Source organism: Lutispora saccharofermentans, assembly GCF_024363565.1.
GTDB lineage: Bacteria > Bacillota > Clostridia > Lutisporales > Lutisporaceae > Lutispora > Lutispora saccharofermentans.
This window is the reverse complement of sequence record NZ_JAJEKE010000005.1, coordinates 1-210555: the sequence shown is the minus strand read 5'-3', so window position 1 is coordinate 210555 and position 210555 is coordinate 1. Positions and strand designations below refer to the sequence as shown.

At 41.0% G+C, this 210555-nt stretch carries 171 protein-coding genes, 4 pseudogenes and 1 riboswitch; of the genes and pseudogenes, 136 read left to right on the top strand and 39 right to left on the bottom strand.

What is annotated here, in order from left to right:
- Both LJD61_RS08225 and LJD61_RS08220 read left to right on the top strand, forming a co-directional pair.
- A partial coding sequence (locus LJD61_RS08225) for a protease complex subunit PrcB family protein (RefSeq protein ID WP_255227052.1) occupies positions 1–805 on the top strand: 805 nt, incomplete at its 5' end.
- 47 nt (positions 806–852) lie between these two features.
- Positions 853–5427: a S8 family serine peptidase gene (locus LJD61_RS08220; RefSeq protein ID WP_255227051.1), complete on the top strand. Its 4575-nt coding sequence runs from the start codon at positions 853–855 to the stop codon at positions 5425–5427.
- A 295-nt stretch (positions 5428–5722) separates the two neighbouring features.
- On the opposite strand, the gene LJD61_RS08215 is transcribed toward LJD61_RS08220, so the two are convergent.
- The gene (locus LJD61_RS08215; protein WP_255227050.1) at positions 5723–6805 is read right to left on the bottom strand and encodes an amidohydrolase; all 1083 of its coding nucleotides are present in this window, start codon (positions 6803–6805) and stop codon (positions 5723–5725) included.
- Positions 6806–7032: 227 nt separating this feature from the next.
- Between LJD61_RS08215 and LJD61_RS08210 the strand changes: the two genes are divergently transcribed.
- Genes LJD61_RS08210 through LJD61_RS08195 form a run of 4 tightly spaced genes read left to right on the top strand, consistent with a single transcriptional unit; the run spans position 7033 to position 11000 of the window.
- Positions 7033–7401, top strand: coding sequence for a helix-turn-helix domain-containing protein (locus LJD61_RS08210; protein ID WP_255227056.1), 369 nt, complete (start codon positions 7033–7035; stop codon positions 7399–7401).
- 12 nt (positions 7402–7413) lie between these two features.
- Positions 7414–8208 (top strand): ImmA/IrrE family metallo-endopeptidase, encoded by a 795-nt coding sequence (locus LJD61_RS08205; protein ID WP_255227049.1) that lies wholly within the window; start codon positions 7414–7416, stop codon positions 8206–8208.
- Positions 8205–9074, top strand: coding sequence for a hypothetical protein (locus LJD61_RS08200; RefSeq protein WP_255227048.1), 870 nt, complete (start codon positions 8205–8207; stop codon positions 9072–9074). Before LJD61_RS08205 ends, LJD61_RS08200 begins: the two co-directional genes overlap by 4 nt.
- Positions 9075–9101: 27 nt before the next feature.
- On the top strand, positions 9102–11000 hold the full coding sequence (locus LJD61_RS08195; protein WP_255227047.1) for a hypothetical protein: 1899 nt from the start codon (positions 9102–9104) through the stop codon (positions 10998–11000).
- 161 nt (positions 11001–11161) lie between these two features.
- Here LJD61_RS08195 and LJD61_RS08190 read toward each other — a convergent pair whose 3' ends face one another.
- Both LJD61_RS08190 and LJD61_RS08185 read right to left on the bottom strand, forming a co-directional pair.
- Entirely contained in the window at positions 11162–11473 is a 312-nt protein-coding gene (locus LJD61_RS08190; RefSeq protein ID WP_255227046.1) for a helix-turn-helix domain-containing protein, read from the bottom strand.
- Positions 11460–11819, bottom strand: a complete 360-nt coding sequence (locus tag LJD61_RS08185) for a type II toxin-antitoxin system RelE/ParE family toxin (protein WP_255227045.1) — start codon at positions 11817–11819, stop codon at positions 11460–11462. The genes LJD61_RS08190 and LJD61_RS08185 overlap by 14 nt, the downstream gene beginning before the upstream one ends.
- Positions 11820–12278: 459 nt before the next feature.
- Between LJD61_RS08185 and LJD61_RS08180 the strand changes: the two genes are divergently transcribed.
- Positions 12279–12494 (top strand): hypothetical protein, encoded by a 216-nt coding sequence (locus LJD61_RS08180; protein ID WP_255227044.1) that lies wholly within the window; start codon positions 12279–12281, stop codon positions 12492–12494.
- Between the two features lie 85 nt (positions 12495–12579).
- On the opposite strand, the gene LJD61_RS08175 is transcribed toward LJD61_RS08180, so the two are convergent.
- Positions 12580–13395 (bottom strand): family 1 encapsulin nanocompartment shell protein, encoded by an 816-nt coding sequence (locus LJD61_RS08175; protein WP_255227043.1) that lies wholly within the window; start codon positions 13393–13395, stop codon positions 12580–12582.
- A 28-nt stretch (positions 13396–13423) separates the two neighbouring features.
- Positions 13424–13798: a demethoxyubiquinone hydroxylase family protein gene (locus LJD61_RS08170; protein WP_255227042.1), complete on the bottom strand. Its 375-nt coding sequence runs from the start codon at positions 13796–13798 to the stop codon at positions 13424–13426.
- A gap of 314 nt (positions 13799–14112) precedes the next feature.
- On the opposite strand from LJD61_RS08170, the gene LJD61_RS08165 reads away from it, so the two are divergent.
- Together LJD61_RS08165 and LJD61_RS08160 are read left to right on the top strand one after the other, a co-directional pair.
- Entirely contained in the window at positions 14113–14388 is a 276-nt protein-coding gene (locus LJD61_RS08165) for a type II toxin-antitoxin system RelB/DinJ family antitoxin (protein ID WP_255227041.1), read from the top strand.
- A pseudogene (locus tag LJD61_RS08160) lies at positions 14385–14665 on the top strand (type II toxin-antitoxin system YafQ family toxin). Before LJD61_RS08165 ends, LJD61_RS08160 begins: the two are co-directional and overlap by 4 nt.
- An 81-nt stretch (positions 14666–14746) precedes the next feature.
- Here the strand turns inward: LJD61_RS08160 and LJD61_RS08155 are convergent.
- Positions 14747–15664, bottom strand: coding sequence for a 4Fe-4S double cluster binding domain-containing protein (locus LJD61_RS08155; RefSeq protein ID WP_255227040.1), 918 nt, complete (start codon positions 15662–15664; stop codon positions 14747–14749).
- A gap of 110 nt (positions 15665–15774) precedes the next feature.
- Between LJD61_RS08155 and LJD61_RS08150 the strand changes: the two genes are divergently transcribed.
- Positions 15775–16335 (top strand): CGNR zinc finger domain-containing protein, encoded by a 561-nt coding sequence (locus LJD61_RS08150; protein ID WP_255227039.1) that lies wholly within the window; start codon positions 15775–15777, stop codon positions 16333–16335.
- Between the two features lie 39 nt (positions 16336–16374).
- Positions 16375–16863 (top strand): VanZ family protein, encoded by a 489-nt coding sequence (locus LJD61_RS08145; RefSeq protein ID WP_255227038.1) that lies wholly within the window; start codon positions 16375–16377, stop codon positions 16861–16863.
- Between the two features lie 123 nt (positions 16864–16986).
- Here LJD61_RS08145 and LJD61_RS08140 read toward each other — a convergent pair whose 3' ends face one another.
- Positions 16987–17904 carry an Rpn family recombination-promoting nuclease/putative transposase gene (locus LJD61_RS08140; protein WP_255227037.1) on the bottom strand — a complete coding sequence of 306 codons (918 nt, stop codon included), beginning with the start codon at positions 17902–17904 and terminating at the stop codon, positions 16987–16989.
- Between the two features lie 129 nt (positions 17905–18033).
- Here LJD61_RS08140 and LJD61_RS08135 point away from each other — a divergent pair, with 129 nt between their 5' ends.
- The 8 genes from LJD61_RS08135 to LJD61_RS08100 all read left to right on the top strand — a co-directional run bounded on the left by LJD61_RS08135 (position 18034) and on the right by LJD61_RS08100 (position 24915).
- Positions 18034–18213, top strand: coding sequence for a hypothetical protein (locus tag LJD61_RS08135; RefSeq protein WP_255227036.1), 180 nt, complete (start codon positions 18034–18036; stop codon positions 18211–18213).
- 55 nt (positions 18214–18268) lie between these two features.
- Positions 18269–19675 carry an ATP-binding protein gene (locus LJD61_RS08130; protein ID WP_255227035.1) on the top strand — a complete coding sequence of 469 codons (1407 nt, stop codon included), beginning with the start codon at positions 18269–18271 and terminating at the stop codon, positions 19673–19675.
- Between the two features lie 82 nt (positions 19676–19757).
- A complete protein-coding gene (locus tag LJD61_RS08125) occupies positions 19758–19955 on the top strand; it encodes a helix-turn-helix domain-containing protein (protein ID WP_255227034.1) in 198 nt (65 codons plus the stop codon).
- A 759-nt stretch (positions 19956–20714) separates the two neighbouring features.
- A complete protein-coding gene (locus tag LJD61_RS08120) occupies positions 20715–21707 on the top strand; it encodes a DUF3307 domain-containing protein (protein ID WP_255227033.1) in 993 nt (330 codons plus the stop codon).
- 16 nt (positions 21708–21723) lie between these two features.
- Positions 21724–22632: an adenylate/guanylate cyclase domain-containing protein gene (locus LJD61_RS08115; protein WP_255227032.1), complete on the top strand. Its 909-nt coding sequence runs from the start codon at positions 21724–21726 to the stop codon at positions 22630–22632.
- 4 nt (positions 22633–22636) lie between these two features.
- Positions 22637–23077: a hypothetical protein gene (locus tag LJD61_RS08110; protein WP_255227031.1), complete on the top strand. Its 441-nt coding sequence runs from the start codon at positions 22637–22639 to the stop codon at positions 23075–23077.
- 1 nt (position 23078) lies between these two features.
- Entirely contained in the window at positions 23079–24425 is a 1347-nt protein-coding gene (locus LJD61_RS08105) for a HesA/MoeB/ThiF family protein (RefSeq protein WP_255227030.1), read from the top strand.
- Entirely contained in the window at positions 24397–24915 is a 519-nt protein-coding gene (locus LJD61_RS08100) for a hypothetical protein (RefSeq protein ID WP_255227029.1), read from the top strand. The genes LJD61_RS08105 and LJD61_RS08100 overlap by 29 nt, the downstream gene beginning before the upstream one ends.
- A 76-nt stretch (positions 24916–24991) precedes the next feature.
- On the opposite strand, the gene LJD61_RS08095 is transcribed toward LJD61_RS08100, so the two are convergent.
- Positions 24992–25294 carry a helix-turn-helix domain-containing protein gene (locus tag LJD61_RS08095; RefSeq protein ID WP_255227028.1) on the bottom strand — a complete coding sequence of 101 codons (303 nt, stop codon included), beginning with the start codon at positions 25292–25294 and terminating at the stop codon, positions 24992–24994.
- Positions 25295–25475: 181 nt separating this feature from the next.
- On the opposite strand from LJD61_RS08095, the gene LJD61_RS08090 reads away from it, so the two are divergent.
- From LJD61_RS08090 to LJD61_RS08050, 9 genes are all read left to right on the top strand, one after another.
- Positions 25476–25685, top strand: coding sequence for a helix-turn-helix transcriptional regulator (locus tag LJD61_RS08090; protein ID WP_255227027.1), 210 nt, complete (start codon positions 25476–25478; stop codon positions 25683–25685).
- A gap of 114 nt (positions 25686–25799) precedes the next feature.
- Entirely contained in the window at positions 25800–26228 is a 429-nt protein-coding gene (locus LJD61_RS08085) for a RidA family protein (RefSeq protein WP_255227026.1), read from the top strand.
- Positions 26229–26251: 23 nt separating this feature from the next.
- Positions 26252–27505 (top strand): metal-dependent hydrolase family protein, encoded by a 1254-nt coding sequence (locus tag LJD61_RS08080; protein WP_255227025.1) that lies wholly within the window; start codon positions 26252–26254, stop codon positions 27503–27505.
- Positions 27502–29073, top strand: coding sequence for an ABC transporter substrate-binding protein (locus LJD61_RS08075; RefSeq protein ID WP_255227024.1), 1572 nt, complete (start codon positions 27502–27504; stop codon positions 29071–29073). The genes LJD61_RS08080 and LJD61_RS08075 overlap by 4 nt, the downstream gene beginning before the upstream one ends.
- 310 nt (positions 29074–29383) lie before the next feature.
- The gene (locus LJD61_RS08070) at positions 29384–30508 is read left to right on the top strand and encodes a M24 family metallopeptidase (protein WP_255227023.1); all 1125 of its coding nucleotides are present in this window, start codon (positions 29384–29386) and stop codon (positions 30506–30508) included.
- A 100-nt stretch (positions 30509–30608) separates the two neighbouring features.
- Positions 30609–31538 (top strand): ABC transporter permease, encoded by a 930-nt coding sequence (locus LJD61_RS08065; RefSeq protein WP_255227022.1) that lies wholly within the window; start codon positions 30609–30611, stop codon positions 31536–31538.
- Between the two features lie 58 nt (positions 31539–31596).
- Positions 31597–32463 carry an ABC transporter permease gene (locus LJD61_RS08060; protein ID WP_408615074.1) on the top strand — a complete coding sequence of 289 codons (867 nt, stop codon included), beginning with the start codon at positions 31597–31599 and terminating at the stop codon, positions 32461–32463.
- Between the two features lie 47 nt (positions 32464–32510).
- Positions 32511–33512, top strand: coding sequence for an ABC transporter ATP-binding protein (locus LJD61_RS08055; protein ID WP_408615072.1), 1002 nt, complete (start codon positions 32511–32513; stop codon positions 33510–33512).
- Positions 33484–34464, top strand: a complete 981-nt coding sequence (locus LJD61_RS08050; RefSeq protein WP_255227019.1) for an ABC transporter ATP-binding protein — start codon at positions 33484–33486, stop codon at positions 34462–34464. Before LJD61_RS08055 ends, LJD61_RS08050 begins: the two co-directional genes overlap by 29 nt.
- Before the next feature lie 46 nt (positions 34465–34510).
- Here LJD61_RS08050 and LJD61_RS08045 read toward each other — a convergent pair whose 3' ends face one another.
- Positions 34511–35545: a sigma-54 interaction domain-containing protein gene (locus LJD61_RS08045; RefSeq protein ID WP_255227018.1), complete on the bottom strand. Its 1035-nt coding sequence runs from the start codon at positions 35543–35545 to the stop codon at positions 34511–34513.
- A gap of 45 nt (positions 35546–35590) precedes the next feature.
- Positions 35591–36463 carry a MurR/RpiR family transcriptional regulator gene (locus LJD61_RS08040; RefSeq protein ID WP_255227017.1) on the bottom strand — a complete coding sequence of 291 codons (873 nt, stop codon included), beginning with the start codon at positions 36461–36463 and terminating at the stop codon, positions 35591–35593.
- 223 nt (positions 36464–36686) lie between these two features.
- Here LJD61_RS08040 and LJD61_RS08035 point away from each other — a divergent pair, with 223 nt between their 5' ends.
- From LJD61_RS08035 to LJD61_RS07955, 17 genes are all read left to right on the top strand, one after another.
- Positions 36687–37823 (top strand): NAD(P)-dependent oxidoreductase, encoded by a 1137-nt coding sequence (locus tag LJD61_RS08035; protein WP_255227016.1) that lies wholly within the window; start codon positions 36687–36689, stop codon positions 37821–37823.
- Positions 37824–37933: 110 nt separating this feature from the next.
- The gene (locus tag LJD61_RS08030) at positions 37934–39481 is read left to right on the top strand and encodes a Na+/H+ antiporter NhaC family protein (protein WP_255227015.1); all 1548 of its coding nucleotides are present in this window, start codon (positions 37934–37936) and stop codon (positions 39479–39481) included.
- Positions 39482–39796: 315 nt separating this feature from the next.
- The gene (locus LJD61_RS08025; RefSeq protein ID WP_255227014.1) at positions 39797–40054 is read left to right on the top strand and encodes an AbrB/MazE/SpoVT family DNA-binding domain-containing protein; all 258 of its coding nucleotides are present in this window, start codon (positions 39797–39799) and stop codon (positions 40052–40054) included.
- Between the two features lie 5 nt (positions 40055–40059).
- Entirely contained in the window at positions 40060–40434 is a 375-nt protein-coding gene (locus tag LJD61_RS08020; protein WP_255227013.1) for a type II toxin-antitoxin system PemK/MazF family toxin, read from the top strand.
- 225 nt (positions 40435–40659) lie between these two features.
- Positions 40660–41526 carry a MurR/RpiR family transcriptional regulator gene (locus LJD61_RS08015; RefSeq protein WP_255227012.1) on the top strand — a complete coding sequence of 289 codons (867 nt, stop codon included), beginning with the start codon at positions 40660–40662 and terminating at the stop codon, positions 41524–41526.
- Positions 41527–41710: 184 nt separating this feature from the next.
- A complete protein-coding gene (locus LJD61_RS08010) occupies positions 41711–42994 on the top strand; it encodes an aminotransferase class V-fold PLP-dependent enzyme (protein WP_255227011.1) in 1284 nt (427 codons plus the stop codon).
- 13 nt (positions 42995–43007) lie between these two features.
- Entirely contained in the window at positions 43008–44261 is a 1254-nt protein-coding gene (locus LJD61_RS08005; protein ID WP_255227010.1) for a dicarboxylate/amino acid:cation symporter, read from the top strand.
- A 325-nt stretch (positions 44262–44586) separates the two neighbouring features.
- On the top strand, positions 44587–46014 hold the full coding sequence (locus LJD61_RS08000) for an ATP-binding protein (protein WP_255227009.1): 1428 nt from the start codon (positions 44587–44589) through the stop codon (positions 46012–46014).
- Between the two features lie 336 nt (positions 46015–46350).
- Positions 46351–47112 (top strand): hypothetical protein, encoded by a 762-nt coding sequence (locus tag LJD61_RS07995; RefSeq protein ID WP_255227008.1) that lies wholly within the window; start codon positions 46351–46353, stop codon positions 47110–47112.
- An 18-nt stretch (positions 47113–47130) separates the two neighbouring features.
- On the top strand, positions 47131–48387 hold the full coding sequence (locus LJD61_RS07990; protein ID WP_255227007.1) for an aminotransferase class III-fold pyridoxal phosphate-dependent enzyme: 1257 nt from the start codon (positions 47131–47133) through the stop codon (positions 48385–48387).
- A 12-nt stretch (positions 48388–48399) separates the two neighbouring features.
- Positions 48400–49254: a transketolase gene (locus tag LJD61_RS07985; protein WP_255227006.1), complete on the top strand. Its 855-nt coding sequence runs from the start codon at positions 48400–48402 to the stop codon at positions 49252–49254.
- Positions 49255–49257: 3 nt separating this feature from the next.
- Positions 49258–50265: a transketolase family protein gene (locus tag LJD61_RS07980; protein ID WP_255227005.1), complete on the top strand. Its 1008-nt coding sequence runs from the start codon at positions 49258–49260 to the stop codon at positions 50263–50265.
- Positions 50266–50268: 3 nt separating this feature from the next.
- Positions 50269–51054: a hypothetical protein gene (locus tag LJD61_RS07975; protein ID WP_255227004.1), complete on the top strand. Its 786-nt coding sequence runs from the start codon at positions 50269–50271 to the stop codon at positions 51052–51054.
- A 368-nt stretch (positions 51055–51422) separates the two neighbouring features.
- Positions 51423–51938, top strand: a complete 516-nt coding sequence (locus LJD61_RS07970) for a VOC family protein (protein WP_255227003.1) — start codon at positions 51423–51425, stop codon at positions 51936–51938.
- Between the two features lie 7 nt (positions 51939–51945).
- Positions 51946–54216: an oxidoreductase gene (locus tag LJD61_RS07965; RefSeq protein WP_255227002.1), complete on the top strand. Its 2271-nt coding sequence runs from the start codon at positions 51946–51948 to the stop codon at positions 54214–54216.
- Positions 54217–54229: 13 nt separating this feature from the next.
- Positions 54230–54892, top strand: a complete 663-nt coding sequence (locus LJD61_RS07960; RefSeq protein WP_255227001.1) for a TetR/AcrR family transcriptional regulator — start codon at positions 54230–54232, stop codon at positions 54890–54892.
- 379 nt (positions 54893–55271) lie between these two features.
- The gene (locus tag LJD61_RS07955; protein WP_255227000.1) at positions 55272–60368 is read left to right on the top strand and encodes a hypothetical protein; all 5097 of its coding nucleotides are present in this window, start codon (positions 55272–55274) and stop codon (positions 60366–60368) included.
- Between the two features lie 155 nt (positions 60369–60523).
- On the opposite strand, the gene LJD61_RS07950 is transcribed toward LJD61_RS07955, so the two are convergent.
- Genes LJD61_RS07950 through LJD61_RS07925 form a run of 7 tightly spaced genes read right to left on the bottom strand, consistent with a single transcriptional unit; the run spans position 60524 to position 68787 of the window.
- The gene (locus tag LJD61_RS07950; RefSeq protein WP_255226999.1) at positions 60524–61243 is read right to left on the bottom strand and encodes a response regulator; all 720 of its coding nucleotides are present in this window, start codon (positions 61241–61243) and stop codon (positions 60524–60526) included.
- On the bottom strand, positions 61236–63941 hold the full coding sequence (locus LJD61_RS07945) for a sensor histidine kinase (protein ID WP_255226998.1): 2706 nt from the start codon (positions 63939–63941) through the stop codon (positions 61236–61238). Before LJD61_RS07945 ends, LJD61_RS07950 begins: the two co-directional genes overlap by 8 nt.
- A 37-nt stretch (positions 63942–63978) precedes the next feature.
- Positions 63979–64539, bottom strand: coding sequence for a K(+)-transporting ATPase subunit C (kdpC, locus tag LJD61_RS07940; protein WP_255226997.1), 561 nt, complete (start codon positions 64537–64539; stop codon positions 63979–63981).
- Between the two features lie 11 nt (positions 64540–64550).
- Positions 64551–66608, bottom strand: a complete 2058-nt coding sequence (gene kdpB / locus LJD61_RS07935) for a potassium-transporting ATPase subunit KdpB (RefSeq protein WP_255226996.1) — start codon at positions 66606–66608, stop codon at positions 64551–64553.
- Between the two features lie 10 nt (positions 66609–66618).
- Positions 66619–68307: a potassium-transporting ATPase subunit KdpA gene (gene kdpA, locus LJD61_RS07930; RefSeq protein WP_255226995.1), complete on the bottom strand. Its 1689-nt coding sequence runs from the start codon at positions 68305–68307 to the stop codon at positions 66619–66621.
- Positions 68304–68393 (bottom strand): K(+)-transporting ATPase subunit F, encoded by a 90-nt coding sequence (gene kdpF, locus LJD61_RS20725; RefSeq protein WP_408615047.1) that lies wholly within the window; start codon positions 68391–68393, stop codon positions 68304–68306. The genes kdpA and kdpF overlap by 4 nt, the downstream gene beginning before the upstream one ends.
- Before the next feature lie 7 nt (positions 68394–68400).
- Entirely contained in the window at positions 68401–68787 is a 387-nt protein-coding gene (locus tag LJD61_RS07925) for a hypothetical protein (protein ID WP_255226994.1), read from the bottom strand.
- A gap of 441 nt (positions 68788–69228) precedes the next feature.
- Between LJD61_RS07925 and LJD61_RS07920 the strand changes: the two genes are divergently transcribed.
- From LJD61_RS07920 to LJD61_RS07720, 40 genes and pseudogenes are all read left to right on the top strand, one after another.
- Positions 69229–69888 (top strand): pentapeptide repeat-containing protein, encoded by a 660-nt coding sequence (locus tag LJD61_RS07920; RefSeq protein ID WP_255226993.1) that lies wholly within the window; start codon positions 69229–69231, stop codon positions 69886–69888.
- Positions 69889–69994: 106 nt separating this feature from the next.
- Positions 69995–70740: pseudogene (locus tag LJD61_RS07910) on the top strand (response regulator transcription factor).
- Positions 70695–70826, top strand: a pseudogene (locus LJD61_RS20720) (ATP-binding protein); the annotation flags it as partial. The pseudogenes LJD61_RS07910 and LJD61_RS20720, both read left to right, overlap by 46 nt.
- A gap of 76 nt (positions 70827–70902) precedes the next feature.
- The gene (locus LJD61_RS07900) at positions 70903–71895 is read left to right on the top strand and encodes a D-alanyl-D-alanine carboxypeptidase family protein (protein WP_255226992.1); all 993 of its coding nucleotides are present in this window, start codon (positions 70903–70905) and stop codon (positions 71893–71895) included.
- Positions 71896–71972: 77 nt separating this feature from the next.
- A complete protein-coding gene (locus tag LJD61_RS07895) occupies positions 71973–73931 on the top strand; it encodes an insulinase family protein (protein ID WP_255226991.1) in 1959 nt (652 codons plus the stop codon).
- Positions 73932–74118: 187 nt separating this feature from the next.
- A pseudogene (locus tag LJD61_RS20715) lies at positions 74119–74304 on the top strand (C40 family peptidase); the annotation flags it as partial.
- Positions 74305–74469: 165 nt separating this feature from the next.
- The gene (locus LJD61_RS07885) at positions 74470–75333 is read left to right on the top strand and encodes a helix-turn-helix domain-containing protein (protein WP_255226990.1); all 864 of its coding nucleotides are present in this window, start codon (positions 74470–74472) and stop codon (positions 75331–75333) included.
- 107 nt (positions 75334–75440) lie between these two features.
- The gene (locus LJD61_RS07880; RefSeq protein ID WP_255226989.1) at positions 75441–76307 is read left to right on the top strand and encodes a helix-turn-helix domain-containing protein; all 867 of its coding nucleotides are present in this window, start codon (positions 75441–75443) and stop codon (positions 76305–76307) included.
- A 103-nt stretch (positions 76308–76410) separates the two neighbouring features.
- Positions 76411–81945, top strand: coding sequence for an InlB B-repeat-containing protein (locus LJD61_RS07875; RefSeq protein WP_255226988.1), 5535 nt, complete (start codon positions 76411–76413; stop codon positions 81943–81945).
- 297 nt (positions 81946–82242) lie between these two features.
- Positions 82243–83598, top strand: coding sequence for a M20/M25/M40 family metallo-hydrolase (locus LJD61_RS07870; RefSeq protein WP_255226987.1), 1356 nt, complete (start codon positions 82243–82245; stop codon positions 83596–83598).
- A 184-nt stretch (positions 83599–83782) separates the two neighbouring features.
- The gene (locus LJD61_RS07865) at positions 83783–85174 is read left to right on the top strand and encodes an AbgT family transporter (protein ID WP_255226986.1); all 1392 of its coding nucleotides are present in this window, start codon (positions 83783–83785) and stop codon (positions 85172–85174) included.
- 81 nt (positions 85175–85255) lie between these two features.
- Positions 85256–85576, top strand: a complete 321-nt coding sequence (locus LJD61_RS07860; protein ID WP_255226985.1) for a hypothetical protein — start codon at positions 85256–85258, stop codon at positions 85574–85576.
- 151 nt (positions 85577–85727) lie between these two features.
- Complete coding sequence (locus tag LJD61_RS07855; RefSeq protein WP_255226984.1) at positions 85728–86417, top strand: GntR family transcriptional regulator; 690 nt, start codon at positions 85728–85730, stop codon at positions 86415–86417.
- A gap of 305 nt (positions 86418–86722) precedes the next feature.
- Positions 86723–88327, top strand: a complete 1605-nt coding sequence (locus tag LJD61_RS07850) for an AbgT family transporter (protein ID WP_255226983.1) — start codon at positions 86723–86725, stop codon at positions 88325–88327.
- A gap of 307 nt (positions 88328–88634) precedes the next feature.
- Positions 88635–89420, top strand: a complete 786-nt coding sequence (locus tag LJD61_RS07845; RefSeq protein ID WP_255226982.1) for an SDR family NAD(P)-dependent oxidoreductase — start codon at positions 88635–88637, stop codon at positions 89418–89420.
- Positions 89421–89458: 38 nt separating this feature from the next.
- Complete coding sequence (locus LJD61_RS07840; protein WP_255226981.1) at positions 89459–91186, top strand: M28 family metallopeptidase; 1728 nt, start codon at positions 89459–89461, stop codon at positions 91184–91186.
- The gene (locus LJD61_RS07835) at positions 91183–92199 is read left to right on the top strand and encodes a ketopantoate reductase family protein (protein ID WP_255226980.1); all 1017 of its coding nucleotides are present in this window, start codon (positions 91183–91185) and stop codon (positions 92197–92199) included. The genes LJD61_RS07840 and LJD61_RS07835 overlap by 4 nt, the downstream gene beginning before the upstream one ends.
- Positions 92200–92213: 14 nt before the next feature.
- On the top strand, positions 92214–93401 hold the full coding sequence (locus LJD61_RS07830; RefSeq protein WP_255226979.1) for a M20 metallopeptidase family protein: 1188 nt from the start codon (positions 92214–92216) through the stop codon (positions 93399–93401).
- A 173-nt stretch (positions 93402–93574) separates the two neighbouring features.
- On the top strand, positions 93575–94069 hold the full coding sequence (locus LJD61_RS07825) for a GNAT family N-acetyltransferase (protein ID WP_255226978.1): 495 nt from the start codon (positions 93575–93577) through the stop codon (positions 94067–94069).
- A gap of 463 nt (positions 94070–94532) precedes the next feature.
- Positions 94533–95375, top strand: a complete 843-nt coding sequence (locus tag LJD61_RS07820; protein ID WP_255226977.1) for a MurR/RpiR family transcriptional regulator — start codon at positions 94533–94535, stop codon at positions 95373–95375.
- Between the two features lie 177 nt (positions 95376–95552).
- Positions 95553–95855 carry a hypothetical protein gene (locus LJD61_RS07815; protein WP_255226976.1) on the top strand — a complete coding sequence of 101 codons (303 nt, stop codon included), beginning with the start codon at positions 95553–95555 and terminating at the stop codon, positions 95853–95855.
- 58 nt (positions 95856–95913) lie between these two features.
- Complete coding sequence (locus tag LJD61_RS07810; protein WP_255226975.1) at positions 95914–96735, top strand: carbon-nitrogen family hydrolase; 822 nt, start codon at positions 95914–95916, stop codon at positions 96733–96735.
- 83 nt (positions 96736–96818) lie between these two features.
- On the top strand, positions 96819–97571 hold the full coding sequence (locus LJD61_RS07805; protein WP_255226974.1) for a serine hydrolase: 753 nt from the start codon (positions 96819–96821) through the stop codon (positions 97569–97571).
- Positions 97572–97584: 13 nt separating this feature from the next.
- The gene (locus LJD61_RS07800; protein WP_255226973.1) at positions 97585–98682 is read left to right on the top strand and encodes a mandelate racemase/muconate lactonizing enzyme family protein; all 1098 of its coding nucleotides are present in this window, start codon (positions 97585–97587) and stop codon (positions 98680–98682) included.
- A 15-nt stretch (positions 98683–98697) separates the two neighbouring features.
- Positions 98698–99867: a M20 metallopeptidase family protein gene (locus LJD61_RS07795; protein WP_255226972.1), complete on the top strand. Its 1170-nt coding sequence runs from the start codon at positions 98698–98700 to the stop codon at positions 99865–99867.
- A 186-nt stretch (positions 99868–100053) separates the two neighbouring features.
- Positions 100054–101778 (top strand): HD domain-containing phosphohydrolase, encoded by a 1725-nt coding sequence (locus LJD61_RS07790; protein ID WP_255226971.1) that lies wholly within the window; start codon positions 100054–100056, stop codon positions 101776–101778.
- Between the two features lie 218 nt (positions 101779–101996).
- Positions 101997–102797, top strand: a complete 801-nt coding sequence (gene dapB / locus LJD61_RS07785; RefSeq protein ID WP_255226970.1) for a 4-hydroxy-tetrahydrodipicolinate reductase — start codon at positions 101997–101999, stop codon at positions 102795–102797.
- A 26-nt stretch (positions 102798–102823) separates the two neighbouring features.
- Positions 102824–104524 (top strand): methyl-accepting chemotaxis protein, encoded by a 1701-nt coding sequence (locus LJD61_RS20485; protein WP_255226969.1) that lies wholly within the window; start codon positions 102824–102826, stop codon positions 104522–104524.
- Between the two features lie 73 nt (positions 104525–104597).
- Positions 104598–106382: a sigma-54 dependent transcriptional regulator PrdR gene (gene prdR / locus LJD61_RS07775; protein ID WP_255226968.1), complete on the top strand. Its 1785-nt coding sequence runs from the start codon at positions 104598–104600 to the stop codon at positions 106380–106382.
- 394 nt (positions 106383–106776) lie between these two features.
- Entirely contained in the window at positions 106777–108069 is a 1293-nt protein-coding gene (gene prdC / locus LJD61_RS07770; RefSeq protein ID WP_255226967.1) for a proline reductase-associated electron transfer protein PrdC, read from the top strand.
- A gap of 79 nt (positions 108070–108148) precedes the next feature.
- Positions 108149–110014, top strand: a complete 1866-nt coding sequence (prdA, locus tag LJD61_RS07765) for a D-proline reductase (dithiol) proprotein PrdA (protein ID WP_255226966.1) — start codon at positions 108149–108151, stop codon at positions 110012–110014.
- Positions 110015–110027: 13 nt separating this feature from the next.
- The gene (locus LJD61_RS07760) at positions 110028–110288 is read left to right on the top strand and encodes a CBO2463/CBO2479 domain-containing protein (protein WP_255226965.1); all 261 of its coding nucleotides are present in this window, start codon (positions 110028–110030) and stop codon (positions 110286–110288) included.
- Positions 110285–111010: a D-proline reductase (dithiol) protein PrdB gene (prdB, locus tag LJD61_RS07755; protein ID WP_255226964.1), complete on the top strand. Its 726-nt coding sequence runs from the start codon at positions 110285–110287 to the stop codon at positions 111008–111010. The genes LJD61_RS07760 and prdB overlap by 4 nt, the downstream gene beginning before the upstream one ends.
- 35 nt (positions 111011–111045) lie before the next feature.
- Positions 111046–111813 carry a proline reductase cluster protein PrdD gene (gene prdD / locus LJD61_RS07750; protein WP_255226963.1) on the top strand — a complete coding sequence of 256 codons (768 nt, stop codon included), beginning with the start codon at positions 111046–111048 and terminating at the stop codon, positions 111811–111813.
- A 15-nt stretch (positions 111814–111828) separates the two neighbouring features.
- Positions 111829–112302, top strand: a complete 474-nt coding sequence (locus LJD61_RS07745) for a glycine/sarcosine/betaine reductase component B subunit (RefSeq protein ID WP_255226962.1) — start codon at positions 111829–111831, stop codon at positions 112300–112302.
- Positions 112303–112771: 469 nt separating this feature from the next.
- Positions 112772–113779 (top strand): proline racemase, encoded by a 1008-nt coding sequence (locus LJD61_RS07740; RefSeq protein WP_255226961.1) that lies wholly within the window; start codon positions 112772–112774, stop codon positions 113777–113779.
- Positions 113780–113828: 49 nt separating this feature from the next.
- The gene (locus LJD61_RS07735; protein ID WP_255226960.1) at positions 113829–114719 is read left to right on the top strand and encodes a sulfite exporter TauE/SafE family protein; all 891 of its coding nucleotides are present in this window, start codon (positions 113829–113831) and stop codon (positions 114717–114719) included.
- Between the two features lie 194 nt (positions 114720–114913).
- Positions 114914–116782, top strand: coding sequence for a sigma 54-interacting transcriptional regulator (locus LJD61_RS07730; RefSeq protein ID WP_255226959.1), 1869 nt, complete (start codon positions 114914–114916; stop codon positions 116780–116782).
- 225 nt (positions 116783–117007) lie between these two features.
- Positions 117008–118045, top strand: a complete 1038-nt coding sequence (locus tag LJD61_RS07725; protein WP_255226958.1) for a threonine aldolase family protein — start codon at positions 117008–117010, stop codon at positions 118043–118045.
- A gap of 51 nt (positions 118046–118096) precedes the next feature.
- Complete coding sequence (locus LJD61_RS07720; protein ID WP_255226957.1) at positions 118097–119341, top strand: dicarboxylate/amino acid:cation symporter; 1245 nt, start codon at positions 118097–118099, stop codon at positions 119339–119341.
- Between the two features lie 75 nt (positions 119342–119416).
- On the opposite strand, the gene LJD61_RS07715 is transcribed toward LJD61_RS07720, so the two are convergent.
- The 4 genes from LJD61_RS07715 to LJD61_RS07700 form a co-directional block, all read right to left on the bottom strand.
- Positions 119417–120883, bottom strand: coding sequence for a Na+/H+ antiporter NhaC family protein (locus LJD61_RS07715; RefSeq protein WP_255226956.1), 1467 nt, complete (start codon positions 120881–120883; stop codon positions 119417–119419).
- A 108-nt stretch (positions 120884–120991) separates the two neighbouring features.
- Positions 120992–121978 carry an ornithine cyclodeaminase family protein gene (locus LJD61_RS07710; protein ID WP_255226955.1) on the bottom strand — a complete coding sequence of 329 codons (987 nt, stop codon included), beginning with the start codon at positions 121976–121978 and terminating at the stop codon, positions 120992–120994.
- Positions 121979–122132: 154 nt separating this feature from the next.
- Positions 122133–122792 (bottom strand): GntR family transcriptional regulator, encoded by a 660-nt coding sequence (locus tag LJD61_RS07705; protein ID WP_255226954.1) that lies wholly within the window; start codon positions 122790–122792, stop codon positions 122133–122135.
- A 189-nt stretch (positions 122793–122981) separates the two neighbouring features.
- Complete coding sequence (locus tag LJD61_RS07700; RefSeq protein ID WP_255226953.1) at positions 122982–124979, bottom strand: methyl-accepting chemotaxis protein; 1998 nt, start codon at positions 124977–124979, stop codon at positions 122982–122984.
- A gap of 309 nt (positions 124980–125288) precedes the next feature.
- Here LJD61_RS07700 and LJD61_RS07695 point away from each other — a divergent pair, with 309 nt between their 5' ends.
- The 3 genes from LJD61_RS07695 to LJD61_RS07685 all read left to right on the top strand — a co-directional run bounded on the left by LJD61_RS07695 (position 125289) and on the right by LJD61_RS07685 (position 131771).
- Complete coding sequence (locus tag LJD61_RS07695) at positions 125289–125990, top strand: gamma-glutamyl-gamma-aminobutyrate hydrolase family protein (RefSeq protein ID WP_255227055.1); 702 nt, start codon at positions 125289–125291, stop codon at positions 125988–125990.
- Between the two features lie 156 nt (positions 125991–126146).
- Entirely contained in the window at positions 126147–130442 is a 4296-nt protein-coding gene (locus tag LJD61_RS07690) for a coiled-coil domain-containing protein (protein WP_255226952.1), read from the top strand.
- Between the two features lie 129 nt (positions 130443–130571).
- On the top strand, positions 130572–131771 hold the full coding sequence (locus LJD61_RS07685; protein WP_255226951.1) for a hypothetical protein: 1200 nt from the start codon (positions 130572–130574) through the stop codon (positions 131769–131771).
- A gap of 161 nt (positions 131772–131932) precedes the next feature.
- On the opposite strand, the gene speE is transcribed toward LJD61_RS07685, so the two are convergent.
- From speE to LJD61_RS07655, 6 genes are all read right to left on the bottom strand, one after another.
- Complete coding sequence (speE, locus tag LJD61_RS07680; protein WP_255226950.1) at positions 131933–132781, bottom strand: polyamine aminopropyltransferase; 849 nt, start codon at positions 132779–132781, stop codon at positions 131933–131935.
- Between the two features lie 19 nt (positions 132782–132800).
- Positions 132801–133628: an adenosylmethionine decarboxylase gene (speD, locus tag LJD61_RS07675; protein ID WP_255226949.1), complete on the bottom strand. Its 828-nt coding sequence runs from the start codon at positions 133626–133628 to the stop codon at positions 132801–132803.
- A 57-nt stretch (positions 133629–133685) separates the two neighbouring features.
- Entirely contained in the window at positions 133686–134831 is a 1146-nt protein-coding gene (locus LJD61_RS07670) for a TolC family protein (protein WP_255226948.1), read from the bottom strand.
- A gap of 560 nt (positions 134832–135391) precedes the next feature.
- On the bottom strand, positions 135392–136570 hold the full coding sequence (locus LJD61_RS07665) for an ABC transporter permease (protein ID WP_255226947.1): 1179 nt from the start codon (positions 136568–136570) through the stop codon (positions 135392–135394).
- Entirely contained in the window at positions 136571–137248 is a 678-nt protein-coding gene (locus LJD61_RS07660) for an ABC transporter ATP-binding protein (RefSeq protein ID WP_255226946.1), read from the bottom strand.
- A gap of 17 nt (positions 137249–137265) precedes the next feature.
- The gene (locus LJD61_RS07655; RefSeq protein WP_255226945.1) at positions 137266–139092 is read right to left on the bottom strand and encodes an HlyD family efflux transporter periplasmic adaptor subunit; all 1827 of its coding nucleotides are present in this window, start codon (positions 139090–139092) and stop codon (positions 137266–137268) included.
- 156 nt (positions 139093–139248) lie between these two features.
- On the opposite strand from LJD61_RS07655, the gene LJD61_RS07650 reads away from it, so the two are divergent.
- Entirely contained in the window at positions 139249–139932 is a 684-nt protein-coding gene (locus tag LJD61_RS07650; protein ID WP_255226944.1) for a response regulator transcription factor, read from the top strand.
- Positions 139925–141169 (top strand): sensor histidine kinase, encoded by a 1245-nt coding sequence (locus tag LJD61_RS07645; protein ID WP_255226943.1) that lies wholly within the window; start codon positions 139925–139927, stop codon positions 141167–141169. The genes LJD61_RS07650 and LJD61_RS07645 overlap by 8 nt, the downstream gene beginning before the upstream one ends.
- 45 nt (positions 141170–141214) lie before the next feature.
- Here the strand turns inward: LJD61_RS07645 and LJD61_RS07640 are convergent, their stop codons facing one another.
- The 4 genes from LJD61_RS07640 to LJD61_RS07625 are packed head-to-tail and all read right to left on the bottom strand — an operon-like array spanning position 141215 to position 145564.
- Positions 141215–142363, bottom strand: coding sequence for a TolC family protein (locus LJD61_RS07640; RefSeq protein ID WP_255226942.1), 1149 nt, complete (start codon positions 142361–142363; stop codon positions 141215–141217).
- Between the two features lie 12 nt (positions 142364–142375).
- On the bottom strand, positions 142376–143581 hold the full coding sequence (locus tag LJD61_RS07635; RefSeq protein WP_255226941.1) for an ABC transporter permease: 1206 nt from the start codon (positions 143579–143581) through the stop codon (positions 142376–142378).
- Positions 143578–144285, bottom strand: coding sequence for an ABC transporter ATP-binding protein (locus LJD61_RS07630; protein ID WP_303740697.1), 708 nt, complete (start codon positions 144283–144285; stop codon positions 143578–143580). Before LJD61_RS07630 ends, LJD61_RS07635 begins: the two co-directional genes overlap by 4 nt.
- Before the next feature lies 1 nt (position 144286).
- A complete protein-coding gene (locus LJD61_RS07625; protein ID WP_255226940.1) occupies positions 144287–145564 on the bottom strand; it encodes an efflux RND transporter periplasmic adaptor subunit in 1278 nt (425 codons plus the stop codon).
- 209 nt (positions 145565–145773) lie between these two features.
- Here LJD61_RS07625 and LJD61_RS07620 point away from each other — a divergent pair, with 209 nt between their 5' ends.
- A complete protein-coding gene (locus LJD61_RS07620; protein ID WP_255226939.1) occupies positions 145774–147297 on the top strand; it encodes a tetratricopeptide repeat protein in 1524 nt (507 codons plus the stop codon).
- Positions 147298–147430: 133 nt separating this feature from the next.
- On the top strand, positions 147431–147520 hold the full coding sequence (locus LJD61_RS07615; protein WP_255226938.1) for a putative holin-like toxin: 90 nt from the start codon (positions 147431–147433) through the stop codon (positions 147518–147520).
- 190 nt (positions 147521–147710) lie between these two features.
- Here the strand turns inward: LJD61_RS07615 and LJD61_RS07610 are convergent, their stop codons facing one another.
- Complete coding sequence (locus LJD61_RS07610; protein WP_255226937.1) at positions 147711–151259, bottom strand: Ig-like domain-containing protein; 3549 nt, start codon at positions 151257–151259, stop codon at positions 147711–147713.
- 360 nt (positions 151260–151619) lie between these two features.
- Here LJD61_RS07610 and LJD61_RS07605 point away from each other — a divergent pair, with 360 nt between their 5' ends.
- Entirely contained in the window at positions 151620–151889 is a 270-nt protein-coding gene (locus LJD61_RS07605; RefSeq protein ID WP_255226936.1) for a hypothetical protein, read from the top strand.
- 45 nt (positions 151890–151934) lie between these two features.
- On the opposite strand, the gene LJD61_RS07600 is transcribed toward LJD61_RS07605, so the two are convergent.
- Complete coding sequence (locus tag LJD61_RS07600; RefSeq protein ID WP_255226935.1) at positions 151935–155348, bottom strand: Ig-like domain-containing protein; 3414 nt, start codon at positions 155346–155348, stop codon at positions 151935–151937.
- A 334-nt stretch (positions 155349–155682) separates the two neighbouring features.
- Here LJD61_RS07600 and LJD61_RS07595 point away from each other — a divergent pair, with 334 nt between their 5' ends.
- The 16 genes from LJD61_RS07595 (at position 155683) to LJD61_RS07520 (ending at position 173370) form a co-directional block, all read left to right on the top strand.
- Positions 155683–156942: an S-layer homology domain-containing protein gene (locus LJD61_RS07595; RefSeq protein WP_255226934.1), complete on the top strand. Its 1260-nt coding sequence runs from the start codon at positions 155683–155685 to the stop codon at positions 156940–156942.
- Positions 156943–157071: 129 nt separating this feature from the next.
- A complete protein-coding gene (locus LJD61_RS07590; protein WP_255226933.1) occupies positions 157072–158772 on the top strand; it encodes a phospho-sugar mutase in 1701 nt (566 codons plus the stop codon).
- A gap of 176 nt (positions 158773–158948) precedes the next feature.
- The gene (gene kal, locus LJD61_RS07585) at positions 158949–159332 is read left to right on the top strand and encodes a 3-aminobutyryl-CoA ammonia lyase (protein ID WP_255226932.1); all 384 of its coding nucleotides are present in this window, start codon (positions 158949–158951) and stop codon (positions 159330–159332) included.
- A 345-nt stretch (positions 159333–159677) separates the two neighbouring features.
- Positions 159678–160493: a 3-keto-5-aminohexanoate cleavage enzyme gene (kce, locus tag LJD61_RS07580; RefSeq protein WP_255226931.1), complete on the top strand. Its 816-nt coding sequence runs from the start codon at positions 159678–159680 to the stop codon at positions 160491–160493.
- A gap of 52 nt (positions 160494–160545) precedes the next feature.
- Entirely contained in the window at positions 160546–160923 is a 378-nt protein-coding gene (locus LJD61_RS07575; RefSeq protein ID WP_255226930.1) for a hypothetical protein, read from the top strand.
- Between the two features lie 86 nt (positions 160924–161009).
- Complete coding sequence (gene fsa / locus LJD61_RS07570; RefSeq protein ID WP_255226929.1) at positions 161010–161657, top strand: fructose-6-phosphate aldolase; 648 nt, start codon at positions 161010–161012, stop codon at positions 161655–161657.
- 131 nt (positions 161658–161788) lie between these two features.
- The gene (glpX, locus tag LJD61_RS07565) at positions 161789–162766 is read left to right on the top strand and encodes a class II fructose-bisphosphatase (RefSeq protein WP_408615070.1); all 978 of its coding nucleotides are present in this window, start codon (positions 161789–161791) and stop codon (positions 162764–162766) included.
- A gap of 58 nt (positions 162767–162824) precedes the next feature.
- Positions 162825–164285: a transcription termination factor Rho gene (rho, locus tag LJD61_RS07560; RefSeq protein ID WP_255226927.1), complete on the top strand. Its 1461-nt coding sequence runs from the start codon at positions 162825–162827 to the stop codon at positions 164283–164285.
- Positions 164286–164620: 335 nt separating this feature from the next.
- Positions 164621–166207, top strand: coding sequence for a PucR family transcriptional regulator (locus tag LJD61_RS07555; protein ID WP_255226926.1), 1587 nt, complete (start codon positions 164621–164623; stop codon positions 166205–166207).
- A gap of 259 nt (positions 166208–166466) precedes the next feature.
- Positions 166467–167531, top strand: a complete 1065-nt coding sequence (locus tag LJD61_RS07550) for an aminopeptidase (protein ID WP_255226925.1) — start codon at positions 166467–166469, stop codon at positions 167529–167531.
- A gap of 13 nt (positions 167532–167544) precedes the next feature.
- Positions 167545–168315 carry a carbon-nitrogen hydrolase family protein gene (locus LJD61_RS07545; protein WP_255226924.1) on the top strand — a complete coding sequence of 257 codons (771 nt, stop codon included), beginning with the start codon at positions 167545–167547 and terminating at the stop codon, positions 168313–168315.
- A gap of 15 nt (positions 168316–168330) precedes the next feature.
- Complete coding sequence (locus LJD61_RS07540) at positions 168331–169659, top strand: purine-cytosine permease family protein (RefSeq protein WP_255226923.1); 1329 nt, start codon at positions 168331–168333, stop codon at positions 169657–169659.
- A gap of 30 nt (positions 169660–169689) precedes the next feature.
- Positions 169690–170754 (top strand): aminopeptidase, encoded by a 1065-nt coding sequence (locus tag LJD61_RS07535; RefSeq protein WP_255226922.1) that lies wholly within the window; start codon positions 169690–169692, stop codon positions 170752–170754.
- A gap of 63 nt (positions 170755–170817) precedes the next feature.
- A complete protein-coding gene (pepD, locus tag LJD61_RS07530; protein ID WP_255226921.1) occupies positions 170818–172254 on the top strand; it encodes a beta-Ala-His dipeptidase in 1437 nt (478 codons plus the stop codon).
- Positions 172255–172427: 173 nt separating this feature from the next.
- Positions 172428–172646, top strand: coding sequence for a 50S ribosomal protein L31 (gene rpmE / locus LJD61_RS07525; RefSeq protein ID WP_255226920.1), 219 nt, complete (start codon positions 172428–172430; stop codon positions 172644–172646).
- Positions 172647–172773: 127 nt separating this feature from the next.
- The gene (locus LJD61_RS07520) at positions 172774–173370 is read left to right on the top strand and encodes a thymidine kinase (RefSeq protein ID WP_255226919.1); all 597 of its coding nucleotides are present in this window, start codon (positions 172774–172776) and stop codon (positions 173368–173370) included.
- A gap of 51 nt (positions 173371–173421) precedes the next feature.
- On the opposite strand, the gene LJD61_RS07515 is transcribed toward LJD61_RS07520, so the two are convergent.
- From LJD61_RS07515 to LJD61_RS07505, 3 genes are read right to left on the bottom strand one after another with little or no spacing between them, the layout of a single operon-like run.
- Positions 173422–173799 (bottom strand): VOC family protein, encoded by a 378-nt coding sequence (locus tag LJD61_RS07515; protein ID WP_255226918.1) that lies wholly within the window; start codon positions 173797–173799, stop codon positions 173422–173424.
- A 27-nt stretch (positions 173800–173826) separates the two neighbouring features.
- Complete coding sequence (locus LJD61_RS07510; protein ID WP_255226917.1) at positions 173827–174849, bottom strand: sugar kinase; 1023 nt, start codon at positions 174847–174849, stop codon at positions 173827–173829.
- An 11-nt stretch (positions 174850–174860) separates the two neighbouring features.
- The gene (locus LJD61_RS07505; protein WP_255226916.1) at positions 174861–175502 is read right to left on the bottom strand and encodes a bifunctional 4-hydroxy-2-oxoglutarate aldolase/2-dehydro-3-deoxy-phosphogluconate aldolase; all 642 of its coding nucleotides are present in this window, start codon (positions 175500–175502) and stop codon (positions 174861–174863) included.
- A gap of 426 nt (positions 175503–175928) precedes the next feature.
- On the opposite strand from LJD61_RS07505, the gene LJD61_RS07500 reads away from it, so the two are divergent.
- From LJD61_RS07500 to LJD61_RS07390, 23 genes are all read left to right on the top strand, one after another.
- The gene (locus LJD61_RS07500) at positions 175929–177146 is read left to right on the top strand and encodes a pyridoxal-phosphate-dependent aminotransferase family protein (RefSeq protein WP_255226915.1); all 1218 of its coding nucleotides are present in this window, start codon (positions 175929–175931) and stop codon (positions 177144–177146) included.
- A 19-nt stretch (positions 177147–177165) separates the two neighbouring features.
- On the top strand, positions 177166–177945 hold the full coding sequence (locus LJD61_RS07495) for an IclR family transcriptional regulator (protein WP_255226914.1): 780 nt from the start codon (positions 177166–177168) through the stop codon (positions 177943–177945).
- A gap of 34 nt (positions 177946–177979) precedes the next feature.
- A complete protein-coding gene (locus tag LJD61_RS07490; protein ID WP_255226913.1) occupies positions 177980–179110 on the top strand; it encodes a DUF917 domain-containing protein in 1131 nt (376 codons plus the stop codon).
- Positions 179111–179161: 51 nt separating this feature from the next.
- A complete protein-coding gene (locus LJD61_RS07485) occupies positions 179162–180235 on the top strand; it encodes an ABC transporter permease (RefSeq protein WP_255226912.1) in 1074 nt (357 codons plus the stop codon).
- A gap of 14 nt (positions 180236–180249) precedes the next feature.
- The gene (locus LJD61_RS07480) at positions 180250–181122 is read left to right on the top strand and encodes an ABC transporter permease (RefSeq protein WP_255226911.1); all 873 of its coding nucleotides are present in this window, start codon (positions 180250–180252) and stop codon (positions 181120–181122) included.
- Positions 181123–181194: 72 nt separating this feature from the next.
- On the top strand, positions 181195–182235 hold the full coding sequence (locus LJD61_RS07475) for a BMP family protein (protein ID WP_255226910.1): 1041 nt from the start codon (positions 181195–181197) through the stop codon (positions 182233–182235).
- A gap of 127 nt (positions 182236–182362) precedes the next feature.
- A complete protein-coding gene (locus LJD61_RS07470) occupies positions 182363–183916 on the top strand; it encodes an ABC transporter ATP-binding protein (protein WP_255226909.1) in 1554 nt (517 codons plus the stop codon).
- A 14-nt stretch (positions 183917–183930) separates the two neighbouring features.
- Complete coding sequence (locus tag LJD61_RS07465; RefSeq protein WP_255226908.1) at positions 183931–184677, top strand: flavodoxin family protein; 747 nt, start codon at positions 183931–183933, stop codon at positions 184675–184677.
- A 15-nt stretch (positions 184678–184692) separates the two neighbouring features.
- Complete coding sequence (locus LJD61_RS07460; RefSeq protein ID WP_255226907.1) at positions 184693–185175, top strand: 4Fe-4S dicluster domain-containing protein; 483 nt, start codon at positions 184693–184695, stop codon at positions 185173–185175.
- Positions 185176–186354, top strand: coding sequence for an NAD(P)/FAD-dependent oxidoreductase (locus LJD61_RS07455; protein ID WP_255226906.1), 1179 nt, complete (start codon positions 185176–185178; stop codon positions 186352–186354).
- A gap of 26 nt (positions 186355–186380) precedes the next feature.
- Entirely contained in the window at positions 186381–186866 is a 486-nt protein-coding gene (locus LJD61_RS07450; RefSeq protein ID WP_255226905.1) for a 4Fe-4S dicluster domain-containing protein, read from the top strand.
- Entirely contained in the window at positions 186866–188785 is a 1920-nt protein-coding gene (locus tag LJD61_RS07445) for an aldehyde ferredoxin oxidoreductase family protein (protein ID WP_255226904.1), read from the top strand. Before LJD61_RS07450 ends, LJD61_RS07445 begins: the two co-directional genes overlap by 1 nt.
- Positions 188786–188809: 24 nt before the next feature.
- Positions 188810–189961, top strand: coding sequence for a pyridoxal phosphate-dependent aminotransferase (locus LJD61_RS07440; protein WP_255226903.1), 1152 nt, complete (start codon positions 188810–188812; stop codon positions 189959–189961).
- Between the two features lie 11 nt (positions 189962–189972).
- Positions 189973–190230 carry a ubiquitin family protein gene (locus tag LJD61_RS07435; RefSeq protein WP_255226902.1) on the top strand — a complete coding sequence of 86 codons (258 nt, stop codon included), beginning with the start codon at positions 189973–189975 and terminating at the stop codon, positions 190228–190230.
- A 33-nt stretch (positions 190231–190263) separates the two neighbouring features.
- The gene (locus tag LJD61_RS07430; RefSeq protein ID WP_255226901.1) at positions 190264–190527 is read left to right on the top strand and encodes a TIGR04076 family protein; all 264 of its coding nucleotides are present in this window, start codon (positions 190264–190266) and stop codon (positions 190525–190527) included.
- A gap of 13 nt (positions 190528–190540) precedes the next feature.
- Positions 190541–191164, top strand: a complete 624-nt coding sequence (locus LJD61_RS07425) for a flavin reductase family protein (protein ID WP_255226900.1) — start codon at positions 190541–190543, stop codon at positions 191162–191164.
- Positions 191165–191211: 47 nt separating this feature from the next.
- Positions 191212–191367: a DUF6506 family protein gene (locus LJD61_RS07420; RefSeq protein WP_255226899.1), complete on the top strand. Its 156-nt coding sequence runs from the start codon at positions 191212–191214 to the stop codon at positions 191365–191367.
- Positions 191368–191424: 57 nt separating this feature from the next.
- Complete coding sequence (locus LJD61_RS07415; protein WP_255226898.1) at positions 191425–192291, top strand: FAD binding domain-containing protein; 867 nt, start codon at positions 191425–191427, stop codon at positions 192289–192291.
- A complete protein-coding gene (locus LJD61_RS07410) occupies positions 192288–192764 on the top strand; it encodes a (2Fe-2S)-binding protein (RefSeq protein ID WP_255226897.1) in 477 nt (158 codons plus the stop codon). Before LJD61_RS07415 ends, LJD61_RS07410 begins: the two co-directional genes overlap by 4 nt.
- Complete coding sequence (locus LJD61_RS07405; protein WP_255226896.1) at positions 192757–194979, top strand: xanthine dehydrogenase family protein molybdopterin-binding subunit; 2223 nt, start codon at positions 192757–192759, stop codon at positions 194977–194979. The genes LJD61_RS07410 and LJD61_RS07405 overlap by 8 nt, the downstream gene beginning before the upstream one ends.
- Positions 194980–195205: 226 nt before the next feature.
- The gene (locus LJD61_RS07400) at positions 195206–195916 is read left to right on the top strand and encodes an ABC transporter ATP-binding protein (protein ID WP_255227053.1); all 711 of its coding nucleotides are present in this window, start codon (positions 195206–195208) and stop codon (positions 195914–195916) included.
- Positions 195916–198267 carry an ABC transporter permease gene (locus LJD61_RS07395; RefSeq protein ID WP_255226895.1) on the top strand — a complete coding sequence of 784 codons (2352 nt, stop codon included), beginning with the start codon at positions 195916–195918 and terminating at the stop codon, positions 198265–198267. Before LJD61_RS07400 ends, LJD61_RS07395 begins: the two co-directional genes overlap by 1 nt.
- Before the next feature lie 12 nt (positions 198268–198279).
- The gene (locus LJD61_RS07390; protein ID WP_255226894.1) at positions 198280–199515 is read left to right on the top strand and encodes an efflux RND transporter periplasmic adaptor subunit; all 1236 of its coding nucleotides are present in this window, start codon (positions 198280–198282) and stop codon (positions 199513–199515) included.
- A gap of 80 nt (positions 199516–199595) precedes the next feature.
- Here LJD61_RS07390 and LJD61_RS07385 read toward each other — a convergent pair whose 3' ends face one another.
- Together LJD61_RS07385 and LJD61_RS07380 are read right to left on the bottom strand one after the other, a co-directional pair.
- Entirely contained in the window at positions 199596–201254 is a 1659-nt protein-coding gene (locus tag LJD61_RS07385) for a hypothetical protein (protein WP_255226893.1), read from the bottom strand.
- A 3-nt stretch (positions 201255–201257) separates the two neighbouring features.
- Positions 201258–202046: an ABC transporter ATP-binding protein gene (locus tag LJD61_RS07380; protein WP_255226892.1), complete on the bottom strand. Its 789-nt coding sequence runs from the start codon at positions 202044–202046 to the stop codon at positions 201258–201260.
- Positions 202047–202311: 265 nt separating this feature from the next.
- Between LJD61_RS07380 and LJD61_RS07375 the strand changes: the two genes are divergently transcribed.
- Positions 202312–203007: a hypothetical protein gene (locus LJD61_RS07375; RefSeq protein ID WP_255226891.1), complete on the top strand. Its 696-nt coding sequence runs from the start codon at positions 202312–202314 to the stop codon at positions 203005–203007.
- A gap of 45 nt (positions 203008–203052) precedes the next feature.
- Here LJD61_RS07375 and LJD61_RS07370 read toward each other — a convergent pair whose 3' ends face one another.
- Positions 203053–203568: a ferritin gene (locus tag LJD61_RS07370; protein ID WP_255226890.1), complete on the bottom strand. Its 516-nt coding sequence runs from the start codon at positions 203566–203568 to the stop codon at positions 203053–203055.
- 269 nt (positions 203569–203837) lie between these two features.
- Between LJD61_RS07370 and LJD61_RS07365 the strand changes: the two genes are divergently transcribed.
- The 3 genes from LJD61_RS07365 to LJD61_RS07355 form a co-directional block, all read left to right on the top strand.
- A complete protein-coding gene (locus LJD61_RS07365; protein WP_255226889.1) occupies positions 203838–205052 on the top strand; it encodes a BTAD domain-containing putative transcriptional regulator in 1215 nt (404 codons plus the stop codon).
- Positions 205053–205234: 182 nt separating this feature from the next.
- Positions 205235–206677 carry an HD-GYP domain-containing protein gene (locus LJD61_RS07360; protein WP_255226888.1) on the top strand — a complete coding sequence of 481 codons (1443 nt, stop codon included), beginning with the start codon at positions 205235–205237 and terminating at the stop codon, positions 206675–206677.
- A 32-nt stretch (positions 206678–206709) separates the two neighbouring features.
- Positions 206710–206795: riboswitch (cyclic di-GMP riboswitch) on the top strand.
- Between the two features lie 79 nt (positions 206796–206874).
- Positions 206875–210555 (top strand): InlB B-repeat-containing protein (locus LJD61_RS07355; protein WP_255226887.1); only part of this gene is annotated, 3681 nt, incomplete at its 3' end.

Below are 210555 nucleotides of genomic sequence, written 5' to 3'. Positions count from 1 at the left end.
CATAAATACGGAGAGATTCTTGGTATCACTATATAATGTTACCTCCTCCTATGATTCAACTTTGAGAAACGATAAGCATGCGGATTTTGATACTGCGCTGTCATATTTTCAAAATAAGGGGATAATCACGAAAGATGAGATCGATGGAGACAAGCCTATTTCACGCCTGGAAGCAGTGAAATTGCTGATGAAAACATTGGGCTTGTTTAAGGAAATAAAGCTTCCGCAGACAAATGAGAATGCTTTTAAGGATTTAAACAAGATGAATGAAGAAGATATTGCTTATACTCTGGAAGCAAATCGTTTAGGAATAGTGAATGGGCATATCGATGGAACATTCAGACCAGATATGGCTATATCACAAGTTCAAGCTATATTGCTTCTGCAAAGATATAAAGGAGAGCTGCAAATGAATAAAAAGCCAATCCCCTTTGCGGTGCAGAAAAATCCCAATGCATACTCCGGACAGAAGGAAGCGGTAAAGGTAGAAATAAAGGATGATAAAGTGCTGATAATGATTACAAGGGAGTTCCCTACATCCGGTTATAGTATGAGCATAGAAAAAATTCTTGAGTCTTCAAGCGGGAACTATGATATTTATCTGAAGATTAACAAGCCGGATTCCAATCAAAAGGTTCTGCAGGTTATTACATACAAATCTGTAAAGGTTGAAATAGATAAAGCTATATTAATGGAACCTTATAAATTTAATGTATTAGACACACTTCCGGATCAAAGCAGAGGACTAAGCAAAAGGGCGAATGCGTCAATCAGCCAATTTCTAAAGAAAGGGGAGAGATTTTAAAAAAAATATGCTGATTGAGTAAATTATATTAATAAGGGGGAAAAGGATTGAAAACCAAGAAAATATTTTCGCTAATGCTTGCATTTGTTATGCTGTTTAGTATGACAACAAATGTGTTTGCAGGTCCCTCTGATAAGTTGAACAGTGAAATTTTGGGGGGTCATACAAAAGCACGCCCGGCCGATGAGAAGATCGGCAGAAGCATTACACTGGATCCAAGAGCTAAAGGGCTGAAGGATAGTGACAAGGTAAGAATCATTGTAGAGCTTGGAGATAAGCCGCTTATAGAATATGCAACGGAAAAGAATGTAAAGCTGGATAAGCTGAGCAAGACTGAATCTCTAAAAGTAACAGAGAGCTTGCAAGATAGGCAAGCGACAGTTAAAAGCAATATTAAAGTCAAAGGCATAGATATTGAATATCATCAAAGCTTTACAAATGTAGTAAATGGTTTTAGCGGCACTACGACCTATAAGGAAGCTAAAATGCTTGAAGCAGTACAGGGCGTAGAAAATGTATTCATAGCAAATGAATACACAAGACCGGAACCGGAAATGATTAACAGCAAAGATCTTGTAAGGGCCAAAGAGACATGGGGTAATCTGGGATACAATGGTGAGGGTATGGTAGCCGCAATTATAGATACGGGCATCGATCCTTCACATAAAGATATGGTTCTTACAAATGAGTCAAAGGCAAAGCTGACAGAAGCAAAGATTCCTGATAAGCTTCCCGGAACTTATCGAACACCAAAGGTGCCATATGGTTATAACTATATGGATGAAAACCTAGAGATATTGGATTTGGGACCTGATGCTTCAGAACATGGAATGCACGTGGCAGGAACAGTAGGAGCCAATGGCAATGAGAACAATGGTGGCATTAAGGGTATTGCACCCGAGATACAATTACTGGCAATGAAAGTATTCGGAAATAATCCCGCAATGCCTTCTACTTTCGGAGATATTATAATAAAGGCTATAGATGATTCCGTTGCACTTGGAGCGGATGTAATAAATATGAGCTTGGGCTCGACAGCTTCATTTGTAGAGGATAATCTGGAGCAGGCAGCAGTGACAAGAGCAGTGAAAAACGGTGTGCTTGTATCCATATCGGCAGGAAATTCTGCATACTTTGGATATGGTTGGGATTATCCATATGCATCGAATCCAGACATAGGAGTTGTGGGATCTCCGGGATTGACCGCTGAGTCAATTCAAGTTGCATCCGCAAATAACAAGCTTTATCTGTATGAGAATACTGTAACTGTAACTGATGCTGTATATGGCTCAATAAATATCACGGGCTATGGTAAAGATAGCTGGGAAGATAGACAATTGGATGGCGAGCATGAACTGGTAGCTATAGGGGGTGACAAGTATGGTGAACCCGATTGCTATCAAGGTATAGATGTAACAGGAAAAATAGTGCTTGTACAGAGAGGAAAAGGCATTGCTTTTGTTGATAAAACAAAATATGCTGCAAAGGAAGGTGCTGCCGGCATAATAGTATACAACCATGATGATAAAGCGACTTTCTACTATGATCAAGGCGGATGGGACATACCATTTATGTTGATTGGGAAAAAAGATGGTGAGGAACTTGAGACTGCATTGGCATCAGCCGGTGGTTCTATAAAGATTGATGTTGCAACTACAGATGAAAGTATAGATCCGACATCCGGAACGCTATCCGATTTTTCATCGTGGGGGGCGACTCCGAACCTGGACTTTAAGCCTGAGATCACTGCACCAGGAGGGAATATTTATTCAACCGCACAGAATGACGGCTATCAGTATATGAGCGGTACCTCAATGGCTGCACCTCATGTGACCGGCGGAGCGGCCTTGGTATTGCAGAGAGTTAATAAAGAATTCCCTAACCTTTCGGGAAAAGCCAAGGTGGAAATGACTAAAAATCTGATAATGAGTACGGCACATCCAGTTGCTGATGCGGGATTGTATAACGACTACTTTGGATTAGGCAATTACACCTCACCGAGAAGGCAAGGCGCAGGAATGATGGACATCTATGCTGCTGCGACAACTCCGGCTGTCATTACTGATAAGGCAACGGGACTCAGCAAGGTCAACCTTAAAGAGATGGGTGACATAACGACCTTTACTTTAGCAGTCACAAACTTCAGTAATGCAACGGTTGCTTATGCTGTGTATGGAACAGTAACAACTGATTTAGTTGATGAAGATGGTTATAACTGTACGGAACCTCAAGGTGTATATGAGGATGGTACTACAAGCGATGATGAGCCGTGGCTTGGGAAGTTCCCGATATCCTTCACTTCTAACGGTAAAAAGATAAAAGATTTGGAGGTAAAGACCGGAGAAACGGTAAACTTTGATGTTACAATCGATCTGACTAATGCCATAGATTGGTATGACAATATTCCATTGGAAGAAATATTTGAAAATGGAGCATTTATAGAAGGCTTCGTACAATTGTGCAACATAAATGGTGATGCCAATAAAAATGATTTAAGCATCCCTTATATGGGATTCTATGGTAAATGGGATCAGGCATCTATTATAGACGGTACAGTTTATGGCAATGGAGGTACACCCTTCTATTTAGGTTCGCTTATGGCTTGGGAAGACATGAGGTCCGGAGATTTATTTACGCTTGGACTTAGAGAAGACGAACCTGGAAAGGAAGTGTTCGAAGCCCAAAATATTGCATTTTCGCCCAATGGAGACGGAGCAGCCGACAATGTTATCCCTGTACTGTCTTTCTTGAGAAATGCCAAAGATATTGAGATGAATATACTTGATGCAAATCGCAAAAAGATAAGAAGCTTGGCTATGGAGAACAACATTGTAAAGAACTATTTTGACGGAGACAGTGATCCTATATACAGAGTAAATGATCTGTGGCGTTGGGATGGAAAGGTAAATAATAAAATAGTTTCGGAGGGAAATTATTTCTACGAGATCAAGACGAAGATTGATTATCCAAATGCAGAATGGCAAACGGTAACATTCCCAGTGAGAGTGGATAAAACGGCTCCGGTTATAGACAGTGTTAATTATGATGAAACTAAAAATAAGCTTGAAGTCGTTGCAAATGATGGAAAGTATTCAATGATGATGTATCAGTTATACAAAGGCAAGAAGCTTTTAGGTTTATATGACGAAAACGGTGAGTTTGTGGGCGATAGTAGTTATAACGGAATATTTGATACTTCAATGCTTAACCTCGAAATAGGCTCTCACGATGTATCGGTAGTAGCATATGACTATGCATGGAATAAGGATGCGAAAATTATCACAATTCAAGGGACTAAACAGCCTGGGACGGTGCCGGTAGATCCCTCAGAACCGACTCCCATAGAAGAGCCTAAGGGAGCAAAACCGGGAGACACAACGATACCGACAGTTATGCTAACTGATCCGGAGTTTATGGAGATGTACAATACATCTGAGATAGTGTTTGAGGGCTATGTAGAAGATGAATCATCTATTGATATATTTAAAATCAATGGTGCACCTGTCAATCTTAACTGGGACAGTGAAGACGGTGTATGGTATTTTGCTACTACATTGAATCTGAAGGATGGTTATCATTCAATAAGAGTAGAAGCAAAAGACTCGGCAAATAACGAAATCGATTTCCTGCATAAGGTATTCGTAGATACTACAAAGCCGGTTATTACTGTTACTAATGGAGATGTCGGTTATACAACAGCCAGCAGCATAAAAATATCGGCAAAAATAACGGATAATTTACCGATTCTGAGAGTAAGGCTTAATAGTGATATGCTGACAAATATAGAACCCAATATGGAATTCTTCGAAAGCTTGAAGCCTGCAGAATACATTCTAAATCATAATGTGATGCTGCAGCTTGGAAGCAATAAAATTGTTATTGAAGCGGAAGACGGCGCGGGTAATGCTGTGACTAAAACGATTAATATAACAAGAGAAAAGCCGTCCGACGGTAAAGAGGATGGCGAAGGAAACGGCGGCAGCGGAGGCTCAGGTGGAGGCTCAGGAAGTCCATCGGCAACCACACCGACTACTCCGACTACACCACCGGTACAGCCGACTGAGCCGGCACCGCAGCCTGTAGAAATGACAGACCTGCAAGGCTATGAATGGGCAAAAGAACAGATAAATGCTTTGGTTACGAAAGGAATTCTAAGGCCTGCTGAAGGTGCAAACTTTGCTCCGAAGACAAATATAACCAGAGCAGATTTCGCATACGGATTGATAAAAGCGCTGGGCTTGACAGCCTTATTTGATAGTAATTTTGATGATGTAAATGCGTCAGATTATTACTATAACGAAATTGCTATTGCAAGGGCTCTTGGTATTTTGACAGGAGTAGGCGGCAACAAGCTAAATCCTGATGCTGCAATAACAAGGCAGGATATGATGACAATGATAGACCGCGCATTGACGATAGCGAAAAAGAATACGGAAGGCAAAGCAGATTTAAGTAAATTTGCCGATAATGCGCAAATCTCAGGATATGCACAGGATGCTATCGCCAGAGTAGTAGAGCTGGGCATCATCCAGGGTGACGGAACCAATGTCAACCCGCTGTCTAATACGAGCAGGGCAGAAGCCGCCGTAGTATTATTCAGACTTTTGAATTTAGATAAATAGGCATCCGGTAAATACAGGACATACAAAATCAGTCCCATCTACGAGATAATTCTCATAGATGGGACTTACTCTAGTGCCAACCGGGGAGACGGTTTCACTTTTGGCTTTTTATACATTAATTCCTTGTTAGGCTCGTTGATTTACAGCAGAGGCTGAATAAGCTCAGCCATAAAATTTATCAATCCGCTCAAGATTGTCGAATTTTATCTTTCTTGCAACCTCACGTCCTCCTTCATTTTGAACTTGTAAGTAATACTTACAAGTTCGATTTTCATCGTTACCACCTGGCAGATGGTTACCCCAGTCCAATAATTATTGCATAAAGGGTTTTTACGGCCTTTACCATGGTTCCTTCATCAAAATCAAAGTTTCCGTTGTGAAAGGCATTCTTTATATCAGAACCCCACATGAGGTATGTAGCTAGGCCGCCGTTGTCCATGACATGCCTCATCATAAGAGTAAAATCTTCACTGACATGTATTTGGGCTCGAGATACTACATGATCATATATGCCTAAGCTTTCCACTATTGCTTTGACTTTTGATTCCAGTTCTTTTGAGCTTTCTGCCGATATCGAAGCACCTGCCGGTATGATCTCATACCTTACCCCATAGGTTTTAGCTATGCCGTCAATGATGCTTACGGCACTGTCATACATATATTTATTCAACTCGTCTGTTTCTCCGCGGACTTCTATCTGCAGCTCCGCGTATTCGGGAATGACATTGCGGAAGCTGCCAGAGGCCATCTTCCCTACATTGATCCTTGTCGTACCGTCGCTATGGCGGGGGATGGCATAGAGGCTCATTATCATATTGGCTGCTGCCAGCATGGCATTCTTGCCTTTCTCGGGAGAATTGCCGGCATGTGCAGCATTTCCGTATATCTTCACATCGAATTTATCTGTTGCCAGGAAGCCGTAGCAGCCTGCAGAGAATGAGTCTGAGCTTTTCATGGATAAACCTATGTGGCCGCCTATGATAAAATCTATCTTAGGCAGGATGCCGCTGTTTATTATTGCCCTGGCGCCCCTCACGCCCTCCTCGGCAGGCTGGAAAATGAGGACTATTTTCCCCTTCAGCCTTTCCTTTGACTGTGCCAGCAGCTTTGCAAAGACGAGGCCGATGGCAATATGGCCGTCATGGCCGCAGCTGTGAGCCAATCCGCTGTTTGTGGAGCAGAATCCTTCCGCATAAGGGACATGGCTTTCTTCATTGCTCTCGTTGACTATGACACAGTCTATGTCAAATCTGAAGGCCGTGCAAGGTCCTTCGCCGCATTCAAGAATGCCTATTGCTCCTGTAAATCCGCCCTGCATCATGGCTATCATTTCCGGGTCAGCGCCGTATTCTACGGCTTTTCTTTCATAATATTGCAAGGCTTAAGCCAATATTCAATTGCATATGGCCTTCACATTTATAAATAAAAAATATATTGACACTACCAAAGCATTAGAAGGAATTAGATTTTGCTAATGCTTTTTTCCAATGAGGGATTTTACAACTAAAAAAGATAAATTTGTGAGCATGTAAAAATATTTTTTACAAATCGTATATTTTTAAGGTCTTTTGCTGTATAATATAGTAGGAGGTGTAAAAAGTGACTATGGAATTATTGTTCGAAAATAGAAAACGGGTTGGTGAAAATATATTGAATATCATTAAAGATAATGGATATACAAAGTCTTCATTCTCAAGGCTTATTAATGTTTCAAGGCCTACTCTGGATAAATTAATTAGAGGGGAAGTTGACAATCTCGCCACCTTTAAAACCCATGTTCAAAAAATTTTAGAAAGTCAAGACATGAACGAAGAAGAATTGATGAATTATGTTCCAAGGTACAATACGAAAAAGGAACTTGTTTTTGCATTATCTGACAATGCTCCGGAGAATCATGCCCTAAACTCTGAGGCTCGAGACATATTTGGCATTTTAGAAGATATAGTTCATATGTATGAGCTGTATTATAATTAAGAAGGTGTAGTTATGTCGGAATTAATAACGGGTAAGAAACTGGAGCAGGTTATTGAAAAAAATAAACTGATTAAAGATGATATACAAAGATTAATAAATGATTTTACAGTTAGATTCAACAAGTCTGGGGTAACAGGACAAGACAAACTATCTTTTTCGGTGTTAAAGGAGAATCATTTAATCCAGATTCCTATTGATGACAAATATTGGGGTGGCGCCATTATTACAAAGGAAAATATTAAAATACCAGTTATCAATACAGCTCAGCCCCGTGTATATCAATATTTTGTTGCATGGCATGAAATATACCATTTGCTTTATGACCTCAATTTAAATGAAGAGACACATAATATTGCTGTTGATATGGACATAAATGAAAGAAAGGCAGATTATTTTGCTGCAAAAATGATTTTTGGTAATGTGTATGACTACTACTATTCGTTGGATGATGAAGATTTTATTGACAGAGTTATAAAATGCATGGATGTATATAAGGCACCATATAAGGCTGTGCTAGTAGAACTATTTGAGGAAGCCGTTATGAAATACAATGATTTGGATTTAAAAGAAAAAATTCTGGAGCATTTTGATAATAAGCCTGAAGCGTTAGTACAAAAATTTATAGATCTAGGATTAGATTCGGAGTTAGTGAAGCCTTCATATGTTGTAAATCTGGGTGGATTAGAGAAAAAAATGCAAAATGCTATGAAGGAAAACCCGGATGTCTCCCATCATAAAGACAATTATCAATTTTTACTTACACTAAAGGATAAAATTAAAAGAGAAGTGGAGGGGCTTGCCAAGTGAAAGAAGAAGATATTAACTACTTGAAAAAATATCTTTCAATGGGTAAGTCTCTCAAAGTTTGTATCTTGGATAATAACTCGATTGAATTTTTAACCTGTACACATGGGAGCATTAGCCCTGAAAAGATATTTAGTCAGTATGATATTATTCTTATTCCTCAATGGGTATGGCTTGAGATATGTGATAGTAATAATAGAGAAAGTTACATAAATGATTTAAAAGATTATTCGAAGGTCCAAATTATAGATGAAGTTGACTACTCGACGTTGGTAGATCGTAAAGAAGCAGAACTATATTATCTCTTCCTATATTGCTGCTACAATGTGAGTAGGCTTGTTAGTTTTATCAAGAAAAACATCCTAAAAAATAGGCCAGTAGAGGATTTAGACCCCTATGAAGAATGGCTTAGCATGCTTTATAAAGAAGGATTAGACCAAAGAGAACTTTCAAACGGCAGAATTCAAAGGAAGAATGCAGGAGAGATTTCAATTTCTGTTTTAAGTTATATCCTTTCCTGCTATTATAGTATAAATATTGATACCATAACTATCTTCAGCAGTGACAGGGATGCCTATGAATTTGTCTCTAAAGCTAAGGAAATGCTTTATAAAGACGAGCACTTTAAAAACAGAATGAATGCTTCCATAACTTTCAAATCAAATGACTTTTTAATTTATGAGTGGACAAGACTTGGATATGTAAAGGAGCAAAATATTAGTAAATTTGTTGATAGCCACAGGCAAACGAGAAGAATTAAATTTACGAGAAAAAAGCAGGATAATTCAATTGAAGAGCAAGATAAAGTCATAGAAAATGCTATCTTTTTGGAGATGTTGAGAGACAGTACAATGCATATAATTTTTTAAAGATTAGTTGAAGGCGGGGGGATGAGCATGATAAATCAGATAGGTGAGGTCAAAAGAACAGATCTGGATTTGCGTATTGAATATCTGGGACTGAAGACGAAGATATACCGCATTGAAGATGAGAGATTTGTTATATTGTGTGAGGATTATGAGGGCGATTTTGAGAAGCTCAAGAAGCATTTCGATGATAATATCCGCCCCATATGCTGCTGGGTTGAGTTAGCTCTAAAGGAGCCGGAGCACTATAAAGAAATGATAGAGGGCATTCCTTTAGATGATATAACGAGCAATTTTCAAGGCATATGTCTGACAAAGCCGGAGATAGACAATATGCTCACCAGCAAATTTCACTATATTGATTTTGCAGATATATCGGCTGTACCGGGGCAGCACGCCAAGTTGATAATCACTGTTTCAGATGAGACAAAAGCTGAAGATATAGCCTTGCTGGAGGATTTTCTGTCTAAAATGGAGCTGAGCTTTGAAATGGTCATAGTGCGTAAAGAATCGGATGCTCCCATAGAAGATAAAAAGCCGGGGGGCAAATGGCAAAACGGGCAAAGCCCCTATTACAGCGATCCTATATATTGCTTCACGGATAAAAGCTTTCCCTTCTCGGTCAATGATGCCGACTACTGGTTTTCCAACGTGGAAAAGATATATCAAGGAAAGATAGATAGGGACAAGCTTCCCTTTTTTCACCCGGGAGAGACCAAATGCTACTTGGATTTTACGGGCTTTAAAAATGTTAACCTGAGAAATAATATACTGCTTTATGACAAGACCTATCTTGCACTGCCCATTGAAAACAACCTGGACTCATTCCTTGAGCATCAGAATATCACAAAGAACGAATTGATCGAATTGGTGGAGAGAGAAAAAGTAGTAATCTTGCTGCCTAATACGGAATCACGGTACGACAGGAAATTGGTCATGGAGGCATATAATCACAAGAATAATTCCGTGATCAGCAAGAGGGGAATAAATGCCCTGATAGCTTGCTATATGGCAGAGGTGGAGAAGTCCTATTGTGCCGACTATCCCGAATATAGGGAAATGATATATGAGATACATCCATATCTGAAAAATACAGAGGATGAAAAAGCGATTCAGATGGCAAAGTTTATGGCCTGGCCCATTACCGCAAAGCTGGAAAGCTTTAGGATATTGAATCAGGGCAGCCCCATGTCAATAAGCAGCTTTGGGATCAACACGGTATTAGAAGAGATGATTCATTCATTGGAAAAGACTAATGAGCTCTCCTTTGAATTTGTGGTCAACTCCGGCAGCATACATATAGCTACCGCTTTGCAGGCAACTTATTTCCCCTTTAATGAGGAAAGGGAGGGCAGCAAGTATTCCGACAGCGGAGTATCGGTCGTCCTTGCAAGCCTGCTCAACAGCTATTACTATTCTTCTCCGGAGGATATGGAGCAGATAAAAAAGGTGTCGGAAATCAGCAAAAGGGAAAACAACTATATAAATCTGCTGAATTGTGATAATACGGTCAGCATCACCAGATTTGCAGATAAGGCAAAAACATATAATACGGCAACTGAGCTTGCAGGCATATTGGCGAAGCTGGAGTGCATGGATGAAAAGGAGCGCAAGGAGAGGATCAGCGGCTATAATTCGCTTCTATGCGATATTGCGGAGATCCCGGATAAGGAAAGGTGGAAATGCCTGAAATATTTCTTGGGTGCGGCGGGACTTATTCCGATCTTGCCTCCCCCTATTTCAATCGGCGTTGCTCTGGCCGATCTGGGAGTAACGGCGCTGGATAAAGCCTTGTCGAAGAGAAAGGAAGCTGAGAAAAAGCAGATTGCGTATAAGATTAATAAAGCCACAAAAGAAAAGCCGGATAAAGAGCTTGTAGACGATGTCTATATATTGGATAAGATTGCGAGAATTGCGAAGTTGCAGTAGCTAGGGGATATTGTGTTCTGGTCACTATTCTAAAAATAAGTAAGCGGATGTGACACTGTCAAAGTGCACCCACTTACTTATTTTTTATTGATTAATTCTGCGTTTAACCTGTCTTTCAACCAGTGAAGCCTCAAAAACGCCTTTGCCTGCTGATCTATTATTTATCTGGCAATAATGTTGTAACGCTCCGGTAACATAGGGTCGGCCTGAATCATGGAGAGGATACGCCTGGCCGGACCGTCCGGCATATTTCGGCCTGCTTCCCATGCCTCAATAGTTTTGGGGGATACTCCCATAAAACGGGCAAAAAACGCTTGTGTCATCCCAAGGTCATTCCTTATTTTCTTTATTTCCTCTGCTTTATATTCTCGAACTGGCTCAATATAAAGCATATTAGTGCGCAATTCACGATTGCCTTCTGCGTGCTCTAAAGCTTCATTTAAGCCCTTCATAATTCCATCATATACGCTCATAAAGATACCTCCTATCCAAAGCCTTTTCAATGCCTTCAATCAATTTTTTTATTTCATTTCTCTCTTCTTTGCTTAGATTATCCTTTTCACTTTTAGGATATGCATAAATCAGATATACAGTTGCATAGTTGACAAAATCCACATAAGTAACACGAATACTTCTGCTTTTTCCTCTACCTTCAAAAGCAAAGCGCATTTTCCTGAGCCTTCCGGTTCCTTTCATAACCACTCCGATCTTCGGGTTTTCCAATATTTCCTCTTCAAGTGCCCTCAAATCATCATCGGTTAAGTTCATGCTTCTCCATTGCTTATCAAACTCAGCAGTCAGCACAAAAGTTCTGTACATGTGGTTCACCTGTCTTTCTATTACTATTTTACCCTATTAAATAGGGTCCGTCAAGAAACGAATGAAATACTTATACCAAAGGTAAGAGGAAAGGCAATAGAAAGCTTTATGGTAGACAGTTTAAATAATAAAATTGTTACGAACGATGCAGGCATAGATATAAAAAATGTTAATTTTGGTATATTTAAAGAGGATTTTATAAATTTAAGGAGAATATTGTCATTGTGGGATTATTCAATAATTATTATTTTATATGGTGTAAACAAATTGAGAAAGGGAAGAGCGGCTTAATTGTTGTTGATTATTTAGGAAAGCTTATAAAAGTGTGCAATAATCTATATACACAATTTAAATAATTATATGGGAGTGATGAGGTTATGATTGCTCAAACATATGATTAACTTTCTAGAAGAGATAATAGAGTTAAAAAGTTTTTAATCAATAGGAAAGGGTGATATTGTGTATAAATATTATTATGTAAATAATGATCAGACTAGAAATCCTGGATGGCATCATGAAGTTCATACTGAGGAGCATGCAAAAGAATTAAATATAACCAATAAATCATACTTAGGAAACTATGATAATTGTCATGACGCTGTGAGAAAAGCAAAGGAAAAATATAGCGATGCCGATGGCTGCGCTATATGCTGCCCATTATGCCATAAAGGATAAAGAAACCAGGGGCTAACCACATATGAAAATCAAGAAGATCCCTTTTGTTGTAAGGGATCTTCTTGATTTTTATATATAGCTTCGATTATTCGAAAATCACGATAGCCTGTTTGCGTTTGATCCTGAGCAAAACGGTTTCGAGCACGCGAAAAACGTGGTTGAGATCCTTTTGCTCCAGATAGGCAGCTGCCATATCCTGGCCGATCGCAAGGTCCATATTCTTTTCATCAGAGCCCACAAGAACTGCCTTGCCCCTTCCTAAAACCGAAGATTGATATAGGCGGCCGTTCACAAGCTTGGCAACCCGATCGATCTCCAAAAGTCCGGTTCCGGGCTGCAGCCTCTGCATCTGCATATAAAGGTCCGGGCTTACCGCAAGGGCATAGGTCCCGTAAATGCTATTCTCCACCAGATAGGCGATCCCGGCGGCGATATCCGTGAAGGCATTTTCATCGGCGCTCCAATCCTTTTTCGCCATTTTTTTCGCGCCCGGCGCTGTCAGCAGGCCTTCATATCCAAGCTCGGCATTCCCAAAGAAGATCAGCTGATCCTCTTTGAGGGCACAAGCTTCAGCGGCCTTCTCCGCCTGGGAAAGATCTGTGGGGAAGCCGGCTTTTTTCGCACTCTCCAGATCTTTTGCAAGCAAGGTAAAATCATCATAAACGGTTGGAATTTCTACGAATTTCCTTCCCTGGGTCGTGATCAGACCGTCTTTTTCCACTTCCTTTACCGCATCGGCATCATCGATTGCGATATTTTGGGTGCCGATTCCCAGCGGTCCGAAAATATGTAGAAAGCGACGACCGGTTAAAATATTCCGAGCCGCTTTCACAACGGCGGAATCAATTTGTTTCCATAACGCTTCAGATAAAGGGGAAGACTCTCTGGATAAATAACTCATATTTGCAACCTCCTTTTTCGTTTAAGTTCTATGCTTTATCGATCATACTTCCTACAGTTGCGGGCTCCGAAGCACTGTCGGACGGATTTTCCGCCGAGGCGGTAATCCCAAGCTCACTCAGCATCTCGTGGACTTCCGCTTCACCCGATGCAAACAGTTCGGCTTCCTCCGGATCAAGGAGCTTAAGCAGGGTCATCAGTTCGCCGACATGAGCCTTTTCCTCATCACGGATATCCGCGATTATCTTTTTTGCGACCTCGTTGTCCGTTGCCCGGACGTGGGCATCATACAGATAAATAGCCTCAAGTTCGCCTGCTATATCCAGACGGACAGCCTGAATAAGTTCTTCCTTTGTCAGTTTGTGTTCGTTTTTTCCTTGAAAAGGATTTGGAAAAGCTGGCATGTTCTCATCCTCCAATCAATTATAAATAGAGTAGGTTTTATCACTAAAGCTAGAATCAGATTGCCAAAAAAGGGCCTCATCGCTTTTATTATGCCGAAATCCATCATGTTTATTACTAAGCTTTTTCAGATTATTTTGTTAATTATATTATACCAATAATTGGGAAAGGTGTAAATGAGCTTGTCAAGGAGCTTTTTCATATTCTCACATTCTTTGAAATCGAAAAAATTAAATATTTCTTGCTAAAGAATTGATATTGCAATGCAAATAACATATAATATATATGCAATGAATTGCAAAAGGAGATGATTACCGTGGCCAATACAACAAATTTCAGCGTCCGCATGGATAAAGATATCAAAAAGCAGTGCGAGACACTTTACGCAGAACTGGGCATGAACCTCACAACGGCCATTAACGTGTTTTTAAGACAGTCGCTTCGGGCCGGTGGTTTCCCGTTTGACGTGACAATCAACACGCCGAATGCAGTTACCATCGCCGCTATGGAGGAAGCCGAACGTATTGTCCATGACCCCAGCGCAAAACGCTACAGTGATGTAGAGGAAGCGTTGGGAGAGCTTAAAAGATGAAACTGGACATTGTCTGGACAGTACAATTTAAGAAGGACTATAAGCTGGCGGTAAAACGCGGACGTGATATAAATTTGTTGGACGATATCATTCGTCTGCTTGCTAAGGGAAAACCGCTCCCGGGGAAGAACCGCGACCATGCGCTATCTGGAGATTGGGTAGGGCACCGAGAATGTCATATTCAAAGCGATTGGCTGCTTGTGATCGTATCGAGAATACCATTCTTGTACTGACTCCGGCACGTACTGGCTCTCACAGTGATTTATTCAGTAAGTAAAGTAACGCCGCACAGGATTGAAGGTGAAATCTCATTTGAGCTTGATAGGAACCTGCAAAAAGGCAACTCTTGCGAGTTGCCTTATGCGCCTTTCTCGAGCAGCACTTTGAGGTTCCTATCCAGCATGCTGTAATAATCACCTGCACACAGCTCTTCAAGCTTTGCCTTTAGGTTTTCAGGAAGCTTATGCTCCGGGGTGCCCTTGAGTATCAGTCCTGTCTCCTGCTCATTAAAATGCGGGCCCTTTTCAATCTTTATCGAGTCTTTGTTTGCAGGACAGCACAGCTGGCAAGCCATACAGCCTACCAATGAGTTATGCCAGGATTTATCCACCCATTCCGGAAAATCACCTTTGTTTTCATTCATGTTCGTCAGGCAGTATTCGCCATGTATCAGGAATCTGTCCGGCTTGATGGCTCCGGTAAAGCAGTTTTCCATGCATGCTCCGCACTCTTCGCATTCCTTCATATCAGCAGGCTCCTGCCAATCATCAGCATCGCATTCCCAATCTGTATAAAAGGCATCCAATCTCATAAAGCTTCCCATTCCCGGCACATAGCAGATATTATTGCGCCCGTACCGGCCAAGCCCGCTTCTGACGGCCAATGCTTTTAAAGGGACTGAAACTTTCTCGACGCTGAACCCCAAGGCTGATATAGTTTCTTTAAGCAATTTTTCTGAGATATGCAGCATATTTTTATACACATATGTAGGAGGTATTGTAATTTCGAAGGTTTTCCCGCTGTAGTCAAAATATGTTTTTGTCATCACCTGGGGTGAAGCAGCTATTATTGCTGTCTTTGGATTTGGAATGCTGCATCTAGGGTTGGAGTTTATCCAGTCCAGGTTTTCTTCAAAAAACTTTTCATCAAACATTCCTGATTTGTGCATATTCAATATCTCATCTTTTAACTCAGAAATATGGCTTATATGCACGGTTCTCAATTTCATGCCGTATCCATCGAAGCGGGTCGTGATCTTCTCCAACAAACGATTCATAATAACCCCCTTTTTTGTAACCTCTCTTTTGATTTTAAACGGTTACAATGTTATAATTAAAATAACATAAGCATATGTAACTGTCAATGCTGTTTATAGGAGGTTACAAAGTGAATTTTATATGCATTGATTTTATAAATAGCGCCTGGTACAGCAGTCATAGAGAATATGGGGAGGCCCTTGCCAATCCTGAATGGGTTGCTTCTTTCACGGAAAAATGGATGATGGAAACTATAGATATGCCTGATTCAAAGGAATTAGCAGAATTGATACGGCTTAGAGAGCTTTTGGCAGATGCCCTTGCTTCCGTGAAAGCTGACGGGAAGCTATCTACCGAGGTGATAGTAACATTGAATCATTATCTTTTCTCGGGTATTTACAGCAGGAGAATTGTTAATACTGAGGATGGATACATGCTTGAGAAGGTTCCTGTAAATCAGGGCTGGGCCTGGGTGAAATCGGAGATCGCAGAGTCTTTTATCGATCTGATCAGCAATCATGAAATAGAAAGAATAAGATACTGCGAGAACCCCCAGTGCGGATGGATATTCTATGATAAAACCAAGAATCGCTCAGGGCGCTGGTGCGATGACAGCTGCAGGAATCTGATGAAGGTGCGCAGATTCAGGGAAAGAAAAAGAAAGGATAAGCTTGCGGATACAGAGATTTAGGCCAACGCAGCAGATAAAGAATTGGATGTGGAACAAAGTATGAAGCAAAGAAATAAGGCCAGCATATTTATAGCATGGCTCATGGTAATACTATGGATGGCCTTTATATTTTACATGTCTGCTCAGCCGGCGGAGGTGTCCAATGGTATGAGCATAAAAACAACGAAGATCATCATCAAGGCAGTCAACAGTATATATCCATTGGATATTGAGACCAGCACATTGCAGACATGGATAGGACGCTTTAACCACTATGTGAGGAAGCTGGGCCATGTCACTGAATATTTTGTTCTGGCTATACTTGCTGTAAACGCCTTCAAAAGAAGCGGGGCAAAGACTTATAAGCTATGGCTCTACTCCTTTTTGCTCTGCTTTTCCTATGCTGTTTCTGATGAGCTGCATCAGCATTTTGTACCGGGCAGAGGCCCTGGCTTGATCGATGTGCTGCGGGATTCCGGAGGAGCCATATTGGGCATGGGCATATATAGGGTTAGTTCAGTGATAAAGCCTGCTAGAAAATATAATTAACAATTTACTGAAACATAAGTATAATAATCGTAATTCAGTAAATGAAGCGATATCATGTTTTTAAGCAGAGAAGAAGAGCCATTCTAAAAATAAGTAAGTGGGAGCTATGTAGCTCCCACTTACTTATTTTTTATCGATTAATTCTATGACTTCTTCTATAGAATTGAGCTCAAATATATTTTCTGCCAGCAAATCCAAAACAGGAAGAGCAGCATCCCGTATCTTTTCTTGTAAAGACACAGGCAATACACCGAGTTTCTTTGTAAATTGCTTTATGAGTATTTCAGCTTTGCCTTTTTCCATGCCTTTCATTTCAGCAAACTTAAGGCTTGATATGGCGTCAAGTCTGGCTTTCTCACGGGCTGCATATTTTTCTCTCAATTCTTCATCTGCACTTATTTTTTTCAGCATTTCCATAGCTATACTCAGCTCCTCCTTTCTCTCAACCAGTTTTTCTATTTCTTCTTTTCCCGCTTTTTTTATAAAGCTCAGCCATAATTCTATGGCTTCCATTTCTTCCGGATCCTTTTGAGGATGGAATTTTTGAAGCTCTATATAGTGTATTTCTAGATCATCCAGTAATGGGAATTTTTCTTCCTTTTCCAGTATCTTATACTCTGTGTGATATCTGTTTGTTTCTTTTATTATATCAAAATCCATTATGTTTATTACTATGCTCTTCTTTAGGTTTGTATAGTTTTCAGATTCCTTTATGGTTTCGGAGTACATCTTGCTCCAGTAATATAAGCTTCTTTTCCTAAAATCGTCTACATTGTTTATCTGCATTTCTATGTTTATTCTTTCTTCTCTTTGGTTCTTTACCTTTATGTCAAATATGGAGCCTTTATCCTCTTTGTATTCTTTTATGTTGAAAGGGCTTAAGTGAATTATTTCAGTTATCTTTTCATTACCTTCAAGAGATAGTACAGAATTTAGAAAATCTATGAGTATTATTTTGCTATCTTTTTCTTCCCTGCCAAATAAGGCTTTAAATACTATGTCGCTCAAAGGGCTTAAAAGCTCCTGCTTATGATTCCCCAATTTCATCCCCCTTTCGTTTGCTAATTATATTATATCAATAATTCCAAAAGGTGTAAATCGTAATAGTCAAGTCGAAGATTTATTATTTTGTGGAGATTTGATTTTTGATCGGCGCCAGATTTTATCGCTGTGAGTCCCGTCTGTAAAGCAGGAGGTATTGAGGGAAGAATAGGAAGAACTGCATCAGTATTTTGTGCCGGGCAGAGGCCTGGCTTGCTCGATGTGCTGCGGGATTCCGGAGGAGCCATATTGGGCATGGGCATATATAGGCTGGGCTTGATGATAAAGCCTGCTAGAAAATATTATTGACACTTTACTGAAACATGAGTATAATAATTGTAATTCAGTAAATAGAGGTGATATCATGTTTGTAGGCAGAGAAGAAGAGCTAAAAACATTAGAAAAATTGTATTCCAAAGGCAATTTTCAGCTTGTAGTTATGTATGGGCGCAGACGTGTTGGAAAGACAACTTTGATAAATAAATTTATTGAGGATAAAAAGGCTATATTTTTTGCAGCGCAGGAAGCTAATGACTCTATAAATCTAGAAATTTTTAGTCAGAAGATATATAGCTTTTTCGACATACCCTTATCTGCAGGAAACTTCAAAACATGGAATGATGCCCTTGAATTTATTGCAGAAAAGGCAAAAAAGCAGAGGTTTACTCTGGTAATAGATGAGTTTCCCTATGCAGCAGAAGCAAACAATAGTATAAAGTCTATTTTACAGAATATTATAGATCATAAGTTGAAGGAAACCAGCCTTTTCATGATTTTATGCGGGAGCCAGATAAGTTTTATGGAGGATGAAGTCCTGGGACATAAAAGCCCGCTATTTGGCAGAAGAACTGCACAGATGAAAATAGAAGGATTTGATTATTATGATGCTTCTAAAATGATGCATAGTTTTAGCGACGGAGATAAAATAAAGCTGTATAGTTGCATTGGCGGTACGCCTCATTATTTGTCTCAGATTGACGCCTCTTTATCATTTGAGGAAAACATAAAGGATTTATATTTTAACGTTTCAGGATACCTATATGATGAACCTACCATGCTTTTGAAACAAGAGCTTAGGGAACCGGCGATGTATAATTCAGTTATTACTGCAATTGCATCAGGAGCAAGCCGATTGAATGATATTTCTACAAGAATTAGCGAAGATACTTCTAAAACGATTAAATACCTAAACACCTTGCTGAATTTGAGAATTCTGCATAAGGAATATCCATTCGGTGATAATATTGCGAAAAGCAGAAAGGGCATATACCGCATATCTGATAACTGCTATAATTTCTGGTATAAATATGTATTCTTGAATAAAATAGGAATTGAACAAGGCATAGGACATACTATAGCGGATAAAAATGTGTTCCCTGACCTTACGGATTACATAGGCAAACAGGTATTTGAAGAAGTATGCAGACAGTATTTAATAAGACAAAACAAGCTCAGCAATCTGTCATTTGTTGCAACACGCATAGGATCATGGTGGGGCCAAGATAACGTAGAAAAGAAACAATCCGATTTCGATATAGTTGCAGATAATAAAAGCGAAAAAAAGGTGCTGCTGGGTGAGTGTAAATGGAGAAACGAATTTGATGATGTAAAAGAAATAGAAAAGCTGATTAATAAGGCATATTTGATGCCGGAATACGAGAAATATTATTTTATTTTTTTCTCAAAAGTACCTTATACAAAAGCAGCTAAAGAATTAGAGAAAAACTATACTAATCTTAGGCTTGTAACTTTAGATGAATTATTTAAGTAAGTGGGGTAATAGTGCAGCTATTCGTATACCAAAGGCAATCAAATCATTCCTTTGGTCGGTAAGAATATTGAGGAGAATTAACATGGATAGAGATTGGAAAGAAATTAAGAAGGAATTACTTTTCAATCCGGAAGTAAAAGCCGAATATGATAATTTAGCTATTGAATACGAATTGATAAGGCAGGTTATAAAAGCCAGGAAAGAAAAAAATATAACCCAAGCAGAATTAGCCATGAAAGTAGGAACTAAGCAATCCAACATATCAAGGCTTGAATACTAAATTACAATAAAAAATACCTTCTGTTATAGGATAAGAAACTATAGCAGAAGGTATTTTTTATATAAAATTCATTAATCACGTATCTCTATAAATTTTTTGTCGTGATAAATTATTCTAATATATAGAGAATGAGAAGATATGTCAAAGTTTGCGGGTATGCAATAAACGGGTCTATTCAGTTTATTATTACGTTAATACAATGTATTAAGAAATTACTAGGCTAATGAAGCATTAAATCAAAACTAAATGCAGAAGAAAAAATTTTTCTTAATATAGCTCCAAGTAAAGGCTGCATAAGGGTCTTGAAGGTTATGCGCATAACCAGCTTTTAGCTGTAAGGCTGAAGAGTTCAAAGATAAGCAACTTTACGAAGAATATGCCATTTAATAAGTTGTATAATGTTTTATACGTACTATGGTTTGGAAGGAAATAGAGGCTAAAAGATATTTGAAGAGCGATAAGAAGAAATTAAAAGGCAATAAAATAAATGACAAATATTGACGAAATTTGCGATAAATACTTTGAAGGTAATAGTAGAAATTTGAAGAATTTATTAAATAATTAAGTAAATTGAACTATTTTAAACAATGAGCAAAAGATCAAGGATTACTTTGATGCAGTTGCTTGGCTTACTTAAGTCAAAATAAGTATTAGTTATTGCAATTAAGCGGCATTGTAGTACTGCATCTTTGATGCCAGTAATTGATACCTAACAATTAAATCTTGTATTAATTATATAAAGGAGGTGATATTGGCACTATGGATCAATCAGAAAAAAAATACAGCGAGAAGTATAGTTTTCTATATAGTGCTATTAATGATACTCAAGAAATTATTCGTTTTACAGATACAAAATCCGGGGCTGTTATTGTTGTAGTTATGGGGCTTATTGCTGGAGTAGTAACTTTAATAGATAAATATTATACATCATTAAAACAGTTGACAATATTACCTGAGATGATTGCAATTTTAGGAGTTAGTTATTTTTTAGTGTGCCTTTTCATATCACTGATTCTTTCATTGCGGTCTATCAATCCAGCAAATGATCCAAATCATCACATTGATATTGGAGATTGGTTAAATAAGCCCAAAATAAAATATTATTTATGCGGTATGACTCCAACTATGCGATGGGAAGATTATTTATGGGAACTTGAAGATTTAAAGTTTAGTATAAGTGCTAGTGAATATTATAAAATCATGGAAGAAAGTGAAAACACAGATATTTTAAAAGCACTAATTATGGAATTATTGAAGCTTTCGTATATTAGAGAAAAGAAAATGCAAAGGACCAAAGCAGCCTTAATATGGTTAGAGCAATGTATTTGTACTGCTGCACTTACAATAATAATGGTACTAGTAACTTATTATATAGAGTTTTCACCTTCATGGAGCATTAAAAATCAAAATTATAACATGTTTCTATACTTAATTGTAGGACATATAGTAGGTGATTTTCTTTTACAGACTAATTGGCAGGTTGAAAACAAAAATAGAATATCCATAGCCCTGATAATCCATAGTCTTGTCTATGTAATTGTTGCATATCTATTTTCCTTAATAGCAGGAGGATTATCCTTAATAAGTATAGCAGTAATTTGTTTTTCTCATGCCTTGCTAGATAAAGGAGATATTGTTAATTGGTGGCTTAAAAAAGTAAAAAAAGAGCAGACAGATAATGTGCAAATGAGATTTTTAGTCGATCAGAGCTTACATGTGCTTGTTTTATTTATTGTAACTATTATTAATTAAATGGAGGGGAGTAGAGATGGCAAATACAATAAGGTCATTTAGCGAAATTTACAAATCTATTTATGACAAACCTTCTCAGTGGCATGATGCTGTATTTGCAGAAACGAAGTCAATAATTAATAAATCAATATCTACTGGTTTAGGGCATCCCCAAGTTACAGATGTTGAGATAGGCGAGACAATACCGGGGAGTCTTATTGTTTTCTTTATGGATATCCGAGGCTTTACAAAGATGTCTATTGCACTCGATAATGAAGAATTAGTTAAAATCCTACAAGCAATTACGGCGGCTTCAATCATTAGTATTAGACAGTATGGCGGATATGTTGCAGAGTTTACTGGAGATGGAGTTATGGCATACTTTGGTCAAGGCTATACTACTACAGAAAAAGATGCATTTAACTCTTTGAGGACCTGTTCCTTTCTTATGCACGGTATAAAGGAAGTAGTAAACCAGTATTTAGATAAGTTATTAGACGAGACTGTTAAGGTTGGTATGGGTATAGAATATGGGAATGTGCTATGGACAAGAATTGGGTTATTAGATATAAATCAAGTTAAGCCGATATCTGAAGTTTCTTTTGTTGCCGGTAAAAATTCAAGCCATGCAAGTTCATGGGAAGTGATAATGGGCAAGAATATTGCAGACTGGGTTCCAGACACATACAAAGAGGAATACGAGCCATACTCTTTTCAAAAGGATAATAAGAAATATACTTATGAAAGGTTCTCTTTCAATTGGGAAAGTTTTTACACTGAATTTTGTGAGGACTCCTATGAACTTGAGAGAGCCTTGATTAGCAACAAGTTGCCGGCTTTAAAATCCATAACAGTTTTAAATGATGGTTCCCCTGTTGAAGCGAATGCAGAGAAAAATATCAATAAGGGTCCTCGCCCTCTAAAAGACCGGCCGTTTTTTAGGTGATATTATGAAGTGGTATGAGTTTGATAAAAATAGGGTTGTTCTAGAATACCAAAGTATGCAGAGCAAATATCAAAGATTCATTTTATGCAAATATGAAGGTAAACTTGCATGGGAAGGTGAAGTTAATTTAATTCCTGAGGGAATCGAAGCAGCACCGTTAAAGGTAAGATTAATATATCCTGATGGTTTTCCAATCATACCTCTTAAAGTCTATCCACTTGAGCCGGAATTACCCAAAGAGATGTGGGGACATAAATGGCATAGGTGGGAGGATGGTAACTTATGTTATTTGCAACCTAAATTATGGAATGTGAAGTATACTACAGTAGATGTAGTTGAAAAAATTGAAATTTGGTATTTTAATTTCTTGGCATTTCTATTTAAACTAATTGATAAAATGCCTGATGAAGGCATGGCTGATGTACCTATAAAGGGAGGTGCATAACTTGGCTTCGTGGTACTGTATGCTGATTGGTGAAGAATTAATAGATAAAATGAGAAAATGCGATATATCGTGGGGCTATATTGACGGATTTATTAAAGGTGATGTCTTAGGTGCATTTAGTGTTGATCTGGGAACAGGAGATATGGAACCGTGCCTTGCTTCTCTTAAAGTATCGAAACATAGACTCTGTAATAACAATTATAAAGATAAATTGGCTTATTGGGTAAAAGTAAAAAAAGGTTTAATAAAGAAAATAAAAAATTGGGATATGTTATTTGAAGAATTAACTCAATGGCTACCGGAAGACTTATTTGAGATGATTCAGGAGTCAAAAGCAGAATATTTATTATTTGTTGAAGAAGATTCAAAAGAGATACTACTTGCTTTTTTTCTTGAGTTAAAGGGAAAAAAATTAATTTTACCTGGGGAAGTACAAGCATTAGAGGAGAAGCCTAATCCGTTTAAAAGAATAGATGGATTAGTGCCGTTAGAAGAAATGAAAGAGAAATCTATAGTTATTGTTGGATTAGGGAGTGGAGGATCTTCTATTGCTATGGAACTTGCAGCAGCAGGTGTAGGAACATTACATTTATTTGATAAAGATAGGCTTAATAGTGTGAATCTTTTTAGACATATATGTGGTGTAAGAGACTTAGGCAGAAAAAAGATAGATGCAGTTGAAGATGTAATTAAGGAGCATTCATTACCTACCAGTATTAAAAAGTGCGAAAATGATATTATGTCTTACCCTGAAAAATTAGTAGAAGCAGTACAATGTTCAGATATTGTAATTTGTGCTACAGATAACCCGGAATCACGGGCAATGGTAAATTATATATGTGTTAAATTTAGTAAACCACTTATTTTGGTATGTACTTTTGATAATGCAAAGATTGGAGAAATAATTAGGGTTACACCAAATAAAGCTGCTTGTTATGAATGTACAAGGATTCATCTTAAGGAGCAAGGTGCATTAATAGAAGATAATGACACCAGAGAAGGAATTTTGCCATATAGTTCTCAAGTAGAGAATTCAAATGGCAATAGTAGGGGCACTAGGACTGATGTGTTTATAGTTGCTGCGATGGCAGCAAAGGTTGCTCTTATGACAATAAAAGACGATCCCGATAATGGATTTGGTAAATTACCTTATAATTACATTGCTTGGGGAGCAGTAAGAAATATTGAGTTTATTGAGCCATATAAATTTAGACAACCATTTGGAACTAATTACTGCAATTATAACATTCATCCTGAATGCCCCATTTGTGGCTCATTAGCAGAAGAAATTAGAAATATTAATATAGAGGATAAGTATAATGAGATTATTCAGAAACTATCGGTATAAAAAATTAGAGGTTGTAAAACCACAGTTAAATGTTAGAAGGGAAGCATATGAGTTTATCGTTAAGACTACAAAGGATAGTCCCCAAGTCGAAACCGGAGGCATTTTAATAGGGAGTGACATTAAACCCTTAACAGTAAATGTAACTCATGCTTCATTACCAGGTCCTAAAGCGTATCATTCTTCAACCAAATTTCTTAGAGATACAGGATACTGCTCAAAGGTTCTCCGAGAGCATTATGAAAAATATGGTGTAGACTATGTTGGGGAATGGCACAGCCATATAGTACCATTAAGAGGGGTCAGTGGAGGAGATATTGCAACTCTCTCTTCAATCATGTATGACTCTGATTATAGATTTAATGCTTTTGCGTGTATAGTTGCTTTCTTAGAAAATGATAAGGTTGAACTTTTAGGCTACATAACAACTAAAAGATATATTTATCAAGTTGAGATACAAGTAATTGATACTATAAAATATTTGGAAAGGTAGATAATACAATAAAAAATACCTTCTGTTATAGGATAAGAAACCATAGCAGAAGGTATTTTTATTGTTCATTTTTATTCTATTGCTTCAAAGATTTCAAAAATTCGTTAAGAGATGCAAGCTGCTTCGGAGAAAGGCTTTTGGCATTATGCAGCAATTCCTGATATTCAGGGGGAAGTGCTGCATCATCTGCATTAAAAAATCCAGCCATGGATACCTCCAGAGCGTCGCAAATTTTCTGCAAAGTGCTTAGAGATGGAGTATTGACATTATGTTCTAAGTTGCTTAAGTATTCACGAGTTAATCCAACTTTTCGAGCTAATGCAACTATTGTTATATCATGAGATTTCCTTAAGTCCCTTATTCTACTACCAATATCCATAGCAGTCTCCTTAATATATGTAAGATTATACTTTACATTATTATAAACAACTTGCCTAGAAAATACAAGATATACAGAGAAAACAAAAGGTATTTAACGAAAACGTAATGTAATACATTATAATGGGTTTGATAAACGTAATATAAAACATTACAATATTATTCATTGGGGGGTGTTGATAGTGTTGAGAATAAAGGAAGCAAGAGAAAAAACAGGGATTACACAAAAGGAGCTGTCAGTGAAGCTCAATATAACTAGGGAATACTTATCTGCTCTGGAGAATGGCCACTATAATCCCTCCATAGCACTTCTAAAAAAGATTGCTCAAGAACTAAACACTTCACTAACGGCACTTTTTATTGAAAATCAAGACAAGCCAAGAGGTGCTTAGCAGGCTGAAATATTGAATTGGGGAGTGATGCATATGACTTAATTTTGTTTGCTTCATTGCTTAAAGCTATAGAAGCAAAAAAACTGTGAAGAAAATTTATAGGAGGAGTAAAACATGAGCAAAAGGTACGCAACTGCTGATTCTATCCCTTCAAGCCCATTGTTTTCTCAAGGAATTATGGCAGGTGGATTCCTGTTCACTTCAGGGCAGTTTGGCTTGAACAATTCAGCTAATCAATCAGAAAATTTGACTTTCGAAGATGAATGTGTGCAAGCATTGGAAAATATAAAAGCGATACTCAGATCAGCAGCGTATGATTTGAAGGATGTAATAAAGATAACAATTTTTATTACAGATATAAATCAATTTGACGATTTCAATAATGTTTATCTCAAGTATTTCACCACTCATAAGCCCGCCAGGTCCTGTGTGGCGGCGGCTTCTTTGGCGAGAGGCGCCAGGGTGGAGATTGAAGCCATAGCATATAAGGATAAAAGAAGCGGGAGCCATATCTTGAATCCGAGGATGTTGGAGATTGTGTAAAAAAATTATTAAGAGGTGTAAACATGAAAAAACTGATTAAATGCGGAAAACTGTTCAAAGCCTCAAATGAGGCTGTCCAACAAAATATGGCAATAGTAGTTGAAGACAACAAGATTTCAGATGTGCTGGAAATATCCCGGATAGGAGATTTGGGAAACTACGAAGTGATGGATTTAAGCGATAAATTCATTATGCCCGGCTTGATTGACTCACATACTCATTGCTGGGGCAATGGCAGCTTCAAAGAGTTAACGGTAGATGGCATGTATACGGTTTCTCCCCCGACCTATGCGTTGAGGGGAATAAAGTGGGTTCAAAATGATTTGATGGCTGGATTTACCACGATCAGAGATGCTGGAGCTCCCGGATTCGCAGATGTCGCGATAAGGGATGCGATCAATGAAGGCTATCATTGGGGTCCGAGAATGATGGCAGCGGGGCTTCCGCTAAATGCGTTGGGCGGACATGGGGATAGTCCTCTGCAGCCGCCATACACAGGCGGTGACAGGAATAATGTGAGAGCTATCATATGTGGGCCGGATCAGGCTCGTCAGGCAGCTCGTTTTAACTTCAAGTATGGTGCGGACTTTATCAAGTTTATGTCTACATATGGTGTGCTGACAACAGGAGACGACCCGGGAGCTCAGGAGATGACCTATGAAGAGGTGAGGGCAATCATTGAAGTGGCCGAATTCAGAGGAAAAACAACAGCTACACATGCTCATGGATTGAACGGCATCAAATGTGCTGTAAAAGCCGGAGTTACTTCTATAGAGCATGGCACTTTTATTGATGAAGAGACAGCGGAAATGATGGTGGAGAGAGGTACTTTCTTGGTTCCGACCCTTACAGTGAATACTCGAATGCTGTCCAAAATGAAGGAAGGCGAGATAGCCGACTATGCGATTAAAAAGGCCCAAATATGTAAAAAGGTTCATTTCACCAATATAAAAATGGCTTATGATAAAGGGGTAAAAATAGCTCTCGGGACAGACGCAGCAGCTCCATATCTTTATCATGGCACCCAGGCAGAAGAATTGGTATTGATGGTTGAAAAAGTCGGAATGAAGCCGGAGCATGCATTGATTTCTGCAACCAAGACAGGATCTGAACTATTGGGCTGGGATGATAGAATAGGTACGATTGAAAAGGGAAAGCTGGCGGACATTATCGCCGTTGAAGGGAATCCGCTGAATGATATGAATGTGATGAGAAATGTAGGCTTCGTGATGAAAGACGGAACGGTTTATAAGAATTTCGGGGAGGTAATAGTGTGAAGAAGAATATCATAAGTTTGATTTTGATCAGCACAATGGTTTTGTCTTCGCTCCTGGGTTGTACAAGCTCTTCGGTACCGGCAAACGAGACGCCGTCAAATGGCACTTCGGGCAATGAAAATCCGTTGATCAAAGACACGGGGCAAGTGGTTATTTCCTTGGCGACAGAGCTGCAAACCTTAAATACTTTTGCAATGCAAAATATCGTAACCAATGAATGCATTTCTAATATATATGACACATTTCTCAATGTAGCTGATGATGGAACCATTATTCCGAATGTTGCAGAAAGCTGGGAATGGATTGAGGATGAAAATAAATATAGATTTAAAATAAAGAAAGGGATAAAGTTTCATGATGGTTCAGAGCTGAAGGCAAGCGATGCAGCTTTTACTTTCAACCTAATGATGACAGAATACAAAGCATATCAGGCTGCAACCGCAAATCAGATCAAAGAAGTGAAACTGGTAGATGATTATACAGTCGATGTTTATTTGAACAACCCATCAGCCAATTTTCTTTACCTTTGTGCAATCAATGTAAAAATGTACTCCGAAAAAGCATATAACGAAACTGACAAATATAAAGATACGGTGATTTCTTGCGGCCCATATAAATTGGTTTCTTACGACCCTACCATAGGCGTAGAACTGGAAGCCTTTGAAGATTATCATGGAGATATAAAGCCAAAGATAAAAAAGGCTGTTTTCAAAATCATTCCTGATGCAAACACACAAGTAGTTGCATTGGAAACCGGAGAGCTGAATCTGTCCAGGAATTTTGCCATGATAGCGTTAAAAAATATTAAGGAGAACCCAAATCTTGATTTTTATTCGCATCCATGCGGGCTTGTCAACTTTATACAGTTTAATCAAAGGGACAATACCATTGAGCCTTTAAAAAACAAGAAGGTCCGCCAGGCGATCAACTACTGTTTTGACAAGGATTTCATGATCCAGGTAGCCGAAGAAGGCATGGCAGTTCCGGCCAGAAGCGTTGCCAATCAAGGAATGTTTGGCTACAGCGAGAGGATACCCTATTATGAGTACAATGTTGAAAAAGCAAAGGAGCTTATGAAAGAAGCCGGCTATGAAAACGGATTCAAATTTGATGCAATAATAACCCGTGATGGAAAAGATAAAAAGATCGCAGAGATCGCCTTAGAGAATTTAAAAGCCATAGGGATTGAAACCACCGTTCAAGTCGTTGAAAATAATGCATTTATTGACGATTTGAAAACAGGCAATTTTGTTATGGCATCCAGCCATTTGAATTTGAACTCTGATGGAGATAATGCAATGGACGTGATCAGCATAACCGGTTCGGTCCCATTCTCCGGCATCAATGATGAATGGATAGAGGAACAAAACAAGCTTCAGAAAATAGAACTGGATAGTAAAAAAAGATTTGATATTTTGGAATCCATTCTGGTAAGGACTGGCGAAGAAGCTTATTTTGCTCCTATTTATTATCCCAAGAAAAGCTATGCTATCACGAAAGGCCTAAACATCACAGGCTATGATAAGTTTGTCGGTGTTCAGCTCAAATATCTTGAATGGGCAGAATAAGCCGAGCTATCTATGACGTGAAAAAGATTTTACAGCAATAATGTTATCCTGACTGATAAAAGAGTGCATCGTGAAGGAGCTTAGAGTTTGTTAGCGAGGCATAGGACAAGTTGCGTCAACTGTTTGAGCCAAAGCGAGTTTTGACGCAACCCTATGCAAGCTTACAAAGTCTTAGCTCTGGAGCATAAGGTGAATTGCTCCACAGGAGCAAGAGAGGATGCCCTGGGGCATCTGCAATCGTTATCAATCAGCATAACAGCTATGTGGAATATTTAATGCGTTATATCTAGTTTATTGAAGGAGGATCATTATGTTGATAAATAATTTAAGCAGGTATGATAGATTAAAAAAATATATGGAGGAAGAAGGATTAGATGTCACGGTAGTCATATCTCCGGAAAACACCTTATATTTTGCTGAAACCTATATAATGACTCAAACTGATATAAGAGACAGGCTGGCAATAGCCGTTCTTCCTCTTTCGGGGGAGCCGGCGATGATTGCCTGCGGTATCGAAAGAGGCACTGTGGAGGCCCAAACGTGGATTAAAGACAAGAGATATTATATCGAATTTCAAGAATCACCGATACAATTCCTGGCAGACGTTCTGGCCGAAAAAGGGTTGAGCAAGAAAAAAGTCGGTATTGAGCTGGATTACTTGATGGCTCACTATTACAAAGAACTGGTCGGAAGAATGCCGGATGCCGATTTTGTCAGCTGTACACGTCTTTTTGACAAAGTAAAAATGATAAAGGAAGACAAAGAGATAGCTATTTTGAGCGAAGCTGCAAATATCACCAGGGAATCATTGGAGAAAGCCTTAGCAGAAGTTCACCCGGGCTGCACCGAGCGAATATTTTCAAGTAAAGTAAAAATAAACATGCTCAACGGCGGAGCGGATAAAATCTCATTTTTTGTGATGGGCTCCGGAGCCAAATCCATTCAAGTGCACGCCTTGCCGGATGATACGATCATGGAAGATGGTGAAGTCATGCGATTGGACTTTGGAGGGTTATTCAAAGGGAACTATCAATCCGATTTTGCAAGAACAGTCATGATAGGAAAGCCGAATCCAAAGTATCTGGATATTTATGACAGGCTGACTGAAGTGTACCAGCATGTTATTTCTTGTATGAAGATAGGCGTTACCGCAGCTGAGCTGTATGATATATGTTCAAGGAAATTTAAGGAATACAATTTGCCTTTTTCTACGCCTCATATAGGACATTCTTTAGGGATCGGTTTGCATGAATTTCCAATGCTTTCTCCTAAAGAGAATTTTGCTTTGGAAGAAAACATGGTGTTTAACATTGAGCCTGTGGTTGTGGCTGAAGGCCGCATGTTTCATATGGAAGATTTGATCCAGATCACACCTGAGGGTCCGAAGATACTTTCAAATCATGATTTCAACCCGGGAGTCTTATCGATAATATAAGGCTGAATCCGTTTAATACTCCAGGTGGAGCAGGAGATGCCGGTTTCCGGCTCCATCTGAGAGTCATAAAAGATATTCTATTAAGAATAGGGGAGAGCAAATGTATAGATATGTGATCAAACGCTTATTATTGCTTATACCGATTTTATTAGGCGTAATCTTTATAATTCTTTTTATTATGAGCTTCACGCCCGGAGACCCTGCCTCTCTGCTGTTAGGCCAGGATGCCCCGGAAGAAGCTATCGTTCAATTGAATACAGAGTTCGGTTATTATGATCCTCTGCCGGTTAAATATGTTAAGTACATATTTAACGCTTTGCATGGGGATTTCGGGCTATCTTACCGGACACAAAAACCTGTATTCGGAGAAATCATCAAAAGATTTCCGGTGACTTTAGAGCTTGCATTCTGCAGTGTTATTCTGACGGCTTTGATGGGGATACCCCTGGGAATAATATCAGCCGTTAAAAAGTACAAGCCTATCGATATGATTTGTACATCCTGTGCAATGGTATTCGCGTCATTGCCGCGTTTTTGGCTCGGGTTATTGCTCATATTATTTTTTTCTGTAAAGCTAAAATTATTTCCATCAAACGGCGTAGGAAGCTGGCGGCATTTTGTGCTTCCGGTCTTTACGCTTGCGGCTCCTACAGCGGCCAATATCCTTCGCCTGACCAGATCGACTATGCTTGAAACAATCCGCCAGGACTATGTAAGGACTGCAAGAGCCAAAGGGGCCAGCGAGAGGCGCATCATTTTCAAACATGAATTGAAAAATGCGCTGCTGCCTGTTATAACAGCACTCGGAGTAGAATTTGGGATGCTTCTGGGCGGAGCCATCCTTATCGAGACAGTATTCTCCATGTCGGGCATTTCTACTTTGATGATCACATCCATCAGAATGAAGGATACCCCGCAGGTCACGGCTTCCATAATATTTTTTGCTGTTTTGGTATGCATCACTATGCTCATCGTTGATATGATTTATGCCTTTATAGACCCAAGGATACGCTCGAAGTATATAAAATAGATGATTTTATTTGATGGGAGGAATATGTGAAATGACTCAAGAAGCCAACGCAGTTGCTATAGAGAAGAAATATGCAAAGAAAAGTCAAATAAAAGAGATCTGGCGAAGAATGAAGAAAAACAAACTTGCCATGATAGGGCTGGCTATATTTTGCATATTGGTAGCAATGTCTCTTAGTGCAGACTTAATAGCCGACTATCAAGAGTCAGCTATTAAGCAGAATGGAAGCCTTAGACTGCAGCCGCCTTCCTGGGAGCACTATTTTGGTACCGACCAGTATGGGAGAGATCTTCTGGCACGCATGGTCCATGGCTCAAGAGTTTCACTGAGCATCGGATTTTTCACTACGGGAATCTCACTTTTGATAGGCGGGATATTAGGGGCGATGACAGGATACTATGGCGGAATATTTGATGAGATAGTCATGAGATTGATGGACATCTTGCTGAGCATTCCATCTATACTTCTGGCGATCGCAATCGTTTCAGCAATGGGTCCGAGCCTGCTGAACCTTTTGATTGCAATAACCATATCCCAAATTCCGGGCTTTACGAGGATTGTCCGATCTACGGTGCTGACTGTGGTCGGAGAAGATTATATAGAAGCGGCCAGAGCCTGCGGTTCGAAAGATTTCAGAATTATCACAAATGATGTTTTGCCCAATGCCATAGGGCCTATCATAGTGCAGGGAACCATGTCCGTTGCAAAGATGATACTTTTGGCGGCGGGGCTCAGCTTTATCGGCTTGGGCATTCAGCCGCCTCAACCCGAATGGGGGTATATGCTGTCTGAGGCAAGAGAATATATGAGAGATTATCCTTATCTAGTTGTAATACCGGGAATTGCAATTGCCATTTCTGTTTTTTCCATAAATTTAATAGGCGATGGATTGAGGGATGCTTTAGATCCAAGATTAAAGAACTAGCAAGGGATAATAATTTTATGTAAGGAGCTAAAAGCATGGATAATAAAATAGAAAATAGACTATTGGAAATCCGCAATTTGAAAGTCATTTACAAGACTGATTCAGATACAGTATGTGCAGTGAACGGGATCGATCTAGCCCTGGATAAGGAACAGACTCTTGGAATCGTCGGAGAAACAGGTGCCGGCAAGACCACAACTGCACTCAGCATCCTGAGGCTTCTTCCACAGGATATAGGAGAAATCACTGAAGGCCAAATTATTTTTGAAGGCAAGGATCTTATATCGGCAAAAGAAAGTGATATGCGAAAAGTCAGGGGCGAGAAGATTTCTATGATCTTTCAAGATCCGATGACCAGCCTCAATCCGGTTTTGACTGTTGAACAGCAATTGTATGAAGCCCTTGAACTTCATAATACTCAAAACAAAAGCAAAAGCCAGCTTGAAGCCAGGGTTGATGAAATGCTGGAGTTAGTGGGAATACCCAAGAACAGAAAGCGGGAATATCCGCACCAATTTTCCGGAGGTATGAAGCAGAGGGTTGTGATAGCCATAGCTCTCGCATGCAGTCCGGTGCTTGTGATCGCGGATGAGCCCACAACGGCATTGGATGTCACCATTCAAGCCCAGGTGCTGGCTATGATGACAGAACTGAAGAATAAGCTTGGAATGTCGATGATACTTATAACTCATGATTTAGGAATTGTAGCGCAAACCTGTGATAAGGTTGCGGTCATGTATGCCGGCGAAATAGTTGAAAGCGGCTTAATCGAAGATATTTTCGAGAGTGAAAAGCACCATCCGTATACTGTGGGCCTGTTCGGATCGATTCCTAATCTTGAAATTGAAACCGATCGCCTAAGCCCTATAGATGGATTGATGCCCGATCCGACAAACTTGCCATTTGGCTGCAAGTTTCATCCGAGATGCCCGAAAGCAATGAAAATCTGCTCGAGGAGAACCCCTCCGAAGATCACCTATGGGACCCATAATATTGTTTGCCATGCATTCACAAGGGAGGATGAAACAAATGAAAAAAGACGACGATAATAGAAAGCCTTTGATTGAAACTGTGAATTTAAAAAAATATTTCAATACTCCTTTTGGGCTTCTTCATGCTGTGGATGACATCAACCTGAGCATAGATAAAGGCAAAACATTAGGTGTTGTCGGTGAATCGGGATGCGGGAAATCGACTTTAGGGCGTACTATTCTGAGGCTTTTGCCCCTTACTGACGGACAAGTATTGTTTGATGGTGAAAATATTTTGGGCTATGATAAAGAAAAAATGAGGCTGATGCGCCAAAAAATGCAAATGATTTTTCAAGACCCCTATGCCAGCTTAAACCCTAGGAAGACTGTTTTTCAAATCATAGCCGAGCCTTTGATAGTCAATAGGATTTATGGCTCCAGGAATGAAATCAATGACAGGGTACTTTTTTTAATGGAAACGGTGGGCTTGGCAGAGCGGTTTATAAACTCTTATTCTCATGAGCTTGATGGAGGAAGAAGACAAAGAATAGGAATAGCGCGTGCGCTTTCCATGAGTCCCCAGTTTATAGTATGCGACGAACCTGTGTCTGCACTGGATGTAAGCATACAGGCCCAAATACTAAATTTGCTGATGGATCTTCAAGAAAGGCTTGGTTTGACCTACATGTTTATTACACACGATTTGGCCGTCGTCAAGCATATATCGGACGAAATAGCGGTTTTATATGTTGGGCAGTGCGTAGAGAAGGCACCGTCTAAGGAGCTTTTTAGAAACCCGATTCATCCTTATACAAAAATACTTCTGTCTTCCATACCGGTGCCTTCGCTTAAAAGCCGCATTTCAGAAAGAGAAATAATAAGAGGAGAGGTAACTGACCCAATAAACCCCAAGCCTGGATGCCGTTTTGCACCGAGATGCAAATTTTTTAAGCCGGAGTGTTTATCAGAAGACCTATCGCTAAATGAAGTAAAGCCTAATCATTATGTGATGTGCAAACTGTTTGGATAAAATGATTGAAGCATGGGGACGGTCAAGGATCGCCCCTCTGCTTTTTCTATGACATCCCTCTGTTCAGCTTTCTTGATAGGGTAGAAGGAGTCACATCCAGCACTTTGGCAGCCTTTCTTATGCTTCCGTATTTCTTCACTGCCTGAGTTATTATGTTGGTTTCAAATTCATTGACCATTTCCCGCAGGGTCATGTTTGGGATGTACTGAATATCGCTTATGCTGCTTTCAATGCTATTGTATTTATTCTCTGCGAAATATGAATAAGAAAGATCGTCCATGGTTATTACATCATCCAAAGATATGAGCACCAGCCTTTCGATGGTATTTTTGAGCTCTCTTATATTGCCGGGCCAATTATGGCAAAGAAGCTGATTCATAACTTCCAGCCTTATCTTCTTATTTACATTATATTGCTTATTGAAATAATCCAAAAAATACATGGATAATAGAGGTATATCCTCTCTTCTTTCATTTAACCGGGGTATATGTATGGGTATTACATTAAGTCTGAAATATAAATCCTCTCTGAAGGTACCGCTTTTTATCATCGCCTGCAAATCTTTGTTAGTAGCAGCAATGATCCTTGTATCAGAGGAGGACTCCTTATAGGCGCCGATTTTTAAGAACTTGCCGTTCTGCAGAACCCGAAGCAGCTTTGTCTGCAGATTGGGAGGCATTTCTCCCAGCTCATCTAAAAATAAGGTTCCCTTTTCGGCAAGCTCGATGAGCCCTTTTTTGCCCGACCTGGATGCACCGGTGAAGGACCCTGCCTCATACCCGAAAAACTCCGACTCTATAAGGTTATCGGGTATAGCGGAGCAGTTCAGCTTTACAAATGAATTTTGGGCTCTTTTACTGTTTTTATGTATGAGCGAAGCCAGCTCCTCCTTGCCTACCCCGGAGGGGCCGAGTATTAGCACGGGAGCGTTAGAACCGGCTATTCTCAAGGCTAAATCTATGATCCTCTTCATACTTTTACTGCATGTAAATATATTTTCTATTTTAAATGGATTAAAATCCTTTGGCGGTATGATGCAATTATGGCTGTCCAAAGATTCAGCGTAATTATATGAGGCCACAATACTCACCTCTGAATATTTATATTTGATGAACACGGGTATTGTTTAAAAATAGAATCCTATATCTTTTGCAATCTCCTCAAACTCTGTAAGATGCTTCATGGAATTATCTTCATCCAGCTGACTTATCAATATGGCTATAATATTGACCAGAGAAACAGGTATTACATAGGAGTCGGTAAAAGAATAGGACTCTATCGGCACGGTATAAATCATATCCGAGAATCTGGCCAAGGGTGAAAGGTAATTGTCGGTGACAGATATAATTTTAAAATTCTTTTTTCTGAAAAAGCTGAGGATCTTTATGGTATCTTTCGGATATCTGGCGAAGCCGAAGGCTAATACCAATGTATCCCTGTCAATAAGAGATAAAAAGTCGAAATTCTCGGTTCCTCCGGAAATTATCTTTCTGCTGCGCTTTCCTATCTTGTTGAATATGTATTCCGCATATATGGCAATGGGAGCTGATGCCCTGGTTCCAACCAGTATAATATCATTTGCATTGATTATTGCTTCAATAATATTTCTAAATGCTTCTTCGTCAAAGGTTTTCTTGAATTCATTGAGGTTGTCCGTTTCTTTTTTTACTATAAAGTCCAAAATGTTGTTTACCTTCGGATGCATCATATCCATAGATATCTTGAAGGCCTCAGTAGTTTTCATACCAACCATTATGACTTCTCTTAATTCCTTTCTGAAATCATCATAGCTGTTGTAGCCCATCTTGGCTAAGTAGCTTTTTACATTTTCCTCACTTGTTTCTGCAGCTTCCAAAAGCTCGGACAAATTCATATAAGAAACCTTTTTGCAGCACTTTTTAATATATAACGCGATTTTTTTCTCTTCCCCATTGAAGTTCAATGTCTCATCAATAAGCTTATTAAGGAATTCCTTCTTATGATTCTTATAAAGCTTCATATATTGACCTCCCCTTATGGTTTCTTAATATATTCTATATAACCATTAAGAATCCTTTGTAAAAAGCGTTGTTTTTACGTAACATGTTGCAAAAATGCAACACTTATTTTATCTATAAAGCGTCTGATGCATTGGAAATGCTTAGCGATGCTTATGGCACGGAAGTTGCTCCTACATATATTGCAGCAGACAAAAGTTAACATCTTTTTAAGGAGGTAAAAATATGGCCTATATAAAAACCATAGGTTTTCCCAGGATGCACAAAGAAGAAAATGAGAGAAGAGATTTTTTGCCATCACTTTTTGGAGAGCTAGGCTCCTATGGTAATATTGAAATATTTGTGGAAAAAGGCTATGGCTCTGCAATGGGTTTTACAGAGAAAGACTATCTGGCATATAACCCCAAAATAAAGTTTGTCGATCACGATGAGATATATATGAAGGATATGGTAGTTGTCCTAAGAGCTCCTAAGGATGAGGAATTAGAGATAATGAAGCCCGGTTCCGTACTGGTATCTATGCTTCATTATGAGACTCAGGAGTCCAGGGATAAGCTGCTTATGGACAAAGGAATAAAGTGCTTTTCAATGGATGGCTTTAAGGATGACAGGAACATCAGAATGCTTGTCAATTATGCAGGTACATCCAGGGCGGGCTCAAAAGTAGCTTTTGCGGAATTAAAAAAGAGAATGAAAGGATTCTACAGCTCCAGTAGAAGACCAATACAAATCACCATAATAGGAATGGGAGCAGTAGGGATAAACGCCGCTAAAGCCTTTGAAGAATTCAGCGATGAGGAGTTCTATTATAAGAACTGGGAGATGCCTGGTTTTTTGATAACTATGCTTCCGAGGAATATTACGAAAAATGAGAAATACCTTAGGAAAATATTATCCCATACTGATATTTTAGTGGATGCAAGCAAAAGGGAAGATGCGACACAGATAATCGTGGCTAACGAAATGATTGAAGCGATGCCGGAGCACGCAGTCATATTGGATCTTTCTGCCGACCCCTATAATGATAAGCTTCAGCCTATACAGGTAAAGGGTATAGAAGGAATCCCAACCGGAAATATAGATAAATATGTGATAGAAACCAACGATGAACTTTATGATACCATACCCGAAGGTGTCGGATCCAAAAACAGACGTCTTGTTGTAAGCTGCAATGCATGGCCTGCGGTAGAGCCTAAAGAATGCATGGCAATCTACAATGAGCAGCTCGCTCCATTTTTGAAGGTGCTGATGACCAGGGACATTGATGATCTTGACATAAACAGTGATAACTTGCATGAAAGGTCCCTAGTAAGGGCTTCACTAAGCTATTTCATGCAGAACAATTCTAATCAGGCTTTATAGTATGTTTATCTGCATGACAAAATATAAGGAAGGAGGGAATGAGCCAAATAATGCATATAAGGATATTCAAGCATTCATAGTCATGAAGCTATAAAAAAGGAGGTTTATTAATGGAACATTTTGGGTTTCTCTCTATTATTCCCCCAATACTTGCAATCGTTCTTTCGGTATTGACCAAAAACGTTCTTCTTTCGCTATTTGCAGGCCTGCTGGTAGGAACGACCATCCTTAGCTCCTGGAATCCCTTTGTAGGCTTTTATATTTTCATCAAGGACTATATATTTGTACAAGTAGCCGATAGCTATAATGCTCAATCTATGACCAATATGCTCATAATAGGTTTATTTGTGGCTATAATAACACAATCCGGCGGAGCCATAGCTTTTGCAAAATATGTTTCCCGCTGGATAAATACAAAGGCCAAAGCAGAATTGGCAATGTGGTTTGGAGGACTGTTCATATGGTTCTCTGATTCTGCTAATGCACTCTTAGTCGGGCCTATATTTCAGTCCATAGGTGACAGGCTAAAGGTATCGAGGGAAAAATTTGCATACATACTGGATGCCACTGCTTCTCCCGTTTGTTCTACGATCCCTATTATAAGCTGGGGTGTATACATCATGGGGCTTATAGATAAAGAATTTGAAGCTCTGCAGGTGACCAATATGACAAGCTGGGATGCATTTATAAAGGCTGTGCCTTTCCAGTTTTACAGCATTCTAACAGTGCTTATGGTTGGATATATGGCATATACTCAGTTTGATTACGGCCCGATGCTGAGAGCTCAGAAGAGAGCAGAATCAGGCAAGCTATTGAGAGATGGAGCAGTTCCCCTAAGGAATACGAAGCAGGTTGAGCTTCCGGAAGGCGCTGAACCTAAGCTTATTACCATGATACTGCCTTTGATAACCCTATTAGGATTAATGTTTTTCATATTTATATTGAACGGATTCCCCTTCGAGCCTCTCAAGGGCAATATAATAAGGGTTGGCATAGCTACAGGCTTCCTCATAGGCGCCTTGGTATGTGTATTGCTGTCTGTAAAATACAAGGTCATGACATTCAAGAAAGCTCAGGATATCGCTATGGAGGGCATGTCAGATATGATATATCTCATGGTGGTCATGGTGTTTGCCTGGTCATTGGGATCATTATGCAAGAATCTGGGAACAGCTGATTATATAATAGAAGTCAGCAAGGATTTTCTCAATCCTGCACTGCTGCCCACGATATTATTTACAATTGGGGCTGCAATGTCACTTGCGACAGGTTCATCCTGGGGTCCATATGCCATACTTATGCCCATTGCCATACCAATGTCCATGACTATGGGAGCGCCGCTATTCGTAACCATAGCAGCGGTAATCAGCGGAGGTCTCTTTGGAGATCATTGTTCACCTTTATCTGATACTACGATACTGGCTTCTATGGGTGCTGCATCAGACCATATAGACCACTTCAGAACCCAGTTTCCGTATGCTCTTACAGTAGCAGCCGTATGTGTTCCATTATACATAATAGCCGGTTTCTCACAGAAGACATTTATTATTATTCCCGGAGCCATAGCCTTGGCTATAGTTATATACTTCCTGCATAAGCTGTCTATGAATAAATATAGTAAAGAAATTGCCCTAAAGTCTGACAATATGCCGGCATAATACAATTAAAAAGCAATAATAAAACATCCTCGGAGCAAATCCGAGGATGTTTTATTGATAATCCTAAGGCTTTACCAAACTAGAGAATATAATTTACTGAAACATAAGTATAATAATCGTAATTCAGTAGATGGTTGATAGCATGTTTATAGGCAGAGAAAAAGAGCTAAGAGCATTAGAAAAATTATATTTCAAAAGTAATTTTCAACTATCTGCGGGCCATTTCAAATCAGCCTCATGGTTGATTGACAATCCGTATATACGCGTATATACTATATATAAGAGTACTAAGAAAATTTTAAGGAGATGGTTTATATGAATACTAATTTATCTAAGTGGGGTAATAGTGCAGCTATTCGTATACCAAAGGCAATATTAGACGAATTAAAAATTGATAGTAATAATTTTGAAAATATAAGTTTTGATATTGATGTAGAAGAAGGCAAATTGATCTTAAAAAAGAAACAAGAAAAAACAAAATTTGAACTTTTGGCTGAAAAATCAAAGGGAGAAAAAATAAATCCAAAAGAGGATATTAACTGGGGTAAACCTATCGGGAAAGAAGTGTGGTAATTATTATGGCTAAATCAGATAAAAATAACTATTGTGACTTAGAATTTGGAGACATAATAAGAATCAACTTCTCGCCATCGAAAGGACATGAGCAGAAAGGCTATAGACCAGGGCTTGTAATATCAGATCCTATTACCCAAAAAGAGTTAAATGGAATAGTAACAGTGGTACCAATAACAAATTCAACCAGCACTTTTTTTACCAGGGTAAATTTAGATAAATGTAATATTACAACTAAAGGCGATATATTTATGGACCAAGTTAAAGCTTTGGATTTAAGTGAAAGAGAATTTGAATTTATAGAAAAGGCGCCTAAAGAGATATTAAATAAGTGCAATATTATATTTAATGCCATCTATGAAAAGCTGCTTGAATCATGATCAAAGACAATCCAACATGTCAAGGCTTGAATGCTAAATTCCAATAAAAAATACCTTCTGTTATAGGATAAAAAACCATAGCAGAAGGTATTTTTTATTGTTCATTGATGATCGTATTAAGACCCCGGAAATAGAGAAAAAACTTGACAAAATATTCTCCAATGATAAAATTGAATTATATTCAACATATTTAAAATATTATGAATATAATTCAACATGTAGGAGGTGAAAATTATTACGCTGTTTGAGAAGAGGGTAAAGGAATCCACATTAACCAAGACTGAAAAGAAAATAGCTGATTATTTTTTAGAAAATCTGAATAATATTTGCTTCATGACGGCAACCAGCATATCCATAGAGGTTGGAGTAAGTGATACATCGATAATCAGATTTATTCGTTCTTTAGGTTATTCAAGCTATTCAGATTTCCAAAGAGAGATGAAGGAAGAAATGGTCAGGCAAATAAATGATGCTGCTAATTCAATGTCACCTGCTAATAAATATAAAAATACAATTGAAAGTCTTAGTAAGAATAACCTTATTGACAACCTAATGGAGCAGACATTTAAAAACTTACAGAAAACTTTTGAACAATTGAATTATGAAGCAATTAATGAGGCTGCCAATATTTTAGTTAAAAGCAAGCACAAGTATATTATTGGGTTCAGAGGTTCGGCAAGCTTGGCAAGTTTTATGGGAGGAAAGCTTAGATATTTATTACCTAATGTAAGTATATGCACCCATGCGGATAGTGAATTAATAGAGCAAATAATTGATATTGAAAAAGGTGATTGTATATTACTTTACAGCTTTCCAATACACACAAAGCTATGCACTTCTGCTATAGATATTGCACATTCAAAAAATGCAAATATAATAGTCGTAACTGATAAAATTACTTCTCCTATTGCAGCTAAAGCAGATATAGTTTTACCTACGGCTGTTGATGGATTGGGATTCTGTAACTCTTACGTTGCACCCTTATGTTTAAATGATCTGATCTTACTTGTTATTAGCGACAAAACAAAGAATGAAGCAAAAGACAGAGTCAACGATTTAGAAAAGTATATTGAAATGCATGAACTGCATTAAACGGTAGCAGGAACAGATAAAAAAATAATTAATACGGCCAGGTATTGAGTTAATTTCTATCCGTCCACGCTATGTTGATTATAGCAAAGAATATTATTAAAATAAACATTTTTTCTTACAGCGAAAATCGGAATTAATAAATCTTGTACTTGTGAATCTAGATAATTAGAAAGAGGTAATAAGAATGGCTAAAGTTTATGAAAACATTTTTTCAGAAGAGTTAACTAAGCAAATAAGAGACAGATTTTATTTCGTTGATAAGGATGATTTTACTGATAAAAGAGTGTACTTTGAAAATTCAGGTGGTTCTCTCAGACTAAAAAGTGTGGTAGAGGCTTCAAGTTATGTCATGCGTTTTCCTGAGAGCTCTACAAGGCCGAACAAAGCAGCAAAATTTCTATTGGAAACTATAAATGGCGGGAAAGATGATTTCAAGAAATTTATAAATGCTTCAAAAGGCAGTATAGTAACAAATTTTACGGCTTCGAGGGTTTTATTCAATATTACTGAAGCTATATTATGTAATGCTCCTGGTTCAAATGTGGTAACCACATGTCTTGACCACCCGGGTTCTTATGATTCCGCAAAATATTATTGTAACAAATACAATAAGGAGTTTAGAGAGTGTAAAGCTAATCCGGTTACCGGCGGGATAGATGTTTCTGAAGTATTAGACAAAGTTGACAAAGATACATGTTTATTAAGCATGATATATACATCTAACATTACCGGTGCGGCAATGGATGTCGAAGCTATTATTTCAGAGGTGAGAAAGGTTAATCCATCAGTATATATATTATTGGATGCGGTTCAGCGTGCACCTCACGGCGTCATTGATTTTGATAAGCTTCAGCTTGATGGAGTAGTTGTAGCACCGTATAAGTTTTTTGGGAATAGAGGAATTGGCCTTGGATTTGTTTCTGAGAGAGTAGCTTCATTTCCTCATGAAAAAATAACCGGAAAAAGCCCTGATGTATGGGAGCTTGGCAGTGCAGATGCTTCTGATTTTGCAAGTTTCAGCAAAATAATAGAGTACTTATGCTTTTTAGGCTCGCATTTTACTGACAGTAAGGATAAACGGACTCTTATCGCAACTGCAATGCATAAAATCGAATTTCAGGAAAAGTTCTTGCTCTATTCTCTTTTAGAAGGGACTCCAAATGCAAAAGGGTTGAGATATATTGATGGAGTTACCGTTCACTTTGATACGGAAGATTTAGCCTCAAAAGATTTGATCATTGCAATTTCATTTGATAGTATGGATTGCTCTTCTGCAGTTCGCTTATACGATAAAGAAAATTACATAGTATTTGAAAGGCTTGCTTCGAGCCCCTATTCTAAGAGGATGATGGACGCTTTTGGACTAGAAGGCATAATAAGAGTTTCGCCTATGCACTTCAATGATCTTGAAGAAATAGAGGGATTCTTAATTGCTTCGGAAAAAATTGCGAAAAACAAATATGTTTAAAGAGGTGCATATAATGAAAATACTGGTAGATAAAAAGTATTTACCGTTGAGGGCGGCAATAGGCTTCATTATGGGTATTATTGTCGGATTGCTTTTTACGGATTTTTCTATATGGGTTAAACCTTTTGGAACTGTGTTCATGAATCTGATTAAAATGCTAATTATCCCTGTTGTTTTCTTTAGCGTTGGAAGCGGTATAGCAAGCATGGGTGATGTCCAAAAATTAAAAAGAATTGGCGGCAAAATAATGCTTATTTATACAGTCATGACTATTTTAGCTTGCTTTATAGGAGTAGTAGTTGCTAAGGTGATGAGGCCTGGTCTCGGTGTTGTATTAGATAATGCAGCTAAATTTACTTCGGAAGTGACTACACCTTCCATCGGGGATTTCTTTTTAGGGATGATTCCTTCAAATGTTATCTCATCCATGGCATCGGGTGACGTTATGCAGGTAATATTCTTTACTATACTGTTAGGAATAGCATTGGTCATGCTTGGAGAGAAAGGGAAAATGATAACAGATCTTATGAACCAAGGTGCAACAGCATGCTATAAAATTCTTGACATAATAATGATCTATTCGCCAATAGGTATATTTGCCCTTATGGCAAACGCTATAGCAGTTTATGGAGTAAATATATTTGGCGTTTTGGGGAAATTTATACTCTGCGATTGGCTTGGAGTTGTTCTGATTTGGATAGTAATAATGTCTATTCCTTTGGTGCTGTATACTAAAATTGATTATAAAAAATTTGTCAAGTCTATTTCCAGGGTATGGATGATGACTCTTGCTACAACAAGCAGTACCGGTACAATTCCGGTTACTTTGGATGTTACTGTGAATGAACTGAAAGTCCCTGAATGGATGGCATCATTTACTATTCCTTTGGGAGCGACTGTAAACTTAACAGGTGCGGCATTGTATAAAACTCTATTGGCCTTTTTTGTTGCTGATTTTTATGGCTTAAGCTTGACTGTAGAGCAGATAGCTATAGTGATTACTATATCAACAATAATGTCGATTGCAGCTCCAGGTATACCTGGTGGTGGCATTGTTACAGGGGCAATATTTTTAAATCTCATGGGATTACCATTCGATTTAATGGGACCTATAGCTGGGTTATACAGGCTTATAGACATGGGGCACACTACTGTAAATGTTTCGGGAGATGTAGTCGGCACACTTTTGCTGGCAAAGAGTGAAGGTGTATGGAAGGCAGAAGATTTTAACAGGTCCAATATAGAAAAAGTAGCTGCAAAAGCATAAAACTTTATAGGATACGGAGCGGGATAAATGGGTCAGGCCAGTTCTCCCGGTCGCCATTCTAAAAATAAGTAAATGGGTGCGTTATAGCACCCATTTACTTATTTTTTATCCATACTTATTATTTCAAGTATAGCTTTAAGCCTTCGATAATATTAAATTTAATGTATAAGATTATAAAAAAATGTGAAAAATTTAATAAACTATTTTATATAAATACATTAAATTTTGATTAATTTACGATTATTTAACTAAAATACATATTATTTTATTAAAGAATTAATGATTCCAGAGATTTATAATATAATTATATAAGGGGGTGGATTCTGTGTTAGAAGAAGAATTATTGGAATTAGTCAAAAGGGTCACTTCTCAAAAATGTGAAAAGCAGCATATAGAACTAAAGAGAGCAAGCGGAGGTACTCCATCGAAACTTTATTATACCCTGTCAAGTTTTTCAAATCAGGTTGGCGGCGGCATAATTATTTTTGGCATTGATGAGGATGCCGGATATAAAGTAGCAGGCGTTTATGATGCTCAAGAGCTTCAAAAGAAGGTGCTGGAGCAATCCTTGCAAATGGAGCCGGTTGTGAGGCCGTTGTTTACTGTCGTTCAAATAGAAGATAAATTGGTGGTCAGTGCAGAAATTTCTGAATGTGACATCTATGATAAGCCATGCTTTTATAAAGGGGCAGGAAGGCTGCGCGGATCTTATATTCGTGTTGGGGATTCAGACCAGCCAATGACAGAATATGAGATATATAGTTATGAAGCATTTAAAAGAAGGATACATGATGAGCTTCGTGCTGTTGATAGAGCAGCGCTGCAGAACCTGTCAAAGGATAATGTAACAGAATATCTGATAAAGCTGCGCAGACAAAAACAGAATCTAGTTAATCTTGAGGACCGGCGAATACTTGAAACACAAGGTATTATTCAAAACCAGCTTCCTACATTGGCAGGGTTAATGCTCCTTGGTGAATACCCTCAAGAATTTTTTCCGCAGCTTAGTGTTACTGCAATGGTAGTGCAAGGCAGGGAAATAGGGGAGCTTGGTGATGATGGCGAGCGCTTTGTAGATAATAAACGGATCGAAGGCACCATACCGCAGATGCTGGAAGGAGCATTAGCTTTTGTGCGCAGAAATATGAAAGTGAAAACCATAATAACTGAAGATGGGCTTCGTGCTGACAAACCCGAGTATCCGATAAAGGCCGTGAGGGAAATTATATTAAATGCCCTTATACACAGAGATTACAGTATGCATACAGATCGTTCTCCAGTGCGTTTAATAATGTATGAGGATAGATTAGAGCTGGAAAACCCAGGCGGCCTATATGGCAGGATAACTGTGGATGATCTAGGTAAGGCGGCTGCAGATACCAGAAACCCATATATAGCGGGAGCTATGGAAATTATGATTGACACTGAAAATCCCTTTTCGGGTATTCCTACTGTGAGAGCAGAGCTCAAAAAGGCAGGTATGCCGGAGCCGGTGTTTATTGATAGACGGGGAGTATTTAAGGTCATATTTTATAAAAAGGCTAATGCCGAGAATAAAGATATAGATATGGAGATGAAAATTTTAAATTACTGCATAACACCGCGTTCAAGAGAAGAACTTGCAGAAAAATTCGGATTCGAAACACCTGCTTATTTTTTAAAAAAATATGTTCAGACATTGATTGAAGAAGGAAAAATAAAAATGACTATGCCTGATAAACCAAAAAGCAAGTTCCAAAAATACTATTCATAGCAGCAGAGAGATGACTAAATCTCATTCGAAAACTTCTTTAGAGCAAACTTCTCTAGGGAAGTTTTTTTATTTTTAGAGTTATCAAAATAGTTTGACAATAATATAAATTAGTAGTATTGTTTAGATATAGAGCGAGCACTCATTCTATGAAATAAAATACAAGCCTTCTATCGTGCAAATAATGAAAGACATATCGAAGCAAAACACAAAAAGCCATTCTTGAAAAGCTATGTTCAAAAAAGACTCACAGCAAATGCAAGCTTACAAAGTCTTAGCCTTGAAGCTTTATACTCGTTATCAGCTACCACAACAAAATAAATTAAAGGGGGAAATCATATGCCTGACGAATTGACCAAGGCGTGCATAAACCTCCATTCTGTGTTAAGAAACCTTGAGGATTTATGCCAGCTGGATCAGGAAGCGAAGTCACTCATCTCAGCCAAGGACATCTCCATTTTGTTCTCTGCAAAGGATGTGCCGGAAGCACTGCTTTCCTTCAAAAACGGAAAGTGCACCATGTCAAAAGGAGCAGGACCCCATGATATCAAGCTGTATTTCAAATCTCCCCAGCATTTCAATCAGATGATGGAAGGGAAAGCGAACCCCATCCCGGTAAAAGGAATCACAAAGATCAGCTTTCTAAAAAATGAATTCACCAAGCTCACAGACAAACTTGCCTACTATTTGAAACCCACAGAATCACTCCTAAAGAACCGGAATTATGCAAGCATCAATACCATACTCACTGCCTATACCGCTTTTTTTGCCCTTGCTGAAATAGGCAACAATGACAGGATAGGCAAGCTGAATGCCCACAGGATACCTGACGGCATAATAGCTGTGTCCGTATTGAACGGCGGCCCTTCCATAAGCATCAATGTAAGAGGCGGCAGGCTTGAGGTCATAAAAGGAGCAGCCGAAAAGCCCAGAGCGATCATGGCCTTTGACTCCCTGGATACGGCCAATGGAGTCCTAAACGGCAAGCTGGACAGCTATACCTGCATAGGAGACGGCAGGCTGGAGATAAAAGGCTATATACCCATGATTGACAACATGAACAAGCTCCTGGCTCAAGTACCGGCTTATTTGTCTGAATAAAAAGGAGGGAAGTGTATTATGGAAACCTACAGCTATAACAAAAGGGATGAATATTTCAAAAGAGCCGTAAAAGTAATACCCGGGGGAATATACGGGCATCTGGGCCCTGCATCGGGCTGCTATATACCTGCCAATGCATATCCTTTCTTTTCCGAAAGGGCCAAGGGAGCATACTTCTGGGATGTGGACGGCAACCGGTTTATAGACTATATGTGCGCATACGGCCCCAATGTGCTGGGCTATAATGACGAGGAAGTGGATGCAGCGGTAGAAAAGCAAATGAAGGAAGGCAACTGTGTGACAGCACCCTCAACCAAGATGATCGATCTGGCAGAGCTCATGGTGGACACTGTAGCGATGGCGGACTGGGCCTTCTTTGCCAAAAATGGAGGAGATGTCACCAGCTTTGCAGTCATGATAGCCAAGGCAGCCACAGGCAGGAAAAAGACAATAATGGTAAAGGGCGGCTATCACGGCGTTGCCCCCTGGACCCAAAAGCTGGGCTACCCGGGTATCATAGATGAAGATGTATCCAACAACATATATGTGGAATGGAACAAATTTGAGCAGATAGAAAGAGCAGTAGCCGAAAACCCGGGCCAGATCGCCTGCTTCATAGCTACACCTTACCACCATCCTATTTTTACGGACAATGCCATGCCGGAGAAGGATTATTGGCAAAAGGTAAGAAAGCTCTGCACAGATAAGGGCATAGTCCTTGCCATAGATGATGTGCGCTGCGGCTTCCGTCTGGATATGGCGGGCTCGGATCACTATTTCGGATTTAAGGCGGATTTGATGTGCTTTTGCAAAGCACTGGCCAACGGCTGGAACGTTTCAGCCCTGTGCGGAATAGATGCATTGAAGGATGCAGCATCCTCGGTCATGTACACAGGCAGCTACTGGCTGTCGGCAGTACCCTTCGCAGCAGCCATAGCATGCCTGACCAAGCTGAAAAAGATCAACGGGCCTGAGTACATGCTCAATCTGGGGAAGAAGCTGACCGACGGCCTCAGGGATATAGGCAAAAGCCATGGCTTTGACCTGGTCATCAGCGGTGCTCCGTCGCTTTGGTATATGAGGATAGCCAATGATGATTCTTTAATGCTGCATCAGGAATGGGTAGCTGAGTGCGTGAGAAGAGGAGCCTTCTTCGCCAATCATCATAACCTTTTCATCAATTGTGCCATGACGGAGGAGGACATAAAATATACCCACGGAATCGCAGATGATGCCTTCAAGGCAGTGAAAAAGAGACATCCTGAATTAGGATAGGGGGAGGATAATATGCCATTAAACCAACAACAGCTAAGGGCTCTGGAGGAAAAAGCCAACGAACTCCGAAATCTGTGCGTCGATACTGTGGTATGGGCGGGAAGCGGCCATATAGGCGGCAGCCTGAGCTCTATGGACATACTGACCATACTGTATTATAAATATATGAATATTGATCCGAAAAAGCCGGAATGGGAGGATAGGGATAGATTGATCCTCAGCAAAGGGCATATAGGCGTGGGCTATGCGCCGGTATTGGCGGATAAAGGATATTTTGACAAGGAGCTGCTGAAGGAATACAACCACACGGGCTCCAGCCTGGGCATGCATCTGGACTCCAGAAAGGTCCCCGGCGTGGATGCATCAACAGGCTCTTTGGGCCACGGGCTGCCTATAGCAATAGGCACTGCATTGGCGGCAAGATTGCTGGACAAATCCTATATAACCTTCTGCCTGCTGGGAGACGGCGAATGCGACGAAGGCTCCGTGTGGGAAGCTGCCATGGCCGCTGCCCACTACAATGTGACCAATATGATAACAATAGTTGACAGGAACCGCTGCATGATAGACGGCCCTACAGAAGAAGTCATGAAGCTGGAGCCCTTCGCAAAGAAATGGGAGGCCTTCGGATTCATAGTGAAGGAGGTAAACGGCCACAGCTTCCCGGAGCTTTCCCGGGCCATAGAGTATGCCTTGGGAGAGAAGAAGGCTCCCGTTGTGATAATAGCCAACACCGTAAAGGGCTGCGGAGTAGATTTCATGGAAAATGACTACCGCTGGCACTATGGAGGGCTGGACTCGGAGAAAATAAAGCAGAGCAAGGAAAGCCTTGCAAGATACTATGAAAAAAGGATGAAAGGGGTGTAAAATATGGCGGGATTGACATATACAATGCTGGATACTGCTAATCTTTCTACGGCTGAGCTATACGGAAAGGTATTATGCGATATGGGAGAAATCCATCCTGAGATAGTAGGACTGTCTGCGGACCTGGCGAAATCCACAAAGATCGGGCTGTTCGGCAGCAAATTTCCCCACCGCTTTTTCAATGCGGGCATAGCCGAGCAAAACATGTTCGGCATGGCTGCGGGAATGGCAAAGGCAGGGCTGGTGCCCTTCGTTTCCACCTTCGCCATATTTACCTCCATGCGCGGGCTTGATCAGGTCCATACGGATATATGCTATCAGAACCTGAATGTAAAGATGATAGCTACACATGCAGGGCTTTCCTTTGGTCAAGCCGGCTCTACCCATCACTGCACCGAGGATCTGTCCATAATGCGCGCCATGGCCAACTGTAAGGTGATAGTGCCGGCAGACGGCATAGAAACTGCAAATGCCGTGCAGGCAGCCTATGAGACCCCGGGTCCGGTATACATAAGGATAAACAGGGGCTTCGACCAAAAGCTCTATGAAAACACTGAGTACGGCTATAAAATAGGCAAGGCAGTAGAGCTTGCAGAAGGAACGGATCTGACCATAATAGCTTGCGGCTCCTGCGTATATCAGGCGGTGGAAGCTGCAAAGATACTCAATAGCACAGATGGGATCAAGGCAAGGGTCATAAATATGCATACCATAAAGCCCATAGACAGCGAAGCCATACTGAAGGCGATCCGTGAGACCAGAAGGATAATAACCGTAGAAGACCATAATGTCATAGGGGGACTCGGCAGTGCCGTGGCAGAGGTGGTGGCCGGCAGCGGCATGACCTGCGCATTCAAGATGCTGGGCATTCCCGACACCTTCTCAATAATAGGGCTCCATGAGGACCTCATGGCTCATTACAAAATCGATACCAACGGAATACTGGAGAATGTGAGGGAGCTCATGGGCAAGGACTTCGAGGAAGACGAAAACTGGGATGATGAGGTGTAGCTTATGACTGCGTTTGATGATATATATTCAAGCAGGATTTTTTTAAATGCCGTGCTCCCTCTTGTAAAGGTTATCGTTGAGAATGATGAAAGCCTGGGCAAAGGCTTTCAAGGCAAGAATGCCAAGATACAAATAAGTGCCAAAACAGACGGAGGAAAGGTCGGAACTCACTTCATAATAGAGGATGGGATATGGACAGTAAAAAAAGGAATAACGGACTCACCGGACATTGAGCTGGAGTTTAAGAGCATCACTGCCTTCAATGACTTTTTCAAGGGCAAGAGCAAAAAACTCCCCAGGATCATCGGTCTGAGAAACCTGGGACTCCTAATATCCACTTTTAAGGCCCTTCTCAAGATGGCAGCCATGCTGGGAGCCAAGGAGCCGCCTAAGAAGGATGAAGACAAGGAGCTCCTCGTTAAGCTCTATTTTTACCTGCTGTCTGCCGGCATAAGCCAGCTGAACAAAGCAGGGCATCCCGAGATCTCCAAATGGGCCAAGAAGAGCCCGGACAGGGTATATGCCTGGGCAGTCAGCGGCAAGCCGGAGCTCTGTGCATATATAAGGGTGAAAGCAGGCAATACCAAATCTGCCAGAGGCCAATACACGCGCTCCAAGCCCTTTTTCACCATGCGCTTTGACTCTGTAGACAGCGCTTTGGGCATATTGCTTCAGACAGACAACCTCATCGAAGCCACTATAAAGGGCCGGCTCATAATGGAGGGCGCCCCCGAATTCGGCGCCCAGATAGGCGAATTCATGACCATGGTAGGCGACTATGCTAAATAAGAGCTGTAAATAGGGAACGGGAACCACTGAAAGACCGGCTTCCTTGTCATCCTGAGGGCTGTGCCCGAAGGATCTAATTTGAGATTCTTCGAGCTGTGCTCTCAGAATGACCAGATATGTTTTCGTTTATTGTGGTGTGGGTAACACATGTTAATTCTCAATGCAGTGAAGAACCTTAAGTACTAAGTGATTGGTATATAACCTTTTCGCGATTTTTAGTGGTTTCAAAAAAAGACCCGAAAGGAATACCCAAATGCTAGAGGCTAGAGGCCAGTGGCTAGTGTCATATCCCGAAAGGAATACCCTAAGACTGGAGACCAGTGACCGGCGACTAGCGACTAGAGACTATAAAACAAGGAGTTGTTTTCATGAAAGTGCGTTCTTTAAGCCATGCAGGGCTTACAGTATCAAGCTTTGAAAAAGCAGTGAAATGGTATCATGAGAGCTTTGGCTGCTGGCTCATATCGGAGCAAACCCTCCCCAGGGAGCAGGTCAAGGAGCTGCGGGAGCTTTACGGGGTAGAGGATGCATCGGTGAGACTGGGCTTCTTAAGATTCCCCAAGGGCGGAGTCATTGAAATATTCGAATTCACTCCTTTGCTTCCGGTGGAAAAGATGCGGTGGAACAAACCGGGGCCTACCCATATAACATTGGATGTGAAGAATGTGCCCAAATGGTATGAGCATCTAAAGGATAAGGGAGTATATTTCTTCTCTCCGCCTCAGGATACTGACGGCAACAAGTGGGTGTTTATGAAGGACCCGGACGGCAACCTTATAGAGCTCATAGACCTGAAGTTCAATTATCCGGCCATAAGGATACTGGGAAGCTTGATAGGCAAGATTATGGCCGGGGGAAAATTTAAAAAATATTATACGGAGTAGTGTTGGTATGGAAGAGAGACAAAATCACAAGGTAAAAGAAATAATTGACGGCCTGGGAGACTGGTTTTCAGACGAAGAAAGGCTGAAACAGGGAAGGATGACAGATGAGCTCTATCCCTATGAGAAGCTTTTTGAGCCCATACAGATAAATAAGCTGAAGATAAAAAACCGCATAGTGATGGCTCCCATGGGCAATGTATCCATGGCAGACGAGACGGGAAAGCCCGGCCAAAAGATGATAAAGTATTTCATAGAGAGGGCAAAGGGCGGAGCAGGGCTCATAACCAGCGGCATGACTCCCGTATCATGGAAGGCGGACCCATCCTATGGGGATCTGGACTCTACAGGGATCTTTCCGAGGATAGACAGCCACAGGACTGCCTATTCCGGTTGGAGGGCCATAGCTGAGGGCTGCCATGCATATGGAGCCAGGTTCTTCATACAGCTTGCACCGGGTATGGGAAGGGTAGGCAATCCGGAATGCCTGACGAAGAAATACAGGCTTCCCATATCATCCTCCTGGAACAACAACTGGTATATACCCCAGATACTATGCAGGCCCCTCACCGACAGGGAGTGCAGGAGGATAATAAGGAATACGGGGGAGATCGCAGTCAATGCGAGGGAGCTGGGGATAGACGGCGTATATCTTCATGGCCACTCCGGCTATCTTATAGAGCAGATGACAGACCCTGCCTACAACAGGAGAAAAATGGGAAGGTATAAGGACTGGCAAAGCTTCGGACTGGATATGGTAAGAGAAATAAGGAGGAGATGCGGAGCCTATTACCCCATACATTACAGGATAGACCTTTCTCTGGCCCTCAGAGAGACCTACGGGGAAAAGATGGATGAGGATAAGATACTGAAGAAGTTCAGAAACGGCCGTACCGCAGATATGACGCTGGACTATATGGAGAACCTTGTAAAGGCAGGGGTGGATGTCTTTGATGCAGACCTGGGCGGCTATGATAGCTGGTGGCTCCCCCATCCGCCTAACGGAATGCCTCCCGGGGTATATATGGAGATAGCCAATCTGGTAAAGGAGCATTTTGATAAAAGGGGGATAGTATCCAATGCAGGCTTTCCCATACCGGTAATGGCTGTGGGGAAGCTGGGCTATCCTGATCTGGCAGAGAGGGCATTGAGAGAGGGAAAATGCGACATGATAATGCTGGGCCGTCCTCTACTCGCGGACCCTTACTGGCCTCAGAAGGTTTATTCGGGCAGAGTGAAGGAAATAATACCATGTATAGGAGACCATGAGGGCTGCCTGGGGCAGTTTGCCGTCGGAGGGCATCCCCATTGTGCGGTAAATCCCAGGACCGGTTTTGAAGATGTTTATCAAGATGATATGAAGCCTGCGGAGAGGAAAAAAAAGATAGCGGTGGTGGGGGCAGGGCCGGCAGGAGCTGTATTGGCCTGTACTGCCGCCAGGAGAGGGCATGAGGTAGTGCTCTACGATAAGAATGACAAAGCAGGAGGCATGCTCATTCCGGGTTCACGTCCCAAAATTAAGTTTGAAATAGCAAACTATATGGAGTATATTAATAATGAAATAAGGCGGATCTCAAGGGATTATAAACTGAAGACCCTTTTCGGTACTGATGTAAACCGGGATATGCTCAAGGCCGGCAGCTTCGATGCCATAGTGACCTGCACCGGAACAAAGCCTTCAAAGCCACCGCTGCCGGGGATAAATCTCCCCTATGTCATAACGGGAGCAGATTTTCTCAAAAATCCTGAGACGGCTAATAAGGCAGAGAAGGTGGTGGTCATAGGCGGCTCCGATGTAGGCTGCGAAGCTGCTTATATGCTGGCTTATGAAATGGGCAAGAAGGTAAAGGTTGTGGAGATGACCCCTTACTTTATGAAAAAGACCTGCACCTCCAACAGATTCTTCATGATACATCACCTGGAGGCTGCGGGAGTAGAGCTGATAAACTGCGCCAGGCTCATCGGCATAGACGAAGGCTTAGTGGAGATCATGAGGAACACATCGGACACCGTGCCTGACCCGTACATAACATGGACCCCTGCCCTCGCGGACAATATAGCAAACCCTTTCGTGAAGGGGCTGGAGGAGGCGGAGCGGCCCATGAAGCTGGAAGCGGACCTGGTACTGATATGCACCGGTGCCATACCCGATGATAGGCTTTACTACGAATGCATTAAAGAGCATACCGCTCCCGAGATATACAACATAGGCGACTCCTTTACCGGCGGCAGGGTACTGGAAGCCGTAAAGGCGGGCTACGCCCTGGGTACCACAATATGAACGGAGGCTAAAAATGATACAAAGTGAGAAGCAGATATTTTATAAAAGCACCTTTGAAAAAATATCCGAAGATAAGAGGGAAAAGATATTTGAAGTAGCCATATCCGAGTTTGCATCAAACGGATACAGCTCCACAAATATAAATACCATAGCCAAAAAAGCAGGAATAAGCATCGGCTCTATGTACAGCTACTTTGCATCCAAGGAGGATTTGTTTCTCACTATTGTTGATAAAGGCTTTCACCTTCTGGAAAAAGCATTAGAAGAGATCCATCCGGATGAGGGCAACATCTTTGAAATAATAGAGAGGCTTTTCAGGGTTACCAGAGAATATGCGGAGAATTATCCCGAGATGAACCAGATATATCTCGATCTCAGCACTCAGGGCCTCTCCGGCTTATCGAGCAGGCTGTCGTGGCAGATGGAGTCCATCACTGCAAGGCTCTATGCTCAGATCCTGAGAAAAGCCAAGGAGCAAGGCGCAATATCCCCTGATATCGATGAGCAGCTGGTATCCTTCTGCCTGGATAATCTTTTGGTGATGTTCCAATTCTCCTTCACTTCCGATTACTACAAGGATAGAATGAAAATCTTCCTTGGCGATGACGGGGTGAGAGACGAGGAGAGGATAATAGAAGGCATAATGAAATTCGTAAGAAAAGCTTTGGAGAAATAACAATATTTATCACTGAACTAACCCGCTCTAAGACCCCCGCCTCTATAGGCGGCGGGTGCCAAGAGCGGCTAAGTCCAGTATGGACTCGACTAACATTCAGTGGGGGTTGAATCCCCCTCTGAATGAAGTCTCGTTCAACATATGCAGCTATAGGTGTTCTTTATGAAAGAGCACCTATTTTGTCATTTTAAGGCAAAAATATATACTCATAATATAAGCAGTTCTGGAAACCTTTTCACATCTTTGGGCGTCTATATATATTGAAAGCGCGTTTTACAACATAACCAACAATTTTATAGACAAACGCATTTTACGGTTTGTTTTACATAGCACACTAAGCTTGATAAAAACTTAAAATTATTCTGAAGGAGGTTTTTTAATGAAAAAACTGCTGGCATTTGTGTTGGCCTTTACAATAGCTTTTTCTGTCATGGGATATGCGCCTGGCTATGCGGCTTGGGGTGTAAGCCCTGAAGCGAGCACCCTCGCCGATATCGGCATGCTGGAAGGCGATGGCCACGGAGTTACATGGGAATATACCCAAAAGCAGATGAACAGATTTACTGCAGCCATATCCATCCTCAAGCTGAGAGGGCTGTATGAAGAGGCATTGAACTATGGAGGTACTGCAAATTTTGCAGACAAGAATGAGGTATTGTGGGCAGACGGCCGGGCCATACTGGCTTACCTCAAGGCAAATCCCGACCTGGGCTTCATAGGAGACGAGAGGGGACGTTTCGGACCCTATAACAATATAAACGAGCAGGCATATTACAAGGTCCTGCTGGAAACTCTGGGCTACAAGCAGGAGGTAACAGGGGTCAAAGGAGACTTTACCTGGGACAGCACTCTGAAATTTGCAGAGTCTATAGGCTTGAAGCCATCCAAGGAAGCAAAGTTTACCATAGATCTGCTGTCCAAGGCTACTGTATCGGCTTTGAAGGCAAAGACTAAAGCCGGAAAGGTTTATATCAACGTTTTAGTAGACGCAGGCAAGATCAGAAGATCCACAGCCATCTCTGCCGGACTTATGAAGGATATCATAGATGTGGAGGCAAAGAGCGCAAAGGCTGTGGGAAATACAGTGATAGAAGTGGTTTTCACCAAAAGCATAGACAGATATGATGGAGAAAATCTGGATAATTACTCTGTCCAGGGCTTGTCAATCAAGTCTGCAGACCTGATCGGAGCAGATACGGTAAGGCTGACGACAGCGAGCATGAGCGCAGGAAAGCTGTACACATTGAACGTGGGCAATACAAAGCTGAAGTTCACCGGAGTAGCAAAAGCATCAGGCTCACCTAGGATAAAAAATGTCAAAAGCGAAGATGTTGAGACAGTTGTTATTGAGTTTGACAAGGAATTGGATTTTGCTTCTGCCACTGATGCTTCAAATTACAGCATATCAGGTATTGATGTGGTAAAGGCAGAGCTGGAAGGCAAAAAAGTTACTTTATCCACTTATGGCTTGGTAGGAAGAAAGCAATATACGGTGAAGGCGACAAATATAAAATCCATCGACGGTGTGGTTTTAAGATCTGACAGCAGATCCTTTTACACCAGATTGGACACTACCGCTCCTTCGCTCAGAGATGTTAAGGCCGAGACAAACCAGCGAGTGGTAATAAAGTTTTCCGAAGCTATTACCAGAGACTCGGCAGAAGATGTGGGCAACTATCTGATAAAAACCGGCGGTACAGAGCTGGGCATCTTGGAGGCCCAACTGGTTGGGGATGATGAAGATACGGTGGAGCTCACCACAGAGACCCAGAAAGCCAGTGCCAGGTATGAACTGAGCGTAGAGAATATAAGCGACAAGACAAAGGCTGCCAATGTGATGAAAAAAGCGGCTAAGAAAACCTTCTACGGCATGAGGGTGGATACTTCCGCACCTCAGCTTTCCAAAGGCGATCTCAAGGCCTTGTCCAGGAACTATATCCAGGTGGTATTCAGCGACAGCAGCAGGTTTAATGAAGCTACCGTATTGGATGCAAATAATTATGAGATTACCAGGAATGACAGGTACAAGGAAAGCATCTATGTAGAGAGCGTGGAAAAGGCATCCCATGCAGATGGCAAATACAAAGTCATGCTTCGCGTGGAGGATCTGGAAGTAAACAGCTCTTATACTGTGACGGCTTTTAACATAGAAGACGAATTCGGCAACGTAATGGAAAAGAACAACAGCGGAACCCTGAGGGTATCCCGGGATGATTTTGCGGCAGCTACTGTCAAGAATTATAAAGTAGTGGGCGGCAATAAGATTGAGATATACTTCACAAAGCCCTTGGATGAGAAAAGCGCTGAGGATATCGCAAATTATGAGATAAATAACGATATAGGCTCTCCCATAGGGGCCGAATATGAGGATGAAAAGGTTACGCTGGAGACCGCATCCATGACGGAAGGAAAGATATATAAGATAAATATAGACGGAGTGGTGGATGCTACAGGCAATAGATTGAAGCTGAGCTTTGAATTTAGAGCCATAGCAGGGGAGAATGACCAGCAAGGCCCTGAGCTCCAATATGTCTATACAGTGAATAAGTATGTAGTGGCTGCAGTGTTTGATGAGCCTGTGAGCTATACAACAGGCGGCAGTGATGCGACGGCTATGGTCTTAAAGGCCGGGGACAAAACCATCAAGCTTTATGCCAAAGCCACAACAGATGATGGAAGGACCATAGAATTTTCCAATGTGGAAGAAGGCAAAACTCTATCGGCTTATGGAGCTTATACCATAGTCAAAGAAGATTCCTTAAAGGGCATAAGGGACAAATCGGTGAACAGGAATGCTTTTGACAGGAGCTATTCATGGGATTATGGCATGGATATATACGGCAACGATGAGGATCCCGAGGTTCCCGAGATATTATATATCACCCAGAGGGACGGCAAAACCTTTGAACTGGAAATGTCAAAGGAAGTAGTGGTGAAAAACAGCAAAGCAAGCACAATAGGCAGCCCTTCCGCCACCTTTGATGTAAAAGTGGAAAGAGAAGATGATAAGCTGGTGACCTTTACTATCAGCTCCACTAAGTATATTGACAACAACAAAGACTACAAGGTAGATTTGAGCAAGGTATTGACGGATAAGCACGGCATTAAAGCTCAGAATACCGATAACGGCTACACCATGCTCTACGGCGAATACAAAGATGAGGATAAGCCGTATATACTCACTGTTACCGCTATAGACAGATTGACAGTAGAGATCGAGTATAACGAGGCCATAGGATATGAAGGCAGATATACCATAAAGAATGCGGATGATTATAGCAAATATAAGACTATAACCAATTCCCTGAAGAAGATCGACAAGAACAAGGTCATATTGACTCTGGGCCAGCCTCTTGAGGGAAGATACGAATACATTCTGATAATAGATTCCCAGGCCAAAGATTTGGTAGGCAACATCAGCGAAAATATAAGGGGAGAAGAATTCTACTTCACTGGCACAGACCTGGCTCCCGTCAAAGTGCCTGAGATGGATGATCAGATTGCGGCAGATGCGGTTATCAATAAAATAGCCGCACTGCCCACGGATATAAAGCTTGCAGACAAAGAAGCGGTGGAGGATGCGGCAGCCAGATATAATGAGCTGACATCAAAGCAAAAGCAGCTGGTCACCAATTACAGCAAGCTGTCTGAGTCCCAAACGGAGATATCCAGATTAGCGGAAGAGCAAAGAAAGGCGGAAGAAGCAAAACGCTTTGAAGAGGAGCAAAACAGGATCAAGGAAGATAAAGCAAAAGCAGCGGCAGTGGAAAAGAAGATCAATGATCTTCCAGTGGCAGAGATGCTAAAGCTGGAGAACAAGAAGGCCATAGAAGAAGCAAGAGAAGCATATAAAGCTTTGACAGCCGGACAGCAGGCCTATGTAACTAACTATACAAAGCTTGAAAATGCTGAGAAAAGAATAGCAGCATTGGAAGAAGAACAAAAGAAAACTGAGGAAGAGCAAAACAAGATCAAAGCTGATAAAGAAAAAGCAGCGGCGGTGGAAAAGAAGATCAATGATCTTCCTGCCATAGATATATTAAAGCTGGAAAACAAGAATGCTGTAGAAGAAGCGAGAGAAGCATATAAAACATTAACAGCTGAACAGCAAGCCTATGTAACTAGCTATACAAAGCTTGTAAATGCAGAGGCAAGAATAGCAGAATTAGAAGAAGAGGCAAAACACCTTGAAGAGGAAGAACAAAGAATTAAAGAGGATAAAGCAAAAGCAGCGACAGTAGAAGAGAAGATCAATGCCCTTCCAGCGATAGAGATATTAAAACTGGAAAACAAGAATGCTGTAGAAGAAGCAAGGGAAGCATATAAAGCATTGACAGCCGAGCAGCAAGCTTATGTAGTAAATTATCAGAAGCTTGTAGAGGCTGAAAGAAGAATAGCAGAATTAGAAGAAGAAGCAAAGCGCCTTGAGGAAGAAGCAAACAGGATTAAGGAAGATAAAGCAAAAGCAGCGACAGTAGAAGAGAAGATAAATGCTCTTCCCGAATCCCTGGTACTTGAAAATAAGAAAGCTGTAGAAGAAGCAAGAGAAGCATATAAAGCATTGACAGCCGAGCAGCAAGCTTATGTAGCAAATTATCAGAAGCTTGTAGAGGCTGAGGCAAAAATAATAGAATTAGAGGAAGCTAAACAACAAGAAGAAGAGCGAAGAAAAGCTGAAGAAGAAGCTAAAAAGGCAGCAGAAGCTGCGGCAGAGTATGCAGTAAAAGCCTTTGAAGCTGCAGCCGGAGAAGAAGGAATAGGTGTCCAGTCAGCAGCTCTGGCAATCCGTGTTCAAGAGCTGAAGAACTCCCTTGCTGTCTATCTGGGACCTCCTGCAGCTCCTGAAAAAAGATCTATTGTGAATATGGCAATGGATGCAGCGAAGAGGACTTCGGATCAGGCTGAGGCAATGATCCAGTCAGCCAGAGCCTTAGAAGCTCCTGCCTGGGAGGCTGTGGGCAATCTTGAGGAAGGCAGCTTAAAGTCCGCTTTGAATGGAAGGATTGCAGCAGCAATAGCTAAGATTGAGAAAGCAGCGGAGACATCAGAACTTCTCAACGGCGAAATATTGACAGTGAAGGACGTCCTTGACGTTGAAGATGCAAAGGCATGGCTTACAGCCGAGAAGTTCCAATTTGGTCCGGTATACCCTGCGACTTCGAATGAGCCAAGAATTCTAGCTCTCAAGCCCCATGCAAACGGAGCAATTTACAAATATATAGAAGTAGGCAATATGGTCGATGGAAAGTTTGTAAAATATGATGCTAAGAGAGATGGAAGTAGTTCACTCTTAGAAATTATGAAAGAAACCGGCAATGTAAAGGTCACAAGAGATATAGCTGATGCTGACATGATACTGAAGGTTGAAGTGGCAAAAGGAAGCAGCGTTGGAATGAAGCTGTTCAAGATAAACATACCCACAGATCCAGCAAAGCCTGTGACAATAGAGGCAGTGCAAGAAGCTACGGCTAAATAAAAAGCATAAAAAAAGAGGTTGTCTCTTTAAGAGGCAGCCTCTTTTACATGGGAGGAGCATAGCAAACAAAATAGCATACTGCTATAGATATTTCACAAATGCAAGTTAAAGCATTGATGCTATAAAAGAGATCATAGCCGGGCATAAAGTTGACATTATTGCAATTCCTCAACCATACGGTACCCTACACCAACCTCTGTAACAATATATTTTGGTTCAGCAGGATTTATTTCCAGTTTTCTTCTTATGTTTGCCATGTTAACCCGAAGTGCTTGTATTTCACTTGAATAGGTTTCATTTATATAGGGCCCCCATACTTCCTTTATAATAAAATCATGGGTTAGCACTTTACCTATATATTTAGAAAGCAGCACGATGATTTTATATTCAATAGGAGTAAGATGTATTTCTTTTCCGGCAACTGATACAATTCTTTTGCTATAATTAATTTCCAGATCTCCTAAGGTAATTTTATCGGCTTCAGACGGGCCTCCAATGGAAATCTTTTGATGATGCCGGAGTGCGGTTCTTATTCTCGCCAACAGCTCAGAAGTCCCAAAGGGCTTTGTAATATAGTCATCTGCTCCTAAATCAAGGGCTTCCACCTTCTCACGCTCATGACCGCGGGCCGATACAACAACGACAGGTATATTCGTCCACTGCCTGATTGTTTTTAATACTTCTATTCCATCCATATCGGGCAAGCCTAAATCTAGTAGAATCAAATCAGGGCAATAAGAAGCTGTCATCGAAACAGCCTCCTTTCCCTTTGCTGTTTTAATTACATTAAAATCGTTTGAAGATAGTATTGCGGAAATAAAGTTGCATATGCCTTCTTCATCTTCCACTATTAGAATTGAAGTTTTATTATCCATAGCTTTCACTTCCTCCCAGCGGCAGTGTAAATTTAAAAACTGCACCGCCTTCTTTTTTATTGGTAGCTTCCATTTTACCATTATGAGCCTTTATAATGGACATGCATATGGACAGGCCTATTCCCAAGCCTCTTGATGAGTCGGAGCTTCGTTTCCTGTTTGGACTATAGCTCTCAAACAAATGAGGAAAATCCTGATCTGAAATTCCTTCTCCATGGTCAACTACTTGAAATACAGCGTCATTACCGTCTTTTTTTACTTCCACTTCAATAACAGAATCCTCCGGTGAATGCTTGACAGCATTTTCAATAAGGTTTATGAGGACCTGTTCAATCAGAGTCCCATCCATGGGAATCATCAAAAGTTCATCGGGAGCTTTTGCAGTAATCTTACGGTTTTGAAATCTTTTACGAATGCGGTTGATGGCTTCGGCTACGATTTCTTCAGCAGCCTCCGGAGTTTTTGTGACATTCATAGTCCCTTCATTGATACGTGTAACAGAAAGGATATTCTCCACCATGCGGATAAGCCACTGGGAATCCTCTTTAATATTGGAAACAAGCTTATCATGAGTCTGTTTATCAAGGCAATCGCCGCTTTCAAGTATGGCGGAGCTTGCACCTGAGATGCAGGTGAGCGGGGTGCGCAGATCATGGGAAATTCCTCTAAGCAAATTACTTCGCATTTTTTCCTTTTCCGATTCGATTATTATCCGCCGTTGTTCATCGGATAAGCATTGGCGCTCCAAAGCCATTGCTACTTGTGAAGCAAGCATATGCAAAAATGCACGGCTGCTTTGGCTGAGCTGTCCCTTAGCACAGGATAAGCCAATTACTCCCAGCACGTTTCCTTGTGAGATAACAGGTATATAAAAAGCACCTGCTCCCATAAGGGTATCCGTACCCGCACCTGCGTATTTTTGATTGATGAATACCCAGTGGGCGACAGCACGCTCATCTTCCGATAATAGGAAGGAGGCATCCGGGTCTGCGGATGACTGCATAAAAGCATATTTTGAGCTGTTCTCCGGGTCTTGCGTGTAAAAAATTGCGGAGCGGTCAAAGAGTTTTGTAATATAGTCATTTGTCAGGTTCATTATATTTTCAAGTCCTCTTGTTCCTAAAAGTTTTTTATTAATTTCATACAATACCTCCGTACGGTGTTCTCTTTCTACGGCAAGACGTGCATGTATTTTTATGCGGATGGTAAGGGCACTTGTTATCAAAGCCACAAGGAGCATTATGAAAAAGGTGATAGGATATCCGGGCTGTATTGCATTAAAGGTATAATATGGAATCGTAAAAAAGAAATTAAATGCAAGCACACTTAGTACGGAAGCAACAACACCATAAATATATCCCATTGTGATCCTTGAAATCATAAGTACGGACAGAATATAAACCATTATAATATTTTGATCGCCGATATCAAAAGCTTGAAGAACCATGCAAAATAGGGTGGCTGCAGTTAAAAGCCCAAGGGTTTTCAATGCATCAGTCCATGAAAAAAGCAGATTCTGCTTTTTTGCTCTTCTCTTTGGATTCCGATAGTTTTTTTGTGTCGTATTACCGGGGATAATGTGTATTTCTATGCTGGGTAGGAGAGAGATAAGTTTATCCTCAAAATCTGTTTCAAACAGGCTTTTCAGTGTTTTCTTATTCCTGCTTTTCCCTATGACAATGTTGGTAATGCCTGAAAGCTTGGCATATTCTGCGATAATGGCTGCAATATCATCTCCGTTCAGTGTTATTATCTCAGCACCCAATCGCTCGGCCAGATCAAGATTGATACGAATGTTTTTCTTTTCTTCTTCCGTAAAATAGCGGCTCTCCATGTTTTCTACATAGGCGGCTATCCATGGTGCATGAAAGGCTTCAGCTGTTCTTGCCGCCCAACGGATGCACTTGGAGGAAGACGGTGAAGAACTGACACAAACCAGCAGCTTGATGCTGGCCATTTTTTCTGTCATACGCCGTTCGTTCTGATTTTCATGGCTGATTCTATCCGCAGCCTTGCGCATAGCGATCTCACGCAGAAGGCAAAGATTTTCTCTGGTAAAAAAATTTTTCATAGCTGTTTTAGCTCTTTCAGGTTTGTAAATTTTTCCTTCATCAAATCGTTTTAGGAGTTCGTCAGGTTCGATATCTATGAGCTTAACATTGTAGGCATTGTCAAAGATATAGTCAGGGACTGTTTCGCGAACAGTAACTTTTGTGATATCCTGAACCAAATCATTCAAACTCTCAATATGCTGAACATTTATTGTTGTGCAGACATCAATTCCGGCATTGAGAAGCTCTTCTATGTCCTGATATCGTTTTTTGTTGCGAACTCCCGAAGCATTGGAGTGAGCAAGCTCATCAACCAGAATAAGTTCGGGCTTCCTGCTGAGTGCCGCATCTAAATCAAATTCTTTCAGTTGAATATTCTTGTGATTTATGATCTTTGGAGGCAAAACAGGCAATCCGTTTAGCAGCTGCATTGTTTCAGGCCGGGTATGGGGTTCTACATACCCGGCCACAACATCAATACCGCTTTTTAACTGATTCTGGGCATAATCAAGCATAGCATAAGTCTTGCCTACACCGGCTGCATAACCAAAGAAAATTTTAAGTTTACCTGTTTTTACGGATCTGTCGGCGCCGATGCTTTCCAGAATAGTGTCCGGATTGGGACGCTGTTCATAATTATTTACCATAAAACCCCTCCTTTTTAAGTATGTCATTACACTGGCTCTAAAGCAAGCCATCAAGTGATAAATTCACTTTTAATACATTTACAGCCGGTTCACCCCAAAATCCCAGGAATCTTCCCGTGGTATATTTGCTTATAATTTCTCTGATTGCATATTCACTGAGGCTTCTTTCCCTTGCAATACGCGAAACCTGATACTCAGCTGCCGCCGGTGTAATATTAGGATCAACGCCGCTGCCTGAAGCAGTAACCAGGTCCATAGGAATTTCCGCATCATTATCGGGGTCAAAGGAATGCCACCAATCGATTCGTTCCTTTACAAGCTTTTCCTGTTCTTTGCTTACAGGTGACAGATTCGTTGTACCCATGGGTCTGCCTATTAGATACTCCGGCTTCGTAAACTCTTGAGCGATCAAAGCAGAACCATAATCTTTGCATGTTCCGTCTCTTAGTGTGATAGTAATGATGCTGCCATTAGCCTGAATAGGGAATACTGTCTGAGCAATAACGGTAACGATGCCCGGATAAATGATCCCGCATAGTACTGTCATGATGATGTAGCACAAAAATACCTGCTTGAGAGCCTTAAGATTTTTTTTCACATTATTTCACCTCACACAAGACCGCATGCGGTCAGTACTATATCAATAAGCTTAATTGCTCCAAAGGGTGCAAGAATGCCGCCTAACCCATAAATCTGCATATTCCTTTTTAAAAGCTTTCCGGCCGGCATTTCATCATATTTTATTCCCTTCAAAGCCAAAGGGATCAGTGCGACGATAATCAGTGCATTATATATAATGGCTGACAGGATGGAACTGGTTGTATTTGTCAGTCTCATGAAATTGAGGGAGTCAAGTTGAGGATAAATGCCAAAAAACAGTACAGGTATGATAGCAAAGTATTTTGCTACATCATTGGCAACACTAAAAGTGGTCAGTGCTCCCCTTGTCATTAGCAGCTGTTTCCCTATCCTTACGATATCAATCAGCTTAGTTGGGCTTGAGTCTAAATCCACCATGTTTCCGGCTTCCTTGGCAGCTTGTGTGCCTGTATTCATCGCCACTGCCACATCTGCTTGTGCAAGGGCCGGCGCATCGTTAGTACCATCGCCTGTCATAGCTACAAGATGTCCCTTGGCTTGATAATTACGAATAAGATTAAGCTTTGCTTCCGGCGTTGCTTCTGCAAGAAAGTCATCCACACCTGCCTCTGCAGCGATGGCTGCAGCGGTCATAGGATTGTCGCCGGTTATCATGATGGTTTTTATGCCCATTTTTCGCAAATCTTCAAATCGATCTTTTACACCGTTTTTTATGATATCTTTGAGGTAAATAATACCTAATACCTTATTGTTCTTAGCAACCACAAGAGGTGTTCCCCCTTCTCCGGCAACTCGTTTGACGATTTGATCGCATTCATCCGGATAAATTCCGCCTTTATCCAGCACAAATTTTTTTATGGCTTCGGCAGCACCTTTTCGGATTTCATTGCCCTGATAGTCAATCCCGCTCATTCTTGTTTTTGCAGAGAATTCCACGAATGCAGCGCCTAGCTTGGACAGATCCCTTCCTCTGAGGTTGAAGCGGTCTTTTGCCAGTATTGCTATGCTTCTTCCTTCAGGAGTTTCATCCGCAATTGAGGAAAGCTGTGCAGCATCGGCAAGTTCATGCTCTGTCACTCCGCCTAAGGGGATAAATTCGCTTGCTTGTCTATTTCCCAGTGTAATAGTACCTGTTTTATCCAATAAGAGTATATCCACATCTCCTGCAGCTTCGATAGCGCGTCCGCTCAGAGCCAGCACATTGGCCTGATTCAAACGGCTCATGCCGGCAATGCCGATGGATGAGAGAAGGGCTCCAATAGTTGTGGGTGCCAAACATACAAGCAGTGCAATTATATTAGTTATGGAGACGGCGGAACCTGCTTCAGCCTGTTTGCTTGCAAAATCTGAAAAGGGGAGCAGTGTTGCGGTTACAGCAAGAAAAATAACGGTAAGAGTTACAAGCAATATCCGGAGCGCAATCTCATTGGGAGTTTTCTTCCTGGAGGCACCCTCTACCATGGCAATCATTTTATCGAGGAAGCTTTCCCCCGGCTGGGCTGTTACCCGAATAACCAGCCAGTCGGATACCAGAGTAGTGCCTCCCGTTACAGCACTTTTGTCACCGCCGGATTCACGTATGACGGGAGCGGATTCGCCTGTGATTGCACTTTCATCTACCGATGCGGCTCCTTCGATTACTTCTCCATCCATGGGTATTTGTTCACCGGCTTTTACATATACAATATCTCCTTTTTTTAAGGTGTTGGACAATACTTCCTCATAATCTTCTGCATCAGCCGCCGATTTCAGTTTTTTGGCTTTTACATCTTTTCTGGACTTTCTCAGGGTGTCGGCCTGAGCTCGGCCTCTGCCTTCAGCCATGGCTTCCGCAAAGTTGGCAAAAAGCACGGTAAACCACAGTATCAAAGCGATAGCAAGTGTGTAGAACGGGCTTTCATCTTTGATACCGGCAAAAGATAGCAGATATAGCATCGAAGTTAATGCAGCTCCTATATAGACTACAAACATTACGGGGTTTTTAATCTGAGTTTTTGGCAAAAGTTTAACGAAAGACTGCTTAATTGCATCAACAAATATATTTTTTTCTAAATTTTTACTATTCATATAGCTCACCTCATTTAACAGTGGTAAAATAATCCGCAATGGGTCCTAATGCTAAAGCAGGAAAAAAGGTAAGTGCACCTATTATCAGGATTATTGATATTAACAGTCCTACGAACATAGCATTGCTTGTGGAAAGTGTCCCTTCGCCCGGGGCTACGGTCTTTTTACATGCAAGGTTTTCTGCAAGATATATAGCTGCTGTCATAGGCGCAAAGCGTGCTATGAGCATAATGATTCCACCTGTAATATTTGTAAAAACCGTATTAGCTGCATAGCCTCCAAAGGCGCTGCCGTTGTTATTTCCCATAGAAGTAAAGGCATAAAGAATTTCAGAGAAGCCATGGGCTCCCGAATTTGTCAGCCAAGAAGGCGCCTCAGGCATTAAGACTGCGGCAGCTGTTCCCAATAATGTAAAAAGCGGCGGAACGAGTACTATAATACACACCATTTTCATATCAAAGGGTTCAATTTTTTTCCCCAAGTATTCAGGAGTACGACCAACCATTAATCCTGCGATGAATACGGTAAGCAGGACAAAAGCCAACATCCCATAAAGTCCGCTGCCTACACCTCCGAAAACTATTTCGCCAAGCTGCATCAGGAACATGGGAATCATGCCGCCGAGGGGTGTAAAGCTGTCGTGCATGGAGTTAACAGAACCATTAGACACAGCGGTAGTTGCGGCGGCCCACAAGGATGAAAGTCCCACGCCATGGATAATTTCCTTGCCCTCCAAGTTGCCGGATGCTGCCGCATCATCAAAAACGGGTGCTGTATATTGTTCACAGAAAGTAACAGCAGCAAGGCATATAACGAACAAGATGAGCATCGCCGCATAGATTGCTTTGCCTTGCTTGCTGTCCTTCACCGCCTTACCGAATGAGACACATAGCCCGGCAGGTATCAGCAAGAGTGACAAGCATTGAACCAAGTTGGAGAATGGTGTAGGATTCTCCAATGGAAAGGCTGAATTTGCTCCGAAAAAGCCGCCGCCGTTTGTACCAAGCTGCTTTATGGCAATCTGGCCTGCAGCCGGGCCTAAAGGTATGGTCTGAACCGCACCGTTTTCCAGCAAAACAACATCTTTATAAGGACTCAGGGTTTGGACCACGCCTTGAGAGGCAATAAGGAGCGCTGTAATTAACGAAAGAGGAATCAAAATATAGAGTGTGGTCCTCGTCAAATCCGTCCAAAAGCTTCCGATGGTTGTTTTCTCTTTTAAAATCAATCCTCTCATCAAGGAAAACAACACGGCAATTCCGGTTGCTGCCGACACAAAATTCTGAACGGTCAGTCCCAGTGACTGGGATAAATAAGACAGAGCAGTTTCGCCTGAATAAGCCTGCCAGTTGGTGTTGGAAACAAAGCTTGCTGCCGTATTGAAAGCAAGATGCCAGCTGGTTCCCTTAATTCCCTCGGGGTTAAGAGGCAAAATACCCTGAAGCATTTGCAGCACCCAAAGAAAAACAAGGCCGATGCTGCTGAAGCCAGTTACTGAAAAAGCATATTCTTTTGCTCTCATTTCCTTGTCGGCTTGAATTCCCATCAGCTTATAGATCCTGCTTTCCATGGGAAAGAGCAAAGGAGTCAAGAAAACCTTCTGCCCTGCCATAACTTTATACATATAAATTCCCAAGGGAATAGACAGTATTATTAATATGACTATATAAAATATATCTTGCAGTATAAAATAGGTCATAATTTTTCACCTCTGAATAAAACATAAAATAGGTAAACAAACAATCCCAGTCCAATAAATGCGGAAATTGCTAAAACCCTTTCCATATAAAAATCACTCCTTTTTTTTCTTACACAAATGCATTACAGGGTTATCATAATATGCAGGGTACGTATCTTCAGTTTCCTCTTCCGGCTGGTCACCAAAATCAATAGGGATTCTTTTCAGGTAGTACTCAAAGGTCGATATACGCTCCAGATTCCGAATTGCAGGCTTATATGTTGGATCAAGGGCATAGGCTGCCCTATAATGCTTGCGGGCTAGATTATCTTTCATTAAGAGCTCTTCAAATATACCATACAAATTGTGAACAACAGAAGAATGCGGATTTATAAGCATAGCTTGCTTGATACTTTCTTCTGCCTGTGGATAGCTCCTCTGTTTTAAGGCATTTATAGCCGATTGGATGTAATTATCGTATGGCTTTAAATTATCTGTCATGGGTTTCACCTCACTTAATTTTCTTTAAGGACTATAAGCATTAATCTCCAACCATTGAATGTCTCCTATCAATTTAATTATAATTATTTCTTCATAAAGATGGCGTAAAGGGGAAATATGGTGAGATAAAGAATGTATAAAGAAGAGCTTGAGAAGTACACCCAAATATTATATCTTTAGTGTATAGCAGGCAAAATGCCGTTAATATAAATGCCGGCCGGATAATTGCCGTATCAGCAGCATTATACTTTCTATCAACATATTTAAATGTACAAAATATTCATAGGCTAGCAAAGGGGAAAAAGAATTGTATTAAGGACTTGATAGATAGGATTGAATAATATAAAAAAATCAGATATATGAATTTTTACAGCTATGAAATGCAATATATTTCATCTGTATCTACATCAAATTCAAATAAAATACTAAGGAGACTTCAAAATGAATAGCAAGCAAGCTCTTTCACCAATAATCAAGCCCAAATTCATAAGGGGAATCGAAGACACATGCACGAGAGCCATTGAAATCGAAGACGAAAGCAGCATCAGGGATATCTATATATCGGATTGCAAAGTCGATAGGCAGGCAGCTGATCAAATAAGCTTTGAAGGTGTGATTTTCAATAAAGTGGACTTCAAAGGTGCTAGATTTAATTCTCTGGAGCTTACAGATGTAAGGTTTGAAAACTGTGATTTGTCAAACGCAAACTTCAGCGGTGCAATTATTCATAGGACAGAGTTTATAGATTGCAAGCTTGTGGGCATGAACCTCAGCGAGGCAACGCTCCAGAACATTTATATGAAAAACTGCAATGGTAAATTTGCTGTAATGAGTTTTATTCGAATGAAAAATGCGGTATTCTCGGATTGTATGTTTGAAAACAGTAACTTTCAGAGCAGTATCTTTAATAAGGTGGAGGTCAGAAAGTGTAATTTCAGACTGAGCCAGATGTCAGGAACCAGCTTATCAGGAATAGATTTGACTGATTCTGATGTTGAAGGATTAGGTATAAGGCCTGAAGATCTTAGAGGTGCGATAGTTTCCCCTATGCAAGCGATAGACTTTTCAAAATTATTAGGGCTTGTTATAAAAGCTTCATAAGCTGCGGTGGGTATGTGTTAATTGGCCTTATTACTGTTTAACAATATATCGGCATAAGGAAGGAATAATATAGTAGAATAATAGGGATACGGAGTGATTAAAAAATATGATTGCAAACATATTGGTTGTGGATGATGAGCAGTCTATTGCAGACTTGATTGAGCTATATCTGAAGAATGAGAATTATAATGTTTTCAAATTTTATAATGGGCAGGATGCTCTGAATTTTATCACTGAACTAACCCGCTCTAAGACCCCCGCCTCTATAGGCGGCGGGTACCAAGAGCGGCTAAGTCCAGTATGGACTCGACTAACATTCAGTGGGGGTTGAATCCCCCTCTGAATGAAGTCTCGTTCAATGAAAATGAAAAACCGGATATGGCTATTCTAGATGTGATGCTTCCTGATGTGGACGGCTTTTCAATTTGCCGGCGCATTCGTGAAAAACATAACTTTCCGGTCATCATGCTAACAGCTAAGGATGAGGAAATCGACAAGATTACAGGGCTTACGCTAGGTGGCGACGATTATATTACTAAGCCCTTCCGGCCGCTTGAATTAATTGCCCGAGTGAAGGCGCAGCTCCGCAGGTTTACCAAATACAATACTGTCGAACCGCCACAAGAGCAGAAAATAATCGAGTTTTCCGGTCTGATTCTGGATAAGAACACCCATGAATGCATGCTTAACGAAAAATTGCTCTCTCTTACTCCTACAGAGTTTTCTATTTTATGGGTACTGGCTTCCAACCGGGGACGTGTGGTAAGCTCTGAGGAATTTTATCCTATATTGACACCCCAGGGAAAACAGGCGGTGCAGGACTGGGCCTATCTATTGCAAAAGAAATTGTAACAGCTCATAGCGGCAGTATTTATGTACAAAGTGACGACGTTCAGACTATTTTTACAGTTATTCTGCCCAGCATAAGAAAATCTTAAGCTTTTCATAAGCCGGAATTAAAACACAACTCCTTCATTTATGGTTCAATAGACCATATGAAGGAGTTGTGTTTTAATGAGTCGAAAAAGAAAACCCAAATATATCAGAATCTTTGTTTTAACTTTGTTCATTGTCTTTTTGGCAAATGGAGCCTATAAAACTGCCAGTAACTTTCTGCCGTTTATTTTGAGCAGGCCATTTAGGGGTATTTCCTCTCCATTACGGGGTCCGCAGTCTCAAGACTCATCGCCGGCAGGTATAAAGGAGCCGATAAGCCTCAACTCTATAAAAGAAGAGCTGTACAGCCCATATGCAATACTGATTCGCCTTAAGGATAATAAGGTAGCTTTTAGAACCAGGAGTGAGGAAAGAATCTATCCGGCATCTCTGACAAAAATAATGACTGCAATAATAGCAATGGAGAATATTTCTGATCTGAAGGAGTCGGTTATTCTTCCGGAGAACATTTTCCCGAGTCTATATGCAGCTAATGCTTCGATGGCGGGATTCTTGCCCGGTGAGAAAGTTACTGTGATTGATCTACTGTATGGAACGCTTTTGCCTTCAGGCGCCGATGCTTCCATGGGACTTGCTCTTCGAGTTTCAGGTTCAGAAGATGAATTTGTAAAGCTGATGAACAAAAAGGCAAAGCAGCTTGGTATGAATGATACTCATTTTACAAACGTATGCGGCCTTTACGATGATAACCATTATACTACAGTAAAGGATATTTCCGTGCTGCTTGAATATGCGCTGAAAAATAAAACATTTCGTGAGGTTTTTACTTCTGCACGCCATTCCACTGCGGGCACCAATATGCACCCCGATGGAATCACTTATTACAGTACTATGTTTGAAAAAATGGATACCTATGAATTTGACGGGGGAAGGATCCTCGGCGGTAAAACCGGCTATACCCGTGAATCCGGCCTGTGCCTGGCCAGCTTGGCTGAAAAAAACGGAAACGAGTATATTTTGATTACCGCAGGAGCTCCAGGTGATCATTTGACAAAACAGTATCATATCATGGATGCATTTATGGTTTATGGGAAGTACCTAAAAAAATAAGATATCCATAAGAAAATCTTAAGATATATATAAGTGATTATTTAAACACTGCCTTAGATATTCTGGATTATCTCTTGATGACAGATGCTTCACCTTTTAAAAAGGCAATTATTGATAGTAAGGCAGGCACTCCTTATACTACGGCAGGCAGCGGGAAACAGCTCAGCTGGAGTCTGATAATGGAAGCTGATGAGGATTATGGCAAAGAAAAGCTTCAAAGAACTGTTCGAGGGATACTGACTGATATAGTAGAAAACGGTTTTGATCAAGAGCTTTTAGAGTCAGTATTTAATTCCTATGAAATGACAATACGTGACGATGTGATTTCTAAAGATAAAGGCCTTAGAAATATTATTACAGCAACAGATGCCTGGTTATATGATGAAAGCTTTGAAGAAGCTTTTTCTAAAAATGCTCAAATTGGTAAACTGCGAGCAAAAAGTAATGACAAGTATTTTGAGCAGATAATTCAAAAATATTTTTTGGAGAATAATCATTCATCTTTAGTAGTCTTAAAGCCAAAGGTAGGCCTGCAGGAAAAGCTTGCAGAAGATTCTAAAAATAAATTTGCAGAATTAAAAGCGGGCTTATCTCAGGAAAAAATGAATGCAATAATTAAGGAAAACCAGGACTTCTTAAAATGGCAGGAGAAGACTATCCAAGAAAGAAAAGCAGCAGAGAATAATCTTGCCGGATTAAAAAAAGAAACGGAAGACATTCCGACGATCATAAAGGAAATTAATGGGGTTAAGGCCTTAAATCATTCTATATTTACAAATGGTATAGGCTATATACATTTTTACTATGATACTAAAAAGGTTAGCCAAGACCGGCTGATGTATTTAATCTTATTAACTAAACTTCTTGGAAGAGTTGATACTGCAAGCTACGGTTCCTCCAAACTGGATAATATGGTGAAAACCTATACAGGCGGTATTGACTTTGGTATTTATGCTTATGAAGACAGTAAGAAGCATGGCGAATATTATCCTAAATTGCAGGTATCCATGAGCATCTTAAAGGAAAATCTCGAAAAAGGATTTGCTTTATTAGGTGAAATAAAGAATAACAGTAAGTTTAGTAATAAGGAAGAATTACATAAATTAATAAGACAAATAAAGTCTTATAATAAATTTGAATTAGAAAACAATCCTTTATCGTATGCTGCATCTCAGGCTTTATCATGTCTTTCACCCAAGGAAAAGTACAACAGCCTGAGTTCTATTCCTTTTTATATGTTTATTTCAGATATAGACGCCAATTTTGAGTTAAAGGCCGATGAGATAATAAGGAATCTGGAGGAAGTAAGCAAAATTGCCTTTGATAAAGAAAACTTGATTGTGAGTTATACAGGTGGGGAAAATGATTTCCTTCAGTTTGAAAAGACCCTGGAAAATTTTATAACTGAGCTGAAGATTAATAATCTGCCTAAGCAAGAATATGAATTTGAATGTTCTGAAAAAAATCAGGCTTATACATCGCCGGTCAATGTTCAGTATATAACCAAAGCCGGTGATTTTAAGAAGCTTGGCTATGAAGAAAGCGGCAAGCTTGCCGTGCTTAACAGAATAATAGACAAATATCTGTTTGAGGAAATCAGGCTTAAGGGCGGCGCCTATGGGGAAGGCGCCTGGATAGATGAATCCACAATTGTTTTTTATTCCTTTGATGATCCTGATTTGAAAGAAACCATTAATGTATTTAATAATGCCGGCCTTTTTTTAAAAAGCTTTAATCCAAGCCGTGAAGAAATGAATAATTATATATATAAATCAATAGAATACATAGATTTTGAACTGGAACCAAAAAACAAAGGATGGGTATGGGACAGAATGTATATAACAGGGAAAACAAAGCAGGATATACAAAAATATCGGGATGAAATTTTTGATACAAAAGCAGAAGATATAAGGAATTACGCGGAATTAATCGATGAAATTATGAAGCAGAATAATTTATGCGTAATAGGTAACGGCTTAAAACTTAAAGCAGAAGAAAGCATGTTTGACAGCATAAGTGATGCTTTAAACAAATAAGTTCAGATGGAGTTATAAACTCCATCTGAACTAAGAACACTGCTGATAAAACAAAAGAAGCTAATCTCCTTTTTGTACGAGCACATATTTTTAGATTACGATATGATTTCACCATAGCACAAGAAGCTGGGGGTTACTTATATGGCATAAGAGTTATAAACGGAGTTGGGGATAACCTTATCAGTGGGGCGGGACAGGCCCAGATAGTTATGACTGTTCCGGATTAGTATACTACCTGTTTGGCAAGCTTGGTATAATATTGCCAAGAGTAGCAAGGTCCCAAGCAAAGGTCGGAGCGTATGTATCCAAGGAAGATTTAGCATATGGAGATCTGGTATTTTTCCCAAGGATGGGGTCAGGCTTGAATAATTAACTTCTTCGTCATGGATATGAGGATAAACAAGAGAATGAATAAGTTAAAATAACTAATGAATCATATCAATATTTCGAAAGTGAGCAATTTTATGAAAGCATGCATCTTACTATTATGGTACAATTAACCATATCTCAAATGAAATCGGTGCAAAGGAGGTGGAGTATGGATAAGTATGTTAACTTTGTGAATCAGATTCCCAAAAACATCATGGAGAAGGTTGAAAAGTGCTTATGCAGCGATGTTGCGCTTTTCAGGCCAGAAACCTTTATTGCAGGGAAGCTTATGCATTCAGAGGACTTTCATATGATTATTACATCGACAACTCCACCCGACACCTATGTAAACTGCAAGCTGCAAAGTTTCAGCAGCGGGAAAATTGTTGTTTTCAATCCGGGAGATACCATACTTTGCACCGGAGAAGGAGTAAAGAAGCGATACCTTTCACTGCTCATAAAGCCTGGGTTCATCAATAGAACAGCGGAAGAAATGGGGCATTCAGGCCCGGTAAGGTTCTTAAAGATTCTAAACCCATATTCGGGAGAACTGATGCAAGCGATCAGCACCTTTGACAGGGAAGCGGAACGTGCTGACACTTTTCCTCTGATGTTGGATTGCCTAGCCGCGCAGATCGTTGCTTTGCTTTTGCGGGAGTTTAAAACGAATTTTAAAAGATTTCCTGAAAAATCTCCTGATATGGACACCTGCATCGCCCTGTCTGTGGAATACATGGAGGCATTTTACAATGCAAATATCAAGATTGCAGATATATGCGACGAGATCAATATCTCTCCCTTTCATTTTATACGGACCTTTAAGAAAAAGATCGGAGTTTCTCCCCATAAGTACCTGCTGAAGATACGCATACAAAAGGCCAGGGAGTTTTTGAAATCCGGCAGGTACTCCGTTTCGGAGACGGCGATGCTGTGCGGTTTTGTAAGCATGCCTCATTTTTCAAGCACTTTCAAAGATATGACAGGGTATTCTCCTGCCGAATATAAAAAGAATATCGGTTCAGCCTTAGAATAGCAATTTTTAGTAAGTATGATGAGCAATTATTCCAAAAGAATAGTTGCTTTTTTATTTATACTGGATGTGTTGGGAAAAAGTAGCAATACGAAGTGAGGTGAGGTGAAATGTTATGGTATCATACCTGCGAAACACATCCTGACGCAATCATTTATAAGCTTTCTGAGAACAGCTTGGTTTTGAGCATAATAAGTGCCCAACAGCGTGTACTCCTTGAATGGGGAGAAATATCCGACTGCTATGACTTTTTTATACCTTGGGCCGGAGAGATGTATCTCCGTGCAGGCTATACAAGCCTGAAAATAGAAGAACCGGAAATGGTATGCGTCAATCCCTGGCAGCTGCGCCGGCTTTTGGCCTGTGGGAAGGATTCAAGCCTCATAAGAATAACATGCAAGGCTGCATATATCAACAGCTTGTATTTAGAGCTTTACGGAAAATGTCTGAACAGATTCCGGAATCAGCCTATCCCTGTTGAAAACCGAGTATATACGGTCATTGACAATCTGCTTTGTGAAAGCCGCGTTGAGTCTCCGGGGAAACATCTCATGCTGGATAATCTAATCTATGAGCTTTTCATCAATGTTTTGCGGCATGCTGTACTGGCAGCTGCAGTAGTGGAAGAGAAGCAAGGCTTGTGCTTCGCTTCAGCCGAAGCCATTGTACGATATATTCAGAAAAATTATGATAAGCCCATTACGAGCAAAGCCATAGCGGAGCATGTCAACATCAGCAAGTGCCGCATGTCAAGACAGTTTAGAGAGTTGGTAGGCATTAGCCCCAGGGAATACCTGGCGGAACTCCGAATAGCAAATGCAAAAAGAATGCTTGTGGAAACCGATTTGGATATCTTGAAAATTGCGGGTCTTTGCGGCTTTGTAACCCACAGCCATTTTTCAGATGCTTTCAAAAAGAAAACCGGATTATCTCCGGGAGCCTTCAGAAAGCAAAGCCGAGTATCTCCAATAGCATAATCAAGAAAAGGTGCTATGAAGAGAATTAGAGATTATATGACTGCGATATAAACGAGACTTCATTGAGTGTTACAAAATGAAATCTTATATGGGAGGAATCATAATGATGAAAATAAATAGAAAAGGGCTTTCTAAGTTTCTTGCCCTGCTTTTGGCACTGGTCATATTGATGACCATGACCATGAGCGGAGTGAGTGCCTATGCCCCGGGGGGAGACGCACCGCCTGCATATCCGGCTTCTTTGCCCACTGTCTCAGAGGCTGTATATGGTGACACCACGCCGCCGGCTTTTGCTGAAGGGGGTTTCCCGAAGAACAACCCGCAATCACCCGGATCGCGGCAGATTTATATTTACTTTAAAGCGCAGGAACCGTCTTATTATCATGCTGTTCTGTTGGAAAATAACGCTGTACCACCCAATAAAGAGCAGGTTGCGACCGGAACGGACGCGGCGGATCAGGCGGCTATAAAGGCTTTTGGCAGCAAGAGCATGGCCACCGATATGACCATTTCCGACTTTGTACCTCAGCATAGCACTGATTATGACGTCTATGTGGTGCTGAGAGATGATGCCGGCAATCTGTCGGAGCCGGCAATGGTGGACTTCCCTTCGCCGCCGCCCGCAGATTTGCTTGCTTCCGGCTATCCCATGGCGGGGGCTGCCCAGCCGGATGGCAGCAAACAGGCAGAGGTAAAGGTTAAGCTGCAAAATATTGGAGACGACTATAAGGGCAAGGTATATTGGGTGCTCCTGCCTGAGGGCGCCGCCCGACCAAGCATTGAACAGGTTGCAGCCGGCACAGACGGCGACGATGCTGCCGCAATCGCCTCAGGGAGCCCGGAATTCAGTCCGGGAAGCGAAGAGAACTTTCTTGTAACCGGAGCTGCCGGAAATATACAATATGACCTCTACATGGTGGTAGGCGACACTAATTACGCCAATCCGCTGGGTCGTTGTACTGACGTTATCGAGCTAAAGGTAACTACCCCGCCGGATATCGCAGGGGAAAAGCTCTGCGAAACCGGCGGCACGGAATATGCGACACTGCAAGAGGCTGTGGAAGCGGCGGGTTCCACAGCAACCATCAAGTTGCTCAAAAGCTTCACAACCGTTCAAGGTGTTATCATCGACAGGAAACATATCACCTTTGACCTAAACGGACATACCCTCACGATTGATACAACCGCCAACGAAGGGCTCAAGGTGACTGAGGGAACCGTGGCGCTTGCCGGCGTTGGCAAGCTCAACGCCACCGGCAAGCTTTACGGCGTATGGGCGAACCAGGGCACCGTTACGATTGACGCCGCCGCCAGCGGCAACGACGGCATCGGCGTTTTCGCCATGGGCGGCTCTAAAGTAACGGTGCGCGGCAACGCCACCGGGCAGAACAACGGGGTTTATGCCACCGATTCCGGTACCATGGTCACAGTAAACGGAAACGTCACCTCCACAGATGGGCAGATTCAAGGGGCGGTCTATGCCCTGAATCAGGCCGAGGTAATTGTAGGGGGCAATGTGTCCGCTACCTCCGGCTACGGTGCTCATACCTCTGACAGCGGCGTCATCACCGTGGAGGGCGACATTTACGGCATCCGCGCCGGCGCGCTCACCGAGGGTGCGGGCGGCAGCATCACCGTTAAAGGCGACCTCTCCTCCTACAACCACTGCGCTGTCATTACAGGCGGCAGCAGCGGCAACATCACGGTGGAGGGCGCCGTCACACCCCAAGGCTCGGCCAGCTATGTGCTAATCAACAACGTAAAGCTGGCACAGAATGAGGGCGCGCCCGATCCTGCGAAGCCCGGCTATCTCAAGTACAGCAATTCCGGCGCCACAGGCGTCGTATGGGTCAAAGATCCGTCCTCCGTCATCGCCGTCTCGAACGTGACCGAGCTGAAGGCGGCGCTGACCAATGTGGTCAGCGGCGGCACCATCCGTCTGACGGCGAACATCAACTACACCGAAAAGATCGTGGTGGACACGAAAAGCTTCACCCTCGACGTGGGAACCTTCACCCTCAACCTCAATGTGTCCGCGCCCGGAACGGCGGTGTACGCGCTGGAGCTCAAGAACAGCGGCAATCTTGCCCTGGCGGGGACCGGGGAGTTTAATATCAACGTGACCGGCGCTAATACCTCCGCGGGCGTCTATGCCAAAGCGGGCTGCTCGGCCACGGTCACCAACGTCAAAGTCAATGTCGCCAACGGATCGGCCTTCGGAGTCTATGCCAACGGCAACGGCTCCCAGATAAACGTGTTGGGAGATGTGGAGGTCACCGGCACGGAAGGCGGCTGCGGCGCGAAGACCTGGGGTACCGGACAAATCCGAATCGAAGGCATCATGACCGCGCCCATTTATATCAACCTGAACAGCGTTTACAAGGCCAAGGGCTCGGGCGAAGTGGACAACGGCTACCTGAAATATTCCGCCGTGGCAAACGGGCCGGGGATCGTTTGGGTTAAAATCGCGCCAGCGGTCTGCGAAATCGTAGACGGCGCACAGTATGACAACCTGCCCGAAGCGCTATCCGCCGCCGACGGCAAGACCATCAAATTGCTGGATGATATCTCGTTTGATAAAGCCGTTTCCGGCGACGGTGCTGTTAAGATTGATAGCAAAACGATAACGCTTGATCTAAACGGCCACAGTCTCAGCATCTCAAATTCGTTGGGACATGGTCTTGCGGTGGTGAATAATGCCAATTTGAGCATAACTGGCACAGGGGATTTGAGCCTTAATGCTAAGTTTGCCGCATTGTATGTTACAGCATCCGCCTTTAGCTCCGGCGGCAATATCAACGCAAGCCTGGAGAGCAGCAGAACTGTGGGAATTGACGCCTCCTACCAATCCACTGTGACTGTCCAAAAGGGCTCCATCACAGGTGCGTCGGGCGGCATATACACCATCGGAAGCAACAACAGTGTTTCTTTCAACGGGTCAATCATCGTAAACGGCCAGCCCGCATGGGAGTGTCACGGCATAAATCTAAGCGGCAATTATACCGGCAATATCGTCCAGGTGAACGGTGATATCAACATCGCCAGCGGTCTTGGCGCGGGTATCTATGTGGAAAACGGCGGCACCGTGACGGTGGGAAGCCAGCAAAATCCCGCCTCGGTGACCAGTACCGGCAGCGCCGGCATCTGGACCCGTCAGGGTTCTACCACATCCGACATTACGGTCTACGGCGATGTAACGGGCAAGGCACGCGCCATTCACGCCACCGGCGATGCCGATATCAAGGTGCTCGGCAACGTCAAATCTACCTCGACCTTGGCGTCGGTCTTTGCGGTGGAGGGCTTGGCCAACTCCGGTGATACCATCGCTATTGCCATCACCGGCAACGTGGAGGGGCCAAACGGGGTTAAGTACCACGGCAATGACGGTACGATTTCCGTCACCGGCAACGTGACCGCCACCGGCAGCGCCGGCGATACAGTGGGCGTTTACGCCTCCTACGGCTCGGTGTCGGTGACCGGGAACGTAGCTGCCCTCAACGGCATCGGCGCGGAGGCAGGCGAAAACGGTGAAATCACCATTGACGGCAAGCTTTCCGGCAAGGTGTTTGCAAAGGTATATTATACAATAAAGACGGAGAACGATAAGACTCTTCCTACCACCAAGCCGGGCTATCACACCTACAGCAAAGATACTGCAATTGTCTGGGTAAAGGAAAGCACTTCGGTACCCAAGCATGCACTGATAGTAGTAAACGGTACAGGCAGCGGCAGCTATGAGGAGGGGACTGCCGTAACCATTACCGCAGATGCGGCACCCGATGGACAGCGATTCAAGGAATGGAACATTACTTCATCCGTTATTTTTGTAGAAAGTACGAGCAAAACCAGCCAGACGGCAAAATTCACTATGCCTGCTCAGCCAGTTACAGCAACAGCTATCTATGAAGCTCTGCCCGTGAATACCTATTCAATCACCGTCCAGGATGACGGTAACGGTACGGCAAGCGCTAACGTAATTTCCGCACAGGCGGGTACGGAAATTACCATGGCCGCCACGCCTAACATCGGTTATCGCTTCAAGGAGTGGCAAGTTATCAGCGGCGGGGTGAACATCGTAGAAAACAAATTCACCATGCCCGCAGAGAACGTAACTGTAAAGGCAATCTTTGAACCAATTCCCGCAGCACTCTACAATGTGGCTGTAAATGGCAGCTATGCGGGAACCAGCGGGGCGGGAAGCTATGCACAGGGCGCTGCCGTTACTATCAACGCAGGCAGCCGAAGCAACTACAGCTTTGCAGGCTGGAGCTCTTCCGGCGGTGTGGCCTTTGCCGATGCCAACAGCAGCACCACTACCTTCATCATGCCTGACAAGGATGTGACTGTCACAGCCGCATGGAGATACAGCGGCGGCTCAAGCGGCAGCGGTGAATCCTCCGGTGATAAGGGCGGCTCTGTTTCTTCAGCTGTGCCTGAACAAAAGCCTGCAGCCCGAGTGCTGGACTCAAATAAAGACGTTATAAAAACAATTCCCATAATAATGGATAAAAGTAAGGGAGTTTTCACAGCCGCGCCGGATTCACCCTCTTTGACCGCTGCATTTGATAAATCAAAGGCAGATGCCCAAGGTGTAAGAACAATAAAAATTGATATTCCTGATATGAGCGGGGCAAAAGCATATGAAGCTGTGCTTCCGGCAAGCTTTTTCACCTCGGGGAACGGAAAGAAAAGGATTGAAATAAAAACCGGTATCGCATCAGTAGAAGTGCCTGACAACATGCTGACGGATACGGCGGGGATGCAAAAGGTATCTCTAATTGTGGCAGCTGTCGATAATGGCAGCTTGCCTGAGAATATAAAGAAACAAATAAATGGCGGGCCTGTAATGGACCTGAGCATGAAGATAGATGGCAAGCAGATATTGTGGAATAATGAGGATGCCTCTGTGAAAGCAGCCATACCCTACAAGCCTGCAGGAGAGGTAACTGGCAATTTGGAACATATAGTCATCTGTTATATTGACGGCAGCGGCAATATGATTACGGTTCCAAACGGACGGTATGATCAGACTGCCGGCACCATGACCTTCAGCAGCACCCGTTTCGGCCGATACGCAGCAGCATATGTTTACAAGACCTTTGATGATCTGAGCATGACGGAATGGGCAAGGAAGGCAATTGAGACAATGGCCTCCAAGGGCATCCTGACCGGTACCGGGCTCAATACTTACTCACCTGCCGGCAACATCACCAGAGCCGATTATCTTGCTTTCCTTATAAAGACTCTGGGATTGACAGCCAGCTTTGAAGACAACTTTGAGGATGTAAAGTCAGGCGCATATTATTACGAAGCCATAGGAGTCGCTAAGAAATTAGGCATAGCTGCAGGCAGCGGAAATAATCAGTTTAAGCCTCAGGAGAGCATTTCAAGGCAGGACATGATGGTGCTGACAGCCCGGGCACTGGAAAAATTCAAAAAATTTAAGGTCATGGGAAATACCTCGGCGCTGGATGGATTCAGCGACAAGGGAGACATCTACGATTATGCCGCAGAAAGCTTGGCAGCACTGGTCCGGGAAGGTTTGATCACAGGTTTCGGCAATAAGCTGAACCCTCATTCCCGGGTGACCCGTGCCGAGGCTGCAGTATTCCTATATCGCATATACAATAAATATTGAACGAGACTTCATTCAGTGAGGGATTCAACCCCCGCTGAATGTTAGTCGAGTCCATACTGGACTTAGCCGCCCTTTGGAACCCACCGCCTGTAGAGGCGGGGGACTTAGGGCGGGTTAGTTCAGTGTTAAAAATGTTTTAAGGGGCTGTCCTTCGGGGCAGCCTCTTAAAACATTCTATATCGCCTCTATGCTCATATGTTTTGGCCCAGCCTAGTAAAATATGGTAGACCTTGGCTTGCAAATGGAGTAATATAAAATTATTATACTGAACAAAAAATTAGATTTTAGGAGGATGCTATGTCGGATTCAAATATTGAAAAAAGCTTTGATCTAAACAGTGCTGTGCAGCATTTGGCTGATTCAATCAAAATAAAGACGATATCATATCCTGATCATGAGAAAATGGACTTCAAGCTGTTTGACGAATTTTTGCTGTTTCTTGAAAACACATACCCAAATATAAAAAAAGCCTGTAAAAAAGAGCTGGTAAACGGATATTGCCCCATATATATATGGGAGAGCCAGGGGAATAGCAATAAGCCGGTTTTATTGCTGGGCCATTACGATGTGGTTCCCATAGAAAAGGATTCAGAGGCCGATTGGGAGGAGGCTCCCTTTTCCGGAACCATAAAGGATGATCATATCTGGGGGCGGGGCTCGCTGGATGACAAGAATCAAGTCATAGCGGTAATGGAAGCGGTGGAGCATCTTATAAGCAATGGCTTTAAGCCTGAGAGAGATATTTATATGGTATTTGGATTTGATGAGGAAATAGGAGGAATGAGGGGAGCCGAAGAAGCAGCCAGGATCTTCAGAGAAAGAAATATTGAATTTGAATGCGTAATCGATGAAGGCGGCTGCATTATAACCGATATGCTGGAAGGCCTTACCGTACCCGCAGCCATAATCGGCATTGCCGAGAAGGGCTCGACCAATATCAAGATAACCGTTGAAGATAAGGGCGGCCACTCATCCATGCCTCCCGGAAGTACTGCGATCGGCACCATAGCCAGGATCATATCCAATGTGGAGAATAACCCTATGCCTGCCAGGCTCACCATGCCTGTGAAAGAAATGCTCAAGACGATGGCGCCTTATATGAAAGAGAAAAAATTTGTCTTAAAAAATATTGACCGTCTCTTTCCGATCATCAGTTCCATGCTCGCCAAGAGCCCTCTTACCAATGCTTTGATAAGGACCACCATAGCCTTTACGATGAACGGCGGCGGAGATGCTCCCAACGTACTGCCGCAAAAAGCATGGACTGTAGCCAACCTGAGGGTCCTTCAGGGCGACAGCGTAGATTCCACCTTGGAGCATATAAAAAAGGTCAATCCGGGTATCAATTTTCAGATAGAAAAGATGCTGGCTGAGGAACCCTCCGAGATATCTTCTATCGATTCGGAGCCCTACAAAATACTGGGCAGTATTATTAATGGGATATATCCGGAAGCCGTGATCGTGCCTTATCTAATGATCGGAGGAACTGATTCGAGGAAGTATCTGGGCTCATGCAAAAATATATATAGATTTTCAGCGGTAATATTGACCAAGAAGGATAATGCTTCTATACATTCCAGCAATGAAAGAATATCCATAATAAATTTTTCTAACATGATCTGCTTTTATATCAGGTTTTTATCACTGAACTAACCCGCTCTAAGACCCCCGCCTCTATAGGCGGCGGGTGCCAAGAGCGGCTAAGTCCAGTATGGACTCGACTAACATTCAGTGGGGGTTGAATCCCCCTCTGAATGAAGTCTCGTTCAATGAGGTATCAAAGCGAGTAATTGTAAAATTGCAGTTTGGTTCAATATTGTTTGGAGGGGATCAGAGTATGAACGAGAGAAATATAAGCAAAAAGACATTTGCGTCCGCTATATTGATTTTAGTGGTGCTTATACTTTTGTCAGGCTTGTTGACATGGATCATACCCACCGGGTCTTATGAGAGGGCCATAGTAGATGGAGAGCAAGTTATTGTTCCAGGCAGCTTTAAATTCACTGACCAGGAAAGACTGCCCGTATACAAATGGGCGGCAGCACCGGTTTCGGTTTTATGGACTTCAGACGGTGTATTGATTATTGCCATCATCATATTTTTGCTTGTGATCGGAGGAGCAATCCATGTGCTGAATGAAGCCCGGATATTGAGCACCATAATCACCAGTGTAGTGAAGAGATTTAAGGATAAAAAGTACGTGCTGATGGGGCTCATCGTTTTTATTTTTATGTGTCTTGGCGCTTTCATAGGTATTTTTGAAGAGATTGTTCCGCTGGTACCGCTTATGATAGCATTGGCTATAGAGCTTAAATGGGATGTGCTAACCGGCCTTGGCATGTCTTTGGTGGCCTGCGGCTTTGGCTTTTCTGCAGCTGTGACCAATCCCTTTACCATTGGGATCGCCCAGGAGATTTCCGGCGTGCCCATGTTTTCCGGGGCAGGGTACAGGCTATTAATTTTTTTCATAACCTACATAGTCCTGATGGCTTTTTTAATGCTTTATACAAAAAGAATAAAGCCTGAAGCTCAAAGCACAGTCGATTCCGGGGTCAGGGCGGAAGGAGCTCCCATAGATAACAGGAAAGGCGTGATTTGGTTTGCAGTGGTGACCTGCTTCATGGTATGTCTGGTGCTGCTGTCACCTGTAGTTCCTGCAATAAGTGCATACAACCTGCCTATAATCGCCTTGCTGTTTATTATTTCCGGAGTGGGAGGAGGCCTTCTTTCCGGCTTATCCCTTAGGGAAGTAGGGCAAAAATTTTTCAAAGGCGCATTGTTTATGTCTCCCGGCATCGTGCTGATACTCCTGGCATCGGGCGTCAAGCATATCATAGCCACAGGCGGCATAATGGACTCTATTTTGTACTATGCATCTGGCTGGATTGCATCCTCCACCAAGATAAACGCTGTATTGGGGATATACTTTCTGGTCCTCGTATTGAACTTTTTTATAGGCTCCGGCAGTGCCAAGGCCTTTATAGTGATGCCCATAATAGCTCCTCTTCTCGATATGATAGGCATCAGCCGCCAGCTGGGCATATTGGCCTTCCAGTTTGGGGACGGATTCAGCAACATAATGTACCCCACAAATGCCGTGCTGTTGATTTCCCTCGGTCTGGCCTCGGTGAGCTACCCCAAATGGTTCAAATGGATTTTTAAGATTCAATTGGTCATGGTGATCCTTTCAATAGGCTTGCTGTGGCTGGGGCTTAAGCTGAATTATTAGGTGACAATGGGATGTTTCTTTAGCTGCTATACTTGCTTTTTCTCAAAAACTTTGATATCTTATGAACAGGAGGCGATTGTATTGGCGGATGAATCCTTATTAGTCAAAATACTTGAAGAAATAAAACTGATGAGAAATGATATATCAGAGCTAAAGACTGATGTGTCAGAGCTTAAAATGGATGTGTCTGAGTTGAAAAGCGGACAGCAAGAGGATCACCAAATATTGAAAGCCTTAGAGCACAAGGCAGATGTTAATAAAGCAGAGCATGATAAAATGGCTATGGATATATCACAAATACAAGGCTATCAAAAAAATATAAGTGAAAGTATTGATGCTATAAAGGAGATTATTGGCAGACACGAAGTTGATATTACTGTTTTAAAGCGCAGACCTGTATAGATTAGGCATTACCCTTGATTTATTCAAGGGGTTTTTCTTTTTAGAGATTTAATCGATATTTTATATAGCATCTACTTGACGTAGGGCATTAAAAGATATATAGTTAAAACAAGTGGTCGACCGGTCGTCCACAAAGAGGAGGAAAAGAAAAATGGTAAAGGGGTTCCGTGATGCTCCCAACATCAGAGGAAATTTAAAAGAATTTGTTGTTAATTATATCCGAGAACAGATTTTTGAAAGCAGGGGGCTCCACCCCGGTGATCGGATAAATGAAAGAGAATTGTCCCGTACATTGGGCATCAGCAGGGCACCAATACGGGAAGCCTTAAAAGAATTGGAAGAGCAGGGCTTGATCAGTTCTATCCAATATAAAGGCTGGTTTGTAACAGACTACCACGAGGAAGGATTTTGGGAAATCACTAAGCTTCGAACTCTGCTGGAGTATAGCGTCCTTGAAAAGGTTATAGCTCTGGGAGGCCCGAGCGTCGAAGAATTAAATCATCTTGAATCGCTAAACAGGGATTTGCAGGAGATAGTGGATAACCCTGATTTGGGAGATAAGAAGTTGTTCAAGTTTTGCGAGAAGGAAATGGAGTTCCATATGTATTTATGTTCCCTGGCGAAGGATCACTGTTTCTGGACGCAGAAAATCCATAGGAACCTTTCCTATCAGATAAGATGTTCCTTTGAAGTATGCTTGCATCATGAGGGGCAGCTGAAGGATAGTGTCGTATCTCACGATGTGGTGATCCAATGCCTGAGAAGGAAAGATCTGGCGAGATTGCGCGAAGAGATGTTCCGAAAGCTTCAGAAGGAGAGCTTCACTTCTCCGGAAAGCTAGCACTAAAAGGCCAAAGGGCTAATAAAGTGCGGATGTTATTTAACAATATTAAAAAATAATCAGGTTGATAAAAGAGGCCCGGACCGCCTGGACAGCATTACCGAGCCTCTAAGGACAACACCTGATGGTATTGCGTATCTTTGATTATAGCACATTTTAAAAATGTATACAATTACCAAATTCAACTTTTCCTCCCCTTTATACCATCCACTAGAGAAAGCTGAAAAAGAAAGACATGTCTTACCTTCTCAAAAAAAATACATAGTTATCGTCCGTATATAGAATAACAACAAGGAGGCATAAAAATGGAAGAGAACAAACTAAACTGCACAAATAATAATCCAAAAGAAAAAAAGAGCAGAATTGAAAAGATCACTCATGCTATTGAAAAAGTTGGAAACAAGCTTCCTCACCCTTTCTGGTTATTCACCATATTAATTTTTGTAGTTCTCATATTATCCAAAATATTTTCGTCTATGGGGGTATCTGTTATGGCCACAGCGCTGGGATCGGACGGTGCACTGGTCCAGCAGGAAGTTGCCGTACAAAACCTTATGACTGCGGAAACCTTTAATAAATATATGGGGTCGCTGACAACGACCTATGTAAATTTTGCACCTCTTGGCCAGCTCATATTGATGGTTATGTCTGTAGGCTTTGCTGAAAAGGTCGGGTTTTTCTCTGCATTGATGAGAAAAATGGTTGTAGGCGCACCAATATCTACTTTAGTTTTCATTCTTGCATTAGTCGGAGTTAATTCGAGCATAGGCTTTGGTGCCGGAGTTGTTTTTTCTATGATGATTGGGGCAGCAATGTTCAAGGCGATTGGAATGCACCCATGGATTGGAATCATAATAGGCTATGCTTCTGCTAATGGCGGTTTCACGGCCAATTTCAGCGTTACCAGTGTGGATACGATGCTGTCCGCTATAACTACTCAAGTTGTTCAAACTAATGGGATTAACGCTCCAAGCCATCCTCTGATAAATTATTACTTCATTTTTGCATCGACAATAGTAATCACTCTGGCCACTGTTTTCGTAGCCAAAAAGTTTCTGATCCCCTATCTCTCAGATGATAGTACACAATTGAAAACAGATAGAAGCGAGTTGGACAAGCATAAAATCACTTCTGAAGAGGTCAGGGGTCTTAAATTTGCAGGAGTGGTCACACTCATATTTTTTGCAATCCTCCTTATTATGACCTTACCTAAGGGTGGAATCCTCCGCAATGCCGAAGGTGGTTTTATTCCTAATTCGCCCTTGTTGCAGCAGATTGTCACAATATTATTTTTCCTGTTTTTCGCTATTGGTATTGCTTATGGGAAAGGTACCGGTGCGATCAAAAAATTATCTGATATACCTGATATTATGCAAGGGTCTTTAGATGCAGCGATCACTTTCATGGTAGTGGCTTTGCCCGCATCTGTGTTTGTACAGCTCTTCAGCGATAGCAAAATGGCTACCGTTATGGCTGTAAACGGTGCAGAGATGCTGAAATCGATGAATATTTCCGGTATGCCGCTTTTCTTCCTGGTAACTTTATTCACTTTGTTTATGAATATGTTTATCACAAGCAATAGTGGTAAATGGGTCATGTTTGCACCTTTTTTAGTGCCTATGCTGGCAATGCTTAATATCAGCCCGGCCATGGCTCAAATTTTGTACCGCATAGGGGATTCCAGCGGCAACATTATTTCTCCTGTAGAGCTGAATGTTCCTATTGCACTGGGATTGCTGGAATCTTATAAAGTGCGAAAAACAGATAAAGCAGGTATAGGTTCATTGATATCTTTGTGCCTGCCCTTTACCGTAGCATTTTTAATCGCTTTCTATATCCTGGTTGCAATCTTTTACTATTTTGATTTGCCATTGGGCCCTGGAGCTAATATTTTCATAAACTATATATAACGCATTAAATATTTTACAGCAGTAAGCTTATATTAACTGATAAAAGAGTGCATCGTGAAGGGACTTAGAGTTTGTTAGCGAAGTATAGGAAAAGTTGCGTCAACTGTTTGAGCCAAAGCGAGTTTTGACGCAACCCTATGCAAGCTTACAAAGTCTTAGTCCCGGAGCTCTCGCAATCGTTATCAGTCAATATAAAAGCTATGTAACGTATTTATTGCAACTTATATAACATATTCATAGGATTAAAATGGTTATATAGAAGCTCTTCGTTGAAGAGATCCTGCAATAAGAGAGGAGAAACAAAATTATGATAAAAATAGATCTAACAAATAGGCTTGCTTTAGTGACCGGTGCCGCAGGAGGGCTTGGAAAGCAAATATGCACTGATCTGGCCCAATGCGGTGCTGATGTGGCTCTTGCGGTGAATAATTCGATTGCTGAAGCGGAGAAGATCGCTGAGGATATAAAGCAGATGGGGCGAAAAGCTGTTGTAGTGCATGGAAACATTGCATGCTCCAAAGCGGTAAAAAGGATGGTCAAGGAAGCTCTGGACTACTTCGGTCGTCCTGCGGATATTTTAGTTAACAACGCGGGCTATTATAAGGAGTATGGTAATATCACAGAGGTGACTGACGAAATAATTGATAGAACTATAGATACAAATCTTAAGGGCGCATTTTATATGTGCAGGGAGGCAGGTAAGGCTATGGCATCTTCCGGTATAAAAGGCCGCATAATAAATATTAGCTCAGGTGCAGGCCACAGCGGAAGAACAAATCATGCCCATTACTGCGCTTCCAAGGGAGGACTGCTTATGCTGACCAAAGCTGCCGCTCTTGATCTGGCGCCTATGGGAATAAACGTCAACTCAATATCCGTAGGTTTTGTAGATGTAGGGCGTTTTGATGATGGGGATTTGCTTGCTGTAAAAAGGGACATACTCCCTCGCATATTGCTGCGAAAGCCTGGTAAGCCCAGCGACATTTCCAACATGGTCTGCTACTTGGCGTCAGATTGCGCCGGATGGATCACAGGCAGCGATTTCCGTATAGACGGCGGTGAATCTGCCGGACGAGTCCCCTATGAATATTGATCACTATTTTTAGAAGCTACTAAAAAGGAGGTTTTCAAATGAAAGTTAAAGGGATGGAATCCAAGCTGCTCGCCGACGTTAATCCCAATCTCTTGATGAAGCATACTGAATATATTTCATCATTTGATAGAGAGTCCGGCAGCGACGGGGAATGGCAGGCAGCGAAATACTTTGAAGAAGTGATGACAGGCTATGGATTGGATGTTCAGATCAAGTCTATTGAGAATCTTATCAGTCTTCCCATATCTGCTGAAATTACATTGGGTGATGGGCGCAAGGTGCCCTGCATTACCCAAAGCTACGCAGCTTCTGCTAAACCGGGAGGATTGAAAGAAAAAGCAGTCTTTTATCCCGAATGCATGGATGTCAAAGGCAAGATTGCAGTGCTCAAAGGCTTGGCCTCTCCTGGGGCTTGCTATGATCTGGAACGCATGGGTGCTGTAGGGCTCATATTTATAAACGGCGGAGATTACCCGCACAACATGGCAATCAGCCCGATCTGGGGCATGCCTGTTCCCGAGTCTATAGACTTATTGGGGAAGATACCCGTCGTATCTGTAACCAAAAAGAACGGAGAGTTATTATTAAATTATCTTGAAAACGGTTCCAAAGAAGTTACGATCGAATCTGAGGTTCACACAGACTTTCGTCAAGTGCCTCTTTGCATAGCGAATTTAAAAGCCGCTGCCCCTACAAACCGATATGTTTTGTTTAACGGACATGTGGATTCTTGGCATAAGGGCGCAACTGACAATGCGACGGCAAATGCGGCCATATTGGAGATAGCCAGAGTTTTAAAGGATTATAGAGATCTGATTAATATCAATGTACGCTTTGTATGGTGGTCAGGGCACAGCAATGGGCGTTACAGCGGAAGCAACTGGTATGCTGATCACAACTGGGAGGATATTCACGAAAATGCTGTTTTGAACGTTAATATAGATGCTATCGGAGCTGCAGGGTCAACCAGCTATCGCTCCGTTGATTCATCTGCTCAATGCTTCCGCCTTGGATTTGAAGTAATAAAGGAGATGACCGGGCAAGAGCCGCGCTACTCAAGAATCCAGCGAAACGGCGATCAGTCGTTTTGGGGCCACGGGGTTCCTTCTCTCTTTCAGATCCTTTCACTTCAACCGGAATCTGCTCAGGGGAAAGACACTTTTGTCCCCGGACTGCCATGGTATTGGCATACAACAGAGGATAAATTTGAGTATGTCGGGAAAGAGGAATTGACCCTGGATACCAAGATATATCTGGCTTCGATTTGGCGTTTTATCAGTCAGCCTGTTTTGCCATTTTTCTTTACTGACATGGGTCAAGAAATATTGGCCAATCTGGATGATTGGCAGAAGACAGCCGGTCAAGCTTTTGATTTATCCCCTCTGAAGGAAAAAGCTATGGTATTAAACCGGATGTTCCATGACCTTGATAATGAGATCTCTCGAGTAAACGAAATGGAGAAGCTCTCTGAGGCTGATAAAGTGAATGCTTCAAACCTCAATGACTGCATTATGTCCTTGAACAGGATCATAATTCCGGTCCATTATTGCCGCAAAAGCCCCTTTGAAGCGGATCTTGCATTGTCAGCCAAGCCTTTTCCGGGGTTAACCGGCCTGGAAAAGCTTTCTGCTATGGACCATAACAGTATAGAGTTTAAAGCCTTAGAGCGCCAGCTTGTACGGGAAAGAAACCGAATTTACCACTATCTCAAAGAGACTATAGACTTGATTAAAAATTGGCAGGATAATAGGAGTAATATATCATGAAACACAACGTTATTTTCGGGGCCGGAGCTATAGGGGGCTCTATGGGTGCTTACCTTGCCCGCTCAGGGTTTGATGTTCTTTTTGTTGACCAGGCAAAGGAGCATGTTGATGCTATAAATCGCAATGGGCTGACTATTGAAGGCATTGACGGGGAGTTTACTGTATCCGCCGCCGCGGTGCTTCCATCGGAACTAAAGGGTCCATTGGATGTGGTTTTTTTAGCGGTAAAATCACAGCATACTGCTATGGCCATGGAAACCATAGCGCCGCTTTTAGCCGATGACGGATTTGTAGTCAGCCTCCAAAACGGTATCAATGAATATACTATTGCGGAATACGTAGGCGCTGACCGGACAATTGGTGCTTTTGTCAACTGGGCAGCAGATTATATAAGCCCGGGACGGATCAAGTTCGGCGGGAAGAGCAACTTCATCATAGGTGAATTGAATGGAATTTTGAGTCCGAGGCTGCTGACACTTCAGAAGGATCTTCAAGCCTTTCTTTCTGCTCAAGTTACAAATAATATCATGGGATATCTCTGGAGCAAGCAAATCAACATCAGCGTAATGTTCGCTACAGGCATGACGCCCCTGAGCATCACTGAAGGGCTTGAGTATCCTGATACTCAAGACGTATACACAGCTCTTGCTCTTGAAGCAATGCAAGTTCCGGAGGCTCTCGGAGTGGAGCTGGAGGCCTTCGATGATTTTGATCCCGGACTTTACAGGCAAAAACGTTACGGGGATGCCCTTAAAAAAACAGCCGACCATTATAGGTATATGCTTAAAAATCGAACCGGACTATATAGAGACCTTGCAATACGTAAAAGGTCATCGGAAATCGACGGTACTGTGGGGCATACTGTAATAAAGGGTGAAGAGCTTGGACTCTCCCTGCCATGCAATAAAAGAATGGTGGAGCTCGTTCATGAGATAGAAAAAGGGCATAGAAGCATGGGTATCGAAAATGTATTTGAGTTGAAAAAAAATTTAGGTTTGAAAAATCTGACTTAGAGGAGGTGTCCTGCTTGGCTTCAGAAGTTCTTCAAAAGTCGCTGGACTTGAAAGAGTATATTGTTCAGGCAAAGCGCAGGATTCACAGAGAACCTGAGTTAGAAATGCAAGAGTTCGCCACGACAGCATTTGTGAAGTCTGAATTGAATAATATGGGCGTGGAAATTGCACCCCTCAATCTAGAGGTAGGTGCAGTGGGAATCATAAAGGGGCAAAAAAAGGGGAAGGGCGTTGTGACAGCCCTTCGTGCAGACATGGATGCCCTGCCGATCCAGGAGATGACGGATGTAGCAGATAGGTCTATTGTCCCTGGAGTCATGCATGCTTGTGGGCATGATTGTCACACTGCTATGCTGCTGGGGGCAGCAAAATTGCTGATGTCCCTGAGAGAACATTTTTCAGGAACAGTGAAGCTCATATTTCAGCCGGCTGAAGAAAGCTTCAACGGTTCGGAATACATGATAAATAATGGGGTCCTGGAAAATCCTGCAGTAGATTATATTTTAGGGCTTCACGGAGATTCTTCTCACAAGGTTGGGGAGATAGCGCTGCGAGAAGGAATGTACATGGCTTCCTCTGATTTATTCACGGTTAAGATTACAGGAGTGAGCGGTCACGGAGCATACCCCCACAGCATCGGCTGTGATCCTATTCTGGCGGCTTCAAATTCTGCAATGGCCATTCAAAGCATCATCACCAGACAGATCGATGCTTTAGACAGCGTGGTAATTTCAATTTGCGAAATTCATGGAGGCACAGCGAAGAACATTATTCCGGAAACAGTTGAGTTCTCAGGAACTGTCAGATGTCAGAACAAGCATACAAGAAACACTATGGAAAAGCGGATCTATGATGTTATCCAGGGTGTTGCTTCAACATACAAGTGCAGAGCTGAATTGGATTATTATTATGGAGTTCCCCCTCTGGTCAATTCGCCGAAAGTTACGGAAATTGTCCGCAAAAGCGCAGAAAAAATCGTCGGACCAATGAAGGTCAAAGACATAGAAATTCCGGCGATGGGGTCCGAGGATTTTGCCAAGTATCTTGAGGTCGTACCGGCAGGAGTTTTTGCACGATTGGGAATAAGCTATTCTGACAGGAGCATTCCAATTTTTCATAACGATTGTTTTGTTTTCCCCGAAGAAGTGCTCCCTTATGGAACGGCTTTATTTGCTCAGTTTGTTCTTGATGTGAACCGGTGAGCATTAACTTTTCATAGCTTATATATTTAAGAAGCAAATAGTCTGAATGCCAGGCTATTTGCTTCTTTTTCATATTAATGTTCTATTTGCTGCCGATATATTGATATGATAATATAAAAAATAATAAAGCTGTACTCATACCACTTAAATTATTGATATTAGGAGGTATTGAAATGAAGAGCAGGATTTATTTAGAAAAATTCACATCGGATGAAGACTTTGAATATTATTTCAGCCTGGTTTCCAATGAAAAAGTGATGGCAATGGTTACTGAAAGAGCAATCCCTTTGGATGAAGCAAGAAGCAATTTCAAACTGCTGCTGGAAAAAAATAAAAGACACAAGGAGTTTGGAATCTTTAAGGTTTTTGAAACATCTACTAACAGCTTTATAGGTCTGGGAAAGATGGCAGTAGATAAGGATAAACCAGATGAAGCAGAACTGGGATATCTGTTGCTTCCTGAATTTTGGGGAAAGGGCTATGGAAGTGAGATTGCAAGGCTGTTATTGGAAAAGGCAAGAGAATCAAAAGTATTGCGCCGGATTACGGCAATAATAGACCCTAAGAATACAGCATCAAAAAAGATACTTTTAAATAACGGTTTTATATCAGAAAAAATATGCGAAATTGATGGTCTGCCGGGCGAAATATTTGGTAGGAATCTATAAAAAAGAAGGATTATCTTGGTAAAGTAGAGAGAACAAAACTCAAAGCATAAGCTAGTTGGTTGGCAATTATAACAAGATACAGTATGATACAAGTAAGGAAATATAATAATGCATTTGCAGAAGAAATATTATCAGATCTGGTTGAGAAAGGAATGGTGATATAGTAATCATATTTATGGCTGGTACAAGAGAAAACTTCTATAAATAGCTTAAACGATACATAAAATGAGTCACCGGTTTCAAACCGTCCCCCTGGTCGGGCCTTGGATCAATAGACACCATGCGAGACAAGGATAATGGAAATTAAGGAGCAACTCAGAATAGGAGTTGCTTTTTGTTTGTGAAAATTCAAATATATGAAAATAAATTATCAAATCATATAAAAAAATAAAAATATTTTACAAATTCTATTGACAACTCGAAGTTAGAAGTCTATTCTTATTATTAAAGGCAGGGGATAAATATGAAAAATAATATTTTTTCCATAATTGATGACAAATATGATAATTTATCCAAGACCCATAAAAAGATAGCTGATTTCGTTAAAGAGAACATACATATCATACCTTTTTTATCTATCAAGGAGCTGGGCGAAAAATCTGATGCCAGCATAGCCAGCATAACAAGATTTACAAGAGAGCTGGACTTTAACGGATATGCCGAGTTTCAGAAAAAGGTGAGCGAGCTGGTCCAAAAAGATGTAGTGCCGATGAAGGAAATAAAGAGCTCCATCCTATCAGAGGAAGACAACAGCACTTTGAAAAGGATCATTGACTTGAATATCGGCTGTCTCACTTCTCTCTATAATGATGAGCTGGAAAAAAACTTCAACGAATCTATTCCGATGATAAGCAGCAGCAGAAAGCTGTATATAGCAGCTTCAAGGTCTTCCTATAGCGTGGGCTACTATTTATACTTTATGCTGAAGGGCTTTATTGAGGATGTCGAGCTTTTAACAAATGGTACGAGCGATATTTCAAACAAGCTTTCTTATGTTCAGGACAAAGATTGCTTAATATCCATAAGCTATGCCAGATATACAAAATCAACCTTCGATATTACCTCTTACTTTCATGATAAAGGATGCAATATAATCGCGATAACCGACAGCTACACTTCTCCTATTGCATTAAAAGCCTCAAAAGTTCTTTTAGCCAAAAACACTATCGGCACATATTCCTTTGTAAGTGCCATGACCATAGCAAATTCACTGGTTACCGTATTAGGAAAGGTAAATAAGGAAGATACACTGAGAAGATTGGAAAAACAAGATGCCATAGCTTTAGAAAGCGGAATCTATTTGTGATATAACCCACTCTGGTATATGAATAAGCAAAGGAACTAAAAAATATAAGTTGAACCCCACATCCAAACAAATATTAAAAAGTTCCTTAATTTATTATACCCAAAAATAGGATATATTTCAATAAATTTTTGGGCGTAATATTTGCTTAGGTGATTTGCCGGAGAGGTTGCTTTCCTCATGGTAAGCACATTTATAGGTGTATTTGGCATTTCCGGTGCCGGTGTTGCACAGGCAAAAATGACCCATGAGCTGTTTCTGCCGTTAGTGCAAAGCATGAATATAGATATGAGCATCTGGGCTCTGGTAGTTCTGGTTTCCTGTCAGGTTACTTTCTTCGTGACCCCAACAGTCGATATGGTCGGACAGATGGGTCTTGCAAGGTCAAAGGACATCAAAGCCATGCTGAAGAACGGGTGGGTGCTCACTGTCATCACCTTCGCATATGTGCTGATCAGGTCAATATTATACACTATGTCTTAAAACGGCTTGAATTTTATATAAACTATATGAAGTTGGTATTTTGAGAGGAGGATAAACTTTGATTAATGTTGCATTACTGCAGACTAATATAAAATTTTGTGATGCTGAATACAACCACTCACATGTCAGGGAACTGATCGATGAGGCCATGGCTGCCGATAAGCGCCCGGATATGATTGTTCTTCCTGAGGATTGGAGTTCAGGTTTTTCGGACGAGATGTTCCACCATATGGAGAATTTCATTGAGCCTGTTGATGGTCCGTCAGTCACGGTTCTTAAGGAATGCGCTAAAAAACATAAAGTATGGATTGTCGGCGGTTCTATAGGCACCCAATTTGAAGACGGCATGCGCAATACAACCTTCTTGATCAACCGCGAAGGTGAAATCGTCGGTGATTACAGCAAGATGCATCTTTATAGTGATATGGATGAGGATGTTCCTTACCTGCACGGGACTGAAATGAACGTATATGAAACTGAGCTTGGCAAGCTGGGCTTTATGATCTGCTATGATATACGCTTCTGCGAGCTGTCCAGGACTTATGCACTCCGCGGTGCTGACGCTATTGTTGTTACATCTAATTTCCCGAACCCCAGAGTAAGCCACTGGCGTACACTGCTGATGGCCAGGGCCATTGAGAACCAGATGTTTGTTATTGCCTGCAATAGAGTAGGCCCGAGTCCCATGGGCACCTATTGCGGACATTCGATAATAATTGACCCTTGGGGTAATGTAATAGCTGAAGGCGGCGACGAAGAAGAAATAGTAACCGGTACCGTTGATTTTAATGAGATCCAAAATATCAGAAGCATGATCCATATGTTCCGTGACAGGAGGCCCGAAAGCTATCCAAATGATATGCTATTGCCTAATAAATAAGATGAAAAAGTAAATAAAATAAGACTTACACATTTAAAATTTAAATGTGTAAGTCTTCATACTAAATTATTAGGAGGCAGATTATGTGGTATGGAAAGATAGATGAATTAATAAATAGATTAGACGGAGAAGCAAGTGTATTAGTAAAAAACTTAAGCACAAATGAAGTATATAAATATGATGAAAATAAAATTTTTCCTTCTGCAAGCATGATAAAGGTTCCAATTTTATTGGAGCTTATAGATAGAAGCTGCGAGAGAAAAATCAACTTGGATGATGTAGTGGAGCTTAAAAAAGAGGATATTGTTCAAGGCTATGGCATTATCAAAAGCTTAAGCCCGGGAATCAATATGACATATCGGGATTGTGCCTTGTTAATGATAATCCTTAGTGACAATATTGCAACAAACAAATTAATAGAAACTTTGGGCATGGATAGTATTAACGAGAAAATTAGAGAAATCGGCATGGAGAATACTATTCTGCAGAGAAAGATGATGGATGCGGGAGCCAAAAAGAAAGGTTTGGATAACTTTATCTCGGCGGCCGATTTGCTGACTATTTTTGAATATCTATATTCCCATGAAAAATACAATATAGCCGTTGATATATTGAAAAAGCAATTGTGCAACGATCTCTTACCTGTTCTTATTGGCGGCAATATTGAGTTTGCACATAAAACGGGGGACTTGCCCGGTGTAAGGCATGACTCGGGAATAATGTATCTAAAAAGCCCTATATTTGTTGCAGTATTGACTAATAACCTAAAAAATGATTGTGACGGAATAACATTTAGCAACGAAATAGGTAAGATCGTATACGATCATTACAAATAATCTGGAGGACAAGATGAATAAAAGTATTATTAAGGATGTTCAAGTAAAAGCTATCGAACTGCCGTTAAAGAAACAATGGAAAATATCCTTATATGCTCAAAGCACGAGGACACATGCAGTTTTAAGAATAATCACTGAGGACGGAATAGTGGGCTATGGGGAAGCTGCACCGTCTCCCGCATTTATGGGGGAGACGGGTTATACCATAGAGCTGGTAGTTAATAAGTATTTAAAGCCTGTGTTGATAGGTCAGAACATTTTTGATGTTGATACAATACATGAAAAGATGAACTTTGCTATTTATGGAAACTATGCGGCTAAGTCAACTATAGATATAGCCTTGTATGATGCCATGGGAAAAGCACTGGATATGCCTGTGTACAAGCTGTTAGGAGGAAAGTACAGGGAAAAGGCAGAGTTAAGCTGGGTTATAGGAATGCAGGATCTGGACTCATCAATTGAAGAGGCTAGAGAGAAGTTGTCTGAAGGCTATAAAGTTTTAAAAATAAAGGTAGGCAACTCACCTGAAACCGATTATAAATTGATTGAAAAAATAAGAAGGGAATTAGGCGGGGATGTAGCTTTAAGATTGGACGCAAACCAAGGATATGATTATAAAACTGCCTTGCTCACATTCAGAGAGATAGAAAAATTTGGTCTTGAAAGTATAGAACAGCCTGTACGCAGATGGGACATAGAAGGTATGAAAATGCTAAGGCAAAAACTTCAGACGCCTATAATGGCGGATGAATCTGTTTCTGATTATCACTCTGTAAACAATATAATCAGAGAGAGGGCCTGTGATATTGTCAATGTTAAGGTAGGTAAAGTGGGCGGGCTTACAATTGCTAAAAAAATAGCTCAGTGCCTGGAAGCAGCAGGGTTGACAGCTACTGCAGGGAGCAACCTGGAAGTGGGCATAGGATCGGCTGCCAGCATACACTTTGTTGCAAGCACGAATATCGTTTCTGTACCTAATGATCTGCTGCTTGGCGGACCCTTACATCAATATGATATAATAAGAAATAAATTCCAGATAATTGACGGATGCGTATTGGTGCCTGAAGAACCCGGGCTAGGTATTGAAGTCGATGATGATATTTTTAAATAGATTGAAGGAGCTGCAATGAATAATATAACAGATTTAATTCAGCATAGCTTAAACGGAATATCAGGAGAGTTAAAGGAATTGAGGCAAAGCATACATGCAAACCCTGAATTAGGATATGCGGAATATAACACAACCAGTTTGATCAAAAACTTTCTTGTCAGCAACGGCGTTGAGTTTATAAATTTTGATAATCTTACAGGCGGATTTGCACATATAGATTGCAAAAAAGAAAAAACCATATGCTTCAGGGCGGACATCGATGCTTTACCTATAACAGAGAAAACATGCGTACCTTTTCAGTCTGTGAACGAAGGCTTGATGCATGCCTGCGGGCATGATATGCATGCAGCTATAGCTGCCGGTACAGCCGTAGTGCTTAATTCTTTGAAAGAATATCTAAAGCATAACATAGTGGTCATTTTTCAGCCGGCAGAAGAATGCAATCCCGAGGGAGGGGCGAAGCTCGTTGCTGAGCAAGGCATATTGGAGGAATATAACGTCTCTCAAATGTATGGATTACATGTCTGGCCCAAATACAAAGTCGGTGAAATTGCAGTAAAACCAGGGGTTATAATGGGTTCGTCCGATAAACTCTCTATAGAAGTCATAGGTAAGAAATCGCATGCGGCCGAGCCCCATGGCGGGGTTGATGCTATTTCAATATCTGTTGATATTATAAATGCTATTGAGCACAAACTAAGGAGAGAAATTGATCCTTTTGATACTTCTCTTATCTCAATAGGTTCGATTAAATCTACCGGCAGGTATAATGTCATATGCGATAAAGTAGAAATTGAAGGCACTATAAGAACCATTTCAGAGGATGCCCGATCATTTATACATCGCAGGATCAACGAGCTTGCAGCAGGGATAGCCGGCTCATATTGCGGGAAGTCTATTGTAAATATTAACAATGGCTACGCAGTTGTGAGAAATGACAGGAGCTTAAGTGAGGTCTTCATAAGATTTGCTGAAGGTTTTCTGGGTAAAGAAAACGTGCATACGGATATTCAGCCCAGTTTGATCGGTGAAGACTTTTCCTTCTATTGTTCAATAGTTCCTTCTTTATATTTTTTCCTGGGCTGCGACTGTGAGCATCCGCTTCATAGTGATAGATTCCTGCCGAAAGAAGAAACATTGTATACTGCTGTAAACTTCTTATGCAACTTTTTTTTAAGCGAATAAGGAAATCTATGATATAACAATCATGGCAAGATGATCATCCGGAGGGGGGAGCGGTACGGCTTCCCCTTTTCCTATGCTGTCTTTGGGAATTATTCATATATTTGCCTTTTTCCTAAATATTTGATATATTATGAATTGTAAAACAAATATAATCTGTTGCATCTTGTGGAAAAAGGAGATACTTTGATGAAAATAAGCATCCGGGACAAAATTATTTTGATAATGCTCGTTGTCATAGTAATATCCATCACATCTATTGGAATACTGGCTTTCAATAACGCAAAAGCCATAGTCCTAAATGAAGCAAAGCAAGTCAGTTTTAAGTCTCTGGAAAATGCAAACGATTATTTTTTAAGAAAATTTATGGCGGATATGGAGCATGTGGTAAATTTTTGGGCGGATAATGAAGCGATAAAAGGCTATGAGAGCAAGCCCGGTCAGCCCAAAATGGTGAGATCCATACCGGGCCACTTTCAAGAGGTATCAGACCAGTGGATGGGTTTTGTAAGCTCAAGCCCTTATATAGCATGGATATACCTGGCACCCGAGGAGGATGGCTCTATTTTTATAACGCCGCTGGATACTACGATGCCCGACGATTATGACAGTCGGAAGCGAGATTGGTATAGAGAAGCCGTACAAAATAGAGGAAAGGCTGTGTGGTCAGATCCCTATCTGGATGCGGGGGAGGTAGGAGGAATCGTAGTTACGGTAGCGAGAGCCGTAGAAAAGGAAGGGCGTTTAGTAGGAGTAGTCGGAATGGATATAAAGCTATCCAGATTTTCTAATATTATCAATGATGTCAAATATGGTGATGAGGGTTATCTCATGCTCATCAACAGCAAGGGAGAGATATTTTCTCATCCGGATAAGCAGATGCTTATGACCAATATCAGCCGGGACGAAAGCCTTGCGGCACAGCTTACTTCCAGCGAAGGCATCAAAATCATGGATCATGAAGGGAAACAAAGGATAGTAAGTTATTTGACGGTGCCCGAGACAGGATGGAAGCTGGTAGGCGTTGCGCCCCTGGATATGGGCAAGCTGTTGGCACCTATTAAAGACAGGGCAATGCAAGTAGCTGTCGCAAGCATTCTGGTTACCTTTATGATCGGCTTGCTTCTTTCACGGATCATCACCAGGCCGCTGGATAACATAATGAATGTAATACATAATATTTCACAGGGAAAATTAAGCGAGCATGCTGATATAAAGTCAAATGACGAATTCAAAGTCCTGGGCAATCAATTTAACAATATGGTAGACGCATTGAGAGAGCTCATTGAGGAGAGAAACTTAAATGTAGAAGAGCTGACCAAGATGAACGAAGAGATAAGAAAGAACTATCTGTCCACCGTACAGGCCCTGGCCAATGCAATTGAAGCCAGCGATAAATATACAAGAGGCCATTGTGATAGAGTATCAAGCATCTCTATGACCATTGCCAGGAGCATGGGGGTAAGCTCCGAAGATTTGAGCAAGCTGGAATTTGCAAGCATTTTGCATGATATCGGAAAGATAGGGATTTCTTCGGATCTGCTGAATAAAGAAGGCAGGCTTAGCCAGGAAGAATATGAGGCAGTCAAGCAGCATCCCCGGATAGGACATGATATATTGTCGGATGTAGCCTTCCTCAATGAAAGCAGAGAGATATTGCTGCAGCATCACGAAAGGGTTGACGGCAAGGGTTACCCTCAAGGCCTGAAGGGCGACAGGATCGCACTTTTGTCAAAGATCATTTCCGTTGCAGATGCCTATGACGCAATGACCAGCTCAAGGCCTTACAGGAAGATACCTCTTACAAAGGAGCAGGCCATTGAGGAGATGCTCCGCGCGAAAGGCACTCAGTTTGATGAAAAGGTAATAGACTGCTTTGTGGGTCTGCTGGCGGCATCAGATACAATGTTTTAAATATACCCTTGAATGTATAGAAAAAACCAGCATCAGGATTTTGATGCTGGTTTATATATTTTAACATTTTCCTCCACAAATGGTTCTTTTTCGACTATTTTAGGAATATTCAATATATTAATACATTGATTAAAATAATATTTATATATATACTGTAAATTGGTAAGCTAAATATTTCTATATTTTACCTTATAACTGAATATGGGAGGTATGCATGCATGAATATTCTCATAGCTGGACCCAGAGGCAAGATGGGAAGCCTTATTACCAGGATAGCAAGCAAGAGAGCCGACATGAAAATAGTAGCAGGTGTAGCACCTAAAGGGAGGAATTATATTGGACAAGATATAGGAATGGCTGTTGGCACGGGAGAAAGGTTGAATGCTTTTGTATCAGATGACATAAATTCGATTATAGACCAATGCGATGTGATCATTGACTATACCACAACAGAGTTTTCCATGGAGGTAATGGAAGCCGCATTAAAAGCAAATAAAGCTGTGGTTTGCGGAACTACCGGTTTTTCAGAAGAGCAGTTTTGCAGAATAGAAGAGGTATCAAAGCACATACCGGTTTTATATGCCGCCAATACATCCAGAGTGGTCAACCTTATGTATAAGCTGTTGGAGTTAGCCGCAAAAACAATAGGAAATGTATCTGATATCGAGATAATTGAAATGCATGATAAGCATAAAAAGGATGCTCCGAGCGGCACATCTTTGGAAATGGGACAAGTAATCGCAGAAGCTCTTGACCAAGAGCTTAAAGATATTGCCGTTTTTGGCAGAGAAGGAAGGGGAGATAGGGTATCAGGAAGCATAGGATATCATTCTTTAAGAGCCGGTGATATATCCAGCAGCCATACGGTTATGTTCGGACTTATGGGAGAAAGGCTTGAAATAACACATCATGCTTATAACTGGGAATGCTTTGCCCAGGGAGCCTGTGAAGCAGCAGCATTTTTGTATTGCAAGGAGCCGGGATTGTATACGGTAAAAGACGTTTTAGGAATAAAATAATAAATATGGGATAGGGGATGTTTAGCGTGAAGGCAAAGATATTGATAGTTGTTTGTCTTATACTTATTTTGCTTTTTAGCGGAGTATATTTTGCTATTCAAAATACCGTCGATTCGGTATTACATATGGTCTCACCGCAATACATTACATCATCTCAGGAATTGGACAGCTTTATAATCCAATTCAATTCGGCAAATCAGAGGCCTTTAATATTAGTGATAGCAGGTTTAATGGTTGCGACATTGCTATTGGCCTTTGTGTTCTTTGCTTATTTTTTTAAGGCTATAGACAGGTTCAGAAACAGCATCATGGATATTGCAGACGGGCAGCTTACAAACAGAGCGAAAGATATATGGATTATAGAGGGTATAGGAGATAATATAAATAAGATCACAAACAACACGAAAAAGGTTGTATGCGAGATTGCTGCCATCACACAAAAGATCAAAGATATGTCTGTCAATCTGAGCAAAAGCCTTGAACAAAACGAAGTCGCATCTCAATCAATAGCCCAAACCATAACACATATCGCGGAAGGCAGCTGCGAACAATCGGAGAGGACAGCATCCGCAAAAATAAGCACACAGAATATGGCTGATAACTCTAATAAAATAGTGCAATATGCAAAGAAAACGCAAAACATTGCAGGCGAAATGATGGATCGTGTAGAAGAGAACAATAAGTCAATCAATTTATTGGTGGGAATAATGAAGAGCACTGCCGCCGGAAGTATTAAAACAGCAAATGATATTCAAGAGCTGGGAGAAGAAGCCGTAAAAATAAACAGCATAACTGCTGCTGTGACTGAAATAAGTGAAAGAACAAATATGCTTGCATTAAATGCCGCAATTGAGGCGGCAAGAGCCGGTGAAAGCGGTAAAGGATTTGCCGTGGTAGCTGATGAGGTAAGAAAGCTGGCAGAGCAATCGGCGGACTCTGCAGATGAGATAAGGAAACTTATTGAAACCATAATCGGTAAGATCAATGTGATAACAAAAGAAACACGAGATGGGGCAGAGCAGATTTCACAGGATATTTCGCAGGCTGACAAGACTAATGAGTCATTAGAGCAGATCATTGAAGCAGCAAAGGCTACGTATGATGCCGTTGTTCAGATAATTGATTTGGCTGATGAATCTAATAAGATGGCTGAAGATGTTGATACTATGATGGAGAAGATAAATATCAATATTCAGGAAACGGCTGCAGGGGCTGAGGAAGTATCCGCATCAGCAGAGGAGCAGTCGGCTTCAGTTCAGGAAATGTTTGAAATGGCTAATAATTTGAACGACATGACCATTGAAGCTGACAGTTATTTAAAATCATTTATCAATAAAGTAAAAATAGGAGATAAAGAAAAGAAACTAATAAATGAAAGCTTTGGAATTTTAAAAGATATAAATTCAAATATAAATTCAAAAGGGATTTCCATTGACAAAGCTTCACAGGCTCTTAAAGATATGAGCTTAAAATATAAACAGCTTGAGTACATAGGGATAATCAATTCAGATGGAGACATGGTATCAGCCAGTGTCCCTATAACCGGCAATAATAATTACTCACACCGCCCCTATTTTAAAGAGTCTATTTCAGGAAAAGAATATTATTCAGAACCATATATATCAAATGTTTCATTTAACTACTGTATAGCAATTTCAATACCTTACAAGGATGCATCCCAAAATACAAAAGGTGTATTGATGGCAGATATCTGCATCGAAAAATAAAGGCTTTGGCTTGCATAATTACAATAAACATGCGCTTAAATTTACTTGTTAATATATTCTGGTGGTGATTTGTATGTTTTATAATCAATCAATATTTATGCGTGTATCTGAAATAATGGATAGAGATGTGATAAAAACAAACTCTGATATATCCATAAACCATGCTGTTGAAATGATGCTTTCAAATGCAAGAGATGAAGTTATTGTGGTAAAAAAAGACGCAGACAAAGAATATATTGAAGGTATGCTCACTAAGACGGATATATGTAGGCTCAAAAAAGAAAAAATTGATTTCACACAGCCGGTTAAAGACTATATGAGCACAGAAGTTTGCACCATTTTGCAATCGGAGAAGGTGAAATCTGCAAGGGATATTATGGTCAGCAAAGGAATAGGCAGATTGCCTGTGACAGATGGAGCTGAGGTAATAGGTATTGTAACATCAAAGGATCTTCTTGACACTTTTTATGTTGCAGTAGAAGATATAGTGCTGCAGCTCAGTACTATCCTCGAGAACCTCCACGAAGCAGTATGCGTTGTAAATAATGAAGGGGTAGTCAGCTTATGGAATCAGAGTTCAGAAAAGCTCTACGGCATAAACAGCAGCGAAATCATCGGCAAAAATATAAAGGAAGTTTTCCCCAACGCCTTGATAGCGAAAGTGATAGAAGAGAAGAAGCCTTTTAAAAATCATACCCATAGGCCCAAGGAAGGCTCTTATGTGGCAATAAGCGCGGTGCCTTTGGTGTACGAGGGCAAGATGGTAGGAGCGGTATCCACCGACAGAGACATTACAGAGATAAATAATCTATCCATGCAGCTCGAAAGTGAAAGATCAAAGGTCAAATTCCTGGAAGAGCAGATGAAAAACATTACAGAAGCAAAGTTTACTTTTGGGAATATCATTGGAAAAAGCAAGACCATAGTCAATTCCATCACATTGGCAAAGCAGGTAGCGAAATCAAATGCCAGCGTACTTATCACGGGAGAGAGCGGCACGGGCAAAGAAGTATTTGCAAGGGCTATACATCAGGAAAGCGGAAGACAGGGGCACTTTGTCCCTATAAACTGCAGTGCCATACCATATAATTTGTTTGAAAGTGAACTCTTCGGCTATGAAGGAGGAGCTTTTACAGGAGCACTGAAAAAGGGCAAGATGGGGAAATTTGAACTGGCCAATGAAGGCACTCTCTTTTTAGATGAAATAGGGGATATGCCGATTGAGATGCAAGCCAAGCTCTTGCGTGTTTTGCAAGATGGTGTGATCACCAGGGTAGGCGGTGACAAATCCATAAATGTTGATGTAAGAATACTCGCAGCTACCAATAAGGATTTAAAGAAGATGATGCTGGAGGAGACTTTTAGAGAAGACCTCTATTACAGATTATGCGTGGTTTCTATACCGCTTCCGCCGCTGAGGGAGAGAAAAGAGGACTTGCCGGAGCTTATAAGAAGCTTTTTTTCGGAGTTCGGAGAATATAATGAAATACATGAAATAGAGATTGACCCTGAAGTGATGAAAATACTCACCGATTATGAATGGAAGGGCAATATAAGAGAGCTCAGGAACATGGTGGAAAGGCTTATAATCCTATCTCCGGACGGGAAGATAAAAAAGGATATGCTTCCTGATGAAGTTTTTAACAAAACTTTTATAAAAGATAGCAGGGATTCCAGGCAGGGCATAGGCATGAATTATGATTTGAAAAAGGTCATAGCCGATGTAGAAAAGAGGAGTATAAAAGAAGTGATGGAGATGACCGGCGGCAATAAAGCAAAAGCAGCAGTAATGCTGAATATAGAAAGGGGAAGCCTTTACTATAAGCTCAAGCAGTATGATTTAAAGGAATACTTATAAATCCATATGTGAAAAATTTGACACCATGTAAAATAAATGACACTCGCTTTTCCAGGTAGGTCCTTAGTAGGATGTATTGATAAAACATATGATAAGATAATTCTGTATAGAAAAAATTAATAAGCAAATGTAAAATATTTGACGATTTTCCTCATTTGCTTTCCTTTTTCAAAGAACAATTCAGTTGATAAATTTATTTTTTTAATAGGAAATGAAAAAGATAGAAGCTATTGAAAGCCTTTGTTTTCAATAGCTTCTATCTTTTGATTAAGCAGTATTTTCAGATAAAAAAGAATGTATCAGAAATTTGCAATTTTTTTAACAATGTTGGCACTGAAATTGCAAGATATATAGGGCGGAATAGTTTGATTTACTTTTAACAAAGGAGGTGAGAATGATGGAACAGGTTACACTGTTGCTCAGACAACATGTAGGAGCCCCATGTTCACCAATTGTAAAAGTTGGAGATGAGGTTAAAAGAGGACAGCTTATAGCAGCCCCAACCGGCCTTGGTGCCAATATCCATTCCAGCGTTTCAGGTGTAGTAAAGGAAATAAACGATACAGCAATAGTTATAGAAGCCTTTGATGAGCAATCCAGAGATTTTATCCCGATAAAAAAAACCAAGGATCATTTGGAAGCTATAAAAGAAGCGGGCATAGTTGGTTCAGGAGGAGCTGGTTTTCCAGCCCATGTAAAGTTTAAGACGGATCTTTCGCGAGGATGTATTATCGCAAATGCTGCTGAGTGCGAACCGATTTTGCTGCATAATATTGCATATTTGGAACAAAATCCGGATGTGATCATCAGGGGAATAAAATACCTTATGGAAATTACAAAGGCCAAGACAGGATATATCGCAATAAAGGTTAAAAATCTTAAGGCAATAAAAGCTATAAACAAGGTCTTAAAGCCTGAGGACAACATATCAATAAAAATATTGCCCGATATGTACCCTGCAGGAGATGAAAGGGTAATAGTAAGGGAAATTTTAGGAGTGGAATTAAAACCGGGAGAACTGCCCAGTGTTGCTAATGCTGTTATATCCAATGTTGAAACTGTCAAGAACGTCACCTTAGCGATAGAACAAAGGAAGCCGGTTATTGATAAAGATTTGACGGTAGTAGGAAGAGTAAAGAATGCTCTGAAAGGCAAAGTATTTTTGGATGTACCTATAGGATATCCCGTTAAAAAGTATATAGAAGCAGCTGGCGGCTATGTAGAACCGCATGGCGAGATAGTTCTTGGAGGGCCTTTTACAGGGAAACATGGAGAAGAAACATCACCGATAGTAAAGACTTTAGGTGGAATCATAGTAGCAATGCCATTTCCAAAAGAAACCAGAAAAGTAGGAATACTTGCATGTGAATGCGGTGCTCAGGAAGAAAGGTTGAGGGAGATTGCAAAGGCTATGGGAGCCCGAGTTGTTGCAGAGAGAAAATGCAAGAGAATGGTTGAAGTAAATGGAAGATGGAGATGTGAAAAGCCTGGAGTATGTCCGGGTCAAGCATCCACCGTTTTGGATCTGAAAAAGGAAGGTGCAGAGGTTATTCTGACAGGAACCTGTGGCGACTGAACGAACACGGTAATGACTGTAACTCCTAGGCTAGGAGTTCCAACATATCATAGTACAGATCATGCGCTCAGAGCTGCGGGTCATAAGCTGGTTAGAAAGACTAAAGCATAACCTTCTGGAGAATCAAGAATATATTAAATATTTATTTTTAATATAAAATCAATTTTCATACTTAAAGGAGGTAAAATTTATGTCAATGTCGGCAGAAAACGCTCTACACCATAAGAATGATCCCGCAGTTGTATGCTGCAGAACTGAAGCAGGCACTGTGATTTCTGCAGATAATCTGGAGGACCCATCAATATTTCCGGATTTGGTAGACTCAGGATTGTTGAATATTGATGAAAGCACTTTAAAAATCGGACAGGTATTGGGAGCAAAATTGATTAAAACCATTGATTCATTGACGCCTATTACAGCAGATGCAGTAGAAGGTGTCAAGGAAGTCGAAGAAGAAGACTCCAAAAAAGAATCGGCAGCAGAATCAGCACCAGCTATGGCAGCGGCAAAGCAACCGGTTTTTGTACCTTCGTCAAATGGCGGAGTGCTGAAAATTCATATTGGAGAAGGCAAGGATATAAATCTTGAAATACCAATGGGGGGACAGCCGGGATTTGCAATTCCCGCAGTGGAGTCAGCACCTTTGGCAGCACCGGCAATAGAGAAGGAAGCAGAAGCCGCCGGAGAAGTTAAGGCTGTAAGGAAATTGATAAAGAAGCATTTCAAGATAACCGAAGTAAAGCGAGGACCCGAAACCAAGATTGAGGGAACCACTCTTTATATCAGAGAAGGCATTGAAGAAGATGCAATAAAAGCAGATAAATTGGTAAAGAAGTTCAAGATAGATATAATAACTCCCGATAAGTACAACACTTATTCCGAGACAATAATGGACGTTCAGCCTATAGCTGTAAAAGAAGGCGAGAGCAAGCTGGGAAGCGGAATAACAAGGGTTATTGACGGAGCTATTATGATGGTAACAGGCACTGATGAGCTGGGAGTGCAGATTGGCGAATTCGGTTCATCAGAAGGGATATTAGAAGAGAATATAATGTGGGGAAGGCCCGGTGCTCCGGAAAAGGGAGAAATTTTTATAAAATCAGAAGTTGTGATAAAAGAACATACAAATATGGAAAGACCGGGACCACTTGCTGCTCATAGAGCAACTGATGTTGTAACTCAAGAAATCAGAGAAGCCCTTAAAAATCTTGATGAAAGCCTTGTTGTTGATACGGAGGAATTCGTTCAGAACAGAAGGCCGGGCAAGAAGAAAGTTGTTATAGTGAAGGAAATAATGGGTCAAGGCGCAATGCACGATAATCTGATATTGCCTGTTGAGCCTGTAGGCGTGCTCGGCGGAAAACCCAATGTAGACTTAGGAAATGTTCCGATAGTATTTTCACCCCTTGAGGTATTGGATGGAGGTATTCATGCACTTACATGCATAGGGCCTGCATCAAAAGAGTGCTCAAGGCACTATTGGAGAGAACCTCTGGTCCTTGAAACATTAAATGATGAAGAGGTCGATTTGGCTGCGGTTGTGTTTGTGGGAAGCCCGCAGATCAACTCGGAAAAGTTCTATGTATCCGAAAGAGTCGGTATGACGGTAGAAGCAATGGATGCAGAAGGCGCTTTTGTAACCACTGAAGGTTTCGGAAACAATCATATAGACTTTGCCAGCCATATTGAGCAAATCGGCATGAGAGGAATACCTGTTGTAGGCATGTCCTTCTGTGCAGTGCAGGGCGCACTTGTCGTCGGCAACAAATATATGACCCATATGGTCGACATGAATAAATCTGAGGCAGGCATAGAAAATGAAGTTTTAGGCTGCAACACATTGACTAAAGAAGATGCTTTAAGAGCACTTGCCATGTTAAAAGCAGCTATGGCCGGCGAACCTGTTAAAGAATCAGAAAGAAAATGGAACGTCAATGTTAAAGAAAACAACTTAGAATTAATGGAAAAGGTAACAGGCAAAAAGATTGAAAGAGCAGAAAATGAAACCGCGATACCTATGAGCCAAAAAAGAAAAGAAAAATATTCTACAAAGTGATTAAAGGTAAATTATGAAATACGGAGATAAGATAATATATATGGAGGGCATCATTGTAGAGGTTCACGACGGTTGTGTGGCCTTAGATTTAAAAGGAAGGTTAGGCTTTGTAAAGGTCCCGATGAGAATGCTCATTACCGATTATCCTCTTAAAGTAGGACAGGAAGTTGGATTTAACATGAGCTATCTGGAAGTGCTGAGCCCTGATGCCAATGAAAAGTATGTAAGCAATATTGAAAAAAGAAATAAATCCGATAAGGAGGTAGAACTATGAGTTTAACAGTAGTAAAAGGAATGCAGTCTGAAATATATGTTCCTATTACACCGCCGCCAGTTTGGACTCCTGTAAAAAAAGAGCTTAAGGATATGACGATTGCTATTGCAACTGCAGCTGGTGTGCATGATAAATCAGATAAGAGATTTAACCTCGCAGGGGATTTTACGTACAGATTGGTTAGAGATACAACCCCTTCAAGCCAATTGATGGTATCTCATGGCGGATACGATAATGGGGATGTCAACAAGGATATCAACTGTATGTTCCCTATAGACAGAATTCATGAGCTTGCAAAAGAAGGCTTTATAAAAGCTATAGCTCCTGTTCATGTAGGTTTTATGGGAGGCGGCGGAAACCAGGAAAAGTTCAAAAATGAAACCGGCCCTGCCATAGCAAAGATATTGAAGGAAGAAGGAGTAGACGGAGTCTTAATGACAGCAGGCTGAGGTACTTGTCACCGCTCTGCCGTGATTGTGCAGAGAGCGATCGAGGAAGCAGGAATTCCGACTATTATCATTGCTGCTCTTCCTCCTGTAGTAAGACAAAACGGCACTCCGAGAGCAGTTGCTCCGCTAGTGCCTATGGGGGCTAACGCAGGTGCTCCAAATGACAGAGAAATGCAATACAATATTGTAAAAGAGGCTTTGATTCAACTGACCAAGATAGATCAGCCCGGTAAGATAGTTCCATTGCCATACCAATATGTAGCTAAAGTATAAAACAGTATATAGCCATATTGCAAAGGAATGATAACATGGTTGATAACGATAAAATTGAAATGAGAAGATTGGTGATCAAAAGTTATCATATTACAGAAGTTTCATTTGCAGATAAAACCGAGATCACCGGTAAAAGTCTCAGCTTAAGAAAAAATATTATCGATGATATTACCCGGGATGAACCATTGATCAATGATTTGAGCATTGAAATAATTATGCCTGGTGAACACGACAGATGGGTAAACAGCATTATGGACATAATGCCTATATCTGCCAAGGTGCTGGGCCGCTTAGGAGAGGGAATAACACATACTCTTACAGGGGTATATGTAATGCTCACCGGTGTAGACAAAGAAGGAATCCAAGTAGCTGAATTCGGATCTTCTGAAGGCAATCTTCAAGAACAAATGATCTTAAACAGGCCTGGTACTCCGGGCGATAAAGACATAATAATTCTTGTCGACGTTACCTTAAAAGCCGGAGAAGGTCATTACAGAACCGGGCCTACCGCAGCTCACAGGGTGTGCGATAAGCTTGTGCAAGAAATAAGAGAAAAGCTTAAAAAACTGAATGGAAAAGATTGTACGGAAAGACATGAATTCTATGATGTTATAAAGCCAGGCAGAAAGAAAGTTGCAATAATTAAGCAGGTGGCAGGCCAGGGAACCATGTATGATACTCAATTGTTCGCTAAAGAACCGTCAGGTTTTGCGGGGGGACGCTCCATAATAGATCTGGGGAATGTTCCTGTAATAGTAAGTCCTAATGAATACCGTGACGGCGCCATTAGAGCTATGCATTAAAGGGTGGTGTTATAAATGGGAGTAGGACCTTCAACTAAAGAAACCACTTTGCATCATTTCAGAGATCCCTTGCTTGAGGTTGTATCTCAAGACAGCGATCTGGATCTTGCGGGAGTGATCATAGTAGGCACCCCACAGGATAATGAAGACAAAATGTTTGTCGGTCAAAGAGCAGCAGCATGGTTAGAGGCAATGCGTGTGGATGGAGCGATAATTTCAGTTGATGGTTGGGGTAACAGCCATGTGGACTTTGCAAACACCATCGAAGAAGTTGGTAAAAGGGGAATACCGGTTGTAGGCATGAGCTTTATAGGTACTCAAGCACAGTTTGTTGTTAAGAATCAATACATGGATACCATAGTAGACTTCAATAAATCTGCTGAAGGTATTGAAACGGAAGTCGTAGGCGAGAATACTGCTATGGAAATTGATGCGAAAAAAGCTCTTGCAATGCTGAAACTGAAGATGCGAAAGAAGATCGGCATATAAATAAGATGCTTGCGGTTTTTTAGATTTGAGTGCAAAAAAAATGCGAAGGATATCATACAAAAAGGAAGCTAACCAATGATATGATATTCTTCGCCTACACAAAGTTAGTAAGCTGCGATATTGAATCTGGTACATTCAATATCTGTTGCAGATAAAGCCGTATTGGCTTTGCTTAATGAATGAGGATATTTTATGTCTCTATAGTTTAAAATATCCCCAAATAATGTACAAAGCAATTTTAATTTACTGTAAAAATAACACATAAATTAAAATTATTGTACACAGAAGTATTATAGCATGAAAATATCGCATAAGCAAATGGGGAAAAAACAAATAATATCAACTATTAGAGCCATATCAAAACATAATATTCTCATTTTTAAGAGTCCTATAATTTGGATTAAGCTACAAATTATATGTTGAGTATGTAACTAAATACTATCTAAATATTATTTCAGGAGGAATAAAAATGAGATTTGTAAAAAGCTTACATGCAGTGGATTCTCACACGATGGGAGAACCAACCAGGATAATAATCGGCGGAATACCTCAAATTCCAGGTAATACGATGAGTGAGAAAAAAGAGTATTTAGAAAAAAATATGGATCATATAAGGACTGCAGTTATGCATGAGCCCAGGGGACATAACGACATGTTCGGCTCGATCATAACTCAGCCTACAATGCCGGAAGCCGATCTTGGGATAATATTTATGGACGGCGGCGGATACCTTAATATGTGCGGACATGGCTCGATAGGAGCTGCCACTGCTGCAGTGGAAACAGGCATGGTTGAAGTTAAGGAACCCTATACTCAAATCAAGTTTGAGGCTCCGGCAGGCCTTGTAACGGCCAATGTCAAAGTGGAAGACGGTAAGGCAAAAGAAGTATCTGTGATCAATGTACCTGCATTTCTATATAAGAGAGACGTTGAAGTTGACTTGCCAGGCGTGGGAACAGTTACATTTGATATTTCTTTCGGAGGAAGCTTTTTCGCCATTGTAAAGGCTTCTGAGCTTGGTGTTGAGATTGAGCCTAAAAACGTCAACCTCATAACAGAAAGAGCGATGGCACTTTTAAAGATAATAAATGAAACAATAAAGGTTCAGCATCCAATAAAAACCCATATAAAAACCGTTGATCTGGTAGAGATATACGGGCCTGCCAAAAGCCCTGAAGCATCAATGCAGAATGTAGTTGTATTCGGTGAAGGTCAAGTTGACAGATCGCCATGCGGGACAGGCACAAGTGCAAAAATGGCAACCTTGTATGCAAAAGGCCAGCTAAAAATAAATGAACCTTTTATATATGAAAGCATAATAGGAACAATGTTCAAGGGAAGAATCCTTGAAGAAACAAAAGTAGGAGATTATACTGCAGTAATACCTGAGATTACCGGAAGCGCTTATACCACAGGCTTCAATCATTTTGTCATTGATGAAGACGACCCAGTCAAGTACGGTTTTGTACTAAGGTAAAAAAGAAATAATCCAAAATAGTGTGTTAAAAAAGAAGGAGGATTAATTTATGGTAAAAATTATATTGGGTGCACTAGGACTATTAACACTAACTTTCTTAGTTTTTTTCGTGAAGGACTATTTCGAAAACAAGAATAACCTATCAAAGACTAACTGGGCAGGCTTATTAGGTGTTGGATTCATTACTAATTTCCTCGATACATTGGGTATAGGAAGCTTTGCTCCTACTACAGCATTATTTAAGTTCTTCAATATGGTACCGGACAGAGTAATACCGGGAACGCTGAACGTTGGTGATACTGTACCGGTTGTATTTGAAGCTTTCTTGTTCATCGCAGCTATAACCGTTGAACCAATAACACTTGTCACTATGTTAGCGGCATCAGCTATAGGCGCTGTTGTTGGTGCAGGATTTGTTTCCAAGCTTCCGGAAAAGAAGATACAGATAGGCATGGGATTTGCCCTTTTAGTCGTTGCATTCTTTATGTTAGCCGGCCTCATGGACTGGATGCCTATTGGCGGCGAGGCAATAGGCTTGACAGGCGGAAAGCTTATATTTGGTATAATAGCTAACTTTATTCTTGGCGCATTGATGACCATCGGTGTAGGATTGTATGCACCATGCATGGCTCTTGTATATGCTTTGGGTATGAGCCCGAGAGTTGCTTTCCCGATAATGATGGGTTCATGCGCATTTTTAATGCCTGCAGCAGGCATGAGATTTGTAAAAGAAGGAGCTCACGATAGAAAGGCTTCAATGGGTCTTACAATTGGTGGTGCAGCAGGTGTCTTTGTAGCATATTACATTGTAAAATCACTGCCTTTGACACTCCTCTCCTGGTTAGTTACAGCTGTAGTCATATATACTGGTATTGTAATGCTAAGATCTGCGCTTGTATCTTCTAAAGCTAAGGCGGATGAAGTTGCCAGTGCAGAATAACAGTAAGTTCCTTATGTAGGCAGCTTGGTATATAAGCTTGCTGATGTAATAGTATAAGCTGTGGATAATCACCTGGAAAGAGAAGGAAGCAGTCGTGCTTCCTTCTCTTTATATTTCCTTATAAGTCATTTACAGAGAAAAGCTGTTGAGATAGAATGGGCATAAGGAATACGGAAGAATATACGGAGGCAGGTATGAAATATATATGTTATGCAGCCTATAATGAAGATTTCATTCCTCTGGCAGAGGGGATATTTAAGAAGATGGGGAAAGATGTGGATATTCAGATTTATGACCCGCGAAATCCACAAAAGCTTATCGAAAGCGGGATCAAAGTGGCTCTGGCACGTGGCGGAACTGCAATGAAAATAAGGAAAGCCCTTGATATACCCGTTGTTGAGATCCCTATTCCCTTTGAGGATATGATCCAGGCATTGCTTAAAGCCAGCAAAATGGGGAAAAATATCGGGGTGATAGGGTACAATAATTTACTGAAGGGTCTGGATCTGCTGAATCCTATATTAAATGTCAATATCAAACAAGAATTTGCAAACAGTGAAAGCGAAACGAGAGACATGATATTAAAGCTGAAGAATGACGGTATAGATGTGATCGTCGGCGGGGTAGCCCAGACTAATATAGCAAGAGAATTTAATATGAACCATGTCAGAATTGATTTTAGCGAGAAAGCATTGGTATACGCTTATAATGAAGCAGAATCAATATTGCAGACCATATTTTCCAACATAAGGAAAAGCGAAGAATTGAATGCAATCTTGGATCATACCAAAGAAGGCTATGTTGCCATCGATAAAGACGGAAATATTACTTTAATAAACGAAACAGCATTAAAGCTGATTCCGGAATATACCGAACAATATATAGGCACTCCTCTTGCCAATGTTTTCCCTGAACTTAGAAGTCTATTGGAGACTCTAAAAACAGGCGAAGAAAGCTTGCAGCAAATAGCTTATTTAAAAGGCACCACCGTTTTATATGATATGATTCCTCTGAAGCTTGACAGCAAGGAAGTAATAGGTGCTATAGCTACATTCAATGATATCAATACTATTACTAAGGCGGAGCATAAAATAAGGGATAAAATATTGACCAAAGGGCTATATGCTTCATATACCTTCGATAACATAAAAGGCAGGAGCAAGGCTATGAAGGATTCCATAAGCAATGCAAAGAAATTCGCGGCTGCGGATTCTACCGTATTGATCATAGGGGAAACAGGGGTAGGCAAAGAATTATTTGCTCAAAGCATACATAATGCGAGCTCCAGGAGATTAGGCCCGTTTATAGCTGTAAATTGTGCGTCGCTCCCGGAAAGCATCTTGGAGAGTGAATTATTCGGTTATGAGGAAGGCGCGTTTACAGGCGCGAAGAAAAATGGAAAGGCCGGCTTATTTGAGCTTGCTCATAATGGAACCATATTTTTAGATGAAATAAGCGAGATGCCGTTAGCTCTTCAAGGACGATTCTTAAGGGTGCTTCAGGAGAGAAAAGTGATGCGCCTCGGAAGCGACCAGTTCATACCTATAGATGTGAGGGTAGTATCTGCAACAAATAGAAAGATTAAGGATTTAGTTGCAGAGAACAGGTTCCGAAGCGACCTGTTTTATAGATTGAATGTGTTGACTTTAGTTATACCGACCTTGAGGGAAAGAAAAGAAGACATATATGAATTGGCAAAAGAATTTTTGCTCTATTACTCGAAAAACAAAAAGATCCATGTGACAGAGGATGGAATTAAAGCTTTGCAGGAGTATGGCTGGCCGGGAAACGTCAGGCAGCTGCAGAATTTTATAGAGAAGCTCAGCATAATCAATACTTCTGATATAATCGATGCTTATGCAGTAAATGCAATGATAGCAAAATATGAGCCAAGCTGTGAAGAAATAAATGGAATTAAGCGTAGTGATGCCAAGCCTTATATAGCAAAAGAGGAAGTGGAAGAGGCATTGAAGCTTTCCAAAGGAAATAAGAGCCGGGCTGCTTATATGTTGGGAGTTCATAGAAGCACCCTATGGAGGCTCATGAAAAAATATGATATATGATATTTTGAAATGTTGCAAATAGTGTTGCATATGTCTTATATAAGACATATGCAACATTGTTTTTTATTTTGAATCAATCCCTTTTATAAGCTTTTCAATGACAAACAGTTGGTATAAGAGGGATTCAGGGCAATTCATCTTTTTTTTATCTGCTGGTCATGACTTTGGTATGGTTGTTGCTTTATATAAATATACACATATAAAAATTTGACGAGGTGTAATTATATGATCGACTTAAGAAGTGATACCTTAACTTTACCAAGCGAGGAAATGCTGAAAACAATTCTTTCTGCCAAGCTTGGAGATGACGGAAGGACAAACCAGAAGGGAAGGGGGGAAGATCTCACTGTAAACGAGCTTGAGGATTTAGCCGCTATGCTGACGGGCAAAGAAGAGGCCGTGCTTTTTTCTTCGGGAACTTTAGCCAACACGACTGCTGTTTTGACCTATTGCAATCCGGGTGATAAAGTCCTTGTGGATGAAATGCAGCACATTTATTTAAGCGAAAAAGTGGTTTTTGAAAAAAGTGTAGGACAATTGATTCCTGTAGCTTACAAGCTGAATGAAAGAAAAACCCCTGATTTGAAAAGCCTTAGAGATCTGATGCAGCAAAATGATATAAAGCTGCTATGCATCGAGAATACCCATAATTTTTCCGGAGGCACATGCACTGATTTAGAAGAGCTTAAAAGCATACGCAATCTGGCACAAGAATTTAACATACCGATCCATATGGACGGTGCAAGATTGTTCAATGCAGCGGTAAGCCTTGGTGTAGAAGCAAAGGATATATGCCAATATGTGGATTCCGTTATGTTTTGCCTGTCAAAAGGCTTGGGTGCCCCTGTGGGTTCGCTTTTATGCGGCAGCAAAGACTTTGTAAAAAAAGCGAGAGGGAAAAGAAAGCTGTTAGGGGGAAATATGAGGCAAGCCGGCATAATAGCTGCACCCGGGATATATGCGTTGAAGCACAATATTCAATCACTGAAAGAGGACAATGCCAATGCCAAATATGCGGCAGACAGCCTTAGAGATTTGAAAAAGACAAAGGTTCAGGAAAATGTTCAATCAAATATAGTTATGCTGGATGTAAGCCAAACCGGCTTGACTGTTGAAGAATATTGTGCAAGAGCAAAGGAAAAGGGCTTGTGGATCCGCCCTGTGCTCAATAATAAAGCTCGATTGGTTTTTTACAGAGGGATCAGCAGGGATGATGCGGCTCAAGCTGTCAATATTATAAAAGAAATCGATGATCAGCTTTGATTAACATCTATTAAAAAGTATAATTAATAATATGTGAAAGGTTGTGTTTACATGAAGATTGCCGGAAAGAAGATCAGTTTGACCACACAGATTTTTCTAGCAATGATTTTAGGTGCAATTCTGGGACTCATTATCGGGGAACCTATGACTAAACTGGGATTTATAGGCAATATATGGCTTAATTGTATCAAGATGATAGTTGTGCCTATGGTAATCGTTACTATAATCACGGGAATTACCTCGCAAAAGGATGTTAAGTCGCTGGGACGCATCAGCGCGAGGATCATGAGCTATTATATCCTTACTACTTTGGTTGCCTGTGCTGTCGGCTTGGCTGTGGCCTTGCTCATTAAGCCCGGTACAATGGCTAACTTTACCGGATTGGCTTCAAAAGAAATAACCGGCTCTGCTGATATAACAATAGCGGATTTCTTTATGGGCATGTTCTCATCAAACATGTTTAAGACCTTCTCGGATGGCAATATTTTACAGACATTGATAATATCGGTTTTGGTAGGCATTGCAATTCTGAGGATGAAGAATGAAGCCTTTAAAGAAACTGTGATCAACGGGTTTAATGCACTGAGTGAAATGGTATTTTCACTTATTGGTATGGTCATGATCGTATCACCTATAGGGGTGTTCTTTTTGATGGCGGAATCCTTCGGCAAATACGGCGCCGGTATTTTCACCAGTATGGCTACATTAGCAGGCACCTATTATTTGGCATGTTTAGCTCACATTGTTTTGATCTATGGCGGGGTGCTCTGGTTTACCTCAGGAATCAATCCTATCAGATTCCTTAAGGATAGCGCGGAATTATGGATTTATACTATTTCTACATGCAGCAGCGTAGCTTCTATTCCTGTAAATATGAAAGTAGCTAAAGAAAAATTTGATGTTCCCGAAAGCATATCCAGCTTTACCGTTCCTTTAGGTTCACAAATGAATTATGATGGCAGTGTTATACTTTATGGATGTGTTATTGTATTTATCAGCCAGGTTGTAGGAGTGCCGATCAATATAGGGGTTATGCTCAAGGTCATCTTCTTGTCTGCCATATTATCCACCGGAGGGGGAGGAATTCCCGGAAGCGGCATTGTCAAGCTGCTTGTTATGGTGGAAGCCTTTGGTCTCCCGACTGAAATCGTCGGTATCATTGCTGCATTCTATCGCCTCTTCGACATGGGAACAACAACTCTTAACTGCTTAGGAGATCTGGCAGGTACGGTTTTTGTATCAAAGATGGAAGAGAAGTTTGCCGGCAAGAACAAGGCTAAAGTCACGGGAGCATAGATTAAATATATATCATCTATGAGAGTGGATTTATAAAGAAAACCAGCATCAAGAACCGATGCTGGTTTATATATTTTATGACTCGGCAGTATCCGCCAGTTCAGCCGAAATAAGGTTTCCGTCCTCGTCATATTCTGCCTTTTGCATATATTTCCCGGTGTAACCCCATAGAATAGTAAAGAATATGGCTCCCCAGCATCCAAATACATAGGGCAGGTATGACCAGGATCCTACGCCTAATGACGAAATGACCAAAAGACCACCGCCGCTCCACGGACACATGCCGCCGAAATATGCGCTTCCTTCCGTTATTGTTCTGGAAAGATTTATTATATCCAGGTTTTTCTTCCTATAAGCTTTGTCATACATTCTGCCGTTTAATATTATGGAAACATAAACACTGGAGCTCAAATATACTGTGATTATTGATGTGATAAGAGTGCACAATACCAGAGAACCGGTGCTTTTGATGACCTTAAGGAGTTTCTCCATGATTGCATCAAGCACGCCGATCTTTTCAATAAGCCCTGCAAAGGTGAAAGCAGCGAACAGCAGCATAACGAGGCCTGATATTGACATGGCTCCACCTCTGGATAATAAGGAGTCGATAACCTTGATATCAGTATTTGAGACATAACCGTTCCAGACTATTTTTGTAAGCTCGCTGAAGGTTTTTCCCTGGAATATCATCGCCTCAACCATTCCTATGCCAACACCTATGGAAAGCACAGGCAATATGGAATACTTCATAGCGGCCATAATAAATACAAAGATGACGGGAGCGAGCAGCAATATATTGAAATCAAAGTTTGAAGAAAGGCCGTTCATTAATTCCGTGACAGTGGTAGTATCAGCACTGGTGCCTGTGGGCAGCATAAAGCCCATTATCAGAAAGCCGATGGAAGCAAGTATTGCACCATAGCCTGATGTCGGGATCATGCTGGTAAACAGTTTTATGATGTTCTGACCGGTGGATGCGGCAGAAAGGTTAGGAGTATCGGAAAGAGGTGACCATTTATCACCCAGGAAGCATCCGGACACTATAGCTCCTGCAGCAATATGCAAGGGAATGCCGAGGCCGGTAGCTATACCCCCAAGAGCAAGGCCAAGGGATGTAACAATAGCCCAGCTGGAGCCCGTAACCATGCTGGCGATTGCCGTGAGCAAGAAGGCTGCAAACAGGAATATGGAGGGATGTATGATTTTGAGGCCAAGATAGATCATATATGGGATTGTGCCGCTGGCTATCCATGACGCACTGACAAAACCGACCAGCATCAGAAAGTATAAGGCCGGCATTGCCGTTTTAACTACGTCCAATACATTTACGAACATATCGTCCCATTTAAAACCGAGGATCATACCATAGACAGCGCAGACTATGGCGCAATATAGAACGCCCATGGCAGTAGGTGCCTTGGCGACGAGTGCAGTCCAGATCATTATGCCGACAATGATTATAAGCAGCATCATAGCTTCTATAAATGTGACTTTTCTAGGAATTCTTGGTGCTTTATTTTCTTTTACATTATCTTTAGACATATATATTCCCCTTTCAATTATTATATATTGTGCATGATAATAAAATACAATATGGAGAACACAACATTATTGGGCCGGCAAAATTTTACCGGCCCTGTATAAGTTATATTAGAAGTCTGTCTCCATGAGCGGCAAAACTGTACCGATCTTTTTTTCAACAGCTTTTTCGTATACATACTGGCCTAAAGATATATCCTCTGCTGCAATTCCTACATTAAAGGCAAGGATGGATTCATTGTCGTTTTCTCTGCCCGGTTTGCCATTGACAAGATCGCCAAGCTGGCAATAGAATTCAGGCAAACCTCCTGCAAAGGCTCCGGTTGTTGCATATGATGAAGTTTGATTGATATCGTCGGTGATAACCTTATTAACTCCATGTATGATTTCTGCGGGCCAGGCTCGTCCTGCTTCAAGGCCTGCGCCAAGCATACCGGGCTTCAGTGCATCTGCCGGAATGATAGGCTTATGCAGCTTTTGAGTGCATGTTACAATAATATCCACATCTTCCACTGCTTCGGCGATAGAGGTAAACTTTTTGATCTTGACGTGGCTTAATTCTGACATTTTTGAAACATAATCATCAAGCACGTTTTCCTTGATATCAACTATATGGCACTCCTCAAGCGAAGGAAGAACATGTTTGATTGCAAGCAAATGCATTCTCCCCTGCACGCCTGCACCTATGATAGTAATTTTTTTGGAATTCTTTTTTGCACAATATTTTGCGGTAATGGCTGTGGCGGCAGAAGTCCTAACGGCTGTTATCCAACGGCAATCCATGACGGCTGTCGGCACACCTGTTTCCGGGCAGTTCATCACTTGAACTCCCAATATTTGCGGCAGATCATGCTTGTAATTTTCCGGATAACCGCTTACCCATTTGATACCGCAAGCATCCATTTTTTTAAGAAAAACAGGCATTTCATGGATAAAGGCATCAGGGCGGGTATGGATACCGCGCTTAGGAGGATTCTCGATGGTATCGTTAGCTTGCTCGCTGACGGCCATCTCAACTCTTTTAATGATTTCCTCCCAGCCGATGTCTAAAGATAGGATGTCCTCTTGTGACAAATAGAGAAGTTCGACTTTTTTCATAGTACTACCTCCATAACATTAATATTTTTGCATAACAAAAAATATTGATATATGTGAAGGTATAATATATAATAAAAAGATAAGAGAAGGAGGATGGTCTTTTCCTGTATATATGCCGCCAAGCTGGATACAGGTCAAGAACACCTTCTTTTTATTATTGTATTATACCGTTCAGACTCAATTGATCCAATGTTACCTGATTGTGCTTTTCGATTGCTTCAACACAACCATTGACGTCTCCGGCTTTTAACAGGGCAAGGATACGAGCATGTCCTTTAAGAGCTTCAGAATCGTCCGCTGATGTAAACATAAAATTGTCATAAAAGAAAAGGTAAACATTGCTCCTCTGAATAAGCTCATTGACGTACTTTTCATAACAGCTGTTTTTTGAAGCTCTTACAATCGTCATATGAAACTCATCATTTAGTTTTGTAAACAGGTAGAAGTCTTTGCTTGCATGCGCCTTAGCTCCTTGAAGATAAAGGTCCTCCAGCACATCCAGCTCCTTATCGGTTATATTGGTGCAAGCAATTTTTATGGCAGCTGCTTCCAAGACTTTTTTGCACTCGAACACTGACTTTATCTTATCGGGGGTTGGGTTTGATACAAATGCTCCCCGATTTGGAATTATAGTAATAATTCCTTCATAGCTTAGCTGCTTTAGAGCTTCTCTGATGGGAGTCCTGCTTATGCCGGTTTCTTCCGACAATTGTGATTCTACAATCTGAGTGTTGGGAAATAGTTCCTTTCTAATGATCTTGTCTTTTATCAGATTGTAAATATGATCTTTAGATTGCATCTTATCCTCCTGCATCTTATCACCTCCTGCTTAAAATATTACCCTTGCTATTTTAAGCACTTAAGCATAGCATGGGGGACATAATTGAATATTCTATAAATTTGTATATCATTATATCACATGTATACAATAATGTATACTATTTTAGATTGTTAATTTTTAAACTTTTGGAATATTAAAAAAAAGCCACAGGGGACGTTTTAGTTAAATCTTAAGCTCTGAGACTATATTGGACAGTCTATCTGAGCTGTTTTTTGCCTTAAGGGCACCTTTCATTACATTTTGTGACTTTTCAGCAATGGCTGCGGACTTTTCGGCTATATTTCCTATTCCAACAGCTCCCTGGTTGGTAGCAGAGGTTACTTCGCCTATGGCCTGCGCCATATTATGTATTGAAGCCATGAGCTCTTCTGCTGTAGAGCTGAAATCCGTTATCATATCATCTATATTTTTTACATCAATATTATAATCCTCTGTAGCCTTCAGCATAGTTTTATAATCTTTTTCTACGTCGTGAGCCATAAAACTCAAGAGCTCGTTGGAGCTTGAAGCCAGATTATCAACGGAGGATACTACGGCATGGGTTATGTTTTGTATTTCTGTTGCAGTGCTTTTCGAGCCCTCAGCGAGCTTTCTTATCTCGTCTGCTACAACTGCAAAGCCCTTCCCCGCTTCCCCTGCTCTTGCGGCTTCTATTGCTGCGTTTAGAGCAAGCAGGTTCGTTTGGGATGTAATTTGAAGTATGGCATCAGTCAAAGAATTTATTTTTTCTACTGCTTTAGATTCGGTTAAAGCTGCTTCAAGCTTGTTTTTCGCCTCATTGAATTTTTTAATGGCATTTTCGTGGGATGCTAAAAAGCTGTTTCTCATTTGGCCTGTACGATTGCTTATATCATTAGCTGTAAGGGCTCCTTCCTGAGATTTAGAAGCAATATTGTCAACAGCCCTTTCTATTTCTACTGAGGAAGCACTCATTTCTTCTGAAGAAGCAGAGGTTTCTTCCATACTTGCTGATAACTCCTCCGTGGTGGCGGATATATCTTCGATATCTGCATTAAGCTGTTGAATGTATATGCCTGCTTCGTCAACAGCCATATTTGCATTGGCTGATTCTACCTTTACATTTTCTACGATGCTTCGCAGATTATTTTGCATTATTTTTAGGGATCTTATGAGTATCCCTGTTTCATCTTTAGATTTAGCATACTTTTCAGCTATTACAGGTGTTAAATCGCCGGTAGAAAGTATTTCAAGATGCAGGGCTGCCGCTTTTATTGGTTTGCTTATGCTTCCTGCAACTATATATCCTGTGGCAATTGCTACTATTAGAAAGAGTAAAGAAGTTGCAAGTGTATTTCTTTTCAGGTCGTCCAGGCCGGCCAGCACTTCTGGTTTAGGGGCGGCTACTGCAAGAGACCATCCGGTTCCTTCAACGGGTGCAAAGCCCAGATACTTTACCTCCCCTCTGAATTCATATTCTCCTGCGCCGGTCTCGCCTGCTATCATGCGCTTGTGCAGCTCTGCCAGGGGGCCCAAAGTAGGGTCGGATTTGAGATTTTCAAAGGTATTATTGCGATTTAAAACCAAAGATTCATCCTGATGAGCAATATTATAATCCAGCTCATCAATCATGAAGGCTGCACCGGACTTCCCAAAGGTTATCGATTTAGTTATTCCACTCAAGCTGTTCCCGTCTGCTACGGCCACCATAACGCCTACAGTAGTAGAAGCTTTCTTTATAGGCACAGCATAGAAGAGCTCAACAGATTTTCCATCGGCGCTTACAATAGGTGAAGTTACCACTCTGCTGCCACTGATTGCCTTTTTAAAGTAGTCCGTATTGCTGATCCCCAAGGTAAAACCGTCATTATAGTATATTTTGCCGTCTATACCTGCGATGCCTATTCTAAGATATTCATTCCTTGTGGCTTCTCTGTCAAGGACTGCTTTTTTTTCTTCCCAAGAAATGCTTTGATCCATAATTATATCATTGGATGCTATTATTTCCAGAGAGGTCAAGAGCCCGTCAATTCTGTTTTCCACTATTCCGGCAGCTTGAGTAGCCAGCTGCGGCAGAGTCTCGTTCACCTTTTCAATTAGGGCTTTTGATGAAGAAGAATATGATGCCAATCCAAGACCTAAACATACCACTAAGAGAAGTAAACCGAGAATAACCACAATTTTTGCTTTTAAGCTTTTCATTTAATACACCTCCATTCATTATGTGACAAAAATAGACAAATTTTGCACACATCTTATTTTATCATTACGATTTTAAACTTTAAAGGTAAAAAATGCAAAATTTCAAGTAATTTAGCGTAATTTAGCGAAAATTGTTGAAATATATTTCATTGTGTAGAATAACCCGCCAGGGACGATTCCCGGTGGCTCATTTTCTCGCAGATAAACGCCCTTCGCATATATTTGCTTTTTTGCTTTTATATGATAGAATCTGGGTAGGAGTGGAAATATTATGCGGTATAATAAGGGGGTTATTTAAAATTGAGGCCAATGATCGGATTGACCACATTTATCGAATCAAAGGGGACATCCAGGTATAGTTCTTTGTGCTATACGTATATCGATGCAATAATCCGGGCGGGGGGAATTCCTGTATTGATTCCCATAACAGAGGATAAAGAATGCCTGCTCAAGTACGCAGATGCCATAGACGGCATAATATTTACAGGCGGAGAGGATGTATCGCCTTTATATTTCGGTGAAAATCCCATAAAAGAAATCGGCTCCATATCCTGTGAGAGAGATGCCTGTGAGATGTTTCTGTTTAAAGAGGCCTATGATCTGGACATGCCTATTCTGGGCATATGCAGAGGATCCCAGCTGATCAATGTTGCTCTGGGCGGCAGCCTCTATCAGGATATCAATGCACAACTTAAGGACTCTTTAGGCCACAGCCCGGAAAGCGGCCCCAGCGACCAGGTTTATCATATGGTAAAGATAGAAAAGGACAGCAAGCTTTATAATATATTTGAAAATGATACAATTGCCATAAATTCCTTTCATCATCAGTCGGTGAAGGAGCTTGGCAAAGGCTTGAAAGCTGCCGCCTTTTCCTATGACGGCATAATCGAGGCTACGGAATCCTTAGAGAAAGACTTCGTCGTAGGAATCCAATGGCATCCGGAAGCCCTGGCACCCAAACATCCCATATTTATGAAGCTTTTTGAAGAATTTATAAGTCAATGCAGATAGAAACAGGCCGTCGGAGACGCGTAAAGCTGATCCGACGGCTTTATTCCTTTCAATTTTACATTATTATTACAAATATCCTTCTTAGCGTTTTTTATGCTTTGCTCCACATAGTATAAATTGGGTGGAAAATCATAGAAGAAGATAAGGAGGATTTTTATGAGAAAGTTGCTTGCTTTCTTATTAGCCTTTACCATAGCCTTTTCTGCAACGGGTTATATGGACAGCTATGCTGCAGCATCAGTGAGTGCTGAAGTAAATGCCCTTGTAGAGATTGGCATGTTGGTAGGAGACGGAAATGGGGTCACCAGGGAGTACACACAAAAAGAGATGACAAGGCTTACGGCGGCGATATCCATACTAAAGCTGAGAGGGCTGTATGATGATGCTGTTGATTACGAAGGCTACGCTAATTTTGTGGATAAGGATGAAGTAAAATGGGCAGAAGGAAAGAATATAATGGCTTATTTGAAGGCCAATCCGAACTTGGGGTTCATCGGAGATGAGAGAGGACGGTTCGGTCCCTACAATAATATAAGCGAACAGTCCTACTACAAGGTTTTATTGGAAACCCTGGGATACAAACAGGATGGGGCAGGGGTGTCAGGGGATTTTTCCTGGAACGATACCTTCAAATTTGCTGCATCCATAGGCTTGAAGCCGGCTAAGGCAGGTATATTCACCATCGATCTTCTGGCTAAGGCTACTGTAGCAGCACTGAAGACCAGCACCAAGGGAGGCAGGATATATATCAATGTGCTCATAGACGCAGGAAAGATAAGGAGAGCAAGAGCTCTGGACGCAGGCCTCATCAACGATATGACGGATGCAGAGGTAAAGAGCGTCAGGGCTGTGGGAAATACTGTGGTAGAAGTGGTATTCAAAGAGGAAATAGAGCGATATGAGGGAGAAAACCTTGATAATTACTCTATAGAAGGATTGACAGTCAAGTCTGCGGCTTTAGCAGGGGAGGATAGGGTAAGGCTTGTGACCTCGGCTCAATCATCAGGGAAGCTTTACACATTGAAAATAGGCGATGAGAAAATAAAATTCACAGGAGTTGCAAAGATATCCGGCTCTCCCAGGATAAAGAGCGTCAAGAGCGAAGACGTTGAGACGGTGATAATCGAATTTGATAAGGAGCTGGACCTTGCAACAGCGACGGATATTTCAAATTATTCAATATCAGGCGTAGAGATAGATAGAGCAGAGCTGGAGGGCAAAAAGGTCACCTTGACCACTTATGGCTTGGCGGGGAGAAAACAATATACTGTAAAGGTAAGAGATGTAAAATCAATAGATGGCGTGGCGCTGAAATCCGATAGCAAATCCTTCTACACCAGATTGGATACCACTCCTCCATCCTTGAAGGATGCAAAGGCGGAGACAAACCAGCGGGTTGTGGTGAAGTTTTCTGAGGCGGTGACGAGAGCTTCAGCAGAGGATATGATGAATTACCTGATAAAAAGCAGCAGCGGAGAGCTTGAAATCCTGGAAGCAAGGCTGACCGGCGATGATGAGGATACTGTGGAATTGACTACGGAATCCCAGAAGTCCGGAACCAAATATGAACTCACTGTAGAAAATATAGTGGATAAGACAAAAGCGGCAAATATTATGAAGAGGCCTGCCAAGAAAACCTTCTATGGCATGAAGATAGATACAACGCCTCCTCAGCTTTCCAAAGCCGATTTGAAGGTGCTGTCCAGAAACCATATACAAGTGGCATTCACCGACAGCAGCAGGATCGATGAGGCTGCGGTCCTGGATCCGGGCAGCTATGAGGTGGCCAAAAATGACAGGTACAAGGAAAGCATCTATGTAGAAGATGTGGAGAAGGTTTCCTATGCTGACGGCAAATTCAAGGTCATGCTGAGGGTAGAAGACCTTACCATCAGCAGCTCATATACCGTGACGGCTTATAATATAGCCGATGAATTCGGCAACACATTGGAGAGGAACAACAGCGGGACTGTAAATGTTGCCAGGGATGATTTTGCAGCAGCTACGGTCAAGGATTACAAGGTTGTGGGTGGAAGCAAGCTGGAGATATACTTTACAAAGCCTCTGGATGAAGAAAGTGCAGAGGATATATCCAATTATGAAATAAATAATTCTATAGGCGCTCCCATAGAAGCCGTCTATAAGGATGAAAAGGTCACATTGGAAACAGGAGCCATGACAGAAGGCAAGATATATAAGATCAGCATTGACGGTGTGAAGGATCTGACGGGGAACAGGCTGAAGCTCAGCTTTGAATTCAGGGCTATGGCAGGAGAGAACGACTTTCAGGGACCCAGGCTCGAGTATGTCTATTCAGTCAATAAATATGTGGTGGCAGCAGCCTTTGATAAGCCTGTGAGATATACGGCAAGCGGCAATAATAGAACAGCTTTGGTTCTGAAATCGGGCAGCAAAACCATAACCCTTTATGCCAAGGCTATGGCAGATGATGATAGGTCCATTGAATTTTCTAATATAGAAGGGGGCAAGACCATATCCGGATACGGTGTTTATAAAATAGAGTATAAGGAATCTTTCTGGGGAATAGAAGATAGGACGGTCAATAAAAACAAATTTGACAGGGAAAGCCTGCCCTATTTCGACATTGAAATATACGGAAGCGATGAAGAGCCGGAAGCTCCCGAGATACTATATATCACCCAGAGGGACGGCAAGACCTTCGAGATGGAAATGTCAAAGGAGGTAACGGTAATCGATAAAGATATCAATACCATAGGCAGCCCATCAGCTTCCTTTGATGTAAAGACGGACGGAGAAGATGCCAAGCTCGTGGCCTTTATCATAACCTCGCCCAGGTATATAGATGACAGCAAGGAATATAAGGTTGACATAAGCAAGATATTGACGGATAAGCACGGCATCAAAGCAGAGAACACCCACAGCGGCTACACCATGCTATACGGCGAATACAAGGACGAAGATAAGCCTTATATACTGACTGTCTCTGCCGTAGATAGGATGACGGTAGAGGTCGAGTACAGCGAAGCCATAGGCTATGAAGGAAGATATACGATTAAGAATACGGATGATTATGCCAAATACAGGACTATAAGCAATTCACTGAAAAAGATCGACCGGAATAGGGTCATATTATCTTTGGGCCAGCCCTTGGAAAGCAGGTATGAATACATCCTTATCATAGAATCCCAGGCCAAGGACCTGGTAGGCAATACAAGCGAAGACCTCAGAGGGGACGAATTCTACTTTATGGGCACTGATCTGGCCCCTGTGAAGGTGCCGGACCTGGATGAGGAAGAGAACCGGCTTGCGGCAGAGAAGGTCATGGTTAAGATTTCAGACCTGCCTCAGACAATAAGGCTGGCTGACAAAGCAGCGGTAGAGAGTGCTTTATCAAGCTATAATGCGTTGACCGAAAAGCAGAAAAGATATGTGGACAATTACGGCAAGCTTGAGGCAGCGAGAGTCGAAATATCCAGATTAGAGGGTGATAAAAATAAAGTTGAGGAGGATAAGCTGAAGGCAGCGGCTGTAGATAAGAAAATCAATGAGCTGCCGAAGCTTAGGAATATAAAGCTGGAGAATAAAAGGGCTGTGGAGGATGCGAGAGCAGCCTATGATGCCCTGACAAATGCCCAGCGCTATTATGTAACAGCTTATTCTAAGCTCACAGCTGCAGAGGCAAGAATTGCGGAGCTGGAGAAGGAGTATAAGCGGCAAGAAGAGGAAAGAAAGCGTATAGAGGAAGAGCGAAAAGCCGGAGAGGAAGCAAGGATAGCTTTGGCTGATAAGGCAGTAAAGGCATTGGAGGCCGCAGTGCATGAAAGTCTGGAGGTCAAGGTTGCGGCCATGATGAGCCGTGCTGCGGAGCTTAAGGCGTTAACGGACGCATTGGCACTGGTGAATGAAGCCATAGAGCAGGCTCAGGCGGCCGCTGCGGCTGCACAAAGCCTGGTCGATGCTGCTCTTGAAGCTGTCGGCAAGCTGGAGGCAGGAGCCGTTAAGGCGGCGCTGGAGGCGAGAGCCGGGGCTGCAATAAATAAAATAGAGAAGGCAGCTGAGGCTATTAGAGAAGTCAGAGATAAAATATCAAATGAAAAAGATATGCTTGATGTGGAAGATGCCAAGGCTTGGCTGATAGCGGATAAGCTGGTATTCAGCCCCGTATATGCGGCCCATCATAAAGAGCCGAGGATCTTAGCACTTAAGCCCCATGCAAATGGAGCAAGCTATAGATTTGCAGAGGCAGACACCGTGGTTTATGGAAGATTTGCCAGGCCTGGAGGAAAGAAAGAAGAAAAGACGGCATCTCTGGAAATAATGAAGGGCACCGGAGATATAAAAATTACAAGAGGTAAATATGATGCAGCCATTACCTTCAAGGTTAAAATTTCAAAAGGAAAAGCCATGGCTGAGAAGCTGTTTAAGGTGAATATACCTGCAACCGGCAATGTGACGGTAGAAGCACTCTAGAAGGCTCCGGCTGAAGCTTTGAGATCCTCCTCCTATTTACAACGGGTGAGGTCTGATATATAATGGCTTTGTGTGGAAAACCCAGCAATTTAAAGAAACACAATCATTATATAGCAGGAGGAGAAAGACTTGAAAAAAACATCAATTATAGCTTTAGTGCTGGTATTAGCAATGGTTTTTGCCGGATGTACCAGCAATGAGCTGAAACTTTACAATGCTGTTAACAAAATGCAGGATGTTACTTCTATGGAGAGCGATATTTCTTTTAGCTTTACTATGACGGGAGAAGGCTTCTCTGAAGAAGAACAGAAGAATCTACAACAAGTAACCAGTATGATGAATCCTCTGGAAATTAATATGCACCAAAAAATGGTACAAAATAAAGAAAAGACTTCTGCCAGAGGAGCAGTAGATACCAATTTAAGCTTTTCAGGTATGGCCATGGACATGGAAGTATGGGTTGATACAGATATGTCCGGCGATAAACCTAAATTAATAGAAATCATCAAGATGCCGCCGCTTATTATGAATTCTATGTATCCGGAAGATAATACTAAAGAATATTTAGTATATGATTTTTATAAGATGATGGGTGAAACTCAAGAACAGATCAATGTTAATGAGGTTTTTAAATTCTCTAAGGAAATGCAGTCTCAAATTGCCAAGTTCATCAAAGATTCTCAGGAAAAATTCAATCCTGGATTTGAGGTAGCAAAATATAAGGAAAAAAGAACTGTTGATGGAAAAGAATTATCTATTTACGAAGTGAAATTAGATGACGCAGCTTTCAAAAATCTTGTAAGATATACAGTAAATTATGCAATTGATAGCAAAGATACTATAGAGTTTATAGAACAGTATATAAATTTAGTATCAAAAATTGTAGATACAAATGCAAAGCAAGAGCCGCAGTTAAATCAAGAAAAAGTCAACCTGGAATTGGATGAATTAAAAAAAGAGCTGCCGAGTTTAAAGGAAAAGTTTAACACCTTTATGGATACTTTCAAAGACGTAAAGATTATAGGAGATAAGGGTATCGTACTGGAATACGGTATCAATAGCGATGGATATATTGCTCATGAAGCCGGAAGCATTCCATTGGAAGTTAATATTAAAGCCATAGGGAAAGCCATGGGAGAAGAGGAGCCGGCGAGCAGCGGCATACTGAAGCTGGATATGAGCTTCAGCACAAAGGTTTATAATATAAATGCTCCTATGCAGATAGATATGCCAGTGGTAAATGAGAGCAATTCCATAGACATAACAGATATTATGAATAAGAGCATGAATACGAATACAGAAGTGAATATGAGCACAGATATGAATTAATTAAAAAAACCCGGAAATTCCGGGTTTTTTATTTTATCACTGAACTAACCCGCTCTAAGACCCCCGCCTCTATAGGCGGCGGGTGCCAAGAGCGGCTAAGTCCAGTATGGACTCGACTAACATTCAGTGGGGGTTGAATCCCCCTCTGAATGAAGTCTCGTTCAAGCTTCTTCCAGCATTTTTATAACGTAATTTGGCAGGGCGAAGGAGGCTTTGTGAAGCTCCGTGTTATAATACTTAGTCTCCAGCCCCAGGCTGTTCCAGGCTTTATCATCCAGATCCTTCACCGGGTCATATTTCTTTGATGCAAATCCAAAGAGCCAATGCCCTGAAGCATAGGTGGGTATATGGATCTGGTATACTTTGGCTATGGGGAAAAACTGCTTTATTCTTTTATGAGTTCTTTTCATTAAGCTTGCTGTATTTTCATAATAAGGGCTTTCATGCTGATTCACCAGTATGCCGTCATCCTTCAAGGCTTCAAAGCAGTTTTTGTAGAATGCTTCTGTGAAGAGACCTTCTCCCGGGCCGATAGGGTCTGTAGAATCAACGATTATCAAATCATATTCCTTATGCTTGGTGCTGATAAACTTTATGCCGTCTTCATAAAAAAGCTTCACTCTTGGATCATCCAGCTTTGATGACGTCTGCGGCAGGAAGTCCCTGCAGCACTCAACCACCCTTCGGTCTATCTCCACCATTTCAATGCTTTCAACAGTGCTGTATCTGGTCAGCTCCCTTACAGAGCCTCCATCACCGCCGCCGATGACCAGAACCTTTTTGATATTGGGATTGGCAGCCATAGGCACATGTACTATCATATCGTGATAGATAAATTCGTCCCTTTGGGTAAGCATGATTATGCCGTCTAAAGCAAAAACTCGTCCGAATTCATAGGTATCCAGGAAATCTATTCTTTGAAAAGGGCTTTGTTCGCTGAATATATGCTTATCTACTTTCATTGTAAAGCGCACATTATCCGTGTGCTCTTCTGTAAACCAGAGTTCCATCTCAAACCTCCTCAACCGATTATTCTTCCATACGGTCATAGATGTTAAGGCCGTGATATATTTCTATCATTTCTTTTGAGAGATTATTTCTTATGCTGCGTCTTTCCTCAGGATTCAAATCATGAGGGTCTGTATTAAACAGATAGTTGTTTAAATCGATTTCCTTTATCATCATCTTGGTGTGAAATATATTGGAATTATACACGTTTACATCTATTGCATCGTATCTTTTCAGAGTCTCATTGTCTATATAATTTTGTATTGAACTGATCCCATGGTCCATGAAGTATTTATGCCCATTTACATCCCTGGTAAAACCCCTGACCCTGTAATCAATGGTTATTATATCTGAGTCAAAGCTGCCTATGAGAAAATTGAGGGCATTTAATGGCGATATTTCACCGCAGGTTGAAACATCAATATCTACTCTGAATGTAGAAACATCATTGTCCGGATGGCTTTCCGGGTAGGAATGAACCGTAACATGACTTTTATCTAAATGCGCCACAACACAATCTCTCAAGTGCGACAGATCACCTTTGTTGCAGGAAGGATCGATCGAATTACAGGGCATTCCGTCTTCTGTAATGAGGATTGCAACACTCGCCCCCTGAGGATCATAATCCTGCTTGGAAATATTGAGTATATTGGCCCCTATTATTTTGGTCACTTCGCAAAGGATATTTGTCAAGCGCTCCGAGTTGTATTGCTCGTCGATATAGGTAATATAGTCATTTTTGTCCCTTTCAGTTTTAGCATAACAGATATCATAAATGTTAAAGCTCAAAGTTTTTGTCAGATTATTAAATCCGTACAGACTTATTTTTTGGTTCAACCCTAACATCACGACCCTTTCCTTCTGATTTGTATATAATGTTAACATAAGGTAGGCCATTAGTTCAAGTCATTGCTTTACCACTTTTTCCAAATCGCTGCAGGAAAGGAGCTTTGCATATTTTTGATTGAGCTCCAGCAGCGAGGCTTTTTGTTTGTTACGGAGGATAGACAGATTACTAAGCTTACTATCATATTCATTTTTAGAGATCATCCTGGCTTCATATTTTATTCTATATAATTCTATGCTTTGTTGTTCTTCCAATATTTCTTCTTCAATGCTGCTGATCTCTTCGAGGTTATCGTTTATGCTCTCTATCATCTTGTCGAAGTCCTTGCCGAAGGAAGCAAGAGCCTTTTCATAATCTGATCCGGCAGCTTCAAAATCTTCCTTAGCCTCTTCATACATTTCGGTCATATCATATCTCATGGAGTCTGTGAATTTGTCCAGGTCATATTTCAGATATCTTTCTTCTACCAGGTCAAAATAAACTTTTTTCGAATATCTCTGATTGCTTTTCTGATTTAAGCTTGCATCCTTCTTTATCATATCCTTTTTTATTTGCTCCAGATCCAGCCTTTCCAGCGGGACTACAGTATCATTGAGGGTTATGACTATGTCTTTTTCATTTTCGCGGCCAAGGAGGGAATTCAGGTTATAATAGGCTTCGTCCAGGGCCTTCTGTTCCTTGTCCAGTCCTTTGATCTTGCTTTCCAGATCTGCTTTCTTATTTTTGTATTCCGTTTTGGATATGAGGTTTTTGTCCAGCCTAAGGTCCAGAAGCTTTAGCTCTTCTTCCCAGACTTTTTTATTGGCATTTGCCTCTTCCATAGCCATTTCGGCATTTTCTATAGCTATTACGGCTGATCTCAGGTTCAGCGCAAGGTTGATCTTTGCATTTTCCCTGTCCAGTATGGTCTGCTGATAGCTTGAATAGGCATCTTCTACCTTGACATAAGGATCGACCTGGTCCGTTATGAATTTTTTAAAATTTCCTACATTGAATTTTACTTCTGCAGGGGCAGCTTTCTCTTGTTTTTCATAATTGTCGTAGGCCTTGCTTATTGCATTGTCCTTGGATTTATATTCTGCGGAGTTTTTGAGAGCCATATCAAAGGCTTCATCAAAGCTGTAGCGGAATTTAGGCTCTGCATTGGCTGCCGCGCCCAGCAGCAAAGTAAATATAAGTATAAGCGGAAGTATTCTATATTTCATTCTATCACTCCTTTAGTCAGTTTCTAGCCTCTAGCCTCTGGCCACTAGCTTCTGGCCTCTGGCTTTGGGTATTCCTTTTGGGTCTTGGGGTACGGAAACCACGGAAATACACTGAAAGACACTGAAGGCTTCACTTTTATAAAACACTGTTAATGTCATCCTGAGGGAGGCACGACTGAAGGATCTTAAACCCAAGAGGAATACCGCAGTATATTTTATTGTGCAATGCTCACGGGTATAAGATTCTTCGCAATGCTCAGAATTTGCATGTGGTACCCACACTACGATAAACGAAAACATTTCCTGTCATTCTGAAGGAGCAAAGCGACTGAAGAATCTTAAATTAGATCCTTCGGGCAGAGCCCTCAGGATGACAACAAAGCTGGGCTTTCATAACAATGACAAGCTATGCTAAATAGAGGCTATATTAACCCTTCTGTGTAGTTCCGTGCAAAAATCCGTGCAAATCCGTGGTTTCCGTCCTCCACGACCCGTAAGGAATACATGCACCCTGAGCCCTGAGCTCTGAATCCTGAGTTCTGGGTCATAAGGATGACCCGTTATTCTGATCTTAATGCCTCAATAGGATTGAGGCTGGCCGCTTTATAAGCCGGGAACAGGCCGAATATTATCCCCACAAGCAGAGATATTCCAAAGGCTATGAGCGCCCAGGGGATGGAGTATACGGCCGGAACTATGTTTAGGCCTCCTATGACGAATCTGATGATGGAAAAGCCCAGGAGGAGCCCCAATATGCCGCCTATGCCGGTCACAACTGCGGACTCTATCATAAATTGGGTGAGTATGTTTTTTCTCTTGGCCCCTATAGCCTTCCTGATGCCTATTTCCTTTGTCCTTTCTGTGACGGATACAAGCATTATATTCATGATGCCGATGCCTCCCACGATGAGAGATATGGCGGCTATGCCGCCCAGAACAACCATCATGGAGCCTGTAACCTGGTTTAAGGTATCCAGCATCTGGGATTGGTCAAATACCCTGTAGGTATTTTGGTTTTTGTAGATTTTCAGTAAAAAGGCCTCCAGGCTTTCCATGGCTGTTTTTACTTTATCGGCGCTTGCTGCCTCCACAGAGAAATTCCTGATGGCGGAGGTTCCGGTCACCAGCCTGGATGAGGTTACAGGGATTATTATCTGGTCGTCATCGGACCGGGTCGCACCGCCCGCCCTTTCCTCCAATACTCCTACAACCTTAAATATCTGGCCTTTTATTTTTATCTTTTCCCCTATGGGGGTCTTGCCCTCAAATATTTCATTTACTATTGCAGTGCCGACTAATGCAACATTTTGCCTGTAGTCCACATCGAAATCCAGGATAAATCTGCCCTGGGTAACATGGACATTTCTTATGCTTTCATATTCAGGCGAAGTGCCTATGATGGTGGTGTCCATGTTCTTGGTGCCGTATTTGACCTTTGCACTGGTGCTGGTTTGGGGAGCTACAGCCCCGATAATATCTGAGTTTTCTTCTGCAAATTGCTTCAAATCCTCATAGGACATATTCCTGTTGCTGTTTCTCCCTGTAATATTTATCTGAATGAGGTTGGTGCCTAATTTCTGTATGGAGTCGGTGATATTTTTAGTACTGCCCTGGGCAAAGGCAACTGCGGAGATAACGGATGCAACTCCGATGATGACTCCAAGCATGGTGAGGAAGGATCTGCCCTTGTTGGATCTAATGCTCTTGATGGCCATTTTATATGCCTGAATAAATCCCATTTAAACCACCTGCCTGTCTTCTACTATTTCACCGTCATGGATTCTGATGACCCTGTCGGCTTGGCGGGCAATATCATTATCGTGGGTGATGAGTATTATAGTATTGCCCTTTTTGTGCAGTTCTTTCAGCAAATTCATTATTTCTACACCGGATTTTGTATCCAGGTTTCCGGTAGGTTCATCGGCAAAGATGATGGGAGGATCATTGATAAGAGCCCGGGCTACAGCCACTCTTTGCTGCTGTCCGCCGGAAAGCTCATTGGGCTTGTGATCCAGCCTGTCTCCTAAGCCTACATTTTCCAAAGCAGTCCTGGCTTTCCCAAGCCTTTCTTTGCCGCCTATACCCAGATATATAAGGGGGAGCTCAACATTTTCCAGGGCGGTGAGTTTTTGTATCAGATTGAAGCTTTGAAAAATAAAGCCTATTTTTTTATTTCTTATATCAGCCAGTTCATCATCATTGAGATTGCTGACTTCCTCGTTGTCCAGGATATAAGTGCCGGAGGTAGGGACATCCAGGCAGCCCATCATGTTCATAAGGGTAGATTTGCCTGAGCCTGAAGGACCCACTATAGCCACAAATTCATTTTGCTTTATATGCAGGTTTATATTTTTCAGTGCTTGTATACTTATTTGATTTATCTGATAGGCCTTGCACATATCATATATCTGTATCATACATAAATTACCTCCAATTACCTTCCTTGCTCCCTGGTTATAGTTACAGGCATTCCTCCCGGCATCCCGCCTCCGGTTCTGTTGTACCTGTTTTGAGAGTTTGCAGAGCCCGAACCGGAGCTTACCTGCGGAAGTATCACTATATCCCCTTCCTTCAAGCCGCTTATGATTTCTATGTATTCATCATTGTTTATGCCCACCTCTACAGTTTTTGGGGCTGCTCCTGCATAGTAGCCACCGGATTGGGGCCTGTTTACGGATCTTGTTTCTGAGCTGTTGTCAGAAGCTTGTTCTTGAGTTCCGCTTTGCTGTCTCACAGGAGCCTGCTGTCCTGAAGACGCTTGCTGGTTTGTCCGGTTCTGCCTGTTGCTTTGAGCGCCAGGCTGAGCCCCTGCTTCATCGCTCTTCACAAAAACTATATTGCTGTTTTCTCTTTTTTGTACAGCTTCAATAGGTACATATAGTGCATTTGTTTTTTCATTGACTATTATTTCTCCATTGGCATTCATGCCTACCTTCAGGCTGCTGTTGCTTTCTGTCAGCTGCACAGTTACCGGATAAGTGGTCACGCCGTTGCTGGAGGTTCCTTCCTGAGCAATTTTGGTCACTATTCCCTTCAAAGGCTTGGCAGAGGTTTCCGGCAGTGCATCTACGGTGACGTTTACGGCTTGATTTGTCTGTATCTTTGCGATATCCAGCTCATCGACGGGTATCTGGAATTCCATCAGATCATAATTGGACACCTTGAAAACTGTCTGGCCTGACTTCACTCCATCTCCCTTTTTAACCTCGCTTATTGACAGTATGCCGCTTATTGTGGAGTAGATTTTGTATTCGGACAGTTTGGCAATTGCGTATTCAAGCTGGCTTTCCATGTCTTCTATATTAAGATTCTTTGTTTCCAATTCTATGGAGAGATCATCATTTGTGATATTTGCCAGTACATCTCCTTTTTTTACATATTGGCCTAGGGCTGCATCGAGGGTTTCAATGAGGCCTCCTGTTTCAGTTTTTACTGCGATGCTGTCCATATAGGAGAGCTTGGCGCTTCCTATGCTTTTTAATGTTTGACCGGAGACAGCGATTTCTGCGCTGGCTATCATGGTATCGTCCAGGTATCCCGGGTTAGCTATGGTAAACTCCACATTATATGGCTGGGCTTCTTCTGTGTCTTCTGCGGTGGAACTTATGAAGGATATGGTCCCCTCAAGCTTGTTCATCTCGCTTAAGGAGCTGTCAAAGCCATATATGACAGCCTTTTGGCCCGGCTGGAGCATACTTTTATAGGCGTTGTTAAAAGGAAGCAGCAGCTTTAGCTTGCTTTTGTCGGTTATTGTGAGCAAGGTGCTGTCTTTGCCTGCATTGTCGCCTTCTTTGAATTTTATATCTGCTATTTGACCCGATATGGGAGCGATGATCTGGCTGCTGTCCAGGGATTTTAATATCTGGTCTCTGGATAGCCGGGCCTGGGCTATGCTGTTTTCCAGCTTCTTTACATTGAGCCTGGCTTCTCCGCTGTCCAGCTCCATGATGAGGCTGCCTGCTTCTATACTGTCTCCGTCCTTAAAGTATATCTGGCTTATGGTGCCTTCTACATTTGACAGAGCGGTGAGGGTGCTGGAGGATGCCAGCGTGCCGGAGCCGCTTATGGACACCTTAAGATCGCCGCGCCTTGCCGCAGCTGTCTGCTGTATGATTTCACCTTTGGTTGAAGCTTTTGATTTAACGTAGTAAAAGCTTATCAATGCCCCTATAGCTAATAAAAGGAATATAAATATGGCTTTTGAATTCAATATTCTTTTCCTTCTGGTTTTTATAATAGTTGCAGTATTTGGTGTGCTCAATTATTTTACCTCCCTAACGATAGATTCGTTGTTTACATTCTAACGGCACAACCTTAAAATTTCCTTAAAATCCATATCTTTTATTTGATTTAAAAAGATTCAACTCTTAATGTATTATTAAGCTTTTTGATTTAAAATAAAGGAAGAGGTGATTTCATGAGATTGTTATTGATAGAGGATGAAATTGCGTTGTCTGACGCCTTAGTCTTCATGCTGAAGAAGAAGGGATACATGGTGGATGCGGCTTATGACGGTATAAGCGGCCAGGAAATGGCGGAGACTGATTCCTATGATCTGCTCATAGTTGACAGAATGCTGCCGTATAAAGAAGGGGTAAGCATTATCAAAGACTTGCGGATGAAGGGGATAAAAACTCCTGTTCTCATATTGACGGCTAAGGATTCTATAAAGGATAGAGTGGAAGGATTGGATGCAGGAGCAGATGATTATTTGCTCAAGCCCTTTTCTACGGAGGAATTGCTGGCCAGGATAAGAGCCTTGTCCAGAAGGCAGAGTGATATTATTGAAGGGGAGAGCATCCGGGTGGGAAAGGCAGTTTTAAGGCCTTTGCACAAGGAGGTAAAGGCAGGAAAGGAGACTATAAGGCTGACTCTTAAGGAAACCCAGCTGCTGGAGCTTTTGCTCAGGAACAGAAATCAGGTCATAACAAGAGAGCAGATAATAAATAGAGTATGGGGCTTTGATTCTGAAGTGGAGATAAACATTGTCGAGATATATATCCATAATCTCCGCAAGAAGCTTCCGCCTGAGCATTGCGGCTTCACTATAGAGACCGTAAGGGGCATAGGCTATTGCATTAAGGAGGGGGAGCATGTTTAGGAGTCTCAGGATCAAGCTGACCCTAATAAATATAATTGTGTTGGGCTTAATACTTACATTTGTGTTTTCAGGCATATATATCCTCATGGCAAGAGGCATGATGGCGGAGACGGAAAGGACCATGAGGCTGATCGCGATGCAGAGCAAAATAGCAGAGAGGGCTCCGGAAGGCCTTCCCAGGAAGCATATTCAAGGCAGCTTTTACGTAAGGAAGGACCGAACAGGAAATATTACAGTAAAGTCTCAAAACATTCCTGTGGATGACGGCGAATTGGACATATTGCTGGAAAAAACAGAAAAGCAGAGCAGGGATGAGGGAGATGTAAAGATAAACAATGAGGCCTATAGATTTTTGAAGTCTTTTTCTCCGGATAAGAAAAGCCTCAGCATAGTATATCTCAATATTCAAAGAGAAAAAGAATTTTTGACCCGGCTCGCAACAATTTTTATAATAATAGGGCTGGGAAGCATGGGACTTGCCTTTTTCGGCAGCTTGTTTCTGGCGGATAAGGCATTGATACCGATAAAGGAAGCCTGGGAGAAGCAGAAGAGCTTTGTGGCCGACGCCTCTCATGAGCTCAGGACGCCGCTTTCCTCGATACGGACAAATCTGGAGGTAGTATTGGATAATACTGAAGAAAGCGTAGAAAGCCAAAGAAAATGGCTGAATAATATATTGTTTGAAAACAAGAGGATGTCAAAGCTGGTCGATGATCTGCTGCTCCTTGCAAGGGCCGATTCCAAGCAGGAGAACATGATCATGATACCTTTCAGCCTGGACAGGGCCATAGCAGAAGCGGTATCGCCACTTGAGCCTATTGCAGCCAAGAAGGGTATCGAGATCGATATGCAGCTGCATGATCAGATAAGCTTAGCAGGCGATGAAAGCCATATAAAGCAGTTGATAGTGATACTTGTCGATAATGCGATCAAATATTCTGCCGCCAACGGATTGGTGGAGGTGGAGCTCAATAACCACAGCAGCTATGCAGAAATATTGGTGAGCGATACAGGAGAAGGCATCAAAGAAGAAGAGAAGGCTAAGATATTCGAAAGGTTTTATAGGGTGGACAAAGCGAGATCAAGGGAGAGCGGAGGTTCCGGCTTAGGACTGTCTATAGCTCAATGGATAGCAAGAGAGCATGGAGGGAGCATCAGCGTTTCCAGCGGCAAAATAAAAGGGAGTGTATTTAAAGTAACGCTTCCCAAAAATCAGAGTAAAAAGCGCAAAAAATAGATAGAGCCATCGGGGACGGTTAATTTCCGATGGCTCAAAAATAAACTATTCTTTTACAACCTTTTTCAAATCGCTGTATATGAGAAGTTCTGCATATTTCATATTCAGGTCCAGCTCCAGCTTTTTAAGCTCGTGTTCCAAAAGCGTGATTTTATCTCCCAGAGCATCGTATTCAAGCTTGGACATCCTTCCTGAGTCATATTTGAGATCATATAATGAACGATTTTCTTTTTCTTCCGCTATTTTTTCTTTGGCATCTTCTATGTCCTCATAGAGATCCTCGATATCCTCAATCATATCATTGAAGCTTTTTTCGAAGCGGTCTATAGCGTTTTCATAGGCTTTATCAGCAACTTCATAGTCTCTTTTTGCTTCTTCATACATTTCTTCCATGTCATTTCTCATCGTATCGGTAAATTTGTCCAGCTCATATTTGTCATAGCGCTCTTTCATCAAACCATATTTATAATCAGTAAGTCTTCTTTGTTCATACTTAGCATTTAAGTCTGTATCTTTTTTTATAATATCCTTTTTTATCTGTGCCAGGTCCAGCTTATCCAGAGGTATTACGGTGTCATCCAGCTTGACTTCTATATCCTTTTCATCCTCTCTGCCCAGGAGGGTATTGAGCTGCCTGTAGGCCAGATCCACTGCTTTTTCTCCATCATCATCAAAGGCTTTAAGCTCATCCTTGATCTTGCGCTTGCTGTCATTATAGTCATTTCTGCTTATGAGGCCGTTCTCATATCTGATTTCAAGAAGCTCCAGCTCATTTTGCTTATTTCTCTTGCCTATATCTGTTTCTGAATAAGCCATCTCTGCTTTTTGCACACCGATGACGATACGTCTGAGATTCAATATTATATCTCTTTTGATGTTTTCTTTGCTTAGGACAGCTGACTGATAGCTGGTATAGGCATTTTCCAGTTTAATCTGAGAGTCAACCTGTTTATCCACAAAGGTTTTGAAATTTCCCGTATATCTGATTTCTTTTGGAGTAACTTTTTCTTGTACGTCATAAGCATCACTGGCTTTATCTATTGTACTATCCATGCCTCTATAATTTGGTGCATTTTCTATTGCCATTTTTGCCGCTTCCTCGAAGCTGTAGCGGAATTTTGGTATCCCTGCATAAACGGCTGTATTGGCAAATATAAGAGCTGCACATAATATACCGCATATAATTTTTTTCATAAATTTCCCTCCTTATTCGTATCTCAATGCTTCTATGGGGTCAAGCTTAGCGGCTTTGTTTGCCGGGTATAATCCAAAGAATATACCTACCGCCGAGGAGAAGGCGACGGCTGTTACAAGTATCATAGGTGATACGGCAGCCTTAACCTTTATCAGGGGACCTACTAAAGTTCCCAATCCTACACCCAGCCCCAATCCTATTGTACCGCCAATAAGGCAAAGTATCAAGGACTCTGTAAGAAATTGGAGAAGTATATCCTTTCTCTTTGCTCCCAAGGCTTTTCTTATGCCTATCTCCCTGGTCCTCTCGGTAACGGAGACCAGCATTATATTCATGACTCCTATTCCGCCGACCAGAAGGGATATGCCTGCGATGGCCCCTATCACGGCAGTGAAGGTACCTAATACATTGTTTATCATGTCAAGCTCCTTGAAGCCTTCCTCTGCGTAGTACACATCCTTGCTTCTATGGGAATTCTCCAGAAGCTTTACTATTTTTTTTGCTGTTTCGCTTAAGTCTGCAGAATTGTCGACTTTTGCAGTCATATATGACAAATTGTAGTCGAATATCCTATCGAGCACAGTGATGGGCATTACGCCTATAGAGGGCGTATAGCCTCCAAACATGCCTGCTACTTCACCTTCATCTGATTTCAACACTCCTATTACGGTTAAGCTTAAGCTTGTATCTTTAAATTTCGTCGATACTTTTTCTCCTACTGCATCAGTCCTTCCAAAGAGCTCTAAAGCTGCTTTTTCATCGATGAGTATGACCTGTCTGCCGCTTTGTATATCTCCGGTAGTCAGAGGGCGTCCGTGCAGGATCTCCGTTCTGGCTATTTTAAAGTAATCTTCTGTAGTGGTCTCAATGCTTATGTCTTTGCTTTTCTTGCCTGCCTTTACTTTATCATAAAACCCGTAGGAGGGGATTATGCCCGTAATTTCCGGCAGTTTGGATTTCAGCATTTCTATATCATCCATGGTAAAATAGTCGCTGTCCCTGACTTCTTCGGCCATGCTGTTGACCCTTACATTTATGGTGCTCTTGCCTATTTCCTCAAATTGCCCTATTATAGCATTCTTGCCGCCCTGCCCTATGGATACTATGGTGATCACCGAGGATATGCCGATGATTATTCCCAGCATGGTGAGAAAGGTGCGCATTTTATTGGATCTCACGCTGTAGAGAGCTGATTTGAAGCTTTCTATAATATTCATATCCTCGTCTCCCTCGTTATGCGGTTCTCCACCGGCTTATCCGATATTATTTCTCCATCTCTGAAGACCACATTTCTCTTGGTGTGAGCTGCTATATCGGCTTCGTGAGTTACCATCACTATGGTCACACCTTCGGCATTGAGGCTCTCAAATATGTCCATGATTTCTATGCTGGATTTGGTATCCAGATTTCCTGTAGGCTCATCGGCCAAAAGGATGGCCGGGCTGTTTACAAGTGCCCTTGCTATTGCCACTCTCTGCTTCTGACCGCCGGAGAGCTCATTAGGCTTATGATGGACCCTTTCACCCAGGCCGACTCTTTCCAATGCTTCCTTGGCTTTCTGCAGCCTTTGGGAGCCAGGTATCCCCGCATAGACCATGGGCAGCTCCACATTCCCCAGGGCGGTGAGGCGCGGCAGCAGGTTAAAGGCCTGAAAGACAAAGCCTATTTTCTTATTTCTTATTTCTGCCAGTTGGGTATCGTTCAGCGTAGATACATCTTCTTCGTCCAATATGTATTTGCCGCTTGTCATCCTGTCAAGGCATCCTATGATGTTCATCAGGGTGGATTTGCCTGAGCCGGAGGCACCCATAATGGCTACATACTCATTTTTATTTACATTCAGATTTACGGATTTCAGGGCTTCTACCTGGATAGAGCCCGTATCATATACTTTCTTAAGGTTTTCTATTTGAATTATCAAGCTACATCCCTCCGATTGTCTTAACTGTCTCTCCATCCTGGAGTCCTGCAGGCGGACTGGTAATGTACTTTTCACCTTCTTTGAGACCGGTAGTTATCTCTATTTCAAAGTCTGTTTCAAGGCCTGTTTCTATGATTCGCTTTTTGGCTATATTGTTTTCGAGAACAAATATATACTTCTTGCCTTCAGCATCGGTTTGCACTGCTTCAAAGTTGACCGCAATACTGTTTTGCTTATCCTGCAGCACTATTTCCGCATCAGCCTCATATCCGGCTTTGATCTGCTCATCCGCATTGCTCAGCGTTATTTCAGCCAAAACCTTCGTTTCCTTGTTGGTTCCTGACATTTCTACGATAGCGGACTCGCCGATTTTAGTCACCTGGCCTTCGTATATTTTGTCCAGGCCTTTTATTTTTATGGTTGCTCTCTGGCCTTCCTTGAGGCTTACAGCATCATATTGGCTTACCTTTAGCTCCACCTTGTACTGGGATTGGTCATAGATGAGAATGCTGCTTCCTGCCGAAGGATATTGATCATTCTTAGCATCTATTTTTACTATGGTACCGCTTATATTTGCTTTGACATTGCTGTCTGTTATATTCTTTTGAAGGCTTTCCAAATCTGCATTGGACATTTCTATTTGCTTTTCCTGCTGATATATTTTATCGTCAAAATCCTTCAGGGAATTTTGGGCGTTATCCAATGCCAATTCCATATTCATCATAGTGGTCTGAAGATCATCCAAGGCGGATTTTGAGCTTTCAAATTCATTCTTGGAGATGAAGCCTGCCTCATAAAGCTTTATGTTTTGCTCATGCTTCCTTTTGGCATCCTCATATTTTGATTTTGTGCTTTGCAGGTTAAGCTCAGCTTGCTTTACCGAATTTTCCATGGTTTTCTTTACGGTGCTGTTATCATCGTCTTTAAGCTTTTCAAGCTCTCGTTTTGCCAGATCCAGGCTTATCCTGCTCTTTTTCAGCTGGCTGTTCAGATCGCTGGCATCAAGCTTTACCAGAAGCTGGCCCTTTTCTACGTCCTGTCCTTCCTTTACCAATACTTCCTGCACCTTTTGCGTTGATGGCAGCATAATTTCTTCCGATTCATTGGCTTTTATATTTCCGGCTATGGATATGGATTGCACCAGGCTCTTTTTAGCCGCATCAGCGGTATTTACGATTTTAACGTCATTTTTTGCGGATAAAGCTGCTCTGGATGCAAAAAAGACAGCTATTATCAGAATAACAGCTATGATTATTACGAGTTTTTTTCTTTTTTTCATTGCACGATTCTCCTTTGGCTATGTGATTCAGCATTTTTAGTCTCATATTTATATACGATTAGATCAGGGAAAGGTTTCAATATTTTCAGGAATATTTTATCCGCGGCAAATTTGTAATATAAACTTAAAACAGGGCTGCTGCCCGGCGATTGAATGTTTGCTTCCGGTGATATAGAATATAATTGGGAGAATAGTATGGAGGTGAGTTTTTGTCAAAATGGAGCTTTGAGAAGGCTGTAATATTTACGTTGATATTGATCTTTCTCATATCTACCACCAATATTTACATTCAGTTTACCGGTATGAATTCAGATCGTAAGGATAATGAAGCCTCTGATATTAATCCGTGGGAAGAGAGCCGCTCCATAATTGCTCTGGTAAATGCAGACAAGCTATACAGTCAGAAGAATTACCGGGAGGCTATAGATGAATATAGTCTCAGGATTCAGGAAACCTACTCATTAAATCAAAATCAGAAGGCCTATGCGTTTTTCATGAGGGGTATGTGCCAATACCTGCTGGGTGATTACAGCGTAGCTCAGGACAGCTTCTCATCTTCGATAAACTATGAACCTAACAGCGCGGTGGCATACAACAATGCGGCAGTGAGTGCCTTTTATGCAAAGGATTACATTTCTGCACTGGAGTATCAGAAAAAGGCAGTGGAGCTCTTGCCGGCGGTAGAATACTTTTATAACCTGGGCAGAATATATGAGGCCCTTGGGGAGTATAGATCAGCAGTGGGAAGCTTTATGTCTGTGGTGAAGGGAGAAGAGAACATAACCCTGGTGGACCCGGTGAGGGTCCACAATAGAGCGGCTAATTTGGAACCCGATCTGAAGGAGAGGGAGGAAATTGCCAAGGGGGTTATAGTGTCTCTCAAGCTGAGGAACTATGAAGAAACGCTGATGATAGAGGATACGGATATGGATATCTTGGATACCGACTTCACGGTTGCGGTCTACGACAGCAGTGAGGGGAAGAGGCTCAGCGTGAAATACGACAGAGAGAAGAGCGATCCCTACCATCTGATTACCAAAGTAGCCTGGAAGGTAGAAAGCGGCAGCAGCGTGCTGTATAGAGGAAGCAAAGACAGCTTTTCAATGGGAGTTTTCGAAAACAATAACTATAAGATCACCTTGACCATAAATTATAAGGGCAGTGAGGAAAAGGAAAGGAAGACCTTTATACAGGTTACGGGAAAAGGATTTAAAGAGGATAAAGGAATTGAGACATTAAAGCCCAATGAGCAGTATAGCAAGATTTATGAAAATGCGGCATATGAGCAGCTTTTTGATAAGAATTTCAGGCTTACTACCAGGGGCTATTATGACAGATTCAATGTTATGTGGACCAAGGACAATATCTACAGCGAGATTATGACGGTGGATTACAGGGACTCAGGAAGCTCTCTGCGCCTTATCAATACTCTGAATAAGGGTGCAGGCATCAGGGCTAATTTGAGCACCTTGCTGGAAGATAAGGATTTGAAGGGCAAAACGGTGAGCATCAAATTCTGGGCCAGAAAGATTACGGCTGAAGAGAACATGAGTGTAAATGTGAGAGTAGGCAAGGTAAGTTACCCCTTCAGGAATTTTGATCTCCAGTATAAGTGGAGGCAGGTAACCATGGAGTTTAAGATACCGAGGGATGCAAACAATTTTACCTTCAGCTTGAGCATTAAGCCGGGACAAGAGATAAAGCTGGACGGATTTGTTATCGTTGTGAAGTAAAATACCCGGTGGGATTTTGCCCACCGGGTATTTAGATGTAGATTCACATTGAGATAAAAAAAGGCATATGGTAAAATATTCTTGAGACCGTTGCGGATGTGGTTTGCCTCCTTTTTACTAAGGAGGTGAGGCTATGATTGAAATATCTGATGCTCTAGATTTAATATTTACATTTGGGATATTAATTATAGCTTTGCTGAGTTTTCATCAAAAGAAAAATTAGCAAAAAGAAAACCACCCTGCAAATGCCCTGCAGGGTTGGTTAAGACATTTAACTAACAAGTTGTGAGGCAACCACATTTGTGGCGGTCTCTCTGTATATTATTATACCAGATTCAAATTATTAATCAATAAAATAAGTAAAAATCAAGAATACCCGGTGGGAAACCCACCGGGTATTTAGATGCTGTATATTATTCAGCAGGGTTGAAGCCCTGTAAGAAGAATAATACTACGCGGTCTCTTACAACATATATGTCGGTTGTGTCTGCAGGTTTTGCGAATTGTACATATCCTGCTGTCATATCTGCTGCTTCTACTTTTTCATTGTTTGCTCCAACATATACTGTGTCGTTAAGCTTCATACCATCGTATGATACTTCTATATTGTCGCCGTTTACAACTACTGTAATGTTGTCTTCAACTATACCTCTGAAGGAGCATTCATAGCTCCCGAATGTCAAGGTGTAAGTTGCACCGCTTAATAGAGCTTTTGCTGCAGGTATGGAGTTTATTACAACTTTCTTAGTTCCTTCTGCTACATTTACTCTGGTGTCTTCTCCGCCTTCTACTTCTTTCAGGTCAAGCACTACATCTTCTCCGTTTGCTATCTTAACTGCATATTTGCCTGCATCCAAGCCAGAGAAGGAGTTGATTTCAATTGTAGTACCGTTTACTACATTTACAGTTACATAGTTGCCGACTTTAACTGCGTTTGTACCATCAAAGGTATATTCAATGTCTGTTTCGCCTTTGTTTCCTGCGAGGTCTTGTGCTGCTGTAGTAACTTTAATAGTGTATACTATTCCTGCTTCAAGATTCTTGGACAAAGCAAGTGTAACAACATTGTCTACAGGAGCAGCTGTTAGGTTGGTGCCTATAGTTTGTTCTTTTCCATTGTTGTCATAGTAAGTTATTGTGTATTTTCCGCCGTAGTTCAAATCTTCATTGTAAGTTACTTTAACTTCATTTCTGTAGGTTGCTTCAACTTTTTCGATATATGGTGCTTCTTCATCTTCAAGATCTGCTACCAATTCAAGGTTCTTTTCATCACCATATTCAACGCCTATACCATGGATGCTCTTTACTGCTGACAAGTCTACTATATATGTCTTGCCAAGTTTAAGCTTGGATGTGCTTGAAAGGATTACTTCGTTTTTAACATCCTTGCCGTCTACTTGAGCATAGCTTGCTGTTAATCCTGCTGCATTTACAGTGTTTTTATCCACTCTGTCGCTGAATATCAGCTTGAAGGATTTTACTGAAGTCTGTTCGCTTCCGTCAAGAGTTATCTTTTCAGGAGCGTAGCTGTCACCGTAGAACTCAAGAACGTTATCTTCACTGTTAACGTCCAGAACGTTTCCTGCAACGTCTTTATAAGTTCCTACAAAAGCTAATGTGTCTTTGTATTCTTTGTCTTCCAATACTTTTGAATCATCAAAGGAGAATTCAAAGGTTGTATTGTCTTCATATGCAACTTTTGCAGTCATTGTTTTGCCTGTTTCTACAGTAAGCTTTAAGTCAGCTATATTAGCCGGAACTTGCATTGGTTCGCTGAATATTACTTTAACAACCTTGTTGTTAAGAGCTTCTATGCTTTCTACTGTAGGAGCTTCGATGTCATTAGCTGTGGATACTCCAACGAATGTTGGTTTAGCATTTACGGCATATCCGGCTAAGTCTACCAAGTCTGTTATAGTAAGCTTATATGATTTGCCGGCTGTTAAGTCGGAACCCATTGTCAAAGTCAATGTCTTTGCGCTGATGGAGTATTCAGCCTTAACAGGTGCTCCCATGTTGCCATCTACGCTGTACTTAGTTATGTCTTCAGCTACAGCTTTGTTGATATCTTTTGTGAATAATACTTTAACTACGTTTTTGTCACTAGCCCATACTTTTGAAACCTGAGCTGCAACTACATTCCTAGGGCTGAATGTTTTTGCTTTTTCTGTTGTCTTTATTTCATTATCATATTCGTCTTTAACGCCTGATACTGTTAATTTGTAAGTTTTAGCTTCAAGATCGGAAACTGTAACTAAAACAGTTCTAAAGTCTTCTTTTTCACCAGGTATCTTTTCTACTTTCACAACTTCAACATCATTGTTGAATGAGTAGTTGTTCACATCCAATGCGGATTCTTCGTCAAGTCTGGTATTGCCTTGCTCTGTAAAGTTAACTTTTACGATGTTCTTTGAAACATAGTCAAAGCTTGCAAATGTTGGGGCAGTTTTGTCTTCGCCTTTGCCTGTGAAGGTCACTTTGCCTTCTTTAACCATTACGTTGCCAACTACTGCTCTGTCAACTACATTGCTGACAACCAGTTCATATCTTACGCTTGTCTTCTGAGGTGCTGTTGTGATTTCAACTGTAGTCTTAGTTGCATCACTCTCAGTTATATCCTTTATAGAAAGGATTTCTAATTCAGCATCTTTACCGGCTTTGATTGTGTAATTAGCTAAATCTACAGCTGATTCTTCAGTTAATAATTCGCTGAATGTAGCAGTTAATCTGGTAAATGTTTTTGTAGAAACTCCTTCAAGCTTTGGTGCTACTTTATCAACTCTGGCAAAGAAGGATTTGCTGGCTGATCTTAATACGGCACCATCAACTGATGCTATGTTCTTTACTTTTATAGTATGGGTTTTGTTAGCTGTGAGGCCTTCAGTAGTAAGAGTTACTTTGTCAACATCAAGCTCTGCTTTAACAACTTTAACATTAGCTATTTCATAGTTTTCAACGTTTGTTGCTGATGCAAAGTCAAGAACTTTGTCAAAAGTTAATTCTACTCTTTCTGTATCTGTGCCTTCTACTTTAGTTAAAGCAGGAGTTCCTGTTACCTTTGCTAAGCCTGCAAAGCTAACTTTTTCTTCGCCTATTTCCAAAGTATATACTTTACCTGCTGTCATAGCTGCTGTTTCAAGTCTTACTGCATCTTCTGCCACTAATGTTGCTGACTTAACTTCCAAGCCTGCTATTTTGTAGTTAGCTTTGTTTTCTGCATAGGATGCGCTGACTTCGCCGTCAAATGTAACTTCAACTGTTGTGTTCCCTATAGCCTTTACAGATTCAACGTTTGCTGTTAATTCTTCATAAAGACCTGCTGCTATAGCTTTTTCTTTGTCAACCTTACCTGCTTCAACTAAAGCATTGATAAGGATCTTGCCATCCTTCATCTGAGCCTTGAAAGCTGATACTGTCAGTTTTGCAAGAGCGTCAATTGTGAAAGGATTTGCATTTGTTGCATTTAAACCGATTGTTCCTGCGAAAGAAATAGTTTCTTCCCAAGCAAAGTCACCGGCTACTTCGGCTGTAGTTTGCTTGTATCCTAATGTTTCAAGCAGTACTTTCACATAGGATTGCTCATCGATGTTTGCAAAAGGCATAAATTTGCCTGTTGTTGGGTCGCCTGCAAAGCCTAATCCAGGATTAGCTTTGAGGTAAGAAAGGACGTTTTTGCCTTCTTCCCATTTGAGATCTTGTGCGTCTGCGAAATTAGCTTCACCTTTGAATGCTAATGCATCTGCATAAAGTCCCTTTAATTTTAAAAGTGATATTGCGGCTGTGAACCTGTCCATTTCTTTGGCTGTGTATTCAGGAGTCACGCCGTTGCCGTCGCCTTCAAGCATGCCAACCGTGGCAAGCGCCTTAGCTTCGGAGCTTATTGCTTCTTCTGCAAATGCTACTGTGATAGTAGAAAACATCATAGCAAATGCAAGGACAAGCGCGATGATTTTTTTGCTCATGTTGTAATTTTCCTCCTCGTGTTTAAAGAATTGTTTTGTCTTATATGACAGTTAACATAATTCTACACACAAAGCTGAATTCCTTCCTGTGTAATTGAACTGTAATAGATTGTAACAAGCTTGTAATGGGCTATTAGTGAAATGAAGGAAACATTATGTAAATATTTTATGTAAACTAAAACTGCAAATTTAGGTATGCCAGGCTGTGAACGAGATTTTTTAGAATCGATGGGAAGATGATCTCTAGACAAAATATTTCTTAAAAAATAAAGTGAAAAGAAGAAGGAAAAGATATATTCCTGAATCTTTTATTGAATTACCTATGATATTTTGTTAATATGTGGTCGAGGGGTGAGTTTCATGGAAGAAAAATTATTGAAACTTTTTCAAGACTTTTATAATGAATTCAAAGATTTTAAGACTGAGATGACAGATTTTAAGAAAAGCACAGAAAGAAGATTGGATAAAATAGATTTTAGGCTTGAAGGCATCGATGATAAAGTATCAGAGGCTTTTGAGGCCATTGAAGCCCATGCTCAGATAAATAAAGAACAGCATAAGGAAATTATGAATGAGCTTAAAGGCGAATTAAATATAGTTCAGCTTGCAGTGAAAAGAGCAGCTAAATAAGTCAAAGTACATAATATAAAAAAAGCGCGGGTGACCGCGCTTTTTTTAATTGGTGGATAATTCAATTTCATCCATATTCAAGTTTTGGTTGTTAAGATCCTTTATAGTCGATCTGCCTGTGTTTGTGAGCTTTATGCTTACCGTATCATTGCTGCGCAATGTATTTCTCAGTTTTATTTTTATCGTTCTGCCATATACCTCTACAGAATCTGAAGAGCTTTTCGAATAGTAAGCACCTGCGATTTCGAAGCAGTCCATGCTGATGCTTGTATTCTTTATAGGTTTATTTGTAATAAAGGTTATGGTCTTATTGTCCGGACCTACAGAATACGCCATTATGCCGAAATCCGACAGGTCTACATCGCTGCCTTCAAATTCTACTTTTCGGTAATCGGAGCTTATAGCCAGGCCTTGAAGGTCTTTTATGCTGGTATTCACGGACAGTTCATAGTTATAATCTGTCGATAAAGCTCCATTGGATGAATTCAGATATATAGTAGCAGTTTTTTTGTCATCAGAGAGAACTATCCCTGATACCACGATTGACGAACCGCCGCTGGGTGTCCTTCTGATTGAGAAACCGGAAGACCCGGGGAGAACTACAGGTTCACTAAAATCTACCGTAACAGTATATTTGTCTAAAGCGATTACGTTCTCAACCACAGGTGCCTCATTTGAAGATGAGTTGCCGGCAAATTCTTTATATGAGAGATTTCCAGAGGTCACTATGGAGCTGTAGCCTGCAGCATCCTTTATTCCGCTTCTGGCTGTCAGCTTATAATTGACATCATCCCTCAAAGGCGTACCGGAGCTCAAATATAAAATGACTGAGGTAGTTATTTCATTATATTTCACAGATGCATCCGCAATTCTCACGCCGCTGATGGTGAACTGGGAAGGGCTTATGCCTGTTACCGGCTTGGAGAATGTGACTTCTACAGCGGTGCTGTTCATGGCATATGCATCTGTTATATAAGGTGCTTCGTTGGCTTGGTTTGTGCCGGAAAAAGCCTTGATGTTTCCATCGCTGCTCTCATAAAGCCTGTTTATATTGGATACCCTCACCTCATAAATTTTGCCGGATTCAAATATCTCCGGTTTTGTAGAAGAATCTGTTTTAAATTGAGCCCTTACTGTAGACTTATCGGCAGAAAAATATTTTTGGTATTTCAAGCCTGTGGGAACGGCATATTGCCTTCCGTCTTCCGATAATATAGTTACTTCCAAATCCTTCAGCTCATCCTCTGTAAGCTCTTTGTCGAAGAATATATCAATGGTAGACACATCATAAGCATTTATGGCATGTACGTTCAAACCTCCGAGATCAGAGCTTCCAAAGCCGATGAAAGATTTTCTGGCAACCTTATCATCGGTGCTTATGGTTTTTCCGGAATAGTCAGTTACATTTTTTACAGTTATACTGTAGATTTTACCGTTTTCCTGAGTCTTGGTCAGCAGGGTTACTACCGTACCCGTAGCGTCGCTGTCTAAAGTTGCTTTGGCTGCATATCCCAGGCTGCTGTCCAACTCATAGTTGAACACATTTTCTGCTGTTTCTTGATCTACTCTTTTATTGAAAGTAATGATTACCGCACCCTTACCGCTTTTCACTGAATATGACAAAGGGGTCGTATTGCTCGGCTTTCCGATAAAGTAGGCGGTGTAATAGCCTATAGCGTTGCCGTTTATGTCCTGTAGATTGCTGATCTCCAGCTTATATTTTTTGTTTGATTGATCTTCTGTGATGAGGGTTACCGTCTTGCCGCTGCCATCCAATATGGCTTTTGTTATTTGAAGGTCATTATCAATAATATAGTTCTCGATATTTTCCGCTGAAGCCTTGTCTAATCTCTTATTGAAGGTTATTTCCAATTCATTGCTGGAAAATGCCACTACAGAGGTTGTCAGTTTAGAGGAGTCGCCGGAGGCTCCTGTAAAGCTTCTGGTTATGTCGTATATTACATTATCGGCTAAGTCGGCGATGTTTCTTATAGTCATTTTGTATGAGCTGCCTGGATTTTGAGTTGAGGTTGTCAAGGTTACTTCATTTTCTATTTCATCCAGGACAGCTTCTTCGATGGTCAGGGCATTTCCTTCTATTATATAGTTTTCTATTCTTTCGGCTGTTATTCTATTTACGGGCTCTGTGAATTTAACCAGAATGCTTTTGTTGCTGTCTGCTTTTATAGTATATACAGAGGGCTTTATTATATCTTTCGGCATACCGGTGAAGGTTTTTTCAAGATACTCCATGGTATTGCCGGATATATCTCTAACATTTTGTGCTGTGAGCCAATATTTGTAGCCTTCTCTTTGAGGCGCCGTGGTCAGAGTTACGACTTTACCGGTAGGATCGAGCTCTGCATTATATATATATAGATCGTTTTTGATCGTATAGTTGCTTACATCTTCTGCATCGGATATTTGTACTTCTTCATCAAAGCTGAGCCGGATCACGGTGTTGCTGATGATCTCCACTGTAGCTTTTGGCTTTTCCGTATCCTTCGGCAAAGCTACATATTTTATATTGTAACCCTTTATTGCCATTCCGTTTACAGGCGTATCCATGTCTACAGATAGTTCATAGGCGGTAAAAGGAGCCACATCAGCAGTGGTTATATACACTTTCTTACCTATTACCGATGCATCATTTATGGTTATCTGCCTGTCTCCGGTCTCTGATACTATGCTTATGTCATCCTTGCTGACGGGGATTTCCTGTTCCAGCTCCAGTACCAGCTTGTTATTTGATATTCTGTCGAAGCTCAAGACCTTTACGGGAGTAATATCGATTTTGAAGCCTGCCGCCACAGCTTTTGCTTCATCTATTATGCCTTTTTCTGTCATTATGGTTATGAGTTTTTTTGTTTCTCCCTTTGGCTTGGTGTTGAGAGCGCTGTATATGGCTTTTGCAACATCATTGACGGTAAAGCCTGTTTGCTTTTCAATGCTTGATGCGCTTGTTATGAGATCTATAGTTTCGGAAAGCTTGAGAGTATCTCCATAGGTAAAATCCAGGTCCTGTTTATAGCCCAAGGTTTCAAGCATTACCTTATAGAATGCTTTGGCATCAATGAATTTATTGGGTGAAAACTTGCCGTCGGTGCCGCCCACCCAGCCCAATTCAGGGTTGTCCTTGGCATAAGCGAGGTAATTTCTTCCTACTACCCATTGCAAGTCTTTGGCGTCAATAAAGTTATTGTCACCGTCATACGTAAAGGCATCCTCGTCAAGGCCTTTGATCCTCAGAAATATAATAAGAGCTTGGAGCCTTGTAGGAGTGGAAGCCAGATAGGATGATGTGACGCCTTGCTCTGCGTCGGGGCCTACCAGGATTCCAAGAACCTCACAGGCTTTTGCTTCTTTGCCTATGGTGTCGGCGAAGACAGCAGAGGGTAATATGCTGCCTGAGATAAGTATTACTGCCATCAGTAGTGCTGTCAATTTGAATTTTTTCATCTTTTTCCTCCTCCATTGTCAGATTTTAAGAACTTTTCTCCTGGAAACATCGTCAAAAACTATATATCTTTCTAACATTTAGTATATATGTAAAGGGGTCTCGGGGCAACTCTTTATGTTAAGACGTAACATAAATGTAAAAGTTGTCGGACTTGGAAAATAAAGAAGGAAAATAGGGGAGAAGAGGAGAATATATATATATTTGAGCCGCTAGCTTCTGGCCGCTGGCCTCTAGCTTTTGATATAAGGGCACGAGCCTAAGGCCAATGAGGACGAGGAATACCCTGGCTCTCATAACTCGCAACTCGAAACCAAAAACATAGGAGGGATTTTTTTGAAATACAAAAAAATAGCAGCAATTTTAACAGCAGCAACAATTTTTATCAGCACTACGACCGTGGCATTTGCCGAAACTCCCTTTACTGATATCGAAAAGAATTGGGCTAAGACCCATATTATAAGCGTTAATGAAAAGGGGCTCATGAACGGGACCACATCGGACAAATTCAGCCCGGATACTGCTGTGAACAAATATTCCGCCATCATAAGCATAGCCAGAATGATGGGTATCGCTAATATGGATTTGAGCGAAATAACTGCCAAGCATAAAGAGCTTTTGGATAAGTATAAGGTGCCGGATTATGCACAAAAGGAGACCGCCTTTTGTCTTGAAAAGGGCATAATCCAGGGTGAGATTGAGATGGACAAGTTTGGAGCCCAATCTCAGGCAACGAAGCTGGATGTGTGTGTTTATCTAGGCAGGGCTTTCGGTGTCCAGCTTGATACGTCAAAGCCTCCGGTTACTCTCTCCTACAAGGATGCATTGGCCATACCTTCGATGTACAAAATATATGTGGATCATATGATAAAGATAGGTGTAGTAGACAGCAAGGGCGATGCAGAGGGACTCTTCAGACCCGATACCCCGGTGACTCGTGCGATGTTCGCCAAGATGCTAGACCTAGCAAGCGCTGAATATGTCGCTACCACTGTAAGCACAGAACCGCCAGTTGTTTCTGTGCCAAGCGAGAATACTCAGACACCCCCCGAGGATGAAGAGAATATAGACACTCCCATCAATAATACAGACAACGGCACAAAAACAACGGCAAAGGACAAAGGAATAATAGACACCATTACATATACCAGAAATGCTCAGCCTAAAATATTGCTGGAGAATGAAAGCAAAAACCTGGTAGAATATACACTGCCTGCAGACCTGATTAAGGAAAATGTCATAATAAACGGACAACTGTCGGATATATACTCTTTAAGGCCGGGCCTTTATATTGAGATAGAGGTGATATCGGGAAAGATAGAAAAAATTTCTACTGTCGATATGACAAAGCGCGTGAACATCCAGGCGATAGTAAAGCAGGTAGATCCTTTAAATTCATTGATGTTCGTGGATGTATATGATGCAGAAGACGGCACGGCAATAGAAAAGAAGGTATTTATGAGAGATGCAAAGATAGGAGATATGTCCTTTAATCTTTTGTCTATGGATGCGCTATCTCCGGGACAGAGCATTAACCTTATAGGAATAGAGGATATGGAAGGCATTAAGGCTCAAACGGTTATACTCAATCAATAAGACTATAGTAAAAACTAAATATCATGCCTCTGTGGTTTTAATGCTGCAGAGGTTTTATTTTATCTCGGGAAAGTATACTATATATAATAGATAAAGTTTTTTGGCGGAATTACAAGAGGAGGATTCTTTATGGATTATAGAAAAAGATATGAAGATTGGATAAATGGAGAGAATTTTGATGATGATACTAAAAAGGAGTTAATAGAAATTTCCAATGATGAAAAGGAGATCGAGGATCGCTTCTATAAGGATCTCCATTTTGGTACCGGCGGCCTTAGGGGTGTGATAGGAGCAGGGACCAACAGGATGAACAAATACACAGTAGCCAGAGCTACCAAGGGGCTTGCAAACTATATAATCAAGCAAAATGAAAAGGAACCCTCTGTGGTCATAGCACATGATTCCAGGCACTTTTCAAAGGAGTTTGCCCGGGAGGCTGCAGGAGTGCTTTTATCAAGCGGAATAAAAGTATACTTGTTTGAAGACCTCAGACCTACACCGGAGTTGTCCTTTGCCGTGAGGCAGACAAAATCCGCAGCAGGCATAGTGATCACTGCCAGCCACAACCCTCCTGAATATAACGGGTACAAGGTTTATTGGAAGGACGGAGGCCAGATAGTATCTCCCGTAGCCGAGGAGCTCATGGAGGAGATAAATAATATAACGGATTTCTCAGAGATAAAATGCCTGGACGGCTGCACCTTAGAGAGCTTTGACGATCTCCATCATCTCGGAGAAGAGATGGATAAGATATATATCGATAAGGTCAAATCACTATCGCTGAATCCGGAAGCAATAAGAGAAGCGGCGGATTTGAAAATCGTATATACTCCCCTTCATGGTTCAGGAAACATGCCTGTGAGAAGGGTTTTAAAAGAAATAGGCTTTGAAAATGTTCATGTGGTTCCGGAGCAGGAAAAACCTGACGGCTCCTTCCCTACGGTAAAGTATCCAAATCCTGAGGAAGTTGAGAGCTTCAACCTTGCTTTAGGCATGGCAAAAAAATTGGATGCGGATTTAATATTGGCCACGGATCCGGACTGCGACAGGGTCGGAGTCATAGTAAAAAAAGACAATGCCGGCTATCTGAAGCTTACAGGAAATCAGACGGGTATTCTGCTGGGGCATTATATATTTGACTCCTTAAAAGAAAAGGGCTTGCTGAGAGAAGAAAGCTTCATGATAGATACCATCGTGACGGGAAGAATGACGGAAAAGATTGCAAAGAGCTTTGGCATAGAGGTCCTATCGACCTTGACAGGGTTCAAGTATATCGCTCAGCAGATCAAGGAGCAAGAAGACGAGGGCGGGAAGCATTTTGTATTTGGCTATGAGGAAAGCTATGGATATTTGGCAGGCAATTTTGTCAGAGACAAGGATGCGGTCATAGCCTCAATGCTCATATCTGAAATGGCAGCCTATTACAAGAACAAAGGTATGACGCTCTATGATGCATTGACTAAACTGTATGAAAAATATGGCTATCACATGGAGGAGCTGATCTCGCTGGTGCTCAAGGGTAAAGAAGGCGCTGAAAAAATCGGCCGTATCATGGACAAAATGAGGAATAAGCCTCCAAAAGCTGTGGCAGGCTTAGCGATATCCGAGGTAAGGGATTATATGATATATGAAGGACCCATAAAGCTGCCCAAGGATAATGTGCTGTATTTTGTTTTGGAGGATGGAAGCTGGTTTGCTATGAGACCTTCCGGCACGGAGCCTAAGTTGAAGATTTATATAGGAGTGGCGGATTCGTCGCAGGGTGCCGCGGAAAATAAGATGAAGCTGCTGATAGATGAGATAAAAGGTTTTCTGGGTGCGGCGCGCTAAATATTTCACATAAAAAAAAGGATTAAAGGAATATGTATTGAATATATATATGCGCATATATTGGGATTTGTGTATATGTAGAAAAAAGCATATGTAAGCAGTGATATACCGTAGGGATAGGGCTCGCCACTGCCTGCAGCCCTTGCGGTGGTCAGCAAAAAAAGGAGGTATAACAAATGGAAAAAGCTGTTATCAGGTTGAGAATGAGTGCCCATGATGCCCATTATGGCGGCAATTTAGTAGACGGTGCCAGAATGCTGGGGCTTTTCGGGGATGTAGCTACGGAGCTCCTGATCAGAAATGATGGTGACGAAGGCTTGTTTTGCGCTTATGACATGGTTGAATTCCTTGCTCCTGTTTATGCCGGTGATTACATAGAAGCAGAAGGCTATATAGAGAAGGAAGGAAATACTTCAAGAAAGATGAAATTTGAAGCAAGAAAAGTTATTCATTCCAGACCGGACATAAATGATTCAGCTGCTGAAGTCCTGGAAACCCCCATAATCGTTTGCAGAGCCAGCGGAACTTGCGTAGTTCCTAAAGACAAGCAAAGGAAATAGCTGATTTTGCTGCAGTAATTAATTGATGCATATGTTGTGTTGACTGATAACGATTGCCAAAGCTTCGGGACTAAGACTTTGTAAGCTTGCATAGGATTGCGTCAAAACTCGCATATAGCGTTTGCCATTACTGTTAAGCTTCAAGTAAGTTATGTGGTTTTCTGACTTATCTATGTTTAGGCTCAAACAGTTGACGCAATTTTTCCTATACTGCGCTAACAAACTCTAAGCCCCTTCACAACGCACTCTTTTATCAGTCAGAACAACAAGGGTAAAATTAAGGTTATTGTGGTGGAATCGATAGTCTATAATGCATTCGACTATTTATGTTTAGGAGGTAAAAAAATGGATAAACTAATAATAACAGCTGCTTTGACGGGAGCTGAGGTTACCAGAGAGCAACAGCCCAATCTGCCCATTACACCCGATGAAATTGCAGAAGCTGCTTATGAGGCTTATCAAGCGGGGGCTTCTCTAGTGCATGTACATGCGAGGAAGCCTGACGGAACTCCGACTCAGGACATAGAGGTCTACAGAGAAATCAAGGAAAAGGTTGCTGCCAAATGCAATATCATATTTCAGCCGTCCACTGGCGGCGCTGTATGGCATACTGCTGAGGAAAGAATACAGCCTGCGCTTTTAAAGCCGGAAATGGCATCCTTGACAGCCGGTACCTGCAACTTCGGGCCTGATGTATTCATGAATACCCAAGAATACATGGAAAGCTTTGCAAAGGTGATGATGGAAAACGGTGTAAAGCCTGAGATTGAGATATTCGAAAGAGGAATGATAGATAACGCTCTTAGAATGGTAAAAAAGGGACTTTTAAAAACGCCTATACATTTCGACTTTGTCATGGGAGTTCCGGGGGCCATCATGGGAGAACCCAGAGATCTTATGTACCTGGCCAACAGCATTCCCCAGGGCAGCACCTGGACTGTGGCAGGCATAGGAAGATTTGAGCTTCCTTTGGCAGTCATGGCGATTGTCATGGGAGGACATGTAAGAGTGGGCTTTGAGGATAATATATTTTACACCAAGGGCGTAGTAGCCGAGTCCAATGCTCAGCTGGTAGCAAGGATCGCAAGGATTGCCAAGGAATGCGGCAGAGAAGTGGCTGCACCTGACGAAGCAAGGCAGATTCTGGGATTAGTAAAATAGCAGAAGGATATCTGGATTTGATGTAGAAATTATAAGGAAGGGGGGATATGGAATGGTATTTGATACAAATATCAGCGCTTCTTTGAGGTGCAAAAAATGTGGCAGATTTTTCCTGGGTGATATGAGCTTTTTTGAAATGAAGAATGCAGGCGGAAGCTGCATAAGATGCGAATGCGGAGAAGTGCTAATGACAGTAAAAAGCCATGACTCCAAAACCTTCCATGTTTATATCCCTTGCCTTATATGTGACAAAGAGCATTCTTTTGTATTTACATGGAAGTCTATGCCCTGGGAAAAGGTAAAGATACTAAATTGCCCGTCCAGCTCCTGCGATATAGCCTTTATAGGCGGCCGAGCCCCTATCAGGAGCTTGACGGCAAAGCGAAAGAAGGATATGCAAGAGCTTATCAAGTTATTGAGCAGCAGCTAGGGCATTTCTATGCTTCCAAAAAAGACCCGAGGCTTGCGACACAAGATCCTGAGCTCTGAGCTCTATTAAATTCGGAGGTAATTTTAATGAAGCTTTTTATTGATACCGCTAATGTTGAGGAAATCAAAAGAGCGAATGAAATGGGTATAATATGCGGTGTAACTACAAATCCCTCCCTTATAGCAAAGGAAGGCAGAGACTTTAGGCAGGTAGTGACTGAAATAGCTGAAATTGTGGATGGGCCTATAAGCGCTGAAGTCATCAGCATGAGAGCAGAGGAGATGGTTCCTGAAGCCATCGAGCTTTCAAAGATACACAAGAATATTGTAATCAAAATACCAATGTGCGAAGAAGGCTTAAAAGCTGTAAAGATACTTAAGGATAAGGGAATAAAAACCAATGTCACCCTGATTTTTTCTGTAAATCAAGCCCTATTGGCTGCTAAGGCAGGAGCTTCCTATGTAAGCCCCTTTGCAGGGAGAGCGGATGACGTGGGGCAAAGCGGCATGGATATAATACGGGATATTGCTTTGGTTTTTGACATATATCATATGGATTGTGAAATAATAGCTGCCAGCATAAGGCATCCGATGCATGTCACAGAAGCGGCTTTAGCAGGAGCTCACATCAGCACAGTACCTTTCGATGTAATCAAGAAGATGATTTCGCATCCTCTCACAGATATAGGTATAAACAAATTCTTAGCCGATTGGGATAAATTCAGCAAGCGATAATTAATTAAATATGATGATGTACTAGGGAGCGGCCCCGGTGCCGTTCCTAAATCTGCAATGAATTCTTTACTCATCATTATGGTTGTAGCAAAGAATCTTAATATTATTAAAAAAAGGAGGTTTCACTGTTGATAGATAGAGATTTAGCTTTAGGTCTAGTCAGAGTTACTGAGGTTGCAGCATTAGGCAGTGCCCGCTGGATGGGAAGAGGCGACAAAAATGCCGCTGATCAAGCTGCAGTAGATGGGATGAGAAAGATGTTCGATACACTCAATATCGATGGTGTGGTAGTTATTGGAGAAGGTGAAATGGATGAGGCTCCAATGCTTTACATAGGAGAAGAGTTAGGAAAAAGAGGACCTGAGGATGTAAAGGTGGATATAGCCGTTGATCCTCTGGATGGTACAAACTCAGTGGCAAAAGGCCTTCCCAACGCCATATCTGTCATAGCCATTGCAGAGAGGGGATGCTTGCTGCATGCTCCCGATATGTATATGGACAAGATCGCAGTAGGGCCAAAGGCGAGAGGCTCGATAGACATAAACGCGTCCGTTGAAGAAAACCTGAGAAATGTTGCTAAAGCATTAAATAAAGATATCAAAGAAGTCACTGTTACCATGCTGGACAGGGAAAGGCATGAAGGCCTGGTTAAGGAAATAAGAAGAGTTGGCAGCCGTATTAAGCTTTTCAGAGACGGAGACGTAGCAGCAGCCATAGCTACCTGCTTTGACAAAACCGGTGTAGATGTGCTGATGGGTATAGGCGGCGCACCTGAAGGCGTAATAGCTGCAGCAGCGCTGAAGTGCATGGGCGGTGAATTCCAGGGCAGGCTTTATCCTATGAATGAAGAGGAAAGGCAAAGGTGTAAGACCATGGGGATCTGTGATGTTGACAAAGTCCTTCACCTTGATGATCTGGTAAAGGGTGACGATGTGTTCTTTGCCGCAACGGGAATATCTGATGGAGAACTGCTCAAGGGCGTTTTGTATTTGGAAAACAATATTGCTGTTACCGATTCAGTTGTAATGAGGCTGAAGACCGGTACTATAAGGTTTGTAGAGGCTACCCACAATCTTTCAAAAAAGCCTCAGTATATTAAATATGCTTAATCAAAGATTAGAAGCTTCTAATGCCGCAAATAAAGGAGGTGACGAGTTGGAGGAATTGATGAAAAAAAACATAACGGATCTCAGAGAGATGGCTAAAGCTATGGGAATAAAGAGCTATTATAAGCTGAAGAAGGAAGAATTGGTAAAAGAAATATTGGACATGATAGAAGCTGCAAGGGTGGCCCAGAATATACCAAAAACAGCGGAAAAAGCTGAAAAAGGTCCGGAACAGGCTGAAATAGCAGAGACCAAGCCCGAAGCAGCTGAGAAGAAGACTGAGGAAAGTGAAAAAATCAAGTCAGTGGAAGAAGAAAAATCCCAGGAAGCCGAAAAAAACTTGCAGGAAGAAGAGAGACCTCTGAACGAAGAGGAGAGAAAATTCTTCGAATCCAAGGATGTGGAAAAAGGCGGAAGGGCAGACGGAATATTGGAAGTCCATACAGAAGGCTTTGGCTTCTTAAGATCTGACAACTATCAGTCAGGAGACAGAGATATATATATTTCTCCATCACAAATACGAAGATTTAACCTGAGAACAGGAGATCGGGTTACTGGTATAACCAGAGCAGCCAAAGAAGGCGAGAAATTCCAAGCGCTGCTCTATGTGCAGGGAGTTAATGGGGATAACCCGGAAACGGTGATAAGAAGGCCTGATTTTGAAGATTTGACTCCCATATACCCTAAAGAGAAGTTAGCTATGGAATGTGAGCCAAGCGACCTTTCTACAAGACTGATCGATTTGTTGGCACCTATTGGAAAGGGTCAAAGAGGAATGATTGTTTCCCCACCTAAAGCAGGAAAGACAATTCTTTTGAAAAAAATCGCCAACAGCATCACTACAAACTATCCAAATATTGAATTGATTGTGCTTCTGATAGATGAAAGACCGGAAGAGGTTACAGATATGAAGAGATCTATCAAAGGTGATGTTATTTATTCCACCTTTGATGAAATGCCTGATCACCACTGCAAGGTGGCTGAGATCGTTTTAGAGCGGGCCAAAAGGCTGGTGGAGCAGAAAAAGGACGTAGTAGTTCTATTAGACAGCATAACAAGGCTTGCCAGAGCATATAACCTGACTATTGCACCCACAGGCAGAACATTGTCCGGTGGTTTGGATCCTGGAGCGCTTTATAAGCCTAAGAAGTTTTTCGGAGCTGCCAGAAATATAGAGGAAGGCGGCAGCCTCACCATACTTGCAACAGCTCTGGTTGATACCGGCAGCAGGATGGATGATGTAATATTTGAAGAATTCAAAGGTACAGGAAATATGGAAATACATCTTGACAGGAGGCTGTCTGAAAAGAGAATATTCCCGGCTATAGATATGAACAAGTCAGGGACAAGAAGAGAAGAGGATCTTCTCACTGCCAAAGAATATGAGGGTGTATTGAATATGAGGAGAACGCTCAGCAGCGGCAATAATGCGGAAGCGACAGACTCTATCATTACCCTTATGCAAAGAACAAAAACAAATGATGAATTTGTTGAGATCATAAGGAAGCAGTTGATAAGATAGGGCAAGCATAACTGGTCTGGAAAGACGAAAACCACGGAATTACACTGAATTAGCACTGAAAACTACGGTTTTTATGATCAAATCCTGCCATTCTGAACGCAGTGAAGGGTCTATTACTCATGCAAACGCGTTTGATTCCATTAAAACAAGATCATTTGAACCGTAGTGATTGATTGCCTTTTGTGTTTTTTCGTGAGTTTTTCGTGTTTTTCAGCGGTTAAAAAACTGAAGTACAAATAAATTTTGTATTTATGTTATAGCGAAACTCTTTTGCTACAAATCAGTCCTATGTGAAAAACGATCTATCAAATACAGATTTTGAAAGGGTTTAGGAAATGATAGTCAAGGATCTATTTGATTTAAATGATGATTTCAGGAATTGTAAGCTTATCGTGGGCAAAAACGGTCTTGATAAAGAAATTAAAAAAGTTGAGATTATGGAAGTGCCTGACGGTGCTTTTTGGGCAAAAGAAAACAGCATGATTATTACTATGGGATATTCTTTAAAAAAGAATGATATTACAACCGACAGCCTTGTGCAAATGCTTATTGATAAAAAGGTATCGGCGCTGGGAATCAAGCTGGGCAGATACATAGATGAAATACCTCAAAGAGTTCTGGAATATGCTGATAAAAACAACTTTCCAATAATAAATATTCCGATCAATATGTCATATGATCAAGTAATAAGCCCTATAAATCAAAAGCTGATGGATTCCGTCAGTTACGAAATTTTTGTAATCAAAGAATTAAAAAAAGAACTGAGAAATATTATCAGGCATAATTACAGCCTGGAGTCTATAATAAATTTGCTGACATCCTATACCAATAGGAAAGCCGCCATTCTTTGGGCCGATAGCTGCAATTTTATTGCGGGGAATTATACAGACAGACTGGAAGCGCTAAGTGATGCTATAAAGAAAAACATCAAATCAATTTACGAATGCAACGAAGAAAGGGTAATCACCGTAGACGAAAAGAATTTCAGAGTTTTTAAAATAGAAACGGTAAATAGCTTGCAGGCTTTACTGTGTTTGGAACAGGCGCAGGGTGATTCTTTTTCCAATACCGATTATGAAATAATTTATGAGTTTATTCCCGCAATTACTATTTATCTTCTTTCCAACAACGAAATGATTCTGGGTGATTATAAATCCAATGAAGAGTTATATTTTAATGCTCTATTGGGACAATATCGCAGTAACGAGCTGAAATTAAATGTGGACGCATCGTTTTTTAATATTTCCATTGAAAAAAGTCGCTTTTGTATAGTTTTAAAAATGAAAGATAATATAGACCCGAAAAAACTGCTGCAGGTGACAGGCAATATATTGGATAAAAATGAAAACAACTTTTTTTTAAGGATAAAAGATAATAAACTGATAATAATTGCAGAAATTCAGAAGCCAACAACAAATTCCCGCTATCTTGAAGGTATGATAGCAACCGTTTGCGATAAGCTGCTGGCGTTTTTCCCCTATAACGAGTTTTTTATCGGAATAAGCAATGTCTGCAACAGTCTTATTAACCTTCACTACACCTTTCATGAGGCAAACTTTGCTTTAAAAATGGGAAGAAAATTATATCCCGATAAAAACACTTATTTTTACGAGGATTATATGGTTTACCATTTGTTAAGTGAAATTTCAGGCCACCCCACCATTTCAAAAATATATAAAAACACCATTGAAAGAATTAAAAAATACGATTCAAATTATGAGCAGGAATGTTTAAAAACCCTGTATGCACTGGTGGAAAACGATTTTGGCATAGGACAAACCTCTAAAAGCTTATTTATTCACAGAAATACACTTTATAAGCGGATAAAAAAAATAAATTCCATACTGAATTTTGATATGGACAAATCCGATAATAGGCTGCTTATTCAGCTAGCCCTTAAAATAGATAAAATGCTTTCATAACCATATTTATTAGCCGGTGTGCAAATGTTTTCTCGCTTTTTGAGATGAGAGGCATCTGCACACCGTTTTTTTGTATCCACTGAAAAAAATTTCCCCCTGGCATATAAACTATAAACTAAAGCTCATTTCATAACAAAATGCACACAAATAGCATTGAATTAATTAAACAATCATCCGATGACTTGTTAAAATAAATTTGCTATATTTTATACACAGAATGAAATTCGTTGAACATTTAATATTCGAGGAGGAAATCATAATGAATTATCCCATCGGAATTGAAATGACTGAGAACTATTTATCCTTTGAAACTTCCAAGGCGGCAATGAAACTAGTTCGTGATTTTATGCTGGTTAAGGAAGGGGAAAATGTGATTATTACCGCTGACACATCCTCTGACAGAAGAGTTGTGGAAGCAATTGCAAATGCGGCATTCACGGCGGGTGCCAACCCTGTGGTGCTTTATTACCCCACAACGGGAAGAGCCTTTGAGGAACCATGTCGCCCTATTGCCGAGGCCGTAGCTGCAGCCGATGTATGGATTGAAATGGCTTACTATTGCGTAATGCACACACCTTGCTTCCAAAAAGCCATGGAAAACGGCGCAAGGTATACCTGTCTCACAGGCCTTGATGTAACAATGATTACAAATTGCATAGGAAAAGTAAACTACGACGTTCTTATCGAATTCGGAGAGTATCTCACCAAAAAGATGGAAGCTTCCGATGAAGTGATTGTAAAATGTGCCAATGGCTCTAACCTTGTAGCTTATAACAGAGGCAGAAGGGTTAAGCATTCGGGGCAGCGTGCAACCAAGAAGGGCTATCCCGTTATGATGGGCGGACAGGTAAGCTGGTGCCCCATTGAGGAAAGCATTAACGGCAGACTTGTTTTTGACGCAGCATTATTTCCGCCTGCCGAAATCGGGATTATAAGAGAAAATGTGGTTTTGGATATAAAAAAAGGCAGAATTACAGATATTACGGGCGGAGCAGAAGCTGAAATCTTCAAGAACTGGCTGGAAAGCTTTAATGACCCCAATATGTACAGATTGGCTCACTACTCTATCGGCTTTAATCCCGGAGTTACAAAGGCAACAGGCAGGATTGTTGAAGACGAAAGGATTTTCGGTTGCATAGAAATGGGCTTCGGAAGTCAGGGCGCAAGCTTGATGGGGGCATTTTGGGATGCTGCTTCTCATACAGATGGCGTATGCTCAAAGCCAACCATACTGCTGGACGGAAAGCCCCTTGAAATAGATGGTAAATATGTAGATGAAACATCGATTGAATTCTGCAAAAAGTTAGGCGTTGCAGGATATTAAAAGGAGGAGGCTTATGAAAATAGGTGTCTGCCAGCTAAGCGTTATAGAAGGACAGTACGAAAGAAATATTGAAGAAATCGAGAAGAGCATAAAAAACCATATGGAAGATAAGATTGATGTTCTCTGCTTTCCAGAGCTATGCATAACTGGTTATAATTTTGATATTGTAAAAAAATCTCCCGTGAATGAAAGACAGGTTTTTTCCGATTTAGCAAGAAAATACAAACAAAATATTTTTGCCGGCATAGCTATCAAAGAAGGGGAAAAGTACTTTGATGTTGCTGCAATATGGGATCAAAACGGAAAGTTGCTTTGCGAGTACAAAAAAATCCATCTTTGGGGCGAAGAAAGAGACTTCTTCACACAAGGTGACGAAGTTAAGATCTTTGAACTTGACGGCTGGCGTATAGGTATCATGATCTGCGCTGATTTAGGCTTTGCCGATTTGCCTAAAATTATGGCCCTCAGAGGCTGTGATGCTGTTCTATGTCCTGCCGCATGGTTTTCACCTTTTGAAGAAATGTATAAGCTTATGGTTCGTGCAAGAGCTTGTGAAAATCAGGTTTACTTAGTGGGCATAGACAGAGCTAAAGGTGATGTTGATCTTTGTGGAAACAGCTGTATAAGCAATCCTTTGGGAGAGATTATCGCGCAGTCAAACACCATAGAGCAGGATTATTTTGAGGCAGACTTAAATCTTGATGAAGTAAAACAGGGAAAGGTAACTATTCCTTGGTTAAAAATGAGACTTCCGGAAATTTACGAAAAGGAATACAACAAATAAAAGGAGGCTAACAATATGTCAGAAAACGCTAAGGTACAACCCAAAAAAGAAATTGGCGATGACCCTATGAATCCCGTACCCCTTGACCAACGTCAGCATTGGGGCACTCCGGCTATGATTTTCGGTGGCTTGGAATTTAGTATTACCATTTTAATGGTTGGTTCAACATTGGTCAACTCTTTCGGTTTTAAAAAGACAATTCCTATAGTTCTGTTTACTTTTTTGGTATTAACATGGATAGGAAATTCTATTAGCGGTTTTATTGGCGCTAAAACAGGCTTGGCATCAACAATTATTGCAAGGCAACCTTTTGGTGCACAACAGGCAAAGTTTATTATAGCTATGGTTGTCGGCGTTATTAGCTTGGGCTGGTGGTCCATACAAACCTCTCTTACGGGAAATGCTATCTGTGCCATGTTGGGAATAGATTATACTGCGGATAAAATGATGTGGACAATAATAACAATCATAGTTGGTCTAACTTTTGCGATTCCGTCTATTATCGGTTATTCATCTATGAAATGGACAGATATGATCGCTGTGCCTGCGGGACTTTTAATTGTTGTGGGAATGATTTTCCTTTCACTTAAGAATCACGGATGGTCTACCATATGGAATTACCAACCCCCAAATCCCGGAGCTATGTCCTTTGCAGCTGCGGTTACCTTTATTTTAGGCATGAATGTTTCTCAGTGGGTAATTTCAGCCGACTATACAAGATATGCCCATCCCAGAGTAAAAGATAATGTACTTATTCCTTTCGGAATTATCGGTGTGGGTGTTCCTCTTGTTTTTGTTGGCGCAATGATGGCAATCGGCGAAGGTACATACGATATTGTTGCTATTATGATTGATTTGGGCTTCCCACTCTGGGGATTTTTGGTACTTTGGCTTTCCGCCTGGACAAGCCAGTTGGTCAACAACTATTCTATGGGTCTTTCCTTCTCTAATATTTTAAATATTGAGTCAAATAGGGGCAGAGCTATTGTAACCTTTGTTTCAACTCTCATAGCTTTGGTAGTATCCCTTATGGGCATGATGGATCACTTTATGGGCCTTTTGACAATGGCGGCTCTTATTTATCCAGGAATTGCCGGTGTTATCTTTACGGATTTTTTTATGAGAAAAGGGAACTGGGTTGATAAAGAGGGTTGGAATATGGTTGCAACCTTAGCATTAGTTGTTAATATTGGCGTAGGCTATCTGACCACTTATATTATTCCCATAGGCATTCCTCCTCTTCAATCACTTATCATTACAGGAATCTTTTATTACTTTGGAATGAAAATCAAGGCAAAGAAAGCACCTGATAAGTTTACTGATGGAATGGTTTTTGATTATTAATTTAGCTACATTATCAAGGAGGTAGTTATAATGGAGTATCCAATAGGAATTGAGATGACTAAGGATTATTTATCCTTTGAAGTAAGCAAGGCGGCTTATAAGCTTGTTCACGATGTTATGCTGACAAAGCCCGGTGAAAATGTTGTTATCACAGCAGATTCCAGCTCAGATCGGAGGGTTGCAGAGGCTATTGCAAATGCAGCATTTACTGTGGGAGGAAATCCTGTTCTTATCTATTATCCCACATCCGAGCTGGCTTATTCCGAGCCTATCGCACCCATTGGCGCTGCGGTTTCACACGCAGATATCTGGATTGAAATTGCATATGCGTCGATCATGCACTGCGAATCATTCAGAAAGGCTCTTGATTTTGGATGCCGTTATATAAATCTTACCGGTCTTGACGTAACCATGCTTACAAACTGCATCGGAAAGATTGACTATAACCTGCAGGTTCAGCTGGGCGAAACAATCAAGAGAATTATAGAGGAAGCTGACGAAATTCTGGTAACAGATGATAATGGCACAAATCTTCACGCCTATAACAAGGGCAGAAAGGTAAGGCATTCGGGACAGTTTGCAACTCAGAAGGGCTATCCCATCATGATGGGCGGTCAGATTAGCTGGAGCCCCATTGAGGAAACCATAGAGGGAACTCTTGTATTTGATGCGGCACTTTTCCCTCCTACAGAACTGGGAATGCTGCATGAGAACATAAGATTGACCTTTAAGGAGGGTGTAGTTATAAGTATCGAGGGAGGAAAGGAAGCAGCAATATTCAAAACCTGGCTTGATTCCTTTAACGATCCCAATATGTATAGAATGGCTCACTATTCTCTGGGATTTAACCCTGCTGTTACAAAGCCAACAGGCAGAATTGTCGAGGACGAAAGGATTTTTGGATGTATGGAGTTCGGAATCGGCAGTCAGGGCAAGGCTATTATGGGCAAGTTCTGGACCGCTGCTTCACATACAGATGGAATTGTTTCAAGGCCCTCCATTATTTTGGATGGTGTTCCCTTTGAAGAAAAAGGAAGATATGTCCACCCCGAGGTTGTCGGCATCATAAAAAAAATGGGCGTAACAGGCTATTAAATAGTTAAAAAAGCGAAAAGCCGCCATATATTTTGTGGCGGCTTTCGGATTAAGGAGAGCAATATGGAATTAAAAGAAAAAATTATTTATTACCTTAAGCAAGTTGTAAAAATTCCCAGAGCGTCGGGAGACGAAAAAGCCATAAGTGATTATCTTGTTAAATTTGCTAAAGAGCATGGGTACAAGGTAACTCAAGATGATCTCTATAATGTGATAATTGAAGTTCCATCAACAATTCCGGACTATGCTGGCCCCTCCGTTGTTCTTCAGGGCCACATGGATATGGTCTATGTGAAGGAACCCGACAGCCCACATATATATGAAGAAGGCATTGACTGTACAGTTGACGGTGACCGTATTTATTCCACGCAAAAAACTTCTCTTGGTGCCGATAATGGAGTAGCCTTGGCTTATTTTCTCACAATAATGGATTCAAAGGAAATACCTCACCCTCCCCTTGAAATAATAGTTACCACACAGGAGGAGGTCGGGCTTATCGGCGCTCAATACTTAGATTGCAGCAGCATTAAATCAAAATATTTTATAAATCTTGATTCCGAAAGTGAAGGCGAATTCTTCACTAGTTGTGCAGGCGGAGTGAGAAACTATTTCACTGTTCCCATGGGAGAAAAGCATCCTCAAAAGCTTATTCCCCTAACCATAAAATTGCAGGGCTTAAAGGGCGGACATTCAGGAACTGATATCAATTTGGGCCGTGGAAATGCTATTAAGCTTTTAGGCAGAGTTTTAAAGGAAGCAAACGGCGATGATGTTATGCTTTCCTCCTTTAAGGCAGAGGGTAAGGCAAATTCAATTTCCACTGCGGCAGCGGCAATTGTGGGAGTAAATCCATCAAGGCTTTGCGAATTTAAGACCAAAATAGCAGAAACAGCAAACCTTATCAAGAATGAATTGCAGTATACTGATACGCCAAATTTAATCATCGAAGAAAACAAAGATGAGAACGCTTATAAATATTATGATAATGACTCCAAAAATAAGCTTCTTAACGCTTTGGAGCTATTGCCCTTTGGCGTAGTAAGCAAAAGTTTTTCAATAAAGGGCCTGACTGAAACTTCTGTGAACATAGGATCCGCAGAAGAAAATAACGGTGAAATCAAATTCTTAAGCTCCGTTAGAAGCTGCGTGGCAAGCAGAAAATATGAGCTTCTAGGAAGAATTGATACAATTGCCAGAGTCTTAGGCTGCAAATCCGAAGCATTTAACGACTATCCCCAGTGGAATTATAATCCCAATTCCCCACTAAGGGAGTTGGCTTTAAGGGTCTATGAGGATATGTTCCATAAAAAGGCGGCCACCGCCTCCATTCACGGCGGCTTGGAATGCGGATATTTTGACAGCAAGATAAATGATGTGGACATTATTTCCATAGGCTGTAATCTATATGATGTTCACACTTCCAAGGAACAAGCTTCCATACAGTCACTTTATAATGTTTGGGATATGTTGCTTGAAATATTAAAGAGACTGGCAAGCTAAGCTTGCGAAGCATCATCTTTATTCTCTTTACACGTTGATATATAGTAGTAATAGGTATATCTAATTTTTTTTGCAATTTATATTTGCCTAAAAAAACATATTATGCTATAATGTAAAAGTTGAAATTCGTATATAATATGATTTATATAGTCCATCAGAAAGAGGTGAGTAGTGTGAAAGAGGGTATTCATCCAAACTATAGTGAAGCAGTTGTAAGATGTGCTTGCGGAGAAACTTTTACAACAGGTTCTGTTAAAAAAGAAATAAAGGTTGAAATCTGCTCAAAATGCCATCCATTCTTTACCGGAAAACAGAAATTTGTTGATACCGGTGGTAGAGTTGATAGATTCAAGAGAAAATTTGGACTTAAGGAAGAAGCAACAGAAGAATAAAAATATGAGGTTAGAGTACCAGCTTTAACCTCAATTTTTTTATACAACTAATAGGACCCAAAAGGAATACATTCACCCTGAGCTCTGAGTTCTGAGCTCTGAATTCTATTACATGGGGGTTTTACATATGAGCAAGCTGTATTTCAGATATGGTGCAATGAACAGCGGCAAGTCTACCAATTTGCTTCAGGTGGCTCATAATTATGAAGAGAGAGGCATGAAGGCGATAATCATAAAGCCGATGACGGATACCAAAGGCGGCGAATTGCTGGTATCCAGGCTGGGCGTCACACGCAAAGCAGATTATCTGGTGCGCAAGGACGACAATATATATGATATTGTAGAAAAGTGGATAAAATCCAATGGAGAGCTTCATTGTCTGCTTGTGGACGAGGTACAATTTTTGAAGGCTTATCATATAGACCAGCTTTTTCTGATTGCATGTCAACTGGACATACCTGTGATATGCTATGGACTTAGAACCGATTTCAGAATGGAAGGCTTCGAAGGCAGTACAAGACTTTTGCTGATAGCTCACAGCATTGAAGAGCTCAAAACCATATGCAAATGCGGCAAAAAGGCGATGTTGAACGGAAGAAAGATTAACGGTAAATTTGTTTTCGAAGGAGAGCAAGTAGCAATAGAAAACGTAGGAAATGTGGAGTATGAGGCTTTATGCCCCAAATGCTATTTTAAATACAGAGCGGAGACTTCCCGCAGGTAAAAAGATGAGTGGTATCCAGAAGAGCTGGATACCACTTTATTACTATTATAATCAAAGAGCAGAAGGTCTTTGAACAAAATGTATAAGATTTCCTTCCAAGTCTCTGAAGAAAAAGGTTTTTACTCCTTTTGCATTTGCTTCCAAGGCCTTTTCGATCTTTACTTCGTTTTTTAATCTTTCGTATTCGGCTTCTATATTGTCACTGCCAAAGGCAAGATGCCTTAAACCCTGATGCTTATTGCTGCATATTTCATTGCTAAAATCTGCAGAGTATATTTCCATCAATCCCCCATCAGGAAATTTTAAAATAAAAGTAGGCTTCTCCTTTTTATTGTCATATACTATTTCCAGGTTGAAATGTTTTATATACCAGTCTTTTAAGGGCACTGTATCTTTGGCGCATATGCCTATATGTTCTAAAGAAAGCATAAGCTATTGACCTCCCTATAACACATTTTATCTTTGTACCCTGCCCGAAGCGTCGCCTTTCATCAGGTTCATCACTTCATCAACGGACATCATATTAAAATCACCTTCAATAGTGTGTTTCAAACAAGAAGCAGCTGCTGCAAACTCTAAAGCGGATTGGTTATCCATACCCGAGGAAAGCCCATATATGAGGCCGCCGCAGAAGGAATCTCCACCGCCAACACGGTCAACGATATGAACATCATATTTCTTTGATTTATAATAGTTTTTGCCGTCATATAGCATGCCCGACCACCCGTTATCAGAAGCGGAATAGCTTTCCCTTAAAGTGATGGCAACATATTTTAGACCAAATCTATCATACAGCTCTTTTGCTACTGCCTTATAGCCTTCATCACACAACTTGCCTTCAGTTACATCTGTTTTTCCGGCTTTTATTCCAAATACCTTCTCTGCATCTTCTTCATTAGCAATCACAACATCACAGTGCTTGACGAGCTCGGCCATAACTTTGCCCGCTTTTTCTGTGCTCCATAATTTCTTTCTATAGTTTAAATCAACGCTGATTGTGGCACCTGCTTCTTTTGCAGCCTTTAAAGCATCTAACGTGATCTCGACGCAATTATCGGATAATGCAGGGGTTATTCCTGTAAAGTGGAACCATTCAGCTCCTTCAAATACCTTTTTCCAATCAAAATCTTCTCTTTTGGCCTCTGCTATAGCAGAATTTGCCCTATCATATATGACTTTGGAAGGCCTTTGGGAAGCTCCCTTCTCACAAAAGTATACGCCTATTCTGTCTCCGCCTCTGACTATGTAATCGGTCTTTATACCGAAGCGTCTCATTTCATTTATGGCGGCTTGTCCTATTTCATGAGCGGGAAGCTTTGTTACATAATGGCTATCCAGGCCATAGTTTGCTAAAGATGCAGCCACATTGGCTTCTCCTCCTGCAAAAAAAACATTAAACTTATTTGCTTGAACAAATCTTTCATATCCGATAGGAGAAAGCCTTAACATTATTTCTCCCAATGTTACGAACTTACCCATAAGATTACCCCCTATTTTTTATACTTAGCTACTTCTTCTACAAATTTTTTAGCTGTTTCAGTTACTAATTCATAATTTCCCGATTTAGCACCCTTTGTAAGGTTGCTGCCGGTGGCAATGGCTACTGCTCCGGCCTCAAACCAGTCCTTTACATTATCGATATCTACCCCGCCTGTGGGCATAAAATTGGCATATGGCAAAGGGCCCTTGAAAGCCTTTATTATTGATGGCCCGAAAGCGCTGCCCGGAAAGAGCTTCAATATTTCAGCGCCGTACTCCATGGCCTCCAGAGCCTCCTTGACTGTCATAACACCGGGAAATGAAGGGATTCTATAGCGATTGCAAATTTTTAAAGTTTCGATGTTCAAATTTGGGCTTATAATATACTGAGCACCGGCTAACATACACGCCCTTGCGCTCTCAGGATCCAGTACCGTGCCTGCACCGATCAGGATATCTTCATTTTTATAAGTCTCAGATATCTCGTTAATTATGTCTAAAGCTCCAGGCACCGTCATAGTAATTTCAATGGCTTTAATACCGCCATTCTTTATGGCATCAACGATCTTAATGCCTTGCTCCTTTGACTCGGTTCTGACCACAGCAACAATACCCAAGTCTGCTATTTTTCTTATTGTTTCAATTCTTCTCATAAAACCGACCTCCCATAATTGAACGTAATATATCAACCCATGAAACATAGCGTTACGAATAAGATGTTTCAATGGGGTTGATACAAAACTAATTTTTACGTTTCATTAAGTGAAACGGCGTACCATTATATTAACCTATTCTATTTGAAATCGAAAAATCCTTCAAAATTTTTAAAAAATTTTAAATCTGTTTTTTCTCGTTTATGACATAGGCAATTTCATTAATAAGAAAGTTACCTTCTATCCTGGAGTTGACACGAATAACAAAGTAAGCCTGGATTGTGATTATTCTAACACAAAATTTGTAATATTTAAAAGATTTGTTGTATATAAAAGAAGGATTTAATCGAATAATGACGAATAGAATATATGATTTGGAAACGGCGTTCCATCATACGATACAAATAATACTATGGAGGGAAGCATATGGCGTATATAAACATGAGCTGTGGACAAACATTTCTTTCGTATACTGCTTTAAGGAGAATGGGGCAGCAGGCAAATCAGCCTATTTATTATCCCGCATATTTTGAAACTGAAGAAAAAACGGTAGAGATGTTAAAGAAGATTTATAAGACAGACAATGAAGTGCTCATTATTACTGGTACTGGCACCTATGCAATAGAAATGGGATTAAGGAGCACTTTTGAAGAAGGAGAAGCAGTTCTGGTAATAAATACTGGAATTTTTGGAGCAGTGGCTAAGAGTATACTTGAAATTATCGGTGTTACTCCAGTTGAATTTAAGGTTGAATATGGTAAGGAAGTAGATATTGAAAAGGTAAGGGATATTATTAAAAAGAATAAGAATATTAAGGGCCTTTATGTAGTACATGATGAGACTACAACGGGCGCCATGCAGCCTGTTGAGGAGCTTGGGAAACTTTGCAAAGATTTGGACATCATATTTGCCGTGGATGCAATATCTTCTATAGCAGGAGTAGAACTAGAGACAGACAAGTGGGGTATTGATCTATGCTTCGGCAGTGCACAAAAGTGCATGAATGGACCTCAGGGGATTGCATCTATTGCTATTAGCAATAAGGTATATGAAAAGATAAAGAACAGGAAGACAGAAATAAGCTCTCTTTCTTTAGATCTGGAGACATGGAGAAGGTATCATGAAATCAAGGTAAAGAAATATCATCAGTGGTGGAAAACCGGAGGGGAAGAACCTAAATTTACTGCAAGGGCTCCTCATGAAGTATCTTTGCCGGCAACTTTGGTATGGGGCCTGCAAGGTGCTTTGGAGGATATTTTATCTGAGGGCATGGAAAAAAGAATAAAACGTCATAGCTTTGCAGGAAAAGCAGTAAGAAATGCCATGGATGCACTAGGCCTTGAAAGGGTAACGAAGGATGAAAAGTTAGTTTCAGACGTTGTAACAGTTGTAAGACTGCCTAAAGGTATTTTAGAAAGAGATTTTAGACAGTACATGCTGGAGAAATATTTAGTAGCCTTGGGCAATGGCGAAATAGGGCCTGATAATGTAAGAATAGGCACAATGGGCATATCTGCATCTCCAAAATATATATTGCCAACCATATCTGCACTAGGCAATAGTTTGAAGCATTTTGGTGCAGAGGTTGATACTGGAAAAGCTCTTAAAGAAGCCCATGATGTTCTATGTGCGTTTGAGTTTTAGCCGAAAGGAGGATTATTTTTTGAAAAATGATGATGAAGAAAAAACAACCGTACGCTCATTGGAGAGAGGCGTAACAATCTTAAATTATTTAGCGGAAGATAAAGGGAGGCCTAAGGGCATTACCGAGATTAGCAAGAATATAAATCTTGCAAAGGGTACTGTCCATAGGCTTATAACAACTCTCCAAAAATGTGGCTATGTTGACAAGGATTACGATGAAGACAAATATCATTTAGGTCTTAAGCTTATGGAACTTGGAGGTATAGTAAAAGAGGCTTTGGACATAAGGAAACAGGCGGAGCCAATCCTAAAAAAACTAGGGGAAGCTACTAAGCTTACTGTTCATCTTGCTCTATTAATAGATAGTGAAATTGTATATATCGATAAGGTTGAAAGCCAAACAAGCATTCAAATGGCTTCATATATAGGACAGAGAAGCTATATTCACAGTACCTCTCTAGGGAAAGCTATATGTGCATATTTACCGGAAGAAGAGACAGTAAGACATCTTAATGTTAAAGGTATGCCCAGATTGACGGATCAGACTATTATAACTGTTGAAGATTTTAAAGAACATCTTAAAGAAGTAAGAGCAAAGGGCTATGCCGTTGACGAAAATGAGAATGAAGAATCTATAAGATGTATAGCATCGACGATTTTTGATAATTCAGGTAAACCTATTGGTGCAGTTAGCATTTCTGGAACTGTAATACAGATTACAAGGGATAAAGTAGAAGAGATGTCAATTTACGTAGTAAATGCTGCTAAAGAGATTTCCAAGAGAATGGGATATGTGTAATCGGTTAGAGTTTCATTAGAATTGGAGGATTAGTATGAGAAAATATGTTTTTACAGCTTCTGATATTGAACCTTTGCTTGAGGGTCTGGCAATTGTCGGCACAGGCGGAGGAGGAAGTCCGAAGCTAGGAAAAGCTATATTGGAAAATGAATTTAGTATAAAAAGAGAAATAACACTGATTGACCCGCAGGATGTGCCTGATGATGCCTTTGTTATAAGCGGTGGAATAATGGGTTCAGTTAGTATTCTAGATAGAATGGATACTGGAAAGCTAATCAAAGGATGGGAAAAAAGGTTTGAGCTTATTGAGGCTGCAAAAGCCATGTCTGCTTACAAGGGCAAGGAAATTGACTATGTTGTACCTTTTGAGGTAGGAGGATTGAATACACCTGTAATACTATCTCTTGCTGCAAGAATGGGCATTAGTACTATTGATGGTGATTCAGTTGGAAGATCAGCACCGGAGACCCAAATGGCAAGCTTCTTAGGTCATGGTATATCTCTTGTGCCTATGCCTTTAGTTGATACCATGGGAAACACTATAATAGTTTCTGAGCAGAGCAAACCAACCTTTGCTGATGAAATAGGAAGATGGATGATAACAAAAGGCGGAGGTATGGGTGCCAATAGTCACTATCCCATGAGTGGAGCAGAGCTGAAAAGGTCTGTTATACCAAATACTATAACTGGAGCAATCAAAATAGGCCGATCCCTGATGAAAGCAAGAAAAGAAGGCAGCGATCCAATCAGTGCAGTTATAGGACAACTTGGAGGAATAAAGCTGTTTCAGGGCAGAGTTGAAAAGCTTCAAGGTGAGGACAAGGGTGGCTTTTATATAACAAATGTAGTGTTAAAGGGAAGAGCCGATTTTGCTGGGAAAGAAGCAAAATTAGTCATAAAGAACGAAACTATGGCTCTTTGGATTGACGGAAAACTTAGAACGGTATTCCCGGATTTGGTATGTATGTTAGATGAAAAGGATGGAAGCGGCATACTAAGCACAGACATCGAAGAGGGAAGAGATATGGTATTAGTAGGACAACCATGTCACGACAGACTAAGAGCAGTGCTTAAAAATCCTGAAATTGCAGAAGCTTTTGGAGGCTCAAGGTATGGACATCCTGAGGTTTCATTTATTCCTATGGAAGAGTTGAACAAGGCTTAACAAGGATGATATATGAGTTTATTTGGTAGCAGACTTAAGGGGGTGAGACAGGTGGATAGCAAATCTACCATCAGAAAAAGTAAAGGATCTAGTTTTATTCAATGGATTTTTAAATCAGAATTCAGTATTTCGATTTTATCATTATTGATTTCTCTTGCCGTTTTGGCATTGATGTCCCTTATATATGGTGCTGACCCTTGGGCAGTAATAAGTTCTCTATTTCAGGGTGCATTGAGAGGTAAAAGATCAATAGTCTTTACATTGATGCAAATGGCGCCTCTAATACTTACTGGTTTAGCAGTATATATACCTTATAAAGCAGGCTTTTTCAATATAGGAGGCCAAGGTCAGCTTGAGATAGGAGCCTTAGCTGCAGTATTTGTAACCACTAATATGAAGGGAAGCCCTTTTGTTGTAATAACTGTAGCGTTGTTGGTTTCTATGGCAGTTGGTATAGTAGCGGTTTTGATACCTCTGTTTTTAAAGGTTAAAAGAGGTGCAAATGAAGTTACAACTACTATTATGATGAATTTTACATGTGTAAATCTTGTGTACGCACTAGTTACTAGCGTGATGAAAGATCCCAAGGCATTTTATGGTGCTACAAGGGCTGTTCCTGCCGAATATCAGCTTATGGCATTTCCATCAGCTACAGGGGTACACATAGGTGTATGGCTTGCTGTTTTGATAGCTCTTATAGCAGCATGGCTTATGAAAAATTCCGTTACAGGATTTCAGCTAAAAGCTGTAGGCTATAATCAGCAAGCTGCAAAAACTGCAGGAATTAATGTAGGCAAAATACTTAAAGGCTCAGTTATTGCCGGTGCTGCTTTGGCAGGTCTTGCAGGAGGAATAGAGGTTATGGGTGTTACCTATAGAGTAGCTGAAGGTTGGGCTTTGCCTTGGGGATTTACAGGTGTATCTGTTGCATTTTTAGGTGCTAATCCTTTGGGCATTATTCCTGTGGCATTTATACTTGCAATACTTGAGACAGGAGCAAGGTATATGCAGGCCATGACAGGAGTTCCCTCAGCAATGATATCTATTATGCAGGGTATACCCGTAGTGCTTTTTGTATGTCTTAATTCATGGTTTATGCTTAGAAAATTAAAAGGTAAGAATTGAAAGGTGTGATGATGATGGATGCAAGCTGGGGTATAGATTTTTTACTTGCTACCATAAGGGCAGCCACGCCGCTTATATACTGCGCTTTAGGCGTATTAATTGCAGAGAGAGTAGGGGTTTCGTACCTTGGAGTTGAAGGTATGATGTTAACCGGTGCTTTAACTGCAATACTAGGGACGATTTTTGGTGGCAGTATATGGGCAGGAGTGCTAATAACTCTAATAGTAGGAATAATAATGGGGATAATTATAGCTGCAATTACAGTATATCTGCCCACGGACCAAGTAGTAGTGGGAATAGCTTTCAATCTTGCTGCATTGGGTGTAACAAGCTATGTGTTTAGACTTGCAGGCAACAGAGCTCAAGAGATGATTCCTATGATGAAACCTCTGATATTCCGATTTTCTCCTTTTGAGGTTATGGCTTTTATACTTGCAGTGTTTATGTGGTGGTTTTTATTTAAAACGGCGCCAGGACTCAAAATGCGCTCGGTTGGTGAAAACGCCCATGCAGCAGATGCTGCAGGTATAGATGTTATAAAAGTAAGGTTTATTACACTTATTATAGCCTCAGTGCTTTCCGCTCTTGGTGGTGCGGCTTTAACAGTTGGATGGGTGAGGGTATTTACCGATAATATAACTCTTGGAAGAGGATTTATTGCCTTAGCAGCTGTTTATTTTGGTAAATGGAATCCGATACTATCTTCTATTGCAGCTGTAATATTTGGGGCTGGAGAGGCTCTGGCTTTCAGATCTCAGGCATTGGGAAGTTTCTTGAATTCTTATTACTATTTCATGCTTCCTTATGTACTTACATTGCTTGTTGTTGGATTAACCGGCCAGACAAAAGGCCCGGCTGACGTAGGCAAGCTGTATATAAGGAGGTGAACATTGCTATTTAAATATTTACTGGTTTTGACATATGTATAAAATTTTAAGGAATGAAAAGGGGGATATTAAATGTTAAAAAGAAAAAATTTATTGCTTTTAGTAGTTTTGATTCTTTCGCTTTCTATGGTTTTTGCAGGTTGTGGAGGAAATAATAATGCTGCAAAGGAGCCTGAACAGAAGGAAGAAGATACACCTAAGACTGTTAAGGTAGGCGCTATGTTTTCTATACCGGATCCTGAACATGCAGGAGGATGGGATAGAGCTCATTATAAAGGCTTGATGATGTTAAAGGATGAATATGACTGGGAAGTTTCCGTAGCTGAAAATGTTCCCTATCCAAAAATCAGTGAAACTGCATTGAATTACTTAGATAAAGACTATGACATGATAATATATCCTGATAATGGGATGATAGAATCATGGAAAGAATTATCACCTAAATACCCGGATAGATGGATGATGATGACATCAATGGCGGACGAGCTTCCTGATTCACCTAAGGTTGCAGCCTTTGCACCAAATTTCTATGAATATGGAAATATGGTTGGCATAGCAGCAGCTAAGGCAAGTAAGACAGGTACAATAGGTTTACTTGGAGGTTCACCTATTCCAGTTTTGAAATCTTTGTTCAGCGGCATAATAGAAGGAGCAAAATATGTTAATCCCGATGCAGAAGTCATAGTATTTTGGGCTGGAGATTGGATGGATACTGCAAAACATAGAGAAATGACACTCTTAGAAATACAAAAGGGAGCAGATGTAATATTTACTGTTACAGGACCTGCTGCAAAGGGTGTATATGAAGCTGCAGAATCTAAGGATGCAAAAGTAATAGGATACTGTTGGGATCTTTATGAAGACAATCCTAAGGCTATAATGACAAGCCTTATGCTCGACACTCCTATGATGTATAGAGAAGTTGCTGAGAACTATACAAATGGAACTCTTGAAAAGAAAATATATGACTTAGGTTCAAAGTACTTTAAATTTGCAGATTTTAGGGGTAGCATACCCGCAGAAGTGGAAAAGGATATATTAGAAACTACTGAAAAATTTAGAAATGGCGAAATCGAGATTCCTGTTAACATTCACGAAGAAATTATGAAATAGCAAGAGTTGTAATATTGCCAATTACATGTAGATGACTACAGATCTTAAGAAGAAGGATTATATCTTGATGCCAAGAGATTTGTAGTCTCTCTTGTATCCGGCAAAATACTTAGCTGGAGGTGAGTTTATGACTGATGATGCAATATTGGCACCGGAAATTTTGATGGAAGATATAGCAAAGAATTTTGGAAATGTACATGCACTTCAAAATGTGTCTTTTCATTTAAGCCCAGGAGAAATTAGAGCTTTAGTAGGAGAGAACGGAGCTGGAAAAAGTACACTGATGAATATTCTGTATGGCATGTACAGTCAAGATAGCGGTGTAATAACAATAGGTGAAGAGAAAATACAGGATAGATGGTGTCCTAATGCGGCGATAGCTAAAGGCATAGGTATGATACATCAACATTTTTCTCTAATTTATAGTCATACAGTCTTGGAGAATATAGTTATGCCAACGCTTAAATGGAGTGACTTTAAGCCGGATTGGAAGAAATATGAGGAAAAAATTGAAGGATTGCTGTCTGAATACCATTTTGATGTAAGGTTAAAAGACAGGGTGGAGAATCTTTCCATAGGTGAAAGACAACAGGTGGAAATACTAAAAGCCTTATACCAAGGGGCAAAGGTGCTGATTCTTGATGAACCCACGGGTGTGCTTACACCTCAACAAGCAGAGGCTCTTCTTGGCTTCCTTGTAGATTTAAGAAGCAAGGGGTTTTCTGTAGTATTAGTCACCCATAAACTAAATGAGGCTATGCAGATTAGTGATAAGATTACTGTGCTAAGAGGTGGAAAACATATAAGCACTGTACAAACCGATAGCACAACAATACCTGAGATTGCGAGAATGATGGTAGATAGACAAATGTCTGCTCCTGTGCAAAGATGCCAAGATGTAAAATGTTCCAAGAACGTTTTGGAATTAAAGAATGTGTCCGTAGAAAATGAAAATAAAAAGATTGTCGTAGATAATATAAGTTTTACCATAGGTCAGGGTGAAATAGTAGGTATTGCTGGAGTAGCTGGAAATGGCCAGGTGGAGATGGCTGAAGCTCTGGTGGGCTTGAGAGATCTTAAAGAAGGCAGTATACTGCTTGATGGAGCTGATATCAAAGGCTGGAGTGTCGAGAAAAGGCGTAGTGAAGGGATAGGCTATATACCGGAAGATAGGCATGAAAATGGAATGATAGGAGAAATGTCCATAGCTGAGAATTTGATTCTTGATTGCATGAAGAGAGAGCCTTTTTCTAAAAAGGGAGTAATACAACACAAGAATATAAAAGATAATGCAGAAAAGGCAATAGTAGACTTCAATGTAAAGACGGAAAATGGCTCCACCCCTATAAAAAACTTATCTGGAGGTAACCAGCAAAAGGTAATTCTTGCAAGGACTCTTATGGAGACACCAAAGGTTATAGTTGCCTGCCAGCCTACAAGAGGATTGGATTTTAGTGCTACTGAATATCTTAGAAAAAAGCTGGTAGAAAGTGCTGAAAAAAATGTAGGAGTATTGCTCATATCCAGCGACCTTGATGAACTTTTTGAATTGTCGGATAGAATAATAGTTTTATACCGCGGTAAAATTATGGGAAATGTCAGAAGGGATGAGGTTGACCTTCAAAAACTTGGCCTTATGATGACAGGTTGTGGAGAAGATAAAATTAGTGAAAATAAATAGTCGGAGGTTATATTGTGAAACAGCTTAATGTACTTGGAATTTGTGGAAGCACTAGAAAGGGTAATAGTGAATATTTATTGGATCAAGCTATTCAATCTGCCAATGAAGCGGCTCCTGATGTAGTAAAATGCACAAACTATTCGGTAAGAGGAAAAAAGTTTGGACCTTGCATTGCTTGCGGTAAATGTGGCGAAAATTCAGGAGAATGCATAATTAAAGACGATTTTCAGCAGTTGAGGGACCTTTGGATAGATGCAGATGTAATTATATATTCGGTACCGGTTTATCATATGGGAATGCCGGGACAGTTAAAATGTTTTATTGATAGATTGGGTAATTCTACATTCGGTAGATACAAGGGACTTTATGAGCCAGGCTTTGAAAAGCTGCCGAAATTGTTAAAAGTTGTGGGCAGCATTGCTCAAGGTGTACACATTTGCTCCGGTCAAGAGCATACATTAACAGACCTAATAAACCATGCCCTTCTAATGCAATGTATTCCTGTAGCTGGGGATATGTGGCAGTCATATATCGGAGGAGGCGGCTGGACATCCAATGATGTGGATAGAAATGCACTGAAAAAACAAATAGATGCTAATCAATACGATGCTCAAGTTGCCGTGCAATCAGCTAAAGACGTAGGACGCAGGGCGGTAGAGATTGCACTTATGTTGAGAAATGGAGCAGCAGCAATGGAAAATGAGCTTAAAAAAGATGCTTCTTATAAACCGTTTCTAGATAGGGTAGAAGATCATAGTTGAGTGGAGGTTTAGACAGTGCTTACGGTTAGAGTTGATGAATCAAAGTGTACCGGATGCGGTCTTTGCAAAGCAGTCTGTTCTGTAAGTCATGGATTGCATTCAGATAAAAAGCGAATCTCAGATCTTCCTAAAGCTTTGTTATTTATAGAACCGGAAGCAGAGGGGAGTAGCATCAGTATATGCAGACACTGCGAAAATCCTGTATGTGTAAATGCTTGTGTTGCTCAAGCGTTGAAAGTTGATATAGGTAAGGGAGCAGTAATTGTAAACAAAGATAAATGTGTAGGATGCTGGAGCTGTATTATGGAATGTCCTTTTGGTGCCTTGAGAATCCATGATACTGCCTTTAAGTGTGATGGCTGTGGTGACTGGGACAAGCCGATGTGCGCCAGCTTTTGCCCTACAGGGGCATTAACTGCCCAGAGAAGTCCCATAGGCATGACTTCAAGCAGGAGAAGAGAGAAGACAATTATTTCTGGCTATAAAGGGGTGAAGTAGATGAAAAAATATGTCATCTTAGGTGGTAGTATAGCAGGACTTACTGCAGCAAGAGCTATTCGTTCTATAGATAAAGACGGCGAAATAACTATCATTTCCGCAGAAGAATTTCTTCCGTATTCTAAGGTGTTGCTTACCCACTATATAGCCGGACATGTTAAAGAAGAAAATTTATATATTACCGATGAACAAGAGTTAAGACATTTAAACGTCAATATAGTATTAGATACAATTGCAAATGACATAGATATGGATAACAATGAAGTGATTTTAGATAATGGAGTTAAGTTGAAATTTGATGCTTTACTCCTTGCCACTGGAGGAAATCCTGTAATTCCAAAAGATAGAATACAAATAGGCTGCGCTGCCACAGGACTTCGTACTCTTAGGGAAGCACGAAGAATCAAACAAACAGCCAATAACAAAGGCAATATTATTATAACCGGTGGCGGACTTGTAGGGATTAAGCTTATTTGTGCTTTATATGAGGCAGGCTGTACCGGTGAAATGGTTATAAAATCAAACTATATATTGTCCAAAATAGCAGACGAAGAGGCGGCATTAAGGATAATGAATCATTTGCGTTCAAAGGGATTAAGCATAAGAACCGGTATAGATATTAAAAAAATAGAAGCAAATGAAGATAAAATCACTGTTTTATTAGATAACGGACAGCAAAAGGAATATGCTATGGCTGTTTATTGCAAAGGTGTTAGACCATGCACCGACTTTATTAACTGTGCGGACTCTAAAAAAGAAGTCTTGAAGGTTAATGAATATATGATGACACAAATGCCAGGAGTTTACGCTGCCGGTGATGTGGCAAGTACCTATGAGATAACAACAAACAGTTTCAAAAATGTAGCTATCTGGCCTCATGCAGTGGAGCAGGGCAAAATTGCAGGTCTCAATATGGCAGGGGAAAAGATTAGATATAGAGGTTCTCTTTCGAGAAATGCTTTGGAAATTTTAGGACTTCCATTTATAGCGATAGGTACAACCAATTTTAGCGGTAATAGAGAAGATTTTGATTGCGATGTTAAAGCAACTAAGGATTCCTATAAAAAGTTTATATATAAAAAGGGCAAACTGGTAGGAGTTATACTTTTAGGTGATGTTTTGGAGGCAGGAAAACTTCAGGCAATGATTAGAGAGAATAATAACTATTTATGTGAATAATCAACATGAATAGAGGAGGTAGAAAAATGCATGGAAAGGTAATAACTATTGATCCACAAAAGTGTATAGGTTGCAAGCAATGCGCAATGAACTGTTCTTATAAACATGAAGGAGTGTATTCTAAAAGCATGGCAAGGATAAAGTTTGTAAGCTTTGAAGAAATATGCCTGACAGTTCCTGTGACTTGTGCCTATTGTGAGGATCCGGTTTGCGAAAAAGTTTGCCCTACAGGTGCAATGACTAGAGATCCAAAAACCGGTTTTGCAAAGGTTGTTGAAGAATTATGTATTGGTTGTAAAGAGTGTGCCAATGCGTGCCCAATAGGAGCAATAGATATGCATCCGACGAAAAAGGTTCCATTAAGATGTGACCTTTGTGGCGGCGATCCCCAGTGTGTAGAATACTGTCCGGGAAAGGCTCTTAAATATGAGGATATAAGTGTAGCAATGAAGGACAAAAGAAGGAAAAGGGTTATGGGGATTATAACAGACCAATATGGGGAGGTGCTATAATGCGTAAAATTGCAGGTGATATTTTACATGTTGACCTTACAACCGGCAAAGTTTGGAGGGAACCTATAAGCAAGGAAAGACTACTAATGTATATAGGTTGTAGAGGTATAAATGCAGAATTATTATGGAAGCATGTAAAACCTAATACAGATCCTTTGGGACCTGATAATGTAATAATATTTGGTACCGGACTTTTGACAGGTACCGCATCTCCAAGTTCAGGTAGAACAACAGTTACATGTTTGAGTCCCGCTACAAATTTTTATCTTAAGACTAATGGTGGCGGTTATTGGGGAGGAGAACTCAAATACGCCGGTTATGGACATGTAGTGGTTCATGGAAAAGCTGACAAACCCGTTTATATATGGATTGATGATGATAATGTTGAAATAAGGGATGCTTCTAAGTATTGGGGAATGGATGTAAGGACACTGGACAAAGCCATTAAGGAAGATATTGGAGATGAAGAAGTACAAGTAGCATCAATAGGACCCGCCGGTGAGAATTTGGTGAGATTCGCGTCCGTAATGTTTTCCATATATAATGCAGCAGGCCGTGGAGGCGCTGGAGCGGTAATGGGGTCAAAAAATCTTAAGGCAATAGTTGTTAGGGGTAGTGGTTCAATATCCCCGGCAAATCCAAAACTTTTCCATGAAAGAGTAAAAGCAGCTAAGGAAAGTTTGAAAAGCGACTCAGGTTATGAAGGCATGGGTCTTTACGGTACATCGGGAAGTTTGTATGGCATAAATGAACTTAAAGTTTTTCCATCCTACAACTTCCAAAGAAGTGCTGCTGATGATATAACACCATATACAGGACAGAACTTTACCAATGGTGGATATTTAAAGAGAAAAGTTGGCTGCTACAGCTGTATAATTGGCTGTCATAGATATAGTACTGCAGATAAAGGCTCTTTTGCCGGAGCTTATACCGGTGGTCCAGAGTATGAGACTATGAGTGCCTGCGGTTCAGGATGTGGAATTTCAGATACCAATGCGGTAATCAAAATGAATGAGCTTATAGATATTTATGGCATGGATACTATTTCAGCCGGATCAGTAGTACAGTGGGCAATGGAATGTTACCAAAGAGGAGTAATTGATATTGATGATCTGGATGGGATTGACCTAAGATGGGGCAATGCGGAAGCAGCTGTAGAAATGATAAGGAAGGTTGCCTTTAGAGAAGGATTTGGTGATATACTGGCAGAAGGGGTCAAGAGGGCATCGGAGAAGGTTGGAGGAGACTCATATAAATGGGCAGTCCATGGAAAGGGATTAGAACAGTCAAGAGTGGACACAAGATCTGCTAAAGCCTATGCACTTGCCTTTGCAGTAAATCCTAGAGGTGCAGACCATCTTCATACCGAGACCTTTGCTGAATTTGGAATGGGTCCTGATGCAAGAGAAGTAATAAAGAAGATAACAGGGGATGAAAACCTGGCAAATCCATATTTGACAGAAAAAAGAGCAGAAATTGTGAGATGGCATGAGGATTGTTATGCTGCAACAGATTGTTTGGGTTTTTGTTCTTTCACTTCAACAGCGCTATATGGTATAACTCCTGAGATTATGGCAGGGTTATTCTCAGCTGCTATAGGAGTAGATGTAAGCGAAGAGGAGCTTATGGAAATAGGACGCAGAATAGTAACTTTGGAAAAATGCTTTAATGTAAGGCAAGGGGCTACAAGAAAAGATGACACATTGCCTTGGAGGCTTATGAACGAGCCTACTCCTGACAGGCCGGATGCAGATGATGCCGTGAACAGTCAAGAAGAGCTCGATGGCATGCTTGACAAGTATTATACACTTCATGGATGGGACAAAGAGACAAGCTGGCCTACGGAAGAAGTACTCAGGATGTTAGACCTTGATTATGTGGCAGAGGAACTGAAAGAAATGAATATAGCTATTAAATAGTAAAATAGACTGGAGGTAATGATAATGCCTAAGATGGCGCAGATGGTAGTAAATCAGAAAAGATCAGGTATTAGAGAAATAGTAGAATTATCGCAGGGTATAGAAGGAGTATACCATATGGAAATAGGTGAGCCCCTGTTTCAAACTCCTATGAATATTATTGAAGCAGGCTGCAATGCTTTAAAAGAAGGGTACACCAAATATACTCCTAATGCAGGCTTCATGCCTCTAAGAAAGGCAATTAGCGACAGGCTGAATAATGATTATAAATTAGCTTTGAAACCTGAGAATACAGTGGTAACTACTGGAGGAGTTCAGGCTATAGCTAATGCAGTAAGGGTTTTGACGGAAATTGGAGATGAAGTTTTGCTTCCAGATCCGGGATGGCCTAATTACGAGAACATAATAATGAGTACAGGAGCTGTACCTGTAAGGTATACACTTACACCAGAAAATGGGTTTTTACCTTCCTTTGAGGAATTAAAGAAGCTGATAACACCAAAGACAAAGGTTTTGATTGTAAATACTCCATCCAATCCTTTGGGAGTTATTTTCCCTGAGAAAACAATGAAAGAGATTGTATCCTTTGTAAAGGAAAATGATTTATTCCTGATATCTGATGAGGTATATGAAAAGATTGTTTTTAAGGGTAAACATGTTAGTGCATTGAATTATGATACTGACGACAGGGTAGTGGCAATATATACCATGTCCAAAAGCTATGCTATGACTGGTTGGAGGGTAGGATATGCTGTGGCATCAGAGGATATTATTGCTCAAATGACCAAAATGCAGGAAGCTTACGTATCCTGCACTCCTGCAGTTTCACAAAAGGCAGCTGAAGCAGCACTTACAGGTCCACAGGACTTTATTGAGTCTGCCAAAGAATCTTATCTAAAGAATAGAGATATTGCAGCTTCTATTCTCAATGAATATGGTATAGACTATTTTATGCCTGAAGGTGCCTTCTACATGTGGATAAATGCAAAATGCGAAGATTCTACAGGGTTTGCAAAGGAGCTTCTACTCCAGAGGAAAGTTGCTGTTGCATCAGGAAGGACTTTCGGACCTTCGGGGAAAAGCTTTATAAGGATTTCCCTGGCATCACCGGAGGAAACTGTAAAGAATGGCGTAAGACTTCTTGCTGAATATATTAAAGAAAAAAATTTATTGTAGAGGTTTTTTCTATGATTCAAGTCACAGTAAAAATCGGAGGCGGATTATGCGGGATAAATAAGCACGAATTTTTTTACCACGAAGTACAGAAAAATACATCAGTGGAAGAATTTCTAACAATTCTGTCCGAGCATGTAGGAGATGATGTATTAAAACCTACTGTGATTGTGGTTTTAAATGGAGTTAAGCTTTCTCAAAGAGAGATAAGAGAGCGTAAATTAGAAGATAGAGATATGATATCGTTATTTGGTGCCTTGGTGGGGGGCTAACCCCACTCAATCTATTTTTAAGGAGAAATGAACATGAAAGAAAAGAAGGTTATAGCAAAAGTAATAGAGGTACGAGGAAAGGGCTGTGACTTGGGCATAAAACTTGGAGATGAGTATGTTATTGACATAAATAAAAGCGAATTTTGTGGATGGGCTTATAATGCTTTGTTTCCTTATGCCTTCTCGTTGAAGTTTGGAGGAACCTTCCCATGGGAACCGGAAGGCAATACAACTTGTGTAGCATGTCCCGATCCATATAATACTGTAGTTTTCAAATTAATTGCTTTGGATGAATAGAAGGTGTGTAAATATGAAGAAGGAAATGAAAGAAAGCGAACTTTTCAATAGCGTTTTCTTATTGCAGCCCAGCCGGCCCATACTATGCACTACAAAAAATGAGGATGGCTCAGATCATGTAGCACCCTTCAGCTGGATAAACCCTGCATCTCATAAACCGCCAAGGGTGGCTCTGGCATTGCTGAATAAGCCTAAAAAACAAAGAAGCCTTGAGAACATTGAAAGAACAGGTGAGTTTGGAGTGAATATCCCCGATATGTCAATGGCTGAAAAAATGGTTGAGTGTTCTTATGCAACCAAGCTTGGAGAAAATAAATTTGACCGCTCCGGATTTACCAGAATGCCATCTGCTGATATTAAGGCCCCATGTATAGAAGAGGCCATGGCAAGCTTGGAATGTAAAGTGCTGAATATGATGGATGCAGGCGATCACACTCTGATAATTGCCGATATAGTTCATGCGAAATATGATGAAGATGCATACAGCTCCAATCTTCTCATAAACACCGGTAAGTTTAGGCCGGTTATCCATGTTCAGAACTTCAATCTGGAAAAATCCCAGCTACATATTTTTCTTTCTTCCGGCAGCACTGAGACCATAGAAGTGTCATATCCATGCAAAGGAGAAAAAAACTAAGCAGCTTATAAACAAAATGAAGTGCACAGAGAAATAATGAAAAAATTATGGAGGAAGAGAATTGCCTGCTGATAGAGCTTTGCGGAGGATTTGGGGAAGAAGGTGCACGTACAGTAATTAAAGCGGTGGAAGGTAAGATTCCTGTAGGACATATCGAATATCTTCCGGAAGCCCGCGAAAAACTGTCAATTCTGCCAATATAGATATTTATTTATGAACTGTATTCATCAAATAAACTATTTAGTCAGGAGTTGTTAATCATGTATGGCACATTGGAATATTTATGTCCTACATCTTTGCAAGAGTTATTTCAACTTATGGAAAGTTATAAAGATGAAGCTGCTATTTATGCAGGAGGTACAGATCTTTTAGTATTGCTCAGATCCGGTAAGGTTTCTTTTAAGTATTTGATCGATGTTAAAAAGATACCTGAACTTAACGGTATCAACGAAACAGAAAAAGTTATATCTATAGGAAGTGTGAGTCGTTTTATAGATATTCAAAATAGTTTACTGGTTAATAGGTGGGCAAAAGCCCTTTCTCAGGCTTCTAATCAAGTCGGAAGTGTGCAGATCCGCTTTAAAGGCACTCTAGGCGGCAATATAAAAACTGCATCTCCTGCAGGAGACGGGCTTAATGCGGCATGGGCTTTAGATGCTCAAATAGGGCTGTTGTCTGTCAATGGGGAACGCATACTACCGCTTACCGAGTTCATCCTTGCACCCAGAAAAACAGTAATTCTACCGGGAGAAGTTATTGCCAGGATTTATATACCGAAACGTGAGTGGAGCTATCAAAAATTTTTCAAAGTAGGCCGCAGGAATGCTCTGGCTATTTCTGTCGTTAATGGTGCAGTGGCCTTGGAAGTCGATAAAAATGGGATAATAAAGGATTCTCGCATATCCCTTGGATCTGTGGCACCTACACCTCTGCGCATTACAAAGGCGGAACAATTGCTTATGGGGAAAGAGCTTCATGAATTGGCGCTTGAAGAGTTAGCTCGGATCGTGCAGGAAAGTGTAAGCCCGATCTCCGATATTCGCGCTGGTGCAGAGTATCGTGCATATATGGCAGGTGTATTGGTTAAGAAACAAATAGTAGAATTCTTGGAGGAGTTTGTAAAATGAGTATTTGTTTTATATTAAACGGAAAAAATGTTGCTACTGATTCTCCGGCGGATACTACATTGCTGAAAGTATTGCGGGAAGAAATGCACATGTATGGCGTAAAAAGAGGGTGCGAAACCGGAGAATGCGGTGCGTGTACAGTTTTGGTAGACGGTGAAAATATAAATTCTTGCATGATGCTTGTCGGCGAAATAGAAGGAAAATCTATTACCACAATAGAGGGTCTTACAACAGATGGTGAATTGGATCCTATACAGCGGGCTTTTGCGGAGAAGGGCGCAGTACAGTGCGGCTTCTGCACTCCAGGTATGATCATGTCTGTTAAAGGGTTGCTGAACCGCAATCCCAATCCTACACGGGCAGAGATCAAAGAGGCGCTCAGCGGAAATCTCTGCAGGTGCACAGGTTATGAACAGATATTTGAAGCTGTGGAATCTCTCATAGAAGGGAGGAAGAGTAATAATAATGGATAATGTCATGCCATATAGAAGTGATATTATGGATAAAGTGACCGGCGCAGCTAAATATAGTGAAGATTTTTACATGGAGAATATGGTGTATGCTAAAATTCTTTGGCCAAGTGTACCCAGAGCAAGAGTCATAAAAATAGATATTTCGGAAGCTCAAAGAGCACCCGGAGTAGTAAGAATAGTAACGCGTAAAGATATTACAGGTTCAAATTTAAGCGGCATGTATCATATTCAAGACCGCCCTATTTTAATCGGTGAGGGGGAAGAGGTAAGGTTTTCAGCAGATGCTTTAGCATTGGTAGCAGCAGAAACAGAGGAAGAAGCAGAAAGGGCTTGCAAGCTGATAAACGTAGAATACGAGGAACTTCACGCCATACATACCGTTGAACAAGCTAAGGCAGAAAATCAGCCTCCTTGCTTTGAGCATGAGATCAAAAAAGGTGATGTAGAGGCCGGCTTTTCTAAGGCTGCTGCTGTTGTTGAAGAAGAATATACAAATCCTTATGCAGAGCATGCCTATATTGAGCCTGAGGCCGGATATGCTTATATAGATAATAACGGAACAATAAATGTATGTTATGGGACTCAGGACATTACACAAAATCACAGGATGGCCTGCAAGGCATTGGGTTATCCCTATCATAAGGTACGCTTACACGTGCCCTATGTAGGCGGAGGATTCGGAGGCAAGCATAGTATGTCGGTACATGTTTATCTGACATTGCTGGCCCATGTGGTCCGCAGGCCGGTGCGCCTCGTATGGACAAGGGAAGAATCCATAAGCTACAGTTGTAAAAAGCAGCATATGATTACGAAAGCCAAAATGGGTCTTGATGCGAACGGTCACATCTGTGCTTTGCAAGTACTTAGCGAGGGATCTGCAGGTCCCTATTACGGCAATTATGAAGGGGCCTTGCTTTCCTTCATGAATGGAGTTTGCGGGCCATACCGTTACAACAATTTAGATATTGCAGGTAAAATGTATTATACAACAGGTTCAGAAATAGGCTCTTTTAGAGGCGTTGGTACACCGGATGGCACCTTTGTTATTGAAACCCTTATTGATAAGGCGGCAAGAAAGCTGGGAATGGACCCGTTAACCGTTCGCCGGCGCAACTGGATGCAAAAGAAGGAGGAATTTGCCGCACAATTTAAAGGAGCCATGTCCCGCAATATTTCAGACGATTGGATCATAGCTGAAACAATGGAAACTGCGCTTAAAGCTGCAGGGCCGCTGCCAAAAGCTGCTGCAGGCAAGAAAGTTGGCCGAGGAATAGCAAATGCTATGCCGGCTTTTGCTATTGGCAATTCGCCCCTTCATAAAGGTTCTGTTGCAGAGCTGACCATGTTTTTTGACGGTTCCTTGCTGGTCAAGCTGGGATTCCCGGAGATCGGACAGGGAATCACTGATGTTGCGGTAAAGTTGGCTGCTTCAGCAATGGGTACGGATGAGGCCCAAATAAGCGTTATGTTAAGCGATAGCCATCTTACGCCTAAGGCGGGTGCATTGGGCTTTTCACAAGCGACTGTTACTGCAGGCAACGCTGTGCTTGATGCGGCTGAGAAGCTTAAAAGACTTCTGGAGGATATTGCTCGAGAATACTTGAACAGTCAAGACGAGGCCATATATTATAAAAGAGACGGATTCTATAATGGGGATGGCATTAAATTGGTTGATTGGAACGATTTCGCTGATTTCTGTTTTAATGAAGTGAGATCTCTTACAGCTCAAGGTTGTGTCGTTGGGCCTCCGGAAGATAACGGGTTATATGGTGTCACGCCAATTTCAACAGTAGCCGATGTGGAAATTGACGAAGAATCGGGTGAGATAAAAGTCTTGCAGGTAATAAGCTGTCACGACATTGGCAAGACTATAAATTACCAAAGCGCAAGAGGTCAAATCTTAGGAGGCGTGATAATGAGCATGGGTGTGACAACGATGGAAGAATTCATATTAAATAAAGGACATGCTTTGACTCCTTCATTTGCAGAATATGTGATCCCTACGGCAATGGATGTGCCCGAGCACAATAAAGTTGTTTTTATAGAAGGAAATTATGGGAACGGATGCCCTCAAGGAGCAAAGGGCGTGGGTGAGCATGGGATGTATGCTACCGGAAGCGCCATTTCCAATGCCATATTGGATGCAGTGGGAGTGAGCATGACCCAACTTCCCATTACCCCTGAAAAGCTGTTAAGAAAACTGAATAGAATATAACAAGCGGAAGGTCAGATTGCCTGGAGGTGAATGCAGATACCGTTGCTATACCCTAAGAGCCGGCTTAAGCCGACTCTTTTTTTCTATTTGGTTGTATTTCCAATGCTTTTGAAGTAAAATATTATTAACAAATAATGTAATAAATTTTTTTGAATAAGCATGTTAAAAACCAAGGGAATCTATACTTTCCTATGGATCATTGACTATTGGAAGGAGGGAGCGGATGATGGAAAAAGACTTGCAGATACAGGTGGAAAACCTGAGCAAGAGCTATCAGATGGGTGAAGTGGAGGTCAAGGCTTTAGATGATGTAAGCTTTGAGGTCTATGAAGGGGAGTTTGTAGTCATATTGGGGCCCAGCGGATCTGGGAAAAGCACCCTCCTCAACATAATCGGAGGCATGGACTCTCCCAGCCAGGGGAAGGTCATAGTCGCGGATGAAGAAATAACGAAGTACAACGATGCCAAGCTTACGGCTTACCGCAGGAATAAGGTGGGCTTTGTCTTTCAATTCTATAATCTCATGGCAAACCTTACAGCCAGAGAAAATGTGGAGCTGGCTGCTGAAATCTGCAAGGATGCCATGAACATAGATGAAGTAATAGAAGAAGTGGGCCTTTCAGACAGAAAGGATCATTTCCCCTCCCAGATGAGCGGCGGAGAGCAGCAAAGAATTGCCATTGCCAGGGCTGTTGCCAAGAATCCCCTGCTTATCCTTTGTGATGAGCCTACCGGAGCTTTGGATTTCCAGACGGGCCTCCTCATCCTTTCACTGCTGCAGCGAGTCAATCGAAAGCTTCATAAAACGGTCATAGTGATAACCCATAATATGGCCGTCGGCGATATGGCAGACCGGGTGATCAAAATGAGAAGCGGCAAAATAACAGAGATCAGGGAAAATCCTGAGCCCATACCTCCCGAAAGGATTGAATGGTGATGAAAAAGCTGGATGTAAGACTGCTGCGCATGATAAAGAATTCAAAGGGTCAGTTTATTTCGGTGGTTGTTATTGTAATCGTTGGCTTGAGCATTTTTATTTCCTTCAGCACCACTGCCATAAATATGAGCAATGCCGTTGATTATTATTATGAAGAAACAAAGTTAAGCCATATTCATGTACAGCTCATGAAGATACCCCAGGCTGCGGTGCAGGATATAAAAGCTATAGAAGGGATCACAGAGGTCCAAGGCAGAGTCGCCTTTGACGTTCCTATTAAGACCCGGGATAAGGATGAAAGGGTAAGAATAAGGATTATTTCCATTCCTTCCGGAGGCGGAAGCGTCAACAGGCTTTACTCAGAGAAGCGCCTCTCCAATGAATTGACTGAAAACAGCCTGATTTTGATCAAGCAATTTGCCCAGGCGAGGAATATCAAACCGGGTGACATCATAGAGCCCTATATAAACGGCAGGACTTATACTATGAAGGTAAATGATATTGCATCAAGCGCAGAATTCGTTTATCTTATGGAAAATGAGCAGTCAATGATGCCTGCACCGGATAAGTTCGGCGTAGCTTATGTCAGTGAAGAATTTGCCCAGTCCATATATGGGTACAAAGGCAGCTATAATGAACTGCTCATAAGGGTAAAAGATGAAGACAAGATTGACGATATAGCAGATGAATTGGGAAAAAAGCTCGACAAATACGGTATACAGAGGATAATAAAGAGAGAAGATCAATTGAGCAATAAAATGGTGACAGAAGAGCTCAGAGGCATAAATACAATGGCAGCGGCGATCCCCGTGCTTTTCCTTGCAGTTGCAGGCATTATAATTTCTATAATATTGTCCAGGATAGTGAGCAATGACAGAATGGCTATAGGAGTGCTCAAAGCTTTGGGCTACAGCAATATGGAGGTGCTTTTTCATTATCTCAAATTTGCATTGATCATAGGGCTTACCGGCTCAATTTTGGGGATCATATCGGGGCTTCTATTGGCAAAGCTTCTGACGAATATATATGTTTTTTATTTTGAGATTCCTCTGTTAAAGGTCGATATTCATTATATATACATAATATATTCCATAATTCTCACAAGCATATTTTGCATCGCTTCCGGCTTTGTTGGAGCCAGACATGTACTGGGGGTCATGCCCGCAGACTCAATGCGCCCGGAGCCTCCAAAGGCAGGAAAGCATATATTGCTTGAGAAAATAAGCTTCCTATGGCGAAGGCTCTCATTCAGCTGGAAAATGGTCATAAGAAACATTATGAGGGTAAAGCGGCGATTTATGTTTTTGGTTTTGGGACTAGCGCTGGCATATGCCATAAATACGGTGCCTCTATATATGGGAAATAGTGTGACTTCTATGTTTTCCATTCAATTCGGCGAATTTCAAAAGATGGATTATGTGGTAGAGCTGTCACGGCCTATGAACGAAAATGTAATAAAGGATATGGCCCGCTTATTGAAGGATGCCAAGCTGGAGCCAAGGCTGGAGTATCCTTTTGAACTGAAGAATGCCTGGCGGAAGAAGACCGTAAGCATTATAGGAATCCCGCGGGATACAGAGTTTTACGAATTTACGGATGTAAACAATAATATAATAACTTTGCCCCAAAAAGGCATATTCCTTACAGAATTTTTGGCAAAGGCTTTAAATGTTAAAAAAGGAGATCATATAACGGTCAATAACTTTATCCCAGGGAAGGATGATGTAAGCCTGGAGGTCAAGGGAATCATCAGGCAGTATCTGGGAGCAAATGCCTATATGGATATAGAAAATATGAGGGAGACTTTGACAGAAAAGAATATGATCACCGGTATATCAGCTATGTCAAAGGAGGATTTGAAGACCGAACTGGAGGATGCACGCAATATATCTTCGGTCAGCTCAATCGGTGACATGAGGAAAACCTTCGAAGAATATCTTGATACCATGGTAGTCAGCATAAACGTATTCATGTTTTTTGGAGGGATTTTGGGCTTTGTGCTCATTTATAATTCTACAATAATAAGCATTGCAGAAAGGCGCATGGAGCTTGCAGCTCTGCGCGTAATGGGCTTTGATAAGAAAGAAATATTCTGGATGCTGGCCAAGGAAAACTCAGTAATGGTCGTCATCGCTATTTTGCTGGGAATACCTCTGGGTATAGGAATGATCCAATCTATGGTTCAGACTTTCAACACGGAGACATATACATTGCCGTTGATCCTGACCCCTGATATTTTTATAAAAGCTGCATTAGCTACTGTTGCATTTGCAGTGATTGCCCAATTGGCTACCTTAAAGAAGATCATAAATCTCAATTTCATTGATGCGCTGAAAAGCCGCATATCGTAAGGAGGGAAATATATGAGAGGCAAGAAGAAGCTTATATGGATGGGACTTATAATAATGATCATATCGGCAGCAGCCTACTTTGCTTTATTCGGGGGTAAAGCGGTTTCAGTGAATCTGGCTAAGGTCCAAAGAGGAAATATACAGGAATATATTGAAGAGAAAGCATCAGTGGAATTGGAAAACAAGGCTGATATCTATGGCCTGCAAAGCGGGGTTGTGACCCTTGAAGCAGTGGACGTGGGAGATAGAGTAAAGACGGGAGATGTACTGCTCAAAATACAAGATGAAGAGCTGCTCCTAAATATAAAAGCGCTGGAGCTGCAAAAGCAAGCTGCCGAGGCAAAGCTGGAAGAGGCAAGAGAAGGCATAAGCCAATGGGATTTGCAAAAGCTGGAGGCTCAGGAGAAGGCGGCTCAGATCGCCTATGAAGAGGCGAAGCGGGTGGCGGAAAACAATAAAAAGCTTTATGAAGCCGGAGGCATAAGCAGAGACATATATGATAGCTCAGTTGCCGCTTTGGCTTCTGCAGAAGCCAGCCTGGAAGTCGTCAAAAGCAGCCTGGCAGCAGCTCAGGAAGGGTTTTCGCCCAATATAGAAAAGCAATTTAAGGCTCAGATCGATGAAATACAGATCCAGATAAACCATCTTAAAAGCAAGCAGAAGGATTATATAGTAAAGTCTCCCATAGACGGCATAGTGATGCTGGCGGAAGCCCCCCAGGGAAGTGCCGTTCCCCAGGGCAAGCTGATATTCCAGATAGGGAATTATGATGATATGTTTTTGACAAGCGATATTTTGGTAGATGATATAGCCAATGTGAGGGAAGGCTCCGAAGTGCTGATCAGCAATGAAGATTTGGGCATACCTGATATAAAGGGTACTGTAAGAAAGATATATCCCCAGGCTTTCAGCAAAATGTCGGATCTGGGCATAGCCCAAAAAAGGATAAAAGCGGAGATAAGCTTTGATGAAGCAGTAAATAATTTAAAGCCCGGCTATGATATGGATATAAAGATAGTTATCGCAAGCTCGCAAAATACACTTATTGTAAATGAGAAAGCAGTGTTTGACCATGAGGGCAAAAGCTATGTTTTCATAAATAACGATGGTGCGGCCAAGATGGTACAGATCGACAAGGGCCTGGAAAGCGATGATGAGATTGAGGTATTGAAAGGATTGAATGAGGGGCAGGAGGTAATCCTCTCGCCGGATGAAAGCATAGAAGAAGGAACCAAAATCAAAAGCTAATAAAATAGCTATAGCGTCTTGATAAGGCACTATAGCTATTTTTTATTTAAGAAGCATTGGGGACATTCTGCAGGCCTATCCTAAGCATCATCCCCATACGGCAATAAAATAGCCTTCCTGCCAAAAAACTTCTTCCATATATATAGGGTTACAATAATCAATATGGGCATATATATGTGCCTACCATAAGAAATACCTGCAGCAACATAATGGATAACAGCCAAAACCGATATGGCAAGGAATAATGGTATAATAATAAATCCCTGGCTTTGGGCGGTCACCTCAAAAGCTTCAGAAAAAGGCAATTGCATTTTCAAAATCTTAAAGCAGATTGCAATGAATAATATTATGTTTAAAAATACTAGGATCAAATCTATAGCTATCCTGCCTTTAAAAATGATCATAAATATTATGCTTTCAAAGATATATAAGGGAACAAGAAGGTTAATAATAACTGCTTTTAAGGTGCCTTTATATATATATCCTGCATCATCAAAAGGCAGCATCCTATAAATCCAGGCCCCTTTATATTTATCGGAATACCCTATAGTCATGAGTATGGTGGGAACTATCAGAGCAACAAAATATATGTTAAAATACATTTTCCCCTGAGCTAAACTTTCCCATCCTGCATTTTTAAATTTTGTTAATAAAAAAACTAATGGAAGGATCAGAGAAAGACCCAATGAAGGATATACTTTGAGCTTAAAATTTCTTTCACTTCTCATCATATCGGCAGCAAACCTGAAAAAGATTCTTTCTTCTCTGGTTCTGCAGAATATTCCCGACAAATAATAATTAAATCCTTTGCTCCTGACCTTAACATTGCCGCTGCTATCATTCAGCTTTTGCAAGTTTCTCTCAAAAGAAGGCGTAAGCTTTATATACAATATTATTGATAATACGGGTATTATCAAAGCTAAAGCTGAAAATAGCGTTATATGAGAACTATAATTGTTGTTAAGTATCAGTTCAAAGGGGCCTCCGAACCACATGGATGGAATTAAAGACTGCCACCACCTCGGAACGAAGCTGATATTCATCATATCCCTTAAATCAAACAACCTGCCTATAAGCTGGTACCCGATGGATAGGGCTATGCTTAAAATTATTTGAACATAATTGATGATATCCTTCAGCTTTTCGCCGTCGAAAAACTTGAGTATCAATATATACAATAGAGCTGTCAAAGCCACTATAAATAAATCCATCAGAATTATTTCTGATAGGAATATAATAAAAAACAGAAAACCCTGCCTATATAAGGATATGAGCAATGATGGCCCTGTGAAAGAAAATGTTATATAAAACATGTATATAGTTATATGAAGAGTTTTGGCCATGCTTAAAGTTTTGCCGTTTACCGGCCTTGATAAGATTATATCCTTATCTTTTAAATCTAATAGTACGGAAGAAAAATCCGAAATCAAAATGGTCATCATCATGAACATCAATATCCCAAACAGGAAACTCATTTGAAAGAGATAATTCCCTTTTGAAAACACAAAGGGAACTAACAGTATTCCCAATACTCCATAGAACAACAAAGATTTGGCAATGCTATTGCTTTGGTCGCTTTTCTTTTTAGAGGAATTATCCTTCATCACTGTGGGGACTCTTCTTTCATCCATAGCAAGCTTGACCTGGAGTATTCTTCTCATGATCGAATAATCTACACCAAGCTTTTCAAATATAGCTTTAAATTTATCCAGAAGGATTAATATTCTAAAATCTTTCATTTTCTATACTCCTTGAACTACAGATACGATTTGTGCCGCAATGTCTTTATGCTCATTGAATCCGGTGAGATCATTGAATATCTCTTCCAGCGAACCCTCCATAGATTTCTCTTTCAATTCGTCAAAGGTTCCGTCGGCAACGATTTGCCCGCCATTGATCAGTATTATCCTGCTGCTTATTTTCTCAACTACTTCCATTATATGAGAGGAATAAAATATTGTCTTGCCTTTGGAAGCCAATTCGGTCAATACTTCCTTGAATACCATAACGCTATTGGCATCCATGCCGCTTAGCGGCTCATCTAAAAATAAAATATCCGGGTTGTTCAGCAGGCTTGATACTATGACTGCCTTCTGCCGCATGCCCTTTGAGTAGGAAGATATCCTTGAGTCATATACCTCTTTTAGTCCAAACAGCTCCATCAGCCTCATCGCCTTCTCATCGGCTTCATCATGGTCAAGCCCATAGAGCTCCCCTATAAAGGTCAAGTATTCTCTGCCGGTTAAATTGTCATAGATATCTGCTGTTTCAGGCACATAGCCTATTTTTTTCTTGTATTCTGCATTTCCGTCAGATATATTTCTGCCGAAAATATTGATCTCCCCCGTATATTTTCCCATAAGTCCCAGCATTATCTTAACAGTGGTGCTTTTGCCGGCGCCATTGGGCCCAATATAGCCTATTATTTGCCCGCTGTAAATATCCAGATTTATTCCCTTTAGCACCTTTTTATCGCCAAAGCTTTTTTCTAGACCCCTTATGGTTATTATAGGTTTATTGTGCAATTCCATATATTCGCCTCTCTTCATTGATTATCTCATTTAACATCATTATACATTAATAGCACTTTGTAAGGAAATGGTTAGCATATCTTGAATTATTTTTATATTATTCTAATTTTCAGCAATCTCTTGATTAGACGCATAAAGGCGGAATTTGTTTCTATGTATGCATGGTTCATTATTTTATAATTATGCTGTATAATCTATTAGTAGCATAACATATATCTTTGCCATCCTGAGCCGAAATGCATAACTGTCTGGAAGGAGGACATAAATGAGAAAAGAAGGTCAAGAAAATAAAAGAAATTGGAAAAGGATTATAGGTATCATACTCTTCATTACTTTGGTATCTTCAATAGCATATACTATTGTCAAAATCATTGTTGCACCATCCGGACCGATTGGCACGGAGGCATATGAAAAGGTTAAAAGTGATTACGTTCTGATGCTTTTGCAATGCATATTAGGGCTTATTGTTATGGCAATACCGTCGATTATTGAACGCAGATGGCTTATTGATATCCCAAACAATATGGAAGTTTTATATTTTATCTTCTTATATTGTGCAATATATCTCGGTGAGGTCAGAAATTTCTACTATATCATCCCTTTTTGGGATACAATACTGCATGCTTTTAGTGGCGCAATGCTCGGAGCTCTTGGATTTGCTCTGGTCAGCATCCTCAACGATTATGAAAGCACGAGATTTCATCTGAGCCCTTTTTTCATAGCTTTGTTTGCCTTTTGCTTTGCCTTGACGGCCGGGGCTATATGGGAGATATACGAATATTTGATTGATGGGATATTCGGGCTTAATATGCAGAAGTTCGCATTAGAGGACGGAACTCTTCTTATCGGCCATGAGGCCCTATCCGATACGATGAAGGACATCATTGTTGATGCGGTAAGCGCATTGATCATTTCTGTGGCGGGATACTTTTCAATTTATAAGAAATGCAAGGATGATTGACGAAAAAAATCTGGCCGCCGGGGGGGATGGCAGCCAGATTTTTTATCACGCTTGAGCTGGAACAGGCGGTACGAATACCCTTTGCGCCAATTCTTGATCCAGCGCATATAATGCGCTTACATTTTCACCTATCATTTCAAGCTTCTTCATTATGTTGAAGAAGGTTTCTTCTTCCTCAGTCTGCTCATCTACAAACCACTTTAAGAAGCTTATAGTAGCATGTTCTTTTTCTTCCGTTGCTATATCCATTAAGTGATAAATTCTGCCGGTTACAAATTGTTCGTGCTCCAAGCCCGATTTAAACACATCATGCAAGTTTTTAAAATTTGCTTCAGGTTTATCTAAGCCTTCAATGATTACTTCACCATTCATTTTATTTATATAGTCAAAAAACATTTTCGCATGGGCTCTTTCTTCCTCAACCTGTACCTTGAAGAAATTTGCAAAGCCATTCAAATTCAATGAAGCGCAGTAGGCTTCCATGGCAAGGTAAAGGTGGGAAGAGAAGTATTCATAGGTTACCTGCTTGTTCAGTTCTTCAAAAAGTCTTTTGCTTATCATATTTTTGCCTCCTTTTGTGCTTTCGATTATATTTTACCAAATAATAATGATTATTACAAGAGCATAAGTGTTATTTAATGCTTTGCTATTTCTAAAACAATAGGAAAACATTGAAGTTATTTGTAAATATTATACCATTTATGGAGAAAAATATAACTTATGCAGTAAATTATTAAATATTCACTTTTTGTTTATAATGGTATATAATTATACTACTTGTACTATTTGTTAAATTGTGGGCATAGTTGGTGTTTATTGGAGGGAAGTTTATGGAATTATATGTACATACACTTGGAGACTTTGACATCAGCTTTGGAGGACAGTCCTTGCTAAAAGAATCAAGCAGATCCTATAAGTTATATAAGCTCTTTGAATATTTTATAACTTTTAGGGGTAGAAAGCTGCTGCCTGAAACAATAATTGAAAACTTATGGCAGGGTAATGAATCTAACGACCCTAAAAATGTATTGCGCACGCAAATATTCAGGCTGAGACAAATTTTTAAAAAAATACTCCCGAAAGACATAGATGAATCAAAGTATTTTAATATAAGCTTTAGTAATGGATATTACTGTTTTGAAATAGGAGAACTGGCAATACTTGATGTTGCAGAATTTGAAAAGTATATCAGGCAAGGAGACAGCAAAAAATCCGAGAATATAGATGACGCAGTGAAGCTGTACAAAAAAGCACTGAAGCTGTATAAGGGGGCATATTTATCAGAGAACTCCTATGAGGTATGGCTTGTTCCCATAAGAAATCATTACAGCAGATTATATTTGAAAGCTCTTTTTAAGCTTATAGAAATTCTTAAGGAAAAAGAAGAATATATCGGTATAGTTGAACTATGTGAAGAAGCAATTATTATAGAGCCCTATGAGGAAGCTATACACATATATTTGATAGAGGCTATGCTGAAGGTGGGTCAAATAAATAATGCCATGAGTCATTATGAATATATAACTTCGTTACTTAGTAAAGAAATGGGTATTAAATCTTCTCCAGGTTTAAAAAATATTTATAGAAAAATACAAGACTACTATGATGAAAAAGGCGAAACGGACATTGGAAATATTAAAACAAGACTAGAGGACAGCTCCCTTAATGGAGCTATGTTATGCGATACGGATTATTTTAAGTTTTTATTTAATATTCAAAAAAGAAAAGAATTAAGAGATGGAAAATCAGATTTCATAAGCCTTATTACTTTGAGATGTGATGATAAAAACAGATGTGATATAGAAGAATTAAAAAAGAGGGTTAGGATAATGACAGGAGTGTTGGAGAAATCCTTAAGGAAGGGTGATGTCTTTTCCTTCTGGAATGATACTCAGATTATCATATTGCTTCATGATGCAAAAGAAAATAGCTTAGGGGAAATTGAAACAAGAATAAAGAAGAATTTTTCCGGCATAGTTAAACCTGATAGCTTTAAAATAAGCATTGAGTTTCTGCCACTGACCTCAGAGAAGAATGTAGTATAGAAAGTCCTAGAAATAGGGCTTTTTTTATTCCTTTTTTTGTGTAATTCAGATGTGACCGAAAAGAAATCAAAATATAATTGGGAAAGAATACGAATGTAATCCAACTAAACAAATTTTGAAACAGGCGAATGATATAGTGTAATCAATAGCTTGACCAAAATATTGGAGTCAGGGGTGAGAACATGATGGAGTATCCTTCCAAATATGATTTTTTTCTTAGCTTTAAAGCCCTTATCAATGATGATGGACATTTTGTTGACTATATATTGGTAAGCCTAAGTGATAATTTTCAAAACGCTACAAATATAAAGGCTGAACGAATACTGGGCAGAAAAATATCTGAAATAGTATTGGAATATGAAAACGATGTATTTGGGATAAAGGATATTTACTACAACATGATACCAAAGACTAGAAGAAAGTTTGAAAAGCATATATACGAATTAGACAGATGGTATTCAATCAATATTTTTAGTGATGATAGAGACTATCTAATACTTTTTTATAATGATATTTCAAGAATCAAAAAATCAAAGGAATCGTCTGCCGACCACATAAGAAATCGGGGAGAAATATATGATTTAGAGGAGAAGCGGGAGTATTTTGGCTATAAGGATAAATTGACAGGCCTTTACAACAGAGACTTTTTTGATGAGGAGCTTTCAAGACTGGACAGCTTTAGACAATTGCCCATAAGTGTAATAATTGGTGATCTAAACGGACTTAAGCTTATAAATGATGCTTTTGGTCATGACATGGGCGATAAAGCTTTAAAAAGGGTAGCTGAGATAATGAAGAGGGCTTTCAGAAAAGAAGATATAGTCAGCAGGGTGGGGGGAGATGAATTTGTAGTTTTGCTTCCCAAAACTACAGAAAAAACTGCCTTGTCTATAGTAAATAGAATAAAAGAAGACTGCATAGCAAATCCTCTTGACTTTATCAAAATAAGCATTAGCTTTGGAGCAGCAACTAAAAAAAATGGAGAAGAAGACATATTTGAGATTTATAGAAAAGCCGAGGATAGGATGTATTTCAATAAGCTTACGGAGAGCAAAGAAGCGAAGCTGTCAATGATCAAGTATCTTAAGGATAGGCTAGAGGAAATATCCTTTGAAACAAAGGCACATTATGAAAGGCTCAAAGGCCTGTGCCTCATGTTGGCTGATAAGCTGGGCCTGTCTGATATAGAAAAGGAAGAATTAAAACTCCTATGCGAGTTCCACGACATTGGTAAAATCGGTATTCCATCACAAATATTGCAGAAAGAAGGTGCTTTGAACAGTGATGAATGGGAAAGAGTGAGGCGTCATAGCGAGATAGGCTACCACATCATAGGAGCATCGAGAGAGACATTGGCAATAGATGAATTGATACTTATACACCATGAGAGATGGGATGGAAAAGGTTATCCTGGACTTTTGAAACAGGATGAAATACCTCATACAGTTAGAATATTTGCCATTGCAGATTCATATGATGCTATGGTAAATGACAGACCATACAAAAGCGCAATAAATAATGCTGAGGCTTTAAGAGAAATAGAGAGCAAAGCAGGAACTCAATTTGACCCATATCTGGCAAAAATCTTTGTTCAAATGATGAGAAGAGAAGAAGTAGCCATATAAGGGAAATTTAGTTTTTATGCTTAATTTCGATAGAAATGAAAAGGCAAACCTAGCGAAAGTTAGGGACGCAAAGCTATGAATCTAAAGCTTACTAAGCTATGATTGTCAGGCTGCAATGTTATTTAATATTGCAGCCTGATTTTTTATAGAAATATCAAGAATTGCGAATTCAGCTTATTAAAGAAGGAGGTGAAAAAATGAAAGGAAAGTTAAAAAAATCCATCGCATTTCTGATGGTATTAGTAATGATTTTCAACGTGGGCATTGCAGCATTTGCTGATGAAACTATTCTGAGTAATTTAAATCAAACACAAGGTGATAGCAGCGGAGAGGGAAAGCAGACCACCGTTATTGATGCAGTTTATGGAGGGCATCCGGGAGGCCCTGCGAATCCTATTCAACAACCTGTAATACAGAAGGTCTACGAAATTAAATATTTGCTTAAAGAAACAGATGAACCAATTCCAGGCTTGGATGTGGTAACAGGTTCCGGCGATGTAGGCTCTACTATAGAGATTACTCATCCGGAAGTAGAAGGATACCAGGTTTTAGCTGATCAACCCATTAGTCTTGTAATAAACGAAGATGAAGAATTGAATAAAGTTGTAGTTTATTATGAGAAGATTGAGGCAGTTATCGAGAAACCTATAACTTTAACTTCTGAAATTGATGGAATTACTATTACAGTATCTGCTGATGCCGGGGTTATACCTAATGATACAATTCTTTCAGCAAGACTCATATCTGATAATGAATCTTTGGATTATGTAGAAGCAATTAGGGAAAATGAAGGAATTAATTTAGGACAGTTTCTAGCATTTGATATTACTTTGTTAAGCGGGAATGGTATCCAAATTCAGCCAAATGGAGAAGTATCAGTTAGTTTTTCCGGCGTTGAGTTCACTAATGATTTAGATGAGATTTTGGTTTATCATTTAGAACCTACCATGATTAGCAGGAATAAAACTCAGGAATTTAGAACGATGTCTGTTCCAAAAGCCTCAACTGATGGGATTAGGGTTAACAACATGCCAGCAAGAGTTCATAATGGAGTAGTTAGATTTAGCACAGACCATTTTTCAATTTATTTGGTTGGTACTACTGCAGCGGCAACCTATGAATTTTATAATGGCAGTGATCTAGTAGACACACAGATTATTCTGAATGGAGAATTTTTAGTAGAACCCAAGACTCCGGAAGCATCAGCAGGTAAAAAATTTATCGGTTGGGTTGTTGAAGGTGAAACGGCTCCTATAAATTTTGCTGAATCTAGGAATGTTACAACAAATAGCATTATAAAAGTAAATGCAGTATTTGAAGATGTATGTTATGTATACTTTGTCTATGATGGTAATGTAATAGCTACAAAAGAAATTGAACCTAATACAAATGTCGATCCTTCAAGCGTTCCTTTGGTTGTAAATAAACCAGGCAAAGCATTTTCACATTGGTCAACAACTATTGATGGGACAGAGTTTGATTTCAGCACAATAATTACACAAGATACTACATTATATGCTGTGTTAGCAGATCGTTGGAAGGTTACATTTGATACTCAAGGCGGAAGTGCTTTATTACCTAAATATATCATAGGTGGATCTTCTATAGGAACAATTGAAGCTACAACAAAATCCGGATATACATTTAAGCACTGGTCGCTGACATCTAATGGATCAGCTTATAATCTTAACTTACCAGTCACATCGGACATTAAGCTCTATGCTGTATGGCAGGCTAATACTAATACTCCATATACGGTAGTATATTGGCAGGAAAATGCCAATGATGACGGGTACACTTACAAAGAAACTGCTGCTAAAACAGGGCAAACCGGTGCAAACGCGGGTTATGACTCCAGAAGCTATACAGGGTTTCATCTTAATTCAACAAAGACGAATGCAGTGAACGTCACTATATTGGGTGATGGATCTGCTATTAAGAATGTGTACTATGATCGTGATAGATATACACTCCAATTTAAGAGAAAGAGTAATAATAACGTACTGCTAACATTTAATAGCATTAAACAAGGTGCGAATACTTCATATTGGTGGAATCAGGCAGTTAATGCGTATCCTGCATATATATGGTACACTACTAAAAATGGTAGCACATTCTATACATCGGCACCTGTTATGCCAAATGCCAATCTTACAGTCTATGGAGCAACAGCGGGGAATACTCAGTATGCCATCTTCTATTTGGAAGATGTCTCAGGATATCCTCAGGTACGTGCCCCTTATTACTTTACTCAATCATCAATGTACCTAACAATAGAAGACTATATTGCTATTCCCGGGTTTACTGTAAAATCAACGCCGAATGACGGCTCGCAGTATTCCACATACAATAGTGCTACGGGTAAATATGAGTTTAAAATTAAATACACAAGAAATAAATATAATATTACTTTTCAGAAGAATGATTCAACAGGTAATGCCACGGTTACGAACATTCCATATGAAGCAGATGTTTCCGACAAAGCATTAGGTGAGTACACGGTTGATGTTACAACCCGCAGCAGTGACGGTTATATTTTTAAAGGATGGTATAATAACGAGGCCACGGCGGGCGATGCTTTTGTATTTGCAGGCGCCACTATGCCGGCTGGGAATCTGATACTTTACGCAAAATGGGTTCCTCCGGTTCACAACGCAATAGCTCATGTGACACAAGGAACAGGTGGTTCAACTAATACTTTCACAGTTGACCATGGTGCGACTATTGTTGAAAGTGAATTAATAAAAGACACACCGGAAGGATTGAGTGAAGCTGATTTCCTAGGTTGGTATTGGTTTGTAAATGATACATTTGTTCCATTTGACTTTAGTATGCCAGTTTACGATGATTTAGAGCTGTTCCCTGTGTGGAATGTAAAAATCTACAAAATAACCTATGCTGTAAATGGTGGAAATGGAAGTATTGCTGATCCAAATTCTTACTGTATGGGTACAGCTGCAGTTGTTTTATCGGCAATAAGCATTACACCACCAACAGGTAAAGTATTCATTGGGTGGAAAGAATCGGCAAGTGGAAAGATTTATTATCCAAATGATAAGCTTACTATTACCGAAAATATGATCTTGACCGCTCAATGGGGAGACATAGTACCAGAAACAGAGTTAACCTATGATGCAAATGGCGGTGTAGGTGGTCCGATAGTTGTTCCCCTAAAAAATAATGCGACACATGAAGTTTTGGGAAATACTTTCATTCGTGAAGGCCATGAATTTTTGGGATGGAACACTGAATCTGATGGAAGCGGAACAAGCTTTAGTCCAGGAGCCAGTATAATTGTTGGAAATGGAGATCCAGTTCCAAATGTGCTTTATTGTCAATGGGTAATAAACAAATACACAGTAACCTATACTGCAGGTGAGAATGGAAGCATAAGCGGTACAGCTGTTCAAACAGTAAGCCATGGAGAAAGCACTACGGAAGTAACTGCAACTCCAGATGAAGGCTATCTATTCGAAAAATGGAGCGATGGAAACATTAACGCAAAAAGGCACGAAGGAAATGTAACGGCAAGTGCAGCCTACACAGCAAACTTTATGAAGGATACAAGTAAGTGGCATAAAGTTACCTTTAATTCCGGAGGCAACGGAATATTAGAAGGACCATTAGAATTCACTGATATACTGGATGGAACTGCCTGGGAAGATGCAGTGACAGTACCTGGATATGAAGCAGATCCAGGGTATGCGTTTGATAAATGGGTACCTAAGTTCCCAAATTCGGTAACACAAACTGCAACCTATACAGCAGTATTTAAGAAGGATGATACTCAAAAGTTTGGCTACACAGTAAACTATTATATAGACGGAACAACAAATACAGTACCTGGGATAGCAATAAATCCATATGTAGGGACAGCT

Excerpts from the sequence above, each read along its gene's own strand:
- LJD61_RS08210 (WP_255227056.1), top strand. The coding sequence starts at position 7,033 with ATGGAATTATTGTTCGAAAATAGAAAACGGGTTGGTGAAAATATATTG.
- LJD61_RS08205 (WP_255227049.1), top strand. The coding sequence starts at position 7,414 with ATGTCGGAATTAATAACGGGTAAGAAACTGGAGCAGGTTATTGAAAAA.
- LJD61_RS08195 (WP_255227047.1), top strand. The coding sequence starts at position 9,102 with ATGATAAATCAGATAGGTGAGGTCAAAAGAACAGATCTGGATTTGCGT.
- LJD61_RS08190 (WP_255227046.1), bottom strand. The coding sequence starts at position 11,473 with ATGAGCGTATATGATGGAATTATGAAGGGCTTAAATGAAGCTTTAGAG.
- LJD61_RS08185 (WP_255227045.1), bottom strand. The coding sequence starts at position 11,819 with ATGTACAGAACTTTTGTGCTGACTGCTGAGTTTGATAAGCAATGGAGA.
- LJD61_RS08175 (WP_255227043.1), bottom strand. The coding sequence starts at position 13,395 with ATGAGTTATTTATCCAGAGAGTCTTCCCCTTTATCTGAAGCGTTATGG.
- LJD61_RS08170 (WP_255227042.1), bottom strand. The coding sequence starts at position 13,798 with ATGCCAGCTTTTCCAAATCCTTTTCAAGGAAAAAACGAACACAAACTG.
- LJD61_RS08155 (WP_255227040.1), bottom strand. The coding sequence starts at position 15,664 with ATGAATCGTTTGTTGGAGAAGATCACGACCCGCTTCGATGGATACGGC.
- LJD61_RS08145 (WP_255227038.1), top strand. The coding sequence starts at position 16,375 with ATGAAGCAAAGAAATAAGGCCAGCATATTTATAGCATGGCTCATGGTA.
- LJD61_RS08130 (WP_255227035.1), top strand. The coding sequence starts at position 18,269 with ATGTTTGTAGGCAGAGAAGAAGAGCTAAAAACATTAGAAAAATTGTAT.
- LJD61_RS08125 (WP_255227034.1), top strand. The coding sequence starts at position 19,758 with ATGGATAGAGATTGGAAAGAAATTAAGAAGGAATTACTTTTCAATCCG.
- LJD61_RS08120 (WP_255227033.1), top strand. The coding sequence starts at position 20,715 with ATGGATCAATCAGAAAAAAAATACAGCGAGAAGTATAGTTTTCTATAT.
- LJD61_RS08115 (WP_255227032.1), top strand. The coding sequence starts at position 21,724 with ATGGCAAATACAATAAGGTCATTTAGCGAAATTTACAAATCTATTTAT.
- LJD61_RS08110 (WP_255227031.1), top strand. The coding sequence starts at position 22,637 with ATGAAGTGGTATGAGTTTGATAAAAATAGGGTTGTTCTAGAATACCAA.
- LJD61_RS08100 (WP_255227029.1), top strand. The coding sequence starts at position 24,397 with ATGAGATTATTCAGAAACTATCGGTATAAAAAATTAGAGGTTGTAAAA.
- LJD61_RS08095 (WP_255227028.1), bottom strand. The coding sequence starts at position 25,294 with ATGGATATTGGTAGTAGAATAAGGGACTTAAGGAAATCTCATGATATA.
- LJD61_RS08085 (WP_255227026.1), top strand. The coding sequence starts at position 25,800 with ATGAGCAAAAGGTACGCAACTGCTGATTCTATCCCTTCAAGCCCATTG.
- LJD61_RS08080 (WP_255227025.1), top strand. The coding sequence starts at position 26,252 with ATGAAAAAACTGATTAAATGCGGAAAACTGTTCAAAGCCTCAAATGAG.
- LJD61_RS08070 (WP_255227023.1), top strand. The coding sequence starts at position 29,384 with ATGTTGATAAATAATTTAAGCAGGTATGATAGATTAAAAAAATATATG.
- LJD61_RS08065 (WP_255227022.1), top strand. The coding sequence starts at position 30,609 with ATGTATAGATATGTGATCAAACGCTTATTATTGCTTATACCGATTTTA.
- LJD61_RS08050 (WP_255227019.1), top strand. The coding sequence starts at position 33,484 with ATGAAACAAATGAAAAAAGACGACGATAATAGAAAGCCTTTGATTGAA.
- LJD61_RS08040 (WP_255227017.1), bottom strand. The coding sequence starts at position 36,463 with ATGAAGCTTTATAAGAATCATAAGAAGGAATTCCTTAATAAGCTTATT.
- LJD61_RS08035 (WP_255227016.1), top strand. The coding sequence starts at position 36,687 with ATGGCCTATATAAAAACCATAGGTTTTCCCAGGATGCACAAAGAAGAA.
- LJD61_RS08030 (WP_255227015.1), top strand. The coding sequence starts at position 37,934 with ATGGAACATTTTGGGTTTCTCTCTATTATTCCCCCAATACTTGCAATC.
- LJD61_RS08025 (WP_255227014.1), top strand. The coding sequence starts at position 39,797 with ATGAATACTAATTTATCTAAGTGGGGTAATAGTGCAGCTATTCGTATA.
- LJD61_RS08020 (WP_255227013.1), top strand. The coding sequence starts at position 40,060 with ATGGCTAAATCAGATAAAAATAACTATTGTGACTTAGAATTTGGAGAC.
- LJD61_RS08010 (WP_255227011.1), top strand. The coding sequence starts at position 41,711 with ATGGCTAAAGTTTATGAAAACATTTTTTCAGAAGAGTTAACTAAGCAA.
- LJD61_RS08005 (WP_255227010.1), top strand. The coding sequence starts at position 43,008 with ATGAAAATACTGGTAGATAAAAAGTATTTACCGTTGAGGGCGGCAATA.
- LJD61_RS07995 (WP_255227008.1), top strand. The coding sequence starts at position 46,351 with ATGCCTGACGAATTGACCAAGGCGTGCATAAACCTCCATTCTGTGTTA.
- LJD61_RS07990 (WP_255227007.1), top strand. The coding sequence starts at position 47,131 with ATGGAAACCTACAGCTATAACAAAAGGGATGAATATTTCAAAAGAGCC.
- LJD61_RS07985 (WP_255227006.1), top strand. The coding sequence starts at position 48,400 with ATGCCATTAAACCAACAACAGCTAAGGGCTCTGGAGGAAAAAGCCAAC.
- LJD61_RS07980 (WP_255227005.1), top strand. The coding sequence starts at position 49,258 with ATGGCGGGATTGACATATACAATGCTGGATACTGCTAATCTTTCTACG.
- LJD61_RS07975 (WP_255227004.1), top strand. The coding sequence starts at position 50,269 with ATGACTGCGTTTGATGATATATATTCAAGCAGGATTTTTTTAAATGCC.
- LJD61_RS07970 (WP_255227003.1), top strand. The coding sequence starts at position 51,423 with ATGAAAGTGCGTTCTTTAAGCCATGCAGGGCTTACAGTATCAAGCTTT.
- LJD61_RS07965 (WP_255227002.1), top strand. The coding sequence starts at position 51,946 with ATGGAAGAGAGACAAAATCACAAGGTAAAAGAAATAATTGACGGCCTG.
- LJD61_RS07960 (WP_255227001.1), top strand. The coding sequence starts at position 54,230 with ATGATACAAAGTGAGAAGCAGATATTTTATAAAAGCACCTTTGAAAAA.
- LJD61_RS07955 (WP_255227000.1), top strand. The coding sequence starts at position 55,272 with ATGAAAAAACTGCTGGCATTTGTGTTGGCCTTTACAATAGCTTTTTCT.
- LJD61_RS07950 (WP_255226999.1), bottom strand. The coding sequence starts at position 61,243 with ATGGATAATAAAACTTCAATTCTAATAGTGGAAGATGAAGAAGGCATA.
- LJD61_RS07945 (WP_255226998.1), bottom strand. The coding sequence starts at position 63,941 with ATGGTAAATAATTATGAACAGCGTCCCAATCCGGACACTATTCTGGAA.
- kdpB (WP_255226996.1), bottom strand. The coding sequence starts at position 66,608 with ATGAATAGTAAAAATTTAGAAAAAAATATATTTGTTGATGCAATTAAG.
- kdpA (WP_255226995.1), bottom strand. The coding sequence starts at position 68,307 with ATGACCTATTTTATACTGCAAGATATATTTTATATAGTCATATTAATA.
- kdpF (WP_408615047.1), bottom strand. The coding sequence starts at position 68,393 with ATGGAAAGGGTTTTAGCAATTTCCGCATTTATTGGACTGGGATTGTTT.
- LJD61_RS07925 (WP_255226994.1), bottom strand. The coding sequence starts at position 68,787 with ATGACAGATAATTTAAAGCCATACGATAATTACATCCAATCGGCTATA.
- LJD61_RS07920 (WP_255226993.1), top strand. The coding sequence starts at position 69,229 with ATGAATAGCAAGCAAGCTCTTTCACCAATAATCAAGCCCAAATTCATA.
- LJD61_RS07900 (WP_255226992.1), top strand. The coding sequence starts at position 70,903 with ATGAGTCGAAAAAGAAAACCCAAATATATCAGAATCTTTGTTTTAACT.
- LJD61_RS07895 (WP_255226991.1), top strand. The coding sequence starts at position 71,973 with ATGACAGATGCTTCACCTTTTAAAAAGGCAATTATTGATAGTAAGGCA.
- LJD61_RS07885 (WP_255226990.1), top strand. The coding sequence starts at position 74,470 with ATGGATAAGTATGTTAACTTTGTGAATCAGATTCCCAAAAACATCATG.
- LJD61_RS07880 (WP_255226989.1), top strand. The coding sequence starts at position 75,441 with ATGTTATGGTATCATACCTGCGAAACACATCCTGACGCAATCATTTAT.
- LJD61_RS07875 (WP_255226988.1), top strand. The coding sequence starts at position 76,411 with ATGATGAAAATAAATAGAAAAGGGCTTTCTAAGTTTCTTGCCCTGCTT.
- LJD61_RS07870 (WP_255226987.1), top strand. The coding sequence starts at position 82,243 with ATGTCGGATTCAAATATTGAAAAAAGCTTTGATCTAAACAGTGCTGTG.
- LJD61_RS07865 (WP_255226986.1), top strand. The coding sequence starts at position 83,783 with ATGAACGAGAGAAATATAAGCAAAAAGACATTTGCGTCCGCTATATTG.
- LJD61_RS07855 (WP_255226984.1), top strand. The coding sequence starts at position 85,728 with ATGGTAAAGGGGTTCCGTGATGCTCCCAACATCAGAGGAAATTTAAAA.
- LJD61_RS07850 (WP_255226983.1), top strand. The coding sequence starts at position 86,723 with ATGGAAGAGAACAAACTAAACTGCACAAATAATAATCCAAAAGAAAAA.
- LJD61_RS07845 (WP_255226982.1), top strand. The coding sequence starts at position 88,635 with ATGATAAAAATAGATCTAACAAATAGGCTTGCTTTAGTGACCGGTGCC.
- LJD61_RS07840 (WP_255226981.1), top strand. The coding sequence starts at position 89,459 with ATGAAAGTTAAAGGGATGGAATCCAAGCTGCTCGCCGACGTTAATCCC.
- LJD61_RS07835 (WP_255226980.1), top strand. The coding sequence starts at position 91,183 with ATGAAACACAACGTTATTTTCGGGGCCGGAGCTATAGGGGGCTCTATG.
- LJD61_RS07825 (WP_255226978.1), top strand. The coding sequence starts at position 93,575 with ATGAAGAGCAGGATTTATTTAGAAAAATTCACATCGGATGAAGACTTT.
- LJD61_RS07820 (WP_255226977.1), top strand. The coding sequence starts at position 94,533 with ATGAAAAATAATATTTTTTCCATAATTGATGACAAATATGATAATTTA.
- LJD61_RS07815 (WP_255226976.1), top strand. The coding sequence starts at position 95,553 with ATGGTAAGCACATTTATAGGTGTATTTGGCATTTCCGGTGCCGGTGTT.
- LJD61_RS07805 (WP_255226974.1), top strand. The coding sequence starts at position 96,819 with ATGTGGTATGGAAAGATAGATGAATTAATAAATAGATTAGACGGAGAA.
- LJD61_RS07800 (WP_255226973.1), top strand. The coding sequence starts at position 97,585 with ATGAATAAAAGTATTATTAAGGATGTTCAAGTAAAAGCTATCGAACTG.
- LJD61_RS07795 (WP_255226972.1), top strand. The coding sequence starts at position 98,698 with ATGAATAATATAACAGATTTAATTCAGCATAGCTTAAACGGAATATCA.
- LJD61_RS07790 (WP_255226971.1), top strand. The coding sequence starts at position 100,054 with ATGAAAATAAGCATCCGGGACAAAATTATTTTGATAATGCTCGTTGTC.
- dapB (WP_255226970.1), top strand. The coding sequence starts at position 101,997 with ATGAATATTCTCATAGCTGGACCCAGAGGCAAGATGGGAAGCCTTATT.
- prdR (WP_255226968.1), top strand. The coding sequence starts at position 104,598 with ATGTTTTATAATCAATCAATATTTATGCGTGTATCTGAAATAATGGAT.
- prdA (WP_255226966.1), top strand. The coding sequence starts at position 108,149 with ATGTCAATGTCGGCAGAAAACGCTCTACACCATAAGAATGATCCCGCA.
- LJD61_RS07760 (WP_255226965.1), top strand. The coding sequence starts at position 110,028 with ATGAAATACGGAGATAAGATAATATATATGGAGGGCATCATTGTAGAG.
- prdD (WP_255226963.1), top strand. The coding sequence starts at position 111,046 with ATGGTTGATAACGATAAAATTGAAATGAGAAGATTGGTGATCAAAAGT.
- LJD61_RS07745 (WP_255226962.1), top strand. The coding sequence starts at position 111,829 with ATGGGAGTAGGACCTTCAACTAAAGAAACCACTTTGCATCATTTCAGA.
- LJD61_RS07740 (WP_255226961.1), top strand. The coding sequence starts at position 112,772 with ATGAGATTTGTAAAAAGCTTACATGCAGTGGATTCTCACACGATGGGA.
- LJD61_RS07735 (WP_255226960.1), top strand. The coding sequence starts at position 113,829 with ATGGTAAAAATTATATTGGGTGCACTAGGACTATTAACACTAACTTTC.
- LJD61_RS07730 (WP_255226959.1), top strand. The coding sequence starts at position 114,914 with ATGAAATATATATGTTATGCAGCCTATAATGAAGATTTCATTCCTCTG.
- LJD61_RS07725 (WP_255226958.1), top strand. The coding sequence starts at position 117,008 with ATGATCGACTTAAGAAGTGATACCTTAACTTTACCAAGCGAGGAAATG.
- LJD61_RS07720 (WP_255226957.1), top strand. The coding sequence starts at position 118,097 with ATGAAGATTGCCGGAAAGAAGATCAGTTTGACCACACAGATTTTTCTA.
- LJD61_RS07715 (WP_255226956.1), bottom strand. The coding sequence starts at position 120,883 with ATGTCTAAAGATAATGTAAAAGAAAATAAAGCACCAAGAATTCCTAGA.
- LJD61_RS07710 (WP_255226955.1), bottom strand. The coding sequence starts at position 121,978 with ATGAAAAAAGTCGAACTTCTCTATTTGTCACAAGAGGACATCCTATCT.
- LJD61_RS07705 (WP_255226954.1), bottom strand. The coding sequence starts at position 122,792 with ATGCAGGAGGATAAGATGCAATCTAAAGATCATATTTACAATCTGATA.
- LJD61_RS07700 (WP_255226953.1), bottom strand. The coding sequence starts at position 124,979 with ATGAAAAGCTTAAAAGCAAAAATTGTGGTTATTCTCGGTTTACTTCTC.
- LJD61_RS07695 (WP_255227055.1), top strand. The coding sequence starts at position 125,289 with ATGATCGGATTGACCACATTTATCGAATCAAAGGGGACATCCAGGTAT.
- LJD61_RS07690 (WP_255226952.1), top strand. The coding sequence starts at position 126,147 with ATGAGAAAGTTGCTTGCTTTCTTATTAGCCTTTACCATAGCCTTTTCT.
- speE (WP_255226950.1), bottom strand. The coding sequence starts at position 132,781 with ATGGAACTCTGGTTTACAGAAGAGCACACGGATAATGTGCGCTTTACA.
- LJD61_RS07670 (WP_255226948.1), bottom strand. The coding sequence starts at position 134,831 with ATGAAATATAGAATACTTCCGCTTATACTTATATTTACTTTGCTGCTG.
- LJD61_RS07665 (WP_255226947.1), bottom strand. The coding sequence starts at position 136,570 with ATGGGATTTATTCAGGCATATAAAATGGCCATCAAGAGCATTAGATCC.
- LJD61_RS07660 (WP_255226946.1), bottom strand. The coding sequence starts at position 137,248 with ATGATACAGATATATGATATGTGCAAGGCCTATCAGATAAATCAAATA.
- LJD61_RS07650 (WP_255226944.1), top strand. The coding sequence starts at position 139,249 with ATGAGATTGTTATTGATAGAGGATGAAATTGCGTTGTCTGACGCCTTA.
- LJD61_RS07645 (WP_255226943.1), top strand. The coding sequence starts at position 139,925 with ATGTTTAGGAGTCTCAGGATCAAGCTGACCCTAATAAATATAATTGTG.
- LJD61_RS07640 (WP_255226942.1), bottom strand. The coding sequence starts at position 142,363 with ATGAAAAAAATTATATGCGGTATATTATGTGCAGCTCTTATATTTGCC.
- LJD61_RS07635 (WP_255226941.1), bottom strand. The coding sequence starts at position 143,581 with ATGAATATTATAGAAAGCTTCAAATCAGCTCTCTACAGCGTGAGATCC.
- LJD61_RS07625 (WP_255226940.1), bottom strand. The coding sequence starts at position 145,564 with ATGAAAAAAAGAAAAAAACTCGTAATAATCATAGCTGTTATTCTGATA.
- LJD61_RS07615 (WP_255226938.1), top strand. The coding sequence starts at position 147,431 with ATGATTGAAATATCTGATGCTCTAGATTTAATATTTACATTTGGGATA.
- LJD61_RS07610 (WP_255226937.1), bottom strand. The coding sequence starts at position 151,259 with ATGAGCAAAAAAATCATCGCGCTTGTCCTTGCATTTGCTATGATGTTT.
- LJD61_RS07605 (WP_255226936.1), top strand. The coding sequence starts at position 151,620 with ATGGAAGAAAAATTATTGAAACTTTTTCAAGACTTTTATAATGAATTC.
- LJD61_RS07600 (WP_255226935.1), bottom strand. The coding sequence starts at position 155,348 with ATGAAAAAATTCAAATTGACAGCACTACTGATGGCAGTAATACTTATC.
- LJD61_RS07590 (WP_255226933.1), top strand. The coding sequence starts at position 157,072 with ATGGATTATAGAAAAAGATATGAAGATTGGATAAATGGAGAGAATTTT.
- kal (WP_255226932.1), top strand. The coding sequence starts at position 158,949 with ATGGAAAAAGCTGTTATCAGGTTGAGAATGAGTGCCCATGATGCCCAT.
- kce (WP_255226931.1), top strand. The coding sequence starts at position 159,678 with ATGGATAAACTAATAATAACAGCTGCTTTGACGGGAGCTGAGGTTACC.
- LJD61_RS07575 (WP_255226930.1), top strand. The coding sequence starts at position 160,546 with ATGGTATTTGATACAAATATCAGCGCTTCTTTGAGGTGCAAAAAATGT.
- fsa (WP_255226929.1), top strand. The coding sequence starts at position 161,010 with ATGAAGCTTTTTATTGATACCGCTAATGTTGAGGAAATCAAAAGAGCG.
- rho (WP_255226927.1), top strand. The coding sequence starts at position 162,825 with ATGAAAAAAAACATAACGGATCTCAGAGAGATGGCTAAAGCTATGGGA.
- LJD61_RS07555 (WP_255226926.1), top strand. The coding sequence starts at position 164,621 with ATGATAGTCAAGGATCTATTTGATTTAAATGATGATTTCAGGAATTGT.
- LJD61_RS07550 (WP_255226925.1), top strand. The coding sequence starts at position 166,467 with ATGAATTATCCCATCGGAATTGAAATGACTGAGAACTATTTATCCTTT.
- LJD61_RS07545 (WP_255226924.1), top strand. The coding sequence starts at position 167,545 with ATGAAAATAGGTGTCTGCCAGCTAAGCGTTATAGAAGGACAGTACGAA.
- LJD61_RS07540 (WP_255226923.1), top strand. The coding sequence starts at position 168,331 with ATGTCAGAAAACGCTAAGGTACAACCCAAAAAAGAAATTGGCGATGAC.
- LJD61_RS07535 (WP_255226922.1), top strand. The coding sequence starts at position 169,690 with ATGGAGTATCCAATAGGAATTGAGATGACTAAGGATTATTTATCCTTT.
- pepD (WP_255226921.1), top strand. The coding sequence starts at position 170,818 with ATGGAATTAAAAGAAAAAATTATTTATTACCTTAAGCAAGTTGTAAAA.
- LJD61_RS07520 (WP_255226919.1), top strand. The coding sequence starts at position 172,774 with ATGAGCAAGCTGTATTTCAGATATGGTGCAATGAACAGCGGCAAGTCT.
- LJD61_RS07515 (WP_255226918.1), bottom strand. The coding sequence starts at position 173,799 with ATGCTTTCTTTAGAACATATAGGCATATGCGCCAAAGATACAGTGCCC.
- LJD61_RS07510 (WP_255226917.1), bottom strand. The coding sequence starts at position 174,849 with ATGGGTAAGTTCGTAACATTGGGAGAAATAATGTTAAGGCTTTCTCCT.
- LJD61_RS07505 (WP_255226916.1), bottom strand. The coding sequence starts at position 175,502 with ATGAGAAGAATTGAAACAATAAGAAAAATAGCAGACTTGGGTATTGTT.
- LJD61_RS07500 (WP_255226915.1), top strand. The coding sequence starts at position 175,929 with ATGGCGTATATAAACATGAGCTGTGGACAAACATTTCTTTCGTATACT.
- LJD61_RS07490 (WP_255226913.1), top strand. The coding sequence starts at position 177,980 with ATGAGAAAATATGTTTTTACAGCTTCTGATATTGAACCTTTGCTTGAG.
- LJD61_RS07480 (WP_255226911.1), top strand. The coding sequence starts at position 180,250 with ATGGATGCAAGCTGGGGTATAGATTTTTTACTTGCTACCATAAGGGCA.
- LJD61_RS07475 (WP_255226910.1), top strand. The coding sequence starts at position 181,195 with ATGTTAAAAAGAAAAAATTTATTGCTTTTAGTAGTTTTGATTCTTTCG.
- LJD61_RS07470 (WP_255226909.1), top strand. The coding sequence starts at position 182,363 with ATGACTGATGATGCAATATTGGCACCGGAAATTTTGATGGAAGATATA.
- LJD61_RS07455 (WP_255226906.1), top strand. The coding sequence starts at position 185,176 with ATGAAAAAATATGTCATCTTAGGTGGTAGTATAGCAGGACTTACTGCA.
- LJD61_RS07450 (WP_255226905.1), top strand. The coding sequence starts at position 186,381 with ATGCATGGAAAGGTAATAACTATTGATCCACAAAAGTGTATAGGTTGC.
- LJD61_RS07445 (WP_255226904.1), top strand. The coding sequence starts at position 186,866 with ATGCGTAAAATTGCAGGTGATATTTTACATGTTGACCTTACAACCGGC.
- LJD61_RS07440 (WP_255226903.1), top strand. The coding sequence starts at position 188,810 with ATGCCTAAGATGGCGCAGATGGTAGTAAATCAGAAAAGATCAGGTATT.
- LJD61_RS07435 (WP_255226902.1), top strand. The coding sequence starts at position 189,973 with ATGATTCAAGTCACAGTAAAAATCGGAGGCGGATTATGCGGGATAAAT.
- LJD61_RS07430 (WP_255226901.1), top strand. The coding sequence starts at position 190,264 with ATGAAAGAAAAGAAGGTTATAGCAAAAGTAATAGAGGTACGAGGAAAG.
- LJD61_RS07425 (WP_255226900.1), top strand. The coding sequence starts at position 190,541 with ATGAAGAAGGAAATGAAAGAAAGCGAACTTTTCAATAGCGTTTTCTTA.
- LJD61_RS07420 (WP_255226899.1), top strand. The coding sequence starts at position 191,212 with ATGGAGGAAGAGAATTGCCTGCTGATAGAGCTTTGCGGAGGATTTGGG.
- LJD61_RS07415 (WP_255226898.1), top strand. The coding sequence starts at position 191,425 with ATGTATGGCACATTGGAATATTTATGTCCTACATCTTTGCAAGAGTTA.
- LJD61_RS07410 (WP_255226897.1), top strand. The coding sequence starts at position 192,288 with ATGAGTATTTGTTTTATATTAAACGGAAAAAATGTTGCTACTGATTCT.
- LJD61_RS07405 (WP_255226896.1), top strand. The coding sequence starts at position 192,757 with ATGGATAATGTCATGCCATATAGAAGTGATATTATGGATAAAGTGACC.
- LJD61_RS07400 (WP_255227053.1), top strand. The coding sequence starts at position 195,206 with ATGGAAAAAGACTTGCAGATACAGGTGGAAAACCTGAGCAAGAGCTAT.
- LJD61_RS07395 (WP_255226895.1), top strand. The coding sequence starts at position 195,916 with ATGAAAAAGCTGGATGTAAGACTGCTGCGCATGATAAAGAATTCAAAG.
- LJD61_RS07390 (WP_255226894.1), top strand. The coding sequence starts at position 198,280 with ATGAGAGGCAAGAAGAAGCTTATATGGATGGGACTTATAATAATGATC.
- LJD61_RS07385 (WP_255226893.1), bottom strand. The coding sequence starts at position 201,254 with ATGAAAGATTTTAGAATATTAATCCTTCTGGATAAATTTAAAGCTATA.
- LJD61_RS07380 (WP_255226892.1), bottom strand. The coding sequence starts at position 202,046 with ATGGAATTGCACAATAAACCTATAATAACCATAAGGGGTCTAGAAAAA.
- LJD61_RS07375 (WP_255226891.1), top strand. The coding sequence starts at position 202,312 with ATGAGAAAAGAAGGTCAAGAAAATAAAAGAAATTGGAAAAGGATTATA.
- LJD61_RS07370 (WP_255226890.1), bottom strand. The coding sequence starts at position 203,568 with ATGATAAGCAAAAGACTTTTTGAAGAACTGAACAAGCAGGTAACCTAT.
- LJD61_RS07365 (WP_255226889.1), top strand. The coding sequence starts at position 203,838 with ATGGAATTATATGTACATACACTTGGAGACTTTGACATCAGCTTTGGA.
- LJD61_RS07360 (WP_255226888.1), top strand. The coding sequence starts at position 205,235 with ATGATGGAGTATCCTTCCAAATATGATTTTTTTCTTAGCTTTAAAGCC.